Source organism: Chryseobacterium sp. BGA-UO-ETr-SB22 (assembly GCF_059567885.1).
The window spans coordinates 691,926-922,611 of record NZ_JCAQOV010000005.1 but is presented as its reverse complement, the minus strand read 5'-3'; the positions used below and the strand labels follow the sequence as shown (position 1 = coordinate 922,611).

At 36.7% G+C, this 230,686-nt stretch carries 206 protein-coding genes and 4 tRNA genes (2 of these 210 only partly in view); 84 read left to right on the top strand and 126 right to left on the bottom strand.

Features of this window, described 5'->3' with window-relative positions; all coding sequences use genetic code 11:
- The 5 genes from AC57AW_RS11455 to AC57AW_RS11435 form a co-directional block, all read right to left on the bottom strand.
- Positions 1-264, bottom strand: partial view of a hypothetical protein gene (locus tag AC57AW_RS11455; protein ID WP_496351978.1) — the start only. It extends 480 nt beyond the left edge of the window; 264 of the gene's 744 nt are visible here — the first part of the coding sequence; the start codon lies at positions 262-264; the stop codon falls past the left edge of the window.
- 178 nt (positions 265-442) lie between these two features.
- Positions 443-1,366, bottom strand: coding sequence for a T9SS type A sorting domain-containing protein (locus tag AC57AW_RS11450; RefSeq protein WP_496351977.1), 924 nt, complete (start codon positions 1,364-1,366; stop codon positions 443-445).
- 76 nt (positions 1,367-1,442) lie between these two features.
- On the bottom strand, positions 1,443-2,735 hold the full coding sequence (locus AC57AW_RS11445) for a beta-helix domain-containing protein (protein ID WP_309435087.1): 1,293 nt from the start codon (positions 2,733-2,735) through the stop codon (positions 1,443-1,445).
- Positions 2,736-3,050: 315 nt separating this feature from the next.
- On the bottom strand, positions 3,051-6,341 hold the full coding sequence (locus AC57AW_RS11440; protein WP_496351976.1) for a TonB-dependent receptor: 3,291 nt from the start codon (positions 6,339-6,341) through the stop codon (positions 3,051-3,053).
- Positions 6,342-6,391: 50 nt separating this feature from the next.
- Positions 6,392-7,348 carry a FecR family protein gene (locus tag AC57AW_RS11435; RefSeq protein ID WP_496351975.1) on the bottom strand — a complete coding sequence of 319 codons (957 nt, stop codon included), beginning with the start codon at positions 7,346-7,348 and terminating at the stop codon, positions 6,392-6,394.
- A 242-nt stretch (positions 7,349-7,590) separates the two neighbouring features.
- On the opposite strand from AC57AW_RS11435, the gene AC57AW_RS11430 reads away from it, so the two are divergent.
- Positions 7,591-8,217 (top strand): RNA polymerase sigma factor, encoded by a 627-nt coding sequence (locus AC57AW_RS11430; protein ID WP_496351974.1) that lies wholly within the window; start codon positions 7,591-7,593, stop codon positions 8,215-8,217.
- A 143-nt stretch (positions 8,218-8,360) separates the two neighbouring features.
- On the opposite strand, the gene hxpB is transcribed toward AC57AW_RS11430, so the two are convergent.
- Positions 8,361-9,008: a hexitol phosphatase HxpB gene (gene hxpB / locus AC57AW_RS11425; RefSeq protein WP_496351973.1), complete on the bottom strand. Its 648-nt coding sequence runs from the start codon at positions 9,006-9,008 to the stop codon at positions 8,361-8,363.
- Between the two features lie 22 nt (positions 9,009-9,030).
- Entirely contained in the window at positions 9,031-9,651 is a 621-nt protein-coding gene (locus tag AC57AW_RS11420) for a helix-turn-helix transcriptional regulator (RefSeq protein WP_496351972.1), read from the bottom strand.
- A 194-nt stretch (positions 9,652-9,845) separates the two neighbouring features.
- Between AC57AW_RS11420 and AC57AW_RS11415 the strand changes: the two genes are divergently transcribed.
- The 4 genes from AC57AW_RS11415 to AC57AW_RS11400 all read left to right on the top strand — a co-directional run bounded on the left by AC57AW_RS11415 (position 9,846) and on the right by AC57AW_RS11400 (position 12,142).
- Positions 9,846-10,472: a superoxide dismutase gene (locus AC57AW_RS11415; protein WP_496351971.1), complete on the top strand. Its 627-nt coding sequence runs from the start codon at positions 9,846-9,848 to the stop codon at positions 10,470-10,472.
- A 23-nt stretch (positions 10,473-10,495) separates the two neighbouring features.
- On the top strand, positions 10,496-10,996 hold the full coding sequence (locus AC57AW_RS11410) for a DUF2480 family protein (RefSeq protein ID WP_496351970.1): 501 nt from the start codon (positions 10,496-10,498) through the stop codon (positions 10,994-10,996).
- Positions 10,997-11,000: 4 nt separating this feature from the next.
- The gene (locus AC57AW_RS11405) at positions 11,001-11,585 is read left to right on the top strand and encodes an NADPH-dependent FMN reductase (protein WP_496351969.1); all 585 of its coding nucleotides are present in this window, start codon (positions 11,001-11,003) and stop codon (positions 11,583-11,585) included.
- Between the two features lie 206 nt (positions 11,586-11,791).
- On the top strand, positions 11,792-12,142 hold the full coding sequence (locus AC57AW_RS11400; protein ID WP_496351968.1) for a 4Fe-4S dicluster domain-containing protein: 351 nt from the start codon (positions 11,792-11,794) through the stop codon (positions 12,140-12,142).
- 124 nt (positions 12,143-12,266) lie between these two features.
- Here the strand turns inward: AC57AW_RS11400 and AC57AW_RS11395 are convergent, their stop codons facing one another.
- Positions 12,267-13,202, bottom strand: a complete 936-nt coding sequence (locus tag AC57AW_RS11395; RefSeq protein ID WP_496351967.1) for a ketopantoate reductase family protein — start codon at positions 13,200-13,202, stop codon at positions 12,267-12,269.
- A gap of 63 nt (positions 13,203-13,265) precedes the next feature.
- The gene (locus AC57AW_RS11390; RefSeq protein WP_496351966.1) at positions 13,266-13,847 is read right to left on the bottom strand and encodes a Crp/Fnr family transcriptional regulator; all 582 of its coding nucleotides are present in this window, start codon (positions 13,845-13,847) and stop codon (positions 13,266-13,268) included.
- Between the two features lie 166 nt (positions 13,848-14,013).
- On the opposite strand from AC57AW_RS11390, the gene AC57AW_RS11385 reads away from it, so the two are divergent.
- Both AC57AW_RS11385 and AC57AW_RS11380 read left to right on the top strand, forming a co-directional pair.
- Positions 14,014-14,769, top strand: coding sequence for a helix-turn-helix domain-containing protein (locus tag AC57AW_RS11385; RefSeq protein WP_496351965.1), 756 nt, complete (start codon positions 14,014-14,016; stop codon positions 14,767-14,769).
- A 27-nt stretch (positions 14,770-14,796) separates the two neighbouring features.
- Entirely contained in the window at positions 14,797-15,963 is a 1,167-nt protein-coding gene (locus AC57AW_RS11380; protein WP_496351964.1) for an FAD-dependent oxidoreductase, read from the top strand.
- A gap of 95 nt (positions 15,964-16,058) precedes the next feature.
- Here the strand turns inward: AC57AW_RS11380 and AC57AW_RS11375 are convergent, their stop codons facing one another.
- The 3 genes from AC57AW_RS11375 to AC57AW_RS11365 all read right to left on the bottom strand — a co-directional run bounded on the left by AC57AW_RS11375 (position 16,059) and on the right by AC57AW_RS11365 (position 23,166).
- Positions 16,059-19,061: a reprolysin-like metallopeptidase gene (locus AC57AW_RS11375; protein ID WP_496351963.1), complete on the bottom strand. Its 3,003-nt coding sequence runs from the start codon at positions 19,059-19,061 to the stop codon at positions 16,059-16,061.
- Positions 19,062-20,078: 1,017 nt separating this feature from the next.
- Positions 20,079-21,503: a tetratricopeptide repeat protein gene (locus tag AC57AW_RS11370; RefSeq protein ID WP_496351962.1), complete on the bottom strand. Its 1,425-nt coding sequence runs from the start codon at positions 21,501-21,503 to the stop codon at positions 20,079-20,081.
- Between the two features lie 169 nt (positions 21,504-21,672).
- Positions 21,673-23,166: a tetratricopeptide repeat protein gene (locus AC57AW_RS11365; protein WP_496351961.1), complete on the bottom strand. Its 1,494-nt coding sequence runs from the start codon at positions 23,164-23,166 to the stop codon at positions 21,673-21,675.
- 419 nt (positions 23,167-23,585) lie between these two features.
- On the opposite strand from AC57AW_RS11365, the gene AC57AW_RS11360 reads away from it, so the two are divergent.
- The 4 genes from AC57AW_RS11360 (at position 23,586) to AC57AW_RS11345 (ending at position 26,068) form a co-directional block, all read left to right on the top strand.
- Complete coding sequence (locus AC57AW_RS11360) at positions 23,586-24,062, top strand: GNAT family N-acetyltransferase (protein WP_496351960.1); 477 nt, start codon at positions 23,586-23,588, stop codon at positions 24,060-24,062.
- A 278-nt stretch (positions 24,063-24,340) separates the two neighbouring features.
- Complete coding sequence (locus tag AC57AW_RS11355) at positions 24,341-24,829, top strand: cupin domain-containing protein (RefSeq protein ID WP_496351959.1); 489 nt, start codon at positions 24,341-24,343, stop codon at positions 24,827-24,829.
- A 42-nt stretch (positions 24,830-24,871) separates the two neighbouring features.
- On the top strand, positions 24,872-25,402 hold the full coding sequence (locus AC57AW_RS11350; RefSeq protein WP_496351958.1) for a hypothetical protein: 531 nt from the start codon (positions 24,872-24,874) through the stop codon (positions 25,400-25,402).
- A 24-nt stretch (positions 25,403-25,426) separates the two neighbouring features.
- Positions 25,427-26,068, top strand: a complete 642-nt coding sequence (locus tag AC57AW_RS11345) for a cysteine hydrolase family protein (protein ID WP_496351957.1) — start codon at positions 25,427-25,429, stop codon at positions 26,066-26,068.
- A 361-nt stretch (positions 26,069-26,429) separates the two neighbouring features.
- On the opposite strand, the gene AC57AW_RS11340 is transcribed toward AC57AW_RS11345, so the two are convergent.
- Together AC57AW_RS11340 and AC57AW_RS11335 are read right to left on the bottom strand one after the other, a co-directional pair.
- Positions 26,430-26,502 (bottom strand) — tRNA-Lys (locus tag AC57AW_RS11340).
- A gap of 291 nt (positions 26,503-26,793) precedes the next feature.
- On the bottom strand, positions 26,794-27,039 hold the full coding sequence (locus tag AC57AW_RS11335) for a hypothetical protein (RefSeq protein ID WP_496351956.1): 246 nt from the start codon (positions 27,037-27,039) through the stop codon (positions 26,794-26,796).
- A gap of 228 nt (positions 27,040-27,267) precedes the next feature.
- Here AC57AW_RS11335 and AC57AW_RS11330 point away from each other — a divergent pair, with 228 nt between their 5' ends.
- Positions 27,268-27,429: a hypothetical protein gene (locus tag AC57AW_RS11330; RefSeq protein WP_318847870.1), complete on the top strand. Its 162-nt coding sequence runs from the start codon at positions 27,268-27,270 to the stop codon at positions 27,427-27,429.
- A 287-nt stretch (positions 27,430-27,716) separates the two neighbouring features.
- Here AC57AW_RS11330 and AC57AW_RS11325 read toward each other — a convergent pair.
- The 3 genes from AC57AW_RS11325 to AC57AW_RS11315 all read right to left on the bottom strand — a co-directional run bounded on the left by AC57AW_RS11325 (position 27,717) and on the right by AC57AW_RS11315 (position 29,536).
- Positions 27,717-27,789 (bottom strand) — tRNA-Lys (locus AC57AW_RS11325).
- A gap of 502 nt (positions 27,790-28,291) precedes the next feature.
- Complete coding sequence (locus AC57AW_RS11320) at positions 28,292-29,092, bottom strand: CPBP family intramembrane glutamic endopeptidase (protein ID WP_496351955.1); 801 nt, start codon at positions 29,090-29,092, stop codon at positions 28,292-28,294.
- Between the two features lie 371 nt (positions 29,093-29,463).
- A tRNA-Lys gene (locus AC57AW_RS11315) sits at positions 29,464-29,536 on the bottom strand.
- Positions 29,537-29,818: 282 nt separating this feature from the next.
- Here AC57AW_RS11315 and AC57AW_RS11310 point away from each other — a divergent pair.
- Positions 29,819-30,274: a MarR family winged helix-turn-helix transcriptional regulator gene (locus AC57AW_RS11310; RefSeq protein ID WP_496351954.1), complete on the top strand. Its 456-nt coding sequence runs from the start codon at positions 29,819-29,821 to the stop codon at positions 30,272-30,274.
- A 15-nt stretch (positions 30,275-30,289) separates the two neighbouring features.
- Positions 30,290-30,790: a transposase gene (locus tag AC57AW_RS11305; RefSeq protein WP_496351953.1), complete on the top strand. Its 501-nt coding sequence runs from the start codon at positions 30,290-30,292 to the stop codon at positions 30,788-30,790.
- 71 nt (positions 30,791-30,861) lie between these two features.
- On the opposite strand, the gene AC57AW_RS11300 is transcribed toward AC57AW_RS11305, so the two are convergent.
- The 5 genes from AC57AW_RS11300 to AC57AW_RS11280 form a co-directional block, all read right to left on the bottom strand.
- The gene (locus tag AC57AW_RS11300; RefSeq protein ID WP_496351952.1) at positions 30,862-31,500 is read right to left on the bottom strand and encodes a DJ-1/PfpI family protein; all 639 of its coding nucleotides are present in this window, start codon (positions 31,498-31,500) and stop codon (positions 30,862-30,864) included.
- A 105-nt stretch (positions 31,501-31,605) separates the two neighbouring features.
- A complete protein-coding gene (locus AC57AW_RS11295; protein ID WP_496351951.1) occupies positions 31,606-32,607 on the bottom strand; it encodes a GlxA family transcriptional regulator in 1,002 nt (333 codons plus the stop codon).
- A gap of 184 nt (positions 32,608-32,791) precedes the next feature.
- Positions 32,792-34,384, bottom strand: a complete 1,593-nt coding sequence (locus tag AC57AW_RS11290) for an efflux MFS transporter permease (RefSeq protein ID WP_496351950.1) — start codon at positions 34,382-34,384, stop codon at positions 32,792-32,794.
- The gene (locus tag AC57AW_RS11285) at positions 34,377-35,441 is read right to left on the bottom strand and encodes an HlyD family secretion protein (RefSeq protein WP_496351949.1); all 1,065 of its coding nucleotides are present in this window, start codon (positions 35,439-35,441) and stop codon (positions 34,377-34,379) included. Before AC57AW_RS11285 ends, AC57AW_RS11290 begins: the two co-directional genes overlap by 8 nt.
- 4 nt (positions 35,442-35,445) lie before the next feature.
- Positions 35,446-36,768, bottom strand: coding sequence for a TolC family protein (locus AC57AW_RS11280; RefSeq protein ID WP_496351948.1), 1,323 nt, complete (start codon positions 36,766-36,768; stop codon positions 35,446-35,448).
- A 131-nt stretch (positions 36,769-36,899) separates the two neighbouring features.
- On the opposite strand from AC57AW_RS11280, the gene AC57AW_RS11275 reads away from it, so the two are divergent.
- From AC57AW_RS11275 to AC57AW_RS11225, 11 genes are all read left to right on the top strand, one after another.
- Entirely contained in the window at positions 36,900-37,712 is an 813-nt protein-coding gene (locus tag AC57AW_RS11275; protein WP_496351947.1) for an AraC family transcriptional regulator, read from the top strand.
- Positions 37,713-37,810: 98 nt separating this feature from the next.
- Positions 37,811-38,242, top strand: coding sequence for an RrF2 family transcriptional regulator (locus AC57AW_RS11270; RefSeq protein WP_496351946.1), 432 nt, complete (start codon positions 37,811-37,813; stop codon positions 38,240-38,242).
- 91 nt (positions 38,243-38,333) lie between these two features.
- A complete protein-coding gene (locus AC57AW_RS11265) occupies positions 38,334-39,110 on the top strand; it encodes a class I SAM-dependent methyltransferase (RefSeq protein ID WP_496351945.1) in 777 nt (258 codons plus the stop codon).
- Between the two features lie 165 nt (positions 39,111-39,275).
- A complete protein-coding gene (locus AC57AW_RS11260; protein ID WP_496351944.1) occupies positions 39,276-39,767 on the top strand; it encodes a hypothetical protein in 492 nt (163 codons plus the stop codon).
- A gap of 18 nt (positions 39,768-39,785) precedes the next feature.
- Positions 39,786-40,823, top strand: a complete 1,038-nt coding sequence (gene nirK / locus AC57AW_RS11255; protein ID WP_496351943.1) for a copper-containing nitrite reductase — start codon at positions 39,786-39,788, stop codon at positions 40,821-40,823.
- 35 nt (positions 40,824-40,858) lie between these two features.
- On the top strand, positions 40,859-41,689 hold the full coding sequence (locus AC57AW_RS11250) for a formylglycine-generating enzyme family protein (RefSeq protein ID WP_496351942.1): 831 nt from the start codon (positions 40,859-40,861) through the stop codon (positions 41,687-41,689).
- Between the two features lie 5 nt (positions 41,690-41,694).
- Positions 41,695-42,258, top strand: coding sequence for an SCO family protein (locus AC57AW_RS11245; protein WP_496351941.1), 564 nt, complete (start codon positions 41,695-41,697; stop codon positions 42,256-42,258).
- A gap of 12 nt (positions 42,259-42,270) precedes the next feature.
- Positions 42,271-42,696 carry a c-type cytochrome gene (locus tag AC57AW_RS11240; RefSeq protein WP_496351940.1) on the top strand — a complete coding sequence of 142 codons (426 nt, stop codon included), beginning with the start codon at positions 42,271-42,273 and terminating at the stop codon, positions 42,694-42,696.
- Positions 42,697-42,738: 42 nt separating this feature from the next.
- The gene (ric, locus tag AC57AW_RS11235; protein WP_496351939.1) at positions 42,739-43,464 is read left to right on the top strand and encodes an iron-sulfur cluster repair di-iron protein; all 726 of its coding nucleotides are present in this window, start codon (positions 42,739-42,741) and stop codon (positions 43,462-43,464) included.
- Positions 43,465-43,477: 13 nt separating this feature from the next.
- Positions 43,478-45,721 carry a nitric-oxide reductase large subunit gene (locus tag AC57AW_RS11230; protein WP_496351938.1) on the top strand — a complete coding sequence of 748 codons (2,244 nt, stop codon included), beginning with the start codon at positions 43,478-43,480 and terminating at the stop codon, positions 45,719-45,721.
- Between the two features lie 69 nt (positions 45,722-45,790).
- Positions 45,791-46,243 carry a hemerythrin domain-containing protein gene (locus tag AC57AW_RS11225; RefSeq protein WP_496351937.1) on the top strand — a complete coding sequence of 151 codons (453 nt, stop codon included), beginning with the start codon at positions 45,791-45,793 and terminating at the stop codon, positions 46,241-46,243.
- Between the two features lie 429 nt (positions 46,244-46,672).
- On the opposite strand, the gene AC57AW_RS11220 is transcribed toward AC57AW_RS11225, so the two are convergent.
- The 5 genes from AC57AW_RS11220 to AC57AW_RS11200 form a co-directional block, all read right to left on the bottom strand.
- Positions 46,673-50,158, bottom strand: a complete 3,486-nt coding sequence (locus AC57AW_RS11220; protein WP_496351936.1) for a glycosyltransferase family 117 protein — start codon at positions 50,156-50,158, stop codon at positions 46,673-46,675.
- A gap of 258 nt (positions 50,159-50,416) precedes the next feature.
- Positions 50,417-51,205, bottom strand: a complete 789-nt coding sequence (locus tag AC57AW_RS11215) for an SDR family oxidoreductase (RefSeq protein WP_496351935.1) — start codon at positions 51,203-51,205, stop codon at positions 50,417-50,419.
- 96 nt (positions 51,206-51,301) lie between these two features.
- Entirely contained in the window at positions 51,302-51,691 is a 390-nt protein-coding gene (locus AC57AW_RS11210) for a RidA family protein (RefSeq protein WP_496351934.1), read from the bottom strand.
- Between the two features lie 99 nt (positions 51,692-51,790).
- On the bottom strand, positions 51,791-52,354 hold the full coding sequence (locus AC57AW_RS11205; protein WP_496351933.1) for a Crp/Fnr family transcriptional regulator: 564 nt from the start codon (positions 52,352-52,354) through the stop codon (positions 51,791-51,793).
- A gap of 38 nt (positions 52,355-52,392) precedes the next feature.
- Entirely contained in the window at positions 52,393-52,995 is a 603-nt protein-coding gene (locus AC57AW_RS11200; RefSeq protein WP_496351932.1) for a TlpA family protein disulfide reductase, read from the bottom strand.
- Between the two features lie 415 nt (positions 52,996-53,410).
- Here AC57AW_RS11200 and AC57AW_RS11195 point away from each other — a divergent pair, with 415 nt between their 5' ends.
- Complete coding sequence (locus AC57AW_RS11195) at positions 53,411-55,741, top strand: TonB-dependent receptor (RefSeq protein ID WP_496351931.1); 2,331 nt, start codon at positions 53,411-53,413, stop codon at positions 55,739-55,741.
- 3 nt (positions 55,742-55,744) lie between these two features.
- Entirely contained in the window at positions 55,745-56,563 is an 819-nt protein-coding gene (locus AC57AW_RS11190) for a DUF4249 domain-containing protein (protein ID WP_318847898.1), read from the top strand.
- A 54-nt stretch (positions 56,564-56,617) separates the two neighbouring features.
- On the opposite strand, the gene AC57AW_RS11185 is transcribed toward AC57AW_RS11190, so the two are convergent.
- The gene (locus tag AC57AW_RS11185; RefSeq protein ID WP_496351930.1) at positions 56,618-57,343 is read right to left on the bottom strand and encodes a YoaK family protein; all 726 of its coding nucleotides are present in this window, start codon (positions 57,341-57,343) and stop codon (positions 56,618-56,620) included.
- Between the two features lie 398 nt (positions 57,344-57,741).
- Here AC57AW_RS11185 and AC57AW_RS11180 point away from each other — a divergent pair, with 398 nt between their 5' ends.
- The gene (locus tag AC57AW_RS11180; protein ID WP_496351929.1) at positions 57,742-58,428 is read left to right on the top strand and encodes a Crp/Fnr family transcriptional regulator; all 687 of its coding nucleotides are present in this window, start codon (positions 57,742-57,744) and stop codon (positions 58,426-58,428) included.
- 101 nt (positions 58,429-58,529) lie between these two features.
- Positions 58,530-58,925 (top strand): VOC family protein, encoded by a 396-nt coding sequence (locus AC57AW_RS11175; RefSeq protein WP_496351928.1) that lies wholly within the window; start codon positions 58,530-58,532, stop codon positions 58,923-58,925.
- Positions 58,926-59,001: 76 nt separating this feature from the next.
- On the opposite strand, the gene AC57AW_RS11170 is transcribed toward AC57AW_RS11175, so the two are convergent.
- From AC57AW_RS11170 to AC57AW_RS11145, 6 genes are all read right to left on the bottom strand, one after another.
- Positions 59,002-59,949, bottom strand: coding sequence for an alpha/beta fold hydrolase (locus AC57AW_RS11170; RefSeq protein WP_496351927.1), 948 nt, complete (start codon positions 59,947-59,949; stop codon positions 59,002-59,004).
- Between the two features lie 197 nt (positions 59,950-60,146).
- Positions 60,147-60,491: a hypothetical protein gene (locus AC57AW_RS11165; protein ID WP_496351926.1), complete on the bottom strand. Its 345-nt coding sequence runs from the start codon at positions 60,489-60,491 to the stop codon at positions 60,147-60,149.
- Positions 60,491-60,958 carry a hypothetical protein gene (locus AC57AW_RS11160; protein WP_496351925.1) on the bottom strand — a complete coding sequence of 156 codons (468 nt, stop codon included), beginning with the start codon at positions 60,956-60,958 and terminating at the stop codon, positions 60,491-60,493. Before AC57AW_RS11160 ends, AC57AW_RS11165 begins: the two co-directional genes overlap by 1 nt.
- An 87-nt stretch (positions 60,959-61,045) precedes the next feature.
- Positions 61,046-61,444, bottom strand: a complete 399-nt coding sequence (locus AC57AW_RS11155; RefSeq protein ID WP_496351924.1) for an ACT domain-containing protein — start codon at positions 61,442-61,444, stop codon at positions 61,046-61,048.
- Positions 61,445-61,922: 478 nt separating this feature from the next.
- Positions 61,923-62,576: a response regulator gene (locus tag AC57AW_RS11150; protein ID WP_496351923.1), complete on the bottom strand. Its 654-nt coding sequence runs from the start codon at positions 62,574-62,576 to the stop codon at positions 61,923-61,925.
- A complete protein-coding gene (locus AC57AW_RS11145) occupies positions 62,554-64,287 on the bottom strand; it encodes a sensor histidine kinase (RefSeq protein ID WP_496351922.1) in 1,734 nt (577 codons plus the stop codon). The genes AC57AW_RS11150 and AC57AW_RS11145 overlap by 23 nt, the downstream gene beginning before the upstream one ends.
- Positions 64,288-64,974: 687 nt before the next feature.
- Here AC57AW_RS11145 and AC57AW_RS11140 point away from each other — a divergent pair.
- The 6 genes from AC57AW_RS11140 (at position 64,975) to AC57AW_RS11115 (ending at position 72,471) form a co-directional block, all read left to right on the top strand.
- Positions 64,975-66,162, top strand: a complete 1,188-nt coding sequence (locus AC57AW_RS11140) for an FAD-dependent oxidoreductase (protein WP_496351921.1) — start codon at positions 64,975-64,977, stop codon at positions 66,160-66,162.
- Between the two features lie 14 nt (positions 66,163-66,176).
- Positions 66,177-67,949, top strand: coding sequence for a flavin monoamine oxidase family protein (locus tag AC57AW_RS11135; RefSeq protein ID WP_496351920.1), 1,773 nt, complete (start codon positions 66,177-66,179; stop codon positions 67,947-67,949).
- A gap of 218 nt (positions 67,950-68,167) precedes the next feature.
- Positions 68,168-69,124, top strand: coding sequence for a bifunctional helix-turn-helix transcriptional regulator/GNAT family N-acetyltransferase (locus tag AC57AW_RS11130; RefSeq protein ID WP_318847910.1), 957 nt, complete (start codon positions 68,168-68,170; stop codon positions 69,122-69,124).
- Between the two features lie 3 nt (positions 69,125-69,127).
- Positions 69,128-69,538 (top strand): DUF2000 family protein, encoded by a 411-nt coding sequence (locus tag AC57AW_RS11125; RefSeq protein ID WP_496351919.1) that lies wholly within the window; start codon positions 69,128-69,130, stop codon positions 69,536-69,538.
- A gap of 281 nt (positions 69,539-69,819) precedes the next feature.
- Positions 69,820-70,959 (top strand): vWA domain-containing protein, encoded by a 1,140-nt coding sequence (locus tag AC57AW_RS11120; protein ID WP_496351918.1) that lies wholly within the window; start codon positions 69,820-69,822, stop codon positions 70,957-70,959.
- Between the two features lie 57 nt (positions 70,960-71,016).
- Positions 71,017-72,471, top strand: a complete 1,455-nt coding sequence (locus AC57AW_RS11115) for a sigma 54-interacting transcriptional regulator (protein ID WP_496351917.1) — start codon at positions 71,017-71,019, stop codon at positions 72,469-72,471.
- A 78-nt stretch (positions 72,472-72,549) separates the two neighbouring features.
- Here the strand turns inward: AC57AW_RS11115 and AC57AW_RS11110 are convergent, their stop codons facing one another.
- Together AC57AW_RS11110 and AC57AW_RS11105 are read right to left on the bottom strand one after the other, a co-directional pair.
- Positions 72,550-72,957, bottom strand: coding sequence for a YybH family protein (locus AC57AW_RS11110; protein WP_496351916.1), 408 nt, complete (start codon positions 72,955-72,957; stop codon positions 72,550-72,552).
- A gap of 1 nt (position 72,958) precedes the next feature.
- Positions 72,959-73,207 (bottom strand): FUSC family protein, encoded by a 249-nt coding sequence (locus tag AC57AW_RS11105; protein WP_496351915.1) that lies wholly within the window; start codon positions 73,205-73,207, stop codon positions 72,959-72,961.
- Between the two features lie 168 nt (positions 73,208-73,375).
- On the opposite strand from AC57AW_RS11105, the gene AC57AW_RS11100 reads away from it, so the two are divergent.
- The 6 genes from AC57AW_RS11100 (at position 73,376) to AC57AW_RS11075 (ending at position 78,535) form a co-directional block, all read left to right on the top strand.
- Complete coding sequence (locus tag AC57AW_RS11100) at positions 73,376-74,200, top strand: AraC family transcriptional regulator (protein WP_496351914.1); 825 nt, start codon at positions 73,376-73,378, stop codon at positions 74,198-74,200.
- Positions 74,201-74,269: 69 nt separating this feature from the next.
- A complete protein-coding gene (locus AC57AW_RS11095; protein WP_496351913.1) occupies positions 74,270-75,391 on the top strand; it encodes an agmatine deiminase family protein in 1,122 nt (373 codons plus the stop codon).
- Positions 75,392-75,589: 198 nt separating this feature from the next.
- Positions 75,590-76,534 (top strand): 3',5'-cyclic-nucleotide phosphodiesterase, encoded by a 945-nt coding sequence (locus tag AC57AW_RS11090; RefSeq protein WP_496351912.1) that lies wholly within the window; start codon positions 75,590-75,592, stop codon positions 76,532-76,534.
- Between the two features lie 125 nt (positions 76,535-76,659).
- Positions 76,660-77,235: a Crp/Fnr family transcriptional regulator gene (locus tag AC57AW_RS11085; RefSeq protein ID WP_496351911.1), complete on the top strand. Its 576-nt coding sequence runs from the start codon at positions 76,660-76,662 to the stop codon at positions 77,233-77,235.
- A 115-nt stretch (positions 77,236-77,350) separates the two neighbouring features.
- Positions 77,351-78,025 (top strand): NADPH-dependent F420 reductase, encoded by a 675-nt coding sequence (locus tag AC57AW_RS11080; RefSeq protein WP_496351910.1) that lies wholly within the window; start codon positions 77,351-77,353, stop codon positions 78,023-78,025.
- A 12-nt stretch (positions 78,026-78,037) separates the two neighbouring features.
- The gene (locus AC57AW_RS11075) at positions 78,038-78,535 is read left to right on the top strand and encodes a YybH family protein (RefSeq protein WP_496351909.1); all 498 of its coding nucleotides are present in this window, start codon (positions 78,038-78,040) and stop codon (positions 78,533-78,535) included.
- A gap of 227 nt (positions 78,536-78,762) precedes the next feature.
- On the opposite strand, the gene AC57AW_RS11070 is transcribed toward AC57AW_RS11075, so the two are convergent.
- From AC57AW_RS11070 to AC57AW_RS11010, 13 genes are all read right to left on the bottom strand, one after another.
- On the bottom strand, positions 78,763-79,743 hold the full coding sequence (locus AC57AW_RS11070) for a terpene synthase family protein (protein WP_496351908.1): 981 nt from the start codon (positions 79,741-79,743) through the stop codon (positions 78,763-78,765).
- A 21-nt stretch (positions 79,744-79,764) separates the two neighbouring features.
- A complete protein-coding gene (locus tag AC57AW_RS11065) occupies positions 79,765-80,670 on the bottom strand; it encodes a terpene synthase family protein (protein WP_496351907.1) in 906 nt (301 codons plus the stop codon).
- A 126-nt stretch (positions 80,671-80,796) separates the two neighbouring features.
- Entirely contained in the window at positions 80,797-80,973 is a 177-nt protein-coding gene (locus AC57AW_RS11060; RefSeq protein ID WP_496351906.1) for a hypothetical protein, read from the bottom strand.
- 42 nt (positions 80,974-81,015) lie between these two features.
- On the bottom strand, positions 81,016-82,038 hold the full coding sequence (locus AC57AW_RS11055) for a terpene synthase family protein (protein WP_496351905.1): 1,023 nt from the start codon (positions 82,036-82,038) through the stop codon (positions 81,016-81,018).
- A 523-nt stretch (positions 82,039-82,561) separates the two neighbouring features.
- Complete coding sequence (locus tag AC57AW_RS11050) at positions 82,562-85,300, bottom strand: RCC1 domain-containing protein (RefSeq protein WP_496351904.1); 2,739 nt, start codon at positions 85,298-85,300, stop codon at positions 82,562-82,564.
- Between the two features lie 473 nt (positions 85,301-85,773).
- Entirely contained in the window at positions 85,774-86,295 is a 522-nt protein-coding gene (locus tag AC57AW_RS11045; RefSeq protein ID WP_496351903.1) for an AAA family ATPase, read from the bottom strand.
- Positions 86,296-87,326: 1,031 nt separating this feature from the next.
- The gene (locus AC57AW_RS11040; protein WP_496351902.1) at positions 87,327-88,511 is read right to left on the bottom strand and encodes a nuclear transport factor 2 family protein; all 1,185 of its coding nucleotides are present in this window, start codon (positions 88,509-88,511) and stop codon (positions 87,327-87,329) included.
- A gap of 82 nt (positions 88,512-88,593) precedes the next feature.
- The gene (locus tag AC57AW_RS11035; RefSeq protein WP_496351901.1) at positions 88,594-89,466 is read right to left on the bottom strand and encodes a helix-turn-helix domain-containing protein; all 873 of its coding nucleotides are present in this window, start codon (positions 89,464-89,466) and stop codon (positions 88,594-88,596) included.
- Positions 89,467-89,974: 508 nt separating this feature from the next.
- Positions 89,975-90,199: a toprim domain-containing protein gene (locus AC57AW_RS11030; protein WP_496351900.1), complete on the bottom strand. Its 225-nt coding sequence runs from the start codon at positions 90,197-90,199 to the stop codon at positions 89,975-89,977.
- Between the two features lie 11 nt (positions 90,200-90,210).
- Positions 90,211-90,771, bottom strand: a complete 561-nt coding sequence (locus AC57AW_RS11025; protein WP_496353881.1) for a site-specific integrase — start codon at positions 90,769-90,771, stop codon at positions 90,211-90,213.
- Positions 90,772-90,795: 24 nt separating this feature from the next.
- Positions 90,796-91,236 carry an Arm DNA-binding domain-containing protein gene (locus AC57AW_RS11020; RefSeq protein WP_496351899.1) on the bottom strand — a complete coding sequence of 147 codons (441 nt, stop codon included), beginning with the start codon at positions 91,234-91,236 and terminating at the stop codon, positions 90,796-90,798.
- Positions 91,237-91,492: 256 nt separating this feature from the next.
- Positions 91,493-91,577, bottom strand: a tRNA-Ser gene (locus AC57AW_RS11015).
- A gap of 142 nt (positions 91,578-91,719) precedes the next feature.
- Entirely contained in the window at positions 91,720-91,932 is a 213-nt protein-coding gene (locus AC57AW_RS11010) for a glyceraldehyde-3-phosphate dehydrogenase (protein ID WP_496351898.1), read from the bottom strand.
- A gap of 299 nt (positions 91,933-92,231) precedes the next feature.
- On the opposite strand from AC57AW_RS11010, the gene AC57AW_RS11005 reads away from it, so the two are divergent.
- A complete protein-coding gene (locus AC57AW_RS11005; RefSeq protein WP_496351897.1) occupies positions 92,232-93,083 on the top strand; it encodes a pepsin/retropepsin-like aspartic protease family protein in 852 nt (283 codons plus the stop codon).
- Positions 93,084-93,497: 414 nt separating this feature from the next.
- Here AC57AW_RS11005 and AC57AW_RS11000 read toward each other — a convergent pair whose 3' ends face one another.
- The 3 genes from AC57AW_RS11000 to holA all read right to left on the bottom strand — a co-directional run bounded on the left by AC57AW_RS11000 (position 93,498) and on the right by holA (position 96,482).
- The gene (locus AC57AW_RS11000) at positions 93,498-93,875 is read right to left on the bottom strand and encodes a VOC family protein (RefSeq protein WP_142716357.1); all 378 of its coding nucleotides are present in this window, start codon (positions 93,873-93,875) and stop codon (positions 93,498-93,500) included.
- Between the two features lie 348 nt (positions 93,876-94,223).
- On the bottom strand, positions 94,224-95,165 hold the full coding sequence (gene trxB, locus AC57AW_RS10995; RefSeq protein ID WP_496351896.1) for a thioredoxin-disulfide reductase: 942 nt from the start codon (positions 95,163-95,165) through the stop codon (positions 94,224-94,226).
- Between the two features lie 279 nt (positions 95,166-95,444).
- Positions 95,445-96,482 carry a DNA polymerase III subunit delta gene (gene holA / locus AC57AW_RS10990; protein WP_496351895.1) on the bottom strand — a complete coding sequence of 346 codons (1,038 nt, stop codon included), beginning with the start codon at positions 96,480-96,482 and terminating at the stop codon, positions 95,445-95,447.
- Between the two features lie 7 nt (positions 96,483-96,489).
- On the opposite strand from holA, the gene AC57AW_RS10985 reads away from it, so the two are divergent.
- The 3 genes from AC57AW_RS10985 to AC57AW_RS10975 all read left to right on the top strand — a co-directional run bounded on the left by AC57AW_RS10985 (position 96,490) and on the right by AC57AW_RS10975 (position 98,428).
- Positions 96,490-96,921, top strand: coding sequence for a type I restriction enzyme HsdR N-terminal domain-containing protein (locus tag AC57AW_RS10985; protein WP_318847932.1), 432 nt, complete (start codon positions 96,490-96,492; stop codon positions 96,919-96,921).
- 94 nt (positions 96,922-97,015) lie between these two features.
- Positions 97,016-97,627: an HAD family hydrolase gene (locus AC57AW_RS10980; protein WP_496351894.1), complete on the top strand. Its 612-nt coding sequence runs from the start codon at positions 97,016-97,018 to the stop codon at positions 97,625-97,627.
- A 57-nt stretch (positions 97,628-97,684) separates the two neighbouring features.
- On the top strand, positions 97,685-98,428 hold the full coding sequence (locus AC57AW_RS10975; RefSeq protein ID WP_496351893.1) for a dienelactone hydrolase family protein: 744 nt from the start codon (positions 97,685-97,687) through the stop codon (positions 98,426-98,428).
- A 66-nt stretch (positions 98,429-98,494) separates the two neighbouring features.
- Here the strand turns inward: AC57AW_RS10975 and AC57AW_RS10970 are convergent, their stop codons facing one another.
- The 8 genes from AC57AW_RS10970 to AC57AW_RS10935 form a co-directional block, all read right to left on the bottom strand.
- Positions 98,495-98,875 carry a peptidase associated/transthyretin-like domain-containing protein gene (locus AC57AW_RS10970; RefSeq protein ID WP_496351892.1) on the bottom strand — a complete coding sequence of 127 codons (381 nt, stop codon included), beginning with the start codon at positions 98,873-98,875 and terminating at the stop codon, positions 98,495-98,497.
- A gap of 182 nt (positions 98,876-99,057) precedes the next feature.
- Positions 99,058-99,429: a cupin domain-containing protein gene (locus AC57AW_RS10965; protein ID WP_496351891.1), complete on the bottom strand. Its 372-nt coding sequence runs from the start codon at positions 99,427-99,429 to the stop codon at positions 99,058-99,060.
- Positions 99,426-99,953 carry a GNAT family N-acetyltransferase gene (locus AC57AW_RS10960; protein WP_318847937.1) on the bottom strand — a complete coding sequence of 176 codons (528 nt, stop codon included), beginning with the start codon at positions 99,951-99,953 and terminating at the stop codon, positions 99,426-99,428. The genes AC57AW_RS10965 and AC57AW_RS10960 overlap by 4 nt, the downstream gene beginning before the upstream one ends.
- Positions 99,954-99,956: 3 nt before the next feature.
- Positions 99,957-100,559 (bottom strand): DUF2911 domain-containing protein, encoded by a 603-nt coding sequence (locus AC57AW_RS10955; RefSeq protein WP_496351890.1) that lies wholly within the window; start codon positions 100,557-100,559, stop codon positions 99,957-99,959.
- Positions 100,560-100,687: 128 nt separating this feature from the next.
- Positions 100,688-101,293 carry a CDP-alcohol phosphatidyltransferase family protein gene (locus tag AC57AW_RS10950; protein WP_496351889.1) on the bottom strand — a complete coding sequence of 202 codons (606 nt, stop codon included), beginning with the start codon at positions 101,291-101,293 and terminating at the stop codon, positions 100,688-100,690.
- Between the two features lie 56 nt (positions 101,294-101,349).
- Positions 101,350-101,862: a methylated-DNA--[protein]-cysteine S-methyltransferase gene (locus AC57AW_RS10945; RefSeq protein ID WP_496351888.1), complete on the bottom strand. Its 513-nt coding sequence runs from the start codon at positions 101,860-101,862 to the stop codon at positions 101,350-101,352.
- Between the two features lie 4 nt (positions 101,863-101,866).
- The gene (locus tag AC57AW_RS10940) at positions 101,867-102,448 is read right to left on the bottom strand and encodes a DinB family protein (protein WP_496351887.1); all 582 of its coding nucleotides are present in this window, start codon (positions 102,446-102,448) and stop codon (positions 101,867-101,869) included.
- Positions 102,449-102,501: 53 nt separating this feature from the next.
- Positions 102,502-103,020, bottom strand: a complete 519-nt coding sequence (locus tag AC57AW_RS10935; protein ID WP_496351886.1) for a Crp/Fnr family transcriptional regulator — start codon at positions 103,018-103,020, stop codon at positions 102,502-102,504.
- Positions 103,021-103,089: 69 nt separating this feature from the next.
- On the opposite strand from AC57AW_RS10935, the gene AC57AW_RS10930 reads away from it, so the two are divergent.
- Positions 103,090-103,944 carry a hypothetical protein gene (locus tag AC57AW_RS10930; RefSeq protein ID WP_496351885.1) on the top strand — a complete coding sequence of 285 codons (855 nt, stop codon included), beginning with the start codon at positions 103,090-103,092 and terminating at the stop codon, positions 103,942-103,944.
- A gap of 33 nt (positions 103,945-103,977) precedes the next feature.
- Positions 103,978-104,991, top strand: coding sequence for a hypothetical protein (locus AC57AW_RS10925; protein ID WP_496351884.1), 1,014 nt, complete (start codon positions 103,978-103,980; stop codon positions 104,989-104,991).
- Between the two features lie 60 nt (positions 104,992-105,051).
- Here AC57AW_RS10925 and AC57AW_RS10920 read toward each other — a convergent pair whose 3' ends face one another.
- From AC57AW_RS10920 to AC57AW_RS10870, 11 genes are all read right to left on the bottom strand, one after another.
- Positions 105,052-105,885, bottom strand: coding sequence for a hypothetical protein (locus AC57AW_RS10920; RefSeq protein WP_496351883.1), 834 nt, complete (start codon positions 105,883-105,885; stop codon positions 105,052-105,054).
- Between the two features lie 7 nt (positions 105,886-105,892).
- Entirely contained in the window at positions 105,893-106,879 is a 987-nt protein-coding gene (locus tag AC57AW_RS10915) for a polymorphic toxin type 23 domain-containing protein (protein WP_496351882.1), read from the bottom strand.
- Between the two features lie 226 nt (positions 106,880-107,105).
- Complete coding sequence (locus AC57AW_RS10910; protein WP_496351881.1) at positions 107,106-108,158, bottom strand: alpha/beta hydrolase; 1,053 nt, start codon at positions 108,156-108,158, stop codon at positions 107,106-107,108.
- A complete protein-coding gene (locus AC57AW_RS10905; RefSeq protein ID WP_496351880.1) occupies positions 108,142-109,416 on the bottom strand; it encodes a PepSY-associated TM helix domain-containing protein in 1,275 nt (424 codons plus the stop codon). The genes AC57AW_RS10910 and AC57AW_RS10905 overlap by 17 nt, the downstream gene beginning before the upstream one ends.
- 220 nt (positions 109,417-109,636) lie before the next feature.
- Positions 109,637-111,787 carry a TonB-dependent siderophore receptor gene (locus AC57AW_RS10900; RefSeq protein ID WP_496351879.1) on the bottom strand — a complete coding sequence of 717 codons (2,151 nt, stop codon included), beginning with the start codon at positions 111,785-111,787 and terminating at the stop codon, positions 109,637-109,639.
- 158 nt (positions 111,788-111,945) lie between these two features.
- A complete protein-coding gene (locus tag AC57AW_RS10895) occupies positions 111,946-112,410 on the bottom strand; it encodes a hypothetical protein (protein WP_496351878.1) in 465 nt (154 codons plus the stop codon).
- Positions 112,411-112,438: 28 nt separating this feature from the next.
- Positions 112,439-112,930, bottom strand: a complete 492-nt coding sequence (locus AC57AW_RS10890; protein WP_496351877.1) for a hypothetical protein — start codon at positions 112,928-112,930, stop codon at positions 112,439-112,441.
- Between the two features lie 259 nt (positions 112,931-113,189).
- Entirely contained in the window at positions 113,190-114,383 is a 1,194-nt protein-coding gene (locus tag AC57AW_RS10885; protein ID WP_496351876.1) for a hypothetical protein, read from the bottom strand.
- A gap of 196 nt (positions 114,384-114,579) precedes the next feature.
- Complete coding sequence (gene carB, locus AC57AW_RS10880; RefSeq protein WP_496351875.1) at positions 114,580-117,762, bottom strand: carbamoyl-phosphate synthase large subunit; 3,183 nt, start codon at positions 117,760-117,762, stop codon at positions 114,580-114,582.
- Between the two features lie 152 nt (positions 117,763-117,914).
- On the bottom strand, positions 117,915-118,988 hold the full coding sequence (locus AC57AW_RS10875) for a carbamoyl phosphate synthase small subunit (RefSeq protein ID WP_496351874.1): 1,074 nt from the start codon (positions 118,986-118,988) through the stop codon (positions 117,915-117,917).
- A 180-nt stretch (positions 118,989-119,168) separates the two neighbouring features.
- Complete coding sequence (locus AC57AW_RS10870) at positions 119,169-120,059, bottom strand: aspartate carbamoyltransferase catalytic subunit (RefSeq protein ID WP_496351873.1); 891 nt, start codon at positions 120,057-120,059, stop codon at positions 119,169-119,171.
- A 239-nt stretch (positions 120,060-120,298) separates the two neighbouring features.
- Here AC57AW_RS10870 and AC57AW_RS10865 point away from each other — a divergent pair, with 239 nt between their 5' ends.
- Entirely contained in the window at positions 120,299-120,760 is a 462-nt protein-coding gene (locus AC57AW_RS10865) for an Lrp/AsnC family transcriptional regulator (RefSeq protein WP_318847956.1), read from the top strand.
- A 608-nt stretch (positions 120,761-121,368) separates the two neighbouring features.
- Here AC57AW_RS10865 and argH read toward each other — a convergent pair.
- The 8 genes from argH to AC57AW_RS10825 all read right to left on the bottom strand — a co-directional run bounded on the left by argH (position 121,369) and on the right by AC57AW_RS10825 (position 130,188).
- A complete protein-coding gene (gene argH / locus AC57AW_RS10860) occupies positions 121,369-122,673 on the bottom strand; it encodes an argininosuccinate lyase (RefSeq protein ID WP_496351872.1) in 1,305 nt (434 codons plus the stop codon).
- 342 nt (positions 122,674-123,015) lie between these two features.
- On the bottom strand, positions 123,016-124,098 hold the full coding sequence (locus tag AC57AW_RS10855) for a M20 family metallo-hydrolase (RefSeq protein WP_496351871.1): 1,083 nt from the start codon (positions 124,096-124,098) through the stop codon (positions 123,016-123,018).
- The gene (gene argB / locus AC57AW_RS10850) at positions 124,073-124,867 is read right to left on the bottom strand and encodes an acetylglutamate kinase (RefSeq protein WP_496351870.1); all 795 of its coding nucleotides are present in this window, start codon (positions 124,865-124,867) and stop codon (positions 124,073-124,075) included. The genes AC57AW_RS10855 and argB overlap by 26 nt, the downstream gene beginning before the upstream one ends.
- A 68-nt stretch (positions 124,868-124,935) precedes the next feature.
- On the bottom strand, positions 124,936-125,892 hold the full coding sequence (locus tag AC57AW_RS10845) for an N-acetylornithine carbamoyltransferase (protein WP_496351869.1): 957 nt from the start codon (positions 125,890-125,892) through the stop codon (positions 124,936-124,938).
- A gap of 36 nt (positions 125,893-125,928) precedes the next feature.
- Positions 125,929-127,068, bottom strand: coding sequence for an aspartate aminotransferase family protein (locus tag AC57AW_RS10840; protein WP_496351868.1), 1,140 nt, complete (start codon positions 127,066-127,068; stop codon positions 125,929-125,931).
- 248 nt (positions 127,069-127,316) lie between these two features.
- Positions 127,317-128,282 carry an N-acetyl-gamma-glutamyl-phosphate reductase gene (gene argC, locus AC57AW_RS10835; protein WP_496351867.1) on the bottom strand — a complete coding sequence of 322 codons (966 nt, stop codon included), beginning with the start codon at positions 128,280-128,282 and terminating at the stop codon, positions 127,317-127,319.
- A gap of 51 nt (positions 128,283-128,333) precedes the next feature.
- Complete coding sequence (locus tag AC57AW_RS10830) at positions 128,334-129,530, bottom strand: argininosuccinate synthase (RefSeq protein WP_496351866.1); 1,197 nt, start codon at positions 129,528-129,530, stop codon at positions 128,334-128,336.
- Positions 129,502-130,188 (bottom strand): GNAT family N-acetyltransferase, encoded by a 687-nt coding sequence (locus AC57AW_RS10825; RefSeq protein ID WP_496351865.1) that lies wholly within the window; start codon positions 130,186-130,188, stop codon positions 129,502-129,504. The genes AC57AW_RS10830 and AC57AW_RS10825 overlap by 29 nt, the downstream gene beginning before the upstream one ends.
- Before the next feature lie 160 nt (positions 130,189-130,348).
- Here AC57AW_RS10825 and AC57AW_RS10820 point away from each other — a divergent pair, with 160 nt between their 5' ends.
- The 12 genes from AC57AW_RS10820 to nhaA all read left to right on the top strand — a co-directional run bounded on the left by AC57AW_RS10820 (position 130,349) and on the right by nhaA (position 145,704).
- On the top strand, positions 130,349-130,765 hold the full coding sequence (locus AC57AW_RS10820) for an IS1/IS1595 family N-terminal zinc-binding domain-containing protein (RefSeq protein ID WP_318847965.1): 417 nt from the start codon (positions 130,349-130,351) through the stop codon (positions 130,763-130,765).
- Positions 130,766-130,936: 171 nt separating this feature from the next.
- A complete protein-coding gene (locus tag AC57AW_RS10815; protein WP_496351864.1) occupies positions 130,937-132,316 on the top strand; it encodes a porin in 1,380 nt (459 codons plus the stop codon).
- A gap of 46 nt (positions 132,317-132,362) precedes the next feature.
- Complete coding sequence (locus AC57AW_RS10810; protein ID WP_496351863.1) at positions 132,363-133,943, top strand: MFS transporter; 1,581 nt, start codon at positions 132,363-132,365, stop codon at positions 133,941-133,943.
- Between the two features lie 43 nt (positions 133,944-133,986).
- A complete protein-coding gene (locus AC57AW_RS10805) occupies positions 133,987-134,214 on the top strand; it encodes a DUF6814 family protein (protein WP_034696261.1) in 228 nt (75 codons plus the stop codon).
- Between the two features lie 61 nt (positions 134,215-134,275).
- Entirely contained in the window at positions 134,276-134,470 is a 195-nt protein-coding gene (locus AC57AW_RS10800) for a hypothetical protein (RefSeq protein ID WP_496351862.1), read from the top strand.
- Entirely contained in the window at positions 134,463-137,165 is a 2,703-nt protein-coding gene (locus tag AC57AW_RS10795) for an ATP-binding protein (protein WP_496353880.1), read from the top strand. Before AC57AW_RS10800 ends, AC57AW_RS10795 begins: the two co-directional genes overlap by 8 nt.
- A gap of 9 nt (positions 137,166-137,174) precedes the next feature.
- Positions 137,175-137,534: a response regulator transcription factor gene (locus AC57AW_RS10790; RefSeq protein WP_318847968.1), complete on the top strand. Its 360-nt coding sequence runs from the start codon at positions 137,175-137,177 to the stop codon at positions 137,532-137,534.
- 147 nt (positions 137,535-137,681) lie between these two features.
- Complete coding sequence (locus tag AC57AW_RS10785; RefSeq protein WP_496351861.1) at positions 137,682-139,568, top strand: AMP-binding protein; 1,887 nt, start codon at positions 137,682-137,684, stop codon at positions 139,566-139,568.
- Between the two features lie 61 nt (positions 139,569-139,629).
- On the top strand, positions 139,630-141,537 hold the full coding sequence (acs, locus tag AC57AW_RS10780; protein WP_496351860.1) for an acetate--CoA ligase: 1,908 nt from the start codon (positions 139,630-139,632) through the stop codon (positions 141,535-141,537).
- Positions 141,538-141,837: 300 nt separating this feature from the next.
- Positions 141,838-142,203: a hypothetical protein gene (locus tag AC57AW_RS10775; RefSeq protein ID WP_318847971.1), complete on the top strand. Its 366-nt coding sequence runs from the start codon at positions 141,838-141,840 to the stop codon at positions 142,201-142,203.
- A 109-nt stretch (positions 142,204-142,312) separates the two neighbouring features.
- A complete protein-coding gene (locus tag AC57AW_RS10770) occupies positions 142,313-144,523 on the top strand; it encodes a RelA/SpoT family protein (RefSeq protein WP_318847972.1) in 2,211 nt (736 codons plus the stop codon).
- Positions 144,524-144,525: 2 nt separating this feature from the next.
- Entirely contained in the window at positions 144,526-145,704 is a 1,179-nt protein-coding gene (nhaA, locus tag AC57AW_RS10765; RefSeq protein ID WP_496351859.1) for a Na+/H+ antiporter NhaA, read from the top strand.
- On the opposite strand, the gene AC57AW_RS10760 is transcribed toward nhaA, so the two are convergent.
- Positions 145,701-146,714 (bottom strand): YihY/virulence factor BrkB family protein, encoded by a 1,014-nt coding sequence (locus AC57AW_RS10760; protein WP_496351858.1) that lies wholly within the window; start codon positions 146,712-146,714, stop codon positions 145,701-145,703. The genes nhaA and AC57AW_RS10760 overlap by 4 nt on opposite strands.
- A gap of 316 nt (positions 146,715-147,030) precedes the next feature.
- On the opposite strand from AC57AW_RS10760, the gene AC57AW_RS10755 reads away from it, so the two are divergent.
- Entirely contained in the window at positions 147,031-147,504 is a 474-nt protein-coding gene (locus AC57AW_RS10755; RefSeq protein ID WP_496351857.1) for a 23S rRNA (pseudouridine(1915)-N(3))-methyltransferase RlmH, read from the top strand.
- A 79-nt stretch (positions 147,505-147,583) separates the two neighbouring features.
- Here the strand turns inward: AC57AW_RS10755 and AC57AW_RS10750 are convergent, their stop codons facing one another.
- The 4 genes from AC57AW_RS10750 to AC57AW_RS10735 form a co-directional block, all read right to left on the bottom strand.
- Positions 147,584-148,036 carry a tRNA (cytidine(34)-2'-O)-methyltransferase gene (locus AC57AW_RS10750; protein WP_496351856.1) on the bottom strand — a complete coding sequence of 151 codons (453 nt, stop codon included), beginning with the start codon at positions 148,034-148,036 and terminating at the stop codon, positions 147,584-147,586.
- 94 nt (positions 148,037-148,130) lie between these two features.
- Positions 148,131-148,943, bottom strand: coding sequence for a tetratricopeptide repeat protein (locus AC57AW_RS10745; RefSeq protein WP_496351855.1), 813 nt, complete (start codon positions 148,941-148,943; stop codon positions 148,131-148,133).
- Positions 148,940-149,506, bottom strand: coding sequence for a phosphatase PAP2 family protein (locus AC57AW_RS10740; protein WP_184552725.1), 567 nt, complete (start codon positions 149,504-149,506; stop codon positions 148,940-148,942). The genes AC57AW_RS10745 and AC57AW_RS10740 overlap by 4 nt, the downstream gene beginning before the upstream one ends.
- A 4-nt stretch (positions 149,507-149,510) precedes the next feature.
- Positions 149,511-149,852 (bottom strand): Sec-independent protein translocase subunit TatA/TatB, encoded by a 342-nt coding sequence (locus AC57AW_RS10735; protein WP_309434977.1) that lies wholly within the window; start codon positions 149,850-149,852, stop codon positions 149,511-149,513.
- 364 nt (positions 149,853-150,216) lie between these two features.
- Here AC57AW_RS10735 and AC57AW_RS10730 point away from each other — a divergent pair, with 364 nt between their 5' ends.
- The gene (locus AC57AW_RS10730; protein WP_496351854.1) at positions 150,217-151,167 is read left to right on the top strand and encodes a hypothetical protein; all 951 of its coding nucleotides are present in this window, start codon (positions 150,217-150,219) and stop codon (positions 151,165-151,167) included.
- A gap of 75 nt (positions 151,168-151,242) precedes the next feature.
- Here the strand turns inward: AC57AW_RS10730 and AC57AW_RS10725 are convergent, their stop codons facing one another.
- The 5 genes from AC57AW_RS10725 to secD all read right to left on the bottom strand — a co-directional run bounded on the left by AC57AW_RS10725 (position 151,243) and on the right by secD (position 158,852).
- Positions 151,243-152,037, bottom strand: a complete 795-nt coding sequence (locus tag AC57AW_RS10725; protein WP_496351853.1) for an arylamine N-acetyltransferase family protein — start codon at positions 152,035-152,037, stop codon at positions 151,243-151,245.
- Positions 152,038-152,136: 99 nt separating this feature from the next.
- Positions 152,137-153,384, bottom strand: a complete 1,248-nt coding sequence (locus AC57AW_RS10720) for a TCR/Tet family MFS transporter (RefSeq protein WP_496351852.1) — start codon at positions 153,382-153,384, stop codon at positions 152,137-152,139.
- A 197-nt stretch (positions 153,385-153,581) separates the two neighbouring features.
- Positions 153,582-154,784 (bottom strand): DUF8696 domain-containing protein, encoded by a 1,203-nt coding sequence (locus AC57AW_RS10715; RefSeq protein WP_496351851.1) that lies wholly within the window; start codon positions 154,782-154,784, stop codon positions 153,582-153,584.
- Positions 154,785-154,931: 147 nt separating this feature from the next.
- Positions 154,932-155,504 (bottom strand): phage tail-like protein, encoded by a 573-nt coding sequence (locus tag AC57AW_RS10710; RefSeq protein ID WP_318847982.1) that lies wholly within the window; start codon positions 155,502-155,504, stop codon positions 154,932-154,934.
- A gap of 438 nt (positions 155,505-155,942) precedes the next feature.
- Positions 155,943-158,852, bottom strand: a complete 2,910-nt coding sequence (gene secD, locus AC57AW_RS10705; protein ID WP_496351850.1) for a protein translocase subunit SecD — start codon at positions 158,850-158,852, stop codon at positions 155,943-155,945.
- A gap of 217 nt (positions 158,853-159,069) precedes the next feature.
- On the opposite strand from secD, the gene AC57AW_RS10700 reads away from it, so the two are divergent.
- Positions 159,070-160,434: a PQQ-dependent sugar dehydrogenase gene (locus tag AC57AW_RS10700; RefSeq protein ID WP_496351849.1), complete on the top strand. Its 1,365-nt coding sequence runs from the start codon at positions 159,070-159,072 to the stop codon at positions 160,432-160,434.
- Between the two features lie 116 nt (positions 160,435-160,550).
- On the opposite strand, the gene hemN is transcribed toward AC57AW_RS10700, so the two are convergent.
- From hemN to AC57AW_RS10685, 3 genes are all read right to left on the bottom strand, one after another.
- Entirely contained in the window at positions 160,551-161,909 is a 1,359-nt protein-coding gene (gene hemN, locus AC57AW_RS10695) for an oxygen-independent coproporphyrinogen III oxidase (protein ID WP_309434969.1), read from the bottom strand.
- A gap of 178 nt (positions 161,910-162,087) precedes the next feature.
- Positions 162,088-163,101, bottom strand: coding sequence for a WD40/YVTN/BNR-like repeat-containing protein (locus tag AC57AW_RS10690; RefSeq protein ID WP_496351848.1), 1,014 nt, complete (start codon positions 163,099-163,101; stop codon positions 162,088-162,090).
- A 44-nt stretch (positions 163,102-163,145) separates the two neighbouring features.
- On the bottom strand, positions 163,146-164,663 hold the full coding sequence (locus AC57AW_RS10685) for an amino acid permease (protein WP_318847987.1): 1,518 nt from the start codon (positions 164,661-164,663) through the stop codon (positions 163,146-163,148).
- Positions 164,664-164,828: 165 nt separating this feature from the next.
- Between AC57AW_RS10685 and pnuC the strand changes: the two genes are divergently transcribed.
- The 5 genes from pnuC (at position 164,829) to AC57AW_RS10660 (ending at position 170,837) form a co-directional block, all read left to right on the top strand.
- Positions 164,829-165,506 carry a nicotinamide riboside transporter PnuC gene (gene pnuC / locus AC57AW_RS10680; RefSeq protein WP_496351847.1) on the top strand — a complete coding sequence of 226 codons (678 nt, stop codon included), beginning with the start codon at positions 164,829-164,831 and terminating at the stop codon, positions 165,504-165,506.
- Positions 165,503-166,177, top strand: a complete 675-nt coding sequence (locus tag AC57AW_RS10675; protein ID WP_318847989.1) for a hypothetical protein — start codon at positions 165,503-165,505, stop codon at positions 166,175-166,177. Before pnuC ends, AC57AW_RS10675 begins: the two co-directional genes overlap by 4 nt.
- Positions 166,178-166,267: 90 nt before the next feature.
- Positions 166,268-167,035 carry a diaminopimelate epimerase gene (dapF, locus tag AC57AW_RS10670; RefSeq protein ID WP_318847990.1) on the top strand — a complete coding sequence of 256 codons (768 nt, stop codon included), beginning with the start codon at positions 166,268-166,270 and terminating at the stop codon, positions 167,033-167,035.
- A 33-nt stretch (positions 167,036-167,068) separates the two neighbouring features.
- Positions 167,069-168,094 carry an endolytic transglycosylase MltG gene (mltG, locus tag AC57AW_RS10665; protein ID WP_496351846.1) on the top strand — a complete coding sequence of 342 codons (1,026 nt, stop codon included), beginning with the start codon at positions 167,069-167,071 and terminating at the stop codon, positions 168,092-168,094.
- 133 nt (positions 168,095-168,227) lie between these two features.
- Positions 168,228-170,837: a TonB-dependent receptor domain-containing protein gene (locus AC57AW_RS10660; protein ID WP_496351845.1), complete on the top strand. Its 2,610-nt coding sequence runs from the start codon at positions 168,228-168,230 to the stop codon at positions 170,835-170,837.
- A 52-nt stretch (positions 170,838-170,889) separates the two neighbouring features.
- On the opposite strand, the gene AC57AW_RS10655 is transcribed toward AC57AW_RS10660, so the two are convergent.
- From AC57AW_RS10655 to AC57AW_RS10640, 4 genes are all read right to left on the bottom strand, one after another.
- Positions 170,890-171,342 (bottom strand): adenylyltransferase/cytidyltransferase family protein, encoded by a 453-nt coding sequence (locus AC57AW_RS10655; protein ID WP_318847993.1) that lies wholly within the window; start codon positions 171,340-171,342, stop codon positions 170,890-170,892.
- Between the two features lie 152 nt (positions 171,343-171,494).
- Positions 171,495-172,517: a UDP-glucose 4-epimerase GalE gene (galE, locus tag AC57AW_RS10650; protein ID WP_496351844.1), complete on the bottom strand. Its 1,023-nt coding sequence runs from the start codon at positions 172,515-172,517 to the stop codon at positions 171,495-171,497.
- A gap of 8 nt (positions 172,518-172,525) precedes the next feature.
- Entirely contained in the window at positions 172,526-172,966 is a 441-nt protein-coding gene (locus tag AC57AW_RS10645; RefSeq protein WP_496351843.1) for a hypothetical protein, read from the bottom strand.
- 3 nt (positions 172,967-172,969) lie between these two features.
- Positions 172,970-174,094 carry a DegT/DnrJ/EryC1/StrS family aminotransferase gene (locus AC57AW_RS10640; RefSeq protein ID WP_318847996.1) on the bottom strand — a complete coding sequence of 375 codons (1,125 nt, stop codon included), beginning with the start codon at positions 174,092-174,094 and terminating at the stop codon, positions 172,970-172,972.
- Positions 174,095-174,183: 89 nt separating this feature from the next.
- On the opposite strand from AC57AW_RS10640, the gene AC57AW_RS10635 reads away from it, so the two are divergent.
- On the top strand, positions 174,184-175,785 hold the full coding sequence (locus tag AC57AW_RS10635; RefSeq protein WP_496351842.1) for a S8/S53 family peptidase: 1,602 nt from the start codon (positions 174,184-174,186) through the stop codon (positions 175,783-175,785).
- A 183-nt stretch (positions 175,786-175,968) separates the two neighbouring features.
- On the opposite strand, the gene AC57AW_RS10630 is transcribed toward AC57AW_RS10635, so the two are convergent.
- Positions 175,969-178,503, bottom strand: a complete 2,535-nt coding sequence (locus AC57AW_RS10630; RefSeq protein ID WP_496351841.1) for a phosphoenolpyruvate carboxylase — start codon at positions 178,501-178,503, stop codon at positions 175,969-175,971.
- A gap of 127 nt (positions 178,504-178,630) precedes the next feature.
- Between AC57AW_RS10630 and AC57AW_RS10625 the strand changes: the two genes are divergently transcribed.
- The 7 genes from AC57AW_RS10625 (at position 178,631) to AC57AW_RS10595 (ending at position 184,272) form a co-directional block, all read left to right on the top strand.
- Entirely contained in the window at positions 178,631-179,350 is a 720-nt protein-coding gene (locus AC57AW_RS10625) for a hypothetical protein (protein ID WP_496351840.1), read from the top strand.
- 72 nt (positions 179,351-179,422) lie between these two features.
- Positions 179,423-179,827: a hypothetical protein gene (locus AC57AW_RS10620; protein WP_496351839.1), complete on the top strand. Its 405-nt coding sequence runs from the start codon at positions 179,423-179,425 to the stop codon at positions 179,825-179,827.
- Positions 179,828-179,862: 35 nt separating this feature from the next.
- Complete coding sequence (locus AC57AW_RS10615; protein ID WP_496351838.1) at positions 179,863-180,468, top strand: hypothetical protein; 606 nt, start codon at positions 179,863-179,865, stop codon at positions 180,466-180,468.
- 152 nt (positions 180,469-180,620) lie between these two features.
- Entirely contained in the window at positions 180,621-181,784 is a 1,164-nt protein-coding gene (locus AC57AW_RS10610) for an iron-containing alcohol dehydrogenase (protein ID WP_496351837.1), read from the top strand.
- A 325-nt stretch (positions 181,785-182,109) separates the two neighbouring features.
- The gene (locus AC57AW_RS10605; RefSeq protein ID WP_496351836.1) at positions 182,110-182,574 is read left to right on the top strand and encodes a lipocalin-like domain-containing protein; all 465 of its coding nucleotides are present in this window, start codon (positions 182,110-182,112) and stop codon (positions 182,572-182,574) included.
- 65 nt (positions 182,575-182,639) lie between these two features.
- Positions 182,640-183,296 (top strand): GDSL-type esterase/lipase family protein, encoded by a 657-nt coding sequence (locus AC57AW_RS10600; RefSeq protein ID WP_496351835.1) that lies wholly within the window; start codon positions 182,640-182,642, stop codon positions 183,294-183,296.
- Between the two features lie 10 nt (positions 183,297-183,306).
- Positions 183,307-184,272 carry a tetratricopeptide repeat protein gene (locus tag AC57AW_RS10595; protein WP_496351834.1) on the top strand — a complete coding sequence of 322 codons (966 nt, stop codon included), beginning with the start codon at positions 183,307-183,309 and terminating at the stop codon, positions 184,270-184,272.
- 41 nt (positions 184,273-184,313) lie between these two features.
- Here the strand turns inward: AC57AW_RS10595 and AC57AW_RS10590 are convergent, their stop codons facing one another.
- The 3 genes from AC57AW_RS10590 to AC57AW_RS10580 form a co-directional block, all read right to left on the bottom strand.
- A complete protein-coding gene (locus AC57AW_RS10590) occupies positions 184,314-185,666 on the bottom strand; it encodes a DEAD/DEAH box helicase (protein WP_318848006.1) in 1,353 nt (450 codons plus the stop codon).
- A gap of 183 nt (positions 185,667-185,849) precedes the next feature.
- Positions 185,850-186,359: a hypothetical protein gene (locus tag AC57AW_RS10585; RefSeq protein WP_496351833.1), complete on the bottom strand. Its 510-nt coding sequence runs from the start codon at positions 186,357-186,359 to the stop codon at positions 185,850-185,852.
- A 70-nt stretch (positions 186,360-186,429) separates the two neighbouring features.
- A complete protein-coding gene (locus AC57AW_RS10580) occupies positions 186,430-188,076 on the bottom strand; it encodes an ABC1 kinase family protein (protein ID WP_496351832.1) in 1,647 nt (548 codons plus the stop codon).
- A 211-nt stretch (positions 188,077-188,287) separates the two neighbouring features.
- Here AC57AW_RS10580 and AC57AW_RS10575 point away from each other — a divergent pair, with 211 nt between their 5' ends.
- Positions 188,288-188,452 carry a hypothetical protein gene (locus tag AC57AW_RS10575; RefSeq protein ID WP_167510741.1) on the top strand — a complete coding sequence of 55 codons (165 nt, stop codon included), beginning with the start codon at positions 188,288-188,290 and terminating at the stop codon, positions 188,450-188,452.
- An 83-nt stretch (positions 188,453-188,535) separates the two neighbouring features.
- A complete protein-coding gene (locus AC57AW_RS10570) occupies positions 188,536-188,694 on the top strand; it encodes a hypothetical protein (protein WP_496351831.1) in 159 nt (52 codons plus the stop codon).
- A 58-nt stretch (positions 188,695-188,752) separates the two neighbouring features.
- Here the strand turns inward: AC57AW_RS10570 and AC57AW_RS10565 are convergent, their stop codons facing one another.
- Positions 188,753-190,261 (bottom strand): nitrilase-related carbon-nitrogen hydrolase, encoded by a 1,509-nt coding sequence (locus AC57AW_RS10565; RefSeq protein ID WP_496351830.1) that lies wholly within the window; start codon positions 190,259-190,261, stop codon positions 188,753-188,755.
- 54 nt (positions 190,262-190,315) lie between these two features.
- Between AC57AW_RS10565 and AC57AW_RS10560 the strand changes: the two genes are divergently transcribed.
- The gene (locus AC57AW_RS10560; protein ID WP_496351829.1) at positions 190,316-190,969 is read left to right on the top strand and encodes a hypothetical protein; all 654 of its coding nucleotides are present in this window, start codon (positions 190,316-190,318) and stop codon (positions 190,967-190,969) included.
- 366 nt (positions 190,970-191,335) lie between these two features.
- On the opposite strand, the gene guaA is transcribed toward AC57AW_RS10560, so the two are convergent.
- The 10 genes from guaA to AC57AW_RS10510 all read right to left on the bottom strand — a co-directional run bounded on the left by guaA (position 191,336) and on the right by AC57AW_RS10510 (position 203,434).
- Entirely contained in the window at positions 191,336-192,865 is a 1,530-nt protein-coding gene (gene guaA / locus AC57AW_RS10555; protein ID WP_496351828.1) for a glutamine-hydrolyzing GMP synthase, read from the bottom strand.
- Positions 192,866-193,017: 152 nt separating this feature from the next.
- On the bottom strand, positions 193,018-194,256 hold the full coding sequence (gene purD / locus AC57AW_RS10550) for a phosphoribosylamine--glycine ligase (RefSeq protein ID WP_496351827.1): 1,239 nt from the start codon (positions 194,254-194,256) through the stop codon (positions 193,018-193,020).
- 88 nt (positions 194,257-194,344) lie between these two features.
- Positions 194,345-195,862, bottom strand: a complete 1,518-nt coding sequence (gene purH / locus AC57AW_RS10545) for a bifunctional phosphoribosylaminoimidazolecarboxamide formyltransferase/IMP cyclohydrolase (RefSeq protein ID WP_318848014.1) — start codon at positions 195,860-195,862, stop codon at positions 194,345-194,347.
- A 143-nt stretch (positions 195,863-196,005) separates the two neighbouring features.
- Complete coding sequence (gene purN, locus AC57AW_RS10540) at positions 196,006-196,569, bottom strand: phosphoribosylglycinamide formyltransferase (RefSeq protein WP_496351826.1); 564 nt, start codon at positions 196,567-196,569, stop codon at positions 196,006-196,008.
- 75 nt (positions 196,570-196,644) lie between these two features.
- A complete protein-coding gene (gene purM, locus AC57AW_RS10535; RefSeq protein ID WP_318848016.1) occupies positions 196,645-197,637 on the bottom strand; it encodes a phosphoribosylformylglycinamidine cyclo-ligase in 993 nt (330 codons plus the stop codon).
- Between the two features lie 283 nt (positions 197,638-197,920).
- Positions 197,921-198,472: an NADPH-dependent FMN reductase gene (locus AC57AW_RS10530; RefSeq protein ID WP_496351825.1), complete on the bottom strand. Its 552-nt coding sequence runs from the start codon at positions 198,470-198,472 to the stop codon at positions 197,921-197,923.
- A 38-nt stretch (positions 198,473-198,510) separates the two neighbouring features.
- Complete coding sequence (locus AC57AW_RS10525) at positions 198,511-199,239, bottom strand: pirin family protein (RefSeq protein ID WP_496351824.1); 729 nt, start codon at positions 199,237-199,239, stop codon at positions 198,511-198,513.
- Positions 199,240-199,628: 389 nt separating this feature from the next.
- Entirely contained in the window at positions 199,629-201,047 is a 1,419-nt protein-coding gene (locus AC57AW_RS10520) for an MFS transporter (protein WP_496351823.1), read from the bottom strand.
- Positions 201,047-201,565, bottom strand: coding sequence for a nuclear transport factor 2 family protein (locus AC57AW_RS10515; RefSeq protein WP_496351822.1), 519 nt, complete (start codon positions 201,563-201,565; stop codon positions 201,047-201,049). The genes AC57AW_RS10520 and AC57AW_RS10515 overlap by 1 nt, the downstream gene beginning before the upstream one ends.
- 9 nt (positions 201,566-201,574) lie before the next feature.
- On the bottom strand, positions 201,575-203,434 hold the full coding sequence (locus AC57AW_RS10510) for a glycoside hydrolase family 13 protein (RefSeq protein WP_496351821.1): 1,860 nt from the start codon (positions 203,432-203,434) through the stop codon (positions 201,575-201,577).
- A 204-nt stretch (positions 203,435-203,638) separates the two neighbouring features.
- Here AC57AW_RS10510 and AC57AW_RS10505 point away from each other — a divergent pair, with 204 nt between their 5' ends.
- Positions 203,639-204,622: a sterol desaturase family protein gene (locus AC57AW_RS10505; protein ID WP_318848022.1), complete on the top strand. Its 984-nt coding sequence runs from the start codon at positions 203,639-203,641 to the stop codon at positions 204,620-204,622.
- A gap of 59 nt (positions 204,623-204,681) precedes the next feature.
- On the opposite strand, the gene AC57AW_RS10500 is transcribed toward AC57AW_RS10505, so the two are convergent.
- From AC57AW_RS10500 to AC57AW_RS10485, 4 genes are all read right to left on the bottom strand, one after another.
- A complete protein-coding gene (locus AC57AW_RS10500) occupies positions 204,682-206,838 on the bottom strand; it encodes a glycoside hydrolase family 97 protein (protein ID WP_496351820.1) in 2,157 nt (718 codons plus the stop codon).
- Between the two features lie 79 nt (positions 206,839-206,917).
- Positions 206,918-208,024: a SusE domain-containing protein gene (locus AC57AW_RS10495; protein ID WP_496351819.1), complete on the bottom strand. Its 1,107-nt coding sequence runs from the start codon at positions 208,022-208,024 to the stop codon at positions 206,918-206,920.
- A 15-nt stretch (positions 208,025-208,039) separates the two neighbouring features.
- Entirely contained in the window at positions 208,040-209,653 is a 1,614-nt protein-coding gene (locus tag AC57AW_RS10490; protein WP_496351818.1) for a RagB/SusD family nutrient uptake outer membrane protein, read from the bottom strand.
- 12 nt (positions 209,654-209,665) lie between these two features.
- On the bottom strand, positions 209,666-212,398 hold the full coding sequence (locus AC57AW_RS10485) for a SusC/RagA family TonB-linked outer membrane protein (RefSeq protein WP_318848026.1): 2,733 nt from the start codon (positions 212,396-212,398) through the stop codon (positions 209,666-209,668).
- A 337-nt stretch (positions 212,399-212,735) separates the two neighbouring features.
- Between AC57AW_RS10485 and metG the strand changes: the two genes are divergently transcribed.
- Positions 212,736-214,772, top strand: a complete 2,037-nt coding sequence (gene metG, locus AC57AW_RS10480; RefSeq protein ID WP_496351817.1) for a methionine--tRNA ligase — start codon at positions 212,736-212,738, stop codon at positions 214,770-214,772.
- Positions 214,773-214,836: 64 nt separating this feature from the next.
- The gene (locus AC57AW_RS10475; protein ID WP_496351816.1) at positions 214,837-215,505 is read left to right on the top strand and encodes a hypothetical protein; all 669 of its coding nucleotides are present in this window, start codon (positions 214,837-214,839) and stop codon (positions 215,503-215,505) included.
- A 209-nt stretch (positions 215,506-215,714) separates the two neighbouring features.
- On the opposite strand, the gene AC57AW_RS10470 is transcribed toward AC57AW_RS10475, so the two are convergent.
- From AC57AW_RS10470 to AC57AW_RS10440, 7 genes are all read right to left on the bottom strand, one after another.
- A complete protein-coding gene (locus AC57AW_RS10470; RefSeq protein WP_496351815.1) occupies positions 215,715-216,419 on the bottom strand; it encodes a class I SAM-dependent methyltransferase in 705 nt (234 codons plus the stop codon).
- A gap of 190 nt (positions 216,420-216,609) precedes the next feature.
- Complete coding sequence (locus tag AC57AW_RS10465; RefSeq protein WP_496351814.1) at positions 216,610-217,422, bottom strand: siderophore-interacting protein; 813 nt, start codon at positions 217,420-217,422, stop codon at positions 216,610-216,612.
- 105 nt (positions 217,423-217,527) lie between these two features.
- Positions 217,528-219,738 carry a TonB-dependent receptor gene (locus AC57AW_RS10460; protein ID WP_496351813.1) on the bottom strand — a complete coding sequence of 737 codons (2,211 nt, stop codon included), beginning with the start codon at positions 219,736-219,738 and terminating at the stop codon, positions 217,528-217,530.
- A 350-nt stretch (positions 219,739-220,088) separates the two neighbouring features.
- Positions 220,089-221,681 (bottom strand): MFS transporter, encoded by a 1,593-nt coding sequence (locus AC57AW_RS10455; protein WP_496351812.1) that lies wholly within the window; start codon positions 221,679-221,681, stop codon positions 220,089-220,091.
- 111 nt (positions 221,682-221,792) lie between these two features.
- Entirely contained in the window at positions 221,793-222,911 is a 1,119-nt protein-coding gene (locus AC57AW_RS10450; protein WP_496351811.1) for an HlyD family secretion protein, read from the bottom strand.
- 22 nt (positions 222,912-222,933) lie between these two features.
- Positions 222,934-224,244, bottom strand: coding sequence for a TolC family protein (locus AC57AW_RS10445; protein WP_496351810.1), 1,311 nt, complete (start codon positions 224,242-224,244; stop codon positions 222,934-222,936).
- 89 nt (positions 224,245-224,333) lie between these two features.
- Positions 224,334-225,179: a helix-turn-helix domain-containing protein gene (locus AC57AW_RS10440; RefSeq protein WP_496351809.1), complete on the bottom strand. Its 846-nt coding sequence runs from the start codon at positions 225,177-225,179 to the stop codon at positions 224,334-224,336.
- Between the two features lie 74 nt (positions 225,180-225,253).
- On the opposite strand from AC57AW_RS10440, the gene AC57AW_RS10435 reads away from it, so the two are divergent.
- Positions 225,254-225,727, top strand: a complete 474-nt coding sequence (locus tag AC57AW_RS10435; protein ID WP_496351808.1) for an Mpo1 family 2-hydroxy fatty acid dioxygenase — start codon at positions 225,254-225,256, stop codon at positions 225,725-225,727.
- Here AC57AW_RS10435 and AC57AW_RS10430 read toward each other — a convergent pair.
- Positions 225,724-226,791 (bottom strand): DUF2891 domain-containing protein, encoded by a 1,068-nt coding sequence (locus tag AC57AW_RS10430; RefSeq protein WP_496351807.1) that lies wholly within the window; start codon positions 226,789-226,791, stop codon positions 225,724-225,726. The genes AC57AW_RS10435 and AC57AW_RS10430 overlap by 4 nt on opposite strands.
- A gap of 178 nt (positions 226,792-226,969) precedes the next feature.
- Here AC57AW_RS10430 and AC57AW_RS10425 point away from each other — a divergent pair, with 178 nt between their 5' ends.
- A complete protein-coding gene (locus AC57AW_RS10425; RefSeq protein ID WP_496351806.1) occupies positions 226,970-227,845 on the top strand; it encodes a DUF4349 domain-containing protein in 876 nt (291 codons plus the stop codon).
- Positions 227,846-228,045: 200 nt separating this feature from the next.
- Here the strand turns inward: AC57AW_RS10425 and AC57AW_RS10420 are convergent, their stop codons facing one another.
- The 3 genes from AC57AW_RS10420 to AC57AW_RS10410 form a co-directional block, all read right to left on the bottom strand.
- A complete protein-coding gene (locus AC57AW_RS10420; protein ID WP_496351805.1) occupies positions 228,046-228,261 on the bottom strand; it encodes a T9SS type A sorting domain-containing protein in 216 nt (71 codons plus the stop codon).
- A gap of 65 nt (positions 228,262-228,326) precedes the next feature.
- Entirely contained in the window at positions 228,327-229,847 is a 1,521-nt protein-coding gene (locus AC57AW_RS10415; protein ID WP_496351804.1) for a lytic polysaccharide monooxygenase, read from the bottom strand.
- A 445-nt stretch (positions 229,848-230,292) separates the two neighbouring features.
- A protein-coding gene (locus AC57AW_RS10410) for an SAM-dependent methyltransferase (RefSeq protein ID WP_496351803.1) crosses the window boundary here: on the bottom strand, positions 230,293-230,686 show its 3' portion. The gene runs 305 nt beyond the window's last position; the window shows 394 of its 699 coding nt (coding positions 306-699); the start codon falls outside the window, past its right edge; the stop codon is at positions 230,293-230,295.

The following is a 230,686-nucleotide window of genomic DNA, read 5'->3' as shown; positions in this document are numbered from 1 at the left end:
ATTATTATATACGGACAGCTTATTGGTTTCTCCCTGATCCAGGACAAACTGAAGCTGCGTTTCTATTTTATTGGTATAGGATGTTTTTCCGTCAATGGATACAGGTGCTCCATTGAACCTCAGCTGAAGGACCTCAGGCTTGGAAAATCCTTTGATATTAACCTCTCCGGGTTTCTGTACTTTATCATACAACTCCATCGTGTTGTTGTCTGTGCATGAAAACAGTGCAGTAAATAATAGTAGTAATGCAAAGATTCTGTTCATCTTTCTTCAATTATTTCATTGTAAAACTTAAAAATATCACCCTACCCGGGAGCAGGGCGATATATAATTATAAAAAAACTAGTTGGATATGTTCTGGATAGCCATTGTCAAATACTATCCATTATCTTATATTAAAAATTCATGGTGTTTCTAGAATCAGTTTCTAAGGGAAGACGAGTTATTTTTTAATAAACTTCAACCTTTCCATCGTCTTTCCATCTGTAATTTCTGCTATATAAGCTCCAAATGTAAGACCTGCCGTATTAATTGTTTTAGAATACTGAGTGGTCAATACTTTTTGTCCTGCTGCGCTGTAAATAGTTACCATCGTCATATTTTCTTTCAATGCCGGGTTAAGCTGCAGCTGTAAAGATTCTTTTACCGGATTTTCTGCTATTTGTGTTACAATTTTGTTTCTTTTTACATCCTTAGTTCCCAAAAATGAAGTAGCGTAGATTCCCATTTCATCAATATTGATATTCTGGACATTATTTCCGCTTGTTTTTCTGTTTGACCACATTCCGATATAGATTTTCTTCCCTGCAAAAGCAGAAAGATCTACAAGGGATTCTACAAACTGGGTAAGATCAGCCGGAAAGGGATTGGCTGAGTCACCTACCTGTATTTTGTATATACTCTGAACATCATTTCCATCTGCATCTACTGTCATTGCCTGAAAGTCTGATAATGCAGGAACTTCTTTCTGTGGTGTGCTTACATAAATAAAAAGCTCTCTGGCAACAATAGTATGAGTAGATCTCTGTCTTCCGATATAGGCAGCCAGAGTAACAGTTCCTGCAGTATTTGAAAGATCAATCTGAGGAGAAATAATCCAGTCACTTTCTGTCCCAAATCCTGTAGCACTTCCACTTGGAACCAAGCTGATAGAATGACGAAGAACTCCGGTAGTTCCATAGGTTAGAGCAGTTCCGTTGTGATAAATGTTCTGCCCCTGTACCCATCCGTTGCCATTGCTGTTCAAATCATGGAAAGTCCATCCCTGAAGGTCAGCAGGAGTATCAAAAGAATTTCCCCATACCAGAGTCTGCGCTGCAGCCAGGTGAGATAAAAACAGAACAGATGATAAAATTATTTTTTTCATAATGCTGATTATTAAGGTTTTTGAAATAAAAGCAAGGAATCAGCATGTGCTGTTCCCTGCTTTTTAAAGTTTTTTATTATTCTACAATGGAGAAATTGTATTTTGTCCAAAGTCCCTGGAAGTTTCCACAGTTTCTTGGAGATACATTCCAACCACCTTCGTTGAAGAAAGGCTGGCTCATACCCCATAGAGATGCAGGAGTACCAGTCAATAGGTTAGCTGCAGGGATTCCTGCTGTTCCTGTACCTGTAACTGAAGTAGTAAATCCGTGGATCTGGATTGTGTTGTATGCTGAAGCTGAAGAAAGTTCAGAACCTGTACCTTCTACTTTGATTCCCACAGGGTAACCTGTAACCACAGCGTTATTTAATGTTAATCTTCCGTGTCTTCTGATGTGGATACCGTTTTCATACAAAGCACCTTTCGTAGAGTTCTTAGAACCAATGATCGTAAGGTTGTTGATAACCGGGTGAGTCAACAATGATGTAGAAGAACCGTCTGCGTTGTTATCAAGCTCGATACCGTTAGAATCCGGGCTTGCTCCGCTAAGACTGTGTGTAGAGTTGTAATCTGCCAAAGCAAGAGCACAAGTAATAGTTCCTGTATATCCGTTATCGAAATCGAAGTTGTCATCATCCGCAGCGAAAGAAACAAGGTTTGAAGCGTTTACAGTACCTCCAAAGAATTCAAAAGAGTCATCTTTCCCGAAAGATACCTGGATATGATCCAAAGTAGTTCCGTTTCCTACTCCTCCTAAAGTAAGACCGTTGATTTCGTTTCCTGAGTTAGGAGCCAAAAGATCGAATCCTGCAAACTCGATACGTACATACTTCAATGTTCCTCCGTTGTGAGAAGCATTAGTACCTCCGTAATAGAAATCAGGACCAGATAATCCTTCAACTGTTTTTGTGAATGGAGTGTTTGTAGGAGCATCTCCTAACATGATAACACCTCCGAAATCACCAGGAGCAGCAGTTGTATCTTCGTTTCCGTCTAGCAATTTGTAGCTTGTGAAGATGATTGGTTGCGCTTCAGTACCTGCTGCGTTGATTTTTCCTGTTTTAGCAATTACCAAAACTCCTGTAGCAGTATTGCTAGTGTTTGGTTTAGCTTTAATGAATGTACCCGGCTGGATTGTTAATGTAGCACCATTTTTTACGGTTACAACTCCATCTAATTCAACTACACCGCTCCATGTAGTATTTGTAGTAATAGCACCACTTACGCTGGTTACCGGAAGAGCCGAAGCTGTAAGGTACTCAGCAGAAGTAGATTTCATTTCGAATGGAGAAGATGAATCCGCCAGTTGATCGTTTTGACAAGCTGTAAGAGATAATGCTGCCACTGCAATTAGAGTTAGTCTTTTCATTGTTATAATTTTTAATAAATCCGGTCGTGTTATTTTATATACCAGATCAGTTTTTTAATATTCAGGAATATCTGCCTCCCTATTCCTTCGATTTGGTTTTTAAAATTCATCCGTCACTGCAGGAGGAGCTGCATTGGGGAAGTTCCCATAGAAACCGTTAATACCTGGGAAAAGCCATTAACGCTCGGTTTTTTTCTGAACCGGTACTGGTGTGCGCTTCATCAGTATTCTTCCAGTTTTTGATCAGGTTACCGAAACCTGTACGCTGCTATCTCGAGCTCTTTTTTATAGTATTGTGTTTGGTGCACTTATTTCTTAAAAAGTATAATTCACGCTTAGGCTGAACATTCTTCCACTGTAAGCTCTGAACATAATTTTATCAATATTTTTATCATATTTATCTGTTGCTCCCGGAAGAAGCTCCCAGCCTTCTCTTTCTGTCCCCACATTACTTCCACCTCCATCTTTTGCCGCCAGATAAGAATTGAAGTTGTTATAATACTCCTTCACCCTGTTGAATAGGTTTCTTATATTCAATTTCACTTCAAAATTTTTATTACGCAGGAATTTATAGGAGATCTGAGCGTCTGCCACGGCATAAGGGCGTTGAATTTCTTCACCTTTATAAGCATATCCTACTGTAATGTACTGGTCTCCTTTCGCGTTATACAAAAAGCTCAGTCCAAGGCGGTCTCCGTCATAGACCAGTCCAAGGTTGTAGGCATAGGGAGTCTGCCCGTAAAGCGGTCGTTTCACTTCGTAGGTTTCATCATTATCCCCTGTTTTGTACAGGTCTTTAAAAGCCACTACTTTTGTATGGTTATAGGTAAAGTTTCCACTTATAAAAAGTTTTTCCAGAAAAGTTCTGTCAGCAATAAAACCAAGATTCTTTCTTACCTCTGCCTCAACTCCCAGCAGCTTTGCATTTTTTGAATTCCCATTATACAGGGATAGATTTCCTTCACTGGAGATGTGGCCTTCACGTTCAATAGGTCTGTCTATATTTTTGTAGTACAGTCCTGCTGAGAATATTTCTCCTAAGCCTGGAAACCATTCAAACTTAAAATCATAATTATTAATGACCGATGAGCTCATTTCCGTATTGTAAATCAATCCATTGGCAATAGGATCAAAGTATGGCAATCCTGTTCTTTCATTAAACTGCGGGCGGATAACAGATTTATTATACGCAAGTCTCAGGTTTATTTTATTGGTCGGGCTGTACGTAAAGTTCACGGAAGGCATAAACTGCCAGGGTTTATCTTCAATTGCCGTTCTCAGGATGTGCTTGGAATCTGAAGGATCCAGCTGCTGGGAAATCATGTCATATTTAAAATATTCTGCACGAAGTCCCCACACTAATCTCAATTTATTCTTCCAACGGTTGTCAAACATCACATAAACAGCATGCTGATTGACTTCTCCTTCATATTTATCATTTTTGTACAACGCTTTGGTTTCCCAGCCAATACCACCCGGAACATAATGGGAGCCATTAAACCAATCTGCAAGTGAACCATACATCGTCAAATGATTCTTCTCGTCATTGGGAACGTCCCGGTTTTCGTCAACACGAAGGAAAAACTTCTGTTGTTGGTTGGTATTGCTTTTTATAGCTCCGGCATATCCGGTTTTAATTGTATTTTCAAAACTTCCTGCATCCATGTCCCATTTTACAGAGGCTCCATAGTTGTAATCTGTTTCTCTGTTTTCAATATATCCTCTGTAAAAATCAGCTCCGGAATTGTAAATCTTATGATAGGTTAAAATTTCATTTCCTATAAAATCATATCTGGTAATATATTGTGTGTAATCTTTAGTATCTGAAGAAACTCCTGTTCGGGCTCCAAACCAGCTGATCTCTGTATTTCCTATTTTATGGTTTCCTTCGATTTTATTTTGTAAAAGGGTCTGAAAAATCGGATAGTTGGTATTATCAGTATAAGGTTTATCTAAGGTTTTGATCTGAGCTGGATCATTATTGGGTATAATTCCGTTGTAGAAATAATTATAGGCTAATTCTGCATTGGCAGCCATTCCGCTCCCGGTTGAATATTCATTCCACCCGGTGACTCTTGTCAATGTATTATCAAAAATATGGGTATAGGAATTACGGAATGAAATTCTGTTTTTTCCCAGTTGTAACCCGAAATTAAGCATTCCTGCCAGCGTAGAATTATAGTTGTAAGAAGCTCCGCTGTTTTTGAAGTTGTAAAACGGAATCTGTCCGTTGGCATCCGGCATTCCAGTAGTATCCAGCCAGTTTCCTCTCCCTGTGTGGTCTATATCCAGTTTATTCTGTTCATTTCTGATGACAAATGCTCCGGCAAATCCCCATTTATTATTGTTTTTAAGAGCATATGTTCTTCCTAATGCCAGCTGTATGTTAGATCCCATATCACCTCTGGTTTTATAGGTGCTGAAATTGTCATTGGTAAATTGTCTGGACTGTTCAAAAAATTTCGGATCCGTCCAGTTCACGGCTTCCAGTCCTTTGGGAAAATCCCTTGTTCCGTCGTCATATCCGAAATAATCATGCTTTCCCCGCTTGCGTGTCAGGAATTCTTTAAACGCCGACTGGTCATTATAAGAAGTTCCCATTGTTACAGTTGTAAAATTCTCGTTGGGAATATCCTTGGTTCTCACTTCTACATAACCTCCTGCAAAACTGGCGTTCATATCGGGTGTTGCAGATTTACTCACCACTACACTCTCCACCATGGCTGTAGGAATGATATCAAATGAGAAATTCTGATTATAGGCTTCCGTACTTGGAAGATTAATTCCGTCCATCGCTGCCGTATTCCATCGTTCCCCCATAGATCTTACAACTACATATTTATTATCAATAGTGGTAATTCCCGTTACTCTTTTCAACGTTCCTCCTACATCGCTGTCCGGAGTTTTAGAAATTTGTTCTGCTGAAATCCCGTCGCTCATCTGTGCTGCTTTTTTCTGCTGAGCAAGGAGTCCGGCCTGAGTATCTGCTTTACGGGCTGCGGTAATCACAACTTCTTTAATATCTGTAATTTTATCAGAAGCTTTGTTCAGAGCAAATGATACGGAACTTGTTTCTTTATTGGTTACAGATAGTTTTTCAACTCTCAGCGTATTATATTTGGGGGCTTTTATGGTAAGGTTATAAGTTCCTGAGGGAAGATCTACTGTAAAATCCCCGTTATTATCTGTTACTACGGTTTTCTGGGCGATATTAATTTCTGCTCCGGTAATCGGATTTCCTACCTCATCCACTATTTTACCGGAAATACGTCCGTTTCCCGGCACAGAGATGATAGAGCTTTCATATTTTATCGAAATAAGGTCACCATGCAGGCGGAATACTACAGGAAGACCATTGGTAATATCCTTCAGACAGCCATTAACGGATGTATTTTCACATTTTACACCTTTTACCTTCAGCTCTTTAATATCTACTTTAGAATAGGCCAGTCTCAATCCCGTTTTCCCGGCAAATTCCTCCAAAACTTCAATCAATGGTCTGTTGGCAGGTACAGAAAATGTTACTTTCTGAACCAGCTCCTGTGCTTCTGCGGCTACAGTAAAAAATAAGGCTGCTATGGTAATCCCACATTTCAAACTTTTCATACTTAAAGTGTTCTCTTGATTATGATTATTTATTTTTTTTGAGTAGTGTTTTATTTCTTAAGGATATAGGTGTTTTCTTTTTTCTGGACTTCCAATCCCAGGATGAAAGCCAGTGATTCAATATTTTCTCCAACTGTTCCTCCTGTGAAGTCTGCGGTGATCTTCTTATCTTCAGCATCTTTAGGATACAATACCTTAGTGTTATAGTTGCTCTCCAGAACGGTTACCACTTCTTTTAAAGGAACATCGTTAAAGCTTAAAGACAGTATGACAGAAACTTTCTTCGCAGCATTTTTTACCGGATTTATTGAAATGACAGCTGTAGTATGGGCAATCCCGAAATTGGTCCATTTCTGATTGGGTGTAAGGAAAGAAACCGGAACTCCAGGAGAAGATACAGCCACCTTCCCTTCATAAAGATCAACCGCTTTTTTCTTTCCTGACTGTGAGATTTTAAATACCGTCCCCAAAACTTTAGTGCTGAAACCGTCAGCACGCACTACAAAAGGATGTACTTTTGACTTGGCTACGGAGAAGATGGCATCTCCTTTTAAATCTACTACTCTGGTAGAAGCAGGAAATGATTTTTCAACGGTAAGTTCGGCACCCGGTAAAAGGGTAACTACGGATCCGTCCTCAAGACGAACAATACGGTTTTCCGATTTTGCCATATAAACATCAGGCTTAATAAACACGGTATAGGTGAAGATACCTCCCAACGACAAAAGCAGAATAATGACCGCTGCAATTTTATATAGGTTGGTTTTAAACCTTTTTGCAGAATGTATAGAAATAATATCTGTCTGAGTAAAATAATGTTCCAGTCCGGATAATACCCTTTCTCTGGATTCTTTCCTATGAACAGCATCCAGATCTTTTTCAGTCTGAATTTTCCATTGTGTTAAAAGTTCATTTTCCTTTTCAGAAATTAAGTCTTCAGAAACTTCCCGTTCCCAAAGTCTGAAAACAAAGGCTTCAATATTTTTATATGTTAAACGATTTTTCATAAAGTCTTTCATGGTATTCACAGATACTTCTATCTATAAGACAGTGAAAATGAAAAACTTCCCCAGGGCATTCTTAATGTTATATTCATATTACGAGCAAATTGTTAATAATTTTCATCGTTTTTCACATTTACTCAACATTAACCCACTATTTTGACCCCGTTTTTCAGAAATATTTAATCTTACCATCCCCAAAGTTCACAAAAAGTTAATTTTCCTTTAGGTAATTTTGCATCAACAATATGAGCCCAACTGACTATACATTATTAAAGAAAATAAAATCAGGCGACCGCCCTGCATTTATGCTGCTGTATGACCGATACTGGGATAGTCTATATAGTTTTGTCTTTGTACGGACCCGGGATAAAGAAATTGCTGAAGAAATCCTTCAGAACCTATGGGTAAAGATTCTTGAGAATACTGATACAATACAAACTGACGATTCCGAAAGTGCAAAAGGCTATCTTCTCCGCCATCTTCATTACCGTATCCTTGACTTTTATAACAGTTATAAAAAAGCCCCTCCCACGCTGAGTATTGACGAGTTTGATATTCCCAGTGAATTGGAAATATCGGATACAGACTATTTTGAAATTCTTGAGGAAAATGAGATCAATACTTTATTATCAATGATTGATGAAGTGGTAGCCCGGCTTCCTTCCACGGAACAGCAGGTATATGATATGAGGATCCGGAAAAATATGTCCGTTAATGAAACTGCTGAAGCATTGGGACTGAGCAATAAGACAGTAAGTAATAAATTAAGCAAAGCTTTGGGGGAAATCCGCGAGCAACTGAATCCGGAATATCAGTCGTCTAAAAAGCTGGTTTCTATTCTGCTGATGATGGAGATTTTGATGAGGTATTGAGATATGGGTTGCGGGGTTTGTGATTCGTGATTCGGGGATTGTGTCAATAGTCAATTTGCTGCGCAGTCAATCGTCAATTTTTACAGGACTTATTAAAATTCACAGCGAGGCGGATTCACTATTCACCATTCACTATTATCAACTTATTCACTAAACACCGGCAGCAAAGTGCTGCTAAAGTTCAATATTTTAAAGTCGGCAAGATCAGAATCAATGCTTTCATTATCATTGGTAAAAACAATGGTCTGCATTCCTGCTGCTTTTGCTGCTTTTAATCCTGAGTGGCTGTCTTCAATAGCAATGCAGTATTCAGGAGAGACACCAAGGTTTTTTGCAGAGGTAAGATATACAGCTGGATGAGGTTTGCCATGGGTTTCAAATTCGGATGAATGAACGGTATCAAACAGGTCACGAACCTGAAGTTTTTCAAGAACAATATGTGCCACACGCAAAGGAGCGTTGGTCGCCAGTCCTATTTTATATTCTTTATGCTTAAGATATCTGATAAACTCCTGTACACCAGATATTGTACAGTCTTGGTTTTGTATCATTTCAATTACTCTTGTGACTACTTTATTTTCCAGATCGGATGTATCAAAGTTTTCCCAGGGAAATCTTTCATACCAGAATTCTGTCACTTCCTGGGTGGTCATATATTTGGTTTGTGCGGCAAGATCTTCTGTGACTTGCACTCCATAAGATGAAAATACATCAAGCTCTGCCTGAGTCCAGAATTTTTCTGAATCGATTAGGACTCCATCCATGTCAAATATTACTGCTTTTAAAGCCATCTTCCGAATGATAAATGATGAATTACTGACTGATTTTATAAACACAGCGCTGTCCGCCGGAGATAATATGATCTACTCTTTCAACCGTATATTCTTTCCCGATCAGCGACTGGAAATTGGATAATTCGGCACGGCAGAACCCTTGACATTCTGTTGCGGCAGCACATATCGGGCAATGGCTTTCAATCAGAAAATAGTCTTTCCCTTCTTTTTTCCATTCTGCCATATATCCTTCTTCACTACGTACTTTTGCCAGAGACTCAAGGCGCTGTTCCAGAGATTTTGCCTTAGAAAGCACTTTTTCATACCGTTCATGAGTGTTCTTCTCACGGTCACTGATTAATAACTCCAAAGCGTTTTCACCCAAAATATTTTTCACTGATTTCAGAATCTGAACCGTTACATCTGCATGGGTATCAGGAAACTGAGCCAATCCTTTCTCAGTAAGCGTATAGTAAGTAGAGGGACGTCCCACTCCTTCGCTCTTCACCGAAGACCGGATCAATCCTTCCTGAGCAAGATTCAATAAATGTTTTCTTGCCCCTTCTTTGGTAATCGACAATTCTTCAGCAATAAGAAGGGAGGTAACTTCACCCCTCATCTTTAAAAACATCAGAATGCGATCCGCAGCCGGCTTCTTCATTTGACAATATTTAGGTTGTTTTATTTTTCAACAACAAATATAGTCATTTTCTATAACCTCCAAAAATACTGGATAAACCAAACATTTACAGCTCATTATCTTTTCAAAGTGTAAAATACATAAAACAACCATTAAGTTGTTTTATTGAAATATATTTTTACCTTTGTGAGACAATAATTAAAAAAATAAATACGATGAATCCATTTACATTACCTCAGTTACCTTATGCTTATGATGCTTTGGAACCTTTTATAGATAAAGAAACAATGACGATTCACCATCAGCGCCATCACCAGGCCTATGTTGATAATCTGAACGCAGCCCTGGCACAAACCAATGAAACCAACCCTGATCTTGATTCTTTATTACAAAGGATAAGTGAATACAGCCCTGCTGTAAGAAATAATGGTGGCGGGCATTACAATCATTCTTTATTCTGGGAAATTCTTTCTCCACAGCCCAAACTTACTCCCGAAGGTTCACTTAATGATGCTCTTACTGCAACTTTTGGAAACCTTGAGAACCTTAAAGCAGAAATAAAAAAAACAGGTTTATCACAATTCGGGTCCGGATGGGTATGGCTTTTTGTAAAATTCAACGGATCTCTGGCCATCAGCTCTACCCCTAATCAGGATAATCCGATGATGGATGTTCTTTCGATGAACAGAGGCTTCCCAATTCTTGGAATAGATGTGTGGGAACATGCTTATTACCTGAACTATCAGAATAAAAGGGCAGATTATCTGGATGCTTTCTGGTCTGTTCTGGATTGGTCTTCTGTAGAGAGAAAATATGAAGAGGCTTTGTCAAAAGTAAGATAATTAACACTTATTACAAACAAACTATGACTGAGGAAAATTTTATCAATAAAGCAAAAGCTTCAGGTATTATCGCCCTTGATCTTTCAGATTACAAACCAAAAACGGAAATTGTAGAACTGGATATCAAAGATCATCTCTTCATGGGAGTGATTGTCAAGGAGAAAGAGTTTAAAGAATCAATTGCTGCGGTGGATTTTTCTGTCTATAACGAAAAAGCAGTAGGAATCATCTGTTCCACGGATGCCATTATCCCGCCCTGGGCCTATATGCTGATCATGAAAAAACTATCTCCTTATGCTTCTTATGTAGATTTAAACAATGCCGAAACGGTTCTGCTCGATCTGTGGAAACGCCGTCTCATCTATGCAGACCTGAAACAGTATCGAAATCAAAAAGTAGTTGTCCGGGCGAGTACCTATCATGATCCTTCCCTCTATTTATTAGCTGCAGGGCTTCTGAAACCATTGGTTAAAACACTGATGTATGGCGAGATCGGATTACCCAAAGTAATTTTTAAACAATAAAAAAATGAAAGCAATCATATTCAACGGATCTCTGGAAAGAAGAACACCATCTACTTCGGGTCTGATTTCCAATTATTTTTCAGAACGTCTGAAAATGCTGGGAATTCAGACTGATATTTTCACCCTCGCAGATTCCGGCATTCCGTTATTCGATGTCACGCTTACCAAAACTCCTTTGGCAGTAGAACGCATGACCCAGATGTTCACTGATGCTGATCTGCATATCTGGCTTGCTCCGCTTTATCATGGAAGTATTCCGGGAGTGATGAAAAACTGCCTGGACTGGCTTGAAGTGACCGCCAACAGGTACGAGCCTTATCTTACGGATAAAACTGTCGGGCTGGTATGCTGGGCAGATGGTCTTCAGGCTATGCAGGGAATCAACACCATGGATTCTATCGCCAAGTCATTAAGAGCGTGGCCATTGCCATTCAGTGTTCCTATTGTGAGATCATCATTATTTGATACTGAGCATTCAACTGAAATTTCGGAACTTTATTCCGGTAAGTTCGATAAACTTATCAGCATTGCAACGTCTAAAAAAATAGAAAGCCTTAATCCTTCAACATTCACAAAGTCAAAAGATTAGTCTCCCGATACCTTTTATAAAGCAGATGCGAGGACTTCTCATAGAAATTGCTGCAGATTAATGATTAAAAAATAAAAATTAGCACACTTTATGCTGCTTATTTTCAAAAGAACAGTGTTGAACTGCTGTAATTAAGTTTAGCAGGGATTTCCGAACCGTTCAACGTTGAAGAAATCCCTTTTTAAAACCCTCTAAACATATATAATATGGCTATAAAAATAACGGATGCCTGTATCAACTGTGGGGCCTGCGAACCTGAATGTCCCAACTCAGCCATTTACGAAGGAGCCATCGACTGGCGCTGGAAAGATAAAACAAAACTTGAAGGTCATATAACGTTCCCTGACGGTACGGAAGCTGATGCTGACACATACAATCGGGCGGTTTCAGATGATGTTTATTATATCGTATCCGGAAAATGCACAGAATGCAAAGGTTTTCATGAGGAGCCTCAGTGCAAGGCTGTATGCCCGGTAGACTGTTGTGTAGATGATCCTGATCATCGCGAAACGGATGAGGTATTATTGGATCGGCAGAAATTTATGCACAATGCTTAAAAAATTGTACGAGAGATGATCAACTATAGAATGAATAAAAATTTCTATCTTTTATATTTAATTTCAATAGAGGCGGGTTTCAACCCGCCTTTTTATTATTTTTTCATCCGGCTTTAGTCCAAGCCTATTTTTCTTTAATCTCCCTATAAATTTTTTGAGTAAAAGGAGTCTCAAGACCAAGTTCGGCTCCATATTTTAAAACAGCTCCAGCGAATAATTCCAGCTCATTATCTTTTTTTCCTGAATGAATATCAAGCTGTAAAGAAGTCGGGGTTTCAAAAGGAAATGTAGACGCTTTTTCAAAGGTTTTATCAATGATATCTTCCTGAAGGTAGATTTCTTTTTTATCAGCAATCTGCTTTATTTCTTTCATAATTTCGGCCGCTTCATACTTTTGCTGTTCATCTGTACATACCGTCCCAATAGATGAATTATGTTTAGCTGTGACCAATCCAAAACTGGCGATAAAAATGAATTTCGTCCAAATATCCGTTAATGAATTTTCTTTAAAATCAAAATCAATTTTACTTTCACTCAAAAGATCCATAATCCATTCTACAGGCGTAGAAAAATGCTCAGGATCTCTTCCCACAATCATTTTTCCAGCTTTTCCTTTATGCTCCACAATCCCTCTTTCTTTAATATGGGAAGCTACATAGATGCAGGTTGGAAGAACGGTATGATCAGGAATTATTTTACGTATTCTGTCATAGATATCTGCTCCGTTCATCATTGGAAGCAGTATAGTATTTTTATTAATAACCGGAAGCAGCTGCTTACAAACATTTTCAAGATCATATTCTTTTACACAAATCAGTACCAGATCAGGATTTTGAATATCACCGATGTTCTCTTCAACAGCATTAGGATGTGTTTGAGTATTGGAATGTTCGGGAGATAGCAGAGTCAGTCCGTTTTCTTTTACTTTCTCATAAGTTTCTCCCCGGGCAACAAAAGAAACAGTATATTTTCCGGAAGTTTCATTGGTCTGGTTTATTTTAAAACCAAAGTAACCGCCTACTCCACCTAATCCTACAACGACAATATGTTTTTTGTTCATGAAATTATTTTTAGCAAATATCAGAGATGATCTCTGAAATATCACTTGACAAATGCAAAGAAATTAAAGTTTATGAATATCCCTTCTGATCCGGCTCAGAGAACTGTCTTTGATTCCCAGATAAGAAGCGATTATCTTCAAAGGAACATGCTGAAAAATATCAGGATCTTTCTTCATCAGGTTAAAATATCTTGTGGAAGCTTTCTGGCTTGCCATTTCTATCAGCCTGTCATGAATATTGTAATAATTAAGAACAAAAAGAAGACGGCTGAATTCTCTGAATTCAGGAATATTATGGAAATTATCCTGTACATTTTCCAATCCTGTTTCCCAAAAAACACAGTCAGTCACCGTCTGGTATATTTCTTTGGTTGGCTGCTGCCTGAAAAAAGACAGAAAATCATTCACAAAACACGGAGCTTTATAAATATTGGTTGTAATCTCCTCATTATCTTCATTCAGTATATACGAGCGGACATAGCCTTTTTCCAGAAAGTATGTTTTGGTACTTATCGCATCCTTATCCAACAAAACGGTATTTCCTTTTAATTCAAAACGGATAAATTTTTCTGTGATCTTTTCAACCACTTCCGCTTTGATGCTGAACAGGGAATGAAAGTAGGTGTTAAGTGATGATTTATTCATAAGAATAAGAACTATGATACATTTATTTTTTTTAAATATCTCAAAACAAAAATAGTATTTAAAATCTTAGCGTTAGTCTTAATCTTGTATAATAAGGAATATCTTGTCAGTCTATTCCAAATTTTGTAATTTTCTTCTTTAAAAGCATCTTCCTACAAGCATAATTATGGACAACAATTTCTATTATAACTTCATAGAACCTGATAAAGAGATCGCTGATTTTGTTGAAAATCTGGGAACTTTTCAAAACCTTTCAGGTGAAGCTAAAGAAGTTGTGATTATTCCTGACGGAAGAGTTGATTTGTTCTTCTCACAATCAGCATCAGAACCTTTTCATGTGACCCTTCTAGGGCTGGAAACTTATCCGGAGCAAAGATATATCGCACCTCATATGACTGCTTTTGTTGTCAGTTTCAAACCCATCGCTGTTGAATATATTTTAAACACATCTATCGCCGATTTATTAAATATAGGAAAAGAACTTTCTCCTGATTTCTGGGATTTTAAAGCCGATGATTTACAAAACTTTGATCTTTGTTGTCTAAAAGCAACTAAAAAAATTAAAGATCTGCTTCCCCAAAAGGCGGATGAAAGAAAACGCAGGCTTTTCGAGCTGGTATATGCGTCAAAAGGAGAAATGAGTGTGCAGGAACTTTCTGAAAAAACAGGCTGGAGCAGCAGGCAGATCAACCGGTATTTTACCAAACAGCTAGGCTTATCATTAAAAGCCTACTCTACGATTTTGCGTTTCAGGGCTTCATTGGAACATATTGCACAGGGAAAGCTCTTTCCCGAACTTAATTACACAGATCAAAACCATTTCATCAAAGAAGTGAAAAAATTTTCAGGAGTTGCTCCCAAAGAATTATCCAAAAATAAAAACGACCGATTTGTACTATTATCAGTGTTGAAAGGAAAATAAATTTGCATTGTAAAATTTAAACTAAAAATGCTGATAGAAAACAAATCAATAGCAATCGTTGGTGGTGGTCCCGCAGGACTTACGCTGGCAAGACTTTTACAATTGAAAGGTGCAGATGTAAAAGTGTATGAAAGAGATTTCAATAAGAATGCACGGGTACAGGGCTCTCCTCTTGATATGCATGAAGATTCGGGGTTGGCAGCCATACGTAAAGCAGAACTGCTGGAGGAATTTAAAAAAGCTTTCCGCCCCGGAGCAGACAGAACACTGATCGTCAATGAGCAGGCAGAAATATTTTTCGATGATCATGAGACGAAACCTGAAGAAGATTTTGGGGAAGAACATTTCCGTCCTGAAATAGACCGCGGACCTCTAAGGAATATGCTTTTAGAATCATTACATCCTGAAACTGTAGTCTGGGACAGCCATTTTCTTACGATGGTACCTCAGAATGAAGGATGGCTTTTGCATTTTAAAAACGGAACTTCAGAATATGCAGATCTTGTTATTGCAGGTGATGGAGCCAATTCTAAAATACGGCCTTATCTTACTGGTATTAAACCTATTTATTCCGGAATTATCATGCTTGAAGGAAACGTTTCAAAAGAAGGTGCACCTCAGATTGATGCTATGATTAAAGGAGGAAAAATAATGGCCTTTGGAAATACCAAAAATATTCTGCTTGGCCAGAAAGGTAACGGAGACCTTGGATTTTATGCAAGCTTTAAAGCTGATGAAAACTGGCCTGAGAACAGTGGTCTTGATTTTTCTGATCATGCACAGATGCTACAATGGTTCAAAACAGAATATGCTGAATGGAGCCCTATCTGGGATGAATTGTTTGCAAATGCCATAACTCCGTTTATTCCACGACTGATCTACTCTATGCCTTCAGATCAGACCTGGGAAACTCAATCCAATCTAACACTCATCGGAGACGCTGCTCATGTAATGCCACCATTTGCAGGAGAAGGTGCTAATATGGCCATGCTGGACGCCCTTGAACTGAGTGAATATTTGACGAATAACAGTTACAGCACATTACAGGAAGCGATTTCCAGCTATGAACATCATATGCGTGAAAGAGCAGCCATTGCCACACAGGAATCCCTGGAAAATGGAGAACGGATGCATTCTGAAAAGTCATTGGCAACCATGCTGGATTTTTTTAATGGTCATCTGACTTCATCATAAACAAAAGGCTGCCTCAACCAGAGACAGCCTTTTTTAATTAAATAAATCTTTTTTCTCTCCGCTTTTTTAGATCCTGATGCGGAGATTCATGTGTGTTATTTCTTGATTAACTTAGTATTATAAGTATTCTTATCATCTTTTATAGTGATCACATACATTCCTTTTACCAAAGAGGCAACGTTGATCTTTCCTTCGATTCTACCTTCCTGAACTAATCTTCCGTCCGCACTGTAGATTTTGTAATCCGCTTTACCTTTAAGGTTTTTCACTTCTACAAATGTATCTGCAGGATTAGGGTAAATAGTTACTTCCGAAGATTTTGTATCTGCTGATTCTCTCACAGCAAGCGCCCCAGCAGTAATTTTCACAGGAAGATCCATAATACCTCCCGCCTGGCTTGCCAGTTCACCACATGCGCTATTTAATGCACTGGTCGCGAATTTAGCCACTACTCTCATCATTAATGTTTTATCTCCAGAATAAGTGTTTGCCGGAACTATAAAGTTAAAGCTGTTCAATCCCACATTCCCTGTATTTATTGTTGCTGAAGTCTGTCCTACTCTTTCTGTGGCTTCAAACACTCCGTTTCTGTTATAATCAATCCAGGCGGATACATTAACCGGCATTCCGTTTTGCAGCAGGTTTCCGACTCTTGGTGTAAGCGTATATGTACTGCCTTGCATCAAATTAACAATCTTGGAAGGATCTTCGCTTAAATCTTTATAAGATCTTGCTGTAAGATCACTGTAATCAATATTTGCAACTGTAATTTTTAAGATGGCCCCTAAATAAGGCGAACCGGAATTTAAAAAGCAGTAATCAACTCCTGTCTTTAATCCTTTTGTTTTAAATGTATAATTATTAGAGAAGGTTCCAGGAACTGAATTGACTACAGCCGCCACCTGTACTTCATAATTTGTTTCGTCTTCTAAATTGTTCAGCACTACAGAATTGGCCTGGCTTACAGCATTAGACCAGTTTACCGTTCCTGTTTTTCTGTAATTAACAGAATAGGTAGCCCCTGGAACACTGTTCCAAGATACCCTTGCCGTTGTTTTGAAAATCTCAGTATTTATAGCAGAAACACCTGTAGGAGCTGATGTATTAGATGTAGGGGCACTACCAATAGTAATTGCAGGAGATACGGCATAAAATATATTACCTACAGCTGATACTCTTAACTTTACAGCTCCAGTTAGATTACCCGGCATTTGAGCGCTATAACTTCCTGTATTAGGGGTTGCCGCTACAAGATTTGTCCATGATACTCCGTTATCTGTAGTATAATCTATTTTTACACTGGCTGTATTATAAGGAGCATTATTTGTATTTGCTGTATCCCAGTAAATCGTGTTCATTGCATTGTTGTACAATATTGAAGATGCAGTAAGCCCATTGAATTTGAATGGCCCGTCATTTCCTACCGTCACTGTAGTTGTTGAACTTGAAACCATTGGGCGTTGTGCATTTTGGTCTCTTGCTGTTACTGCATAATTTAACGTTCGGGGAATATATGATACTGTTTCCCATCCCTGCTTATCTGTAAGAGATCCGTTCATCACAGTCTGCAGCTTAGGAAAATATCTTGTTCCATTTGGTGTACCAGGAATTGATCTTGTTAAGGCTCCTTTAGGATTATACCCCCATCCGCTATCTCCTGAAATTGTAGAAAATTCATCAGTGGAATCATTTTGCTCCCATGTATAGTTTACAGCATCATTTTCAGCATCTGCAGCAGAAGCTTCAAGATAATAAGCCGTTCCTTTAGGAATATTATAAGCTGACAATGGATTAATTGCCGGAGCTGTATTATTAGTAATATTTTGAGATGTTCCACAGTTAAGTTTATTCTCTAAATTAGTCAGTACCTGATCAATTGACTTGTAATGAAAATACCCATCTGCATTAGCCTGCACATTATCATAGGTAATCCCTGCATATCCCATAATGGTTGTTCCTCCTCCTGGTTCTACGTTGGCTCCTTGATTGGCATCTGTGACGGAAGTATTTGAAAACGTGTGATTAGCTCCCAGCTGATGCCCCATTTCATGAGCTGCTGTAAAGTCGAAAACGTCGCCTACAGGAATAGGCCCTTGTGTATAAGCAGAACCTTTTTTTATTTCAGTGTTAGTTGCCGGATCTATACAGACAATCCCAATTCCACCTGCATTTCCACTCCTTTCGGCATTTTGATTAAGAACATGCCCAATATCATAGTTGGCATTTCCTACCACAGAAGTAAGTGTCTGCTGCAGCTGAAGATTTAAATTACCTGTGTAAGGATCTGTAGCCGGATCAAGATAGATGATATCCGGAAGATTCTGAACAGTAAGATGAGCGCCAAAATCGCGTTCAAAAACACCATTTATGCGGGTCATTGTATTATTCATAGCTGCCAGCACCACTCCTTTCTTCACATCGTTGGTAGCATTGGCTGGAGTTCCTGCAGCTGTTAATTGATATTGGCTGTATTCTCCTGTAACGGACAATGCCATTCTAAAATCTCTGTATTTTGTATTTGTGGGTCTGCTGGCAATTCCCACTCCGGAAAGCATTTTTTTACCGTTTGCTACCAACTTATTAATATCCTTAAAATCATGTTCTCCTGTGTCACATTTAAAGCCATGTTCTCCTTCATTCTTTGTTTTATAAAAGACACCATAAGTCTGTTTATCTGCGCTTATAGGCTCAATAAACTGGAATACACCGTCTTTAATGATCATAGACTGCATATCATTCGGTGATGTACTGAATCTTAAATATTTAGAAGAATCATCTACACCAATTCCCACATAGGATCCCAACTGATATCTGTCTACAATTGATTTATCCATTACAGGATTGCTATAGACAGCAAATTTTTCAATCTTTCCTTCTACTGTTGGTAAAGAAATAATAACAGGGCGTGCATTTTTCCCTGTTTCTTCAGCATTTTTCAGCATCTCTCTAAGAGATTTCAGATCTACTCTGTAAGAATACTGTACTTCTACTCCTCTTCTTATCTGCGAGGTTTTTTGAGAGACAGATTCCCATCTCTGAGCATTGAAAACCGTAAAACAAGATGCTAACGCGCAAACGAATAAAATTCTTTTTTTCATAGATTTATTTAAAAGTTATTTTGGGGAGCTTATTGAAAATATTATCCAAAGACTGTTTCAGCTTCTCTTCTTTAATCATCTTAATGACAAATACATCATTATCATAAATTCAACAAAACGAAACATATCATACAACATTCACAATAAAACTCTGTACAAAACTTATATATTTTAAATAAAAAACAAAAAAAGTTGATACTACACAGATACACATTTGCCGTAAATAGCTAAATATCAATAATTTATATTTTTCTTCTTTTGTATTCATTAATTAGCAGAACTTTAAATGATAAAATACATTGAATATTCTGATCAAAATATAACCGAAAAAACAAACTGAAAATCAGAGAGAAAGTAATACTTATATGCTACTTAAGTAACATCTTAAAAGAGGAATTATAAAAAATATAGGCTAAAAAAATCAAGCAATTTAGTATTGCAGGTTCTTATTTCATAAATAAACCTTGAAAACATTCAATAAAAACAACTAACTGTATATCAGTATTTTAAAAATACAAATACACGATGTAGTACCCGTGTAGTAGAGCTTTTTTTCCTGTTTTCGTTAAAAATTTTCATATTTGACCCCGAGACCACAAAAAAAATCCAAGTGGTGAAAAGAGAATATTTTCGAGTACTGTCTGAGATGATAAATCAGACAGTTTTTTTTTGGAATTATTTCGGATCAAGCGCAAAAGTTGAGGGCTAAGTAAAAAAACTGAGATAACCTTGATCAAACAATATGATTGTTTGATCGCTTAGAAAAATCAATGAAATTGATTCCGCCTTTGTCTCCTTAACTTCTTAAAAATTAACGTCAGAATTACATTCCTAACAGTCTTAAAAGTTGGAAAAATGCATAATTCTCGATTTTATAATGCAAAGATTTATTTTCAGCTCTATTTATTTAAGTGAGCAAAGAAGTGAATCGATAGTCAATTGATTCTGTTGAAGCATACCTTAATAGCTGTGCTATCTTTCATAACTAAATATTCCCCAGCATTTGAGACCGATCCATTATTTCAAGGTATCAAAGAAATGATAAATATCTGTTTCTCCGGGAATATTCAGCTTCTTTCTTATTCGGTATTTTTTCTGCTGAACACTTCTGTGCTGAACCAAAGTATAACTTGCAATTTCTTTGGATGTAAAATGCAGTTTCAGCATCGCACAAAAAATCAATTCAGAGCTTTCAAGACCGGGATTAATCGTTAAAAGCTGATCTATAAATTCAGGATAAACTTCTTTAAAACGATTCAGAAATTCAGGATCATTCTTCTTACCAAGTTCTATAATCTCTTCCTGCTTGTTGTCATTCATTCTGATTTTCAGATTTTCAGCTTCTATTGTAAGTACCTCTTTTCTTTTTCCAAGTGCTCTGATAATTCTCCATGCATATAATCCTAATAAAGAAAGACCTACTAAAGACAGAAAGATAATCCAATATATTTTACTTTTATGATGGTCAGCATCCTGCTGGGCTCCCGTAATAAAAGATTCCATATCCTGATTGATTGTGGCCAGTAAAGATGTATTGGTTTTATAGTAAGCATCTGTATAGGCTTTCAGATAAAGGTATGCTTTTTCCTTATCTCCCGTACGTTCATATAACACTCTGAGATCGTTATAGATATACTTCCCATAGTAGGCATAGATACGTTTAGTCTTTTCATTGATTTTCAGAGCCTTCTTAAGGGTTTCTTCTGCCTTATCATATTGTTTGTTGGTAAGAAAATATTCTCCCATGATCGTGTTGGCATACAGGGAAATTCCGTCTTCCTTCCCTCTTATATTCGCTTTATCGTAAGCAGTCGTGACGTATTTATATGCAGAATCTTTATTTTTGTGCATATAAACATAATCACCTATGGCACAATCTGTAAGACCTGTGTGATCCAGTTTTTTCGCCTTGTGAAAATATTCAAGTGCCTTTTCGTAATTCTTTTTTTGGATAAAATAAATGGCCTGTCTGAAATAAATACTGAAAAGAAGATCATTTTTAAGTTCAGATTGACCGCTTTTCTGTATCAGGTTCATTGCTTCATTATTATATTGAAAAGCTTTGTCAACCCTTCGGAGTTCTATATTAAAACGGCCATAAACATTGTAAAATCTGGCTTTATGTAGGTTATCTTCCGAATGATCCAGGATCTCTTTTGCATTATCAAAAAGAATCTGAGACTTTTGAAAGTTTTCTAATGAAATATTAAGCTCTGCCAAATTGATATAGCACAGGGCTTTTCCATCTGCATAATTTATTTTATCGGCCTGTTTGTAATATCTTTTATTAAGATTGATCAGAGAGTCATACTCTCCGGCTACTCTGAATTTCTCATTTTGCTTCAGCAGAGAAACATCAAATTTCCTTTCAGCCTCTTTCTTTGAATGAGAATGGCACGAAACCAAAATAATAAGTAAAAAAGCAAGAAAAATACGTGTCATATGTTTCTCTATTTAAGCTAAATTTCTGTATAAATTATGATTAAAAAATAATCTCTTAGAATGAATTGTATTTTATTTTTTTGACTTTCTAATGGTAACTTCTGGTGAGATCAACAATAAAAATCTTTTATAAAACAGAATCCGGCATCTTTTATTGTGATGAAATTCTTTATTCTGTTAAGTTTTCAAAAAAGTCATAAATATCTGTTTCTCCGGGAATATTCAGTCTTTTTCTGATCCTGTATTTTTTCTGTTGTACAGACCTGTGCTGTACAAAGGTATAGTCTGCAATTTCTTTGGATGAAAAGCGCAATTTCAGCATCGCACAGAAAGTCAGCTCGGAATTTTCCAGATCAGGATTTATTTTCAGAAGCAATGCTATAAAACCCGGATACAGTTCTTTGAATTTCAGTAAAAACGAGGAATCATTCCGTTTGGCAAGTTCTATCACTTCTTCCAACTGCTTTGTCTCCACATGATTTTTCAGCTCATCTGTTTCCTCTTTTAAAGAGTTTTTCTTCAACTTCAGCTTATTGATCATCTTTCGGACATATACTCCTGAAAAGGTAAAAACAGCAATAGACAGGGCAATAAATAAAGGAAGGTCATTCTTATGCCAGTCCGACTCCTGTTTTACTTCAGAAATAAAATCTTCGGTTGCTTTATTCATTGTAGTAAATCGTGCGGCATCAAACCTACCCTCCTCTTCCATATACTTTTTCAGATAGAAATAAGCCTTCCCGCCGTCATTCTTTTTCTTGTACAGCTCTGCCAGTGCCCTGTAAACCTCTTTTATATGTGAAGAATACGTACGTCTTGTTTTTATATTGATGTCCAGGGCTTTCTTAAGTGCTTTTTCAGCCTGCTCACTGTTATCTATTTCATTATAGTAATAGCCCATCGTATAATAAACCCAGAGAGATTCTACATCAGTTGTTTTTTGGCTCAACATCTTTTCATCTGCACGCTCAATGTATATTCCTGCAGAATCAGGTTTATGGACAAATAAATAGTATTGGGCGACCATACAATTACTATAGGCAGAATTTTCAAGTACATTCGCTTTAGTGAAACATTTTAAAGAAGTTCCAAACCACCCTTTCCAGGCATAGTAAATTCCTTTGTTTACGTATAGCCTCGGAAGAAGTTTTTGAGCAAGACTGGTTTTTGCGGCCTGTTTTAAATAATAAAATGCTTTATTATTGCATTCAATAGCCTTGTCATTTATTTTAAGGTGAGAATAATACAGGCTGTAATCATTATAGAATGCTGCTTTATGATAACTATTCTCAGAGTTTTCCAGATCTTTTTCTGCCTTATTGAAAAAAAATCGGGCTTTTTCATAATTCCCTGCTGATACATTCACTCCAGCCATATTCAGATAGCAGAGACCTTTTCCAGCTTTATATTTCATTTTAGCGGCCTTTTTCAGGTACTTTATATTCAGCCGGATAAGAGCTTCATATTCTCCTGACAATTGAAGATCTGTAGTTTGGTTTAATAAAGAAGTGTCAAAATTTTCTCTTTCTTTATCCTGAGAATCATGGCTGCACGAAAGTATACATAAAAATAATCCCATGCAGATTGTAGAGGCTATTATTTTCTTTATATCCTTTGAGTATATTTTTTTATTCCTAAGAATGATCAAATTAATTCTTTCCATCAGTACCACTTTTCCCTATATCTACCTATACATATTCCACTGAAACATGTTGATAAATTTCTACTGTTATTCTATTATTATTCCCCAATAAGTGTTATAAATATACATAATTTATCATGCTTATTATGAAATAAGCAATTAATTTTGCAAAAATGTAACATTTAAATAAAGTACTAAAATTCCCCCCTTAAACAGACATTTTTTTAAGTTTTGTGAACGGCTTTATACACTATTCCGATCAAAAAAAGCTGTTTTTCTTTATAATAAGACTATCTGAAATGAAATTTGTTACAACTACATTGGCAGGTTTGATAATTTTAATAGAATCATTGAAGTTCAAACTATCATATTAAGAAGAAGTTTAAAATAATCTACATATTTGCATCCGGGCATTAATGAAAACGAATAACCAAATAATTATGACAAGTATTAACTATCGAAAACTTCTCCCAACAGAAAGTAAAATTTATCGGGCCATCCGCCTGGAAAGTCTGGAAAAATTCCCGGAATCTTTTGGAGCAACCTATCAGGAAGCCTTGAGTATTGAAAAATTCCGGATCGAAACTGATATTGAAGAACAAACACCGGAAAGATTTGTATTTGGAGCTTTTGAACAGCAGGAGCTTGTGGGTATCTGTACTTTTGTTAAAAATGAAAACGGCACCGGAAGCATTTACCAGATGTATGTAAAAAAAGAATTTCAAGGGAAAAATATCGGGCAGGGATTGATAGAGGCTGTTATTTCTGAAGCCTGTCAAAAATTTAATAGGATTGAGATCATTCTGGAAGTTACTCCCGGAAATGACAAAGCCTACAATCTGTACCGGAAAATAGGATTTCAGGAAATCCCCAATACTTCTTCTGAAGAAATTAGTATGAGATATATTCCCAGATAAGAATATTTCAGTTTTAACAATAAAAAAGCGCCATGTAAAAGTTATCATTTTTACATGGCGTTTTTGTTTGATCCCAACCCATTTTTATCCCTTAGAATAGTTGAGTGTCCTATTTATGTGATGTAGGTCACGCAATCCTTTGCCAGGCTCTGCCGAATTTTGTTCTAGAATTTTAGGGTATCACAATTTATCCGAATACATCCATTGGGTAAAAATAATGAGATAACCAAAGTCCACCTTCCGATCGGTTTTTACTACAATAATTAATTTCTAAAAAAATGAAAAAAACAAATTACTTCATAGCTCTGTTTTGCACCATTGCATTTCTAAGTACAAACCGCGCTAATGCTCAAAGTTTATCCAATAATGAATTGGGTGATATCTATGCAGAAAACATCAAATGGTCGGCGTTTCCTGCATTTCCACCGGAAGCCCGCCTTGCTGTACTGATAGGAGATCCGAAAAAAGCAGAACCTTATGTCGTTCGGGTAAAAGTACCTGCCGATGTGATACTACTTCCGCATAAGCATCCTGAAAATAGAATATATACAGTCATAAGCGGTGTATTTTATATTGGTATAGGCGAAAAGTTTGATGCAGCTCAATTAAAGGCTTATCCACCGGGAAGTGTTGTGGTTCTTCCTGGAAATACACCGCATTTTCATTGGGCAAAATCAGGCAGTTATGAAACACAGGTTAGTGCCTATGGGCCGTTGGGAATAAGCTATATGAATCCTTCAGATGACCCCAGAAATAAAGGAAAATAAGAAGAAGTAAGACTTACTAAAATGAATTAAAATATAATTGTCATGGAAAATAAACCAATTATTGTTGATTCAAGCTTTTCTGCTGTGATCAACGCACCGATTGAAAAAATCAACATTCCGGAATGGTGCTTTACTCTTCCGGAGCACGAATATCAGGCATGCTCTCCTGCTCACATTTCAGCAGGTGTTACAACCTCACCTGATGGTAAAAGAATGTCTATCAATGTAGAAATACTTGGAGGAAATCCAATGGTGCAGCATTATCTAGAAACTGTTTCAGAGCCCGCACATCTTATCCTGGAATCTGTTTCGGATGTTTTTACTCCTACCGGCCGTGTTACTATTTTAGTACACTGGGAAATGAGTGTAAAAAGGATTGATGATAATACCTGTGAATTTACCAACAGAGTGATATCAAGACCCACTGAAGAATTCATGAAAGGACTGGAAAAACAGGGCATCCCATTTGAACTTTTTAAAACCCAGCGGCAACCGGTCTCTATATACCACAATCAAAGCGAAACCCCTCTGTTTGCAAAAAGCATAGAGCGACATGCTTTGAAACAAAATTAATCTTATATTAAATAAAAAAAGAAAATGGAAACACCAATCTATGAACGCAACAAAACAGCTCTGTTGTTTATTGATCCTTACAATGATTTTCTGTCTGAAGGCGGTAAAGTGTGGCCAAGAGTGAAAGAAGTTGCCGAAAACAACAATTTATTAAATAATCTGCGAAGCATCGTAAAAGCTGTAAGGGAAGCTGGTATACAAATCTTTATTGTACCCCACAAACGATGGGAACCTACGGATTACCAATACTGGAAATTTCCCAACCCTACCCAGATAGGCATTATGGACCGTCATTCATTTGCAAAAGGCAGCTGGGGAGGTGAATGGCATCCTGATTTTATTCCTCAGGAAGGAGACATTATTGCTAAAGAACACTGGGCTCAAAGTGGCTTTGCCAATACAGACCTGGATATGCTGCTCAAACAACGGGACATCACCCATGTCATCGCTATAGGATTACTCGCGAACACCTGTGTTGAAAGCACGGCCCGTTTTGCCATGGAGTTAGGATACCATGTAACTCTGGTAAAAGATGCAACAGCAGCCTACACTTCCGAAATGATGCATGCAGCACATGTTCTGAACGGTCCTACTTACGCTCACGCACTACTCACAACCCAAGAGCTTATCACAGCATTACCTGCGGAAAATAACATTGGGTCATAGTAGATGATCAGATAAAAACAGATTTGTTTTAATGTCTTTGAACTGCTTATTTTCAAAAATAAAAACTCATCTTAGATAGAAAGGCACATTTTCATGTGCCTTTTTTAATTGATTAAAATCTGAACAGGTTTTTAGTGACTGCACTTGGTACAAAACCCGAATTTTTTATTAGAAGATTAAGAAAGCTAAGTATTCTTGACCTTAGCTTTGTTGTTGATTATATATCACCGCTCTATATCCAAATCATTATACGAAAAGAAGTATTCATTAACAGAAAGAAGGTTTCGCAATAGAATTGTTTTTGTTACTGATTAACAAATAAAAAGGCTTAAACCCTCTATTGAGATTGGTTTAAGCCTTGTGACCCGGCTGGGATTCGAACCCAGGACCCATACATTAAAAGTGTATTGCTCTACCAGCTGAGCTACCGAGTCGGCCGCTTACTTTTTCAAGTAAATCCCTTTGTTTAAGGGACTGCAAAGATAGAAACTTTTTCTAAAACTCCAAATTTTCAGCAGCGTTTTTATTCAAAAAAATCACTTTAATTTTATAAAGAATAAAGCATTCCTAATTTACTTAGACCAAAGACTCTATTATTGCGTCCATAAGTAATTGTTTATGAATTACATTACACTCAAACATCCTATAGAAAGAGGTTTACACAGTTTCTAAAATAAATTTCAAAAAAAAAATCAAAAATTTTTATAGATGAGCGCTCGCTGGATTTACCAAAGCAACGGAGCCTTATCTCCTTTTTTATTTTCCATATCCAGTTTTGTAAGACGGTATGGAGGAACAAGGTAAATGTAATCACCTTTCTCAGTCTGGGAATCGCCTGCATTTCTATATTCTTTCATCCAGATGATTTCAAAAAAGTCGGCCCGCTGAGAACTTTCCAGATAAGGAGTAGGAAAATGAGAAAGTTCAAAAAAAATAAACTTCAACGGGTCAATTTGGTGAATGAATTTCATATCCTATGCAATTTTATACAAATATACAGCTATACTGAAACGAGATAATACAAGCAAATGCTCTCACAGATTCTTGTGTCAAAAGAAAGTTGAGAAAGTGATCGGAATCCATCAACAATGGAAGAAACTTTGGTTTTGCAAATCTTCTCAGATGCATCTTTTATTAATTTTTTATTAAGTTTAAAATCAATAACTTGTTTTTTTCAAATAAATTCATTATATTGAGGAATGAAAAAAAATGAACGTCAGGACAATATAACACACGCTGGCAAAATTAACGAGCGAACAAAAGCATTGGAAGTTCTTGAACAAGCAAAAAAAGTACAAGGAAAAATAACATTTCTCCGACAAGGAGCTGGGAGAAACTTTAAGCCGAAAACTGAAGAATAAAGAATATTCCTGAATTTTAATCGCAATAGAAAGAGTAAAGTCAAAAACGATTTCTAAAGATAAAAAGAAAAGAGAGTTTGAAATCAAAGCGTAGATTTTTGAAAACCTGACCATAGTACCCACTATTGGTCTGTTTACGCTGAATTTACAACTAATGTGTTACAAACTTTTAGAGTACTTTTGAAAATTATAGCTAAGGCTATAAAAAAACCTGCAAATTAATAATTTGCAGGTTTTTTTAATTTTTGATGATTTTGAAAACTTTTATTTTCACATCTTGAGAATAGTGACCCGGCTGGGATTCGAACCCAGGACCCATACATTAAAAGTGTATTGCTCTACCAGCTGAGCTACCGAGTCGGCCACTTACTTTTTCAAGTAAATCCCTTTGTTTAAGGGACTGCAAATATAGAAACTTTTTCTTTATTTACAATACTTCACAGACATTTTACGAACCAAATTTCGCTAACTTTTACAAAATCAGAGACAAAAATTTCATGCTCTATTGCCGATAAGGTTATTTGAATTTCAAATATTATAAAATGATTAAGAAATATCATTCCAATAAAAAATGGATTGCTCAAATGAACAATCCATTTTTATTTAGTGACCCATTAGTACAAAACCCGAACTTTTGTTGGAGGATTTATTTCAGTATTTAACGCAATGCTATTATCTTTCTTTGGTTCTTCAACCTGAGTGGTAATATTGTTTGTTGGGAAAAGTTATTTTTTGTGAATTTTGACATCTTAGTAATTAATTGATTTTAAAATTTACTCGGAACACTTTATTAATTGAATATTGACTTCTTTAAACTTTGTAAGAATATTTTGACCATAATCTGTGTAATATTTATGATCCTTTAAAGAGATATTCTTCTGGAAGACAAAATGCAAATAGTCAAAAGCATTACTAATACAAAAGCTGCTAATCCTATATTTTCTGTCTGAATTTCATATCCTCTATCAACAACTGCGTTCCAGATACCGGATTGATTTTTAAAACCTGTTACCCATTGTCCAAAATTCCATGGTGTATGAAGGGCAATGGGTAAAGCTATTCCTCTTGTTTTTAATGCCGCAATTCCAAATAATAAGCCTCCTAAACCGGAACCAATGATTGGCATTTTCCAACTCATTCCGGATAAGATGTGTTCAAAAATAAAAAGTATAATCATTACGGATAATGCGAATACTGCTTTGAATTTATAGTCTAATGTTCTCAATAAGTAAGATCGGAAAACCAATTCCTCCCGAACTGCTATAAGCACATAAAAGAATAGAAAAAAAACAATTGTTCCCCAATTGAAGTTAGAAGTCATTCTCAATTTTAGATGTCCAAAAGCCATAACAATTAAAGCTTGGAGGATTGCCAACAGTAAACCTATTATAAATCCGGTAAAAAGCCTTCTTAACATTAATTTGCCTGGTGCCACTCCAATTTCGGAAAGTTTAATATGATCCCATCTTACAAATAAAACGGTAAGAAGAAATGTTGTTAACATTGCTATAAAAACAGATAATAAATCACCACTGGGTTTTGATAATTCTTTTGTTAATTCTGATGCTGAAATCAGTATTATTATAGTGCAGACATAAAATAACAATACTTTTGTAAAAGCCTGAACCTTTTTTTTCCTGAAATTTAGTTTATTATCTTCCATAGTAAATTTAAGGTTTATAAAGTATTAATTTAGAATCGCTGACTTTGTTAAATATGGATGGGTTCTAGTCCAAAATCCAAATAAAGCAACACTACATCTATTCGTAAAATTAACCAATTAATTTTTTCAGGTTGAAACTAAAGAATTGAATTTTTATATCGTACATAGAAAATATGGGAATTATTTAATGCAAGACAAGTCATTAAATATTGAGATTTTACCAAAAAAACTGGAAAAATTACTTTTATATGATACGGAACAATTAATCTCCTGAAATCATCAAACTATCTTTACTTGAACAATAGCAGCTTGAAGTACAAAAGGTTATTGATATAAAAAAAGGAGACAACTATTACAGTTTGTCTCCTTTGTGACCCGGCTGGGATTCGAACCCAGGACCCATACATTAAAAGTGTATTGCTCTACCAGCTGAGCTACCGAGTCGGCCAATTACTTTTTCAAGTAAATCCCTTTATTTAAGGGACCGCAAAGATAGAAAAACAGTCTTAAATTCCAAACTTTTCCGTGCATTTTTACCATAAAATTTACAGTCAAAAAGTCAAACACCTGTTTATAAATTAATTACATTAATTATTTTTTTCAATAAAAATCATAGGAATAATGGGAATTACCAGATTAAGCCATTTTTTGAACATAAAAAATATTTTGCTGAGTCAGAAACAAATAATATATTAGCAACTAAGATAATTAGATACTAATTAAACTATGAATAAAAATACTGTCCACCATTTCAGCGAAGCCAGCAGATCATATTCTGATGCTTCTATTTTTATGCACGAAGCTATTGCCAGAAAAGCAGGTCTTTCCAATGCAGACCATAAGTATCTGGGACTTATTCTGAAGTATGAATCTATAACAGCAGGTGAAATTTCAAAGTTAACAGGCCTTACTACCGGTGCTGTGACAGGATTGATAGACAGGCTGGAGAAAAAGGATCTTCTTAAGAGACAGTTTATCCGGGAAGACCGAAGAAAAGTAATTATCATTCCAAATGTTGAGAACATCATGAAATTATTAGGACCAATTTTCGATGAACTACAGCAAAAAACCCTAGGTATCATTGCTTCTTTTTCTCAAAAAGAAATAGAATCTATTGAACGGTATTTCAGAGAGGCAACTATTCTTATGAAAGAAACAGCAGATCATTTAAACAACCCATAAATACCAAATAAAATCATGGAAAGTTTAACCATCACTTCTATTACCCGCGCAGAAATATGGCTTTGCATTACCACATTGCTTTATTTCCTTATGAATGGTGCGCAGATCTTCGAGACCTTTATATTTGTGCCTAAATGGGCTTCTTCCCCACCCGACACATTGAAGCTGCTTCAGGATGGAAAAGGAGCAAGTCTGAAATTTTTTTGGATCATCCTACATTCCCTTCACGAAATTGCCTTTATTCTTGCCATTATTTTTTGTTGGAAAATTGATCCGGTAAGAAACTGGCTTTTGATTTTATTTATCATTCATGCAGCGGTAAGAATCTGGACACTAACCTTTTTTGCTCCAAACATCATTCAGTTTCAGAATCTGGCTTCTCCTTCTGTTTCAGAAGAAATAATAAACAGAATATCACTTTGGAAAAGCCTTAATTATGTGCGGGTAGCTATTTATATTGCTCTTTCAATCGGCTTTATTCCTCTTTGTATTAAACTATTCAGCTTCCGTCATTAATTATTTATTCAAAAAAAAATTTCCGACGGTTTTTACAGTTGTCGGAAATTTTTAATCAAACTGTTTTATTTCTAATGTGAAACATCAGCATTATTATTCTGATATTCAAAAATTTTAACGATTGTATCAACAGTTTCCTGCCCCAGATGCTTTCCTATAAGATAGAGGGCAGCATCAATTCCGGCTGTAATTCCAGCAGTAGTAACTAACTGTTGCTGATCAACATAACGTACATTCCGAAGAACATTGGCTTCCGGATTATATTGTTCTAAAACATCCAGCAGCATACTATGAGTTGTGATATCGTGACCAGCAAGTATACCCGTTCCGGATAACAGCATGCTTCCTGTACATACTGTAAATACAACAGTTCCGGTATCGTAATGATTTTTAATCCATTTCAGAACAGTTCCCTGAAAATCCTTATCCTGAATATATTTCATGATATGGTCTGGATTTGCTCCGGGAACAACAATCATATCCGGCTTTGGACAAGACTGTAAGTCATAAGTGGGAATAACAGTCATCGTATTTGCTTCCGTGTATACGGCTTTTTTTGTTTTTCCGACCGTAAAGCAATAATAGCTGTCGGGCTGTATGACATTTGCTTTAACAAAAACATCCAAAGGACCGTTTAAATCAAGTACTTCCACCTGATCATAGACTAAAAATGCTACATTCATTGTTTTACTGTTTTGTTCGTGATTCATAATTCTATTATTTTAAATTGATTATTTTGGAAATAAAAGACATAATTCTTCCTTACTGACAATTGATGATTATCAGTTTTTATAGTAAAAAGAAAGAAAAAATGATTATTCTGTGCGCTTAAATGTTTTCCGGTATTGCGCCGGGGTAAGGGAAATATTTTTAAGGAATAAACGACGCAGCGAAACCACACTGCCAAAGCCGCATTTATCAGCTATTATTTCTATACTCATATTGGTATATTCAAGCATATTTCTGGCCTGATCTAACCTCATCTTTTCAATGAATCTGCCAGGAGTTATTCCCGATTCTTTTACAAATACCCTCGAAAAGTTGCGGGCACTCATGTTCAGAGATTCAGCAATATATTCTACTGTTATGGTCTCTCCCAGCTTGTCTTTCAACAGATCCCGAACCTGTTTTGTAAAAGGAGACATGGCTTCATATTCCGGCAATGCGTTTCCAAACTGAGACTGCATGCCGGGTCTTTTTAAATGCAGAACGAGGTGACAGGCTACTTCTGCTGCCAAAGCTTTACCAAAATCCTCTTCCAACATTGCCAATGCCAGATCCATACCTGAAGAAACACCTCCTGAAGTATAGATGGGCTTGTCACAAATAAAAAATGGATTAACATTGACCTCCAGCTTTGGGTAAGATTTTTGTAGTTCATCAGCAAATTTCCAATGGGTAGTCACTTGCCGGCCATCCAGCAGACCTGCTTTGGCAAGAACAAATGCTCCTACACATACTGATCCCATCCGCCTTACTTGTGGTGTTATATTTTGAAGATAATGATAAACATCGGGACTGATCTCATCCAGCACACTCAAAGTGGTACCAGCTACGAGTAAAGTATCTACAGAAAAATCAATATCGTAAATGGTATGACTACACGATAACGGCATTCCCGAACCGGAATAGATTATTTTCTCTGCTGTTCCGGATACCAGATGAACATGATAACCGGAATCCTGTCTTTCGTTATTCAAAAAACGGTTTGCTGATGTAAAAACATCCCACGGTCCTGCAATATCAAGCAGCTGTACCTGTGGCAGTGCCAAAAGCACTATGTTTTTCTTCCCGGTATGTTGTACTTCTTTCTTCATATCTCATTCTGTATGAGTACAAATGTAGAGAGAAAGCGGCTTGTCTGCAATGACAAAAAACATACAGTTCCGGCCAAAATATTTTTTTCCTGTCACAACAAAAGAGACTGCCTTATCAGACAGTCTCAGCACTCTACTATAAAATTAGCTTAATAAGCTATACTTTCAAATATTAAAATTTCACCTAAGCTGGCGATAGTCTTCGGGATTTCAAATAAAGAGCCGTACGGTTCAGATAAGGAAAAAGAAAAATTAATAATAGTGAAGCCGCAAGAAGCCACACCATCATTTCATAATAATCCATAGCAAAACGGACATGATTCTGAACATTCATTCTTCCCACCAACAATTTATTGGCTGCTTTTACCGCCTTTTCTTCAGGCATTCCTCTGGAAATAAGTTTAGCTGTCTGCTGATGAAGAAAATTTTTGACAGCAGGATCTACAGCACTTAAGTGATCCTGAAAAGCATTGTAATGGCGGCTTTTTTCAAACAATTCAAAAAAATTGATCAGTGCTATACTGATACAAAATCCCAGGTATCTGACTGCCAAAGCCGTTGCAGCGGCTGAAGGACCAATAATAGCAGGAACTGACGAAATAATAAAAATAATCGTCGGAACCATAATCAACCCTACCCCTAATCCCTGAAGGAACAAAGGAATATAATAATTAAACTCATCAGCTTGAGTATCAAAAGAATAATACATTAATCCATGAAAAATCAACAGCATTAAAAATCCGGAGCCCCAGATGTACCGTATATTTTTCTTTTGCAACACCATACAACAGGCAATAATCACTCCGGTAACCAAGCCCGCAAGGTTGAAAATGTTTATATAAGAAATATGAAACGGATCTAAATGCAGTTCCGCAGCAAAATAATTGTTGACAATCCCAGATGCAAACCGGCAGATATACATTATAAAAAGGATCAGTAACCCCACTTTAAAATTTCTGTATTTAAAAATCCGCAGATCAATATAGGGTCTTTTAATCGCCTGTTGACGGAATATGGATATTCCACTTAACACAACAACTCCAATGACACTTCCCATAATCCGGTTATCTTCCAGCCAATAATACTCCTGTCCAAAAATGGTAACATAACCCACCAATACCAATATGGCACTGAATAACCCAAAGCTCTGCCAGTCGAGCTTATACAAATGAAATCTCGCATGAGTTCTATAATTGCTCATGGCAAGAGTGAGAAAAATAAGTCCCGGTAGATAAGAAAATATAGCCGTTTTATAGACAATATTAAAATTATAGGAATCAATAAGATCTGCAGTAATCAGATTATTAAACGGCAAAGCACAGATCAGAATCCCGAAAAACACTGAAAAACTGATCTCTCTTCCTCTCTCACTGCTTAATCTCGTAAAAATAAGGGTAAGCGAAAGGTTCACGTTTCCTGCAAATAACATTCCCTGCATGAAGCGCACCGGAAACAGGATATAAATTTCCTTGGTAAAATAACATACCAGACAAGCTAAAATTTGCAGTGTGGTAAACAGAAGAAAATATTCCTTTGCTGCCAGAAAGCTGAAAAACCTTCTTTCCAGACTATAAAATCCTACATATCCGGCATAGAACAGCGCTACAGAAAACTGGATATCTGCAGGTTCACATCCATAATATCCCGCTGCGGCATTCACATTCGCCAAAGGAAGGAAAAATATAATAATCCCCGGAAGAGTCATCGAAAAAAGAATGATCTTGATCAGCCATTCCGGTGCCCATCTTTTGAAAAAGGGCAATTGTCTTTTAGCCATTAGAATGTTTTTTGTCGGCATATACATTCACGTTCATTCCCACTTTCAGGACACCAATATCTTTTCTTGCTCCATCTACTTTTATTCTCACAGGAATACGCTGTACAATTTTCACATAGTTCCCTGTAGAATTATCCGGTGGCAGCAATGAAAAACTTGATCCGGTGGCCGGGGAAAGCGAAATAATGGTTCCTTTAAATTCACTGTCAGGATAAGAGTCGGCTACAATTTTCACATGGTCCCCAATATGCATATCCTTAATCTGTGTTTCTTTATAATTGGCAACCACCCATTTATCTGTTTCATTATTGACAATAAATGCCAGCGTTTCTCCGGCATCAATCATCTGCCCTACTTCAACGGTTCTACGTCCCATTCTTCCATCATAAGCTGCGGTAACTGCGGTATAGCTTACATCCAGTTTGTGGCGGTCCAATAGTGCTTCCAGTCTTGCAATTTCTGCCTGAACAACCATTTTTTCTGCCTGAATATCGCTTATTCTTGATCGTGAAGCAGCATAATTATCCTGTGAAGATTTGTAATCGCTTTCATTCACATCCAACGTTGCTTTTATGTCTTCAAGCCGCTGTTTTGTAGCAGATTCTTCATCATAGAGTTTTTTATATCTGTCATAATCAAGCTGCTGTTTCCACACTTTTGCTTTATTGGCATCTATCTGAGCCATTGCTGCAGCGGCTTCCTTTTCTGTGGTGCCTGTATTACTTTCCAATACTTTTAGCTGGGCACGAGCTTTCTGAAGAGCCGCCTGCGTCTGTTTCTGCTGAAGAATATATTCACGGTTATCAATAATCAGAAGGGTATCTCCTTTTTTAACTTCCTGGTTTTCTTCAAATTTCACGGCCACAATGAATCCTCCGGCTCTTGAAATAATAGGGTTCACATATTCCTGAACCTGTGCATCATTGGTCTGTTCATAGGCATAATAATTTTTTAGGGTAAAACCGCCCCATACAGCAAGTGCAGCAACGATTAAAACTGAAATCCATCCTGTGATCTTTGTGATTAGTCTGTCGGTGGGAGTATATTTTTTTTTCATTGTATTATAAAACGCCTGTAATGTTTTGTAGTAAATAATAATTGTTCTGTGCCATAATTTTTGCTGCTTCCAGTTCAAATTTTGTCTGAAGAAGCTGTATATCCGCATCCAGCAGTTCTGTAATAAGCGAAGTCTGGCTGAAGTACGTATTCTTAATGATACGTGCATTCTCTTTGGCCTGGACGACATTGGCTTCCGCTACCTTTATCTGTTCAAGAGCTTCCTGATACCTCAGATAGGCTTCTCTCACCTGCTGTCTTACCTTATCTTCTGTATCCTTGTGTACCTCCTCTTCTTTTTCAAACTCCAGCTGTGCGGCTTTTACTTTATGAGTATTGTGGTAAAGGGAAGAGATGGAAAAGGAAGCCTTGATTCCGACTATTCCCAATGAATACCAATAAGGATTGTAGGGATAAAGAAAAATCTGCGGATTGGCATAGTAAAATTCACCATACATCCCGATTTTAGGTCTTACATTCGCTTTTACCTGCTTCAGTTTGATCTTACTCAACTCTGTCTGCTGTTCAGAGACATGATAATTGAAAGAGTGATCCAATGCCAGTTTCAAATAGTCGCTGTAAGCCGTATTTTCATTCCATTGATTAGATGGTGCTTCAGGAATGACAGTCTGCTCATCAGGAATACCAAGGATAATATTCAGTTTCTGGGTAGCAATGAGAATATCATTTTCTATCGTCACCAATGCCATCTTTCGCTTCGAAAGTTCAAGCTCAATTCTTAAAACATCGCTTTTTAAAACAACCCCGTTTTTATAAAGAGCCTGAATTTCTTTGAGCTGTGTTTTCTGATCGGCAATATCCTGCTGAATAAGGTTTCTGAAAATTAAAGTTTTCTGAAGTTCAAGATAAAGAGCTGCTGTTTTGTAATGAATATCAGAAACAGACTGCTCTTTCTGGATCTCCTTAATTTTCTGAAGGGTCTGGTTTTCCTTAATCTTAAGATTCAGCTTGTTTCCGTTATAAATGTTCAGATAAAAATCTGCTCCTGCACGGTAAAGTGTGTGAATGACTTCATGTTGGGTTGGTTTGGAAAAAATTCCGTTTTCATAGATAGGAATGTTGGATGCTTTTTCTGCAGAACCTTTAACTTCTATTTCCGGAAGCCGTTCTCTTTTCACATCTTTTACTTCAGCTTCCGCAATGTCTACATTGATGGTATTGATTCTGATATGGCGGCTGTTTTCCTCAGCTTTCTGCCATGCATCTTTTAAGGAGAGTCGTAGGGTATCCTTTGTTGGGCTGCCTGTCTGAGCTGATATTGTGCAGGAAATTCCCCACATCAGCAATCCGGCGACATAAATTTTCATTTGAATTTTCGAATTATTGCACTGCAAATTTATTCTCAATCCGGAAATTATATTTATCTAAAATAGTCAAGTTTTACATGATTCCGGCCAAATGATTATATTTGCATTTTCATTGGTATTTTATATTTTTTATGGGATTAATTGCGGCACTTCCTGATATTGACAAAGACGATAAAAGTGTATTTGTTATGCACGAAAAATCGGAAAAACTGATTCCTTTCCACAAGCATACAAAAGGTCAGCTGAGCTATGTAGAAGGCGGCATTGCCTATATTACAATCAACAACAGAACCTATGTAGTTCCGGCCCGGCATTTCTTCTGGGTTCCGCAGGGAATGGAACATATTTTAGAAATCGGACACACCGCCACTGTTCTGCGCTCTCTTTATTTTTATGCCCATGATGATCCCTCAGATCCTTTCTACAGCAGGCTGGGAATATATCCGGCCTCAGAACTTTTGATTCAGATGATTAAGTATACAGAAATATGGGATGAAAAACATGTTACCTCAAAAGATGAAAACTTTGAATTTCTGGTCGCTTTAAAAAAAATATTGCCAAAAACCCACCAGCAGCCTTTACCTATCATTCTTCCCGCTACACACAACAAACAGATGATGAGAATTGTATCTTACCTGGAGTGGAATATCGGGGAAAAACTTACTTTGGCCAGTGTAAGCGGCAGATTTGGTTTGAGTGAGCGCTCCATGTCCCGTCTATTCAAAGCTGATATGGATATTTCTTTTCTTCAATACCTGAAAACATTAAGAATTATCAAAGCCATTGAATTACTTTTAAATACAGATAAGCCCATTAATGAAATTGCTGATGATGTGGGCTACAGCTCTATTAGCGCCTTTAGTGATACTTTCCGTGAATTTACACAATCCAGACCCTCAGACTTGAGAAAGAGTAATAAAACGACTCAGAATACAATCGGATAATTACTTTATATGACCTTCGTCAGCTTTAAAAAAATAAAAGAGTAATTTATCTTTTATTAAAAATATCTTTCTATCTTTGTCTCATAAAACTCAGTCAAATGTTTTCAAAAACCTGTGAATATGCCTTAAGAGCTTTGATCTACATCGCCCAGCAGTCTAAAAATGACAGCAGGGTCGGGATTAAAGAGATTTCAAAAAGCATCCATTCACCGGAACACTTTATCGCCAAAATTTTGCAGGATCTCAGCAGAAAAGGATTTGTACAATCTGCCAAAGGTCCGAATGGAGGTTTTTATATGGATCAGAAAAACCTGAAAACGTCCATTGCTGATATTGTAAGGGAAATTGATGGTGATAAACTTTTTTCCGGTTGTGGACTTGGACTGGATCAATGTTCAGAAACGCACCCCTGCCCTTTGCATGAGCAGTTTAAAAGCATCAGACAGGATCTCCGTATCATGCTTGAAACCTCAAAAATTCAAACATTTGTTGATAATCTGGATTTAAAGCTTACCCATCTCAAGGTGTAAAAAAAATTAATTAAATAAAAGATAAAAAGATCTTTATATATTATAAATTTCAAAACGATACCCACTACTTCACTAACTAAAAAAATAACTAATGCATACAGAAAATATTGAAAAAATGTCCGGACACTGGTTACTGGCTAAAATCGGTAAAAAAGTACTGCGTCCCGGAGGTCTTGCGCTTACCAAAAAAATGTTGTCGATGCTGGACATCACCTCTGCAGATAATATAGTAGAATTTGCTCCCGGTCTTGGTTTTACCGCACATATGACCTTGGAAAAAAAGCCTAACTCATATATAGGAATTGATGCTGAACAAAATGCGGTAGATTATCTGAATAGAGAATTTGGGCGAACGTCAGCCCAATTTAAACTGGGAAATGCCGCGGAGAGCTTTTTACCGGAGCAATCCGCCAGTAAAGTATATGGAGAAGCTATGCTGAGTATGCATGCAGATCACAGGAAAGCAGAAATTATTCAGGAAGCTTATAGAATCTTGAAGCCTCAGGGATATTATGCAATTCATGAACTGGCCTTAAGACCTGAAAACCTCGACAGTAATGTAAAACTGTATATTCAGAAGGAACTGGCTTTAGCTATTAAGGTAAATGCACGTCCGCTGACTGTTTCTGAGTGGACAGCTTTACTGGAAAAAGAAGGATTTAAAGTATTAAAAGTAGAAACCGAACCCATGCATCTCTTAGAACCTCAAAGAGTTATTGATGACGAAGGGGTTTCCGGAGCGGTTAAAATTGCTAAAAATATATTACTCAATCCGTCCATCAGAAAAAGAGTTTTTCAGATGAAAAGGATATTCAAAAAACATGAAAAAAATATGTGTGCTGTTGTGATTATTGCAAGAAAAGAATAAGTTTTGAAAGACTGCCTCACAAAGAAAGATCATTATTCCGGTCATGCTAAAAAGTATCAGACTCATATTTAAAAACTAAATAGGTAATGATTGTTTGATAAAACCTGATCAAAAAAACAATTCAATAAAAGATAAAAGGCGATTAATATTCTAAATAGTAAAAAAATGAAACTGAATGCCAAAAATCCTCTTGTATTAATGATGCTATGTCTGATGGCAGGCGTTTTTATCACGGTCAGTTTTCTGGAAACCCCTATGAAATTTCAGGTTTCAGGAATGACACTTCCTGTAGCCCTTGAACTGGGAATGATGATGTTTGGGATATCCACAAAAATACAATGTGCTTTCCTGATCCTTATTATAGCAGGAATGTTTATAAGCAGAAAAAAATATACAAAAACAGACTTTATAATAATAGCCTTTTTATTAGCAATCCTGCTGTTAGAAAAGTTCTGGATGCTCCCAGTTCTTGATGACCGGGCACAACTGTTATCAGCCGGAAAACCGGTTCTATCTTCAGAAATGCATAATTATTTCATCTATGCCGAATCTGCCAAAGCAATCATCCTGTGTATAGCCATCGGCTTACAATTTACCAAACAAAAAATGAATACTGAAGCAATTCTGCAAAATGTTTACTCCAGCAGAAAAATTTAAACTCTTAATTCCCTTATTATGAAAAAAACGATCATACTCACCGCGGCCTTGTGCACAGTGATGCTATTCAATGCCTGCAAACAAAGCACTTCAGCTGATACAACTAATGGTGCCAATACAGAAAATATCAAAACGGATGGCACAAGCGAAGAATTAAAAATGCCAGCCCCACCCAATGTTCCAGCTCCAGTGGGAAATCGGGCTGCTAAAAAAATTATTGTAAGACTGGAAACGATAGAGAAAACGGGCGAACTGGCAGATGGAACACAGTATAATTTCTGGACTTTCAACGGAACAGTCCCCGGAAGCTTTATCCGGGCAAGAGTTGGAGATGATATTGAACTTCATCTTAAAAACCATGAAAATAATACCTTCCCACATAATATTGACCTTCATGCTGTGAACGGACCCGGTGGTGGCGCTGAAGCTACTTTTGTAGCTCCCGGTAAAGAAGCAACTTTTACTTTCAAAGCACTCAACCCCGGATTATATGTCTACCATTGTGCAACAGCACCTGTGGGAATGCATATTGCCAATGGGATGTACGGTCTTATTCTTATAGAGCCTGAAGGCGGCCTTCCAAAAGTTGACAAGGAATTCTACCTTATGCAGGGGGATTTTTATACTAAAGGTAAATTCGGGGACAAAGGATTGCAGGAGTTTGACATGGATAAAGCGATTGCCGAGCATCCTGAATATGTAGTCTTCAATGGAAATACTGCTTCTCTTTTAGGAGATAAAGAGCTTCAGGTAAAAACGGGTGAAACAGTAAGATTCTTTGTGGGAAACGGCGGTCCGAACCTTACCTCATCTTTCCACATTATCGGGGAAATATTTGACAAAGTATACATCGAAGGAGGCAGCAAAATAAATGACAATGTACAGACCACGGTAATTCCTCCCGGAGGAGCGTCTATCGTAGAATTTAAAGCGACAGTTCCCGGAGAATATGTGATTGTAGATCATGCTATTTTCAGAGCGTTCAACAAAGGCGCTTTAGGTAAGATAAAAGTAACCGGACCAGAAAATCCGGCAGTATATAAAAAGAATCAGTAATGAATTAAGTTCATTGGGATTTCAAAAGAGAAACAATGAGAGCTTTTGCAGTTATAGTATGTCTGGCAGTATGCTCACTAATGACATGTTGTTCTGAACAGACGAAAAGTCCGAAGGTGAAAATTTCACCCCAACATCATTTAAACCTGATTGTAAGTCAGAAAAAAATGATTGAAATACCGGGAGGAACATATAAAGCATTCATCGGGAAAGATTCGGGAAGAATTGTAAGAGTACAGTCTTTTTATCTGGATGACAGCCCTGTTACAAATGGGGAATATCTTGAGTTTCTTAAAGCAAATCCTCAATGGACAAGAAGTAAAGTGCTAAGACTCTATGCAGACAGTAATTACCTGAAACATTGGAAAAGTGACTACGAAATCCCGGCAGGAATAAGTCCGGAAGCACCAGTCACCAACATTTCATGGTTTGCAGCTGAAGCGTATGCAAAAAGTACAGGAAAAAGACTTCCGGTAATCGATGAATGGGAATATGCAGCACTCGCAGATCAACACACTCTGGATGCCTCCAGAGATCCCGCCTTTACAGATTATATTCTGAAGGCTTATCAAAAAAAGGATAAAAACAAACAACCAATAAAACAAGAACCGCCCAATTATTACGGAATTTATAACATGTATGGAATGGTTTGGGAATGGACTTATGATTTCAATTCAGTGATGATGAGCGGAGAATCCAGAAAAGATAATACGGTAAATGACAACCTTTTCTGTGCCGGAGCTGCAGTAACTTCTTCTGATTTAAGAAATTATGCAGCCTTCATCCGGTACGCATTAAGAGGAAGTATAAAAGCAGATTACTGCCTTAACAATCTCGGATTCAGATGTGCTAAAAACAAAAATTGACCCTTATGAAAAATATAACCCTGATATTACTGGCTTTGATCATGACATCCTGTAGCAGGAAAAATGAAGAGGTAAGCCCAGATTCTATCTACAACGTACAGACAAACTGGGAAAAACAGGATGGCGAAAACATTACATTCTCAGATCTGAAAGGGAAAGTACTGGTAACCGCAATGATTTTCACTTCCTGTAAAACGGCCTGCCCAAAACTGACCGCAGAAATGAGAACAATTGCCCAGAAAGTAGGAAAAGTAGACCCAAAGGATATTCAATATATATTAATCTCTATTGATCCGGAAAATGATACTCCAAAAGTAATGAAGAGATACCTCTATGTAAACCGATTTGATGAAAAGGAATGGACTTTCATCCGGGGTAATGAAGAAGATACCCGGGAACTGGCGAATATAATGGCTGTAAAATATAAGCAGATATCCCCTATAGAATTTTCCCACTCCAATATCATTACAGTGTATTCAAAAAAGGGAACTCTTGCATTTCAAAAAGAAGGTCTCGATAGCGATTATGAAGCTATTGTGAACGAAATAAAAAAACAAATACAACTTTAAATGGATAAGATTATGAAAAAATTACTTGTAACAGCTGTGCTGTTTTCACTTGCTGTAACTTCATGTTCAGATAAAAAAGGTACAGATCCTACTCCTCAGCCACAGGAAACCAATACCATGCTGGAAGAACCCAAACCTCAGGAAGCATCACCAGCTGCCACTCCTCTTTCAGGAGCTGATGCAGAAATTGCTGAAGGAAAATCCCTTGTAGAAGGTACAGACTGCTTATCATGCCATAAAATTGATTCAAAACTTGTAGGCCCCGCATATCAGGAAGTTGCTGCAAAATACAAAGATGCAGATATTGATATGCTTGCACAGAAAATTATTGACGGCGGGAAAGGTAACTGGGGAGAAATTCCGATGACTCCTCACGCAGGACTGAGTAAAGATAACGCCAAGCTGATGGTAAAATACATTCTGTCACTTAAGAAATAGTAAAAAAATTTAAAATAATAAAAGATAAAAAAGTATTATATTATGAACACAAGAACAGACTTTATAGGAAATATGGTTGCTGAAGATTTCAGAACGGCAGCAATCTTTAAAAGACATGGAATTGATTTCTGCTGTAAAGGCGGAAGAACCATAGAAGAAGCATGCAGCACTAAAAAACTTGCTCCGGAAAAGATTTATGAAGAACTCGAAGATCTTCCGAAAAATGAAGGATCTGCAATAGATTTCAACAGCTGGCCTTTGGATTTGCTGGCAGATTATATTGAGAAAACCCATCACCGGTATGTAGAAGAAAAAACGCCTGTTCTGCAAGCTTTCCTTCATAAATTATGTAAAGTACACGGAGACAGACATCCGGAGCTGTTTGAAATTAATGCAATATTCAATGAGTCGGCACATGATCTGGCAGCTCACATGAAAAAAGAAGAACTGATCCTGTTTCCTTTTGTAAGAAATATGATGAAGGCCAGAATATCAGGAGAAGCACTTCCCCAGCCTCCTTTCGGAACAGTAGAAAATCCTGTTAATATGATGCAGCACGAGCATACAGTGGAAGGAGAACGTTTCAGAAAAATTGCCGAAATCACGGATGAATATCTTCCTCCCGCAGATGCCTGCAACACCTATAAGGTAGCATTTGCCATGCTTCAGGATTTTGAAAATGACTTACATAAACATATTCATCTTGAGAATAATATCCTTTTCCCAAAAGCAATCCGATTAGAGAAAGAATTTTCCGTTGAATCATAAAAACTAATACAGAATGACACCTAAAAAACTTTGGATATGGCTTGCTGTAGTAATGGTTGCTTCGTTTGCTGTTCTTATCTTTTACGGAACTGAAATTTACAGAAAAGTCCCCCCAATTCCTGATAAAGTAGTGACTACAGATGGAACTGTAATTGCTACCGAACAGGATATAAAAGACGGGCAGAATGTCTGGCAGTCTATTGGAGGGCAAACGGTAGGAAGTATCTGGGGACATGGTGCTTATATTGCTCCTGACTGGACTGCAGATTACCTTCATAGAGAATCTGTGCTGCTGCTTGATGAACTGGCCAAAAAGGACGGTAAAGTATATAAAGACCTTCCGGATGATGAGCAGGCTAAATATCAGGTACTATTGAAAAAAGAACTCCGTACCAATACATTCAATGAAAGCAATAATGAAATTGTTTTCTCTCCCGAACGGGCCGAGGTACAAAAACAGTTAGCTCAGTATTATTCAAATTTATTTATGAATGATGCTTCTATGGCAAAACTCCGGGATCAGTACGCCATCCCGGAGAATACCATCAAAGATACCGGAAGAATGGCTCAGATGAATGCTTTCTTTGCCTGGAGCACATGGGTCTGCATTACGGAAAGGCCCGGAGATGATGTGACGTATACCAATAACTGGCCGCATGATGAATCGGTAGGAAACGTTCCTCCGCCTTCGCTGCATTTATGGTCTGGTTTCAGCGTACTGCTCTTGTTGGGATGTGTAGGTCTTCTGGTGTTTTACCATGCCAGAAATAAAGAGGAAGAGATCAGCGAGATTCTTCCACTTGAAGATCCGCTGCGAAATATGAAGCCTACCCCTTCTATGAAAGCTACATTAAAGTACATATGGGTAGTTGCTTTACTGATTCTGGTTCAAATGCTTGCCGGAGTTGTTACCGCTCACTATGGTGTGGAAGGAAGTGGGTTTTATGGTATTCCGCTGGATCAGTTTTTACCTCAGTCGGTTTCCAGAAGCTGGCATGTACAGTTGGCGATATTCTGGATTGCCACTTCATGGCTTGCAACAGGACTTTATATTGCCCCGGCAGTTTCCGGACATGAACCGAAGTACCAGAAACTGGGAGTGAATATTTTATTTGGAGCTCTACTGATCGTTGTTCTGGGTTCTCTTACCGGACAGTGGCTTGGTGTGATGCAGAAGCTTGGTCTTGTTGATAATTTCCTTTGGGGACACCAGGGCTATGAATATGTGGAACTTGGAAGAGTCTGGCAGATCTTACTGCTGGTAGGACTTATTTTATGGCTGGTTTTAATGGTAAGAGCGCTGCTTCCGGCATTAAGACGTAAAGATGGAGACCGTCATTTATTGACACTGTTTACCCTCTCAGCTGTAGCTATTGCTTTATTTTATGGAGCAGGATTAATGTATGGAAGACAAACCCATATGGCCATTGCTGAATATTGGAGATGGTGGGTAGTTCACCTTTGGGTAGAAGGCTTCTTTGAAGTATTCGCAACGGTAGTGGCAGCATTTTTATTTACAAGACTGGGATTATTGAGACTGAAATCTGCTACCAATTCAGTATTGTTTTCTACGATTATATTTCTTGCTGGAGGAATTTTAGGGACATTCCACCACCTGTATTTCAGTGCAACACCTACGGCTGTATTAGCATTAGGAGCTACTTTCAGTGCATTGGAAATTGTACCGCTTGTCCTGATTGGTTATGAAGCCTACCAAAATTACCAGTTGAGTAAATCAACCAAGTGGATTCAGGCTTATAAATGGCCGATCTACTGCTTCATTGCAATGTGTTTCTGGAATTTTCTGGGCGCTGGAATCTTTGGATTTGCTATCAATCCACCGATTGCGCTTTATTATATTCAAGGACTGAATACCACTGCTGTTCACGGCCATGCTGCTTTGTTCGGAGTATACGGAATTTTAGGAATCGGATTAATGTTGTTTGTATTACGTGGACTTTATCCTGACAGACAATGGAATGATAAATTAATAGGCTGGGCTTTTTGGCTGACTAATATCGGATTGCTGGTAATGGTAACCATCAGTCTTCTTCCTATAGGCATTATGCAGTCGGTAGCCTCTATAAAAGAAGGTTACTGGTATGCCCGTTCTGCGGAATTTATGCAGACGGATATCATGCACTTCCTGAGATGGATGCGTGTTCCGGGAGATATTTTACTGGCTGCAGGTGAGCTGCTTCTGGTAATTTTCATCATCGGACTTAAATTGGGTTGGTCGTTGAAAGAAAAACGTTAGCATTCTTTATTCAAGCCTCATGAGTTATCCAACTTGTGGGGTTTGATTACCTTTAATCAAAAAAAAATCATGAAACGTAATGAAAATATTATCCCGCTTTCCAAAGATCATCATTTCGGGCTTCTATGCAGTTGGAAAATAAGACAGGGACTGAAAAAAGAAATTGAGGTTTCCCGGATTAAAGATTATATCGAGTATTTCTGGAATCTTCATCTGAAAAAGCATTTCAGGGAAGAAGAGGAAATTCTGTTTCTTTATCTTGAAGATGAATATACGCTCCGTATACAGAAAGAACACAGACAGATTCAGAATATTATTTCTCAAATTTCATCCTCAGAAAATATTGATCTTTTCTCAGATTTTGCAGACCTTCTGGAACAGCATATCCGTTTTGAAGAGCGCGAATGGTTTCCTCATCTTGAAGAAAAACTGGAAGTACCTGTTCTGGAAAAAATCGGAACAGCACTGAATGATATCCATACGGAAGAAAAGGATGATTATCAAGATGAATTCTGGAAATAAGTTTGAATTTATTTTATTGATGCTAGTTAAACTTCAGAAAAAACCACAAAAGTCACAAAAGCTTTCATTTAAAAAAACTTTAGTCCAAATAAGTTTAAAATAATGTCGGATAAAAGTTCACATAAGATGAAAATCAAAGATTTTCATCTTATGTGAACTTATTATGTATAAAGTTTGGCTCTAGAAAAAATTGCATATTTAAAACTTTTGTGACTTTTGTGGTTAAGAATCCTCACAGTAAGTTTAGACAGCTTCTATAATTAAAAAGAGGCTGTTTCAAAAAGTCAAATTGTTGACTTTTGTCATTGACTACGTCGAATCTTCGATTTCTGACGAAGGAAAAATCTTATTGATAATCATATACATGAGATTCTTCATTACATTGCATTTCACTCAGAATGACACTTTTGAAACAGCCCCTTTTCCATTCTATTGTGTTGCTTTCATCATAGCATTGGTAATCTCAATTTCCTTTTTTCTGGAATATGCAGAATCAAAAGGCTCCATGACATTGAATAAATATTGGTAAAAAGGAGCAATCTGTCGCACATTTTCCGATTCTTTAATCGCTTTCTCTTTGCCCATTTGCTGCAATCCTTTTATAAAAACACTGAGTTTTTTATCAATAGGTTCCATTGACTTTAGAACATAGGCATGTGCTTTTTCATTCTGTCCCAACGTTTTGTAGGCTTCTGTGACTGCTGAAATAACTAAAGCATATTCCATTGGTTTTGACCTCATCTGTTTTCTGGCAGCTGCTTTAAATGCTGGAGAAAGATTTTGATAGTAGTCATATTCTTCAAATATTCCTTTCTTAAGGGTTTCTGCCAGCTGAAGACCTTTCTGCTCCTGTCCTGCAACAATATATCCGGTTACTATTGAGCTTAATGACCTTGGATCGTTGTACTTCTCAACCGGAATTTCTTTCGCTGCAAGATCCAGCAGTTCTAATGCCTTAGCTTTCTGTCCGTTGACTACAAGTGCAGATACAGCCCTGCTTACTGACATTCTGTAGCTTAAAATATTGGAAGTAGCCGTTTCATTATAATAAATGCTGAGGTCTTTAAAATTACCCCATCTGAAGTTTTTCACCACCTGATAAAGAGAATTGGCATCTACCCTTCCTTTATCTCCATCCGGACTCTGAGGCGTGTGAATAGGAACCAATCTGTAGCTGAACCCGTCAAACTGCAGATATTCATCAAGGTAAAAAATATTTTCACTGTCATACATTCCGCCTGATGAGAAATTAATAGGACGTTTCCAGTCGAAATTGGCCAGCATATCCAGCATCATCAGATTACTTTTGTAAAGAGTATTCGCTTCATATTTGATCATAATCTGATCCACAGCCTTGGGAAGATCCACCTGATTGATGATCCCCGATTTTACAGCATTTTCCTTATTTACCGGAAGTATAAATTTACTTACCGGGAGAATATTGTATTTTTCATATTGCTTTTCCCCGAAATACATCTTCAGCAATTCATCTTTTTCGGATGATTTTATTTTAAGGAATCTGATAGCATCTTTCACTGTCAGAGAATCCTGGGTAAGAAATTTTCTAAACTCCTGAAAAGTGGTGTTTGGTGCTCCCTGTTCTTTCAACATCTGGAACACGCCTTCCCAATCCTCTTTCTTCATCAGATACACCTGATCATTGACACCGTCTCTGTACTCTTCGTGAGTGAGCTCTCCCGGAATCCCCTTAGCATTGTATGTTTTTCTTTTTACCTGATCTATATTCCATGGTGTCGCTAAAAGGGTAAAGTTGACCGTTTTCACATCATCCCTGAATCTTTCGGTCTCCTGAATTCCCCATACCGGAAAAGTATCATTATCACCATAAATGAAAATAATATCATCTTTAGGCAGCGAACGTAAAAATGAATAGGCATAATCACGGGCTGCGGTCTTTTTGCTCCTGTCATGCGAAGTATAATTCTGGAATCCCATCATAAAAGGAATTCCCAGCAATATAATTCCCAGAACAATATTAGCAGCATTGGATTTAAGTTTAGACTGAATCATCCAAAGTACAGCTCCTGCCCCCAGACCAATCCAGATCGCAAAAGCATAGAATGAACCTACCATTGCATAATCTCTTTCCCTCACTTCAAATGGTTTTACCCCGGTATAGAAAACAATTCCCATACTTGTAAGAATAAACAGCGAAAGAATAGCATAAAATCTCCCAAAGTCTCTGTTCAGCTGGAAAAAGAAACCGATAAGTCCTAAAATCAAAGGCAGAAAGAAAAACTTGACCGTACTTTCATTTTTAAATTTAGCAGGCATGTGGTCCTGGTCGCCCAACAAAGCATTATCAATGAAAGAAAATCCTGAAATCCAGTTCCCATTGGTGTTTTCCATATGCCCCTCAAGATCGTTTTGCCTTCCTACGAAATTCCACATCAGATATCGGACAAAGTAGTATCCGTTCTGGAATGAGATGAAATAATCCATATTCTGAGCAAAGGAAGGACGCTGCACCTTAATAAGATCATAAGGTTTTACTTTCAGATAATCTTCTGCGGTGATAGAATCTCCTTCATATTTTGCTCTCAGGTCATCAAAAATCCTTTTAGCTTCAGGATTATCCGCTACGTCTTCATTATCATACTTGAAGGTAAAATCAGGAGCGCCATACAAAGCAATATAATTGGCTGTAACCTCTTTATCTTCATTAAACATCCTCGGCATGAAACTGATATGCGATTTATTAAATACATAATTGAATCGTTCCCCGGTTTTTCTGTAGGTTCCGGTTTTTTCATCCTTTTCGTAAATATCTCCTGTAACATCTCTTTTATAGCTTCCGTCTTCGTCTTTTTCCAAACCGTTTTTATCAAGAAATGCGGTGTAATTCTGTCCGTAAATGGTAGGCCAGTCACCATACTGTACCCTGTTATAATAATCTCTCATTCCTATTGCCGTATCCGGATCATTAAGGTTCATCGGCGGATTGGCATTTGCCCTGATGGGAATCACCAGCCAGCAGGAAAAACCAATCATCATATACACAACGGATAAAACGATGGTCTGATAAACTTTTCTTTTTTTTTTCCTTGCATATTTAATCAGGAAATAACTTATTGCAGTCATAAGAACAAATGCGACAATTGTCCCTGAATGGAAAGGAAGTCCCAGTCCGTTCACAAAGAAAATTTCAAGTTTTCCAAACATGGTCATGACCAAAGGGAAAATAATCTTGAATACGAAGGCAAGAATCCCCAACGTTACCAGATTGGCAACCATGAAGCTCTTCCAGGAAAAAGTATAGTTTCGGGCATAATATACCAGGCATATGGCAGGAATAGCCAGCATACACATCATATGTACCCCCACAGAAAGACCTATTATAAAGAAAATAAGAATGATCCATCTCTCGCTGTCAGCCGCTTTAGATTCATTCTCCCATTTGGTGATCAGCCAGACCAGTAATGCAATAAACATAGAAGCCATTGCATAGACCTCTCCTTCTACTGCTGAAAACCAGAAGGTATCTGAAAAAGTAAAGGATAAAGCCCCGATGACCCCGGCAAACAAAATTGAAATCTCCTGAGATTTGTTAACTTCTTCAAACTCTTTATTTAAAAGCTGTCTTAAAAAATGGGTGATCGTCCAGAACAGAAACAAAATAGTAAATGCACTGAATACTGATGACATCGCATTGATCACAATAGAATAATTTTCTGCATTTCCAAAAGCAAAAATACTCGCCACCGCTCCCATAATCTCGAATAAAGCGGCTCCCGGAGCATGGGTCACTTCCAGTTTTACCGCAGAAGAAATATACTCCCCACAGTCCCAAAAACTCAGGGAATGCTCCATTGTTGAAAGATAAGTGATAAGTGCAACAGCAAAAAGGAACCACCCCAGTACGGTGTTCCATTTTTTAAATGACCAGTTTTTCATATAATATTTTCAATATGTATATGACAACCGGGGGAAAGGGTTTATTACATGAAAGAAAATTTATTTTATTCTAACCATAAAAGTCACAAAAGCTTTATTCCAATTCAATGAGTTTAAAATGAACCCCTACAAAAAGTTCATATAAGAAGAAAATAAAAAATTTTCAAAACTTAAGTGTGCTTTAATATATGTGAAGCTTAATGCTTAAAAACTTTTGTGTCTTTTGTGGTTTAAAATATCTTGAATTATTATAAATCTTTAATACGTATTATTCAATCCACCATCTAAAGGAATACTGGTTCCGGTAAGATAATTTGAATATTCTGAAGCCAGGAAAGCTACCAGATGACCATATTCTTCCGGCTGCCCGAATCTTTTCATGGGAATCTTATTTTCTCTTGCTCTTTTTATTTCTTCTTCCGGAGCACCACTTTGCTGAGCTTCATGGGTAACCAGTTTTTGAATTCGTTCGGTATCAAAATATCCTGTCAGAACATTATTTACGGTGATATTATGCTGTGCAATTTCATTCGAAAGGGTTTTTGCCCACGCAATGACTGCAGAACGGATAGAATTTGACAGCGCAAGATTTCCGATTGGCTCTTTAACTGACAAAGAAGAAACGTTGATAATACGTCCTTTTTTCTGCCGGATCATATGAGGCAAAGCCAATAAAGTTGTTTCGCAAACCGTTTTAAAAAGAAGATCAAATGCTTTCTGATAATCATCCGGGGTTTTATCGAGTGCTAAACCTGGTTCCGGACCGTTTGTATTGTTAACCAGAATATCAACCGAATGGTCATTAAAGTATCCTGTTATCATTTTTTTATAATTTTCAAAGTCCGAGAAATCAGCCACCAGATACTCGTGTTTCTGCTCCGGATTAATTACTGGCAGTGAAGAAACGAAAGCTTTAAGTTTTGTTTCATTGCGGGCCATAACGGTAACATTAGCGCCACATTTTGCCAGCTCTGTGGCAATTCCTGCTCCTATTCCCTGAGTTGCCCCACCTACTAAAGCATTTTTTGAAAAAAGTTGAATATTCATATGATCTTTAAATATGGTAATTGGTATAGGATAAATGTAAGAAAAAACCTCCAAATTATATTTTGAAGGTTTAATTTTTTAAACTCAATTTCTCATTTATTTGACCACTGTAGCTTCAAGTTCTATTTTTAAAGTTTCAAATAAACCTGTTACTTCCAGCATTGTCGTTGCCTGCTCGATCTTATGTCTGGCAATCCACTCCTGAAGGATGGGAAAATAAGGCCAGAATTCTTCAGTAGAAGTTGTATAGATATTCAGTTTCACGATACCACTACATTCATATCCCGCTGTGTGGATCACTTTTTCCAGATTGGCAATAGTCTGTTCCACCTGGGATTTCATATCCTGATCACTGGATGTTCCATCAGGATCAATAGCCGCCTGTCCTGAGCAGTATAAAGTACTTTCAACATTTTTTACCTCTACAGCCTGAGAATAGCTTCTCTCATCCTGCCATTTCCATGGGTTAACCGTTCTTTTTTCCATTGTATGAATTTGTTATATGTTACTGTACAAAATTGCAGAACAAATACAGCAAATTCCTGTGATCCCGATCACGATTATGAGGTGAGTACAATCACTTTCTTATAATGGTAACCGGCTCAAAGTTTCTCTGGAAACTCCTAAATAAGCAGCTAAAAGAGATTTCGGGACACGTTGGACAAGAGAGGGATACTTTTTCAAAAGCTGATCATACCGTTCTTTTATTCCGGTGGTCATCATAGAAACGGTTCGCTGCTGAGCGGTAATAAATCCCATATATGCTTTTTCAAGAAAAAAATGCTCCAGTTTTGGCAGATGGGCACAGAGTTTTTTATAGTCATCTAACTGAAGACACAATACTTCCGTATCTTCAAGACATTCCAAAGACATTGTTGCCAAAGCCTGCTGATAGTAAGCCAGGAAGTCTGTTTCCCACCAGTCTTCCATAGCAAATCCAATAATATGTTCTTTTCCGGTTTCATCGGTGTAAACCAGTTTCAGAAGACCTTTCAGAACAAAATAATTATAAGGTACTGTTTCTCCTTCCTGTACTAAAAACTGATGTTTTTTGTATTTTTTATAGGTAAAGCAGGATGATATGAATTCAAATTCATCATCATTAAGAGGGATTATTTTTTCAATGTGAGATCTTAGCAAATGTAGCATGTTCTGTTTCCTATGATATAAAAATACGATTTAAACAACTAAAATTTCTGCTTCAACAATTCATCGATTTGTTTGTAAAAAGAATCTTTGCTGTAATCTGCCAATCCCTTATGATGCAGACGAATTACTCCTCTTTTATCCAGTACTACCGTTGTGGGCAGTGATCCACTGTAAAGTACATCAGGAATATGGCCAGCAGGCACCAGAAATGGAACTGTAAAGCCTTTTTCTTTTAAATAAGATTTTCCAAGAGCCGTGTCGTCATCCAGATTTACAGTAAGAAATACCATATCCGGATTGTTCTTATATTGATCATACAACTTCTGAACGGAGGGAAACTCTGCCCTGCACGGAGGACACCACGATGCCCAAAAATTGATGAAGACTACCTTGTTTTGTAAAGCAGAAGTATTGACAACGGTTCCATCTTCATTTTTCAGCATAAACCCGGCGTAGGAAGCTTGTCCTGAGGCACTTTGTTCCTCTTTCGGTTCTGATATACTGGAATTGAGGATTCCTGTAGAAGCAACCTGTCTCATCAACCATGCCTTTGCATCTTTATTCACCAATACGATAATGAACAATATTGTCAGTATTGCAGTAGAACCATTTTTCCTGATCCACACTTTCACATTTTCCATACCCTTTCTTCTTAATTCTTAGCCAAGATAAGACTAAAATTCCGATCAAAAATCCGGAAGAAGCGTTTTTAAGCTAAAAGCCTTTCCGTCACTAGAAATAAAAGCCATTGAAGTAGTAAGTTGTATTATTTTCATAACAGCCAGCAATAAAGCTCGCACACAACCGTTAATAATTTATTTTTAACATAATTAACTAAAAGACAATTAATCAATCAATATACAATGCATAATATTATTTTTTATGTAATAGTCTTATCCAATTCTTGCTTTTACCATTTCCAAAAACACATTTTTTCAATGGATTTATTTCATAATTAATTTGTTACGTGTAACAAATTCCCTATTCATCTAACTAATCGTACATCAACAAAACATTAATTCCTATACAAGAGATCTACTACTTTAAAATAAACTAATGCAAACATCCTTTTTTAAAATTACCGCTGCCACCGCAGCGCTCTGTTTCAGTACCCTGGCAATAGCCCAACAAACCTATTCTGTAAGCGGAACCGTGAAAGACAAAAAAAACGGTGAACTGTTAATCGGAGTATCGGTAAAAGTAAGTGAAGATCCTACCATCAATGTTTCAGCCAATGAATATGGTTTTTACTCTCTTTCACTGCCTGCAGGTACTTATACCATCATTATTTCCAATCCTGGATATAAAGATTTTGAACAGCAGATTAAACTAGATCAAAATATTAAACTAGATCTTCCTCTTCTGCCGCAGGAAGAAGTTACAAAAACAATTGACGAAGTAGTGGTATCCGCCGTAAAAAAGGATAAAAATTTAACCTCCGCTCAAATGGGAGCAGAAACGTTAAATATAAAAAGTATAGAAAAACTTCCTGTTCTTTTTGGGGAAAAGGATGTGATGAAAACCATACAGCTTCTGCCAGGTATCAAAAGTAATGGTGAAGGAAGCAGCGGATTCAGTGTAAGAGGTGGTGCTACGGACCAGAACCTGATATTACTGGATGAAGCTCCGGTTTATAACGCATCTCACCTTCTTGGTTTCTTCAGTACATTCAACAGTGATGCCCTGAAAGATGCCAGTATCATTAAAGGAAACAGCCCTGCACAATACGGAGGCCGCCTTTCTTCCGTTCTGGATGTCAAAATGAAAGACGGAAACAATAAAGACTACAACCTGAATGGTGGAATTGGTCTGATCAGCAGCAGGCTGAGTGTAGAAGGGCCTATCCAGAAGGAAAAATCATCATTCATTGTTTCGGGAAGAAGAACATATGCCGATTTGTTTCTTAAAACCAATAAAGATTATAAAGACAACAAATTATATTTTTATGATCTTAACCTGAAAGCCAATTATCAGATCAACGAAAACAACCGTATTTACCTGTCAGGATATTTCGGAAGAGATGTTCTGGGATTGGGAGATACCTTTAATACAGACTGGGGAAATACAACGGCAACTTTAAGATGGAACAGTATTATCAGCAGTAAGCTATTCTCTAATACATCTTTCATCTACAGCAATTATGATTACAAAATCAGTCTGAAAAATGATGATACGGTATTTGATTTAAATTCAAAAATACGTGACTGGAACCTTAAGCAGGACTTCACCTGGTTTGCCGGGAACAAGCATTCTGTACGTTTCGGCCTTCAGTCTATTTATCACACCCTTACTCCAAGCAGTGCTTCTGGTACTACAGTAAGCAGTTTCCCAAGAAATCCGAGATACTCATGGGAGAATGCGGTTTATATCAATGATGATTTTAAAGCAACGGAAAAGCTAACCATCAATTATGGAGTAAGACTTGCAATATTCAGTGTATTAGGAGGAGATACATTCAATACATATGAAAACGGAGTACTTACCGACAGTGAATTTTTAGAGAAAGGAAAATTCGGGAAAACGTATGTGAATCCTGAACCGAGAATTAGTGCCAACTACCGCATCAACGAAGTAAGCAGTGTGAAAGGAGGTTATTCCAGAAATACGCAGAATCTTCACCTTTTAAGCAACAGCAACAGTGGAAATCCTACAGATCAGTGGATAGGAAGCAGCTATACGGTAAAACCTGAAATTGCAGACCAGATCAGTGTGGGTTACAGCAGGAATTTCAACAACAATAATTATGAATTGAATGCTGAAGTTTACTATAAATCCATGAAAAATCAAATCGACTTCAAAAACGGAGCTCAGATTGGATTTGATGCCGGATCTGATGTAGAAAGTGAGCTACTGTTCGGAAAAGGAAGAGCTTACGGTCTGGAACTTATTGCTAAAAAGAAAAGCGGAAAACTTACGGGATGGATTTCCTATACCCTTTCTAAAACGGAAAGAAAGATCAACGGAATTAATAATAACGAATGGTACAACGCCAGAATGGATAAAACCCACGATCTATCCATCGTTGCCACTTATCAGCTTAATCCGAAATGGAGCTTTTCAGGACTATTTGTTTACAGCACAGGAAATGCCGTTACCTTCCCTACCGGAAAATATGAACTGAACGGACAAACCATATTCCAATACAGCAACAGAAATGCTGACAGGATGCCTGCTTATCACAGAATGGACCTGAGTGCTACTTATGAGCCAACTTCCAATAAGCGCTTCCGCGGTTCATGGACCTTCGGTATTTATAACCTGTACGGTAGAGAAAATGCCTACACCATCAACTTCGAAGACAATCCTGACCGTCCCGGAACAACACGTGCAATGCAGACTTCTCTGTTCCGATGGGTACCCAACATCACTTATAACTTCAAATTCTAACTCATGAAAAATACTTTTTATATCATATTATCTCTTTTTGCATTAACTTCTTGTGAAAAAGAGATCGACCTGGATCTGAACGATCAAAGCGGAAATATTGTCATTGAAGGAAATATAACCAACCAACCCGGACCTTATACTGTAAAAATTACAAAATCAGTTGGTTTTTCGGAACCTAACCAGTATCCGGCTGTAACCGGAGCTCAGGTTGTTTTAAGTGATGATACAGGCCAGACTGAAACACTTCAGTACACAGGAAACGGAATGTACAAAACAACCACTTTTGCAGGCCAGCCCGGAAGAACCTATACCCTGAAAATACAGGCAGAGGGAAAACAGTATACCGCTCAGAGCAGAATGCCTGAAATTGTTCATTTTGACGGACTTGAACAGAGTTTTTTCAAATTCGGTGATAAAATTACATATACCCTCTTACCCATCTTTACAGATCCAATGCCGCTTGGAAACCGTTATCTTTTTAGTTTCACAATCAATGATCTTCCTAAAAAATACATGAATACCTTTTCAGACAATGTAAATAACGGAATGCTTAACCAACAGCCTTTGATTCTACCTAATGATGATAACGATGGCAGAGATCATGAAGTGATCGTAGGAGACAAAATCCATGTAGAGATGCAATCTATTGATAACAATATATTCACCTATTATAATGCTCTCCTTCAGATTTCCGGAGGCAATGGCGGGGGCGCTACTCCAGCCAATCCACCAAGCAATATCAACAATGGAGCTTTAGGTTATTTTTCAGCTCACACAACAGATACGGAAACTTTTGTGATTCAACAGACAACAACACCATAACATTTAAAAAGGATATTCCAATCAACGGAATATCCTTTTTTTATCTCTTTAAGGTTATCTCAGTTTTCTTTTTAAAGCATAATATCGGTACAAAAGTTTATCATACCTGATAACACAAAACAATAATCCTGCTGTTACTACCAGTGTTTTCAAATGAATGATTCTGTACCCAAAACCTCCTATTATACATCCTGAAAAAAAGCAGGCTATGATAACCAGCTTCAGGGTAATATTTTTTTTAAGCTGTTTCTGTTCATTTTCCCTCTCCTTAAAAAACAGTTTTGAAAGCTCTATTCCGAGATCTGTAAACAATCCTGTAAGATGGGTCGTTCTCACCACAGACTGTGATACTCTTGTCACCAATGAATTCTGCATTCCCATTGCAAACAGCAAAAGACCTGCAATGGTATAAAGAGATACTGAGATTTTTAATACCTTATCATCTGACATTCCTACAAATCCCAGTATCAAAATTTCAATTATTAAAGGAATGAGATGCGGGCGAAATGTTCTGTGTCCTGAAGAAAATTCTACCAAAAAGCTGGAACAGAAAGCTCCTCCCAGGAAACAGATAATAAACAGAAAGTAAATAAGTGCTTCACTGTAATGATCGAGAAGAATCTCTTCAGAAAAAAAAGCAAAATGCCCGGTTAAATTAGTTGTAAGTACTTTAACGGATAAAACACCTACAATATTCACTATTCCGGCAACAAATGAAAGTACTGATGCCAGTTTTAGGTTGTGAAAATAAGTTCTGTTTTTCCCTCTGTGTCTGAACATTTTATATTTCTAATAATTCAAAATACAGATTTTAAAAGCCCATCTTTAAAATGCTATTCTAAAAAACAGCTGGATAAGATAAATAAGTAAAAAAAAATAATTTAGAAATGTCAGTGTCAAACTGTGAAAAACATGTCCGCTTAAATATTTATCCAGTGTTCTTATAGATTTCCTCTATCTCTTTTACGGTATGAGTAGTAAAATATAACCCTTTATAAGTTGTAAAAACAGCTTCTCTACCCCTCTGCAAAATGTTCTGTTTCTTGATTCAAAATCAATTTTATTACTTTTGTAAAAGTAATTCGTTTAGAAAAAAAAGTTGGTGATCTGCATCAGCTTAAAATGTGATTTAAGTTAAAAAACTGAGCGTTTTATTCAATAGTCTGTATAGAAAAATTATGATCTCAAAATTTATTTTTAATAATCAGTATCTTTTTGATGAGCTCCCTGAATATGATAAAAATCTGCTTACAGGAGCCATGAAAACCAGGAACTACCGTAAAAATGAACCTATATTTACTGACGGGACAAAACCTAACGGCGTTTACTATCTCAATGAAGGCAAAATAAAGAAATACAAGGTTGATAATGACGGAAGAGAACAGATTATCTACATTTACAGTTCGGGGGAATTCTTTGGGTATTCTGCTATTTTGAGTAATGAATCCTATGGGGATACAACCTCAACATTGGAAAATTCTGTTATCTCTTTTATTTCAAAAGACAATTTTATGGATATCCTTGGGCAGTCATCAGTACTTTCAAGGCTGCTGCTGAAATCTTTAAGCCATGAATTCAGTGTCATGGCCAATCTCATTGCTGTTTTATCTCATCGTACAGTCAGAGAGCGAGCAGCTTTGAGCCTGCTTATTCTTCATGATAAGTATAAATCAAATAATGAGCCTGAGCAGGAAGTATTCATCTCCCTTTCCCGTATCGATCTGGCAAATATGGTAGGGACAGCCAGAGAAACATTGGCCCGAATTATCAATGACTTCAAGCAGGAAAAACTCATCAGATCCGAAGGACGGAAAATACAAATCCTCAACTTTAAGCAGCTAATTCATATTGCTAATTTTTATTAGTCAAATAATTTAGTTTAAAAGCTTTAATTTTCTACTGACAAGCTGTTGTCATAAGTACCTATTACCTTTGTTTAAAATTAATTCAAACAAAAAAATACCTTATGAAACTTACTTCATTAAGACTCATCAGCAAAGACATCAAAGCAGCAGTAGAATTTTACGAACAAACCATGGGAGCAACAGCCAGATGGTATACTGAAGATTTTGCAGAGCTTTCTGCAGATTCTATAACGATTGCGATCGGAAGCACCCGGACAATGCAAATGTTTTCACAAGGTCTTACAGAGTTCGCGGGAACAAAATCAACCATTATTGAATTTATGGTTAAAAATGTAGATGAAGAATACGAAAGAATTAAAAGTATAGCTTCCGAAATTATTCAGGAACCCACAACGATGCCTTGGGGAAACAGATCGCTTCTATTCTGTGATCCGGATGGAAATCTGATTAACTTCTTTACTCCTGTAAGTGTAGAAGCTGTACAAAAATTCAGCTAAGTATTTCATCAATAAAAACAAAAACTCGCTGAACACCACAGCGAGTTTTATTGATATGAATGTTTAAATATTAAATTTATTTTCCAAGGAATTCAATTGCTTTTCCTACAAAATTATCATGGTATTGATAGAAAGAGGCATGCCCTGAATCCGGGAAAATCACCAATTCTGCCTGATCTAAATTCTGAGCCATATTTTTCGCATTCTGAACAGACACCGGGAGATCATTTTCACCATGAACAATGAGTACAGGATTTTTGATCTTTTGTATCTCTGTAAGAGCATCAGCATTGGGTTGCGCCCAGCTTAATACAGCAGTAAATTGCGAATTGGAAGCAGCATCACTTAAAAGAATATCCCTGTCTGTTGTACGAAGCTGAATTCTTGCGTATGATGCTTTTCCCTCCGCGGTACTCTGAGCAGATTCTGTAAATCCGAATTTCAGGAAAGAAGCTTCAGGACTTAATCCCGCTGTTCCTGCAATGATATTAGGAAGGTTTGATAATCCGATGGCTCCCTGAGGCCCTGTTCCGGTTAAAATCACTTTATTGATAAGTGAAGGATAAGTCAGCACTATTCTTTGCGCAATAAACCCGCCCATAGAAAATCCCATGATATTGACTTTGTTCAAATTCAATGCTTTGACAAAATCGACAGCATCATCCGCCATTGCCTGAACCGTATTCGGGGTAATTCCCTTTGAAGAAGCCACTCCTTTATTGTCAAAGATAATTACTTTATATTTTTTTGCCAGTCCATCTGTTACTGCAGGATCCCAGTCATCCATTGACCCACCCAATCCCGGCAGAAGAACCAATGGAATTCCATCTTCTTTTCCCAAAACGCGGTATGCAATGGCATTTCCTTTAACGTTTATGAATTGGGTTTTGGCAGTTTGGTGGTTTCTGTTTTGTATCTCCTGTACCGTGGGAGGCTCATTTTCTTCAGTGCAGGACACCGTCACTACGGTAAAAAGAGTTAAGCATAATAGGCTAACAGCTGAGATTTTTCTGATTGTTTTCATTGTCGTTTATTTTTGTTTGATTATGGTGCAAACATAAAACACAAAAACAGGCAGCACACTCAAAAACATATGGAACAGGACATTTCAGCGGTTTATCCAGACAATTCAGAAACCGAAAAATTGAGAAACCATCAATTATTTTCTTTTTAAATATAATAAATGTATTTTTTCCGACGAGAATGAGGAATTATGATCATCTACGATTTCTTTAAAACAGATTGCTGAAAATCCTTTTCTGAAACCCAAACGGTCCCACATTCTCCACATCCCCAAAATTTTTCATTCCCATCATCAATATAGTTTACAATACCGTCTGAACAAACCGGACAGTTAATAATAACTGATTGGCTGCTCTTTTGATCTTCATCTTTCTGAGACTCCATTGATAATAGATCAGCAGGATTTACAGGGATGTGTTTGTAACATTTCGGGCAGTCAGTCATGATAAGACGTTGGCCTTTTTGTATAGCTTCTGTAATAAAAAGTTCCTGATCATGGTTTGCCTTAAAAGTTCCAAGACAGCCTGGGCATCTTATTTCCATTATTGTTTAGTTTTTTTCATTATTCGCTCTATCTCAGCTTTATCAAGATAGAAATTGTCTGCCATAGAAATTCCATTCTCACTGATAGTAGCACTCTTTGAGACAAATTTCTTATCATCCCAATTAAGAATATAGGTTCTGGTATTGGTCATATAATTATTTGTTTTTTCAGTGCCATCCGAGTTCATCGCAGTAATCCGGTCAAATTTGGCTTCATCCATAGCGATTGGTTCATTATTATTTATATATATCATCCTGTATTCCAATATACAGCCATAATATTTTATTGCATATTCGTTGCAGTTCTGTTCTCTGAGCTTTTTGCTTTGGGGTAACAACTGGTTGATTTTTTCAATTTTTATCCGGTCATCATTACTTACATTATCAAACTTTATTTGTTGTATTAACGACTGGCTCGGGCACAGCTGAAAAGCTGCGGCAAAAAAAAGGATAAAAAAAATCTTCATAGGGAGTTATTCAAAGTTAAAAGAGATGTGGGCTGGACTTAAAAATAAAGTTAAAAATTAAACGTAAAAATAAGGTATAAACTTACATCAATTATTTTTTAAAGTATAAAGAGCTTCCATCGCCTTTTCAGCATCTTCTTTTGCCACAAAAATATGGTCATGAAAATAAGCCGCCACTACATTACAACTTATATTTTTCTGGTTCAGGGCATTGGCAAAGGCTGCAGTGAGTCCTACAGCTTCCAGAGAAGAATGAATATTAAGAGTAATCCATGAAGCAATATAACTGTAAGCCATGCGCCATTTATCTGCTGTCGTTTTTTCTAAAACAATGGTAACAGCTTCAGTTTCCCGAAAGAAAAACAAAACGTTTTCTATATACGGTATCTCACGGAGGTTTTCAACGGTACAAAATACATATTCTCCGGCATTTAATACCGGTTCCATGTTCTGAAGCAAAACGGTCAGATCTTTTTCTCCTGTCATCTTTTTTTGGGTACAAAACTAAGATATAGATTACAGCATCTGTTTATCAAATGATAAAAAACAAAAAAGGAGGCTGTATGCCTCCTTTTTTGTTTTGTAATTGTAACCTGTCAACTGAACCTCTTTATGTGTATTTGTGTTTTTTTCATTTGGCTTTTTAAGAAGCCTGTTGAAGGTTATTCATACACCTCTTTTAATTTCATCAGTGTGTTTATAAATTTCATCATTTGTGTTTCTATAATTATCATTTATTAATTGAATAATTATAATCATTTGTTGTTTTGTGTATGAAATTTAAAACCTGAATAAGCAATTCTCATTTACTTTTTTCATTACTTAAATTTCACAGTACAAAGGAACAACATTACAAAATAAAATCCTCTATAAACCCCATCGATACATCTCGACCCATCTATAGATATTTATCGATAAAATCAAATTCTCTGATAATAAGAAGTGCAGAATCTCCTACAGACTGCTATAGTTTATGGTGTGTTTTAATGAGGTCCACCAGCTCAACCATGTTCTCTATCTTTAGTTTTTCAAAGATATTTTTTTTGATTGTGCTCACTGTATTCTGTTTGATATTCAGGCTATTTGAAATTTCCAGGTTTCCATATCCTTCCGCATAGAGTTCTGCAATCTGCAGTTCCCGTTTGGTCAGACTATTGAGAGGACTTATCAGATCTGGATTGTACACAAACTGAACCAATAGATTCCGCAAAAGATCAGAGAAATACTCTCCTTTCTCTATAAAAGTTGTGATCGCTTCCCTTACCTCTTCCTCTTCACTTAATTTGCTCAGGTAGCCGTTGGCACCCGCTTTGATAAATTTAAGGCCATGCAGATCCTCTTCTAGTCCTGTAAAAATCAAAACCTTAAGATCTGGATTTACACTTTTCATCTGAGGCAGAATATGCAGACTGTTTCCGTCCGGAAAATGGGCATCAATGATCGCCATCTCAATACCTTTTGATTCTATCAGCTCCAATACCTGGTGTAAAGATGAAGTTTGATAAACTTTTGCGTGAGGAGCAATATCACTGATAACAATTTCCATTCCCTGGCGTACAATGCTGTGATCGTCTGCCAGCAGGAATATTATCTCTTTATTTTGAATTGGTATTTCCATTATTATTAGTATTTAAATTGATACTGAATGTCACTTTTGTTCCTTTATGCAATTTACTTTCAACTGATATATCACCATTGAAAAGCTCTACAATTTCTTTTACAAGATTAAGACCTAAACCGGCCCCCAGATTATCTACTTCATCAGATACCATTCCCTGATAATAAGGATCAAAAATTTTACCAAGATCAGATTCTGATATCCCTACTCCGGTATCTGCTACCGTTGTAATCAGAGAAATTTGGTTTTCTCCTATGGGTTCTGTGACCATAACAAGATCAATCTGACCATTTTCTGTAAACTTGTTGGCATTCCCAAGAATATTCATAAAAATCTGGTTGATTCTTATATTATCAGAATATACCTCTAGGTTTTCAGGAATTCTGTCTGTTACCGCAAACCTGTTATTTCTGGTTTCCAGATAAGGAGTAATCACCTTCACAATAGAACTGATCTCATCTTTAAGATTGAAAACCGATTTTATAAGTTCTTTTTCAGCATTTTCATTTTTAGTATATTCCAGGATCTGGTTAGATTGCAGAAGCAGAGTGCTGTTGGTAAACTTGATAGATTTAAGATAATCTTTTATCGTTTCATCCTCTGTGGTTCTGTGGATTTTATCTATAAAAATATTGATAATTTTTAACGGGGATCTCAGATCATGGCTCAGCATTCCCAGAATTCTATTTTTAAAATTAAGGTTCTTTTTAATCTCTTTATTTGCAGCATTCAGTTTCCGCTCATATATAAATGCTACTCTTGTAAAATACATGATCAGAATAGATACAATAAACATCAGAATCATCAATCCCAATACCAGATAAGTCCTGATTGTATTATTATTGGAACTCTGCTCGTTATACTCTTTTTCCAATTCTGTTTTAAAATCCTTGATGGCATTTTCGTAAACTTCTATCAGTCCATTACTGTAAACCAGCAGTTTACTAAAGTTACTGTAAAACTGTAGATTATTCTTCTGACGTTGTGCGGCAAGCATCTGTACCTTCTTTACTTCAGCGGCATAGTGCTTATCCATAGACTTTATCGTGTTATCCATTTTGGATTTTACCTGAGAAAGATCTATGGTTTTGTTGTTGGTCATCGTGATCACAGTACTTTCTTTCTGTACATCCACTTTCCCTGTTACAGCATCTTTTAAACGGCCGAAAAAGCCTTTCTTTTTAACAGTGTCGGCATAAGTACGGGTCTGGATTTTCAAATCGTCAAAATCATTTTTATACTTTGCAGGTTCATATTGCTTATCCTCAATCTTTTGAGGTGGATTCAAGGAACTCTGATATACTGAATCTATCAATGTTTTCAGTTTGGCCGTCTTCAGCGTATCCTGTCTATGAGCAGCCAGATTTTTTTTTAGCCTTGGGCTTGTATTTTCATATTGACCAATCTTATCAAAATTCATTTTAAGTTTTCTCAATGACTGAAAATAGAGCTGCAGGTCATCATTATCCTGAGTAGCCATATATCTTTGAAGATGATCCTGCGCATCCATAAAATCTTTTCTGGAATTATCCGTCAATCCGCCCAATGCACGGGTTTCTTCAAGCTGATCTTTAATAAACTTCAGCTTCTTTCCGTTGACAAATTCATTATAAAAAAAAATGGCGATAATGACCTGTATCAGTAAGATACAAAGGATCAATGAGTAATGAACAACTTTTCTCAATTTAAAATTTAAGAATTTATATTTCATATTTGTTTATCAGTTAAATCAATTTCCTGACTACATGAGTCCATTTGGCATTAATTTTCAACAATATACCATTATTTTCAGCAATTCCATAATAAGGATATACCATCCAATTTGCAAAGTTAAAGTAATTTTTGTCTTCTTATAATAATGAATATTTGATTAAACCTTCAAAAATGAATTTTATTTTCTATCAAAACACCTTATAAGCATTAAGTTTTATTCACGTAAACTCATTTTTTTAGATCAATTGCAAAAAATGAGGCTCAGTAAAATATTCGCCCTATATCTATTTTGTTATAAATGGTAAACAATAATTGATAAAATGATGTATAAAATTACAAACTTACTTCTATCTCTCCAATATTTTTTTTAAAGGTTAAAACTTCCTTCCATACAAGCTTTTCTCATCATTAGGTATTTCTACCCAATGCAAAAATTGGTTATTTACACTCTAAGAACATATACCCTCTTCTTTGTTACTTTGAAATGCTTATTAATAGTGATAATATTCTATGGGAAACCATGATATTCACATGTACCGGCAGATTCGTCTCTATACTTAATCTATCATATGAACAGAATTCGGAGATTATGAAGATCAGTAATGATGGTACATTTCTACATATGGCTGTCTTTACTTTTCTGTATCTCTTCAATATGATTATAAAAAATAAAAATAAATAACCTATGATTACAGAAAACTATGACGTAATCGTCATTGGTGGAGGAGCAATAGGTCTGGCAACAGCCTATCATCTCGGTCAGCGCCAGGCTAAGACATTAGTACTGGAACAATACACTTTTGTGAATCAGCTGGGCAGCTCTGCAGGAGTATCCCGCCAGTTCCGGATTCCTTATCCTGATGAATATATGATACAAATGGCTTTGGATTCTCAGCCTTATTGGGATGAGCTTCAAAAAAAGACCGATACCCAATTGCTTGATAAAGTAGGCACACTGTGGTTTGGAGATCCCGAAGTACATTCTACAGAAGGTAATATTGCCGAAGCTGAGAAAGCTTTAGAAGCTTTAGGCGTTCCCTATACCAACTTAACTTCAAAGGAAATTGAAGAGCAGTATCACTTCAAAAACCTGCCGGATAACTATGTAGGCCTTTTTCAGCCTGATGGAGCCAGCATTAATTTTAAAGCAACTATTGAAACGCTTTTAAGCCTTTGCCAAAAAGAAGAAACCGTAGAGCTCAGAGAAGACTCTCCTGTACTTGAGATCAAACAAAACGGTGAACTTTTTGAGCTGACCACTCCCAACGGAATTTATATCGCCAAAAAACTGGCCATTATCCCTGGGCCTTACATCAACAGTGTAATCAACTTACTGGATTTTAAAATAGAAGCTTCTTACTGGAATATGTCTTCTGCTTATTTCAAAAAGACCGATCCTTCTATACAATATCCAACCTGGTTTGTGTTCCAGAATGCAACAGGAGATAACGGCAACCAGTTTTATGGTTTTCCTTCCGTTGAATGGGACCATCCGGAATACATACGTGTAGCACCTGATTTTGTCATCAATCCTTTGGAAGAACCAAACGACAGAACATTGATTCCGAATCCGCAGGAACTTGCCTACACATCCCAGTGGATACACAATCATATGACTGGTCTCAGCATAGTACCGGAATATACCTCGACATGTCTTATCGCTTTAAGCACCATTCCCAATAAAGAGTTGCTGATTGATTTTGCACCTTCCTATGTACCCAATCATAAAAACATTGTGGTCTATGCCACAGGATGGGCTGCAAAATTCACCCCTTTTTTAGGAAAAATCATGTCTGATCTGGCATTAGACGGACATACCGATTTTGACATTACTCCATTCCGATTAGGATATAAATATTTCTTAGCACTTTAAAAAATTATAAAGCCATGAACAGAGAAAACGTAAATAAAGATACACCATTGTATCCGGGAATGCAGCCCGATCTGAAAGTAGAAGTAGCCATTATTGGTGCCGGAACTTCCGGATTATATACTGCTTTCCGCCTGGTTACTGATAATAAGTATAAGGCTCATGAAGTACAGATCTTCGATATGAGTGACAAGTTGGGCGGAAGACTGGAATCCGTAGTTATGCCGGGAATGAATTTCTGGGGTGAGCTCGGAGGAATGCGTTATCTGACTTCTCAGGAAATTGTAACCACATTGATCGAGGGTTATCCATTAAAAGAAGAAGATTTAAGCAAGAGAACTCCTGTTCTGAAAGATAAGATGACTCCTATCCCATTCCATATGGGAGAGCCTGAAAAACTCCTGATGTACATCCGAAAAGAACGTTTCAAACAGAATGCCTGGACAGAAGAACAGAGCCATGACAACAAACTGATTACCCGTTATTATCTGAATGAAGGGGATGAAGGTTTCAGCTCTGATCAGTTATTCAATAAGATCATTTATAATGTTTTAATGGCAGATGCATGGGTGGCCGAAAATTATAAAGAATTGATCATCGCAGATCCTAATGGCTATGATTATACATTCAAACTGACCAGCCGGGATTGGGATGTTATAAAACCAAGGCTGATCTATAATTTTTCTGGTTCTCCTTATGACAAACGTCTGGTAAATGATATCGGTTTCTGGAATTTAATCAAGGATCAGGTTTCTCAGGAAGGCTATGAGTTTTTGGCCAACGCCGGAGGATATTATTCCAATACCATCAACTGGAATTCTGCTGAGGCATTTCCGTATATGGTAGGAGATTTTTCTGCCAATACTACCTACAAAACCATTGAAGAAGGCTATGACAGCATTGCTTATGCAATAGCCAACAACTATATGGAATATGAAGGAGCACGCATCTGGTCCGAAAATAAGCTGATTACCTTTACCAAAGATCATCATTTAACCGCAACTCATAAATACGAACTTACTTTCCTGAATATACAGAGTAACACGACATGGAAAGTGTATGCCAATTCAATTGTGTTGGGTATGCCGAGAAAATCTCTCGAACTTCTGGATCAGAATAACTTCTTTTTTGACGCTAACAGGCATCAGGAACTGAATAAAAATATCCGTTCTATTATCATGGAACCGGCATTTAAAATCCTGATGGGCTTTGAAGGTCCGTGGTGGAGAGATCTGGGGATTGATTCCGGACATTCCATTACAGACTTGCCTATGAGACAGTGTTATTATTTCGGTACTGATACTGAGACCAAAAACTCAATGTTACTGGGAAGTTATGGTGATATGGAAACCGAAACATTCTGGAAAGCACTTTCTGATGACAAAGTTTTGTTTAAAGTAAGAGCTGCAAGATCTGCGTCACTGGAAGAATTGCATAAGTTTGATGATGTTCAGGCTACAGAATTCATGGTGAATGAATTGATGAACCAGCTGAAAGAATTACACGGTATAGATATTCCGCAGCCTTATGTAACTTATTTCAGAGACTGGACCGATGATCCTTACGGTGCAGGATACCACGCATGGAAGGCTGGTTTCTCAGTGAAAGATGTCATGCCTTATATGAGAAAACCTTTAATAGATGAACATATTCATATTATTGGGGAAGCCTATTCAGATCAGCAAGGCTGGGTAGAAGGCGCTTTCTGTGAAGCTGAAAAAATGCTTCAGACCCATTTTAAATTAGACTGGCCGTACTGGCTGGATCGTGAATATTATTTAGGATGGTAATCTTAAATACATAATAGTAAGATGATGTGTATAAATAAAGCTCCGGATTGTTTCGGAGCTTTATTGTTTTTATTCGGATTAACTCAAGTTTTTAAAACCCGTAACACACTCAATTCAAATACATTAAATTTATTTTTAAATTTTTCACTCAAAATATTTATTACAATATTCATTAATTCATTACATTTGCATAACTAGTTATATAATTAATTATACTTATGGACTTATTTGAAAAAACAGGAAAGATTGCATTGGGAAGCAGATTGCGGTTTATGGCTTCAAATATTACAGAAGAAGCAGCAAAGATCTACGAACTTTATGGTGTTGATTTTTCACCAAAATGGTTTCCGGTATTTTTTGTTCTCTCCGAAGGAGGTTCAAAGACCATTACCGAAATTGCTGAAGAAATAGGACATTCTCAACCATCAGTAACCAAAATCATCAAGGAAATGACCACTGCAGGATTAGTTAAGGACAATCAGCAATCAGATGATAAAAGGAGAAATATTGCAGGACTTACGGAAAAAGGAAAAGAACTTTCTGAAAATATAAAAATCCAGTGCACAGATATTGATCATGCCATCGATGAGATGATTGGCGAAGCCACTCACAATCTCTGGGAAGCACTTGCAGAATGGGAGCACCTTTTTGAACAAAAATCTTTGCTTTCAAGAGTAAAAGAACAGAAAAAAGCCCGCGAAAGTAAAAATGTAAAGATCGTTGATTATGATCCGAAATACCAATCCGCATTCAAAGCACTTAACGAAGAATGGATCTCTGCTTATTTCGAAATGGAAGATGCCGACTATAAAGCGTTGGATAACCCTGAAGAATACATTTTAAATAAAGGTGGAAAAATTCTTGTTGCCTTATACAATGAAGAACCTCTCGGGGTCTGTGCTCTTATCAAAATGGATGATCCTGATTATGATTTTGAGCTGGCAAAAATGGCTGTATCTCCCAAAGCACAAGGAAAGAATATAGGCTGGCTGCTGGGACAGGCTATCATCGGCAAAGCAAAAGAATCCGGAGCATCCAAAATATATCTTGAAAGCAATACCATCCTGAAGCCAGCCATTAATCTGTATTACAAACTGGGTTTCCAGAAAGTATCCGGACGTTCAACTCCTTATCAGCGCTGTAATATTCAGATGGAATTAAATGTAAAAAATTAAAATATGTACGATAAAAAAGTAGCTATCGTTATCCAAGATGACCTGTTGCCATGGCAAAAACTTAATGTTGTTTCTTTTTTAGCTGGCAGCATTGCTATTGAATTTCCGGAAACCCATGGCGAAAAATTCATAACAGCTGACCACGAGGAATTCCTGGCTTTTATAAAGCACCCTACTCTTATCTATAAAGCAGACAGTACAGAAAAGCTTCAGAGAGCATTCCGCCGGGCAAAAGACCGTGAACTGGCAATAGGAATCTATACCCAACAGCTCTTTGATACCAGATCAGGTGAAGAAAATGTTCTCGAAATAGCAAAACATACTGCAGATCATCTGGATCTGGTTGGTATAATTGTATATGGTGAAAATAAAAAGGTTGACAAAGCCTTAGACGGGTTAAAATATCACGAATAAAAACTACTTATTAAAAGCCAATTTCTTATAATACTAAATATGCGCAACGATTATCTTGTGCATTTTTTTATATCATCTAATATTCAACGATTGGAAAACGTGAGATCTTATATTCTTATTCCATATCATAATCATTAGTATTTTCTATTTTTCTAAGGGGATCTTGAGATGATATTTTCCTAACTTTTCCGTTTGAAACGAATTAAAGAATACTTCAGACAAATCATTATATGCTCTGAAATATTCAAAGGCAAATAACAGCAAAACAGCTTCATCATCTTATGACAGATAAAAATTTTAATCCCGGAAAAGGCTTTATATTCAGTAAACATGTGCCTGAGGAATTATCGCATTTTGACCGGGTCTTTGATGTTTTCAAAGATTTGCTTACCCACACCTCCGGAGATCTTGAAGAAGCCTTCGAATGGCTTGATATGCTGGATAAGGAATATGACATTTTCGATGAGGAATATACCCTTCAGGATTTTGAAGAAGATCTGAAAAAACGGGGTTATATAAAAGAGGAAGATCCCGAAGAAGGCAATACCGGAAGCGGAAAAGGTAAAAATATATTAACTCCAAAACTGGAAGCAGCCCTTCGTGAGTATGCTTTAGATCAGATATTCGGAAAGCTGAAGAAAAACGGAGCAGGAAATCACCGCACCAGCAAAACGGGAATTGGCGACGAACGTGATGGTGAAAACCGTTCCTTCCAGTATGGAGACGACTTAGCCGCCGTAAACATGACTGAAAGCCTAAAAAACGCTCAGATCAACAATGGAATTTCAGATCTGCGACTTACAGAGGACGATCTTATCGTAGAGGAAACCAAACATAAGGCCCAGATGAGTACTGTCCTGATGATCGACATCAGCCACTCCATGATTTTATACGGTGAAGACCGCATTACTCCGGCGAAAAAAGTTGCCATGGCACTTGTGGAACTGATTAAACGGAAATACCCCAAAGATTCCATTGATATCATTGTTTTTGGAAATGAAGCGTGGCCGATCAAGATCAAAGACCTTCCCTATTTAAAAGTAGGCCCTTACCATACCAATACGGTAGCCGGTCTGGAGCTGGCAATGGATATTCTTCGCAGAAAAAGAAATACCAACAAGCAGATTTTCATGATTACCGACGGAAAACCGAGCTGTATTCAGCTGCCCAGCGGAGAATTTTATATGAACAGTTTTGGTTTGGATGAAAAGATTGTTACCCAATGCCTCAACAGAGCAGCGCAAGCCAGAAAGCTGAAAATTCCTATCACCACTTTCATGATTGCCCAAGATCCTTACCTGCGTCAGTTTGTAGAAGAATTTACGGCTCAGAACAAAGGAAAAGCATTTCTGACAGGACTATCAGGTTTAGGACAAATGATCTTCGAGGATTACGAAAAAAACAGAATAAGAAGAATATAGAGGTCAGATTTCAGACTTCTATCAAAGCATTAAAATAAAATCTTAGCAGATAAGACAATGAAAAACGATATTACATTCAAAGAATTAAAAGACTCCGGTTATACCCATAAAACGATTAATGAGGAAATTCAGGCCAACTTAATTGCCAGGATTAAAGCTAAAGAACCTGTATTTGAAGGGCTTTGGGGCTATGAAGACACCGTAGTTCCCCAATTGAAAAAAGCCATTCTTGCCGGCCACCACATCAATTTACTAGGCTTACGCGGACAGGCAAAAACAAGAATTGCAAGAAGCATGGTCAATCTTCTTGATGAGTATATGCCTGTTGTAAAAGGATCGGAAATCAATGACAGTCCATTCCAGCCAATTTCAAAATATGCCAAAGATCTCATTGAAGAGCTGGGTGATGAAACTCCGATTTCGTGGGTACACCGTTCTCACCGTTTCTATGAAAAACTGGCGACTCCTGATGTGAATGTTGCCGATTTAATTGGTGATATAGACCCCATCAAAGCGGCTACTTTAAAACTACCTTATTCCGACGAGCGTGTTTTGCATTATGGAATGATTCCACGTGCTAACCGTTCTATTTTTGTTTTAAATGAACTACCGGATTTACAGGCAAGAATTCAGGTTTCCCTTTTTAATATTTTGCAGGAAGGAGATATTCAGATCCGTGGATTTCAGTTGAGAATGCCGCTTGACATTCAGTTTGTGTTTACGGCCAATCCGGAAGATTATACCAACAGAGGAAGTATTGTAACGCCATTGAAAGACAGAATCGGGTCACAGATTTTCACCCATTATCCAAAAACAATTGCGCTTGCCCGTCAGATCACAGAACAGGAGGCATTGATTTCTGCTGAAGACAAAGCACAGATACAGATTCCTGACCTGGCGAAAGATCTTTTGGAGGAAGTTGCTTTTGCAGCACGTATCAGTGAATATGTAGATGCAAAAAGTGGCGTCAGTGCCCGTCTGACGATCAGTGCCATGGAGAATTTAATTGCAGCAGCCAAATTACGTTTGATAGAATCCGGAGCTGAACGAACTACTGTCCGTTTGCTTGATTTCATGTCCATTATCCCATCCATCACAGGGAAAATTGAACTGGTATATGAAGGAGAGCAGGAAGGTGCTGATTATGTTGCCAAAATATTGATTGACAAAGCGGTTATGACTCAATTTGAAAGTCTGTTCCCGCGCATTTCCAAGCTTGAAAAAGAAGGCATCAAAACTCCTTATACCGACCTGATCAGATGGTTCAATAAAAATCATTTGGAACTTAATTATAATGATACGGATGAAGAATTTTATGCTAAACTCGATGGGATAACTCCTCTCGCTGCCGTAGTGGAAGAAAATACGTCTGAACTGAGTCCGGAAGATCAGAATTTCTGTAAAGAATTAGTATTATGGGCATTGACGATCAATAATAAAATTGATAAGTCTGAAAATCAAAATGCTTTTACTTTTGATTCACCTGGAATTGGTCAGTTTTTGCGAAACTAGATCCATTAATAAGCCAACAGATTAAAAATAACCCCTTCAGAGTAAATCTGAAGGGGTTTTATTTGTTTCCGAAAGACTTTACACCATATTATCATTTTTAAGTATAGCAGAACCAAAAGGATTGTCGACCAGCCACAGCCATTCTCCATCTTCATTTTTTTTCATGATGCAGGAAGTATGACCCGTCATATGTATAGGGTGTCCGTCCGGAGCAGTTCCTGTCATTTCCCATTGATCAAGCCACATCGCAAGATCATTTACAACGGTCACATGGGGAGCTTCTCCTTGTATATCCAGGTGTAATCTGCAGATCTCATTCATTGCCATACTTATCCGTTCAAGACCTCTCAGCTCTCTCCCATCTCTATCAATGTAAACTGCTTCAGGATGGAAACAGCTTAATGCTCCTGCCTCATCTCCGTTTTTTATACAATGACGGAAATAGGCTACTGCTCCCGCTTCTGTTTGTCTGTTAAAGTCCTGCATTTTATTTTAAATTTCTCGAGTTTAGTTCTTCTTCTAACTGCTTTTTGTTTTTATTCCAGCGGCTAGCGATAGAACCTACAAAAAATAGGGGCAAAACGGTCAGAAATCCGAAACCGCCAGTTATGGTGCTATAAATCGAAATACCTACCATTACTCCCAGAATTACAGCGTTGAGAATGTTATTGGATTTGATTTCTTTTTTCTTTTTTAATAATTCATGGTCGGTTAATTCTGACAATTCTTTTTCCATGGTTTTATTTCAAGTTTTTGGGTTATTTTTTGTTTTTAAAATGGTAAAAATTATGGTTTCCGGATTTATTTTTACCGAAAGCTAAAGTACAATATTGTGAAGACATTTTTTTATTTCTTTTATTTGTAATGTATTTCAGACCTCTTATTTCTGAAAATTTCAAAGCTTATGGAAGACAACCTGAACTGTATTTACAAAGTCATCAATTTCATGGAAAAGAATTATGACCAGCCCGTCTCTGTAAAGGAACTGGAAGAAATTTCCAATTATTCTTACCGGAATATCCAGCGCATTTTTAAGTACAGCTGCGGAGAAACCATAGGCGCTTTCCAGCAAAGACTGAAGGTAGAAAATGCCTATAAGCGGATTCTTTATACCCAGGAAAATCTCACCACAATTGCTATTGAAGTGGGATTTGCCAATATTGCTTCTTTTTCCAAGGCTTTTAAACAGCATTTCGGAATTTCACCCAAAGCAGCAAGATTAAGTAAGGAACAGCTTCTTTGTGAAGATGAGATTATTCCGGTAACATCTGATGTATTGCTGGAACCGGAAATTGTATATCTCAAACCGCTGCAGGTGTACTACCAAAGTATTAAAACGTATTATAACAATGATGAAATTGAAGTATTGTGGGAAAACTTCATGCAAAACGATTTTCCTGACTCCAAAACAGAATATTTTGGAGTTATAGCAGATGAACCATTAATTAAAACAGAAATCAACTGCCGGTATGATGCATGTGCTTCTGTACAGTCTGGAAACAAGAAACTACCTTCAAAAACAATATTCGGGGGTAAATATGCCCGTTTTATCCATACAGGAAGCTATGAAACGATAGACGAAACCTACACCAAAATCTACTCCCGATGGATTTTTAATTCTGGTCTTCAATTTTCGCACTCTCCTATTATAGAAAAATACGAAAGGCATGTGGAACAGAATGATAATCAGGAAGAACAACTTATGTATATTTTACTGCCTTTGAAGTAAGTTGTCAATTTGGGACAAGTTTTCACATTTTTATCGATCTAATTTTGCCCTGTTAAAAATAGATCAATTATGCAAAAAAAGAAAATCATGTTCCTGTTATTACCAGCTCTTTTACTGTCCTGCTCTCAGACAGACCCGGTAGAAACTCCAGATGCAGCAAATACCGGAACTGTAGTTTACAAAATGCCGGAAGAATCTGCTCCACACGAAGGAACCTGGCTTCAATGGCCCCACCAGTATCAGTATGGAACAACTTACCGCAACCGATTGGATGCAACCTGGGTAGCTATGACCAAAGAACTGGTACAGAGTGAAAAAGTTCATATCATCGCTTATGACGGTACAGAAAAAGCTCGTATTACAGGGTTATTAAACAGTGCCGGAGTTCCCCTTACCAATATCAATTTCAAACTTTATCAGACAGATGATTTCTGGGTAAGAGATAATGGTCCTATTTATGTAAAGGATCAGAATGGCCAGTTATTCATTCAGGATTGGGGATTTAATGGCTGGGGTGACAAAGCTGATTACAGCAAATGCAATGCAATTCCTTCAAAAATAGCTTCAGATACCAATGTTCCTAAAATCAACCTCAATTCTGTAATGATCAATGAAGGCGGAAGTGTAGAAATTGATGGAAACGGAGTGTTGATGGCCTGTAAAAGTTCCATCCTTAATAACAATAGAAATCCGGGGATGACCCAACAGCAGGCAGAAGCCATATTCAAAAAAAATTTAGGAGTCACTAAATTTATCTGGCTGAATGGAAAAGCCGGTCTTGATATCACCGATATGCACATTGACGGTTTTGCCCGGTTTGCCAATTCGTCTACGATGATCACGATGAATCCTGATGATCTAAACTACTGGCAGGTTCCTGATGGCGACATTGATAAATTATATGATGCTACCACGAAAAACGGTTCTCCTTATCAGTTTGTAAAAGTTCCATTGACCAGAAATGACGTGATAACCACTTACGGAAAAAATGTAGGCCGTGCTTCTTACATCAATTATTATATTGCGAATAACCGTGTATTGGTACCTAATTATAACGATCCGAATGATGCCGTTGCCAACAATATTATCCAACAGCTGTATCCCGGTAAACAAGTGGTTGGAATAGACTGCCGTAACTTATTTGCCAATGGAGGAATGGTACACTGTGTAACGCAGCAGCAACCACAATAAAATAATCTTCCCAATGATAAAGTCTGTTGATTATTCAGCGGGCTTTATTCATTCATACTCAGAATACCGTTGAGCCAGACTTTTAAATACTTAACCTGATTATGCACCATTTCTTAATACAACAGAAAGGCAATCGCCAAAAAATAGCGTAAATTTGCTCTGTCCATCAAGTAAAGGATGGTTTCCAGTTTAAGTATTATGAAAAAAATAGCAGTTTCTTTATTGGCCCTACTTCTGAATATTGTTTGTCAGGCACAAAATTTTGATGTCATTCCCTTAGGGATCTATGGTGGAGAGCAGGAAGACAATTTATCAGCCTATCTGGTAGGCGCTCCGAAAGACAATTCATTTCTCTGCCTTGATGCTGGTACCGTAAATGCAGGAATACGAAAAGCTATTCAACTGAAAAGTCTTGACGGATCTACAGAAACAGTCCTGAAAGATCAGATAAAAGGATATTTTGTATCACATGGGCATTTGGATCATTTATCAGGGTTAATCATCAATTCTCCGGCAGATTCTAAAAAGGATATTTTCGCTATAGCTCCTGTGATTCAGATTTTGCAAAATCATTACTTTATCACAGATACCTGGATTAATTTTGCTGATCAGGGCCAAAAACCGATCCTTGGGAAGTACCATTATAATGAACTTCAGGAAGGAACTGAAATCCCGGCGCCTAAAACTCCGTTTTTTATAACAGGCTATGAACTGAGCCATGTAAACCCTTATAAAAGCAGTGCTGCACTGGTAAGAAGAGATGATCACTATCTGCTTTATCTGGGTGACACTGGTGCTGACCGCATTGAAAAGTCTGACCGTCTTGATCATCTTTGGAGTACAATAGCTCCACTTGTTAAAAAAGGACAGCTAAACACAATACTCATTGAAGTTTCGTTCCCCAACAGTCAGCCTGAGCATTTACTGTTTGGCCACCTTACTCCTAACCTGCTTATTGAAGAACTGGGCAAACTGAAAGAGAAAACCGGACAAAACAGCCTTGAAGGTCTCAGCATCGTAGTTACGCATAGAAAACCAACAGGAGATAATCCTGAACTTATCAAAAAAGAGTTATTGAAAAACAATCCTTTAAAAGTAAATTATATTTTCCCGGAACAAGGTAAAAAGATTAGTTTACCATAACAATAATAAAAAGATGAAGCAGAAATAAGCTTCATCTTTTTTTGTATTACATCATTTAGGTGGAATGATTTCTCGCAACCATACTGTTCTCATTTTGTATATTTGAATAGTAATAACACCATCATTTGGAAAATATCATCAATCATTTTAAAAAGTATCTTCCTTTAAACAATGAAGAAATACAGGCTTTGAAAGACCGTGTAACGGAAAGGAAAATTAAACGCAGACAGTTTCTTTTGCAGGAAGGAGATGTATGCAAATATTTTACGTACGTGCAAAGTGGCTGCTTCAAAATGTATGGTGTGGATGATAAGGGTGTGGAGCATAATCTTGCTTTTGCAACAGAAGATGACTGGATTTCAGATATTGGCAGTCTTCACAAAGAAATACCTTCCAAACTGTTTATTGAAGCCATTGAGCCATCGGTAGTGTTACAGATTTCAAAAGGAGATTTATGGTTTTTATATACCAATTATCCAAAATTTGACAGAAATTTTCGTGTAATCATTGAAAATAAATACATTGAACTTCAGGACCGCTTATTACAAACATTCAGTACCACTGCTCTGGACCGGTATGAAAGTTTTATCAGTCAATATCCTCATTTAGCAAACAGATTACCTAATACACAAATAGCTTCCTACCTGGGCATTACTGCCGAATTTTTGAGTAAAATAAAGAACGAACGATTTAAAAAATAACTGTACCCTTAATCTATATTAAGGGTATTTCTTATCCTATCTTATAGGCAGCAAATAACAGTTCATTGCAACTTTGTAAAGTCAATATTGACAAACAATTTTTTAAAACAAAGCAATGAACACAAAAAATCCAAAAACAAAAATTGCCATTATAGGCTTAGGAAATATCGGCAAAGCTATTGCCGCTAATCTTGTAAAAGGCAGCCACCCGGTCATCATATCCTCAAGGGAAATTGAAAAGGCGAAAATCCTTGCCAGAGAACTGGGTGATCTTGCCAGTGCGGAAGAAATTTCCACGGCAATTGATCAAGCAGATGTGATTATTCCTGCAATTTATTTTGATAAGATCAAAGAGTTTCTAAAACAATATGCTGAAGAACTGAAGGGGAAAATTATCGTAGATGTCTCTAATCCTATTGCCCCTGATGAAAATGGAGGATTTAAAAAGATTATTGATAAAGATACTTCTGCCGGCCAGATTCTTTTACCTTTAATTCCAAAAGATGCCAGCTTTATCAAAGCATTCGGAACATTGGGAGCTGCCTCTTTATCTGGAGCTGCATTTTCAGAACCTGAAAGAAAAGTTCTTTTCTACGCTTCAGACAGCATCAACAGCAATAAATATATTGAAGAACTGATTACTGACAGCGGTTTTGAACCACTGCACATAGGAAGCATCAATCAGTCTATCCGCATTGAAGTATTTGGTGACCTGCATGAATATGGTAGATTGGGTAAAACGGTAACCCTAGAGGAAGCGAAAAACGCCCTTAACTCAACCAAAGAATAAAACGTTTGCTTTATGAAAGGAATCACCACATTAGCAGCACTGTTATTAATTTTAACAGCCTGTCAAAAAGCAACAAAGCAGAAACAAAATAATTCAACAACCATTAATTCGGCAACAATGGAAAATAAAACAGCAAAAATAGAAATAGAAAAATCATTAGGCATTTACTTTGATGCCCTGAATAAATCGAATGTAGAACAGGCGGTTAGCCAATACACATCTGATGGTATTTTTATGCCAACCGGACTGCCGACCGCAGCAGGAACATCAGAACTTACAACGGCTTATGAAAATGTATTCAAGGCTATCCAGCTTAATGTAACGTTCAAGATTGAAGAAATTGTATTATCGGATAACAGTACTGCATTTGTCCGTACGCAATCAAACGGAACACAGCTTATACATGCCAACAATCAGAAAACGGAAGAATTAAACAGAGAATTTTTCCTGATGAAAAATGAAAACGGGAGTTGGAAAATTTCGCGGTATATGTTCAATCAGCCCAAGTAATTGATAAAGTAGTTTTTGATATTAACCTTATATTTTATCAACGAAAAACCTCAATATAGCAGATATATTGAGGTTTTCCATTTCTTTACATCGATACAATTCCGTAATAAAATATTGCTGATATAACAGACGTGGTATATAGGCTTGGCTATTTATATTTCCTATTCAAGATACATGAATAAGCCCTGCCCGGCAATAAATATTACATTCTGATACCTTATGGCATATTATAAAGACAACCCATATTCAGGTTTCGGATATTCACCAGGAGTTTTATACCTTGTAGAATGCCCTTTCTGATACCATGCTCCCAGCCCTGAAATCATAAGCGCCATATTATGTACAAAACGTTTTGTATACTTTTGGTGTGAACCAAAATCCGGAAGATTATCCTGCAGATCAACAAATTCTTTAACATAAGTATTATGAATGTACATAGCTTCCTTAATGGCTTCTTCCAACGAAATCTTATATTGATTTCTGATGACCAGTATAATATTCAGGACTTCTGTATCAACCGCTAATTCTTTCTCTATAGAAGCAAAGTCATTTTGGATAGCCATAATACGACACATGAGCATTTTCAATCGTTTAATTATAGGATGATTCGATATGTTCTTGGGAACAATATAATCAATAGCCGGCTCTACAGGATCACCATAAGGATACATTGAAATTGAGTACTCACGGATCAGTAAAAGGGTATGCAGGGTTGGAAACTCCTTTTTTAGTTTATACGGAGTTTCTTCCATCACTCCATAGGTAGAGTAATCATAAAAATTCTTCGTCCAGCGTTCAAACCATTCATCATTAACATAGGGAAGAAATTCCTGCCTGCTTAAGGCGACCTGTCTCATCAGTCCAATATCATCCGGCTTTGGTTTTGCTCCCATCATAATATCCATGATATGATTCCTGATATCAGCGAGCTCATGTACAGGGCATAGTTCGTGATAATCATCAAATAAGGTAAGCCATACCATAAATCGGGCTATAGGTCTCATCTGTTCCTTTGTACTAACTGCCGGAAACATATAGGAGGCAGCTTCTACCAAACCGTGTTTCTTATATTTTATTCTGGCAGTTTCAGACATAAACAGATAATCAGTATCAATCCAATCGTTCTGTTCTTCGTAGAATGATTGGGAAAAAGGCCCTATTTCATAGGGCCATGGATATTGTAAAATAGGAATATCCTGTTGTTTCATCTCGAAAATTTTACGGTTACATTACAAACTTTTATTTGCGGCATGATTATCTTCAGGCCAGGCAAAACCAATTCCTCCATGCTTATATCTGTTTGTTTCCAGATAAAAAGTATTTACTCCCTGCAGCCCAACACCAGCATAGTAAACAAACTTGTCAACATATTCCTGATATTCGCCAAACTCACGATATTCTGTATGTAAGCCATTCAGACTAGCCAGTTCTTCATTATGTATACGCAAAGCCTCGGCGCAAGCATCTTCCAATGAAAGGTCATATTCCTGCTGCAATACAAAAACCAGATTGAAAACCTCTGTTCCCTTCGCCATTTCTTTTGGCAGGGAGTGAAGATCATTTTGCCAGGCAACCACCAGGGTCATATGGGAAATCATTTTTTGTACCACTATATGCTCAAAGATATGTTCCGGCAGGACAAGACCTGACTCAATCTCACCAAAGATCAGATAAGGGCGCATTAGAACAGAATATTCCCGAATGGTTTTGTAAAGGTTCAATGATGGAGGACGGTGAACTATTTTGTAAGGGTACTCCAATTCTATTCCGTATCTGAAGGATTGATAAAAATAGTAAACAAACCGATCAAACCATACATCTGGCATGAAAGCACGAAATTCATCCCGGATCATTGCCATATGATGATAGAGAGCATTTTCCTCCGGCATTGGGTGAGCCCCCCTGAGAATATCTGTACAACGGATCCGCAACTGCTGGATTTCCTCAAGGGACGAATGTTCCACCTGATCATCAAGAGCAACATACTGAAGCATGAATCTGTTGCATGGAATGGCTTGCTCGTAAGTTAAGTGCGGCCACATACGTGCAGTACACATATGAAGTTCCATTTTTTTATAAATTTTGCGTTGTTTTTCGGTCAAAAAAGTATAATCATTATCAATCCAACTATCCATATCTTTCCCCATTTGTTCAGCATGTGGATTTATAAGGTCGGGCCATGGGTAGCATCCCCTTGGCAAGTAGTCTGCACTATTAAATTGTTCTGGTGTCATTTTATCTGTATTTAAAATTAGCTGTACTTAAATAAGCAGCAACTCCTTTATGCTCAATACATCACAACCGGATTTTTTCTGCATACTGATTGCTGCAATAAAACCGTTCTGTATTTCATAGATCATGTATTCACTCAGGTAAAACATATTGGTATACCCCACTCTGTTCCGAACATATAGCAGGTTATCAATTGTGCTTACCATAAGGTTAATGACTTTTCAAATACCATGGTAATTGTTCAAATTTTATTGAAGTTGGTTCTGCCCCAATGTTTCTTTTAATTCGGAAGCACTTGGAAATTCAGTTCTGTTATAGCGGTCGAGCTTGGTGGATATATTTTTCCAGCCACTCAGCACCATACTCATATAGTGTACCCAATTGACCACAGCCTCATGCCATACACCGAAGTCAGGAAGTGAAGCCTGCAGAGTTACAAACTCCTTGAGATCTTCATTATGGAGGCGCAGGTCTTCCAGGCAGGCTTCTTCTAACGAAACCCGCCGTTCATTCTGGATCACCTTCACGATATTATAATAGATACTACCTGTGGCTTCATCTTTTACAACAGATTGAACTTCATTAAAAAAAGTTACAAGATGGCAGGCAAGTGCCTGCAGACGAAGGATCACCGGATGATTATGAATCTCCGGAGGCAGGATGATGCCAGTTTCAACTTCAGTAAGCTGCAAGAAAGGGTACAGACAGATGGAATCTTCCCTTAGGACAATACATTCTGCCGTTGTAGGAAACATCTTATTCTTTTTGTATTCCTGTTCTTTTTTAAGCCCTTTAAAATATCTGCTGATCATCTGTGTGAAACGATGCATTGATTCTTTGGGAATAAACTGCTGCAGCTCTTCTCTTAATGAAGCCAACATAGAACCTAAGGGGATCCCTGATTGTGCTGCTGTGATCTCGCCATTCAGTATTGCGATCGACTGACCATGTACAGAATCTATCTCTTCAGGATTACTTTCCTCATACAGATCATCATTGTACAGAGTCCATAGCATCAGCCTGCATATTGGCCTGAAGCGTTCAGCAGAAGCCGTTGGAAACCATTGTGCTGCAATATGGGCAGTCTTGGTTTTTTTGTACTTTTTGCGTACATCAGGATTGTTTTCATAGAGCCACAGATATTCTCCGTCAATCCACTGATTTTCAGTAATCTCCTGGAGCTGTTCAGCATGTGGGTTTTTTAGGGTTGGGAATGGATACCTGAACTTATTCTGGAGAAGTTCAAGGGGATTAAATTTTTCGTTGCTCATGATTGTATGTTTTAATAGTTATAGTTTTTTATCCATATATCATTTTTAGTTAAATATATTCAGCACCAAAAAAAACTGAAAAATATATTCAAAAACAATATATATAACTAATAAACAACAAGATACAATCATTATTTATATACTAAATATACAATTAATTATATTACATTTTAAATAAAAAACACAATATTATCAAATAATATACAAAATATTGATTATCAAATAATTAAACTCTAAACAATATAATAACTCATATTTACAACACAGAATACCAACCACTTACGATATTAAAAATCAGACTATCTTCTATACTTTTATCATTTTATATAAATTTTTCATTCATTAATTTGAATAAAAGAGTTGAGAAACATACTCATAAAACTTTCTATATTATTTATAATAAAATAAGCCTTGAATCAAATGATTCAAGGCTTATTTTGTGGAGATTCCATTATTTACCCGATAAGCTTTCCTAAGAGCATTATTCTGGTAAATTCTTTACTGAATTTCTGTAGTGATATGCTTAGCGTTTGATTACTTTTACAGTTTTTACAGTATCATTATCCGAATGTACTATCACCTGATAAATACCCGGTAACAGAGTAGAAAAGTCAACTGTTCCTTTAGCATCATTAATTGCTTTGGTAAGTACCTGTTTTCCGGCTGTATTGTAAACCATTACTGAAAGAATTTTCTGATCCAATGAGACTGTCAGGACATCGTATACCGGATTTGGATAGACTTTCAGCTGTTCTGCCTTTGTTGGAGCTAAACTTTTCCTTGCTGAAACTACATCAACCACTACATTACTTGCAGGACAGCCAACAGGCGTAAAAATTGTCCTTTGAATATCTGTGCCATCAGGGATCTGTCCTTCACTATTATAACCAGAGATCGCTAAAAGTCCATTAGTATTTATAGCCAGTGTATTTTGACCTCCTGCTGAGATATTTTGCCAGTCGGTGGCAGTTCCGATAAGCATTGGGGTAGATCTGTGCGCTGTAAAGCCGTCTCCTAATTGTCCTGAGGCATTATATCCCCATGTCCAAAGCGTTCCATCTGTTTTTATCGCTATAGAGGACCCATTAGTACCACTGCTAAAATTTCGCCAATCTGTTGCGGTTCCTACTTGTATAGGTAGGGTTTTATTCACTGTTGTACCATCTCCCAATTGTCCCCATCTATTATCTCCCCAGGCCCAGATTGTTCCATCTGTTTTGATTCCCATGGAATGAATCCTTCCTCCATCAATAGCTTTCCAATTCGTAGCTGTTCCTATTTGTACAGGTAAGGTTTTATTTACTATTGTGCCATCTCCTAATTGTCCGCTCTTATTATCCCCCCAGGCCCAAAGCGTTCCATCTGTTTTTATGGCAAGAGTATGATTGCCTTTGGATGCTACATTTAGCCAGTCTGTTGCGGTTCCTATCTGTATAGGTAAGGTTTTATTTACTGTTGTGCCATCTCCTAATTGTCCACTCTTATTATTTCCCCAAGCCCAAAGGGTACCATCAGATTTTATAGCTGCCATATTACCATCTCCAGTTGCCATATTTACCCAGTCTGCATCTGTTCCTAGTTGTATTGGAGCCGTCCTCTGGGTTGTAGTTCCATCACCTAATTGCCCGTTATAATTCCAACCCCATGTCCAAAGGGTTCCATCTGCTTTTATGCCTGCCGAATAAGAAAGCCCGGCAGCTATTTTCACCCAGTTATCAGAGGTTCCTATTTGGGTGGGAATATTTCTGTTTACAGTAGTTCCATCACCCAGCGCTCCGTCAGAGTTATCTCCCCAGCCCCATAATGTTCCGTCTGTTTTTAATCCTATGGAATGATAAAGACCGGCACTCACCTTTTGCCAACAGCCGGGTTCAGTGGAAGGAAGTGTAGTAAAAGAACCTCCAGACAGCCAAACTGCCTGGCTAAATCCGCAATCAGAAGCTACCCACCAATAATAAGTGGTGGCAGGCAGTAAATTGGTTAAATTTACCGTTGTAGAAGTAGTAGCTCCATTATTTCCACTCATTGCAGGATTTGTGCTATACATGTACAAATAACCCATACCAGGCGCTTGAGTGGCTGCCGTCCAGGTAATAGTAGCTGTTGCAGAAGTAATATTGGCTGTTGAAAATTGTGTTGGAGGAATACAAACTTCAGGACAGGCAATAGCGACAAACGTATCTTTCTCAACATTAGTACCATCTCCTAACTGACCTAAACTATTTTGTCCACAAGATTTAAAAGTACCGTCAATATTCTTTACAAGAACATGATTTTTTCCAACATAAATCTGAAGATTGTCTGAAGAAGAACCTACTTGTGTAGGTGGTAATGCGGCATTTGTTGTGTCCGTTCCATTTCCAAGTTGTCCAAAAGCATTATATCCCCATGACCAAAGGGTTCCATCTGTCTTTGTTGCAAATGCAGCCCCATTTTTAGCCCCTATATATAGCCAGTTAGTTTCCGTTCCTATTTGAGTCGGAACTTTTTTTGATATGTTAGTTCCATCACCTAATTGCCCATAAACATTCTGACCCCATGCCCAAAGGGTACCATCTGTTTTTAGACCTAGTGAATAATTATCTGAAGCGTCAACGATTTTCCAATTCGTATCTGCTCCTATTTGCGTGGGAACTTTTTTTGAAAGGTTTGTACCATCTCCATATTGTCCGGAACTATTAGAGCCCCATGCCCATAGTGTCCCATCTGTTTTGATTCCTAATACATACTTATAGCCGGTATCAACGCTTTGCCAATCTGTACCTGTTCCGATTTGTGTTGGGATTTTTTTTGCAGCGGTAGTTCCATCTCCCAATTGTCCGGAATCGTTACGTCCCCATGTCCATAATGTTCCATCTGTTTTGATTCCTACCGAAAAGTCTTCCCCTATGCTGACACTTTTCCAATTCGTATCTGTTCCAATCTGTGTTGGGATATTTTTTGTAGCGGTAGTTCCATCTCCCAGCTGTCCATATTCGTTACGTCCCCATGCCCACAATGTTCCGTTATTTTTAATGGCGAAAGTCTGATAACCTCCGGCACTGATAATTTTCCAATCTGTAACTTTTCCTATTCGGCGTGGTGCATTTCTGCCCATTGAGGTTCCGTCACCTAGCTCTCCTGAAAAATTAGTTCCCCATCCCCACAATGATCCGTCTGTTTTGATTCCTACTGAATGTTCATTTCCAGCACTGAGACTTTGCCAACATTGAGCAAAGGTGTGCAAACTAATGAATACACATAATAAAAGTATTTTTCTCATATTTTAATTTTCATGATATTTTCCTACTCATATAGCTTTTCGGTTCCGCTTCGTTTACATGGTTTCCAAACTCCATACAATAAGTCATCTGAATACCAACAATTCTTCAAAATCAAATAAATTCATAGAGAAACAGAAATGTTAATCAATGAATAAGCATTGATTTTAAAAAGAATTTTGCAGATGTTACTTGTAGCCCTGAAGAAATTTTGAGGACTTACTGTTGTTTTAAATTACAGGAAAAAAAGAGTATGGTATTCGTAAAAACAAATACAGTGTAGTTTTGTTCATTTTCATGGTTTAATTAGTTTTTAAGGTTTAGTTTTTGAGGAAACAACATTATCAGTTATGATAATTTTTATGCTGTTGGTTACAAAAGTAGATTTTTATGATGAATCCCGAAATAGCATTTATGAATATTTTCAGCAAGGTCAGAATGCTATCGTTTCTACGTCCATAAAGATATAAGCTATCTATTTTTCTAAATTGATTATTTTATCCAATATTTGCTTTTTTCTGTTATCCAGAGTTCCTGTTACTACTAGAATTTCATTGCTAAAATCTCCAATCCAGTCCTGCAAGATATCATTGACTTCGTGTCTTAGATCGGGCAAATCTGATTCCTGATAGATTATTATATCGACAGTTTCTATGGGCACAAAAACCAAAAGGTCAATCCCAGCAATTGCGTTGGTCATTTCTTCGTAGAGAGCAGATATATTTTTCTTTTTGTTTATCGCATAAATGTACGCCAGCAGGTCTAATGGGCAACGGTCAAAAATCACGTTGTCATCACTATTTCTTATTTGTTCTACAGAAAAATTGAATTGTTCAATGTAATCATCCGAAGTTGGTATTTCTGAAAACAAATATCCCTGCTCTTCAAGTTGAAGATAAGGCTCATTAATAAATTCATAGTCAGGTAAACTTTCAGCTATTTCCTCCGCCAAAGTTGTTTTTCCGACCCTATGTGAACCTGTAAAAGCTATCCGCATACTTTTAGTTTTAAAAAATTAAATTATTTTATTTTGTCCCACTTAAAGATATAGCTTTGCTCCAATAAATTTCTTCGGTTAATTTACAAAACAAAAAATCCTGTACGAATATCGTACAGGATTCACTTTTTTGCGGAGAGAGAGGGATTCGAACTTGACAATAAAAACGATCTGAATATGGTATAATTAAAATAAAACTCAGACAATTGCCACGAATTTGCCACTACTCTATATTTTTAATCTGCAAAATCTTAACTCTTGACTAAAGAACTCTTTAGTTTGAATATACAAATATAAAACATTTTACCTTAAAGGATTAATTCACTATAATTTATTTAAATATTGCCCAATAAAAGAATCCAGGTTCTGCATTGAAAAGATGGCGATAGGTATTATGCTAAATTTGGTTAATATCAATGATTTTAGAAGAATTATTACGCCTAAGAAATTTGACCGCTCCCTGTATATGATCTAAACTTTTCTAAGGCCTAGCCTTCACTATTAATTTTTTCCACGTCTTTCATTATATAGTCCTTAACAGTTTCAGGATATCCGCTGTCGATCACGGTGTATTTGATTGGTAGTATCATTGCCGAAGCATATTAACAGACAATCTCCTTGAAGATATTCAGGAGAATACATTTCAACTAAATCAGTTTCATTTAATAATTTTCGATAATCGTCAGAAATTAAATTCTGTCTATCAACTGGTACAATACTTTCAAATTTTTCTAGATAAAGAATTGAAAATTTCAACCATTCCGTATTTGGTGGTTCTAAGTTTGGATAATATATAAATTTTTTCATAGTACTGTTTTTAATGACGTGCAACGTTTTGGGCTTGCCGAAGACGGGGATTTTAGCACAAAAGTTCAATAGAATTAATAATCTTGAACCTTGCACAAATGTTTAATCGAATAACTTCAGCCTCGCTTTTGGTAAGCACTTGTTGAGCTGTGGTTGTTTTCCCTCAACGAAAAAAGCCATTCACAAATATATGCAAATGGCTTAAATTATTCTTGGCAGTCAGATTAGAACTTTCCGTTATTGTTTTTCCAATCTTCTTTCGGTGTCATTTTCTCAATTACGTCCCAATGTTCTGCAATCTTTCCGTTCTCAACTCTGAACAAGTCATAAAAAGAATTGTGGTCTTTTCCGAAGTACCCTTCACTTACGACCAATACAAAATTTCCTTCTCCAAGTACCCGGTGAATTTTGTCGTACTTCATAAAGATGCCTTGTTTCGCCAATTCGGCAAGTGTAGCACCTAATCCTGAAAGTTGGTCTGGAATATTTGGATTATGTTGGATGTAATTATCTCCATCAAAATATCCCGCCAGTTTTTCCATTTTGCCATTTACTAAAATGTCTTCAACAAAATTTCTTGCTAATGTTTTGTTGGCTTCGGTTTTGTCAAGGTCTTTAATTTCTGTTGCACCATCAATCATTGTATGTCCGCTTGGATTTGGCTTTGCAGGTGTTTCTTGCAAATTATCCCAATGTTCTACAATCTTTTCGTCTTCAAAACGAAAAATGTCAAAACCGATTTTTGGGCCAAAGAAATTGTAATCTGTATGCGTGAATACAAAATCTCCGTCTTGAAAAGCTCTTACAGTATTCACTTTTGCTGAATTTGGTGGCAATGCTTGCAACACCGCTCCGAAACCTGCAAGTCCATCTGCAACACCTAAATTGTGTTGAATGTACTTGTTAGAGTTGATATATCCAACAGGTTCTGCTGCTCCTGTTTCAATTGCTTTTAGTAGGCTTACTACTTTTTGTTTGTTTTCCATTTTATTATTTTTTATTAATGTTAAACTTCCTTTTAAATTTAAAAATGTATTGTCTGGTGAGGTGATATTCGTGTAAACAATTTGCTTCTCAAAATCTTCCAAATGAGTTACGGTTGTACCAGACTTCTCTTTCCAATATACCATATATAAATTGGGCCTGATTTGTGTTTTTGTTATCGCAACAGTTTCTGATGCGCCAAAACCATCATTCGTTAATGCTTTCCAGGTTAATTTTGTTTCACTTTCAAAAAATAGTTCGAAAGCATAATTGCCAAAATCAGCCTTGAATTTGTTGCCGATTACTTCAACTTGATTGTTTATTTTATTTAATTTTTTTGAATTTACATTTGATTTGGTTTGAGCATTTAAAGTAAATAACCCAACACTTAAAATCATTGTTGCACTTAATAATATTTTGTTCATTTTGCTATGTTTTAATTACAATGCAAAGTTGCAACGAACTGTAAAAATGGAAAAGGTAGTAATGTTCCTTTGAATGATACTTTTACGCCACCGAGTTCTTTTCTCTAAACTCTATTGGAGTAATTTGCGAATGCTTTTTGAAGTATTTTATAAAATTGGTGGGTTCCTCAAACCCCAAATAATAGCAAATTTCTTTTACGCTTTCGTTTGTATGGGCTAAAACTCTTTTGGCCTCCAGCATCACCCTGTCATTAATAATTTCTTTAGATGTTTTGCCAAAAAGTTTTGAAGTGGCCTGATTTAGGCGTTTTTCAGAGATAAACATTTCTTTGGCATAGTAGGATACTTGCTTTTGAGCTTTGTAGTTTATTTCGAGAAGGTCTTTAAACAGCATCACATAATCAAGGTTAGCTTCCTTTTTAAGTTCAATAAAGTTTTGTTCACGCTTTTTTCTTTCTGAATGAAGTAAAAAATTGTGTAGTAGATTTTTCAGAATGTCCGCTTGTGAATTATCTTTAACATTTTGTATTTCACTGGTCATTTGATGCAAAATATCGGCGAACACAGTTGTTTGCTCATCCAATTGAATTCGAGAAACCGAAAACAAATCATTGAACAAAATATTACTACGCAAAAATTTAGTATCGGCTTCAGTTTTGCAGAAAAAATTGTCCGTAAATAAAATTGCTTTTCCTTCAAACTTTGTTTTACTGTCAAAGCGTTGAACTATATCTTTATTGAGAAATAGCAAAGTGTTTGTCTTTATTTTTATTGGGTCAAAGTCCACTAAATGTGTCGGATTTCCTTTTTGGAACCAAATAATATGATAAAAACCAGTTCGATGTGTCGTGGTTAAAGTATCTTCAAAGTCTTTGTATAATTCCACCAAATCCACAATTTCAAATTCTTGTGGAAGTCCGGTCTTAAAGTCGTAATTTTTAATATCTGTTGTCATTTGCAGGGTATTGGTACAATTACAGCTAACGTATAAATTTACGCATTGCGCAAATATCACCTATCTATCCTTAGGCTTATTAATTCCATAAAACATTCATAATCAATCAATTGAATACAACAAAATTAGACAAGCACATAAATGTAATAATAAACCTATATTACGAAATTTATTCTGATAATTTGGATTCATTTTTATTTGGGAAGAAAAACAAAAAACATAAATCCCAGCTTTACAGTTGGGATTTATTTTTATTACTTTGAGTCTCCGGGCTTATGCTTGTGTGGTTTCAAATCAGGATGTTTCGGTTGATTTGGCGGAGTTACGCGAGGTCTTTTATCTGGCGTTCCATCTTCTTTCTTAGGTTTTGGCCCTGGCTTAATAGCTGTTACGGTTTCCATATAAATATTTTTTAGTTAATTCTTTATAAAGGTCATCATAAACATTTTAATTACAATACGGAAAACCATAATGGAAGTAAGAATATTTAATTGAAGATTCTCTGTTTTCATTTACAATACCACTCATTCAAATCAACACAATCAAGATAAATTTGAGAACAATCTTCTACGTTATTATATTGATTCTGAATTTTTGTTTTAACCGATTTCCCGTTGTCGTCATTATCCAAAAACAATGAGATTTTATGATACTTATTCAATTCATTTTCAACCTTAAAAAACATTGAAGTAGAATTCAGAATCAAATAATCTGCATTTTGTTCTTTATCCATAATTCTATAAGTCAGGTAATCGAAATAACCTTCAGAGCAGCGATTTCTTTCAAATATTCATTAATTTTCTGATTACTGAACACTGGGAGAACTTTCTCATCATTGATACATCTAGGATGCATTCTATAGCTATCTAAAATCCCTTCGGCAATTGGTAATAAAGGAATATTTGCTTCAACTTTGGTCTTTGTTCTTTTGATTTTAATCCATTTCTCTTTATTATTTCCGATCCTTATATTTTCGTTTGCCAATTTTTTCACATCAGAATATGATAATCCTGTAAAGCAACAAAAAAGGAATATATCCCTAACTATCTTTAATCTCTCTGTTTCAAACAGTTTCTTTTTTATCCTATCCAATTCACTCTCTGTCAGGAAACGCACATCCGAAATCACAATCTTAGATTTGTAGTTCGAAAAAGGATTTTTGGTTATCCATTCATTGTCCAAGCAAATATTGATTATTTTCTGAAAATTCTTAATATATTTTACTGCAGAATTATTCGCACAGTTACGAACGGTTTTTAGAAAGAATTCATAGTCTGCTATAAAAGCAGGATTAATTTCTCTTATATCAATGTCCGAAATATTATATTTTCATTGCATAAATTGCTGGGTGTGTCTTAAGGATGTCTCATATCTTTCTAATGTTCCACGAGCAAAACCTTTTCCTATCAATTCTCTGATTTGATTATTGTGGTCTTTAAATACTTCCACTAGAGTAACTCTCCGAACGTCAATACCTAAAAATCTATTTTTTAAACTTTCACAAGTGATCATTTTTTGATTGTTTAAAAGATAATTATACGATTCGAACATTTTTGCTCTCAAACCTTCTAGAAATGAATTTAAAGTTTTTGACTGTGAAGAGGTCCCAGAAATTTTACCGGATTTGGAGCTCCAATCAATAGTTTTAATTGTTCTCCCTGTTGAGATTTCACTTCGTTTTCCGTTGACAGTGATTCTTAAATAGATGGCTGATAAATCAGAATTTCCTTTTGTCTTTTTTACGTAGAATAATAAACTGTAGGTTTGCATTAGCATGGTTTTAAAGGTTAATGAAATTAATTCTGAATCTTTAAAACTACAAGATGTTCAATAGCGTGTATGATTGATGAACAGGCTGTTTCTTACTAAATTCGGTGAGTACATATCTTTCAATATTTGCTACTCACCAAGTTACTCCCCTTTTTATTTGAATTATTATGATACTTTTTGATAAGTCATAAAAACAAAAAAAGCCTTTAAATATTACTATTTAAAGGCTTTTAATGTTCTTTGGTTTCTCACCTAGCGGAGAGAGAGGGATTCGAACCCCCGGACCTGTTACAGTCAATAGTTTTCAAGACTATCGCAATCGACCACTCTGCCATCTCTCCTTAAACTCCGGCTATACCGTTGTTTTCAGTGGTGCAAATATAGAACGATTTTTAATTTCTGCAAAACTTTTGCCACACAAATTTTAACAAAACTTAATAATAGACTAGAAATCAAGGGAATTATTTTCACCGAACACATCACCTATTCTCTGTCTACGATTGTAATGAAGCTGTTTTTTAAAAAATCGGACGGATATACAAACTGATCTCCGTCTTCTCCTTTTACCACGATAGCTCCCTGCTCATCGTTCAGGCATTTGTCTAGCTGGCTTTTCAGATCATTAAGTTTTCCAAAGGGAGCCTCAATAATGTAGGTTCCGGTAACGTGCGTTATTTTGATGACTTTTGTTTCCATTTTTATTTTCGATTAGAAGCTAAATTTAGGAATTTTACTCTAGGTAGGAATATTTTTCAGAAAGATAAACAACTTGCCCTTACACGAGTATACCAGAAGAGCCAAATTGTTTTTTCACCGGGTACCAATCAAAAAATCCTTTATCCCCTTTATAAAGTAGGTAGAACTCCTTCCGAAGTGGCTGAAGACCATACATGAACCTCTCCAGGATGTTATACAAGTATCCGGAGAATAAAGTATATTTGTAAAGATTCAAATCACTCTATAACAGAACTAAAAACTAATAACACTATTTTCAAATGTTTACTCAATCTTTTATTAAAAGTACGATTGTTACTGCTTCTCTAGCTTTTTCCTCAATGGCTTTTGCCCAGAAAATGCCTATGTCTGTTCTTCCATCCGGCCATCTGATTGTAGGGGCTGAAGTAGATGGTAAAAAGGGAAATTTCATTTTTGATACCGGTGGTGGAATCAATCTTTTCCTGAGAAATTTTTCCAAAGACCTGGGCCCAAAAGAAACCTATAATTACCTTACAGCTTTCAGGGCAACAGGCGAGAAAATGACTATTCCCCTATTCAAATCGAAAGAGATTATTTTTAATGGTAAAAAGTTTAAAAACACATGGTATGCCACGCATGATATGGAGATCAAAGGAATTGACGGCTTGATTTCCCTTCCAATGCTTTATGACACAGAGTTTATCATTGATTATACTACCAACGAGCTTGTCTTTCCAAAAGAAAAACTGAGCAGTAAGAAAGTGATGGATATCCAGTTGTCTACCAACGCAGACCAGTCCATGGATATTACTACTTATGTGCTATTAAACAATAAATACAAGATCAATGTTCTTCTGGATTCCGGCTCTGGTAAAGATTCTTTTTGGCTTAATGAAAACCTGATGAATACACTAGCCATCAAAAAAGAGACCCTGCAAGTAATGGAAAAGAAAAGTGAATTCAACCCCGATCTGACAACCAAGTTTTATATAGGTGATATTGGCTCTATTTCTACCCCTTTTGCTACCGTTGAAAAGCCTAAGGTCGCTTTTGTGGAAGGTCTTATTTATGAAGGCAAAACGAGTATCAACTGGCTGGGTAAAAAACTGGGATTCAATCTTAAAGAGAAGAAGATTTACATTTTAGATTAAAATTAGAGATATGTTGCAAAACTGTAATTTTGACGAAGAATTACCTCAAAAATAAGATTCTTCCTTCGTCAGAAATCGAAGATTCGACGCAATCAATGACAATGTGGAAAACTATGCTGCGAAAGCCATCCCATCAAATTTTTTTTGAATTTTCGCCATCCTTCCTAGCAAGGGAAATAGGTATTACTTCTGTCAGAATTTTGTATGGTTTCTCATTTCTTACAACCTTATTTTTTCTGAATTATTCACACTGGATTCTACGGAATGACAAACGTTGGGATAAGTTTATGTCATTCCGTAAGAATCTAAATTTATTGAAATACTTTAGATTTCACGCTTCAATTTGTATTGCTCTGAATGATAAACTTTAGGTATAGTTAGTAGCAGGTTCTTAATTACAGCCTTTTCCGTCTTTTATTCCCCTGCTGGTTCAAACAATTCTATTTTATTACCTTCTGGATCAAGAATGTGTACAAATTTCCCGTATTCATATGTTGCCACTTCGTCCAGTACCGTTACACCTTCTTTCTTTAGTTCCTCTACTAATGCTTCAATATTCTCTACATGGTAATTGATCATGAATTCTTTTGATGAAGGTTCAAAATATTGGGTAGAGTCTTTGAAAGGGCTCCACAGCGTATATCCTTTCTTATCAGAATCAGCCTCTTTCCAGTCGAATTTGGCTCCGTATGGGCTGGTTGGTAAGCCAAGGTGGGTTTTGTACCATTCGTTTACTTGTTCCGGGTCTTTACACTTAAAGAAGATGCCTCCAATGGCAGTTACTCTTTTCATTTTTTATTCGTTTTTTTAAGTTTATATAAATGGAATGCAAATCAGTTTCACTTTGCAGTTTCACAAATATATTAATGTTTTCATTAGATATTTCATGAATTTTTCATTGGATATGGAGAAATATTTTTGTTGGAAAACGCAAAGGCACAAGTAATCCTAAAAACACTTACTATAAGGTGCAAAGACTTTATCTCCGATAAAATTGTACACTGTTTAATTTATTTTATCTCATACTGATGTTGCAGATAGTAATAAAAAGCTGCTTGACGTGCAAAAACACTCAGATAGATGGAAAACGAAAAAAGCGCACCCATCAGGCACGCTTTGTATTGTATAAACTGAATACTATTAGTGTAATTCAGCCAGATATTTTTCTGCATCCATTGCAGACATACACCCGCTTCCGGCAGCTGTAATAGCCTGTCTGTATATATGGTCCTGAACGTCTCCAGCAGCAAATACTCCCGGAAGATTTGTTCTTGAAGAACCTTTTTCTGTTAAGATATATCCGTTTTCATCAAGATCTATCTGACCTGCGAAGATATCCGTATTCGGCTTGTGGCCAATTGCAATAAAGATCCCTTCAACATCTACTGTAGATTTTTCCTGAGTCTGATTGTTGATGATTACCGCTCTTTCTACAAGGCTGTTTTCTCCTTCAATCCCGATTAATTCATGGTGAAATTTCACTTCGATATTCGGAGTGTTTTCCACTCTGTGAATCATTGCTTTTGAAGCTCTGAAAACGTCTTTTCTTACCAATAGTGTTACTTTTTTACACAATTTAGCAAGGTAAGTAGCCTCTTCAGCTGCTGTATCTCCTGCTCCTACTACCACAACATCTTTTCCCCTGTAGAAGAATCCGTCACACGTAGCACAAGCTGAAACTCCACCTCCTGCATATTTTTTTTCATCATCAAGCCCTAAATACTTTGCAGTAGCTCCTGTAGAGATAATGACTGTTTTTGCAAGGATTTCTTTGTTTCCTGCATATAGTTTGTGAACACCGCCAACTTCCTTAGAGAATTCAGCTTTAGTGATCATTTCATAATGAACTTTGGTATCAAATCTTTCTGCCTGTTTTTGCAGATCCATCATCATTTCAGGACCTGTAATCCCAGCTGGATACCCTGGAAAGTTATCCACCTCTGTGGTTGTCGTTAATTGTCCGCCTGGCTCCAAACCTGTATACAATTCAGGTTTAAGGTCTGCTCTTGCTGCATAGATAGCAGCGGTGAAACCAGAAGGCCCAGATCCAACGATCACACAATCTAAAATGTTTTGCTCCATAATTTACTTTGTTCGAAAAGATTTAATTTGAATTAAGACCGCTAATTTCGGAATTTTTAATTTCTCCTTAAAGTTATTTTAATGATACTTGTCAATATCTGATATGTTGAATTTCGATGGTAATTGTTGTGAGGCTCGGGATTCGAGTTTCATGATTCGGGTTCGAGGGTTGAATTATTGGGATTCAGGAGGGATTTGGCACGAAAATTTAACAATTTTACAACCTCATATCCCGCAACTCGTATCTCATATAATATTACCTCGTATCTCGCATTCTCATCACACTTTCATCTTAATCTTATCTACATTGATAATCTTATACACCAGTTCCCTAATCAGCTCAGCTTCTCCCATATTCACTGCTCCCAGTCCTTTTCCTTTCATATCAAACTCACGTAGAATAGAAATGACTCTTGTAGCATGTTTTAGAGGATAAAGTCTCGCACTTTCCGCATAATCTTTGATAAAGTATGGATTTACACCCATCTGAGATGCTATGGTCTGTGGAGACTGCCCAGCCATCGTCTGATAGATGATAACGTTTGAAAAGTAATTGTAAAGGCTTGCCAGCATCATGACGAAAGGGTTGTTCTTCGGATTCTTTCCCATAAAATGGGCAATTTTAAAAGCAGTATTGGCATTTTTGGTCCCCAAAGCCTTTTGAAGTTCAAAAATATTATACTCTTTACTGATTCCGATATGGTTTTCAACAATAGTTCCGTCAAGGATTTCTCCTTCTTTAAGGATGATCTTTAATTTGTTAAGTTCATTCACAATTCTGGACAGGTCGTTACCAAGATATTCTGCTAGAAGATGGGAAATATTAGGCGCTGTATTGATTTTACGTTTCACACATTCATCTGAAATCCATTTGGGAAGATTGTTTTCCTTTACAGATTCACTCAGAAAAAGAGTTTTAGCTTTATCTAAAGCTTTAGCTGCCTTTTTTCTGCTGTCTAGTTTTTTGTGCTTGTGTGCGAAAACCAATACTGTAGAAGGAACAGGGTTTTCTACATAAGATTCCAGAATTCTGTTTTCCTCTTCATTGAATCGTAAATCCTGAGCTTCTTTCACGATAATCACCTGCTTGTCTCCCATCATGGGAAACTGTCTGGCCAGAGAAAGAACTTCCTGATAAGAAGTATCTTTTCCATAAGTAACTGTCTGGTTGAAAGCTTTTTCATCTTCTTCCAAAAAGTTATGTTCAAGGGCTTTTACAGCGACATCAATAAAGTAAGCTTCTTCTCCGTGGAAAAAATAAATAGGTAAAACTTCTTTATTTTTAATATTTTTGAGGATTAAATCTAATTCTTTCATCTTATTAATGGAACTTCCAAAACTGAATTTTCAGGAAACTTTTGATTTTAAATTCAAGAAAGACAAAGATAAGTTTTTTATTTATGATTTGGTTCGTAAAACTTATCTTCTGCTCACTCCTGAGGAATGGGTAAGACAGCACTGGATACACTATTACCTTACTGTAAAATCCTATTCTACATCAGCCCTGATCACCGAAAAAAAGATTGTCCTGAACGGGCTTACCAAACGTGTTGACCTTCTGGTTACAGAGAAAACAGAACCTATTATTCTGATCGAATGCAAAGCGCCACAGATTAAATTAACGGAAAAAACATTCGAACAGACGGCCAGATATAATTCTATTATCGGAGCCCGGGAAATCATCCTGACCAATGGGCTTCAGCATATCAATGCTTATTATGAAGATGGGCAGTATCGGTTCTACAGACCAGAGTAAACCATACTATGACTCCGTTTTTACCAATATTGACAGGAAGGGCGAAAGTTCAAAAACAACCTTAATAAATTGATTTACAACAATATCAATTAATATGAAAATCAAGAACATTATTTTCGATTTCGGAGGCGTTCTTATGGACTGGAATCCGAGATATTTTTTCAAAGATTATTTTAACGATAATGAAAGAATGGAATACTTCCTGAAACACATTGCTCAGGATGAATGGAATGTAGAACAGGACAGAGGAAGAAGTCTTGCTGAAGGAACAGAAATCCAGATAAAAAAATTCCCTGAATGGGAAAAAGAGATCCAGGCTTTCTATGACAACTGGACCGTCATGCTGAAAAGTGATATTCCACAAAACGTAGAGGTACTGAGAAAACTTAAAAATACCGATTATCAACTGTTCGGACTCACGAATTGGTCTGAAGAAACCTTTCCTTACGCATTGGAAAACTATGATTTCTTCCAGATATTTGAGGGTAAAATAGTGGTTTCCGGAACAGAAAAGCTTATAAAACCAGACCCTAAAATCTGGCATGTGCTGTTAGAAAGATACAACATCAAGGCTGACGAATCTGTTTTCATTGATGATAATCCAAAGAATATCGACATGGCACAGTCACTGGGATTCATTACCATTCACGTTTTTCCGGATACCGACTTAACGAAGGAACTGAAAAAATTTGGAATTGAAGTTTAACCCTTTTAAATATTTTCTTAATTTTAATCTGTTTTTACAATTCACAAACAATTAATTATGATACGTTCCATCTTATTAACCACAATGATTATGGCTTCAGGAACCCTTTTCAGTCAGAAACTTAAAACCGTTTCCTATCAGGACGGCGCACAGAAGCTGAATGGTCTTATCACTTCCAATGCAGGAAAGAAACTTCCGGGAGTTCTGATTCTTCCAGCCTGGAAAGGGATTGATGAGGAAGCTAAAACAGCCGCTCTTGAACTTGAAAAACAAGGTTACATTGCTTTTATCGCTGATATTTATGGCGAAGGAAAAATTCCGGCAGACAATGAATCCGCGGCCAAAAGTTCAGGATATTACAAACAGAATTACAACGAATACCAAAAAAGAATTGCACTGGCTTTGGAACAGCTGAAGAAAAACGGGGCGATTTCTGATAAAACAGCTGTTATTGGCTATTGTTTTGGCGGTACTGGAGCATTAGAATCAGCCAGAGGTCATTTACCTGTTGCCGGAGTGGTTTCTATCCATGGAAGCCTTGCAAGGGATCAGAGCAGAAAAAACGAAGCACTAACTGCGAAAATTCTGGTTGAAAATCCTGCTGATGATAAAAGTGTAACTCCTGATGATTACAATAACCTCATCAAAGAAATGAATGAAGGAAACGCTGACTGGCAGATTATTACCTATGCCCACTCAAAACATACTTTCACGGATCCAAAATCACCGGATTATAATGAAACAATGGCCAAAAGAGCATGGAATCATACGTTGGTATTCCTGAAAGAAATACTGAAATAGGAATAACAAAAAAGGCAAATTCGCGAATCTGCAAATTTGCCTTTTTCTTTTTATACTTTTATCCAATTATGGTTGAGCTGCCAGCTCAACATCATATTTTTTTGGAGAATATTTGGTTAGAGAACCTGTTGCGGCATCAATTCCAACTCCTATTGCTCCTCCCAGAATAATATTAAGTAAAGTTACTGCATTAAAGTTTTTTGTCAGTTTCACTTCTTTCTTCTCAAATCCTTCTTTTTCAAATGTAACCATCTGCTTACTCAAAGATCTTTGGATTTTAGCAGTACAAGGCGTTGTACATTTTTCTATTCCTTTGTGAAACACTTTTGCTCCTTCAGGGCTCGAAGAAAAAGCTATTGCATCCTGAGTTCCTGTAAAAATAGATGCACATGAAGTAGTAGAAAGTGTAATACCCAGCAATAGTACAATCGATAATTTATTTTTCATAAATTTTAAATAGTTTTTTTAAGCCCGCGAACTTACAAAATAATTTAAAACATCCAATATCAATTTTGAAAAAAACATAATAAAAGATAGAATTCATAGGCATTTAAGAAAAATAACTCTAATTGAATACCAAACAAAAAAGCAAATCCAAGGATTTGCTTTTTTATAGTTTAAAAATGTTCTTAATCTGCTCTTTCCTCTTCCCTGTTGACCAGCTCCATAGAAAAGGCTGGCAGACAGATGGCAAGGTATTCACAAGGTTCTGAGAATGGGTTGCTGTAACGGATTCTCGCTCCTTTTTCAATAAGAATACTCTGACCTTTTTCCAAAACAACAACTTCTCCGTCGATTTCGAATTGTTTTTTCCCTGAAATGATATAAGTAAATTCATCAAATTCAGGCGTCTGATGCGGCTCACTCCAGTCCGGAGGTGCTACCATATGGGCAATAGAAACATTAGAATTTCCGGTAGAGTTTCCCCAATGCTCTTCAATCAGTTTCCCGTCTGTAGTAGGAACTACAAATGGGGAATGTTGAATTTTATATTTTTTCATCCCCAGTCTTCTTTTGTGATTTCATATACAAAATTGGTTCTTGTAGGCTCTGCAAAATAAGCAACTTCTTCTTCAGCAATTTTTTGTCCGCCAAGTCTTTCCAAAGCTGTCTGTGAACGGAAATTTTCTTTTCCGATGTGAAAATGAACCTTATCTACAAACTGAAAGATATAATCCAGCATCAGCTTTTTAACCTGTGGATTAATGCCTTTGCCCCACGATTTTGTTCCGTAGAAAGTATATCCTACGAAAATATGGCTGTCTTCTTCATCAAAATTATAATAACGGCTGCTGCCCAATACATCTCCGGTAGCTTTCTCAATAATTTTGAAAGCTCCGCCACTCTCCATAGCTCCTGTAAAAAAGTTTTCGAAAACCTCTCTCTGGTAACGATCTTTGTTGGGATGCTGTTCCCAAACTTTAGGATCGGAAGCTACTTCATATAAAGATTCAAAATCTCCTTGCTGTAAGGGGATCAGTTGAAATTCTTCATTCTCTAAAACAGGCTGAACAGAAAAATTCATTGCTTAGCTCTTTTTAGTAGAATCTGATTCTATTTTCTTGATTTCTTTTAACTTGTCAGAAATCTTGATCACAGTGTCTAATTTTGATGGCTTCAAAGGAACTTCAGCCTGAGCCATATCCCATTTGATCACTAAGTTTCCTGTATTTTCATCTGTAGGATTCAGGGTGATTTCAAACCACTCTTGTTTGTCTGTAAGTACATTAACTGGTACGGTAACATCTACTACATCTTGTTTAGGATCGTAAGTATAAGCTCCCCACTGTTGGAAATCTTTATTCAAAATCACTTTCCATTCCTTTTCTGTAGGAACGATGAATAATCCGTAAGTTCCTGCAGGAACTGTTTTCCCACCGAAATTAACGGCCTGTCCGAAAGTAATTTTCGTAGACGAGTTAGCACCTGCTCTCCAAACCTGACCATAAGGAACCAATTCTCCAAAAATCTTACGTCCTTTCACTCCTGGTCTTCCATAATCGATGGAGATTTTAGACATAGAAAACTGTTGCTCAACCTTCTGGCGCGGACTTGCTGCCGGCACAGAATAATCCTGAGCAAAACTGAATGCTGAAACTGAAATGCAAACTGCTGCTAATAACTTTTTCACGTGTAAATTTTTGTTTAAAATTACAAAAATCAAAACAAAATAGCTTTCACAAACTTCGTTAATTTTTGTTTTACCGATATTTTTCTATTAACATATTATTACATTCAAATCCTTTTTGAAATCAGTATCTACCCATTAAATAGTTTACTTTTCTTGATTGTTTTTCCCTTTCTGAGCTGGATTGAATGAAAAACAGAAGGAACATCATTGGTCCATGTTTTCAGGATCAGAAGAATAGCAATAATTTCTGCCCTGGTCAGCAATCCCACCCAAAAACAAAGATTAAATAGAATAATCGACTGACACTGAAAAATAACCTGAATTAATGTTCCAAAAAGCAATATAGTCCATATTTTGGCACCAATAGAGTGTGTAGCCACTTCTTTTCGGAATTTTATAAAGCTTACCAGATAAATAAGGATTTCAACCCCTCCAAGAATGATTATTTTATAAGCATTTGTTTTGAAAAACTCGGGACATTGTATATACGTGGCAAGTCCTACTGAAACGAAAAAAATCTGATCAACAGTAGAATCCAGACGTCTGAGTTTTTGGGTTGAAATATTAAGATATCTGGCTATAATTCCGTCAAAAATATCGGTTAATAGTCCTATGGTTAATAAAACAACAGCAATTGTCTGATAATAACCGACTTTAATAAGGCTTAATAAAATGATGATTAATCCAATAATAAGTCTGGAAAAAATTAAAATAGCCGGAATTTTTGATTTCATAAAAGAATATAGCAAGATCATTTTAAGGGGTAAAAAGTAAGGAATAGAAAGGGTTTTTAAAACAAAATAGCTTTTTCTAACTCCAACAATTTTTGTTTTCTCCAGATACCTCCGGCATAGCCTACCAATTCTCCGTTGGAGCCTATCACACGGTGGCACGGGATTAAAATCGCAATTTTATTGATCCCATTGGCTGTTCCTACGGCACGTATCGCCTTTGGATTTCCTAAGATCTCCGACTGCTGCTTATACGTTCTTATTTCTCCCATCGGAATTTCACGGAGAAGCTGCCAGACTTTTTCCTGAAACTCAGTTCCTGTCGTAAACAGCGGAACATCGAAATGGCTTCTTTTTCCTTCAAAATATTCTTCCAATTCTTCTTCCAGCTGGTGAAAATGAAGATGTTCTTGTTCTACAATTTCTGCTTTCAAAGATTTTGACAAAGCCTTCAGCTGTTTTTCAATATTTTTCCGGTCTGTAAATTCAAGCAGACAGATCCCTTGGTCTACGGCACAGACAATCATTTCTCCCAGCGGGGTTGATATATTTTTTTGGTGTATAAATTCCATTAGTTTAAAAGTAAGCTTTTTTGGAAATTATATCTTCTTTTTTAAAGGTTAAAATTCTTTTTATCTGTTCAACATGTCTTACATTGTGATAAATAACAAAACGAAAGGTATCGCCCAGCTTCAATTTTATAAACTTTGAAATACTGATACTGGTTTTCGTTTTTTCCAGATCAATATGCTGAGCTTTTTCTAATAATTCGAGTAACTGCTTTTGCTGATTGATAAATTCATCCACAACTGTTTTATTGAGTCGGCTGTGGATGGGATTCATTGTTTTAAGTGTTTTCATCTTATTCAGTTTTTCTTTGGGGAGCATGCTTTTAGCAAAATAATTCCCAAGAATTCCTGATTTGAAAATATCGTTTGGAGAAGTTTTGGAAGCCGCAATTCTATTAGAAATTTCAGGAATATAAAAGGTTCCGTAACGGTTGAGATGTTCCAGACACTCCAATGGACTCCAGCTATCCTGTGAAGTTCTGAAGTTCAGCTCCTCCTCTGTTTTTTGTGTGAGTGCCTGTGCATATTGTATATGCTGTCGGGTTATTTCTTTTAATTGATCTAACAATTCTGAAGCTGAAATTTTCATTACGTTTTTTATGCAAATATCCTGAACAGAGTATTCTTAAATCTTGACTGAACTCAAGATTTTTTAAGCCTTGATAAAGTTTCCGGTGACATTCTGAGATAATTGGCAATATATTTATTGGGAACTTCCTGAAACAGCTTCGGACTTCGTTTTAAAACCCTCTCAAAACGTTCTCCGGGAGCATTGATAAGCAGGTCTTTTTCTCTTTCTAGCTGCTGCAATACCAGATCTTCAAGAGTATTCATCCAAAATTCCAGATGCTCTTCACTAGATTGTACAAACTCATAAAAATCTTTTTTTGAAACTATTTTTACGATTGATTTTTTTATGGCCTGAATATAAAGATCAGACGGCTTTCCTGTTAAAAAGGAATCAAGGCTGACAATAATATTTCCAGTATATCCGAAACGGATAATTCTTTCTTCCTTTTCATCCATCATGAAGATCCGGACGCTCCCGCTTTCAATAAAATAAATATTAGTATCCGTACTGCCCGAAATCTTCAGGAACTCATTTCTTTTGAATTCTTTCTTTTCCCAATGAATTTCACTTTGAAGCAATTTTTCAACCATTTCATTTTATTATTTGCTTTTTCAAAGATAATAGGTAATTTTAATGTTTTAAAACACTAATCACTGATAATGCTCAAAAAAACAGCCCTTCTTATGCTGCTTTCTATTGGATTTTCCGGTATGAAAGCCCAGCAAACCATCCCTTTCAGGATTACCAAACACAATAATATCATTGTGAAAACCCTTATCAACAAGAAGGATTCGCTGGATCTGATGTTTCAGATTGCGATGAAAGATTATTCTATCTCCCCCGAACGAAAACGGAAAGCAGATCATATTATTTTCAACAAAGAAGAAATCAGTGATCATAATACCGTAGAAATTGGGAAAATCACCCAGAAAAATGTACGCTTTTTTGACAATCAATTAACCGGGCATGAAGCTGACGGAAAAATAGGAACCGGAATTTTTGAAGGTAAAGCATTTAAAATTGATTATGATAACAACCAATTTGTAATGTATGATAAAATGCCGGACCTGAAAGACTACCAGCCTTTAAATATCATCTTAGATCATGATGGATTCTATCTTGCCGGAGATAATATTATTGATGGAGATCAGCAGCAGGAAGCCTATTTTGTCCTACAATCAGGGTTTTCCGGAGCGATTCTGTACAGTAACGAATTTGCAGAAGAAAAGCAACTTGACAAAAAACTGAAGGTAACCGGAGAGAAAACGCTGAAAAATTCTGAAGGCAAGACTTTAACGACCAAGCAAGCTATTCTTCCTTATTTTAACCTGGAAAAGAGTGTTTTCAAAGATATCCCGGTAGGATTTTTCTCAGGAGAACTTAAAACACAAAATGTAAGTTATCTGGGTGCTGATATGCTCCGCAGATTTATCTGGGTCTTTGATGCCGAGAGGAAAATGGCTTATATAAAACCCAGCAAATATTTTTCAGAGCCCTACTACAAAATGAATTAGAATATGATAAACACCTTAAAACTAAGAAAGATCATGAAAATCAAAACTGCTGCAGCCCTTTTATTTTCCTCACTCGTTATTGTAAGCTGTCAGAAAGAAGAGAAGAAAACAACTGCCACAGAAACAAAAACCACAAATGATTCTATAAAAACAACTAAAACTGAGGAGAAAATAGATTACACCGATTTTAATATTTTCAGTTTATCTGTTATTTCATCCGCTGAAAAAGATTCTGATATGGATATTTTCATTTCTGTTTCAGATATCTACAAAGGAGAGCAACCTATTCCTGCAGACATTGTTAAAAATCACAAGCAGATGACTTATGAAGAACGCCAGCATTTTGAACTGGATACTCCCAGCAGAAAGAAGCTTCTTAACGGAATTCATCTCACGGAAAATGATTCTCTCTTTATATATGAGTATGGTTCTAATAAACTTCAAAAAATGCCGATAAGCCAATTAAAAGCAGTAGCTTATCTAAGTCCTTATACAGATAGTGAAGATTTAGATCCGGATTCTTATATGATGGGCTTTCAGGTAGCTACTCACCAAAAAATCACAGAGTACGACCAATTTAATAATGCCATCGCTTATTTTGGAAATAAAAATCCATTCGTAGAAAATAAAATGAAAGCAATGAAATGGCAAAAAGCAGGTGCCGATATTTCAAAAAAATATTTTTCTCATTCAAAATTAGTTCAGGGAAAAACCTATCAGTCACAGTATGAAAATCTGACCTATTATCTGCAGGATTATCTTGAAGAAGGAAACATTGTAGATCGTAAACTGGTCGTCATCAATGATCGTAAAGAAAAAATTGCTGAGAAAACATTCAGTCTTGCAGGAAGTGATGGCGGAGAATTTCTTCCTTTGTATGGAATAGATGCTGATGAAGCTAACATTTTCCAATATACAGGTCATCTTTTCAAAGGAAAACCTCCGGTGATTTTTGGCTTTCTTGTACAGTCTTTTGGCTGTCCTTCCATTAGTTTTTTAGATAAAAAGGAGAAGGATTTTCCGATTAATTGTGATAACAGGCATTAATACAGTAAAAAGCAAAATGATAAAAAGGTTTTCTCTACAGGAAAATCTTTTTATTTTTACTTAATCCATCCATTGATTAATAACTCTATCTCCTTTAAAATATAACCATTTATACTTATTTCCATAATCAAAATAAGTATTAAAATGAAAATACATTCTCTTATTTATTTCATCAAAGTACATCTTATTTTCTTCTGCAATATCAGTACTACACTCGCCTTCCGGAGTACTATTCAAATCACTATTGATAATAAATTTAAAATTATTCAACGGGTGATATTCAATCGGCATACAAGTTTTTTTATCCAAAGAATAAAATTCATTAGCACCTCCGAACCTTGTTTTATAATCAAATTCAAGACCTTTTATATGAATGGAACCATCTTCTTTCCACATAAAATGCCAATAATCTTTAAGACAACAATCCTTGTAAAAGGTAATAACAGATTTACCTTCATCCAAGTAACCTAGCTTAAAAAAATTGAAAAAGTTAATATTGATATATTCATCTTTATCAAAAACAGGATAATCATAGCTTAATTTTTTTCCGTTTTTAAAAGGTTGAATAGTACTAATAAAAATAACCCTCTTCTGTCCTTTAGCATTTTTAACTTTATCAATCAAAACATACTGCAGTTCTAATTTTTCAGACTTTTCAGGGTTCGGATTTAATTCACTATTTGTATTTACTTCTGAAAGTCTGTTAGGATTATTAGTTCCATAAAAACTTTTAGAAGGATAATCTCTGTTTACATAGCGGATAAAGGCTGTAAAATCAGAAAGTTTAATTTCAGAGAACCTGATTTCTTCATTACTTCTTAATCTGGCTACTTCTTTATCAGTCTGATTAAAAAAACTTTTACAACTGAAAAGAGAAAGTAGTAACAAAAACATAAGCACTTTATTTTTCATGATTGGAAAGATTAAGATTAGACATATTATAAGAACCTCCGGCAGAGATATAAAAAGGTTTCTGGTTCTGATGATAAGAGCTTTTGGTAAGATAATGGATAATATTCTGCACTTCAGACAAATCATAAACATTATTAAGCCTTATAAATCCGTTCCAATTCTCTGTGTTTCCTATCCCAAAATTCCAGAAGCCATGATTAAAGTATTTTTGCTTCGGGTCAGCATAATCTACATAACCGAAAAGAAATTCATCTGCGGTATCAAAAGCAAGTTCCGAATAACCTGTAAATCTATAAAAGCTTGCATTAATATTATTGATTTTACGGTCCATTGGTAAATTAATATTGACAAATCCTCCACCTGTATAATATCGATCTTCTTTGTCTCCTAAGCCAGTTCTCTTAATTGGTGTTCCTCCGTCATTAAGATATCCAAATTGAAAATTATCTATTTTAAGTCCCAAAAACCCCACCCTTTGTAAACGATTAGGTTTAGAGATATTGGCAGAAAGATGATAAACCCAATTGGCTCCAAAAGTAAATGAAGAGTTGAATGGATTTTGTAATGACGGCTGAGTCAGATCTGTAAAGTAGTAAAGGGGGCTATTTCTGTTTCTGATATATTCTAAAGAATTGTTTCTGAATTCGTTATTCAAACCGGAGGTTAAAGATAGTGAAGCGGCAAATTGATTTGAAAACCTTTTTTTATCCGGATCCTGGTACGTACTAAAACCTCCATAATTAATAATATACTCAACATTTATAGCTGGCAATAAGGAATTAAAAGCAAGATAACCTACTCCTGTACTTACTCCGAATCTGATATTAGGTGTTCCATACTGAAGTTCGATAATAGCTTTTGCGGCTACACCCAATTGAAGATTCTTCGACATATCTGTCTGATTAATATTCATTTGTGAAAACATCCAACCGGGCACAAAGAGTAATGCACAAATTATCAGAATTTGTTTTTTCATGGTGTTATTTTTATTGGTTTTCAGCTGTTTTAATCTATATATGATAACCAATTATATAATCTAATTCTCAATATATTTCAACTGCTTACTTAACAAATTTAGATACAAAACCTTAATATTACCATCCCCTTTTAGGGTGATTTTATTTTTAAAACTAATTTCATTTACAAGCATCAAAAAAAAGCAAATCTGTTGATTAACGGATTTGCTTTTTATTTTCACTTCTTTATTTCTTAGGATAATATCGGTCTTTCAGATTCATAAAATAGGTTTCGGATTCTTTGAAACCATTACTCTTCATGAATTTGATGACTACATTAAGGTAAGCTTCTGAAGGGGTGAACTCTGTACCCATTTTTTCGGAAAGCTTTTTATAATCTTCTTCAAGCAGTTTGGGATTTTTGGCAAGTTGTTTTATATCCGTTCTGAAACCTTTAAATATAAATTTTAATGCTTCATAATTTCCCGGATAGGAAACCGTTCCGTGGGTTTCTCCTTCAAAAAAACGATGTTTATAGTTCAGAGATCCGTTTTTTTCTATGATTTCTTTAAACTCTTCAATGGCCTGGGTCATATCAGAATTCCAGTTTTTCTGCTGTTCTTCATTGTCTGCCTGAGAAACGTACAATGTCTTTTTTGCCAGAAACGTTTTATTCTTTTCTAAATAGTCTTTTGTTCTTGAGATCATTATTTTGTTATCCCACCATAAACTCGGGTCATTAGCAACATAGCCATTGAAATAGTCAGGATGTGAAAGAAATGTATTGAGGGCAAATAATCCCCCGAAAGAATGCCCAACCAATACAGAATAATCCTGAGTCCTGTAGTTTTTGATGATGAAGGGTTTCAGTTCTTCCTGCATAAATTTCAAGAAATTTTCGCTTCCGCCACTGTCTGCAAAAAGGGTAATATCCGGATTTACAGGACTTTTCTTCTGAGCTTTTGTGGGAGTAAGATCTCTTGTTCTTTCTGTATTTTTAATTCCAACAACAATACACTCCGGAATATCAGCATAAGGAGTCCGGGCAAGAAAATCGATCATTCCAGTAAAGTATTCAAAATTGATTTCTCCGTCTAAAAGATAGATTACCGGATATTTGGCGGGACTTATGCTATTGTCATTATAGGTTTTTGGCAGATGAATCCAGATTTCTCTGTTTTCATTCAAAACTTTTGAAAATAAGTTCTGCTTCTCTCCTAATGTTAGTTTTTCCTGGGCTTTACCCGGTGTGAACAGTAAAAATAATGAGAATGAGATAAATTTAAACCAATTGTTCATGGTGTGAGTCTTTTCTGTGTTGATGAATGTTTTTAACTTCTTTATTCTTTTTGGGTGATTTGTTTCTTCTGCCCCACCAGATCAGGAATCCTGTAACCGGAAGACTTGTACAGATAATTCCAATGATGAACGTGAATATTTTTCCAAACATTCCGCCCCAATATCCTACATGGAGATCAAAATTCATATGCTCAATCACTTCGTGCATCTGCACTTCTTTCGGATAATCAATTTCTTTTCCGGTATATTTATTGGTTTCCATACTTTTCCCGTTGACAAGGCTTTTTAACCCGATAAACTGAGCTGCAACCACATGATAGACTGCTGCTGAATCATTTCTTGGAATACTCATCCTGAACTGTTTTGCTTCTGGAAACTCTTTAAATTTTCTGTCTACAAAATCAGTGTAAGACAATGCTTTTTTCTCAGAATCAAATTTAGGTTCATATTTTTCTGCAATGGTATGGGCATCTGGTACGCCACCAAAGGCCTGTTGGGTAAGATCCGTTAAGACTTTATAAGCCATAATCAATCCTGTAATGGTTATGAATACTGCCGGCAGCAATGAATAAAAGCCGAAGACATTATGAAAATCATAATTTTTCCTGCGCCATTTTGTTCCTGATTTGATTTTAAATGCAGTGGTTCTGGTTGTTTTATTCCATTTTTTAGGCCACCAAAGAATCAGTCCGCCTATTAACTGGACAAAAAATATGATTGAAGCAATGCCAACCACCGTTTTCCCGAGCTTTCCGGACAGCAATTGGGCATGAATATGGGCTACGACATAGAAAAACTCATAGCTTTTGGTAGAACCAATAACCTTTCCGGTATATGGATCAAGATAATGATAGGCAAATACACCTCTCGGACCACGCTCTTTCTTCTTGGGTTTATCTACTTTGTTGACAGTTTTGTCTTTAGGTGGCTTAGTTGCCGAAGCTACTCTGAAACTTCTGTCTGTTTCTTTATATGTATCAAAATAAAATGCTTTTCTGTCTGGAACCTGCTGGTGAAACTGAGCCAGTAATTCTTCAGGTGCCATCTTTTTAGCATTGACCGGGGCCTGGACATATTTGGCACTTCCGCCGCACAGATCAATGATTTCGTCACAAAAGACAAATACAGTCCCGGAAAGGGTAACGGTAAGCACAATGCTGCCAGAAACCAGTCCGAGCCATAGATGCAGCCATCCAGTGATCCTTTTGGTAAGGGATTTTCCCTGTTTTTTTTTAGGATTAGTTTTTTTATTCTCCATATCTGTTTTCATCATTCAAAAATGTAATAGTTGAAAATGCAAAGGCGCAACAAGATGATAATAATGGCGTGTTTGAAAAGTGAAAAGAGTTATTCCTGCTGCCATTTACTTTAGCATATTTGAGGGCATCAGAAACAGTTGTTTATTATTAATCAAAGCGTTACACCTTTGCGGTTTTCATCCTTATATTTTCGTTGAGATTATTTTTTGTTTTTACGTTTTAAAATTTAAATGCAAAATTGGCAAGGATTTCTCTTGGCTTCTGTGGCTGTCCGTAGAAGTTCCAGTAGTTTTCATTCAAAGCATTATTCATTTTCAAACCGATTCTGTATTTTTTCTTGTCATAGAAAACCGTAGCACCCACTGTAGTATAAGAGGGAGCAAGGAAATGATTGGTAATATTGATGTAGGTTTGATCCACAAAATTGAATCCGGCTCCGAAACCAAGCCCTTCATACGCACCATCCATAATCTTGTAACTTGTCCATAGATTGGCTACATGTTTTGGAGTCCAGGCGATTCTTTTTCCGCTGTCTTTGCTTCGGTCGTCATATTTATTATCGTTATATCCGTATCCCGCAACGATATTCCATCCTTTGAAAGGATTGGCGATAATCCCTATTTCCAGTCCCTGGCTTTTGATATTTCCATCCTGAATGCTTCCTATTCCGCCAGGATCAGCAACAAGTCTGTTTTTAACATTAATATTATAATAGCTTATGGTTGTCAATAATTTTTTATGGAAAAGGTCTACTTTAAAACCTGTTTCAATCTGATTTCCCTGCTCAGGATCCCATTTTGTCAAAACTCCGGATTCATTAAGGGATGGAGCATAATTTTTGAACCCGTTTACATAATTGGCAAAGAATGAAATCTGTTCCTTTACAATTTCATAGACCAATCCGAATTTTGGTGAAAACTGAGTCTGGCTGTAACCGGAAACTTTATTTTCTGGGTAGCCGTTTTTAGTGGAAATCTCAACTCCATTCACAATGGTATCATCATTTTTATAACTGTCTACTCTCAGACTTGCCATTACCAGTAAGTTATCGGTAATATTCAAAACATCAGAAATATAACCACTTATTGTTCTGAATGTTGTAATATCAGATTCTGTAGATTTTCTCTCCTTATTCATGAATTTATTTCTTGAAATAGGATCCCACGCAGAAGAGCTGTCCAGAGTCACTTTATCATAAGGCATAAAAACATTACTGTATCCGTTGGCTTCATAGTAAGGGAACTGATATTTCGTTCTTTGCTGGAAATAATCTATTCCTACTACCAGGCGGTTTCTTAGCTTTCCTATTTTAAAATCTCCAGTAAAATTCTGCTGGATATTGTCTGTGGTCACTTTAAAGCTGTCAAAAGGGCGGATCATTCTTTCTACCTGATTATTATTCAGATATCTGAGTACTAAAAAGATAGATTCATTTTCATTGGCTTCTCCTCTCTGGTAAGACGTTCTTGAAGTCCATTGGTCATTGAATTTATGGGTAACTTCAGCCATCGTTACAAAATTGGTTCTTTTAGAACCGATATCATTGCTTGTAAATGCTCGTTTGTAAGCTACTTCCAGGTCCTTCATAGAGTGTAGGGTCAGTTTTTCTGAGTTTCTTACGTAAGCATTCAATGTTTTATCCGGAGCATGAAACTCGGTATCAAGCGTTACTGTGGTTTTGTCACTTACTTTATATAAAATACTTCCTGAGAAGAACAATCCTTTGTTGTAACCGGCATCCTGGAATGAATCCTGAGAATAAACTGCCACATTAAATCTTGCCAATGCTGTTTTTTCTTTATTCAAAGGGGTATTTACATCTGCCGTGATCCTGTTCATTCCCCAGCTTCCGGTAGTATAATTGATAATTCCCCCGAAGTTTTCCTGTGGTTTTTTTGTAACGATATTCACTACTCCACCATAGTTGGCCAATGTTCCTCCGAATAAGGTTCCGGACGGTCCTTTAATTACTTCTACTCTTTCAATATTAGCGATTTCGGACTGTACTCTTGGGTTTTGAGTCAATCCGTTTCTGAAACTTGCATTGGAGCTGAATCCTCTCATGAAAATATCATTTCCGCTGTCGTTTACACTGTTGCTTACCACAACACCCGGAGCAGAAGCCATCGCTGTGTTGAAGTCCATGGCTCCCATTTCACTGATGATTTCTTTGGGAACAAGGTTGTAAACGGTAGGGTTTTCAAGGTTTTCAAGAGGAAGTCTTGCTATGGATTCAGATTTTTTGGTTCTGTAATTATGGGTTCCCTGGAGTGATACAGACTGGATTTCAGCCACTTTGATGGTATCTGTTTCCTGGGCACTCAGCATCGTTACGGCTAATAGAGCTGCAGAAATAATTGTCTTTTTCATGTTTATAATTAAGTTAGTTTTACAAAATTATCTTATTTTTATTAATTCTAAATAAAAACATGATACAAGTCATAAAATCTCCTTAATCGAGATACCCCATAAATAAAGGATTCCTGAAAATTCAAGAACCCTTTATTTCATCATATACTGATGCTATTTTATTTATTTTTCCAATTTTTTATCAATTTTCTGTAACGGTCAACATCACTTTTCTCTTCTTTTAACATGAAACTAATGATTTCTATTCCATGGCTATTTCCTGTATATACTGCTGTTGTTTCCAATACAGGATCAATGACAAATATTGAGTCAAAAGTTTTACCGCAGCTTTCGTTATCATAATTTTTCTCGATGACAATCTTCTTTAACTTTTCATCTTCAGAAAAAAAATACCTTTTAGTGTAATCTCCACATTCAGGATGATTATTAACTTCAAGACCTTTTAATTTACCATTTTTAAGATAGGCATAAACAGGGTGTAAAATATCACCCTCAAATAAAACCTGATCTGAGTCAGAAACAAACTTTTCGAATTCTTTTGTGAAATTTTTATCAGCAAATTTATTGCAGCTAAAGAATAAGAATAAGCTTAAAATCCCAATAAAGCGATAAATTTTGATCATCAATACTATAAAAATAATAGGATTAATCCTACATAGCCATCATCATCGACATATAATAATTGGCACAATGCAGCGCATTCATTAACACAATTTCTTTATTCAGCAGTGTATCAAATTTTTCTGAAGTCGTAATATGATACTCATAATTCATAGAACTCCATTTCAGATTTGGTTTCATGACAAAAAGTTCAGTTCCCTCCTGATCAGTAAGCACAAATGATTCTTTAAAGATTCCTCTATGCTTAAAAAGAAAACCTTCTTTGACTCCATCAAAATAGGTCTGCACTACAATTTCTCCATTCCAGTTCATCCGAAACTTCAGAAGAACCCTTTCATGATCTTTTAATTCAATAGTTGTTCCCCAGAAACCTTTCGGCTCAACCAGATAAAAACGGTTACCAATCTCAATTTCTGCATTAAATTTAAACCAACTTGTATAGATAAGTCTTCCTACGAACTGACTATCCTTTGTGACTTCAAAAGATAAAGAATTGCTTGATTTTGCGTAATATTCTGCCATGGTTGATGATTAGTTTGGTGAAGTTTTTATTAATTTTTTAATATTAATAAAAACTTGAATTTTAACGCTCTAATTTATAAATAATTCGGCAAACATAATCTACTTTTAAGCTGAACCGATAAAAAATCCCACAAGTTTTCTTGTGGGATTTTTTATTTCACATTGTTTCAATTCCAAAATACATATTTTATAAGTTGTAGCAGGAAAATAGATCTTCATCCATTCAATGAGTATAATTTATATAAAGACCTCAAGCCTGTTAATTTATTCTTATAAAATAATTGACAGCCATATTTTTTGGACGGGTTTCTTTTCCTCCTGTAATAGCAATAACTAAAGGAACAGATGATTTATCATAACCACTAACGATCTGTGAACCATCAAGATCACCATCAGCACCTGATGTATTTCCTGAAACCGCCCGGGGTGTTGAAGTCACTCCACCAAAACTCTGCTGTACAATCTGATGATCGTGTTCTTTAATTTCATCGCCCTGAATACTGCCCCGTAATCTGTTACCTGAAGGATCTTTTTGATTTTCAGAAACGGACGGAATACCAAAGGTCATTTCATTGGAATCAAAAGCATTATTTCCACGCAGGAAAATACCTCTTAAATCGGGAACATTGATCAGATTTTGTGTGGCACGAGCGAGTCCGCAGGTTGTGTCTACTCTTCTGCCATCACAAGGGGCCCATTTTGAGTATTTGCTATTCCAGTTCTTATCAGGGTTGGTTAAATTGTTTTTTGTCACCTCCTGAAATTCTTCCCAGCTTAAATATGAACATAATATTGTACCTACAGGGAAGTCTTTGTTGAAACCTGTTGGAAGTCCGTTTAACAAACAGTTTACAGGTCCCTTATCCGTATCTAAGAAAAAGAAAATATCTTTTGAAGGATCCTCTCTTTTAATGGTAATCGAATTATTTTTATCAAGAATTTCTCCTTTATTAAAGCTTTTACTTATTTCTACCCCATTGGTTATTTTATAATCTTCAACAATAGGATTTGGGTCCGTATTTGATATTTTCTCGTAAAAAATATAGATGGTTATCCCTTCATTCCCTTCCTGTACTACTGTTGATAATCCTTTTTTATTATTTTGAACTTCTAAACACTTAACATACCCCTCAATTATATCTTTGTTTGGAGTATGTAAACTAAATGAGTCGAAAAATGACTGAGAAACTGTAATATTTTCAGTAGCCTTGACTTTCTCCTGAAAAGTTCTGATTTCATCATCTGAAGCGCCTAAATTTAAGACATTCTTAACCATAGATGTAGGATCAATTGATTCAAAGCCAAATGAGAATTTTTTAGCTTTAAAATCATCTTTGAATTTTTCAGATTCATAATATTTTTTCAAATCGTAAAGAAAATCACCTGTGTTTGTGACATTCAGGGTGGTATAAATTCCACCTTCAAGAAGTTTGGTACATTGATTAGGTTCCATTTGTATAGTTTTTTGAGGTTGGTTACTGGATTTTACATACAATAAGAGTTGTATTGTCAAACTTTCATTTGTTATGACTCATCAAAAGTACTTCATGTGGAATCGTGTGTCAATTACCCTTTTGTGGTATTTATATTAAGTAAAAACCCCTGCAAGTTTCCTTACAGGGGTTGTAGTATTATTTATTTTGTTCGAATTACATCGTCTCCATTTTGAAGCTCATGCTTTCGATTACTTTTAAGATTGCTTCTACTGTATCCATTGAAGTTAAACAAGGAACACCATTTTCCACACTCATTCTTCTGATCTGGAATCCGTCTCTTTCAGCCTGCTTACCTTTTGTAGTGGTATTTACAACGTACTGAACTTTTCCTTTCTGGATCAGGTCGATAAGGTTTACACTTTCTTCTCCGATTTTGTATCCGATTTTGCAAGGGATTCCTTTTTCCTTGAAGAACTTAGCAGTACCTTCTGTAGCCCAGATTCTGAATCCTACTTCATGGAATCTTGCTGCAAGAGCTGCTGCCTCATCTTTGTGCTTATCTGCTACTGTGAAAAGGATAGAACCGTGCATAGGAACTTTTCTTCCTGCTGCAACCAATCCTTTGTAAAGTGCTTTCTCAAGGGTTGTATCTTTCCCCATAACCTCTCCTGTAGACTTCATTTCAGGGCCTAAAGAGATGTCAACTTTCGTTAGTTTGGAGAATGAGAACACCGGTACTTTTACAAACACTCCTTCTTTGTTTGGAACCAATCCGTTTTTGTATCCTAAATCTTTCAGTTTTTGTCCTAAGATTGCCTTTGTTGCAAGGTTAGCCATTGGAACCTCTGTGATTTTAGATAAGAAAGGAACTGTTCTTGAAGAACGAGGGTTTACTTCGATTACATATACATTTCCTTCGAAAAGAACGTATTGGATGTTCATTAATCCGATAACTTTCAGTCCTTTTGCCAGTCTCTGTGTATAGTCTACCAAGGTATCAATTTCACTTTGAGAGATATTCTGCGGCGGGTATACTGCGATAGAGTCTCCGGAGTGAACTCCTGCTCTTTCGATGTGCTCCATAATCCCTGGAATCACCACTGTTTCACCGTCACAGATTGCATCAACTTCAATTTCTTTTCCTACCATGTATTTGTCAACCAAAACTGGGTGCTCAGGGCTTGCTTCTACCGCATGCTCCATATAGTAAGCCAATTCTGCTTCTGCGTATACAATTTCCATTGCTCTACCTCCAAGAACGTAACTTGGACGTACCAATACCGGGTAACCGATCTCGTTGGCAATTTTTATAGCTTCTTCTTTCGAAGTTGAAGTTCTTCCTTTTGGCTGAGGAATTCCCATCTCCTGAAGTGCTTTTTCAAATTTGTCTCTGTTTTCAGCTCTATCAAGGTCTTCCAGTGAAGTTCCTAAGATCTGTACTCCGTGAGAAGCTAATTTATCTGCAAGGTTGATTGCAGTCTGTCCTCCGAACTGTACCACTACTCCTTTAGGTTTTTCAAGCTCTATGATGTTCATTACATCTTCTTCAGTAAGTGGCTCAAAATATAGTTTATCAGAGATAGAGAAGTCTGTAGAAACAGTTTCAGGATTGTTGTTGATGATAATTGCTTCATACCCCATTTCTTTGATCGCCCATACTGAGTGAACAGTAGCGTAGTCAAACTCAACTCCCTGTCCGATTCTGATAGGTCCTGAACCCAGTACAATGATCTTTTCTTTGTCTGAAACAACGCTTTCGTTCTCTTCTTCGTAAGTTCCGTAGAAATAAGGCGTTTCACTTTCAAACTCAGCAGCACAAGTGTCTACCATTTTGAAAACCGGCATTATTCCGTTTTCCTTTCTGAAATTGAAGATCTCACGCTCTTTTACATCCCAAAGAACTGCGATATTGACATCTGCAAAACCTAATCTCTTAGCTTCAATTAATGTTTCTTTATCAAATTTGTTCTCAGCGATTACTTTTTCGAAGTCAACTAATTTTTTCAGTTTCCAGATGAAGAACTTGTCGATTTTACTCCATTCTACAATCTGCTCCCAGTCATATCCTCTTCTTAAAGCATCTCCGATGATGAATAATCTTTCATCATCACATACTCTAATTCTTCTTTCGATTTCTTCAGCAGTAAGTGCTTCAGCTTGTTTTGTTTTTAATCCAAGGTGTTTGATTCCTGTTTCTAATGAACGGATGGCTTTCTGTAAAGATTCTTCAAGGTTTCTTCCGATGGCCATTACTTCACCAGTTGCTTTCATCTGAGTGGAAAGTCTTCTGTCTGCAGTCTCGAATTTATCGAATGGGAATCTAGGGAATTTTGTTACCACATAGTCCAGTGCCGGTTCGAAACATGCGTATGTTTTTCCTGTCACAGGGTTCATGATTTCATCCAGCGTTAATCCTACAGCAATCTTTGCTGCGATCTTCGCAATCGGATATCCAGTTGCTTTACTTGCTAAAGCTGATGAACGGGATACTCTTGGGTTTACCTCGATAATATAGTAGTCGAATGAGTTTGGATCTAAAGCCAACTGTACGTTACACCCTCCTTCGATACCTAGAGCTCTGATGATCTTCAAAGAAGCATTTCTCAGCAGCTGATACTCTCTGTCTGAAAGCGTCTGAGAAGGTGCTACTACGATAGAGTCTCCTGTGTGAACACCTACCGGGTCGATATTTTCCATGTTACAAACTACAATGGCGTTGTCGTTTGCATCACGCATTACTTCGTATTCTATTTCTTTGAAACCAGCGATTGATTTTTCAATCAAACACTGTGTAACCGGGCTGTGCTTTAATCCTAATTCGGCAATTTCTTTCAATTCTGCTTCGTTGGAAGCAATACCTCCTCCTGTTCCTCCCATTGTAAAGGCAGGACGAACAATTACAGGATAACCGATCTCATTTGCAAATGCAATAGCTCCTTCTACCGTATTCACGATATCAGAGTCCGGAACCGGCTCATCCAGTTCTCTCATCAATTCGCGGAAAAGGTCTCTGTCTTCTGCTCTGTTGATGGCAGAAAGTGTAGTTCCCAATACTTCCACTTTACATTCTTCAAGAATTCCTGATTTTTCCAGCTCTACCGCCATGTTCAGTCCTGTCTGACCTCCCAAAGTTGGTAATAATGCATCCGGACGTTCTTTTCTGATGATGTGGCTTACAAACTGTAATGAAATCGGCTCGATATATACTTTATCAGCGATTTCCACATCCGTCATGATTGTTGCAGGGTTTGAATTGATCAAAATTACTTTATACCCTTCTTCTTTCAAAGACAGGCAAGCCTGCGTTCCTGCGTAATCAAATTCAGCTGCCTGACCAATGATGATAGGTCCTGAACCGATTACTAAAATTGTTTTTATATCTGTACGTTTTGCCATTTTTCTTTTTTATTAGAGTCTTAAACATCGTATTTTTTACTTTTATAAGACTTACGATTGTATTTTGTCATTCCGAGGAATCGAGGAATCTAATTCTATTGCTGAGATTCTTCACTCCGCTTTCGCTTCTTTCAGAATGACATTTAGTCGTGTTACTTCTTAAAGTCCTCCATCATTTGAATGAACTCATCAAACAAGTAGTTTGCATCTTCAGGGCCTGGGCTTGCTTCCGGGTGATACTGAACTGAGAAACAAGGGTGGATTTTATGTTTTAATCCTTCGTTTGTTCTGTCATTCAATGCGATATGAGTTTCAACAAGATCTGTTCCTTTTAAGCTCTCCTGATCTACAGCATATCCATGGTTTTGAGAAGTAATAGCTACTGTATTTTTCTCAAGATCCAGCACCGGGTGGTTTCCTCCTCTGTGTCCGAATTTAAGTTTGAAAGTTTTCGCTCCACAAGCAAGACCAATCAATTGGTGTCCTAAACAGATTCCGAAGATCGGAACTTTTCCTAATAATCCTCTGATCATATCTAATGCATGTGGTACATCTTCCGGATCTCCAGGACCATTTGAAAGCATGATTCCGTCCGGATCCATCAATAAGATTTCTTCTGCTGTTGTATCCTGAGACACAACAATGATATCGCAGTTTCTCTGAGATAATTCTCTGATAATTCCCAGTTTTGCACCGAAGTCTACCAATACAACCTTGAAACCTCTGTTCGGGTTAGCATAAGGTGTTTTTGTGGAAACCTCTTCTACCTGATTGGTTGGGAAGCTTGTTCCTTTCAGCTCAGCAACTACTGCCGCTTCATCTGCATCAGCGTTTACAATTTTTCCTTTTACCACTCCAGAGTTACGAAGAATTCTTGTCAGTCTTCTTGTATCAATTCCTGAAATTCCTGAAAGGTTTTTCTTTTTAAATAATTCATCTAAAGTAATCTGAGTACGGAAATTGGAAGGAAGATCGCAAAGTTCTTTTACGATAAGCCCTTTGATTGCCGGCTCAATACTTTCATAATCATCACGGTTAATACCATAATTTCCGATAAGCGGATAGGTCATACAAACTATCTGACCGCAATACGACGGGTCAGAAATCAATTCCTGATACCCTGTCATTCCGGTATTGAAAACTACTTCTCCTGCAGTTTCCAATTCTGCTCCGAAACCTTCTCCATGAAACACTTCACCGGACTCCAGTATTAATTTTTTCTTCATTTTAAACTTTTATCTCTTATTATTTTATTTATATGTCATTAACAGGCCGCCCTTACAGGGCTTGGATTGTCTCAATCCTTTTGTTTCCATGGGCTTCACCCATTGCTATTAACAGACCGCCCCTACGGGCTCTTTAACTTTTAACTTCTTACTTTTACCCTGGCTCTTTTAATTGGGCTCTTATTTAAAGGTATACCCTTTACTTTCCAACGATTCTTTTAAAATGGCCATTCTGGCAAAAACACCATTTTCCATTTGTTTGAAGATTCTTGATCTCTTGCATTCTACAAGGTCCGAATCTATTTCCACTCCTCTGTTGATTGGCGCAGGGTGCATGATGATTGCTTCTTCTTTCATTGACTGTTCTCTTTCTTTAGTCAAACCATATCTTTTATGGTATTCTGAAGCGGTGAAACTCATTGCGGCATCGTGTCTTTCGTGTTGAATTCTTAATAACATTAAAACATCCACTTCACCGATCAGCTCATCTACTGACATATAAGTTCCGTTGATTAAAGCTCCTTCATCAAACCACTGTTCAGGTCCTGAGAAGTATACTTTAGCGCCTAATCTTCTTAAAGCCTCCGCATTTGAGTTCGCTACACGACTGTGTTTTACATCCCCTACAATTCCTACTTTTAATCCTTCAAACTTCCCGAATTCCTGATAGATGGTCAGTAAATCCAGCATACACTGTGAAGGGTGGTTTCCTGTTCCGTCTCCTCCGTTGATTACAGGAATCTGAATGTTTTTCAGGTCTTCAAAGTATCTGTCTTTCTTATCGCGGATTACCACAAGGTTTACTCCTATACTTTCAATGGTCTTTACTGTATCATAAAGGCTTTCTCCTTTGTTTACCGAACTGTGTGATGCATCAAACGGAACTACCTGAAGTCCCAGTTTTCTTTCTGCAAGATCAAAACTTGTTTTCGTTCTTGTACTGTCTTCGAAGAAAAGGTTTGAGCAAAAAACTTCTCCTTCAATTTTAGCAGTTTTACCGTTCGCAAAAGCCATCGCTTCTGTCAGTATACTGTTGATTCTCTCGGTGCTTAGTTCTGTAATCGTAAACATAATTCTTATTTTTGGGCATAAAAAAAGCGAAGACAACAATCTTCGCTAATAACAATAAATATCGTAAAGGGCGCTTTCGCCCGGTAAATCTAATGATATAAATGCTTTTTTATTCATTAGGTGCAAAGATATAACAATTTTATGAACCTACAAAAACAAAGTTTAAAATAAATTAAAAACCTCAGTATTTCCTTATTCTCATTTAAAATTAATATTTTTGTTACAACTCAAATTATTTTATGGATTTAAAAGACAAAATGATTCTCAGCATTATTCAGGAAGACTCCACATTATCGGTTAAAGAAATTTCCGAAAAAATAGGTCTTACCTTTACTCCTACGTATGAGCGAATCAAACAATTGGAGAAACATGGGATCATTCAGAAATATGTAGGACTTTTAAACCGTGAAAAACTGGGTTTGAATATTGTAGTCTACTGTAATGTACGTCTCAAGGAACAATCCAAGAAGGTATTGGAAACTTTTGAAGAGCATATCGGAAAATATGATGAAGTACAGGAAATCATCAGTCTTTCCGGGGAGTATGACTATATGTTGAAGATCATTGCCAAAGACATCAATTCTTATAACGAATTTGCTGTGAATGTGATATCAAACATTCCTAATATCGGGCAATACCACAGCTCTATCGTGCTTCACGAGGTGAAAAAATCTACCAAGTTCAAAATTGATCTGGAATAAATCCTTTTATTTTAAAACCAAAACTGATTTAGACTTCTTGCTGAAAATCTTTGTTTTTTTTGGGGTCTTAAAAATAATAGGCATCATTATATTTGCGCCTTTGCGTATACCAACTTATTTTATAATCTCTTATTTTGTTAGAAAACGCAAAGGCGCAAAAGAAATTTCAAAAATTTCATCATATAAGACGCAAGGATTTTATCTCCGATAAAATTTCGCCCTGCATATTTACTCTAAATTTCAAACTGTAAGTGATGCTTCATAAGGTGAAAAAATCCACTACATTTAGAATAAATCCTTTATTTTAAACCATTAAGAGCTTTTAAGAGGTGAAGAATTATTAAGGAATTCGCAAGCGAATTTTAAAACTATGCGGCTGAAAAAACCGCAGATTTTCTTAAATTACCTTAAACCCTTCATCTACCTTAATGGTTCAATTATCAATCATCAAATTCAAAGAGCGGAGTAAAAAATCAAACCATTAAGACCACTTAAGCAGATAAGATTTAAGATTAAGGCTTTCACAACGAAAAGGCAGCAGGCTAAAATAATTTTAGAAATTCTACTGATTTTTGCTTAAGTTTTTAATGACCTTAATGGCTTAGATTTTAACCCAATAATTTATTTTTCAGTTTATTGAACTGATATTCTATTTTATCCAGACAAAGATTTCCGATACTTCCCTGATGGGTATGTTCAAGGTTTCCGGGTTCAAATTCAAACGCATTATTTTCAATCTCCTGTCCTACTTTCACGTAAGCATCACGGAATGAACTTCCGCTTTTCACTTCTTCATTGATCTTTTCTACACTGAAAAGGTATTTGTATTTTTCGTCTTCCAAAATTCCATCTTTTACCTGAATATTAGGTAAAGTGTAGCTTAGGATCTCTAAACATTCTTTCAGAGAATCAATGGCTGGGAAAAGAATTTCTTTCGTCAGCTGCACATCTCTGTGATATCCTGAAGGCAGATTATTTGTCAATAAAATAAGTTCATTCGGAAGCGACTGGATTCTGTTGCATCGTGCACGAACCAGCTCAAAGATATCCGGATTCTTTTTATGAGGCATGATACTACTTCCTGTGGTAAACTCCTTTGGAAAACTTATAAAATCAAAGTTTTGATTCAAATACAAGCATACATCATACGCAAATTTCCCAAGCGTTCCTGCTAAAGTTGCCATAGACATCGCCAGCATTTTCTCTGACTTCCCACGGGTCATCTGAGAATACACAGAATTATAATTCATCGACTGAAATCCTAAGTTGTAGGTTGTACTTTCACGATTGATCGGAAAAGATGAACCATAACCAGCAGCAGATCCCAATGGATTTTTATTAATGATATTCTTTACTGAAAACAGCATTTCCACATCATCCAAAAGCGCTTCCGCATAAGCTCCGAACCACAATCCGAATGAGGAAGGCATCGCAATCTGCAAATGGGTATATCCCGGAAGTAAAACATTTTTATGCTGATCTGCCAATTGAATCAGAATCTGGAAAAACTCATCTGTAAGAGCTGTGATCTCACGGATCTCATCCAATAAATAGAGTTTGATATCCAACAAAACCTGATCATTTCTTGATCTTGCCGTATGAATTTTCTTTCCTGTATCTCCTAATTCTTCAATGAGGATTACTTCTATCTGAGAATGGATATCCTCAGCTTCTTTATCAATTTCAAAAGTCCCATCTTCAATTTGATTTAAAATAGTGTTCAAAACAGATACCATCTGCTCTGATTCCTCCTGGGAAATAATCCCGGTTTCTGCTAACATTTTGCAATGTGCCATAGAACCTTTGACATCATATTTCGCCAAACGCTCGTCAAAGTCAAGGTCTTTCCCAACGGTAAATTGGGTGACTAATATATTGGTGGCAAGGTTATCCTTCTGCCATATTTTTTTCATATGTAATTGTTTATTTTTTTAAATCATATGCAATCACCACTTCTATCTGCTGTATTACAGAAAAATTCGTTGGTAGTGACTTCATACTATTTGATTTAAAATATTTGTTGGTTTTGACATGCCCGACAAGGCAATCCTTATTACTATTAACTATAAAAAAACATTTCCTTATGAGAAGCTTTCATTTCTAATTTTCTTTTTGCATAAATCTTATTAAAAACTAAACTTCGTGCCTGCCGGGCGGAGTCAAAACATATATTGCGCTGGAAGCCTGATGCTGGATACTGAAAGCGAATTACAAACTCTAATAACTCCCATCTTCCTGCTTCATTCTTCCATTCCTTATAACACTTTTTCTAAAATTCTGATGTAGATTTCTATTCCCTCTTCTATTTCCTGGATATAGATAAATTCATCTGCCGTATGAGAGCGCCTACTGTCTCCAGGGCCCATTTTCACGGATGTACATGGGATAATCGCCTGATCTGAAGAGGTTGGCGAACCGTAAGTTGTCCTCCCGATTTCGATTCCTGCTTTTACAAACGGATGATCCATTTCGATCTTTGAAGAATTTAGTCTGAAAGACCTTGCTGTCAAAGTGGATTCCATCTGCGACTGAATGATTTCAAACGCTTCGTGGTTAGAATATTCATCTGTTACCCTTACATCCAATGTGAAATTGCAAGATTCCGGAACAACGTTGTGCTGCACTCCTGCATGAATTCCTGATAAAGTAACTTTAACTTCTCCCAGATATTCTGAAACTTTTGGAAATTTAAAGGCTAAAATATTCTGCAGATCCAGCATACATTTTACAATCGAATTATCATCATTAGGATGAGCGGCATGAGAAGGAGTTCCTTTCATTTCTCCATCAATCACAAGAAGTCCTTTTTCTGCAATCGCCAGATTCATCTGCGTGGGTTCTCCTACAATGGCGAGTTCTACGTTGGGTAGCTGCGGAAATAAAGCTTCAATTCCATCAAATCCTGAAATCTCCTCCTCTGCCGTCAAAGCAATAACTAAATTATATTTTAAATCTTCTTTATTATAAAAATGTAAAAAAACCTGCGCCATAGAAACCAAAGAAGCTCCGGCATCATTGCTTCCCAATCCAAACAGTTTTCCGTCTTTTTCAACAGGAACAAACGGATCAAGTGTATATGCTTTATTAGGTTTTACGGTATCATGATGGGTATTCAGTAAAACGGAAGGTTTAAACACATCAAAATGTTTATTCACCGCCCAGATGTTATTCTTAAAACGTTTGGTAGGAATCTGATGTTTTTTGAAAAAATTCTCAATTTCTACCGACGTATTAAATTCATCTTTACTAAATGAAGGAATCTCAATCAAATTTTTAAGCAATCCGACTGCATTATTCAACAATTCTTCTTTATTATAAACAGATTTCAGTTCCTGCATGATGATTTTCTATATGATTTTTAAGTTCTGTTTCTTTGATCAGAAATACCTTATTTACATTATTTTTTATCGCTCCAAGAGCGTTTTCAAGTTTGGGTAAAATCCCTTTGTGAAGTTTCCCTTCTTCTTTTAATACTGTAAACTCTCCTTCAGTTACACTTTTGATCACTGATTCGGGATCATTTACATCTTCCAACACTCCTGCTTTATCAAAGCAGTACAAGAGCTCCACTTCATATTTCTCCGAAAGAGCCTGCGCCATTACAGAGGCAATGGTATCTGCATTGGTATTAAAAAGGTTTCCTTTTTTATCGTGGGTAATTGCAGAAAATACAGGAACCAGATCCAGTTTCATTAATTTTGAAACCAGCTTTTTATTCACGCTTTTCTTATTGATATCTCCCACAAATCCGAAATCAATTTCAGGATGTTCTCTTTTCTTGGCCTTGATCATATTTCCGTCTGCTCCGGAAAAGCCTATGGCATTGCATTTTTTCTGCTGAAGCTTTTCAACAATATTTTTATTGATTCCTCCTGCGTATACCATCGTTACAATATCCAATGTCTCTTTATCCGTAACCCTCCTTCCGTTGATCATTTTCTGCTCGATGCCCAGTTTATCAGCCAGCGTTGTCGCCAACTTTCCACCACCATGAACAAGGATCTTCTTTTCCTGGATTTCAGAAAATTGTTCTAAGAATTGGGTTAATAATTCCTCATCATCAATTAAAGCTCCGCCAATTTTTATGATGTATAACTTTTCCTTCATTGTAAACGTTTTGTGATCCATACTCTTTTTTATCCTTGTCAAGGTTTTGAACTTTGACAAGGATTATTTCAGGCTTTTAATTCATCTAAAATTTCACTGAAAACGGCCTGCGCAGAGAAAATTCGGTTTTTTGCCTGCTGATAGATAATAGAATTATCTCCATCCATCACCTCATCACTCAACTCTACATTACGGCGAACCGGAAGACAGTGCATTACTTTTGCATCATTGGTATGAGCTAATTTTTCATTCGTCAGCATCCAGTCTCCTTTCACTTCAGGCATGGCAGCATAGTCATCAAAAGAAGACCAGTTTTTCACATAGATAAAATCTGCATCCTTCAACGCTTCGTCCTGATCATGAACCACTTTTACATTTTTTGTAAAGTTTTTATCCAAATCATACCCTTCGGGATTGGCAATTACCAACTCTACATCCATTTCCTGCATCCATTCTGCGAAAGAATTTCCAACAGCATGTGCAATAGGTTTGATGTGCGGCGCCCAAGTTAAAACCACTTTTGGCTTATGATCTTTTTTCCAGTTTTCTGTAATGGTGATACAGTCTGCCAGGCTTTGCAGCGGGTGGCGGGTTGCTGATTCCAGTGAAATCACAGGAACTTTTGCATGCTTTTCAAACTGGCTTAGGATACTTTCATTCACATCATCTTCCTTGCTCTTCATTCCTGCAAAACAACGTACTGCGATGATATCACAATATTGATTAAGAACCTCGATAGCATCTTTGATGTGTTCTACGGTATCTCCGTTCATTACAGCTCCGTCAGCAAATTCAAGATTCCATGCCTCTTGTGCAGCATTTAACGTCAATACATTTAAACCTAGATTTTGCGCAGCAATTTGGCTGCTCAGACGGGTTCTCAGGCTTGAGTTTAAAAATACAAGTCCTATTGTTTTCCCTTTTCCTTTTTCTGTTTCAGTAAGCGGGTCAGCTTTTATTTGTAAAGCTTTTTTTATGATTTCCTGTAAGTTTTCTACATCACTTACAGAGGTGAATTTTTTCATTTTGAATTAATTTTAAAGATTTTGTTTTTAAATCACTTAGATATTTTCCAATACTGTTTTCAAAGCATTAATGAAAATATCTGTTTCCTCTTTTTGAATATTCAGTGCCGGAAGAATCCTCAACACTGTTTTATCATTAGAGTTTCCTGTGAAAATATGATGACCGAACAATAAGCTTTTCCTTATTTCTGAACAGTCTCTGTCGAGTTCTATTCCGATCATCAATCCTTTCCTTCGGATGGATTTAATATGTGGTAAATCTTTAATTTCATTCTCAATATATTCACCCATTTTCTGAGCATTTTCGATAAGATTTTCATCTTTCATTACATCCAACACAGCAATTGAAGCTGCACAGGCAAGATGATTTCCTCCGAATGTAGTTCCCAGCAAACCGTTGCTTGCCTGAAATTTAGGATGAATCAAAACTCCGCCAACAGGGAAACCATTTCCCATTCCTTTGGCTGTAGTGATGATATCAGCTTCAAGCCCGAACTCCTGATGAGCAAAGAAATATCCGCTTCTTCCGTATCCTGACTGTACTTCATCCAAAATAAGAACAGCATCATTTTTTTCGCACAGTTCTTTAATTTTAGATAAAAATTCCGGCGTAGGAATCATAATTCCGCCTACTCCCTGAATTCCCTCGATGATCACAGAAGAGATTTCACTTCCAAATTTTTCAAAGGTTTCTTCAAGCTGCTGTACATCATTCCATTCCGATTTGATAAATCTTTCTGAAAAGTTAACTGGAGCTACAATTTTAGGATTATCTGTCACTGAAACCGCTGCTGAAGTTCTTCCGTGGAATGAACCTGAAAAATAAAGCACTTTACTTTTTTCATTATGAAATGAAGCAAGTTTCAATGCATTTTCATTAGCCTCAGCCCCCGAATTACATAAAAAGAGGTTATAATCTTCATATCCTGAAAGCTTTCCTAATTTTTCAGCTAATTCCGTCTGCAATCCATTCTGAACGGAATTGGAATAAAAAGATATTTTTTCCAGTTGATCTTTCAGCTTATTCTGATAATGTGGATGATTATGGCCAATAGAAATGACAGCATGACCTCCGTAAAAATCAAGGTACTTTTCGCCTTTTTCATCCCAAAGGAAAGATCCCTTTGCTTTAACCGGATTTATATTGAATAATGGATATACGTTGAATAAATTCATTTTTTGTTTTTTTTAAATTTTTCTTTTGTCTTAAAACAAAAGAAACAAAAGTTCAAGACCTGGAAACTTCCGCTAAAAATTAGTTCTATTCTCTAAAAATTCTAAAACTTGTGCGAAATCCAAATTGGCTCTTCGGTTCTGTATTTCCCTCGCACTTCGAACAGTAGAATTTTCTTAACGTTCATAGAATTAATTTTCTTAACGCTTCATTTTCCTAAGTCATTTTACTTCTAGTTAGAAATTGTGATTTAAAATGCTATCGGTTTTAAGTTCAGGCCTGCATTTTCTTCCCAGTTCATGGCCAGATTCATATTCTGTACTGCTTGTCCCGAAGCACCTTTTAACAAATTGTCAATCGCTGAGTGAATAACGGCAACATTTCCACTCTTTTCGATCTGAATCACACAGCGATTGGTATTGACAACCTGTTTTAAATCCACTGCCTTCCTACTTACCGTAACGAAAGGCTCCTCCGCATAAAAATCCTGATATAATTGTTCTATTTCCTCCAGCTCCAAATCCGTCTTCATGGTGGAACTTGTAAAAATTCCTCTTGCAAAATCTCCTCTCCATGGAACAAAATTCAGGTTTACTTCTTTATTATTAAACGAAATCAACTGTTGTAAAATCTCATCCACATGCTGATGCGTTAAAGTTTTATACGCTGAAACATTATCATTTCTCCAGGTAAAATGAGTTGTTGCCTGCAAAGACTGTCCGGCTCCTGTAGAACCTGTAATCCCTGTAGTAAAAACTTCATTTAACGCTTCTTTTTCCGCCAATGGCAGTAAAGCTAATTGAATAGCCGTAGCAAAACATCCCGGATTAGCGATGCTTTTAGCACCTGTCAGTTGTTTTTTATTGATTTCAGGTAATCCGTAGATAAAATCTCTGTTTCCAAAGTTTCCTTCTAAACGGAAATCGTTTCCAAGATCAATCACCAGCGTTTCATCGTTGACAGGGTTTTGAGTTAACCAGTTTTGACTTTCTTTATGGGGAAGACACAGAAAAAGAATATCAACCTCTTCAGGTTTATCCGTCAAAACCATTTCACAAACTGTCGTTAAATCCGGGTACAGATCCGAAATTCTTGTTCCCGAATTCGAACGACTATATAAAAAACTCAATGTCACATGGGGATGAAAAGCCAGTAAGCGTATCAGCTCACTTCCTGTATAACCGTTGGCACCAATTATTCCTACTTTTTTCTTCATTTTGATTCTGGCGGAACTCTATTCTGCCTTGCATTAATCGTCCTTCCGGAACTAATTGATATTTTGGTTAATCTGGTGGTATATATTTAAAGAATTGCTTACAATTTTTGTATATCCTTTCACATCATCTCCTGTCCATGCTCTGTTTGCTTCTCCATAACTTCCGAATTTATCGGACATCAGGTCATGGGCAGATTCTATTCCATTCAAAATAAATCTGTATGGATGAAGGCTTACAAATACTTTTCCTGTCACTGTTTTCTGAGAATCAATCAGGAAAGATTCAATATTTCTCATAACAGGATCTAAGAATAGCGCTTCATGAAGCCAGTTCCCATACCAGTCGGATAACTGAGACTTCATCATTTGCTGATATTTTGAAAGCGTATGTTTTTCTAATAAATGATGTGCTTTGATAATCACCGATGCTGCTGCTGCTTCAAATCCCACTCGTCCTTTAATCCCAACAATAGTATCACCCACGTGAATATCACGTCCGATTCCATACGCTGAAGCTAAAGCCTCTATTTTTTGAATAGCATCTACAGAATGTTCAAAACTTTCACCGTTCACTCCTATTACCTCTCCGTTTTTAAACTCAATCTCCAGTTCTGAAGGATGAGTTTCTTTAATCTGGGATGGAAAAGCTTCTTCCGGAAGATTATTTCTGGATGTCAATGTTTCTTTACCGCCTACTGAAGTCCCCCAAAGTCCTTTATTTACAGAATATTGTGCTTTATGAAATTCCATTTCATAACCATGGTCTTTCAAAAACTCAATTTCTTCTTCACGGGATAAAGCCATATCACGGATTGGCGTAATAATCTCGATATTCGGACACATTACCTGGAAAATCAAATCAAAACGAACCTGATCATTTCCAGCTCCTGTACTTCCGTGAGCAATAGCGTCTGCTTTTACTTCAATCGCATATTTTGCAATTTCCTGCGCCTGAATCGTACGCTCAGCGCTTACGGAAAGAGGATAAGTATTATTTTTCAATACATTCCCGAAAATCAAATATTTCACACATGAATTATAATAATCTTCCTGAGCGTCTACACACCTGTATTCTTTTACCCCAAGATTTAAAGCTTTTCTTTCCAACTCTTTTTCTTCTTCTTTTGAAAAACCTCCGGTATTTACAGTGACTGCATACACATCATATCCAAGTGTTTCACTAAGATATTTTGCACAGTAGGAAGTATCTAAACCTCCGCTAAACGCTAAGATGACTTTCTTTTTCATCTGGACTTTTTTTATTATTATTAATGGTCACATGGAATTCACTTGCAGAGTTTTGTGCAGAATACACAAAATCACTTGGGCTCACTCCATTATATTTATTTTCAGGCTGATCTTTTACAACCTCTTTTTTTTCTATATTTTCAGGAACAAATAACATCGCTGTACACAGACAGTTTTTACGTTCCTTCATCATTAAAATTTCATAGTTCACACAGTTTTTGCAGCCACTCCAGAATTCTTCATCCTGAGTAAGCTCAGAATAGATTACCGGTTTATATCCTAAATCACTATTGATTTTCATTACTGCTAAACCTGTTGTCAATCCGAATACTTTCGCTTCCGGATACTTGTCTCTAGATAACTGGAAAACCCTCTGCTTGATTTGAGTTGCTACGCCTCCATTCCTGAACTTCGGTGATACAATTAATCCTGAATTGGCTACAAACTTCCCATGCGACCAGGTCTCTATATAGCAGAAACCTACCCACTCACCATTTTCAGTGGCTACCACAGCATTGCCTTCTGAAATCTTCTTACTCAAATATTCTATGGAACGTTTTGCGATTCCCGTTCCTCTGCGCTGTGCAGAATCATACATTTCCTGCTGTATTTCACTCACATACATTAGATGTTCGCATGAGGAAATTTCTATTTCCATTTATTTATCTAATTTTTTTGGCAAATTTAAAATAAAACTTCTTTAAAAAACAAATAAAAAAGATATTTTTTTTGTTTTAAAATTTTATACAGGTAAAATTATCTTTATTGAAAAATATACATTTGCTAATTTATTATATATTTGCTAAAATAATATAGTTATGGAAAACGCCTGCCCTAAATGCAACAGTACCAAGGTGGTAAAAAGCGGCATCATCAATGAAAAGCAACGCTTCCACTGCAAAGACTGCAAGTATTATTTCACCGTTAAAAAACTGGGAAAACAGATTGATGATTATTATGTCACCAAGGCTCTTCAGTTGTATCTGGAAGGTTTAAGCTATCGTGAAATTGAAAGAATTATCGGAGTTTCACATGTCACCATAAGTTCCTGGATTAAAAAGTACAATATTACCAGACCTCCCCATTCTGAGTTCCATCCTGTTTATAAAATATTAAAGCAGAACGAGCTCATTGAATATATCGCTCAGGAAGAAAACATTAAAAATTCCGGGATTATCATTACTCAGTTTGCTGATAAGTATATGCTGATTAAATGGGAAAGATTTAAGAAATAAGTAGAAAATGGATGCATCAGACTAAGAGATAATAGACTGATAGATAATAGATTTTATATATTATTCAAATATTAACTATACTATTACCACTAATATATATTAAATTTTCATAAACAAATTATTAATTACAATTTGGCATTCACAAAAAACAACGCCAAAAATTGATAATTTATGAAGAAATTACTTACATTTATTGGAGTAGCCTTAATTAGTAGTTCTGTATACTCACAAGGTTCTCCTGATTACGGCAATGGCTTAAAAATAACCCTCAATCCGGATGGTGACAAATTCCTCCGATTTATTTTATGGGACCAGCTTTGGCTGAGAAATACCTCCATGAATCCCGGAAGTATGGTAGGTGGCGAGCCCACAGATAACTCCTGGAGCATAGGAAACAGGCGATTACGTGCTTTAGCATACGCACAGGTCTCTAAAAGATACATGATTCTCCTTCACTTTGGAATCAACAACCAGACCTTCATCAATGGAGGAGCTACAGGTACTTCCGGCACGGGAGGGTATGGAAACGGAAAGAAGACCCAGTTATTTTTTCATGATGCCTGGAACGAATATGCAGTTATTTTACCTGGAGAAGCAGGAAAATTCAGTTTATCTTTAGGGGCAGGACTTCATTACTATATGGGACTTTCTCGTATGACGATGGCTTCAACGTTAAATTTCCTTACCCTAGACTCTCCTGTTTTCTCGTGGCCGCTGATCGACAACTCAGACCAATTTGCAAGACAGCTCGGCATGTTTGCAAAAGGTAAATACGGAAAATTGGAATACCGTTTCAGTTTAAATAAACCTTTCGCCACAGATCTTATTCCGGTAAATGCGACAGATCCATCAAAAGCTGTTGCGGTAGACAACAACGGAAATCCAAGTTTTTCAAAAGCTGGATATGTAGAGTATCAGTTCCTTGATGAGGAATCCAACACCCTTCCATACAAAGTGGGATCTTATCTGGGAACGAAGAAAGTTTTCAATGTAGGAGCCGGTTTTTATCATCAGGCAGACGGAACAAGAACTTCCGTAAATTCCAACATTGAAAAGCATGATATTACACTTTTTGCAGTAGACGCTTTTGCAGACATTCCTTTGGGTGAAGCAAAAAATAAAATGGCGGTTTCCGCTTATGCAGGATATTACAATTACAATTTCGGCCCAAACTATGTAAGAAATCTGGGAACAATGAATATTGCAGCTTCCGATCCTAATTTTATCGGAAATAAAGCCATTGCAGGACCAGGAAATCTGCAGCCAACCATCGGAACAGGTAATATTATCTACGCACAGGCTGGTTTACTATTACCAAGTCAGGCAGAAAAGCCAAAAATCAGAATACAACCCTTCGCTGCCTATACCCACAAAAGTTTTGAAGCATTTGATAAATCTTCCTCTCAGTTTGATGTAGGAGCCAACTGGTTCATAGACGGACACCATGCAAAAATTACGACACAATATTCAACAAGACCAGTTTATACCAACCCTACGGAAAGTCCATCTTCAAAAGGAGAATTTATTGTACAGTTTCAAATCTACTTGTAAAATTCAAATTAATATCCTATTCCATTAACATCAAAAACTAATCAATATGAGCGAAAATCATCACGAAAGCTACGAAAATATGACCGACAGGCAGAAAAACCGCACCATATGGAGTGTGATCACTGCCTCTTCACTCGGTACATTGATAGAATGGTACGACTTCTACATCTTCGGAAGTTTAGCCATTGTTTTAGCGACTAAATTTTTCCCTGCAGATAATCCTACTGCAGCATTTTTATCTACTCTGGCTACTTTTGCTGCCGGATTTGTTGTAAGACCTTTCGGAGCTCTATTTTTCGGAAGACTGGGAGATATTATTGGAAGAAAGTATACTTTTCTTGTTACTTTACTGATCATGGGATTTTCCACTTTCCTGATCGGCTGTATTCCAAGTTATAAAACTATTGGCTTTATGGCTCCGGTTTTAGTTTTAATTTTAAGACTACTTCAGGGACTTGCCCTTGGTGGTGAATATGGAGGCGCCGCCACTTATGTAGCAGAATACGCACAGCCTCACCGAAGAGGTTACTGGACATCCTGGATTCAGACCACTGCAACAGCTGGACTTTTTATTTCACTGATCGTTATTTTAATTACAAAATCAACTCTTTCTGCAGAAGAGTTTGACAACTGGGGATGGAGAGTTCCTTTCTGGATCTCAATTCTGATGGTTGCCGTTTCTTATGTTATCAGAAAGAACATGAAAGAATCTCCGCTTTTTGCTAAGGCTAAAAGTGAGGGAAAAACGTCTAAAAACCCGTTGAAAGAGAGTTTCGGGAACAGATACAACTTCAAGTTTGTGCTATTGGCTTTATTCGGAGCAGCAATGGGACAAGGGGTTATCTGGTATACAGGACAATTTTATGCCATGAGTTTCCTTCAAAAGGTAATGAATGTAGAATCTGCACAGGTAGATTCACTCATGGCTACTGCTTTATTTTTAGGAACGCCTTTCTTTGTATTCTTCGGATGGCTGTCTGATAAAATAGGAAGAAAAGCAGTGATGATGACCGGAATGTTAGTCGCTATTTTAGCCTACAGACCTATTTATGACAGTATGTTCAAGAGTGTAAATCTTGAAAGCAAAACCGTTGCGGCTAATGGAATTACAGAAAAAAGAACCGCTAAAATACACAGTGATATTGCCACGGACAGTCTGGTTACTTTCCATAAAGAAACTCTTTACACAGACGGAACTTTAATTAAAAAGGACAGTATCATTCACTGGTCGCCTGCAGGACCTGTTATGAAAGACGGAAAAGCGGAAGAACCAAAAATCTCCACATCCCTAAAATTAAGCGACGACACGAAATGGTATCTGGTCTTCCTTGTATTTATCCAGGTAATATTTGTAACCATGGTTTATGGACCTATTGCCGCTTTCCTTGTAGAAATGTTCCCTGTGAGAATCCGATACACCTCAATGTCTCTGCCTTATCACATCGGAAACGGGGTATTCGGAGGTCTTCTGCCAGCTGTAGCAACTTATCTGGTTACTACTGGGAAAGAAGCTGGACATGCTACCTGGTATCTTGAGGGGCTATGGTATCCCATTGGAGTCGCTACAGTGTGTCTCATCATCGGATTATTTTATCTTAAAAGTAAGAACAATAATCTTCACGATTAAGTATTGAATCACTCAGATTTTTATTAATTTTAAAACTACTAAAATGAACGGACTAAAAAAAATATTAGGCATTCTCTGGATCGCAATTGCGGTGATTGTAGGATATTTCGGAATTACAGTCTTGGGAATTCCCAAAATCGCATCCGGAAAGCAGGAAGATCTGGTTTTTGGCATTATCATTCTTTTTGTACTGATGCCGATTATCTCAGGTGGAATGGCCATTTTCGGTTATTATGCCCTGAAAGGAGAATATTCTGACGACAAAATTTAAAAACAAAATGGATAATTGATGAATGCAGCATTCATCAATTATCTTTTATTAATAATCATTTATGAAAAAGAGACACGAGCAAAAACTTATTATACTGAGCGTAGGGCTTATGATCGCTTTCAGTATTCCTATTTCATTGCTTTTCAACAGTGAAAGGGAAGTTTTAGGCTATCCTATGATCCTTATCTACCTGTTCATGATCTGGATGATTTCCATTGTGATTTCTTTTGTAATCGTAAAAAGACATGATGAGTAGTTTCGCATTATTTTTTGTAGTCCTGTTTTACCTGGCCCTTCTTTTCTTAGTTGCCCACCTGGCAGAGAAGAAAAAGAGTAAGCTTTGGATCAACAATCCTTACATCTATGCGTTGTCTCTTGCAGTATATTGTACTGCCTGGACGTATTATGGAAGCATTGGCGTTGCAGCTACAAGCGGATTAAACTATCTGCCGATTTACATTGGCCCTATTATGATTGTTCCGGCCTGGATCTATATCAATACCCGGATTGTGAGAATTGCAAGGGTTAATAAAATAAGCAGTCTTGCTGATTTCATCTCATTAAGATATGGAAACAGCAGAAGCCTGAGTGCTATTATTACTGTAGTTTGCCTTTTAGCTATTGTTCCTTATATCGGATTGCAGATCAAAGCCATTTCGGAGACGTTCCATTTGGTAACGGAAACTCCGATGTCAAAAAATATACTGACCGACAATGCTACTTTTGTTGTGGTCTTAATTGCCCTGTTTTCTTCCTATTATGGAACGCGATATGTAGATGCTTCTGAAAAACGACTGGGAATTATCTCAGCGATTGCATTGGAAAGTTTTTTAAAGCTGTTCTTTATTATCATTCTCGGACTTTTCGTGATCTATTATGCCTTTGACGGGTTCTCAGATATCTATGAGAAAGCCAGCAGGTTTAAAGATTTTAAAGAAAAAAACACCTTTAATGGCATTGAAGGTGCTATGAACTGGATGATCTTGTGCATGATTTCCGCAACGGCAATCTGTATTCTTCCGAGACAGTTTCACACCGCCATTGTTGAGAACAGACAGGAAAAGCACATCAAAACTGCGATTTGGTTTTTCCCTCTTTATCTCCTAATCTTCACTGTATTTATTTTTCCGATTGCCTGGGGAGGAAGGTTGATTTTTGATGGTCAGAATGTCAATCCGGAGTTCTACTCTATTCTGATACCTCAGCATTTTGACAATACCCTGATCACTGTGCTTGTTTTTCTGGGAGGATTGAGTTCATGTATTTCCATGATCATTATTTCCGCTATTACTTTATCTATCATGCTTTCCAACAACCTCATCATTCCCTATGGATTGCTTGGAAAATTAAAATCCGAAAGTGAGGAACAAAATACAAGAAGCATTACCAACATTAGAAAAATCAGCATTTTCGGGCTGATTATTATGGCTTTTGTCTTTTATAAGTATTTCATTCTGAAAACATCACTGGATTCTGTAGGATTGATTTCATTTGTCATCATTGCCCAGCTGGCTCCTGCATTTTTCGGAGCTTTATTCTGGAGAAGAGGAAGCTATAAAGGTGCTGTTACAGGACTTATAGCAGGATTAGCAATCTGTTATTTCGGGTTGATTATTCCGCAGTATTATTTTTCATACAATCAGGAGCTCAAAGGGGTACTGAGAGAGATGTATGATGCTTTCGGATTTTTCACCATTCCTTATCTGGGAAGAATTCCACAGATTTTCTTTTGGTCAATGCTGGTGAATACAAGCCTGTTTACGATTGTTTCTGTAAGTTCTAAAGGAAATTACCGTGAAAGAAACTTTGCTGAATTGTATGTAGACATTGACAAGTACATTCAGAATCATGAAAATGCTTTTATCTGGCGGGGAACAGCCTATATTTCAGACATTCAGAATATTCTTGAGCGTTTTTTAGGTAAAAACAAAACAGAGCAGGCTCTGCGAATTTTTAATTTAAAATATAATATTGATTCCAAAACGGAAACTGCCGATTCCAGATTTATTAAATTTTCGGAAAACCTGTTGGCTGGAAGAATCGGGACAGCTTCGGCAAAGATATTAATTGAAGGTGTCACCAAGGAAGATAAAATATCTTTAAAAGAGGTCTTAAATATCCTTGAAGAATCTCAGGAAAATATCAGTTTAAATAAAAAGCTTACCGAACAGTCCGAAGAGCTGCAAAAACTTTCCGATGATCTGCGAACCGCCAACCAGAACCTCATCATCAAAGACCGTCAAAAAGATGACTTTCTTGACTCTGTAGCCCATGAACTGCGAACCCCGATCACCGCTATCCGTTCTGCGGGAGAAATTTTAGCCGATGACGATGATATTCCTTTTGATATCAAACAGGAATTTTTAAATAATATCGTTACAGAATCCGACAGACTAAGTGAAATCATCAATGATATTCTCTATCTGGACAAACTACAGCATGGCGAAATCTCTCTACACATTCAGGAAAATAATATTATTGAAACCTATAAAAAAGCATTAAACCCGCTTCTTCACCTGATACAGCAGAAAAATATTCATTTAAGTGAAGTTAATCTCCTGAATCAGTTTATATTTGAATATGATGAAGCAAGAATGATTCAGCTGTTTCAGAATATCTGGGGAAATGCATTAAAATTTACAGATGAGCAGGGAACCATCCAGACCAAATTATTTGAAAAAGACCAACAGCTGACCATCAGTATTTTCAATACCGGGAAACATATTCCGGAGGAAGACCTGGAAATGATTTTTGATAAGTTTTATCAGTCTAAAAACCAAAATATTATAAAACCAACAGGAAGCGGGCTAGGACTCGCCATTTCCAAAAAGATAGTACAGGCACACGGAGGAAGTATAAAAGCCGAAAACAGCGGATTGGGCGTAACTTTCACCATAAGCATTCCCGAAAAAATGAAAAAAGAGATTACAGATGAAGTTGAACACCATTAAAACCCTTTTATGAGAAAGATAATTATTGCGGATGACGAACACAAAATACTAATGTCGCTGGAATACAGCTTCAAAAAAAATGGTTATGACGTTTATATTGCCCGTGACGGAACGGAAGTCCTCGACTTTTTGAAAACAATGGTCCCGGATGTGATTCTTCTCGACATTATGATGCCGAATCTTGACGGCTACAGCACTTTGGACCTTATCAAACAGGATGAAAAACTGAGAGATACCAAAGTTATCTTTCTGAGTGCCAAAAACAATCCAAGAGATATTGAAAAAGGCCTGGAAATGGGCGCTGATGCTTACATCACAAAACCCTACTCGATCAAAAAGCTGATGCAGCAGATTGAAGAAATGTTTTAACGTGTAGAATTAAACCATTAAGATTCATAAAGGAATTAAGAGTATTAAGAGATTGCTTCGCCATCGGCTCGCAATGATCCTTGTTATCCTTGTCAAATCTTAAAACCTTGACAAGGATAAGCAAAAAACAAACACAAGACTATTGATATGGACACTGATATATTATTTAAACAAAGCATAGAATATAAAGAAGATTTCTGGAAAGAACAGGCCGGAGAAATACAATGGTTTGATTTCCCCAAACAGATCCTTTCAAAAGATGAAAATGATTACCCTCAATGGTTTTCCGACGGAAAGCTCAATATGTGTTACCTATGTATAGACAAGCACACTGAAGACGGATTCGGAGATCAGGTTGCAATTATTTATGACTCTCCTGTCACCAGTCAAAAGAAAACCTACACCTTCAATCAGGCGAAAGAGGAAATTTCAAAATTCGCAGGAGGTCTGGTTTCTTTAGGTTTAAAAAAAGGAGATACGGCGGTTATCTATATGCCTATGATCCCTCAAACCCTTTTTGCCATGTTGGCATGTGCGAGAATCGGAGTTATTCACAATGTGGTTTTTGGTGGTTTTGCTCCCCACGAGCTTGTGGTAAGAATTGACGACTGCAAACCAAAAGTTTTAATCACAGCAACTGCAGGGGTAGAAATTGCTAAAAGAATTCCTTACCTCCCGCTGGTGGAAAAAGCTATTGAGCTGGCACAGGATAAAGTAGACCACATTGTTGTGTACAACAGAAAATTAGTAGATAATCAGGATGAAATGTTCGATGGACTGATTGATTATGAAGAACTGGTTGAAAAATCAGCTCCTACAGAGTGTATTTCTGTGGAATCTACCCATCCGCTTTATCTGCTTTACACATCCGGAACTACAGGAAAGCCAAAAGGCATTGTTCGTGATACCGGAGGTTACGCTACTGCTTTAAAGTTCTCCATGACATCTGTTTACGGAGTGGAAGCCGGAGAAACCTATTGGGCTGCTTCAGATTTCGGATGGGCAGTTGGCCATAGTTTTTCGGTGTACGGACCACTCATCAACAGAAATACGACTATTATTTTTGAAGGAAAACCTATCATGACCCCTGACGCAGGAACGTTTTGGAGAATCATTTCAGAATATAAAGTTTCGGTGATGTTTACTGCACCTACTGCGATCAGAGCCATCAAAAAAGAAGATCCGAATGGAGAACTGGTCAAAAAATACGATTTAACCCATTTCAAAAAACAATTTCTGGCAGGCGAAAGATGTGATGTGGCTACCCTGGACTGGTTTGCTGAACATATCGGAGTTCCGGCTATAGACCATTGGTGGCAGACAGAATCCGGGTGGCCTATGCTTGGATTACTTACCCATGATGAAAGTTATCAGATCAAAAGAGCATCCGCAGGAAAACCTGTTCCGGGATATGACATTAAAATCTTTGATGAAAACGGATTGGAACTCGATCCTCATCATGAAGGCTATCTGGTGATCAAACTTCCTCTTCCACCCGGTGCCATGCTTGGAATATGGAAAGACTACAAACGTTTTGAAAACAGCTATCTGTCTCAGTACAAAGGGTATTATTTTTCTGGAGACGGAGCTATTCGGGATGAAGATGGCTATATTTTCATCACAGGAAGAGTTGATGATGTGATCAACGTTGCGGGACACAGACTTTCCACTTCTGAAATGGAGGAAATTGTTTCTTCACATCCTGATGTCGCGGAATGTGCTGTGGTAGGTATTGATGATGATTTAAAAGGACAGGTTCCTTTTGCTACAGTGGTTTTAAAGAACGGCTCACCCATTTCTGAAGAAGCTATTGAAAAAGATATCATTCAGATGGTCCGCAATAAAATCGGAGCAGTAGCTTTTCTGAAAAACGCTATGGTTGTCAAACGTTTACCTAAAACACGATCGGGAAAGATTTTAAGGAAACTGATCCGAACTTTACTTGACAGAAAAGATTTCCAGATTCCTTCAACGATTGACGATGAGAAAATCATTGATGAAATTCAGGAAAAAATCAAGGAATACAGGGCCTAAGCCAGAAATTAAACATAAATTTAAAATAAAATAAATTCAAATTTCAAAAAACGAAAGGGATATGAGAAATTACTTAATAGAAGATTTACCACAGTATTTTGAAGATTATAAAAAGTCTATCAAAAATCCTAAAAAATTCTGGGATAAGGTAGCTGATCAAAATTTCGTGTGGTACCAACGATGGAGCAAGGTTGTTAAGTACGATATGAATGAAGCGAAAATCACCTGGTTCAAAAACGCTAAACTCAATATTACCAAAAACTGTATAGACAGGCATCTTGCCATAAGAGGAGATAAAACTGCCATCATCTGGGAACCTAACGATCCAAAGGAAGAAGCACAGCATATTTCTTATCAGGAACTGTATACCCGCGTGAATAAAACAGCCAATGTTTTACATGATATGGGTATTAAAAAAGGGGACAGAGTCTGTATTTATCTTCCTATGATTCCTGAATTGGCTATTACAATGCTTGCCTGTGCAAAGCTGGGAGCAGTGCACTCTGTGATCTTTGCAGGATTCTCAGCTTCTGCAGTAGCTTCGAGGGTAAATGACTGTGAAGCAAAAATGGTGATCACATCAGATGGAAGTTACAGAGGAAATAAAGTTCTTGACCTGAAAAGCATTGTTGATGATGCTTTGGAAAAAACACCAACGGTTGAAAACGTTCTTGTCGTTAAGAGAACTCACAACGAAATTAAAATGAAAGAAGGAAGAGATTACTGGATGGCCGATCTGTATGAGAAAGCTTCTGCTGATTTCGTTACGGTAATTATGGATTCTGAAGATCCGCTTTTCATTTTATATACTTCCGGATCTACAGGAAAACCAAAAGGAATGCTTCATACCTGTGCCGGCTATATGGTGTATACTGCTTATACATTCAAAAATGTATTTAATTATAAGGAAAATGATATCTATTGGTGTACTGCAGATATCGGGTGGATCACAGGACATTCTTACATTCTTTACGGACCTTTATTAAATGGGGCTACCACCGTAATTTTTGAAGGCGTACCTACCTATCCTGAACCGGACCGTTTCTGGGAAGTGATCGAAAAACATAAGATCACTCAGTTCTACACCGCTCCTACAGCGATCCGTTCTTTAGCGAAGGAAAGTGCGGAATGGGTAGACAAACATGATCTTAGTTCTCTGAAAGTCATTGGTTCCGTAGGTGAACCTATCAACGATGAAGCGTGGCATTGGTTCAACGATCATGTTGGAAAGAAAAAATGCCCAATCGTAGATACATGGTGGCAGACGGAAACAGGAGGAATTATGATTTCGCCGCTTCCTTTTGTAACACCAACGAAACCTACTTATGCCACTCTTCCACTTCCAGGTGTACAGCCCGTTTTGATGGACGATAAACGAAATGAAATTACAGGAAACCAGGTAACCGGAAATCTTTGTATCCGTTTTCCATGGCCGGGAATCGCAAGAACGATCTGGGGAGACCATCAACGATATAAGGAAACCTATTTTACAGCTTTTCCCGGGAAATATTTCACCGGAGACGGCGCATTAAGGGATGAAGTTGGATATTACAGAATTACCGGACGTGTAGATGATGTGATCATCGTTTCCGGACACAATCTGGGAACTGCTCCTATTGAAGACAGTATTAACCAGCACCCTGCCGTTGCGGAATCCGCTATTGTAGGTTATCCGCACGACATCAAAGGAAATGCTTTATATGGCTATGTAACCCTTAAAGAAACAGGAGAAGGTCGTGATAAAGAGAACCTTAAAAAAGAAATCAACCAGCTGATCTCAGATCAGATCGGGCCTATTGCCAAGCTGGATAAGATACAGTTTGTTTCCGGACTTCCGAAAACGCGTTCAGGAAAGATTATGCGTAGAATCCTTAGAAAAATTGCAGAGGGTGACTTCAGTAATTTTGGAGATATCAGCACGCTTTTAAATCCCGAAATTGTAGAGGAAATCAAAAACGAAAGAATCTAATTGAATCAATTTTTTAACCAATGAAAGCCCTGGAAATTATTTTCGGGGCTTTTTTTATTTGTTTTAATACTTTAATCAATGGGGATATTTTTCCTAAAACAGGAGAATAATGAAAGGGTGTATTTTCAACAGTCTACATTATTCAATTATCAAAATTAAACACCTGTTCAATAATTATTCTCAAATATCGTTTCACTCTATTGAAAACGGAATATTAATTAACAAATTATATTACCATAAACACAATGATAATCAGAAAATTATTACTAACTTTAGTCATAACTTTAAAACCAATTAACTATGTCACATATATTAGCTGGACTATTTGATCATCACAGCGACTACAAAAAACTGGAAAGTGATCTGGAAAATTCAGGATTTGAAAACTCAGATTACATTGTATATCTTAATAATGGTTCTAATAATTCCCAATATCTGGCAAGTGTTACCGTGAATGATATCAATCAGATTGATATTGCCCGGAATGCATTTATTCAGAATGCAGCTTTGAAATCATATTTGTTTGAAAATATGAATATCAATGAAACCAATTATGACACTATTAAAAAGTATATTGATGCAAGAAACAGAGCTGAAATACAGAACAGCCCTGATATAAAAATTAAAACGTCGAGCGACGGTATGAATTCTGAAGTGAAATTCTAATCGGCTTAAAACCTAATAACCAAAGATCCGTAGTGTATTCTGCGGATCTTTTATGTTTGAAAAAACTAAAAAATTTCGTATTTTCGTCTTATTATAGGTATGCGCACAAATGAGTTACGATTTAGAACAAGAGAATAAAGAGATCCTTGCCAGATATAAGGACTTGATTTCTAACACATACAGAACGTTGGATGAGGAAAATAACAAGCTCATCCGAAAGGCATTCGATATCGCTTTGGATGCTCATAAGGATCAAAGGAGAAAATCTGGGGAACCTTACATCTACCACCCTATTGCTGTTGCTAAAATTGTAGCGACAGAGATTGGTCTGGGAGCTACTTCTATTGCCTGTGCGCTGTTGCATGATGTGATTGAAGACTCCGATTATACTTACGAGGATCTGAAAAAAATCTTTGGAGAAAAGATTGCCAGTATCGTGAATGGACTGACGAAGATTTCCATCATGAACCACCAGAATATCTCTGTACAGTCTGAAAACTACAGAAAACTGTTATTGACTTTATCTGAGGATTTCAGGGTTATTCTGATCAAAATTGCAGACCGCCTTCATAATATGCGGACTCTGGAAAGTATGGCTCCGGATAAGCAGAAAAAAATCGCTTCAGAAACGGTTTATATCTATGCTCCAATGGCCCACCGTCTTGGATTGTACAATATTAAATCTGAACTGGAAGATCTTTCCTTAAAATATAACAGCCCCGAAGTATATAACGAGATCACGGAAAAATTGGAACTTGCCAAAGAAAACCGTGAGCGATATATTAACGAGTTTACCAAAGAAGTATCTGCAAGACTTGGTGAAGAAGGCTTAAACTTTAAAATTAAAGGCCGTGCAAAGGCCATCTCTTCCATTTACAGAAAGATGCTGAAACAGGGAGTTTCTTTTGAGGAAGTTTTTGATAACTATGCCATCAGGATTATTTATAAATCAGATGCAAAAAATGAAAAGTTTTTAGCCTGGAAAATTTACTCCATCGTTACAGATGTATACCACAGTAACCCGTCAAGAATGCGTGACTGGATTACGCAACCCCGTTCTACAGGATACGAAAGTTTACACTTAACGGTTTTAGGGCCGGACAAAAAATGGATTGAAGTACAGATCCGTTCGGAAAGAATGGATGAAATTGCTGAAAAAGGAGTTGCCGCCCACTATAAATACAAAGAAGGTTACAAACAGAGTTCTGATGACAGAAACTTTGAAAAATGGGTAACTGAAATCCGCGAAGTACTGGAACAGCAGCAGAATCTTTCGACTTCGGAGCTTTTGGATAATATTAAGCTTAATTTATACTCCAAAGAGGTATTTGTATTTACCCCGAAAGGAGAAATTAAAATTTTGCCAACCAATGCTACTGCCCTGGATTTTGCCTTCTCAGTCCATTCCGACTTGGGGATGAAATGTCTGGGTGCTAAAATCAATGGAAAATTGGTTCCCATTTCTTATACCCTTCAAAACGGAGATCAGGTAGATATTCTTTCTTCACAGAATCAGAAACCAAAATCTGACTGGCTGGAATTCGTAGTAACATCGAAAGCCAAATCAAAGATCAAAAGTTATCTGAACTCTCAGAAAAACCAACTGGTAGAGGAAGGAAAAGAAATCCTGCAAAGAAAACTTCGTCATGCGAAAATCAATTTCAATGATGAGGAAATTAATAAACTTCAAAAGTTCTTTAATTTAAAATCTTCTCAAGAACTGTTTCTTAAATTCCAAAGCAATGAGCTGGATGTCAGCAGTCTGAGAAAATATCTTGAAAGTAAAAACGTATTTAACAACTTGCTTTCAAGATTCAGAAAATCTCCGCCAAAAAATCAGCATTTCGAGGAACCAAAAGAGGAAAACCTTGACATGATTATCTTTGGGAAAGATGAGGAAAAACTAAACTACAGCTATGCAAAATGCTGTACCGTAATTCCGGGAGATAAAATTTTTGGATTCATCACTATTTCAGACGGAATTAAAGTTCACAGTGATAGCTGCCCGAATGCCATCAACCTGAGAGCACAATATGACTACCGTGTCATTCCTGCCAAATGGGTGAATGCCGAAAGCTTCAAAAACAGAGTGAAAATTGAAATTGAAGGACTTGACAGAATGGGTATGATCAATGATATCACCACTGTCATCAGCGGAAGTATGGGAATGGATATGAAGAGTCTCTCCATTGAATCCAACAATGGTGTTTTCACAGGAAATATCATTCTCGAAGTCAAAAATAAAGGTCAGCTGGAGGAAACCTTCAAAAAACTTAAGAATATTAATGGTGTTTCAAGAGTGAGACGACTACAATCATAAACATGAATTTATCTCTTTATTTTAAAAAATTTTTCAACAACAGCCAGTCTTCAGGAATTATTCTTATTTTCTGTGTACTTGTTTCATTACTTATTGCCAATTCATCTGCTGCGGAGAACTTCCAGCATTTTTTAGACAAAGAAGTGGGTACCCATCTTTTTGGATTGGAATATCCTGTCAGCATCTGGATCAATGACGGATTGATGGCAGTATTCTTCCTTCTGGTAGGTCTTGAAATAAAACGGGAACTTGTAGAAGGAGAACTTTCATCCTTTAAAAATGCCTCACTGCCTATTTTTGCAGCGGTGGGTGGAATGCTTGTACCGGCGGGAATCTACAGTATTTTCAATACCGGAACAGAATACAGCAATGGCTGGGGAATTCCTATGGCTACAGATATCGCTTTTTCACTGGCTATTATTTCCATGCTGGGTAAAAAGATCCCCAACTCTATCAAGATATTTTTAGCGGCATTGGCTATTGTAGACGATCTGGGAGCTATTCTTGTGATTGCAGTTTTCTATACCGAGCAGATTCACTGGACCTATCTTCTACTCTCTTTTGGGGTGACTGCCTTATTATTTATTTTAAATTTCTTAAAAGTAACCAAAACTATATTTTATATTATTCCGGGACTATTTTTATGGTATTTCCTTCATCACTCCGGAATTCATGCTACAATAGCGGGTGTTTTACTCGCATTTTCAATACCTACCAACGCTTCGAATGTAGAAATATCACCATTGGAAAAACTGGAGCATCAGCTTCACATTCCGGTAAGCTTTCTGATCATGCCTATATTCGCTTTAACGAATACCAACATCACTTTTTCCAGTGAAATGGTTGCTGGTGTTACAAGTACATTAGGTTTAGGAATTATTTGCGGTCTGGTATTGGGTAAACTGATCGGTATCAATCTGTTTTCGCTCATTGCAATCAAATTAAAGCTGAGTTCTCTTCCTCAAAACAGCAACTGGCTTCAGATGATTGGTGTAGGTCTATTGGCCGGAATTGGATTTACCATGTCCATTTTCATTGCACTGCTATCCTTTAAAGGAGAAATTCCTATTCAGGATGAAGCTAAATTTGCTATTTTGATTGCTTCTTTTATAGCTGCCATTGCAGGATTTACCATATTAAGTGTAAGTTCAAAAGAAAATCCTGAACTGGAAGAGAATTAATCTTTCTTCCGGTTTTCCAGCTTTCTCTTATGCTCTTCATCACCATCAAAGTCAGGTTCTGTAATCTGGGTATGATAGTGTATGGTTTCTCTCTGGATTTCATCAGACAGCAGCTTTTCTATTCTGAGCTTTCTGATAGCCATATTCAGTTCATTTCCAAATAAAAGCAGATATACATTCACATTCACCCAAACCATCAGCAGAATCATACTTCCAATGGATCCGTAAAGTACATTATACCGCGCAATATCCTTTACATAAATGGCAAAAATATAAGTAGTGACAACGAATAATATTGTAGTTAAAATAGCACCCGGAACCGCCTGACGGAATCGTGTAATTTTCACGGTTCCCAGCCAGTAAAATAAAGTCAGAAGGATAAAGTAAAAAAGAGGAAAAGAAACAAATCCAATGATCTTAGAAAGGTTATCTACAAGCCATGAAATATCATAAGCCGGTGTAAAAAGCTTCATCACCACCTCCACATAATATACCCCGAAAAGAGCTAAAAAAACTATCGTGATAAAGCCTATTGTGATAAAGAATGAAAGAATAAATTCCTTTACATCACTCAGTTTTTCATCTGAATTTTCATTAAAACCGTTAATCAGGGAAAATGTACCGTTCGTTGCAAAAACAAGTGCCAGAAGAATGGTCAGATTACTGATTCCCTTCATATTCGGAATAATATTACTTACAATATATCCTTTTACGTCTCCTTCCATATTCGAAGGAAAAACATTATGCATCAGTACATCAAAAATATAGAACTGTAGTTCATCATATAAAGGCATATGAGGCAAAACGGAAAGCAAAAACAGAAGAAACGGGAATAAACTGATGGTAAAGCTCCAGGAAATAGCTGCTGCTTTCCTCCCTATTTTTCCTTTGAAAATCCCGGAGATATAGATCTGAAACATCTGCCAAAGCGATATTCCCAAAACAGGAATATGGATGCTGTCAAAAAACTCTTGAATCTTCAAAATAAATCTGGGAACCTTTACACTCATCGATCTGTTTGTCTTTATACAAATGTAGGGGAATTAAATTAAATAGGGAAAAGATAAAGGGTGATAGGTGGCAGGAATTAGGTAGCAGGTAGTAGGGAATGGAGGTTGATTAGCGTCAATAGTGAATTTTGCTTTGCAAGTGAATGGTGAATTTTTTGAAGGAGATACGAGATAATAATAACCGAAATAGAACTGGCAACTAGCAACTAGCAACTAGCAACTAGCAACTAGCAAAAAAAACTACCATCAACATTCAACCCAAAACTTTGAACTTTCCTTCCCGAAGCCGTATCTTTGCCCTCTGAAACTTCTTACAATGCGAATCAGTTTACTTTGTATCGGTAAAACAGACGATAAGGAAATTACGTCTTTAATCAATTATTATCTCAATCGTTTACCCAAACACTGGAATTTTGAAATCACTGAAATCCCGGATGTTAAAAATGCTAAAAACCTATCTCCCGATCTTCTTAAAAAAGAAGAAGCTAAATTGTTTTTAAATCATATTGATAAAAACGATCTGGTAGTGATTCTTGATGAAAAAGGAAAACAGTTTACCAGCCGTGAATTTGCACAGAAAATTGATACCTGGATGAATTCTTCTGTGAAAAAAGTACATATTCTGATTGGAGGTGCTTATGGTTTTTCTGAAGAGATCTACAGCAGAGCAAATGAGAAAATGTCATTATCCAAAATGACCTTTACCCACCAGATGATCCGCCTGTTTATTGTGGAACAGCTCTACCGTGCTGATCAGATTTTGCAGGGCAAGCCTTATCATAACGATTAAAACCCTTCTTAATTCAGAAGGGTCTTTGATTTATCCAGCTTTAAATCTTATTATTTGATTAAAAATATAAGATAAACTTTTATTTCAGATTGATCTGTCTTTTCGCCTCACCCACTACAAAAGCAACGGAATTGGCAATATTAAAGCTTCTGATCAGTTTTGACATAGGAATGGTCAGATGATTTTCAAAACGGTCCAGAACCTCTTTACTCAGTCCTACACTCTCTTTTCCGAAAACAAGCCAATCCCCATCCTGAAAATCGGTTTCCAGATATGATTTTTCAGCATGTGAACTCATTAAAAAAACGCGGGACTTATCAGGGATCTGTTTCATCCACTCTTCAATATCTGCATATTCAGAAACATCGAGATGCACCCAGTAATCCAGTCCCGAACGCTTCAGGTTTTTATCATTAATTACAAATCCAAATGGGTGAACCAGGTGTAATCTGCTTTCGGTTCCTACACATAATCTTCCGATATTTCCTGTGTTATTCGGTATTTCAGGTTCTACAAGGACAATATTCAGCATTTCTCTTTTCTTTATTCGTTTTTAAAACAGTTAAACCAGATTTTGGTATTTTAGTTTGGATTTAATTAAATAATCAGGGGTTGTAAATTTCAATTTATTTCTTGCCACATTTAGCATAAGAATCTGTCAGCACCGCCTTTTCATAGCCTAAAGCTACCGCTTTATCAAGATTTGCACATGCTTCTTTAAGTTTAGAAGTATCCATCAGAATCATGGCTTTGCTCACATAAGATTGTGCGAATTTCGGATCTATCGAAATGGCTTTGTTAGCATCGGTAAGTGCTTCTTTATATTTTTTCATTTTAAAATACACATCAGCACGGCCGTTGTAAAGCAATGATTCCGGTTTCTCAGAAAGAAGGGTATTGTAATCTTTTAAGGCACCATCCAGGTCACCATTATTTTTTTTAAGATTGGCGAGTCCTGTTTTTGCAAAAATATTATCGGGTGCAAAAGTCAGAATCTGATTAAGGTCATTGATAGCAAGATCTTTTTTCCCTTGGCTGTCATAGATTTTGGAACGGGTAAGATATAAATCCGGAGTCTCAGCATTCACTTTCAATCCTTTTTCTATATATTCCAGTGCTTTTACCTTATTTCCTTTCTGACTGTAAAGTGATGAAAGGTTGACATAAACGGAAACCGACATAGGATTTGCTTTTAAGGCAGAATCATAGGATTTAAAAGCCTGAGTGGTCTTCCCCAGCCTTCGCTGAGCCGTCCCAAGATAATCATAATATTCCGACTGAAATTTTTGAATCTGTTCTTTTTCTGCCAGTTTTAAGTATTGCTCTTCGGCACACTTATAATCAGCTTTATTAAAACAGTCTTCAGCCAGTTTTTTATCCTGGGCATAAAAATTAAGGGAGAAACAAAGGGAAGTTACTAATAATAAAGTTTTTTTCATGAGGTTATAGTTTGTTTATTGATCACTTTTTTGGCGAGTGCACCAAATATCACTCCCAACAAAGATCCAACAAACGCCCCCACCAAAATGTCAATTGGGAAATGCACTCCTAAATAAATTCGGCTGTACGAAACAACCAGAGCCCATGCAAATATAGCATAAGGAAACCATTTAATCTTCTTTTTCAGTAAAATACCTAAATACGTTGCCAAAAAGAAGGTATTGGAAGCGTGGGCAGAATAAAACCCAAACTGTCCTCCACATTTTACAATTCTCATATGATGCTCCAAAGTTGGGTCATGGCATGGTCTTAGCCTCGCTACTCCGTATTTGAAAATATTGGCCAGCTGATCGGAAACTACCGCTCCAAGTCCTATAAATATGAGAATAAAAACTAAAGTTCTTAGTTGATAATTTTTGTATAAAAAATAAAGAAATATAATATAAAGAGGTACCCAGATCCAGGTACTTGAAATAAGCATCCAAAATTGGTCAAAAGATGAATCGCCCAAATTGTTAAGGTAAAGAAATACCTTCTTATCTTCCTGAATGATTTCCTCCATTGTATTATCTGCTTACAGGTCCCTCATGAGTCTCATCATCTGCGGGCTTCAGTTTCGGAGGTTCATTAGAAGCAAGAGTTCCAGGCTCCGTCAAAATATCTTTTTCGATATCTTTCATCGGATTAAAATCTTTGGCAGCATCTTTTACCTTTTCAATCTCACGCTTTATTTCAGAAACAGGATTATCTGTTTCCTTCATGATTTCAGTTTTGATATCTTCTACTGCTCCACGCATTTTTCTAACGCCTGCACCTAAGTCACGCGCAATCTGAGGCAGTTTATCCGGACCGAATAATACAACGATTGCAATGGCAATGAGTGCCATTTCTCCAATGCTTAATTCCATCCTGTAAAATTACAAAAGATTATTGCATTTATAGATGGTAAACTAAAAATTTAAACAAATTTTAAGATTTTGTAAAATGAGAGTGTAAGTTCTGTGTTTTGGTTGAAAGTTGTTAGCTATAAGTTACTGATTTTATTTAGGTTAATATTATCTTGCCTCTCCTTCAAAAAATTCACCATTCACTTGCAAAGCAAGATTCACTATTGACCTCTGCCAACCTCCATTACTATTTCACAGAATATTTCCCCTAATCCCTGCCACCTTCTACCTATCACCTACGAATTAACAAATACTTAATTCAAAACAATGAGAATTACACAACAATTCAGTATATTTATAATGCACAACCAAATAAATATTTATTATGAAAAAACTAGTGACTACTTTTAAAGTTTTCGCCCTCTTATCGGTATTGGCACTCAACAGCTGTCAGAGTGAAAACAACGAAATGAATCAGCAGGAAACAGTTCAGGCAAAAATATCTGCCGCTGATCTGAAAAAAGAGATCACTCCTCTTTCCTCACAAATTGTACCTGAAGCAGTACAGCTTCAACTGAATGAATCCGGAAAAAATCTTGAAACGTACCTGAACAATGATCTGCAGATTGCAGAAGTAAAAGTATTGGGTAAAATTTCAACCCAAAAAGGCATTGACCTTTCCAAAAGCCTGATCACCGACAAAGATCAGTTTATTGCATCCGGTAACATCATGGATCCTTCTTCTGTAAAGATTGGAAAAATCGGAGATTTGTATACCGGAGATGATCTGATAACAGCTCAGCAGGGATTGAAAGAAGCTGTCACTGAAGAAGTAAAATCCGGTACAAATGTTATGGAAATAACATGGAACAGTAAAAACGGAAAGTTCACTACATTGTGTTTTTACAAAGATTCAGGGATTATCTGGGATAATATTTTCGGAGGTCTTATCATGATGGATCCGCGTGGAAGTACGAAAGCTTCCAACAATAACCAGGCTGCAAAAGTAGTTTCTACCTGGTATAAACAATGGTGGACAGCAAGCTGGTTATGGGGTTCCAAGAGAGGTGAAGCCGGATATCAGATTACAATTTATTATTCAGGTTCTACCGTTTCCAATGCAGATGTAAGCGATTGGGGATATATCAGTTTAGGAAAAGCGAAAAGCGAGAGTAAGATTACGAAAAAAACAGGAGCTTACGGACAATGTCGTTATGCACTGGGACTTTGTACTCCTACAGGTTCTTTAAGCTTTAATACCAGCAATTTCTCTGTATCATTCTCAGGATTGGGCAGCAATATTGTAAGTAACGGGACGAAATCCCTTTATCCATAATTTTCATAAAAATCAGATTTCAAAAAACGGGGAGCTTGCTGAGCTTCCCGTTTGTATTGTAAAAGAATATCAATTTCAAATTTTTGCTTTCAATGCTTCTATTGCATTTTCTTTCAGTCCGAAAGTGTTCTTCAGCATGGCAAACAGTTCTTCATTATTATGAATCAAAACAGATTCTTTTTCACCTTTTTCATGTCTTATATTTAATGTATTTTCAGTGAAAGTATATCGGGCTTCTTCATCTACTTTGGAGAGTACCAGATTTTTCTTGAAGTTGGATTCAGGATGTGTAGATAAGTACCAGTTAGAAATTTCAAGGTCTGCATGTTCTACGCGTTCGAGTGCAAAACGATAAATCGGCAGCCATTTTTCTTTCCAGATCCACAGGAAATACACTCCTTCTTTTTGTGAAATCTTAAAAAGTCCGTTCGGGGTCTGCTGGGGTTCTTCGTTATTCAACAATAAAGGTGTGGTAAGTGTAGTTGTTCCAAAGCCACAATCTACAAGATATTTCTGGCCTTCTACATCAGCAATCAACATCAAATGACTTCTGGCAGCACTGCTGTCTTCTTCTCTTCGCCATACTACCCTTCCCAATTGTAATTCAACGTGAAATCCCAAACTGGAAAGAACTTCTTTTAAAAGTAAATTTTGTTCATAGCAATATCCGCCTCTTGATTCTGTAACCAGTTTTTTAAAAATATCTTCAAGATCCAGAGAAGGAACAGTTCCTGTGTAAGAGTCAATATTCTCAAAAGGAATATATTTTGGATGAAGCTGATGTATTGTTTTCAATACCTGCATGCTCATTTCCGGAGTTCCGGAGAAATGAATTCGTTCGAAATACTTTTCCAGGTTGAATGGATTCATAATTTGTTTTTTTTGTTTAAAAAAGTAGAAAGCCTACTTCTGTAAAATTATTGAATAGATTGAACCCGGAGCGGTATATATGTTTGGAATAGAACAAATCTATTGTTTCTGAAAATCCTTTTCTATTTTTGCTTTTCCTTTTTTCTGAAACGCAGAATAGGTGATCACAACACTGATCGCCATTAAAATAAATGCTAAAAAGAAAGGTGCCCCGGAAAACTTAAATGGCGCTTCATCATGCGTGAAGAAGTAAAACAGATTCGTCATCATCGGTGGCCCGATAATAGCAGTTGCACTCATTAAACTCGTCAGTGCTCCCTGAAGTTCACCCTGTTCATTGGAAGGAACGCTTTTGGTGATAACAGACTGTAAAGCCGGTCCACAAATTCCTCCTAAACAATAGGGAACCAAAAATACAAACATCATCCATCCTTCAGAAGCAAAAGCAAACAACAGCATTCCTAGCGCGTAGAAAGCCAATCCGTAGTAAATACTCTTTTGCTCCCCAAGTCTTGGAGTCGTCCATCTGATAAGTCCGCCTTGTACAAGACCAACCAATAAACCTACTACTCCTAATGAAATTCCCACCATTCTTTCTGTCCAGTTGAACTTATACATTGTAAAGAAACTCCAGTTGCTCTGTACAGCATGACCTGCAATATAAATCAAGATTAAGGAAAGAATAAGTCCGGAAATTTCAGGATGTTTACCTAAAAATTTAAATGAACCTATAGGATTTGCACGTTTCCAGTCAAACTCTCTTCTCTTATCTTTATCTAAACTTTCAGGAAGGATGAAATACCCATACAGGAAGTTAAGCAGACACAAACCTGCAGCTGCATAGAAAGGGACTCTGGCACCATAATGACCTAGTACTCCACCCAACACAGGACCTATAATAAATCCGAGCCCGAAAGCAGCTCCTATCAGTCCAAAATTCTTAGCTCTGTCTTCATCAGTGGAAATATCTGCAATATAGGCACTGGCAGTGGTGACACTTGCGCCCGTTATACCGGCAATAACTCTTCCCAGAAATAGCCACCAGATTGTGGGAGCCAGTGCAAGGAAAATATAATCCACGGCAAATCCGAAAAGAGAAATCAGGATTACAGGTCTACGTCCATATTTATCACTCAGGTTTCCGACAAGCGGAGCGAATATGAATTGTGTAAATGCATAGGCAAATCCAAGCCACCCACCATATTTTGCGGCTTCACTAATATCTGCATGAATAAGCTCCTCAATTAATTTGGGAACAACGGGAATGATGATTCCCCATCCTGTAATATCTATCAGTAAAGTAATAAATATGAAGCCTATAGCCGCTTTTTTCTTTGAATTTTCCATGATGGTGCAAAATTAATCAAATCTTAAAAATAATGGTTCTAAATTTCAATGTATTAAAGAAGTATAACATGAATAATATACTTAATTTACTTTTTAGCATCTACAGTGAATAAAAATCAGATAGTAAGCAAGAAAAAAGCCTGTTCCAAATTTTTCTTTTGAAACAGGCTTATATAATCAATTAGAAATCAACCTATTTAATTGGAATTCAACTTTGTATATATCATTCTGTTTGTAATAATACATTTGATCAGACAGTTCTGTTTTACAGTTACTTTTACCACATTGGTGTATTGATAACCCGTGGTATTTCCGCTGAGTACAGACCTCACTCCCCGGCGATAATAGGTAGTCTGCGCCACTGGTGGGGCATCATACGTAACAGATGTTGCATTGGTAATATTCACAAATGTTATATTATCTGCTGAACTTTGCCATTGATATTCTGCTGAACCACTTACCTGTGCTGCTGTAGCCTGATTAAATAAAGCCGGATCATTGCTGATATCCATACACACCGTCTGGTCTGCCGATATAGTTCCAGGATCATTTACAGAGTTGACAAAAAGTCTTCCAACAGTAGAAATGGCCTGGAAAGAACAGGTATGGAAACTGGAATTAGCAACTACCCGATATTGATTATTATTAAATCCTACAGGAACATTGCTAATAGTAAGAGTGGAAGATGTAACGTTACTGTAGTTGGTACCATTTGTCAGATTAGTCCATGTGCTTCCGTTAAGAACCTGCCATTGATAAGTAATAGTATCTGGAGTTTCATCTGTAGGAGTATTATTGATCACAGCAGTCATAGTTGTTGATCCACCTGCAGCCACTGTTTTATCTGAAGGTTGAGACAGATACGTCATAGGAGCCAGATAATACTCTGAAAGGATATTATACACTCTCATCTGACTGAATGAGAAACCAACCCCTATAGCTTCTCCAAAATCCAGCCTTACTTCATCCCATGCTGCTGTGGGAATTACTTTAATAATCCTGCGCCCCTGATTATCACCAAAATCAAAGAAGAAATGTCCATTGATACCTGTACGGTACACTTCCTGTCCATTGTTATAGAAAACAAAATTTCCCCCATTAAAACTGGGATTAAAATTGAACCCATCTGAAGCGAAGTCAATATACACAGGTTTATTAGCCTGAAAATCGGCTCCATTGGTTCCTACTCCCACATACATGCTGCAAAAAAGACCAGCGCCCGTGCCCGGTTTCAAAGAGGCAAATGAATTGACATCAGTATCAGTCATATTACCCGGATTAGCAGCTTCTTTTCCCAATCTGAAACAAAGAAAACCACCATCACTTGAACTTGAGGTATTGGTATCCAATAGTCTTCCACATCCGCCATTGGGGAGCGTAACCATTTCTTGAGAGGTCATTTTACCTGATATAAAAAGACATATTGCTATAAGCATATATCGGAATATTGAATTTATTTTCATCATCATCAATTTTTAAAATTAATTATACACGAGATACTCATCCCTGAAAAAAGGATGATCATAATGACTGTATGCTTCTTAAAATTATTTGATTACAAATACAATATTTACGAAAGAGCAGGCAGTAGCCGATCCTATCACATCATAGCGAAGTATTCCATTGGCATCAATGCTTACATTGCTTAATACCGCACTGTCAAAATCAGTCACATAATAATACAGATCTGATGCATTTACAAAAAAAGGAATTGCACCCGGAGCTCCTGTACTTGAAACTTTTGGAGTAGAAAACTGCGTTTTATAAAGCTGGAATAAATCTTTTGTTCTTCCTGTTCCTAAAGTAGAAGTATCAATACTGATGGAAGGCATATAGAAGAATTTAACAACATTCCCACTGATCGGGATCCAGTTTGGACTGGCGGGTGTTCCGATGTTCTGGGTTAACGCCTGCCTTTTGAGATCATAAACCAGTAAACCATTAGCTGGAGCAGCTATTGTTGTGAGATCGGAAATTCTGGGGATCAATACACCTTTATTGGTGCCTGTAACATCTAATGCAGAACTTTTATCAGGATTTGGAGTGCTAATTCCAACCTGCGCGTAGAGGAAGCTGGCAGCACATAATGCTACAGCAATGAATAATTTTTCGACTTTCATTTTTGTTTTGTTTTAAGTAAATATAAAATAATAAACTACATAAAACTCTTATTTTTTAATAATTTTTAAATAAAATAACAATTTCAAAACAAAGTCATAAAAATCCTTTATTATTCAGTAATTACACACAATAATTTTATCTCTAAAATTTGAGTTATTAAATATAATTCCACTTTAAGATAATTTTAAAAAATAAAGTTTACTAAAAAATAAATAATAAAATCAAACTGAAAACAACTAATAAACAATTACCAGTAACGGATAAATAAAATAATTAATAATTAAATGAAAATTTAATGTTACTAAAGGGAAAATATCAACATCCCTGAAAACATCTATTATCTGCTCTTAAATTGATTATCAACTCATAAAGCGGCAGAGGTATAAAAAAAGACCGTTTCTTTCGAAACGGTCTTTACTAATTTATTGTAGTGAGTATTACTTTGAAGCAAGTTCTTCTTTTGTAGAAGTCGTTTTTCCGTGTACCTCTTCTTCTTTTCCTGTTTTAAGGAAGTCATAAGCAATTGCAGATGCAATAAAGATGGATGAATACGTACCGAATCCAATACCAATTAACATCGCAAACATGAATCCTCTCAAGTTATCACCACCGAAAATGAAGATCGCAAGGATAACCAAAATCGTAGTAAATGAAGTGTTGAATGTTCTACCCAATGTGCTTGAGATAGAGTCATCAAACAGACCCGCTAATGTTAAAGATTTTTTCTCTCTCAGGTATTCTCTAATTCTGTCAAAGATAATTACCGTATCATTGATTGAGTATCCTAATACTGTAAGAATCGCAGCAACGAAATCCTGATTAATCTCCATGTTGAACGGCATAAACTTGTGAAGCAATGAATAAGCTCCCAAAATGATAACCGCATCGTGGAATAACGCTGCAACAGCACCAAGAGAGAACTGCCATTTTCTAAATCTTACCAAGATATAGATGAAAATACCTGCTAATGCTGCAACTACAGCAAGAATACCGTGAGTCTTGATATCGTCTGCAACAGTAGGTCCTACTTTCTCAGAAGAAATGATTCCTGAGTGATCTTTATCTGCAGATTTGAAATCTTTTAACGTCATGTTTGCAGGTAAGCTGGATTTTAATCCTTCATACAATTTCTGCTCAACAGTCTGGTCAGCTTTCAAAGATTCATCTTCAATAAGGTAATCTGTAGAGATTTTCAACTGCTTATCGTTACCGAAAGTTTTGGCTTCTACAGAAGAGTTTTTACCATCCTCAGTTTGGAATACTTTTACCAAATTAGATTCAACATCTTCAGCATTTACAGCCTTATCAAATCTTACCACATAGTTTCTACCTCCTGTAAAGTCGATACCATATTTGAATCCGTGGATTGCAATAGAAGCGACACAAACAATAGTTAAAATACCTGAAACGATGTAAGCATATTTTCTTTTTCCAATAAAATCGATCCAAGTGTTTCTGAAAAGATTTTTTGTAGCACCTGTCCAAACAGAAAGGTGTTTTCCTTTATTCAATCTAGAGAAGATCATTACTCTTGAAATCAATACCGAAGTAAAGAATGTCATCAGGATACCGATTCCTAATGTTAATGCAAAACCTTTAATTGGTCCTGTTCCGAAAAGGAATAGTACACCTGCTGTCAATAATGTCGTTAAGTGACCATCAACAATTGCATTTAATGCGTGTTTGAAGCCGTCTTTGTATGCTTCAAGAATACTCTTTCCTGCGAAAAGTTCTTCTTTAGTTCTTTCATAGATAATTACGTTCGTATCTACCGCCATGGCCATTGTAAGTACAATACCTGCGATACCAGGAAGCGTAAGGGTAGCATCTACGGAATCCATAATTCCGAAAATGTAGAATAAGTTGATAATCATTGCAATTACTGCATAAACACCAGCTCCACCATAGTAGAAAATGATATAAGCAATAATTAATAAGAATGCGATACCAAATGACATCACCCCAGCATCAATAGACTCTTGTCCTAATGAAGGACCTACAACCGTAGCCTGAACTACTTTTGCACCTGCTGGTAATTTACCTGCACCTAAAACGTCTACCAATTCTTTAGCTTCTTCCTGAGAGAAGTTACCAGAGATCTGTGTTCTACCGTTAGGAATTGCATTTACAACGTTTGGAGCTGTATAAACTCTACCGTCAAGCGTTACAGCAACCGGCTTACCAACGTTTTTCTCTGTTAATGTTTTCCAATCTTTTGCTCCTTTGGAATCCATCTGCATATCTACTACTACTCTGCTCAGCTCATCATAGCTGATGCTTGCAGTTTCAACAGCACCGTCTACCGGAGCTTTTTGGTTGATGTTACCTCTGATTGCATACAATACTAAGCTTTCAGCATCTGTAGCTTCAGGTTTGTAACCCCACATGAACTGTGTATATTTAATGTTAGCCGGACGTAAAGACTGACCTACTTTACTGTTTAAAATTTTATTTACAACAGCTGTATCAGATAATTTTACGTTAGCAACACCATTGGTTCTTAATTTGTCAAGCTGTAAAAGGTTCATGAAGTTCACATTCTTTGCTACTCCCATAGAATCTCCTTTTGCAGCAACCATAGTTGTCAAAGTCTGGAAATAAGGCGCAATTTCAGGAACCTGCTGTACTTCCCAGAACTGAAGTTTTGCAGAAGTCTGAAGCATTTTCTTCACTTTATCGATGTCCTTCATACCAGGCATTTCTACAGAAATTCTAGCGGTTCCAGGTACTCTCTGAACGTTTGGCTGCACAGCACCCATTTTATCAATTCTCGTTCTGATTACCTCGAAAGCTGTTCCTACAGATGCATCAATTTTTCTTTTAACAATGCTTTTCACCTGCTCATCAGCAGTGTTGTACTTCACCTCAGTAAGTGTTGTATTTCCGAAAATTTCCGGATCTGCCAACTTAAGGTTTGTTCCTTTAGCTTTGTTAACTGCATCGAATTGCTCGAAGAAATTATCAATATAAGCTTTTGTAGAATTCTTCTGTGCTTCATCAGTTTTGTTTAAAGCCTCGATAAGAACAGGATTTGTAGAATAATTTGTTAAATCATTCACAAGATCTCTTTGGTTGATCTCCAAAAGAACGTTGATCCCTCCTTTCAAGTCAAGACCAAGTTTCATTTCCTTGTCTTTGGCTTTAGTGTAATAAAGTTTTGTGAATCCTAGATTCAAAGTATCCTTAGAAAGTCTAGCAATTTCTTTCTGATACTTTTCCGGATTGTCTCCTGCAATAGCAGTTGCCTGCTTTTCAATTTTGCTGGCGTACCATGTTGGTAATAGCTCGTTTAAGCAAATCAACCCTAGTACAATAGCGACAATTGTAATAAGTCCTTTTCCTTGCATTTTGTTATAACTACGTTAAATTAAGTCGGCAAATATAATGATTTTCTTGTATTTTATGAATTTTTAACAACAGAAATGGTTTATTTTCAGATATATTGGTATTCTGAGTTCTATTTAAGATTTAACAATTTTTTCATGGTATCATAATGAAGTCTTCAAAATTCGATTGGTACAAAATTTTCATTCACTTAATCAACACACTAAATATCAAAATATTATGAGAAAACTACTTTTTACCATAAGTATATTTTCTTCCTTAATCGCTAATTCTCAAAGCATTAATTTGGAAGAATTTGTGACAGGACTTACCAGTCCGGTGGAGATTACAAACGCCAATGACAGCCGGCTTTTTGTTGTTCAACAGAACGGAATTATTAAAATTATTCAACCCAACGGGACAATTAATACCACTAATTTTCTGAATATCGGTTCAAAAATTATTTTTGGTGGTGAAAGAGGTCTGCTGGGACTTGCATTTCATCCACAATACTCTACCAACGGGTATTTTTTTGTGTATTATAACAACCCGGCCGGTAATATCATCGTTGCAAGATACAGTGTAAGTTCAACTGATTCTAACGTGGCTGATCCAGCTTCTGAAAAAATCCTGCTGAACATCCCCAAACCATTCGATAATCACAATGGAGGAAGCATTCATTTTGCCCCAGACGGAAAACTCTGGATCATTACCGGAGACGGAGGAAGCGGCGGAGATCCGAATAATAATGCCCAAAATAAAAACGTATTGCTGGGAAAAATGCTGAGGATAGATGTGGATGCTACCGGCCCCTATAATATTCCGCCGGATAATCCTTTTGCAGGAGCCGTGGATGGAGCGGATGAAATATGGGCCTACGGCCTTAGAAATGCATGGAAATTTTCCTTTGACCTGACTACAGGAAATGCGATGATTGCAGATGTAGGCCAGGGAGCCATAGAAGAAATCAACAAAATGCCTATTACACAGGCTGGCTTAAACTATGGCTGGCGCTGCTATGAAGGAAATAACGCCTACAATACGGCAGGATGTGCGGCTCAGTCTACAATGACCTTCCCTGTTGCCGTATACAATCATTCAGGTGGAAAATGCTCTATTACGGGCGGTTATGTTTACAGAGGAACTCAATACCCGTCACTTCAGGGAAAATATTTTTTTGCGGACTACTGCTCTACCCAGATTGGAATTCTGGATAGCAATAATGCCATCACATGGACGACTCCTTATTCGGGAAATAACTTTTCTACTTTCGGGGAGGATTATCAGAAAGGGCTGTATGTAGCCGCTGTAAACAGTGGAAAGATCTTTAAAATATCTACAGGAACTTTAGGAATAAAGGAAAATACTTTAGGAACCGTAAAAATTTATCCTAATCCGGCTTCAAAAGAGATTTTCATTGATGGCGTTACTGATAAAAAAGCAACGTTGGAAATTATCAGTGCGGAAGGAAGAAAAGTGTTGGAGGCAGATCAGATTATGAGTGGCAAGGGCATTAATATTTCAGGAATACCCGCTGGAGTTTATTATATCAACCTGAAATCCGGAGAATTGAAATCTTACAGTCAAAAATTGATTATCAAATAATATAATTCCTTACTGGAAGATGCTTCGACTTCGCTCAGCATGACATCTACACTAAAAATAATCAACTAAAATTTTAAAGCAATAAAAAAGCGGTTCATATCTGAACCGCTTTTGATTTATATTGTCATTGAGAAAATCCTGGTTTCAGGTTTATTTCTCATCATTCTCAGGTCAAAAACCATAGCTACGTTTCTTGTGAAAGCTCTTCCAGCTTCTGTAATTTTAACTTCAGTTCCATTAATCTCAACCAGTCCGTCATTTTCCATTTCTTTCAACATTTCCAAAGCATTTTCAAGCTCCGGGAAAGAATTGTTGATATCAAAAGTTGTTTCAAGCTGGCACATCAGATTCAGAATATGTCTTCTTACAGTCAGATCTTCTTCACTCAGAACATGTCCTTTTACAACAGGAATCTCACCTTCTTCAACCATTTTCTGATATTCTTCAACCGTTTTTACATTCTGGGCAAAAGCATACCATGAATCTGAAATGGCAGACATCCCAAGCCCTACCATCAGTTGGGTTTTGCTTGAAGTATACCCCATGAAGTTTCTGTGAAGTTTTTTATGAATCAAAGACTGATACAGATCATCATGTTCAAGAGAGAAATGATCCATCCCTACTTCAATATATCCTAAATCCTGAAGCAGCCTTTTACCATCTTCATACAAACGGCGTTTTTCTTCTCCGCTTGGAAGGTCATTTTCATCAAAACCTCTCTGCCCAACTCCCTTCACCCATGGAACGTGTGCATAAGAGTAAAATGCAAGTCTGTCCGGTTTCAGCTCCATAGTTTTTCTGATTGTGTGTTCCATCGCCTCCCAATTCTGGTGTGGCAGTCCGAAAACAAGATCATGACTGATTCCTCTGTAACCAATTTCCTTCGCCCATTCTGTAACGTTTTTTACGTTTTCAAAGGGCTGGATTCTGTTGATAGCTTTCTGAACTTTAGGATCATAATCCTGAACTCCAAAGCTTACTCTTCTGAAACCAAGGTCATATAAAGTCTGAAGATGTTCTTTCGTTGTATTATTAGGATGTCCTTCAAAAGAAAATTCCGGATGCTCCGCAATGTCTACTGTTGAAAAAATTCCCTCTAATAATGTTCTTAAGTTCTCAGGCGAGAAAAACGTAGGAGTTCCTCCACCTAAGTGCAATTCTTTCAGTTTAGGTTTTTCGTTGAAAAGGTCAAGATAAAGTTTCCACTCTTTCAAAACACTTTCCAGATAAGGTACTTCAACGCTGTGCTGCTTGGTAATACGTTTATGACATGCACAGAACGTACACAAAGCCTCACAGAAAGGCAAATGGATATAAATAGAAATCCCCTCCTCTGCATTGCTTTCATGAAAAGACCTGATTACTGTTTCCTTCCATTTTTCCGGTGAAAATGTTGATTCATCCCAATATGGAACGGTAGGATAAGAAGTGTAACGCGGTCCGGGAATATTATACTTATCTATTAAAGAGTTCATTTTGAAAATTAAGATTTTATAAGGGTATGAAATTTAACATAATCAAAATTCCATCTTACAAAATTAACCATTAGTTATGAATTTTAACCTATGAATTATATTAGGTTCTATTTTATAATGAGTCTAAATACGTATGATCAGGCTTTTGGCAAATAGTGATAAATTCTATACCTGATATTTAAAATTTTAATTTCATGACAGCAATTCTGCTATTTCCTGCAAGAACAATGCTGTTACCATCAATCCACTGACAGACAAAGAAACCTTTTTCATCAGAAATTTTCTTCCAGGTCTTTCCAAAATCTGAAGAATAGCTGATGTGTTTGTCTCCAACTGCAATGATTTCTTTTCCTTTTGACCCAGGTTTAATTTTCACACAGGTTGTATATCCGGCATTTTGTCCTGAAGCCTGAATCTGCCAGGTTTGTCCACCATCATTAGTGGTTGCAATATTATTGACATTGGCATCCTGTTTTGTATAATCTCCTCCTGCAGCAATTCCGAAATGGTCATCGTAAAAATCTATAGAATACATTCCTTGTGAAGATTCTCCCTGTACAACGGGTGTATTGAAAATTTCAATTTTTTCATCCTTCAGATTCATTCTTAGGATTCTTGAAGCCTTCCCTCCGGTTGCAATCCATAGGTGTTTTTTAGTTGATGAAATATTGGTATTACTGGCAGCAAAAGCGGCTTCACCTTCATTCAGGGATACATTATTTTTAAACATATTCCATTTCCCATTTCTATACACTGCCAGTTTCAGCAAGTGGTCTTTATCTGCATCACTAAAGGTAAAGGCAAGCCTATCATTCACAAAATGTAAAGCATCATAAAAAGCTGTTTTAGCCGTATCTTTATAGACAATCTGTGATTTCAGATCTTTCTTATTGATTTTAAAAAAACGGGCAGGGCTTTCAATATTGATGGCATAAAAAGAAGTTTTATCCTGTGCCAGCGTTCTGAACTGAAGCTTATCTTCGGATAGCTTGATCTGTTTCTGGTTTTTATAATCTTTCAGATCTACAAACCCGAATTTGGAGTCTGTACCACTGTACCAAACCTTATGGTCATACAGCTCAAGTGCTCTTATACTGATTTTATCATTCAGAATGGTTTCAATGCTTTCCACCTGCTGGGAAAACGCTGTAAATCCTATAGACAAACACAAAATGGAGAAAATCTTTTTCATATTATAGAAGATAAAAAAAACCGCCGAAGCGGTTTATATTAGTATTAATTTACGTCCTTATATTTTTCAGGATTATTAAGTTTACTATTTGATTTTCCGTAAAGGAAATATACTAAACCTCCTAAGAACAACCATACAGCAGAAAGTTCCAATGCATGAGCACTTAAGTTAAATATCAGATAAATATTGATAAATACTCCCAGTCCTACAACTATTTTATAAGCCGGAACTTTGAAAGGTCTGATCAAATTAGGTTCTTTTTTTCTCATCACCCAAACCGCAATACAAACCAGTGTAAATGCAAACAGGGTTCCGAAACTTGTCATATCTGCCAATGTTGAAATTGGAGTAAATGCAGCGATAAATGCAACTACAATTCCCAACAAAATGATTCCTTTGTAAGGTGTTTTAGTTTTTGGATGAAGCTGACCGAAAAATTGAGGAATCAATCCGTCTTTTGCCATTCCGATGAAAATTCTTGACTGTCCCATCATCATTACCATTACTACGGAAATTAATCCTACAGTAGCAGCGATGGTGACTACATTACTCGCCCAGTGTTTTCCGGCAATTTCAAAAGCATAAGCCACAGGTGCCTTAATAGCATCAGGGTATTTTCCTTCAGGATTAAAGTCTGAATAATGCATCATCCCTGTCAATACAAGTGATACACAAATATAAAGCGCTGTACACACCAAAAGTGATGTAATGATTGCAAAAGGAACGTCTTTTTTAGGATTAATAGCCTCTCCTGCCTGTGTAGAAACAGCATCAAAACCAATATAGGCAAAGAAAATAGCTGCGGCTCCGGAAATAATTCCTTTAATACCATAGGCGGAAACCATGTCTCCTTCAGAGTTCTTAAGCTTTACCTGATCTGGAATAAAAGGCTTCCAGTTTTTAACACCATCTACCGCATTATAAAGATCAGTATTAGAAAAGATAATATATACTCCTGCGATAATTACAAAGATAACGGCAGAAGTTTTCATCAAAACGATCAGGTTATTAGCCCCTGCTGCTTCTTTAGTTCCTTTTACCAATAATGCAGTAATTAAAAGAACAAGAATAAATGCCGGCAGGTTCATTGAAAAGCCATCTCCTGTATAACTGGCAGGATCTGATGTAAGATAAGCCGGTAAATGAATATTAAAGATTTTCAAAAATTTGGTAAAATATCCGGACCAACTCACGGAAACAGCCATACTCGCCATGGCATACTCGAGGATAAGACACCACCCCATGGCCCAGGCAAAAATTTCTCCTACCGTTCCATAGGCATAGGCATAAGCTGAACCCTCTACAGGAATAATGGATGCAAATTCTGCATAACATAATGCAGCAAAAACGCAGGCAATACCTGCTATGATAAATGAAATGGCAAGTGCTGGTCCTGCGTGATAATAGGCTCCTGTTCCGGTAAGAACAAAGATTCCACCTCCAATGATAGCACCCACTCCAATTGCTGTTAAACTCCATTTTCCAAGGACTTTTTTCAGCTCACTTTTCTTCATATCTGCCTCATAGGCACTTAGTGGCTTTTTAACCCAAATTTTCGACATGTTTTTTTATTTATTAAGGATTTACGAAAATATAAAAAATTTAGGAACTCCCACGTTTATCGTTAAACTTTCGTCATTTATTTTACATTAAAATCTTTAAAAACCTGAGCAACACATTATTTAATCCATTTTAAAAAGTCCATATTTTTGCTTATTTTTGATTGCATGAATTTATATGATCTTTTTGTAAAACCTTATGAAAGCTATGATTCTTTACAGATTACACTGGAAGCATCAGGTGCTGTTTTCGGAATATTGAGCGTATTTTTTTCCATTAAGAAAAATATATGGGTGTACCCTACGGGCATTATTTCAACCCTGATCTACGTATACCTTCTTTTTAATGCGGGGCTGTTAGGAGACTGTATGATTAATGTCTATTATTCTGTCATGAGTATTTATGGCTGGGTTCTATGGGCAAGAAGTTCTGAAGATCATGTTCATGTAGAAGTTACCTGGGCCACCAGAAAAGAATGGTCTTATGCCATTCTGCTTTTTATACTGAGTCTGGCGCTGGTTACTCTTATTTATTATTACAAGCCTTATATTGATAATCAGTTTTCTATGGAAGGAACCAGTTTAGGGTTGTATCATCTGGATTGGGCAAATTGGATGGATATTTTTACCACTTCAATATTTTTAATAGGAATGTGGTTCATGGCCAAACAGCGCATTGAGAACTGGATTTTCTGGATTATCGGAGATATTATATGTATGCCTATGATGATTTTTAAGGGACTTGGAATCACTTCGGTTCAATATTTGGTATTTACTATAATGGCTATCTTAGGATACCTCAATTGGAAAAAAAGTTTTAAAGAAAAAAGTACAATAAAGTCATGAAAAATTTATTTAAAATAGCAGTCAGTATTTTTGCTATTACCAGTTTAACATCTTGCTTAGCATATACCGACGGATACGGAAGCAATAATGGTGGTTATGGTGACCCCTATTATAACAACGGATATTACTATGCTCCTTCCGGATATTATGGAAATGGCGGGTATTATGGTAATGACGGCTATTATTACAGAAATAACGTTAATTACTACTATGATAATGGCATTCCTTATTATTATGACACTTATAATAATTCCAGAAGAAAAGTCTATGTAGAAAGAAGATCATCATCTTCTTCAAGACCTCAAAACGGATTCCAGAATACTCGTACAACGGATGGTAACGGCTCTTACAATAATAACGGAGGATTCAATAATAACAGAAACTCCAATAGTAACAGCAATAGCAGCAGAAACAACAATGGCGGATTCAGAAACCAAAACAGTGGTTCTCAGAATAACCAAGGTAACCAAAACAACAGCGGATTCAGGAATCAAAACAGCGGTAACCAGAATAATCAGGGTACCCAAAATAACAGTGGATTCAGAAACCAAAACAGCGGCAGCCAAAACAGTGGCAGATCAGAATCTTCCGGCGGTGGATTCAGAAACAGCTCCAGTGGCCAAAGCAGTAGTTCAGGCAGACAACAGAGCGGCGGAGGCGGCTTTAGATAAAACGATTATAAATAAGGAAACGAACAGTTAACACTGTTCGTTTTTCATTTTAAATATATTAATTTTGCTTCTTCATTTTAGACAAAAAATATGGAATTTTATAAATATCAGGGAACAGGAAATGATTTTGTAATGGTAGACAACCGCGATCTGCAGTTTACTAAAGATAAAAATAGTATTGAAAAATTGTGTGACAGACGTTTTGGAATAGGTGCTGATGGTCTTATTCTATTGGAAAACGATTCTGACTATGATTTCAAAATGGTTTACTACAATTCTGACGGAGGAGAAAGTACCATGTGCGGAAACGGAGGAAGATGTCTTGTAGCTTTTGCTTTTTTCCTTGACATCTTTGAAGACAAGTGTAAATTCATTGCAACAGACGGAGAACACGAAGCTGAAATCCATAACGGGATCATTAAATTGAAAATGATCAATGTGGACACCATTTCACAGGACGGAAATGATTTTGTTCTGAATACGGGATCTCCACACTATGTAAAATATGTAGAAAATCTTCCGGATTACAATGTGTATACTGAAGGAAACGGGATCAGAAATTCTGAAAATTATAAAGAAAAAGGAATCAATGTGAACTTTGTAGAAAAAATTTCTGATAATGAAATTTTTGTAAGAACCTATGAACGAGGCGTTGAGGACGAAACTTACAGTTGCGGAACAGGAGTTACAGCTTCTGCTTTAACTTTTCTTCAAAAACATAATCTAACCTCTGTAAAAGTTAAAACTTTAGGCGGAAATCTTAAAGTATATGCTGAAAAAAGCGGAGATACATTCCAGAATATTTGGCTGGAAGGTCCTGCAAAGCAAGTTTTTAGAGGTAAAACAGATCTTCTTTAAAAACAAAAAAACTTTTAATCAACATTTATAGGAATGAAAAAAGCTATTCTCATTATCATTCTGCTGGTTTTTGTAACTGCAGGATTTTTTGGTTTGAGATTTTATAATAAATATTTAGGAAATAACGTAGAAAAAGACGGTTATGTTCTGATTCCTCATAGAGCAGGTTTTAAACAGATCCTTGACTCTATTGCTCCTTATATTAAAGACAAAGAATCTTTTGAAGCCGTAGCTAAAGAGAAAGGTCTTGATGCCAATTTTAAAGCAGGACGTTATCACATCCAGAGCGGAACAGGAAACAAGAACCTTGTCAACATGATCAAAGCAGGTAATCAATCTGCAAATTCTTATAGAATCGGAGATTTTGGAGATATGTACCAGATGATTGGCAAGGTGACCAAAAAGACGGAAATTGATTCATTACATTTTATAAATGATCTGGATGCCGTGGCACAGGAAAAAGGGTATAAAAATGTTGAAGATTTAAAAAAATATTTTTTCATTGATACTTATAAATTCTTCTGGACCGTAAGCCCAAGAGAATTTTTCGCAAAGTTTGAAGATCAGTATAATGATTTCTGGACGAGTGAAAGAAAAAACAAAGAACAGCAGTCTGGCCTTACAAGAGATCAGATCTATGCACTGGCTTCTATTGTTTATAAGGAATCCGGAGGAAAAAAAGATGAAATGAAAACGATTGCCGGATTATATTTAAACCGTTACAGAAAAGGAATGAAACTTCAGTCTGACCCTACGGTGATCTACGCGATCAATAAGCAGACTAATTTTAAAGAATCTATTAAAAGGGTATTATATAAGCATTTGTCTACACCATCACCTTACAACACTTATGCAAACGCAGGTATTCCTCCGGGACCCATCTGTGTAGTGGATAAAAATTCGGTTGATGCTGTTTTAAATGCTGAAAACAACAATTATATATTTATGTGTGCTGATCCCGCAAGGTTTGGATACCATAAGTTTACGGCAAGTGCTGAAGAACATGCTGTAAATGCAAAAGCGTACCAGGACTGGCTCAACTCAAAAAATATAAAATAAGCTTAGAAAGCACCTAAAAATTTATACAGCTAGAAAAACAATAAACGATCATAATGTTTTGAAGATCAAATTGATATGGATATTCAAAATGTTAAGGGTTATACTTTCACGATTTTATACAAAAAAATAACCTATGAAGAATAAGACAGAAATTGTCAATATTTTCACCAGAAAAACTTTAGGACTTACGTTAGTACTTTCAGCGGCGGCGATGGCATTTGCACAGGAGAAGGCTGGAGTTTCAGGGACTATTGTCAACAAAAAAAACCAACCGGTTCCTTATGCCTCTGTAACTTTCAGCAATAAAGTGAGCAAAACATTAAGTGATGCTGTACTGACAGATGAAAAAGGCCAGTATAAGCTTGAGCTTGTACCGGGAGATTATGATATCACAGTAGAGGCTATTGATTACAAAAAAAATGTAGTCAGTAAAAATATTGCTATAACAGGTAATATCGGGGCATTATCTTTAGAGCCTGAAGCTGCTACAACCATTGATGGTAAAACAAAAGAAATCCAGGGTGTTGTAATTACTGCTTCAGCAGCCAAACCCTATAAAGTAGAACTTGACAAGAAAACATATGATCCTTCACAGGATATCGTGAGCAAAGGAGGAAGTCTTCAGGATGTATTGACCAATGTTCCTTCAGTTTCTGTAGATACGGATGGAACCGTTTCTATGAGAGGAAGTACCAATGTAAAGTTTCTGATCAATGGAAAACCTTCTGCCCTTCTGGGAATAGATGATGGGGCCAACGCCTTACAAAGTATCCCGGCTGATCAGATTGAAAGAATTGAAGTCATTACCAACCCTTCTTCTAAATTTGAAGCAAGCGGAACTTCCGGTATTCTGAATATTATTCTTAAAAAGAACAAAAAAATCGGATTTAATGGTAGTGTTGTAGGATCTTTAGGATATTTCCCAAGAACCTCGCTTAACACCAACCTGAGCTGGAGAAAAAACAACTGGACCTGGTTTGTAAACGGCGGCGGCGGTTACACGGAAAATAAAACTAAAAATAATTCGGAAACGACGTATCACAATCTTACTTTTCCTAAAATCCTTCCTGATACGCAGCCAAATGATGTTCTTGCTCATCAACTGCAAAACTCCACCAGTAAGACCTATAACAAAAATTATAATGTAAGTGCTGGTTTTGTGTATGATTTGTCTGACAAAACATCCATCAATGTAACAGGATTGGTAAGAACTTTTGAAGGAGACGGAAATGAGCTTCTGCAGACGTATGACAGTTTTCACAGATTTTTCCAAGATCCGTCAGATCCAAATGGAACTGCAGGAACATGGCAGTTATTAAACCCTTACGGACAAAGAGATTCTAAAACGATATTTAATAACCTTGCTTTCCAGGGAGATTTAGGTTTAGATCACAAATTTGATGATAACGGTCAGAATTTATCAGTATCATTAAGTTTACAGAGAAACAGAAGCAACAACAATGCAAATATTCTTGAGACCAACGACCTTCTTCCGGATGTACAGGATATTACCCGAAGACATTCTGTAAGCAAAACAGTGATCGGGAAAGCAGATTACGAATTACCTATAGGAGAAAAGTCTAAGATTGAAGCAGGATACAGATTGGATGTGAATGATAATACTTATGATAACTTTGTAAGCAGCACTTCCAACAATCCTTATATCCAGAACTATAACAACAATACAGATTACAGGGAGATCTTCAATGCGTTCTATTTACAGTTTAAAAGTAAAATCGGAGAAAAATTTGCTTATCAGCTTGGTTTAAGAGATGAACTTTCCAATGTAAAGATCAATTACATCAATCAAAATCCTAATGATCCGCAATTAAATAAAACAAAAAACTACAACAATTTATTTCCGAGTGTATTCTTGAGCTATGATGTATCTAAGAACAATCAGATTTTGGTTAATTATTCCCGTAGAATAGACAGACCAAGATCTTTCTTCATGGTTCCCTTCCCGAATTACAGCAACAGCCAGAATATTTTTGAAGGAAACATAGATCTTAACCCATCGTATGTAGACTCATTTGAAGTAGGATATAATATTACAAGAAAGAAGTTTACTATTAATCCTACCTTATACTACAGACATGCTACGGATGATACTAAAATGCTAGTCTACAGACCTGATGAAAATCTGGGAGTATTCTATACAAAACCTATCAACCTGGGAAGCGACGACCGTTATGGTTTGGATCTGAACTTTACCTACGATCCTTTTGCATGGTTAAAAATAATGGGTAGCTTAGACATGTTCGGATATAAGACGACCGGAATTGCTTATTATGATGCTATTGATAAAAATAAGCAGCAGCAAACACGTAATATGAACTTTACAGGAGATGGTTTCTCTACCAGGGCACGTCTTAATACGACATTCAAGCTTGATAAAACATTAAGTGTACAGCTGCAGGGATTCTATAGAGGAGCTCAGAAATCTGCCAACCAAAATACAGAGGATATGTATGCGCTGAACCTTGGTGCTTCCAAAACGATCTGGAAAGGAGACGGAACAATTTCCTTCAATATTCAGGATATCTTCAATACAAGAAGCAGAGAAGTACTTAGTTTCAATGAGGATTATACCCGAAGAAACTATATGCAGTGGCAGCCAAGACAGTTTTCTATTTCTTTAACCTATAGATTCAAACAGGGTGAAAAAGTAGATCAGCCTAAAAAGAAAAAGGATATCAATTCCAATGCAGCCGGAGACGACCAACAAGGCGGTCCGATGTAATACAACAAAAATAAAATCCCGAAAAGTACTTTTCGGGATTTTTTTATTAATGTTATTTTACAGTCTCAGCTTGTGAATCTTTTTCTTTTTCAGCTTCATAGATTCTTCTTCTCAGATCACTGGTGGAAAACCTATGGTCTCTTTTGTTGTAAAAGATCTCAATTCCTTTTTCTTCACAGTATTTTTTACCTGTAAAGTCTCTGTCCATATAATCATCTCCAATGATTCTTACATCAATCACAAATGATTTTAAAATATCCAAAAGATCTTCTTCCGTATAATAAGGAATGATCTCATCCACCGCATTTACTGCTTTCAGTTGAATGTATCTTTCAACGATGGTCTGGCTTGGCTTATTTTTGTTGGGACGATCGTGGGAAGGGTCGATCTGAAGTCCTACGATTAAATAATCACATACAGTTTTGGCTTCTTCAAGCATTTTGATGTGCCCAGCATGTAATAAGTCAAATGAGGAAAATGTAATCCCTATTCTCTGTGTCTTCATATTAATTTTGAATTAAAAACTTCACTGAAATAAATGTTCTTTTAAAAAGATAAAAAACAAAAAATTCAGGGAAGATGTTTTGTAATTTGTTTATATAATTCGTTCTTTAATTGTTCTTTCATATGGTTAGTAAAATTTCATAACCATTGAAACTATACATTCCTTGTATTCAAGTATTTCTGCCATTCCCAAACCGTTCTTAAAGATTCTTCCAGAGACGTTTCAGACTTCCAATTGAGCTCTTTTTCGGCCTTTTCAGCGTTGGCATATGCAATCGTGATATCTCCTTCTCTTCTTGCGCAGATCTGATAGGGTACTTCTACATTATTAGCCTTTTCAAAAGCTTTCACCACTTCCAATACAGATGAACCTTTTCCTGTTCCCAGATTGTAGGTATCAATCACAGCTTCAGTTGAAGAATCTTCTATCAATTTCTTTAATGCTGCAACATGCGCTTTCGCCAGGTCAACAACATAAATATAATCACGAACGGCTGTCCCGTCCTCTGTAGCATAATCATCTCCCCAAATACTCAGTTTCTCGCGTACTCCTGAAGCGGTCTGCATCACATAAGGTACCAGGTTATTAGGAATTCCTATCGGCAGTTCTCCAAGTTTTGCAGAAGGATGTGCTCCGATTGGGTTAAAATATCTTAATAACGAAATTTTACGTTGATAAGCATTTGCAAAATCAATAAGGATCTGCTCTCCCATTTGTTTTGTTTTCCCATATACACTTTCAGGTACTTTTAAAGGAGTATTTTCGTCAATTGGCATTACATCTGCCTGCCCGTATACTGTACAGGATGAACTGAAAATAAAGTTGGAGATTTCTCTTTCTTTAAATTCCTGAAGAATATTAATCATTGAGAACAAATTATTCTCATAATAGTCCACCGGCTTTATCTGGCTCTCTCCTACTGCTTTAAAAGCTGCAAAATTGATACAACCATCGATCTGATGGGCATCAAAAACCTGAGTAAGAAGCTCCTTTCTTCTTAGATCAAAAGGATAAAAAGCCGGCTTTTTACCTGTAATCTCTTCTATATTCTTTAAAATAAATCTTTCCGTATTGGATAAATCATCTACAATAACTACTTCAAAGCCGCTATTGATAAGTTCTACCACTGTGTGAGAACCAATATATCCAAGTCCTCCCGTAACAAGTATTGCCATTTTATTTTTTAATCTTTGTGTTTTCCTATAAGATCGATGTTTTCATATTCTATTTCTTTGTATTTAAATTTATTTATTAATACAATTAAAAATAAAACAACACCTATCATTAAATAATATCCCAATGAAATACTTTCTTCCTCATCATTAAACTTTCGTAAAAGCCATGATAACAAAAGTACAAAAGCAAGAAAACCATAAAATATATTCGTAATTATTATACTTCTCGAAGATCTTATGATAACCGTTATTAAACTTATACAAGCTAATGAACACATAAAAACCCCTGTAAACAGTAGAATATATACTTTAAGTGAGATATCGTTTGTCTCGCTTTTAAAAAGGTTATAAGTATCATAAATACCAAAACCAAGTATAAAAATCATCAAAAAATTGAAAACAATTACAAATGCATTGATTCCCTTATATCTAAATAACCTTTTTTTCATTAATTATTTCATAAACTCAAGAACCGCATCCGTGATATACTTCAGTTGTTCTTCGTCTAATTCTGTATGCATTGGTAAAGAAATTACCTGATCCAATAGCTTATCTGTATTCACAAAGTCTGCATCATTGCTTTCCTGGAAGTAGGCTTTCTGCTTTCTCAGTGCTACCGGATAATAGATCATTGCAGGGATTTCTTTTTCCGTTAAAAACTTCTGAAGCTCATTACGTTGTCCGTTCAGAATTCTTAAAGTATACTGGTGGAATACGTGAGTAGAATTTTCAGCTCTTTTGGGAGTTAGAATATTCGGGTTTCCTTCGAATGCTTCATCATAAAAATCTGCTGCTCTTTTTCTTGCTTCGTTGTAAGAATCAAGGTGAGGAAGTTTTTTTCTTAAAACTGCAGCCTGAATGCTATCCAGACGGGAGTTTACTCCTACCTCATCATGGTAATATCTTTCGTACATTCCGTGGTTTACAATTCCTCTCAAACGGTGTGCTAATTCATCGTTGTTGGTGAAAATAGCTCCACCATCTCCGTAGCATCCAAGGTTTTTTGAAGGAAAGAAAGAAGTTGTTCCTACAGTAGACATTGTTCCTGCCTGTTTTACAGTTCCGTCAGAGAATGTATATTCTGCACCAATTGCCTGGGCATTGTCCTCAATAACATATAGATTGTGCTCTTCAGCAATTTTCAAAATTTCTTCCATATTGGCACACTGTCCGAAAATGTGTACCGGAATAATCGCTTTTGTTCTTGGCGTAATCGCTTTTTTAATCTGTTCTGTAGAAATAGTGAATGTATCATAATCTACATCTACCAATACAGATTTCAATTTAAGCAGGTGAATTACTTCTACCGTTGCAGCAAAAGTAAAATCAGCTGTGATAATTTCATCTCCTTCTTTCAGATCTAATGCCATTAGGGCAATCTGTAATGCATCTGTACCATTGGCACATGGAATCACATGTTTTACTTCTAAATAAGACTCCAATTCATTCTGGAAAGACTTTACTTCAGGACCGTTAATAAACGCTGCAGAGTCCATTACATTCAAAACTGCATTGTCTACATCATTCTTTATTTTGTAATACTGACTTTGCAAGTCAACCATCTGAATTTTTTTCATATAACAAATATTTCTGTAAAAATAAGGAATTTAATATCCTATCAAAAATTTTATTGATTTTTGTTTTTATCTTTATACAAAATAATCTTATGAAAAAACTTTTACTCTTTTGTTTCCTAACAGGTTATCTTAATGTATCTGCCCAAACAGAACTTGTTTTTGTTTTCTTTACTGATAAGCCGAATAAGGCTGCTTTCTATGCAAATCCGCTGTCTGAACTCAGCCAGAAATCACTCAACAGACGTACAACGCTGGGAATTCCTCTCAACGATCAGGATGCGCCTATTGAACAGTCTTACCTTCAGAATCTTCAAAATTTAGGATTTACTGTTACAGATTACTCAAAATGGCTCAACGGAGCTGCAGTGAATGCTACTCCTGCCCAAAAAGCCTTGCTGCAGACTCAATCTTTTGTTTTGTCTGTTGAAAGTTTTGCCAGAAACAGCTCAACCACTGTAAAAGCAGCACCTGGAAAATGGAAAGATGATGCCAATCTCAATAAACTGCTTACCACCTTTAATTATGGTTCCGGTGCCGGCCAAATTGATCAGGTAAATATCCGCCCTCTTCACCTGGCAGGTTATACCGGAACAGGGATTTCTATAGCAGTCATTGATGCCGGATTTCCAACGGTGAATACGGGAACTGCTTTTTCAAGATTATGGAATGGTAATCATATAAAAGCGGCCTATGATTTTGTCACTAAAACCGGAAACATTTACAATACAACACTCAGTCCGCATGGCTCTGTGGTATTAGGAGCTATCGGCGGATATCTGGAAGATATTTTTGTTGGTGCTGCTCCGGATGCTGATTTCTATCTCTACCGAAGTGAAAATGCCACTGTAGAAGTTCCTGAAGAAGAGCTATACTGGATTGAAGCCGCTGAGGAAGCGGATAGAAAAGGCGTAGAAATCATCACCTCATCACTGGGATACAACGTTTTTGATGAAAGCCGTTACAATTATACATATGCCAATATGAACGGAACTACTTCTTTCATTGCCCGCGGAGCAGGTATTGCTGCTGAAAAAGGAATTTTTGTTCTTGCTGCTGCCGGAAATTCCGGGTTACAGCCATGGCATTATCTGATGACCCCATCTGACAATGCTAAAGTATTCTCTATCGGATCTGTAGATTCTGCAGGAAATGCATCCGGATTTTCATCTTTCGGACCTAACTCTGTTGGAGTGGTAAAACCTGATGGAAGTACCCAAGGAACTGCTACAACAACCGTGTATGATAATGCTACTACAATTGTAAACGGAACGTCCATTGCTACTCCTATTGCTGCAGGAGGTGTAGCCTGTCTTATCCAGGCATTTCCAACGATGGACAGGGAGCAGATGAGAACAAAGCTAAGACAAACGGCTTCGCTTTATCCTGCTCATTCAGATCAGACAGGATATGGTATTCTCAACTTCGGAAGCCTGTATAATCTGGTTCTGAATACTTCTGAAATGGTAAAGAAAGATAAACTTTCTATTTTCCCGAATCCTGTTAAAAACATTCTGAATATAGCATCAGAGCAGGAAGTTCAATCCTTAGAAATTTATGATAACCTGGGAAGACTGATCAGAAAAAGCAATCATCAGAAATCTATAAAAGTGGAAGATTTTTCAAAAGGAACTTATTACCTGAAAATTCAGATGAAGGATAAAGTTTACTATGAGAAATTCTTAAAGGAATAAAAATTTTTGTCTCTCACAGATTTTGATTTGTTGAATGTGCGAGGGATATTATGAGTTTTCTAAAACCGCATATACTCTATTTTGGCTAAAGCCGATGGATGGATTCATAAAAAAGAACGGGCTAAAGCCCGTTCCTATTGATATATTACTGTACAATCTGTACAAAACATTTGTTTAAATAACTTACGCTGAGTTTCTACTCGCATTAATATTCCCGAATAAAGAACGGGTCACCAGCTTTTCATAAGCTTCTTTATTGCCCTCTCCTTTCTGTATTTTCATCAACGCATATTGTTGAATGCTCAATAATGGAAGTACAATCTTTTCACGGATCTTCACTGATTTTCTGGACAGAGGATCTTCTTCCTGAAGCATTTTAAATCCGGTCAATTCCAGCATGATTTCTCTTGAAAGCTCATATTCATCAAAAAGAACATTCCAGAATGCACCAAACTTCGGGTTGCTTTTAATATAATAGGTCAGTGGGAAATAAGACTTGTTCATACTCATCATCGAGTTCAACACTAAAGTTTTAAAGAAATCCGAACCTTTATAGAGTTCTCTTACTTCTTCAAACCTTCCCTGCTCTTTCATTTTTTGCATCGCATACCCAAAACCGAAGAATCCGGGAACGTTTTGCTTCAACTGTGACCATGACCCCACAAACGGGATAGCTCTCAGATCTTCAAATTTCAGTTCGCTTCCGTTTCCTCTTTTGGAAGGACGGCTTCCGATATTTGTTTTTCCATAATATTCAAGGGTACTCATCTCCTGAAGGTATGGGACAAACATAGGATGAGCTTTTAAGTCTGAATATTTTCCGTAGCTGATATCTGCCAATTCAATGATCAGCGCTCTTTCCTTTTCTGTAAGCTCTTTTTTTGCATTTTTGAATACATCATTTTCCACACCAGCGGTCAGAAGCTGTTCAAAGTTGTATTTTGCCTGTTCTTTATTTCCAAAAATACTGGTAATCGTCTGCCCCTGAATTGTAAGTTCAATCTTATTATTGGCAATAGTTTTTCCCTGAGAAGCATAGAAATCATGGGTCTTTCCTCCTCCTCTGGCTGGTGGTCCACCTCTGCCATCAAAGAATATAACTTTGATATTTTTCTGCTCGGAAAGCTTGGTCAATACTTCTTTTGCTTTATAAATTTCCCAGTTGGCTTTTAAATATCCGCCATCTTTAGTTCCATCAGAAAATCCAAGCATAATAGTCTGCTGGTTTCCTCTTTTTTCCAGGTGTTTTTTGTAAACAGGATTATGATACAGTTCATTCATCACGTTTTCAGCGTTAGCAAGACCTTCCATCGTTTCAAAAAGGGGAACAATATCCATATTGATATCTTCATCTTTATAACCACAGACTTTAAAGAATGCATAGACGTTCATCACATCTTTTACCGCATCGGAATTGGAAATAATATAACGGTTCATTCCTCTTAATCCGTTCAGATTCTGAATGCCTGTAACCTGTGAAACCGTTAACAATGTATCTTTCACAATATCTTCAAAATCTTCAGCCTTTACGGTTTCTGAAACCTGAATAAGCTTATTGAATTTATGTTCGTAATCAGCCTCTTCATTCCCGTATACTTTTGCGTAAACGTCATCAATCACTTTCTGATGAATCCTGCTATCCTGGCGGATATCCAACGTTGCAAAGTGAGTTCCGAAGATCATCACCCGATCCTTGAAATTAGCCAGAAGATCTAAAAACAAGGAATTATGTTCATTAATTACTATTGTTTCCGCTTCTGCGGCTTTCTTTAAAATATCTTCAGCTGTAATACTTTTTCCATCAAAAATGGCAGCGTACAACTCTTCACTTAATTGGGTTAAAACTTCAGAAACCCCTCTGAAACTCAATCTTCTTCTGATGAATTTCAAATGACTGTAATAGGATTTCAGAATGGCTGAGCGAAGTTCTTCCGCCACTCTTTTCGTCACATCTGCCGTTACAAACGGATTTCCGTCCCTGTCTCCTCCAGGCCAGAATCCAAGCTGAATAATATCTTCATGAAGGTGAAAATGCCCATTTCCAAAAGTCTTTTTGATCTTTGTAAACAGTTCGCCAATCGTATCGTAATACACATATCTCAGGTATGAAATGATGCTTAAAGCCTCATCTATAGGAGTTGGTTTTTCTTTGTTGACAAAAGGAGTCTTCCCTAGCTGCTGCAAAAGCATATCAATCTGAGTAACGGAGTCACTGGTAATAGCTCCTCGTAAATCCTGAATGATCCTTTGTACGGAGCTTGGATAAAACTGTGTAGGGTGCGCCGTAAAAACAACTTTTATACTAAAGTCTTTTAATTTTTCGCGAACTTTTTCAATTTTATGATCCTGAAAAGAACGTTCAAAGAGATTGGTTACGGTACCGCTGTCACTTTCGGAATGAAGATTGGGAAAAGCAGCATCTTCAATACTGTCAAACAAAACTACCTGTCTTTCTATATACTGAATGATCTTAAAAAGCAGTTCGAGTTTCTGCTCTTCGGTCTGAAGATCGGTATGGTTTTTAAAAAATTCTTCGACGATGTTTTCGGGAGTTTTTCCTGCTTCATAGCCGGTTCTGCTTTCCTCATAAAGAAACGGAAGCAGCATTCCGATATTCGTCATTTTATCATAAGGCAGGCTCATAAATAATGAATTGTAGATCTGGAACTTATTTTCCACGATCTGCCTGAATTTTTCTGCGCGTTGGTCGTGTATCATAGTAACAAATGTAAGCGATTTTTAAATGAATTGAATTGACAAATGACAAAAATTACAGCCATGAAAATGAAATTTATATTAATTTTTGTTCAGGAATTACTTAGTTTTGAAAGCTATTAAAAGAACCATGATCAAATTCAATTTTAACGCCAATGTGAATGTTAAAACCAACGGAACCCAGCTTGATAAAAAGGGACTGAAAACTATTTTAATCATATTTGGAGTGTTTATGCTGGTCTTTGTTTTTTCAGCAATAGCTTTTAGCTCTTTTGCTTTTGGCAGTATGGAATCAATGCAGGAAAGAGTTGATGAGTACAATAAGCAGGTAGATGCCATCCACTCATTACCGGTTCTTAAATGTACCGTTTATACAGACCAAACGATCTCAGCTCCTCTATCAGGAAAAGATGCGGCATTCTATCTACTGCGTGTGGGTACAGTCAAACGAAACAAACGATATAAAGAAAACTACGAAAAATTCGATTACGTCATGGCAGCAGGCTATCCCAAAGGAGCTCAACTTTTAATCAATGGGAAACCATATCCTATTGATTTTAATAGATGTATCATAAAAAATCCGGATCAAAGAAACATGCCTTTTGTCTACGAAACTTATACTACCAGTGATAGAACACCTTATTATCTGCAAGATTATAAAGCCAGAGGGACTCAAAAAATTTCTTTATTAAAAGATCAGCATCCCTGGATTCAGTCTTTTTTTGAACCTGACGGGTTAAATAATCTTCTTGTCAATGAATATATTTTCAAGAATGGCGATTCTGTTTATATCAATGGAAAAATTGAGAATAACAGGATTGTTCCGTTTGTGGAACATATGCTCGACTAATTCTTTGATATATATGTAAAAGATACTTTAATATAATTTTCATTAATTTTACTCGTACAACATCCATAATCCATGAAAAAAATATTTACTTTTCTACTCCTAGCCATTCTGTTCATCTCTTGTGAAAAAGATTGTTACAATGCACCGCTACCCATCATTTTTGAGTTTGTAAATTCCAATAATGAAAATCTTATTGCCAACGGAGCATTGACCACCTATTCGGTTCAGGATGAAAACAATGTTAATGTACAATTAAGCAAAACATCAGACAACAAGTTTATTGTAGAAAATGTAGGTGCTTATAACGGAACAAAAAAATATAAATTTTATTCTAATATCAAAAACCTTGATTTTTCAATACAGTCATCGGAATTTAAAGGGGCTTGTGATGGGTATCAAATCAATAAACTGACTTTTACAGGGATAGATATTGATGTAACTGATGAAAAGGGATATTATAAAATTGTATTGGAATAATTCTCTTTAAATTTGTACTGAAAAACACGTTATCTATGAAACTCATCATCGCTTTTTCCCTGATCCTTTCCAATCTCCTCTTTGGGCAGATCAAGGTTCCTGATGATTATAAAAAAATTCCTGATATCCTTGATACGGTAGATTATCTCTATCCTTTCATTGTTCCTGATAAAGACTATGCCTACTGGCGGGTGCTCAGTAATGACACTGATTATGAAAAAGCAGTGATCTACGAGAGCCAGGCTCCCGATTTTATGACGATCAATGAGCCTGTTCCGGAAAGAGGTTTTTTCCAGAAATGTATGGGCAGCAACTGTTTTTCATACATCCTTGCATGTAAAAATGAAAGATCTGTTTACTTTTCCAATGAACAGCAGTTAAGAGATTTTATCGGAACGGTGGACAATCTTCCTGAAGCTATTTTACTGGCCAAGACTTATGGTTATTCGGTAGATACGAGTAACCGTTTTACCGGAACTTATAAAATTGAGGACCGCCATATCTCTATGTATCTTATGCAGTCTAAGGGCTGTCCCGTTGTGAAAGAATCTTTTTTGGTTAAAATCAACAGAAAAACCGGAAAACTGGAGGCAAAAAGTAATGGAATCTATTCAAAAGATGAAAACTGTACTTCTTTGTAATTATTTTTTTTAGAAAACGCTAAGACACAAAATAGTTTCTATGCTTCATAAAGCAATAGCTTTCATAAAATATAATAATAGCAATTTTAAAATTTCATTAACTCAATTTTCCTTTTCCATTCCGTAAATTTGGGTACAATAAATTTAGAACAATGCTTAATTTCGAGTTTAAAAATCCAACAAAAATACTTTTCGGGAAAGGCGAAATCGCTAAAATTTCCAAAGAAATCCCTAAAGATGCCAAAATATTAATGATTTACGGAGGTGGGAGCATCAAAAACAATGGTGTCTACGACCAGGTAAAAGAAGCTTTGAAAGATCATGAAGTGTATGAATTTGGTGGAGTTCCTGCCAATCCTGAATATGAAGTCTTAATCAATGCCTTAGGTTTTATTAAAGAAAAAAATATCACTTACCTTCTTGCTGTTGGTGGCGGATCTGTGATTGACGGAACAAAATTCCTTTCTGCAGCAGCTAATTATACTGGTGAGCCATGGGATATCCTTAGAAATTCGGTAAGAACTTTTGAAGGACAAGGAATGCCGTTTGGAAGTATTTTAACGTTGCCTGCAACCGGTTCAGAAATGAATTCGGGGTATGTTATTTCAAGAAGAGAGACCAATGAAAAACTATCTTCCGGAGGTCCCGGTCTTTTCCCACAGTTTTCTGTACTGGATCCTGAAGTGATCAGGTCTATTCCAAAAAATCAAATTGTGAACGGAATTACCGATGCGTATACCCACGTATTGGAACAATACATGACGGTTCCTTCTTCTGCTGATCTTCAGGAAAGAATTGCAGAGAGTATTCTGATCAGCCTTCAGGAAACTGCTCCTAAAGTATTGGCTGATGATTTCAACTACGATGCTGCCGGAAACTTTATGTGGTGCTGTACAATGGCTCTGAACGGACTGATCCAGAAAGGAGTGATTACAGACTGGGCAGTACATGCTATGGGACATGAGCTGACAGCTTATTTTGGTATTGATCATGCCAGAACACTGGCAATTATCGCTCCATCCCACTACCGTTACAATTTTGATGATAAAAAAGGGAAACTTGCACAATATGCAGAGAGAGTTTGGGGAATAAAAGACGGAAGCGTAGAAGAAAAAGCAGAGCTGGGAATCAAGAAAATGGAAGAATTCTTCCACAGTCTTCATATCAAAACCAAACTTTCTGAATATACAGAAGACTTTAAAGGAACAGCTGAAAAGGTTGAAAAAGCCTTTACAGACAGAAAATGGCTAGGTCTTGGGGAGTATAAAAAACTGACTCCGCAGGATGCCTATAAAATTGTGGAGATGAGCTACTAATAATTCAAAGTTCAAAATTTAAGGTTTAAGATTTAAGATTTAAAAATTACGTTCTGGCTAGTCTTTTAAGTTTTGGCTGAAGCCAGAAATGGTAGTTAATTTATATAGAAAGCGGGCTAAAGCCCGCTTCTTTTGATTATAGATATTATTGACAAACTGTATGTTTTTTTAATCGATTTTTTATTTTTATGGCTTTGTACGCTTGAAAATACTGATTACCCTCTCAAAATTATTCAATTTACAAACATTCGTTTAAAAAATCATTATTTCATTATAGATATTTCAAATTTATTTATATTTTAGCATATTCTTAAATTTTGTGAAAATGAAAAAACAGCTACTTTTATTTGCCTTTTCTGCCCTGGCACTTACTTCTTGTAAAGATGACAATCTTGACGCTTACGAAATGGATATCATGAAGGGAGATTGGAAGGAAGTTAAAAGGGAAGTAATTTCCGGAAAAGATAATAAAACAGTGCTTTATACTGAAACATTAACTGGATGTGCAACCAAAAATACTCTTTTCCTAAGAACAGATTATTATGTGAGCTATACAGCCTATACAGGAGTAGGTGCAGATTGCACTCCATCTCCAAAAACTGAAGGAAGATATACTTATGATGCAGATTCAAAAGTTATAGGGATTAAGTTTGGTGAAGAAGAAGCACCCATCACTTACAGAATTGATGTTTTGACAGGTAAAGATCTTAAACTTGCTCAGAAATCCGGAATTTTTGATATGGATGGAGATAAAATTCCTGATATCCCATATGTTACTTACAAAAGATAAATCATAAAACTCCCGATTAACGGGAGTTTTTTATTACTTTTATATCTAATTTAAAACTGAATATAATGAAGAAGATTCTATCAGCATTTCTATTGCTGTGCTTTACTATTGCCTTTTCTCAGGAAAAAAAACCAATGTTCTGGCAGGACATCCAGGAATTCAAAAAACAGGATCAACAAAACCCGCCGCCAAAGGATGCTATCTTATTTCTGGGAAGCTCATCATTCACAAAATGGACTGATATAGCAGATTATTTTCCTGATAAAAAAATTATCAACAGAGGATTCGGAGGTTCCAGGCTTACAGACCTTAATGATTTTTCAAATGATCTTTTAGCTCCCTATCAGCCTAAACAAATCATTATTTACTGTGGTGAAAATGATTTTGCAGACAACCATCAGCTAAAAGCAAAAGTAGTAGTGAACAGATATAAAGCTTTTTATAAAAAAATACGTGAAAGGTTCCCTAATATTGAAGTTGATTATATCTCCATTAAATACTCGCCAAGCAGAGAAGTGATCTGGCCGCAGATGAAAATTGCCAACAAAAAGATCGCTGCATTTATGAAAAAAGAACCCAATGCTGAATTCATAGATGTCACTAAAGCTATGGAAGATGCTGACGGAAATGTAAGAAAAGATATTTTTGTGGAAGATATGCTTCATTTTAAACCGGAAGGATATAAAATCTGGACCAAAGTGATCACTCCTTACCTGAAATAAACGACAACCCATGATAAAAAAACCAATAACCATTTTATTTTCCGTTTTACTGTATTCTCTTTCTTTTTCTCAGGAGAAACCGAATGAAAAAACAATTCTTCAGGAACTTTCAGAAAACGCATGTAAATGCGCTGATTCTATTGCTCTGTCTAACAGAAAGAAAGAAGATATCATTAAAGATGTGCATGGATGTATTGACAAATACACCGGAGCACTTCAGATATCTACCCTTTTGAAAGGAGCAGAAAAACAATCTGAAAACGCCCCCAGTGTCAACGGAAAAAAGCAGATTAACCTGAATTTTAATACTAATAAGAATTCACAGCAGTACAAGGACAGCTATAATGAGCTGGAACGCTATCTGATGCAAAACTGCGAGAGTGTGCAAAGAGCTACCGAAACTACTGAAACCAGTTATGACAAATTCTCAAAAAATGATACAGCAATTGACTTCTATGAAAAAGCCGCTGATGCGGGAAAAGCAGAAAACTGGAAAGAAGCTATTCAAAATTATGAACAGGCTGTAAAAGCTGATCCGAAATTCATTTATGCTTGGGATAATCTGGGAATCACCTATAGAAGAGTTGGAGAATATGATAAGGCTCTAAATGCTTATAAACAGTCATTGGCTGCTGATCCAAAAGGTAAAATGCCTTTGCAGAATATAGCAATCACGTATGTTTATAAAAAGGAATATCAGAAAGCTATTGATGCCTATAATGATTTTGACAAAGTATATCCCGGTGATCCGGAAGTTTACTATGGAATGGGGCAAGTTTACTTTACTCATCTGAAGAATAATGAGAAAGGTCTTGATAATATTTGTAAAGCTTACAAGATTTATTCTGAACAGAAATCACCATACCGATCTGATGCTGAAAAAATGATAGGATACATTTACAAGAGCATGAAAGACGAAGGCAAGACTGATAAGTTTAAAGAAATTTTAAAAAGCAACAACATTCAATTCGATTAAAAATAAAAAAACGATTCCTGATATTGGAATCGTTTTCTTTTTTATTTCTTTCTTTTCGATTTTGATATGGATTTCTGCTGGGCTCTGTTTGCACCGAATTTCTTAGGTGTTTTTCTTTTGGATGGGCCACCCCAGTTTTCCTTTGTATTCTTAGCTTTCTTCTCATGGAAAGCTCCTCCTCCATCATTCAGTTTTACCTGTGCAGGGTTTTTCATTACCACCTGATCTTCTTCAGCCGCGATCTTCTTAGGATTGATCTTAACGTCTTCCGGAAATTCATGAAATTTCAGATCTTTATCCATCAATAGCTCAATATCAAGAATCAAAGGTTCCTCTTTTTTGGTTACAAAAGTTATAGCCTTTCCTTCTTTGTCTGCTCTACCTGTTCTACCGATTCTGTGGATATACTGCTCAGGAATATCTGGAGTTTCAAAGTTGATCACATGGGTAATATTTGAAATATCAAGACCTCTTGCCATTACATCTGTTGTAATCAAACCTCTCACTTCTTCATTCTCAAAGCTCTTCATAGCCTTAAGTCTGTAGTTCTGAGACTTATTAGAGTGAATTACATCAAACTGCTCAGGGAAAAGTTCATCAATTTTAGTAAAGAGCAGGTCAGCATGTCTTTTATTATTGTTAAAAATCAATACCTTGGACATATCTGTATCATTCTTCAGCAAATGTTCAAGTAAGTTGATCTTGGTATTGAAGTTTTCTACTTTATAAGCAGTCTGCTCAATTTTTTCAAGCGGTGTTCCAGATTTTGCTAATGAAATTTCAATCGGGCTTGCAAAATATACATCCAGCATTTCATCTACAGCTTCCGTCATGGTTGCAGAGAAAAGAATATTCTGTCTCTTCTCTTTCATCATTTCAAAAATATGGGTAAGCTGCGGTCTGAAACCTAAATTAAGCATCTCATCAAATTCGTCAATGACAAGTTTCTGAACTTCTTTAAGAGAGATAGCATTGTCTATGGAAAGGTCCATCACTCTTCCCGGGGTTCCTACCAAAATATCGCAGCCATTGTTGAACAATAGTTTTTGAGTATTGATATTTTTCCCACCGTATATTCCGATTACTCTTGCAGTAATATTTTCTGTCAGTTTCTCAAGGATTTCAGTTACCTGTACTACCAATTCTCTTGTAGGAACAAGCACCAAAACAGTTGGATTTCCGGTTTTGCTGTATTTCCAGGTTTTAAGAACGGGTAAAAGGTAAGCTAATGTTTTCCCGGTTCCGGTTTGCGCAATTCCCATTACATCTCTTCCTGAAAGAATAGGTTTCAAGCTCTTCTCCTGAATGGGTGTAGGTTCAAATAATTCCAAATCCGCTAAAACATCAAGAATTTTAACCGGAAGGTCAAAATCTGCAAAAGTGAGTTTTTCCATTTTGCAAAGATAGGTATTTAATTACAAGTTAAAAATTAGAGGGAGCAGATATTAGGTTACAGATTGCAGGTACTAGCTGCCGGGGGAGAATATTCCCTGATTATATTAAGTAAAACAAAATATATTTATATTGATACAATACTTTCAACTGTTAATAAAAAAGACCAACAACAAAGTAACAATCTAATTCACTTTCACACTGTTGCTTTTTATTTTTATATCATCATCTTCCCATTTGCTGGAGGTGACAATAACATATCCTTTCTTTTTCGGATCTTTTTTGATGGGAAATTTGTCTTCTTCCCACTGATTACAATGCGTGGAAATAGAAGGAATTAAAAGTTTCCAGCCCGTTTTCCCGGATGTATAGACCAGAAACCCCCGCCAACAGCTTGTACACCACCCAGGATAAATACCAAGTTCATCCTTACCATCCTCATTAAGATCCCCAAGATTGTATAAAGTTCCGTCATAGGCCGGCGAAACAGTGAATGGTTTTATCTTTTTATCACTGAAATAAACAGTGGTTTCACATTTTCCGTAACATTCATCAGTACAGTCACTTACTTTTGTATAGGCATATTCTTGGGTTCCATTTCCATCAAAATCTCCCTGAATTTTTTCTCCATTGTTTTCTTGAGCCATACAATATGAGCTGAATAAAGTGATGACTGTTATAATAAGTGTTTTCATTGTTGATTTTGGTTGTTAGATGTGGGATTGGAGATTCGGATTTTAGAATTTATAATTTTTATGTTCCAGATTACTTTCGTGTCACTCTCAATAAAAGTATTAATACTAAAATGATTGAAAAAACAAAACCTAAAACGGCTACTAAAGACAGCTCTCCTATTCTCGGGCCGGATTCTGAACTAAAAACAATTGCTGTTGCAATGATATTCGCGCCTAAAATCATGGCCAGAATCAAATTGATTACACTGGATTTGATCAGCTGGTTGGTCTTATCTATATTTTTGATCTCACTGGAAACCGTAAATTTGTTTTCATCCAGTTTTTGAAGAACAGAACGGAGCTCTTTCGGGATTTCATCCACATTGTCTGTGAAATTCATCATTCTGTCCATTCCTGTTTTTAAAAGATTCTTAGGATTTATTTTCTTGGTAAAAATCTTTTTGGTGTAAGGATGAAGACTTTTAACAATATCCAGATCAGGGTTAATGCTTCTTCCTACTCCTTCTATCAGGCTGATTCCTTTGAATAAAAGATAGAAATAATCTGGCATATAAAGCCTGTTGTCCTTTAAAATATCTTTCATCTTGTTGATGATCACCTGTACATTAATATCCTGCAGTGATGAGCTGTGAACAAAATTCAGAATGTCATCTACATCGTTTTCAAATCTTCTCTCATCAGGAATTTCATAGCTTATGGCCATTTTCTTGAGCGAGCGGACTATTTTATGTGAATTTTTGGCCACAAAACTTACGATAAGATTTTCAAGAATTTCTTTATCATTAGGTTGAATTTTTCCTACCGCGCCAAAATCTATAAAGACAATTTTACCGTCTTTTTTCACTAAAATATTTCCGCCATGAGGATCTGCATGGAAGAATCCATAGTCTAGGATCTGCGATACAAACAGCCTTAATCCTGCTTCGGAAACTTTTACAGGATCAATGCCATTGGCTAAGAGAAGTGATTTATCAGTAACCTTTATCCCATCAATGAATTCCATACAAAGAATATTGTTGTTGGAAAATTCTTCGTAGACTTTTGGGACATAGGTTTCTTTGTTATTTTTAAAATTCAGACGGAACTGCTGGATATTATTTCTTTCATTAGTCAAAGAAACTTCTTCCAACAAAGACCTTTCAAAGGTAGAAATGGCTTGCTTAAGATTAAGTTTTTCTCCTATTTCGGAATACGCAGAGATCAGCTTTTCAATGTCTTTGATCAACAATAAATCATCCTCAATAACTGACTGTACATCAGGTTTTCTCAATTTTAAAATCACCGGACTGCCATCCAGTAAAACAGCTTTGTAAACCTGTGCAATGGAAGCTGTAGCCAATGGTTCTTTCTGAATTTCGCGGAAATAATCTTTAACGGAAATATTGAACTCACTTTCCAGCGCTTCTTCTACATCCATATCTACCGTTTCTACTTTATCCTGAAGTTTCTGCAGTTCCTGAATCAATTCCGGAGGTAATAGATCCTCTCTATTGCTGAATGTCTGGCCAAGCTTTACAAAAGTAGGTCCCAGTTCTTCAAGAGCCAGTCTTATTCTTTCATAAACGGTTCCTTTTGAAATGATTTCATCTGAACTGGAAGTTTCTTCCTGTTTATTTCCCCCATTCATTCTTGCCAGCATATCTTTGAATCCATATTTACTCAATACGGAAATCAGTCTTGCGGATCTTTTCAGTTTTCTTTGCTGCTTGTCAAACATAGTATATCAATAGTAGGTGCAATTTACTCCAAAAATTGTTCCTTTATTAAAAAGAATCATTACAATAACACCAACCTATAAAGTTAAAAATAACAACACGAAATCAATGTTTTAAAGAATTAAATACACCAATAATTACAAAAATCTCCATTTATCATAAAAATTAATATATTTACAACGTACAAATAAAACAAACCAAAAGTATTACAACATGAAAAATTTACGTAACAACAAACTTTCAAGAGAGCAATTAAAAGGGATTGCAGGAAGCGGAATCATTATCGGAAACTGCTCAAACCAATGCTGTCCTACAGACGGAAGACCAAGATGTCCAAAACTGATCTGCCCTGCCGTAGTATGTCCTCAGTATATGTAATTTACCCCGGTAAGCAACAATAAAAGTGATCAAAAGATCGGTTTTTATTGTATACCACTATACTTAATCAAAAAATATTCAAAATGAAAAATTTACGCAACAGCAAACTTTCAAGAAAGCAATTAAAAGGGGTTATAGGAAGTATGGGCATCAACTGTACCTATGAGTGCTGTCCTACTGACGGAAGACCAACATGCCCATGGCTAATGTGTCCCGACGTAGTATGTCCTGAGTACTCATAATGGCTCTCAAAATAAATTTTAGGTAAATAAAAACAGAATGCAAATGCATTCTGTTTTATTATTTAAGATAGGTTTCATAGAGATCTTTTCTACGGTCTTTCATCACCTGAACCGAACCATTATGATGAAGATCTTTCAATAAATTCAGGTCCACATCCACAATCAGGGTCATTTCTGTGTTGGGAGTAGCTTCACCTTTTACCGCATTGGACGGGAAGGCAAAATCTGAAGGAGTGAATACGGCAGCCTGTCCGAACTGGATATCCATATTATTTACTTTCGGAAGATTACCTACACAGCCGGCAATCGCTACATAACATTCATTTTCTATAGCTCTGGCCGCAGCACAGTGACGTACTCTCATATAGGCATTTTGGGTGTCTGTCAGGTAAGGAACAAACAGGATTTTCATACCTTGATCAGCTAAAATCCTTGGTAACTCCGGGAATTCTACGTCATAGCAGATGACAAGCCCTATCTTACCACAGTCGGTATCAAAAACTTTGATTTCATTACCCCCTTTCATTCCATAATATCTCTTTTCATTCGGAGTGATATGAATCTTTCTGTATTCATCCATACGGCCGTCGCGGTGAAGAAGGTAACTCACGTTGTACAAATCATTATTTTCATTATCAAAAACAGGCATACTTCCTGAAATAATATTTACGTTGTAACTGATTGCCAGTTCTGAAATTTTTTCTTTGATCTGCTCGGTAAGCTTAGCCAGTTCTATCATACTGTCTCTTTCCGAAAGGTTATTGAAAGGTGCCAGCAAAGGTGTATTAAAGAGTTCCGGGAAGAGAACAAAATCAGATTTGTAGTCTCCCATTACGTTTACAAAGAATTCTACCTGTTCATAAAAGGCTTCAATGTCTTTAAAAGTCCTCATCTGCCATTGTACCAATCCAAGACGGATAATGCTGTCTTGCATCGTATTCGGTTTTCTGCTGTAATAGATGTTATTCCATTGTAAAAGAACCGCATTTTCTCTGGAAGCTTCATCTTCGGGAAGATATTTTTTCAGGATTTTTATCGGAAGAAAATTATTGGAAAGCTGGAAAGACAATACCGGATCATAGATCTCCTTATCTCTTACTTTTCTGATATATTCTCTTGGAGAAAATTCGTGGCTGTATTTATGATAATTGGGAATTCTACCACCCAGAACAATTGATTTTAAATTTAATAATTCACAAAGTTCTTTCCGGGCATCATATAATCTTCTTCCCAAACGCAGCTCACGAAATTCAGGATCAACGAAAACTTCAATTCCATAGAGGACATTTCCCGTTGAAGTATGTGTATTGAAGGTGTAGTTTCCCGTAATATCGCTATAGGTATGATCGTCTCCAAACTCATCATAATTCACAATGATCGAAAGCGCTACAGCAGCCAGTTTACCGTCTACTGTAATACAAATCTGTCCATTAGGGAACATTTTTGTAAGCTTATCAATACTTTTTTTGGACCAAATGGATTCCGACATTTGCGGGTAGGCCCTTTTCATCGTTTCCGCCAGTTCATCATAATCCTGAAGAGTCAGGTTTCTTGTTTCTATTTGCATTTGATGTAATTTTACTTAAATTTAGTGAAAAATAATTAAGAAAATATAATAGAAGTGGGTACCTACATAAAATACACCGATGAAAATAATATCGAAATACCAAAAGAACAGGTGCATAAGCTTTCAGAATTTAATTGTTTAGTTTATGATTCTACTACTAATGAGCTTAAGAAAATAGAGCGGTTTTCAAAAAATTATAGAACACAGCAAATTGAACAATTAGGAGGTGAAATCTTTCTTTCTTCGGAAGACCAATTACCAGAAGTCATTACTAATCATATAGATATTGGATCATTTGGCAAGCCTTGGACATTTTATTATAATAAAGAAAAGAACAATAAAGGAGAGGCTCAATGGGAGTATGTATTTTATCGTAATGGCAGTCTGTTCGGCAAAGGTATTTTTGTATTTGACGATAAAAATAGAAAATTAGCCGGATGCGCAATAGATTTAATAACAGGATTCAAAACTGAAAAATTTAAAAATTTTTATGGTGATCCTTCTGTATTTGATGATGAATTCCAAAATGAAACCATTCCTAATATTCAATTTAAATATAAACAGGATGATTCTATCGAGGAAATTTATTTTCAAGATGATGATTATTCGTTGAGAGATTTTCTAAATAATGACGAAATAAGTATGAAATTCAATTGGAAAGAAAACACATATTATCATTCTTTTGAGCCCTTACTTTCCTCAAATTAAAAAACATCTTTTTAAACTTTTATTGATAAATGAAACCATATGCACTCACCTTAATTATAAGTGTCACCATTATTTTTATCTTAAGATTTTTTTATCCTGACTCAATAATAAATATTTCACATAATTTAAACTTGTTTTCAGTATCTCAATTAAATGTTCAGGAAGTTAAAACCCTTGTTTATTTATATTTAGCCGGATTAGTATTTTTAAACTATCTTATTTTCCATAAGCATATATTATTCAAGCTAACTTATTGTTTGTTAATTATAATAAATATCATACTTATCATTTCTTCATTGAAACAGTTCTAACAAAAAAATCCTACCCAAAATGGGTAGGATTTATATTTTAAATTCAAGTCAAAGATTATTCCCACTCAATGGTTGCAGGCGGTTTGCTTGAAATATCGTAAGCTACTCTATTGATTCCTCTTACTTCGTTGATAATTCTGCTGGAAACAGTATCAAGGAACTCATAAGGAAGTCTGCTCCACGTTGCCGTCATAAAGTCGATGGTGTTTGCAGAACGAACTACAGCGGTGTATTCGTAAGTTCTTTCGTCACCCATTACTCCTACAGATTTTACAGGAAGAAGAACTACGAATGCCTGAGATACTTTTTCGTAAAGGTCATTTTTGTATAATTCTTCGATGAAGATATCGTCAGCCTCCTGAAGGATTCTTACTTTCTCAGCATCTACAGCTCCCAATACTCTGATTCCTAATCCAGGTCCTGGGAAAGGGTGTCTGTATACCATGTGGTGAGGAATTCCTAATTCTTCTCCTACTCTTCTTACTTCGTCTTTGAAAAGCTCTCTTAGCGGCTCTAACAATTCGAATTCCATATCTTCAGGAAGTCCTCCTACGTTGTGGTGAGACTTGATCACTGCAGATGGTCCGTTGACAGACTGGCTCTCAATAACGTCAGGGTAAATGGTTCCCTGAGCTAAGAATTTAGCACCTTCAATTTTATGAGATTCTTCATCAAATACATGGATGAATTCGTTTCCGATAATCTTTCTCTTTGCTTCAGGATCGTCAACACCAGCTAATTTTGTAAGGAATCTGTCCTGAGCTTCTACCATTTTAATGTTCATATGGAAATGCTCGCCATACTGATCCATTACTTTCTTACCCTCATCCTTTCTCAATAATCCCGTATCTACGAAGATACAAGTCAACTGATCACCGATTGCTTTGTGGATCAAAACAGCCGCTACAGAAGAGTCTACTCCTCCTGAAAGTCCAAGGATCACTTTGTTGTCTCCTACTTTCTCACGGATTTCCTCAACTGTTTTTTCAATATAGTTAGTCAGTTTCCAGTTTTTCTCTGAGTTACAGATTCCGAAAACAAAATTTTCAAGCATTTTCCCTCCTTCTTCTGTATGAGAAACTTCCGGGTGGAACTGAACACAATAGATTTTGCTTTCTTCATTTGAGATAGAAGCAATAACACCTGATTTTGCATTCAATTCAAAACCTGCAGGCAATTCTCCTACTTCGTCAAAGTGGCTCATCCAAACTACAGAGTTCTGAGTAACTCCTTTTAGTAAAGAACTTTCTTTAACGATCTCAAGGTTTGCTTTACCGTATTCTCCTTTTTCTCCTTTGTTTACTTTTCCTCCTAAAAGGTGAGCAGTCATCTGCATTCCGTAGCAGATTCCCAAGACAGGAATTCCTTGTTCGTACAGTTCTTTTTCAACCAGGTGAGCATTCTCTGCGTTTACAGAGCTTGGTCCACCGGAAAGGATGATTCCTTTTGGCTGTTTTGCTAAAATATCTTGTAAAGGTGTATTGTAAGGTAAGATTTCAGAGTACACTCCCATCTCCCGGATTCTTCTTCCGATAAGCTGGTTGTACTGGGATCCGAAATCTAAAATAATAATACCGTTGTTCATTTTGATAATTGATTTGTTTGAAAGATATCAGACATCAGATTTCAGGTTTTTGTTCTGAAGTCTGGAATCTAGTATCTGACTCTTATTTTTAATATTAACTGTTTTACAAAAAAAGACTTGGAATAGCTCCAAATCTTTTTTCGTGATTTTTATTAAAACTTTCCGATGTCTTCTCTGTAGAAGCCGTAATCGAAATGTACGTGACTTGCATCTTCGTAAACTTTCTTGCGGGCATCATCGTAGGTAGCTCCTGTAGCCACAATGTTCAGTACTCTACCACCATTGGAAACCACTTTGTCTCCTTTGCTGATTGCTCCTGCATATAATAGTTTACTATGTTTCAGTTTATCTTCTCCTGTAATTTCGAAACCTATTTCGATGTTTCTTGGATATCCTCCTGAACACATTACAAGGCAAACTGCTTTTTCGTCTTTAAATTTAAGTTCAATGTCTTTTCCTTCCATACAGTCCTGGATCACATCTAAAAGATTGTTTTCCATAAGTGCCATCAATACCTGAGTTTCAGGATCTCCGAATCTCATGTTGTATTCAAGAAGGTAAGCTCCGTTTTTCGTAACCATCAATCCGAAGAAGATGATTCCTTTAAATCCAAAACCTTCGGCTTTAAGCCCCTTAACAGTAGGCTCTAAGATATTTTTCTCGAAGTCTGCATAGTGCTCCTGAGTAAATTCCGGACTTGGTGCTACTGATCCCATACCTCCTGTATTAGGTCCTGTATCACCGTTTCCAGCTTTCTTATAGTCTTTTGCTGCTACACATGGGAATAGTTTTTCACCATTAGAGAAAGCAATAATAGATGCTTCAAAACCTTGTAAAAATTCTTCAATAACTAAACGGATACCAGCATCTCCATAGATTCTTCTGATCATAAAGTCATGAATGGTAGCTTCAGCTTCTTCAAGGTTGTCACAAATAACAACACCTTTTCCACCTGCCAAACCACTGGCTTTAATTACCAAAGGATACTGCTGGGTCTGCACATATTCTTTAGCATCATTGTATGAATCAAATACTACCGCCTTAGCTGTTTTGATATCATAGGTCTGCATAAATTTCTTAGAGAAAGCTTTACTTCCTTCAAGGCTTGCTACTTTCTGAGTAGGACCGAAAACTTTAAGATCGTGTTTTTTAAATTCGTCCTTGATACCCGCTACAAGAGGAGCTTCCGGACCTACGATCGTAAGATCAATCTTTTCTTTAATAGCGAAATCTCTAAGTTCTTTGATTTCCGATAAATGAACATTTTTCCCTATTACATCGGTAGTAGCATTCCCGTTAGCAAAAAACATTTTAGAAATTCTTGAGTCATTCTGAAGCTTTGCCGCTAAAGCAGATTCTCTACCGCCTTCACCTATGATTAATATTCTCATACTTTTTTATTATCTAGTCTTATTTTACAAATATATAATTTTGAATGCTAAAAATACAATCCCTAATTATTTTTTAATTCTATTTTAATTAGTGGAAAAAGTGTCTAACACCTGTAAACATCATTGGGATACCGTGTTCATTTGCAGCCTCTACACTATCCTGATCTTTTACACTTCCACCTGGCTGAATAATCGCCTTGATACCTTCCTGAGCGCAGAAATCTACTACATCACGGAAAGGGAAAAATGCATCTGAAGCCAATACCAAATCTCCGGAGAATTTTTCTTTTGCTCTTTCGATAGCCTGCTGTGTTGCCCAGATTCTGTTGACCTGTCCGCCACCGATACCGAATGCCTGAATTCCGTTGGAAACTACAATAGCATTTGATTTCACATATTTTACCACTCTTTGAGAGAAAAGTAATGCTTTTTTCTGCTCTTCTGTAGGCTGTATTTCAGTAACTACTTTGATATCGTCAGAGAAATGAGTATCGTTATCCTGAACCAGGATACCTCCATCTACTTTCACCCAAGTCTGTTTGTCTGAAACAGGGTTTACGATTTTGATGATTCTCAGGTTTTTCTTCTTTCTTAAAACTTCAAGAGCTTCTTCGTCAAATTCAGGAGCCATTACAATTTCAAGGAATGTCTTGTTCAATTCTTCTGCTGTTGCTGCATCAATTTTATAGTTCATTGCAACAATTCCGCCAAAGATAGAAACCGGATCACATTCAAATGTTTTTTGATATGTTTCCAACGCTGAAGTTCCGATGGCAACTCCACAAGGGGTAGAGTGTTTTACGGCGCAACAAGCCATTTCTTCTTTGAACTCCGTAACTACTTTCCAGCAAAGGTCCATATCACGAAGATTGTTGAAAGAAAGCTCTTTACCACCAAGTTGTTCAAAGTCTTTCATTGCTCCATTCTCGAAAGTAGAAACATAGTAAGCAGCTGTCTGGTGAGGGTTTTCTCCATATCTTAAATCAGCAACTTTTTTATAAGAAGCATTCAGATACGTAGGATATTCTTCGTCTAAAAGCATTCTTGAAATAGCGGCATCATACGCAGAGGTAAGGTTGAATACTTTTCCTGCAAGCTTTTTACGGGTCTCGATGTATGTATCACCGTTTTGTTCCATTTCCAGTTTTACAGTCGTGTAATCTTCCACATCTGTAATTACGGTAACAGAATCAAAGTTTTTCGCTGCAGAACGAAGCATTGAAGGACCTCCGATATCGATAAATTCTACCTTTTCATGTAAAGAAATGTTTTTGTTCACATTTTCAAAGAAAGGGTAAAGGTTTACGATCACCATGTCAATCAGACCAATTCCGTGTTCCTGAACGGTTTTCATGTGCTCTTCGTTGTTACGAACAGCCAATAATCCTCCGTGAACTTTCGGGTGCAGAGTTTTCACTCTACCATCCAACATTTCAGGGAAATTGGTTACCTCATCGATCTGAATAGGATTTAAACCAGCGTCTTTCAAATGTTTGAACGTTCCTCCTGTTGAGATCAACTCATAATTCTGAGCCTCCAAAAACTGCGCGAATTCTATTAATCCACTTTTGTCAGAAACACTGATTAAAACTCTCTTTTTACTCATTTTACTTTCAATTTTTTACTTTTTACAGCTATTTCAAACTGTGTCCGGGTCTTTCACCTCCGAACTTACTTTTATTTACTTAGATTTCTTTAATCATCTCGTCAAAAATTTTTAATTTTTGACACCCTTCCAAAGAAAGGGAATTAGTTTCCCAGGACCTTATTGATCGCTATTGGAAATATCTCATATTCAATCTGATGAACTTTCTGAGCCAATGTTTCGGGAGTATCGTCAGCGGTTACTTCAAAAGATTTCTGAAGTATAGCTTCTCCTTCATCAATGCCAGTCGTTACAAAATGTACAGTAGCCCCACTCTCTACTTCTTTAGCTTCTATTACTGCATTATGAACGTTCATTCCCCACATTCCTTTTCCTCCGAATTTCGGAAGCAAAGCTGGATGAATATTGATTATTTTACCATTCCAGTTTTCACAGAATTCAGATTTTAAAATGGATAAAAATCCTGCCAATACGATAAGATCTGTATTTTCCGGGATTACTTTGGCCAATTCACTGCTGAAATTCTTTCCTCTTGGAATGAGTATGTTTTCTATATTGTGATTCTTTGCTCTTTCCAACCCGAAACATTCTCTGTCAGCCACTACCAAAGATACTTTTGCATTCTGGATTTCTCCAGCGTCAATGGTATCAATGATTCTCTGCAGATTGGTTCCTGAACCGGATACGAGTACAACGATGTTCTTCATTATTCAGATGTTAGATGTCAGATTTAAGATTACAGACTTACAGTCTGATGTCTAGGGTCTGAAATCTGATGTCATTTAAAATTTTAAATTGATTTTCTCTGCTCCTTCAGTGATTTCTCCGATTTCGTAAGCATCATCTAAAAGGTGTAATACTTTTTCAGCATGTTCAGCATCTACAACGATAACCATCCCAACACCCATATTGAATGTTCCGTACATTTCCTCACGGGCTACCTCACCTCTCTTTTCAAGTTCAAGCATCACGCTAGGAATTCTGATTTTTGATTCGTCAATAGAAGCACAAAGTCCTTCAGGAATAATTCTTGGAACGTTTTCGTAAAGACCACCTCCTGTAATGTGAGCAATTCCGCTTACTTTTACTTCTTCTAATACTTTATGGATATCTTTATAGTATAGTCTTGTAGGAACTAAAAGTGTTTCATATAAAGGTTTTCCTTCAAATTCTTCTTCAAAGTTCGGGAATACTTTTCTTACTAAAGAGAACCCGTTTGAGTGGAATCCTGAGCTTGGTAATGCAATAATTTTGTTACCTGGTTTGATGGTAGATCCGTCAATGATCTGATCTTTTTCTACAATTCCTACACAGAATCCGGCAACATCATAATCTCCAGGCTGGTACATTCCCGGCATTTCAGCAGTTTCTCCACCAATCAATGCACAGTTGTTATCTTTACAAGCTGCCACCATTCCCAGAACAATTTCTGCTGCGATTTCTGAATCAAGCTTTCCACAAGCCAGATAATCCAGGAAGAATAAAGGTTTTGCTCCGTGACAAAGAATATCATTGGCACACATTGCGAAACAATCTACACCAATAGAGTCATATTTTTTAGTATCTAAAGCTACTTTCAGCTTTGTTCCTACTCCATCTGTTCCTGATACAAGAACAGGATTTTTGTATCCACCGATTTCATAGAAAGCACCAAAACTTCCCAAATGGTTCAGTACATTAGAATTGTGGGTTTCACCGACCGCTTTTTTGATCTTGTCAACCGTTTTGTATCCTTCTTCTTTGTCTACTCCTGCTGATTTGTAAGTGTTGCTCATGTCTGCTTAGATTTTTAGATATCAGATTTCAGATTTCAGATGATTAATTGTCTTGCATCTGGTATCTTGTGTCTTCTTATCTTTTAATATTTCAATTACTTTTATACTCGATTTTAGAAAACAAAAAAGCCGACAATCTTTTCAGATTATCGGCCGTTATTTTATCTCAGAATTTCAGAGCCCACAACTTTCCCTTTATGAGAAAAACATTGTTTATAGGAGGTCTGAATTTTCATCTCTTTTCTTTTTGCAAAAATAGTAATTTTAAATGAATATTCAAATTCTATTTTTCAAGGATGGTTTCAATAGCCGCAATCTTCTTTATTTTTTCTTTTAACTCATTGATTTTATCTTCATTAGAAATCTTCTGAGTTGCTTTATCAAAGTTATCATTAAAGAAAGGTAATGAAAAAGTTTCCACCACATTTCCTCCATGGAAAGGGAAACGCTTCGATGCAGCTTCCAAAACTCCTGCTCCACCTCTACCTCCGGGAGATGTAGACATCAATAGCATGGGTACTTCATTCCAAACCGTTCTGTCTTTAATTCTTGATACCCAGTCGAACACATTTTTGAATGCTGTAGAATACGTTCCATTATGCTCTCCCAAAGAAACCAATAATACATTAGCACCATCAATTTTTGCTGCAAAATCATGAGCTTCCTGAGGAACACCACCAGCTAATTCTCTTTCGTGTTTATAGATTGGCATTTCGAAAGGATTTAAATCGATCACTTCTACTTCTGCATTTTCAAATAATGTTGATGCGTATGCTACCAACTGTTTGTTCATTGAAGCTTCTGAGTTACTTCCTGCTATTGCTAAAATTTTCATAGGTGAGGTTTATTTTTTAAGATTACAAATTTAGTTTTTTATTTAAGATAAGAAGGCAGTTCCATTGGGACTTCCATTAATAATATTTCAGTGTCTTCTTCGGCTTCAATATTAAAGCTCTGGGTATCCCAGATTCCCAATCCATCTCTTTCATTGAGAACACGGTCTCCAATTTTTGCACTGCCTTTTAAAACAAATGCATAGACTCCATTTCCTTTTTTGTTGAGCATATAATTTTTGCCGTTTCCTTTTTTAAAGTTAGCAAGATTGAACCATGCATCCTGATGAATCCAAACTCCGTCATCATTTTTATTGGGAGATAAAATCTGTTGGAATCCATTGATCTTTTCACCTTCTTTAATGCTTTTCTGATCATATCTTGGTTCCACATCCAGCTCTCTTGGGAAAACCCAGATTTGAAGGAATTTTACCTCTTCATCTTTATTTTTGTTATACTCACTGTGCTTCACACCCGTTCCGGCACTCATCACCTGGATTTCGCCTTTTCTGATTACGGCTGTAGTTCCTATTGAATCTTTGTGTTCCAAATCTCCTTCCAGAGGAATAGAGATAATTTCCATATCCTTGTGTGGATGTGTTCCGAAGCCCATTCCCTGAGAAACGGTATCATCGTTCAATACTCTCAAAACACCAAAGTTTGTTCTGTCTCTGTTTTGATAGTTGGCAAAACTGAATGTATGGTAAGAGTTTAACCATCCGTGGTTGGCATGGCCTCTTGAATCTGCTTTATGATATACTGTTTTCATTTCTGTGATTATTTATGGTACAAATGTACAGCATGGGTTGTCTAAAAAAGTTGATGTAAGGTAAGAAAGGAAATTTATGGGTCAAAAGAGTTTAGGAAGTATATGACGGGTAGGTTGGAAAACGCTAAGACGCAAAGGTTTTTATATTCTTTATATTTTTAAGACGCAAGGATTTTATCTGTGATAAAATTTTAAGCTGTATAGTATTTACTTCAAACATCTGTGCCATTTGTGAAATCTGTGGGAGAGTAATTCTGCTCTTTGTTATAAATATATGTTTTGGCTAAAGCCAATTGATAAACGTATAAAAAAAGCGGGCTAAAGCCCGCTCCTATTGAATTGTATACTATTTCAGATTTTAGTTAAGATATTTTCAGCACAACTTCTTACTAGAAATGTACCTGCTTGATTTCTTCTTCAATTTCCTTAGGGGTTTCATCTTCAGATTTAACAAAAATCATGGTTACGATAGCTCCTATCAACATACAAATACCTCCTACCACAACATAATCCATCGCTTGTTTTCCGAAAACACCACTTACAACAGGACCACCAAATACTCCATTGATGATCTGTGGAATGACAATAAAGAAATTGAATATCCCCATATAGACTCCCATTTTTCTTTGTGGAATCACTTCAATAAGCATCGCATAAGGCATTGCCAGAATACTTGCCCAGGCGAAACCTAATCCAATCATTGAGATCCATAGATTGTTGACATCTTTAATGAAATACATTGAAACGAGTCCCAATCCTCCGCACAGTAAAGCTAAAGCATGGGTCTGTTTTTTACCAATCAGTTTCGCTATAGGCGTTAATAAAAAGGCAAACGGAATGGCCCATAGATTATACATTCCAAAAAGCTTCCCTGTTAAGTCCCCTGCATCATTAAATGCCTTAGAATGGGTATCTTCCGGAGAAAGCCCAAAATGATGGGTGGCCAGCGCACTGGTAGTAAATACCCACATGGTAAATAGTGCAAACCATGAAAAGAACTGAACAATTCCCAGTTTTTTCATCTGTACAGGGATCGCCGCAAAGTCTTTAAAAATATCTGAAAATTTAGATTCCTGTTTTTCTACTTCTTTTCCCTCTTCAAAATCGGCAAATTCCTGTGGAGAGTATTCTCTGGTTGTCATTATGGTGTACAGAATTGAGATGATAAGCAATCCTGCGCCTATATAAAAAGAGTAAATCACATTATCAGCTACAAATCCTGCTGGGGCTTCGTTGGAAATTCCCATTTTTGTTAACCAATCCGGCAGATAAGAGCCCAATACAGCTCCGATTCCGATCAGAATTGTCTGTACTGAAAATCCTATTGTTCCCTGATGTTTCGGGAGCATATCTCCTACCAAAGCCCGGAAAGGCTCCATTGCGATATTCACTGAAGCATCCATCATGGCAAGGAATATTACGGCCAATAAAAGAGCATTGGCAGCAAACATCTGAGTCACAGAAGCTGCATTCGGAAGAAGTACCAGCCCTATGGCACACAAAACAGCTCCAATTAGAAAGTAAGGTTTTCGTCTTCCCAACGGACTCCAGGTATTGTCTCCCATATGCCCGATGATAGGCTGCACAATAAGTCCTGTAACGGGAGCAACGAGCCAGAACCAGGATAATTCATGAACATCAGCTCCTAAATTCCCCAGAATACGGCTTGCATTTCCATTTTGTAACCCGAACGCCATTTGAATTCCAAGGAATCCCATACTCATGTTAATAATCTGAAGCATGGATAAGTTTGGCTTTTTTCTTCGTCCAAATGGTCCCGAATTATATCTCCCCGCCATTTCTGCCATTATGACTTCAGTTTTTGGATTAATGCATCTTCGATAGGGGTTTTCTCCACTACCACTTTATCTACCACCTCATTAGGAACCGTCACAGAGAGAACATATTGTTTGACCTTCCAGCTTCCGTTGATTTTCTCTACCACTCCGGAACCTCTGCATATTTTCATCTGAGTATCCAATAGTTCATCGAACCACGCCAGTTTTCCATCTTTACTGAAGTAGATATTTCTTTTAAGAGCTTTAAAATCCCAAGTTTTCTTTTTGTCGAAATGAGGTTTTGCCCACACCATGAATTCTTTTTTATTCCATATTTCGGTAGCATCTGTTCCGATGAAGGTAGATTCATCTGCAAAGAAGTTAAAATACCCTGTGTAATCCGCCTTTGCAGCAGCTACATTGAATGCATCTAGCATCGTACTGATTTCTGATTTTTCTTTCTCAAATGGAGTTTTTGACTGAGCACTGAATAAAGAAAATCCCAGTACAAAAAGTATTAATGTATAAGCAGTCGTTAGTTTTTTCATATGTATTAATTATTTTTCAAGTTCAATGATGAATGGGGTTTTCGCAGGAATATTCATACTGTTTTGTAATGAAATCTCCTTTCCTGAAATTACTTCTTTTCCTTTTGTAAATCCGTTAAGTGATTCAGCAAATCGTTTCAAGTCTAACGTCTGATCTTTTTCATTATTGTTGATGATTACCATTACACTTTCTTTTTCATTGTATCGGAAATAGACAAAAACACCGTCCTGAGGAACGAAATTTTTAGTTTTCCCATTATGAATCACGTCTTTTCCTTTTCTCCAGTTTAATAATTTCTGAGAAAACAGGAAAAATTCTTTCTGTTCCTGAGTCTGAGCAGATGGATTGAAGGCATTTTGAGAATCAGACTTCCAGCCTCCCGGAAAATCTCTTCGGATATCTGCATCACCGCCTTTCGTCTTATCTCCTCTCATGCCTATTTCTGATCCGTAATAGATCTGTGGAATTCCCCTTACTGTAGAGATCAGGGTAAGTCCTATTTTGTAAGCTTCAGAGTTTGCATTAAATATTTCATTCCATCTTTCTGTGTCGTGATTTTCAAAGAAAACCAGGAGATTATTGATATCCGGATAAAGGAAATCGCTGGTAAAGGAATCGTAAATCCGGATCATGCCTTTATCCCAGCCTTCTTTTTCTTTAAGAGCTTTAGGCATATTTTCAAACAACATAAAATCCATTACGGAGGGTAAATTTGAATTGTATCCTTCTATGGCTCCTATTTTCGAATTTTTCTGCCACGCTGCAATTTGTGCCGCTGTATAAAGCCAGGTTTCTCCTGCGATATTGAATTTCGGATATTCATCTGTAATGGCTTTAGCCCATTTTGCCATGGCATCTTTATCATTGTAAGGATAGGTATCCACCCGGAACCCTCCCAATTCTGCATATTCTATCCACCAGATTGCATTTTGGGTCAGATATTTCAGAACCAGTGGATTTTTTTGGTTAATATCCGGCATGGTGGTGTCAAACCATCCGTCCAAAGCATATTTTTTATCAATATCAGAAGCATTGGTATCAAATTGCGTAGTTGTTTTGTAATTGGAGCGTTTAAATCCTTTCTCTCCCTCATCAAACCAATGGATCCAGTCTTTTGAAGGAAGATCTTTGATCATCCAGTGTGAGCCGCCCCAATGATTGGTGACATAATCCATCACCAGCATCATATTTCGTTTATTCAGTTCTCTGGATAAAGTTTTATAGTCTTCATTGGTTCCGTATCGGCCGTCAATTTTATACAGATCTGTCTGAGCATATCCATGATAAGAATACACTTTTTCATTATCTTCATTCACCGGAGTCAGCCAGACTGCCGTAGCTCCCAGATTCTGAATATAGTCAAGATGATTAATTATACCGCTGAGATCTCCGCCATGTCTTCCATTGGGCAGACTGCGATTTGCTTTTTCTGTAAGTTCCGGTGTTGAATCATTCTTTTCATTGCCATTGGCAAAGCGATCCGGCATGATCAGATACATGACATCTTTTGAGGTAAAAGATTCACGGTTGGCAGATCCGGGATTCCTTTGCTTCAATTCATAGGCATAGGAACTCAGGTTTTTGTTACCTTTTTTAATAGTAATAGTAAACTTCGAAACATTTATTTCGTTGGTGTTTACGGTAATAAAAACGTAATTCGGATTATCAACTTTCCGGATCTCTTTGATGTGTATTCCGTCCGAAAGTGCAATCTCGTTATGGGCAATGTCTTTTCCGTACACAAGAATCTGAAGTTCGGGGTTTTTCATTCCTTTCCACCAGAAAGCCGGTTCTATTCTTTCCAACACTTTTTGGGAAAAGGCGGCAGAAGCAATTGAAAGGGCTAATGCTGCAAATATTGTCTTCATATTAATGTTCAATTTAGCATTTAATTTTCATATAGGCATTTAAAACATGTTAGAAATGCCTCTTTTTTCATCTTGGTACCTGTAAATTTTCAAAATTTGACACTCATTTTTTTACCATCATAAAAAAAACTTAAATTTTTCATAAAAAATTCATTCAAAAAGTTAATTTATCACCCTTTTTATCTTTAGTTTTACAGAAAAAAGATGTTTGATTTCAGTAGTATGTTCAAAGCTGAGGGGCCAGATGTTGTTTACGCCTGGACTATTCCTGTGTTTGCTGTAATTATTTTTGCAGAAATGGCCTATAGCCACTTCAATAAAGAGAAGATTTATGAGACTAAAGATGTAGCAACCAATGTTCTTTTTGCTTTGCTCAATTACGGACTGGACATCATCATGAAAGGTTTCTCTTTGTTTGTCATGATGTTTTTTTACCATCACCGCATCTTCGACTGGCAAGAGGGAATCTTGTATTGGATTGCTGTATTCCTTGCTCAGGATTTTGCTTATTATGTTCATCATTATGTAGATCATCATTCACGTGTCTTCTGGGCGGTACATATCACCCATCACAATTCTGATTATTTCAACATCAGTACAGGATTCAGAAGTCCTGTATTTCAGCCATTGTACAGGTATTTGTTTTTCTCTCCATTAGCATTTATGGGCTTTCATCCATGGCATATCCTTGTAGCCTATTCTGCAATACAGATTTATGGAACTTTTGTACACACTCAATCTATTAAAAGTATGGGATTTTTAGAGTATATTTTGGTTACTCCTTCTCATCACAGGGTACACCATGCATGCAACATCAAATATCTGGACCGTAATATGGGTATGGGACTGATTATCTGGGATAAAATTTTTGGAACTTTTGAAAAAGAAGATCCTGAGGTTCCTGTGAAATATGGCATCTATCCTAAGATGGAGTCTAAAGATCCGGCAACTACTCTATTCTATGAATGGCGAAGAATAGGAAAAGATATCAGACAGCCGGGACTTTCCTTCAAAGACCGCATAAAATATCTTTTTAATTCCCCGGGATGGAGACATGATGGTACCGGAAAAACGGTAAAGCAGTTTCAAAAGGAATATCTGGAGAAAATAAAAAATAAAACTTCTGCGGTAAAAAAAGAGCCAGTTCCAGAAGCAGAATATGAATATACAGAGGCAATGGATAAGTAAAAAATAACCCCGGATCCTGAAAATTCAATGATCCGGGGCACCTTAGTGTCTCTTTAAAATTATTTTACTGGCTTGATAGAAACTGCGAAACCGCCACTTCTTGCCATTTTAAAATTAATTTTTGACTTGGCTGTAATCTCTTTTTTATAGATATTATAGCTTTGAGGATTATCAATATAATCAGCATCTTTTCCATCTTCATAGATTGTTGCTTCATATTTCTTTCCTTTCTCCAGGAATGAGAAGTCTACGGTATATTCACGTTTATTTTCATCGGTAATCCCTCCTACAAACCAGTTTTCAGTACCTTTTGCTTTTCTTGCCGTAATCACATAATCTCCCGGTTCTGCAGATAAGATTTTAGTATCATCCCAATCTGCTGCTACATCCTTGATAAACTGGAATGCATCCATATGTTTTTTGTAGTTCTCAGGAAGGTCTGCAGCCATCTGTAGCGGCATATACATTGTTACATACAGAGCCAACTGCTTCACGAGAGTCGTTTTAACAAAACGATTATCTCCAGGGAAATAATAGTCTAACTTCGTTTGGAAAATCCCCGGTGTGTAATCCATAGAACCTCCCATCCATCTTGTGAACGGAAGAACCGTTTGGTGGTCTGGTTTATTTCCTCCGAATGCTTCATATTCTGTTCCACGGGCTGCTTCTGCAGAAATATAGTTTGGATAGGTACGGCTTTCTCCTGTAGGACGTACAGACTCATGAGAATTGACCATGATTTTATAGTCATTTGCTTTTTCTGCAATTCTATAATAATGATTAATCGTCCACTGAGAATAATGGTGTTCTCCTCTAGGAATGATATCTCCCACATATCCTGTTTTCACAGCATCATATCCATATTTGTTCATCGTTTGGAAAGCTTTGTCTGCCCATCTTTCATAGTTCGTCGCAGAACCTGAAGTTTCATGGTGCATAATCAGCTTAATTCCTTTTGAATGCGCATATTCATTCAACATTTTGATATCAAAATCCGGGTAAGGAGTAATGAAATCGAAAACAAATTCTTTAGAGTGTCCGAACCAGTCTTCCCAACCAATGTTCCAACCTTCAATCAATAATCCCTGAAAACCGTTTTCTGCAGCAAAGTCTATATATTCTTTAACTTTTGTATTGTTAGCAGCATGTTTTCCATTCGGAGTCAGTTTAGCAAAATCGGTTTTTCCTAAATGAACATTTTCAGCGGTAGAATAAGCCCATTGTGATTTTCCGATGATCATTTCCCACCAGACTCCCATGTATTTTGTAGGGTGAATGTAAGAGGTATCGGTATATTTTGTAGGCTCATTAAGGTTAAAGATCATTTTAGAATCCATTACCTGCTCTGCTTTCGGAGCTACAATAATGGTTCTCCATGGCGTTACCGAAGGAGTCTGAATATACCCTTTGGCTCCTTGTCTATCGGCTGTTAAATGCGTTTTGAACTTATAGTTCTGCGCATCTACTTCCAGATGGGAAGCCGGATAATCTAATACGGCAGCTTCAGCAACATTGATGTACAAAGGCTCTTTTCCTTCTTTTTTAAGCATTAAAGGAGACTGAACTGCATTTTTCACCAATGACTGGGAAGCGTTCGCATCGTATGCTTTATCCCATTTTGATGGAATTTCAGAAACCTTTGTTTCCTGATACTGGTATTCCTGAGAGTCATAATCTGCAACCATCCACCATGCCTTCATATCGGTAGGGAAATCGATTTCAGAGTCTTCTTCTCTGATCACGAAATAATTGAGATTCTTCTGCTGAGGAAATTCATATCGGAATCCTAATCCATCATTAAACAATCTGAATTTCACCACAATACTTCTGTCTGTAGAAGCCTGATTCAGGGTAACTGCCAGTTCATTATAATGATTGATATAGTTTTTCTTTTCTCCTAAAACCGGCTGCCAGGTTTCATTTTTGGAGTCTCTTTTTTCATCTGTCTTTGCAAAACCGTTATTCAGATCGAATTTTACATCTTCTGGTTTGGCTATTTCAGAAGCGAATTTTATGGCTGTGTCTTTAAATAATCGCAATCCCAATTTAGAATCTTCAACTACTACTGCACCGTTGTACTTCAGGTTATAGTAAGGTACTCCTTCTTTCAGCTGAAAGCTCATTTCGAACTTTCCGTCCGGAGATTTTAAAGATTGGGCTTTCACACCTGTAAACATCATTGAGAGCAAAAGCGCTCCAACTGTAATTTTCTTCATAATGACTATTTAATTAACTTAAAAAATAGATAAAGTGCTGCTGTAAACAGCACTTTGTTTTATTATCAGATTGAACCTATTATATAGGTTTTATTGTATATACTCCTAATTTAACATTTACTGTGATTTTATAATTTCCACCTGTACCGTCAAATTGTATATTTCCATTGCTACCTTTTGGTCCCAGATATCCTGTATTTCCATCATCTGTTATATTTCCCCAGTCTAAATCTCCAAAGCTCTGTTGACCAAGAAATTTAAATTGAGAACCCGCAGGGAGAGCAATTGTATACTCAAATTTTCCATTTCCTAAACTGGTCATTGGAATAGATGTAGCTGCATTCCATCCGTTAATAGTACCTACCAGATATACATTTGCAGGATTCCAATTATTGACAGGTGATGGTGTAACAGTAATTGATTTTTGCGTAGCATCTGCGTCAATAACTATTTTATACATTCCTGTTGTGCCACTGAACTGAATATTTTCGGCTGGTGCAGCCACTAAATTGGTTGACCAGGTTTTGAAATACTTATAGTTTGCATTCATTCCTGCAGTATCTAAACTATAATTTATAGGATTCCAATCCTGCTGTCCTAAAAATCTAAATGATTTACCATTCTCCAGATAAGTATATATTGTAGAATAGTTATCCTTTTTATACAGAAGCTGTGAAGTTGCAGCATCCCATCCTACAGCTGAAGCATCTCCTACAAGGTAAAAAGATGGAAGTTCTGTCAAATAAGGCGTTACAGTAATCGCAACCGAATTAGAATACAATGTTACATTTCCCACTTTTGATCTCAATCTGACTTCAATTTGGCTAGCTGTACCTGGTAAAATTCCAGCATCTAACATTATTTTGTTAAAATCACGAATTGTATATGTTATCGTCTGATCTTTAGCAGCTACATCAATGCTTTTTGCATTTTGAAAATTCGTACCTATTTTAGCAATTTCAAATGCATTATTAAAAGCAACCTGAATATTAAATTTAGGGTTTATCCAATCAAATTTTATGGCTTTATCATTTTCATGATCTTTATCCAGTATCAATACTTTCGCATCAGCTGCTAGAGAAGGGTTAGTACCTTCTCCTAAAACCGCCTGATCCTCATCTTTTTCACAAGATATAACAAAAACCCCTATCACCAGAGCTATAAATATTTTAAAGAAATTTTTCATGTTTGTTATTTTATATTAATATCCAGGATTCTGAGAAAGGTTACTGTTTAAATTAAGATACTTGTTAGGTATAGGGAAAAGTAATTTATTGCTAGTAAGATCTGATCCATTCATACTTCCACCTTTCCACTGCCATGTATATCCGGAAGCAAATTTTCCGAAACGGATAAGATCCTGACGTCTGTAACCTTCCCAATAAAGCTCTCGTCCTCTTTCATTCAATATAAAATCCGGAGTTAAAGCAGACTGCATTACAACAGGGGCTCCAGCTCTGGTTCTTAGTACATTGATGTAATTTAAAGCAGAAGCTATACTTCCTTTCCCATTTACTACAGCAAGTTCGGCATACATTAAATAAGCATCTGCCATTCTAAATAAAGGAAAGTCTGCATCTACAAAATTTGCGTCACTTCCATTGGATCCAGTTGAAGTCTTATTAGAAAATTTAATAAGCTTTGCACCCTGATCAAATTTCAAATAATCTGAAATAGAAGCAGGATCATTATTCCCAGCAACTTTCATCACCCTTGGATCCGTATTCCCTACAGATTCCATAAACTCCTGTCTTACTCTATAACCTTGCCATCCAAAATCAATTCCTAAAGTTACACCGACTTCATTGGTGCAGTTTGCATGAACAAGAAATGTAGTACCTCCGTAAGTTCTTGTTCTGACCCCGTCAAAAGCTATCGGAAAAATAATTTCTTCCTGAGCTCCATTACTATTATTATCTGCTTTAAACAAATTGTTAAAAGGAATTTGTGCAACTTTATAACTTGAACCAATTACTTTTTCAACTTCTGCAAGAGCTTCAGTACTTTTATCAGCTCCTGTATAAACTTTAGCATTAAGATATAGCTTTGCTTTTAGCATCCATATCGCTGCTTTATCAGCTCTTCCATATTCATTCATTCTTGGCGCAGGAAGTTCTCCTTCAATGGCATTTAGCTCACCAATTACATAATTGAACATAAATTCTCTGGACTGCATTACCGGCTTTGTTCCTAGAGGATCATTTTCTGTGATAAATGGCATTTTTCCATAAATATCGATAGCATGATAAAAAGATAAAGCTCTTAAAAATCTAGCTTCCGCTCTGAAAGTTTTGATTTGTGTTTTTAAATCTTCTGCAACTCCTCTTGAGGCAAGTTTCTCATCGGTTGTTTCTCTTAAATACTCATTAACCAATCCTATCTGAAAGAAAACCCTGGCAAAAAAAGCTTCATTAAAAATATTATCAGCATTCCATGTATTAAAATTCAAATCTCTGATCGTTGGATTATCACTTTCTCCCCAAGCAATAAGAGCTTCATCAGTAGTTAATTCCTGTAATTGCCAATACCCTCTAAGATACTGCGAAAAACCCTCATTTGGACCTCCATCATCTTCAGCACCAAGGTCCGAGTCTCCATTTCCGGCTTTTTGACCCGTTACTGCAAGTCCAGCATATATTTTCGCTAAAAATTGCTTATAAGAAGCAGGATTAGCATAAAATTGCTCTGATGTATATAATTCATCATCATTAACTTTAACATCAAGATCATTTAAACATGATGATGTACTGAAAAGAAAAATACCTGCAATAGCTAAATTTCTTAATTTGAATATTTTTATCTTATTAAATTTCATTGTTAAAACGGATTAAAAGTTAGCACTAACACCTAAAGTAAACATCCTTGCTCTTGGATAAATCGAATTATCGATTCCATTATTAAATATTTCAGGATCTAGGTTTTTGTATTTGGTAATGACCAAAACATTCTGCGCTGCAACATACATTCTCAGCGAAGCATTCTCTCCAATGAATTTATTGAATGTATATCCTACCGTAACGTTATCAAGCTTCAGGAAACTTCCATTTTTAAGATAGTAATCTGACATTTTATTGGCTGATATAAAATGTGTTGAATTAAAGTCTACAGGTGCATTATTAATTGTATTATCTACTGTATTATTAATATTTCCCAAGTGTGCTCTATCTGCAGAGATCTGATCATACACATAGTTTCCAATACTTGCTCTCCAAGCCATTGAGAAATCCCAGTTCTTTCCTATTGTAGCATTGGTCATTAGCCCCATTGTAACATCTGCCTGAGGTTTTTTATAATTGTATTTATCTGCAGAAGTAATTATCCCATCACCATTTCTGTCTACATAAGCTCCTTCTATAGGCATACCGCTTTTATCATATACTTGTTGATACACCCAAAATGCATATGGAGAATACCCCTCTCTAAAGGTCTGTACAAATCCACCTAAACCAACTCCTCCTCTGTCAATTCCATTAACTTCAAGTTGCTGAATGTTAATTTTATTATATGAAAGGTTATAATTGAAGTTCAATGTAAAATTCTCTTTTTGTATTGCCTTTATATCCAATCCAAGGTCAATTCCTTTGGACTGAAGTTTACCAATATTTTTTGGACCAATAATTCTCAGGTTTTCAAGAGGCCCCTCAGGTACAATTGACAATAGGTCTTTTGTATCTGCAAGATAAAAATCCAAAGTACCTTTAATTCTGTTATTTAGCAATCCAAAATCTAATCCAATGTTATATTTTAAACTTTCTTCCCACTTTAAGTTTTGATTATATCCATTTGCTTTTGCAATTTCATAAAACTGGTTTCCAAACTGATAATAAAGCGTTGACGAAACATTATAAGTTTTGAAGTAATCATATCTGTAAATTCCAATATCTTGCTGACCTGTCTTCCCAACACTTGCTCTTAATTTCAAATCTGAAATGTTATTATTTCCTTTTAAGAAATCCTCTTCTGAGATTTTCCAAGCAGCAGCAACTCCTCCAAAATCACCCCATCTGTTATCTTTACTGAATCTGGATGATCCGTCCTTTCTATAATTAATAGTAAGTAAATATTTATTTGCAAAGCCTAAATTCAATCTTCCAAAGAACGCCTGTAGATTCACATCAGGTTTAGAATCTGGATTATAGAAATTACTTGTTGGGTCCAGAGTATAAAGCAAAGTATTGCCTGATGCTGAACTTACTTTATGATAATTTTGATATTCATATCCTGCCATTGCCTCTAAATTAAACTTACCAAAGGTTTTGGTATAATTAAACTGGACATTCGCATTTTTGTTTAAGATACTTTCATCAGAATAAGAATCCTCTCCATAGAAACCAAAAACATTTTTCACAGAATAATATCCGTTTCTGGAGTTTTTATTAGTAACCACATGTCCATCTAGTTCTTTGCTATCTAGACCTGCATTTACAATTAGTCTTAATTCAGGAAGGAAATGGAATTTATAATCCATACTGATGTTTCCAAAAAATCTTTTGAAATTCTGAACATCATGCTTATTTCTAAGCATACTCACAGGGTTTGAAACGCCGTATGCTTTCAACACCTGCTGTCCATTTTCATTATCATATCTAGTCCATTCCGTATAACCATCAAAGGGAGAACTTGAATCATACACAGATTTTGTAGGATCATATGAAAGAGCATTTTTTATAGCATCTTCATTAGCTTTATTCTGAAACGTATAAGAATATGTACCCGTAATATTAAATTTTAAATGATCATCAAAAAAACTTGGACTTAATGAAATATTCGCCGTTGTTCTTCTGTATCTGGACGTTATCAATAGTCCTGAATTATCCATATTATCTACAGAAAAACGAGCAGGCACTTTACCAAATAAACTACCAGATACTGAAGCATTGATATCAGAAGTCACAGAAGTTCTAAATATTTCATTCTGCCAATCTGTATTCGCCGTCCCCAATTTATTAGCCTTTTCAGGAGCAAATTGATTAATAATCCCTCGGAATTCATCCCCTGAGTACACTTTAACTTTTTTTGCTAGGGTATTAACTGTAGTAAATGTGTTTAAAGATACTCGCAGTTTTTTACTCCCTTTTTTCGTAGTAATTAAAATTACCCCGTTAGATCCTCTTGAACCATAAATTGCAGTAGAAGCTGCATCTTTCAAAATAGAAAATGATTCAATGTCATTAGGGTTAATTGTTGACAAAGAAACTCCATCTAAAGGTAAACCATCTACTACTAATAATGGATCATTACTTGCATTTAAAGAAGAGCCACCTCGAATTCTTATTGTTGCCTCATTTCCTGGTGTCCCAGACTGAGTAATTACCAATCCCGAGGATCTACCGTTGATTAGCCCTTCAGCAGTAGTTACAGCGCCTTTGTTAAAATCTGCGGTGGTCAAAGCTGTTATAGAACCGGTAAGGTCTGTTTTCTTCTGTTTTCCATACCCGATTAATACAACCTCCTCAATCTTCTTCTCCTGAGGAACGGAGTCTTTTGTCTGCGCGTGCATTATTGTGCTGGCCAATAAAAAAGCAGGCGCAATTTTCAATACTGTTGTAAAATTATTCACAATCATATTTTTTTATAGTTTCGTTTTTTCAGTCTTAATTCGGCTTGTAGCCAGACTCGCAATTTAAAAAAAAATTAGAATTATCGTAATTTTAATATAATTTTAGTTAAAATTATGTATATTACGACACCGATTTTAGTTAGTTTTTTAGATTTCAATAATTTGCACCGTCTTATGCATTGCATAACATTTATATTAAATTAATATTTAGTTAAACAACCGTTTAACTTAAATTCATATTTAAGCTTGGAAAATTGGCTTTCTCCATCATAATAACACCACCAATAGCGGTATTCAACAGATATTCCTTATCTTTGCAGTTAAAACTTTACTATAAATGTCAAACAGAAAGATGATTACGGCAGCTTTGCCTTATGCAAACGGGCCGGTTCATATAGGACATTTGGCAGGTGTTTATATTCCTGCGGATGTTTACGCAAGATTTCAGAGAAGATTAGGAAAAGATGTAGCGTTTATCTGTGGTTCAGATGAGCACGGAATTCCTATCACCATAAGAGCCAAAAAAGAAGGAGTTACTCCTCAGGATATCGTTGACAAATATCACGGGATTATTAAAAAATCTTTTGCTGATCTGGGAATTTCATTTGATGAATATTCAAGAACGACTTCTAAAAACCATTATGAAACCAGCCAGGATTTCTTCAAGGTTTTATACGAAAAAGGAAAATTCACGGAAGAAGTTTCTGAGCAGTATTTTGATGAGCAGGCAGGAGAATTCCTTGCTGACCGTTATATTGTAGGAACGTGTCCTAATTGTGGTAACGAAAATGCTTACGGTGACCAGTGCGAGAAATGTGGTTCTACCCTTTCTCCTTCTGAGCTGATCAATCCGAAATCAATGCTTAGCGGAAATGTTCCTATCCTTAAAGAAACAAAAAACTGGTATCTGCCATTAAACGAATACGAAGATTTCTTAAATGAGTGGATCATTGAAGGCCATAAAGACGACTGGAAGCCTAACGTATACGGACAGGTTAAATCATGGTTAAACGACGGCCTTAAGCCTCGTGCTATGACCAGAGATCTAAACTGGGGAGTTCCTGTTCCTCTTCCGAATGCAGAAGGAAAAGTATTGTATGTATGGTTTGATGCTCCGATTGGTTATATCTCTTTCACCAAAGAATGGGCTGAGAAGAATGGAAAAGACTGGAAAGATTACTGGCAGAGCGAAAGCAGTGATCTGGTACACTTTATCGGAAAGGATAATATTGTATTCCACTGTATTATTTTCCCGGCCATGATGAAAGCTCACGGAGATTATATTATGCCTAAAAACGTTCCTGCTTTTGAATTCCTGAACCTTGAGAACGATAAGATCTCGACTTCAAGAAACTGGGCGGTATGGGCTCATGAGTATGTAGAAGACTTCCCTGGACAGCAGGATGTTTTAAGATATGCTCTTCTTTCATCTGCTCCGGAAACTAAAGACAACAACTTTACATGGAAGGATTTCCAGACTAAGAATAATTCTGAATTGGTAGGTATCTTCGGAAACTTCATCAACAGAGTCGCGGTTCTTATTCATAAATATTATGATGGAGTTATTCCACAAGGAGATATCAACAGTCCGGAATTACAGGAAATAAGTAAATCAGCAAAAGAAATTTCTGGGTTTCTTGAAAATTATGAGTTCAGAAATTCATTAACTGCATTGATGAACCTTGCTCGTTTTGGAAATCAATATCTTCAAACTGAAGAACCTTGGAAAACCATTAAGGACAACCCTGAAAAAGCAGCTCAGTCTTTATTTGTGGGAGCACAAATAGCTGTAGCTTTAGCTCAGTTATGTGAACCTTTCATGCCTTTCAGCTCTGAAAAGCTATTGAACATGTTCAACGTTGAAAAGAAAGACTGGAATACAATTGAAAGTCAATCAGTTTTAATTGAAACAGGGCATAAAATAAACGAATCATCTCTTCTTTTCTCAAAAATTGAAGATGATGTCATTGAAGCTCAAATCCAAAAGCTGGAGAACACAAAACAAAACAATAAAAAAACAAACCCTAACGCAAACCCTATGAAAGAAGAGATCACATTTGATGACTTTACTAAAATAGACCTTAGAACAGCAACGATTACAGAAGCTGAAAAAGTAGAAAAAGCAGATAAATTATTAAAACTTACTGTAGATACAGGAGTAGATGTAAGAACTGTTGTTTCCGGGATTGCAGAAAGCTTTACTCCTGAAGAAGTTATCGGGAAGCAGGTAATGATCCTGCTGAACCTTGCTCCAAGAAAAATCAGAGGAATTGAGTCTCAGGGAATGTTATTATTAACAACTAAACCAGACGGAAAATTATCTTTCGTAACACCGGACGACAGCAATGTTGAAAACGGGATTGAGATCGGATAATTAACATCATTATAAAGATAACAGGCTGTTTCAATAGAAACAGCCTTTCTTTTATATACAGCTTATGGTCAATAAAAACGTTTTAAGAAAGCTTTCCAATCACGAATTAGAGGGATATTTAAAAGAAGGCAACCGCTTTGTTCCGGAAGCCGTTCAGATCGCTTTTGAAATTCTGGAAGAAAGAGGACGTGTTTTCAGTGAAGTGGAAAAAATATCCGTTCAGCAATTGATTCAGAATAAAAAAGAAGAAGAGGAAGCAAAACGTACAGAAGAGGTAGAAGTATGGAAAGACCATATTACAGAAGATCCCAATGCCGTCAAACTCCATTCAAGAATTGCTATTCTTATAGTCAGTGTTTTTTTCGGCACCATTCCAGGATCAATTTTACTTTTTCTGAATTTCATACAATTAAAAAAGTATCCTGCAGCAATCCTCGCACTGATGTATGGATTTCTTTTTTTTATGGTGCAAAAATATGTTCTGCTATCCGATTTTGATCCTAATTCAATATCACGGTTGAGCCCTGAAATAGGTGTTATAGCCATAGGAGCACTTGGATTACTGGTTATTTGGGTTGTAGCTACTCCAAAAAAGTTGCCTTATCGCCAGAAGTCCTATATTCTTCCCGTGATTTTATGTATTGCAAGCGCTGTTCTGATGTATTTTTATTTTCAAGAATGGTTTTCTTACTATCCGCTTGCAAGAGCCATCCATCTATTCAGACAATGGTAAGGAGCTTATTCCCGCTATCCACTCTTACTCCTCGCCTGACTCCCAACCCGAGCATAAGCCGAAGAATCCCAACCGCATACTGCGGGGTAACCGTTTCTATCGGGGCTAGGAAGGGGTACAAAAAACAAAAATTGCCATCCTGTTCACAGAATGACAATGTATTATTTGTTGAGATTGCTTCGCTTTCAGCTCGCAATGACTTGTCGTTACTATTTCTTAGTCAGTTTTGCTAGGTAAGAATCTTCGTCCTTCAATACTTTTTCTATTGCGAAACCGTTATTTTTGGCCGCATTTTTCAACGTATTGAAATCAAGATACAGCCAGGTAATCGGTTCTTCAGATTCACCTTTATAATGAACTACGTAATCCAGTTCTCCATAATATCCTCCTGCAGGAATATACACTCCGCCATCTTTATCACGGTCAAACATATAAAGGATATCTGTACTGTCTATCAGCACCTGTCCCCCTTTATTTACTAAAGAATATAATTTCTGAAGATAGGTATCTATTTTCGCCAGGCTTTCAAAAACACCGGTACCATTCATTAATAATAAAATCGTATCAAAAGTCTCTCCTGAAAAATCAAGCATATTTTCACAAACTGCATTTTTAATGCCTCTCAGCTGGCAGACTTCAATAGATTTTGGTGAAATATCCAAAGCTGTTACCTCAAGATTTCTTTCATTCTGAAGGTATAAAGAATGAGACCCCGCTCCAGCGCCGATATCCAGGACTTTCCCTCCGGATAATTCCAGTGCTTTCTGTTCAATATCATTCATATCTTCAAAATCTCTGAATAAATATTCTACTGGAAGTTCATCCAGTTCAGAGATTGACGTTTCAGTCTGCAGATCCTCCGGATTTTCATTGTGGTAATAATCCCAGATCGCTCTGCCCATTAAATCTTTCATAAGGCAAAGATACGGGTTCGGGGTTCAATGTTCAAAATTTTTGGATACGGGTTGCGAGATTTGAGGTCCGGGTTGTGTAATACAGGTTATTTTTGTTACTGGTTACCTACAACCATAAGCTTTGAACTTTAAACCTTCTACTCCCTAATTCCTTCTACCTATTATCTGCAACCTGCCACCTATCCCCTTCCTACTCCATTGAATCCTTCTCCTTATGTCTGTCTGCCTGCGATTCGTTCTCTGCAACACCCGCTTTCCAGTAAGAATAAGCGTATAATTCCTGGGAGGTCCAGTTTTTCTCTTTTCTCAGATAGGTACGGATTTCTTTTACACTTGAAAATTCACAGGCAACGTAACCAAATTTACTCACCTCAGGAATCTCAATACTTTTTACAATATTTGGAATTTCACTGTTGATCTGAGGTTGTGCATTGTGTAGCCATTTAAAATCAATTTGAGCCTTGGTTTCAAGCAGTTGTTCGTCTTCCTTTCCATGAACTTCGATGATACATATGCCTTTTGCTGTTTCAGGAAGTGTTTCCAGAATAGCACTGATCACCGGAATAGCTGTAGCATCACCTACCAACAGATACCAATCTGCTGCAGGATATAGTTCTTTTCCTTCCAAACGCATCATCACTCCCAGCTTGGAACCTGCCTCAGCCTCTCTTACCCATCTGGATGCAGGACCTCCGTCTCCATGATCTACAAAATCGATGATTAATTCATTTTTCGCCAAATCAATTCCTCTGTGGGTGTAGGTTCTGATGGCTGGAGCTATCTCTTTAGGCGGATAAACCCATTGATGGTTTTCATCCAGCGTGGGAAAATGGATCTCGTTGAGACCTGCTGGCGGAACAGCAATCTTATTATTATCTCCCACCATGGTATTTTTGAATACTTGAACTTCCGGTGAGTATAAATACACTCTGATAAAATGGTCAGTAATGTATTCTTTTCTGGTTACTTCGGCAACAATCTGCCCTGTTGAAATTTTAGCCATAACTGATTTTTTTTAAATTAAAATCCGGTTTCCGATCAATTTCAGAAACCGGATTTGAAATACAATATATTTTCAGATCAAGGCACTTTTACCTTAATCGTATTTTTAAAATTCAAAAGTGTAAGAAAGATTGAATGTTCTTCCTCTTCCTTTATAATTAAACAATTCCGGAAGCCCGTAAGTAGAATATAAAACCTGGGAACGTTTGCTCCATATCGTCTGATAATCTGTATTAAACAAATTCTGGATTCCTAAATTGAATTTTCCAAAATGAAATCTGTATCCCATCATCAGATCTGAAGTATTGTAGCCTTCAACAACATTATTAAGTTCGTCTTTCTGTTTGAAATTCTGTAACGACTGGAATCTGAATGACCAGTTTTTAATATTATACCCGATGTAAGTCACCAATTTTGATGGAGAAGCATTGTAAATCTCCTGTTTCTGCCATTCTCCTTTATTATCAACTTCAGATTTGATCAAAAGTCCGCTTGCTCCGAAATAAACTCCATTGCTTAAGGAATAGGAAACCTCAGCTTCTATTCCCATATTTCTTAATTTCAAATCATTCACAAGAATCTGGAAAGTCTTTTTATCTACAGCAACTGTTTTATCAGAAGTACTCAGGAATCCGGCAATCTGAGCTCTCAAACCACCTCTGTTTACACGGTATCCTAGTTCAAACTGATTGGTTTTGATCGCCTGCAGAGGCTGTTCTTTTACATTGATACTGGATACAACATCCCAGTTGGTCCCCACAAGTTTATATTGCCCGATTCCGTAAAACTTGGCAGGATCGGCTAAACTTGCTCCCTGAGAAAAAGTTCCCCAAACCTGATGCTGCTCATTAAACTTGTATAATAACCCGACATTAGCCAATGTAACGTCATAAGAACTTTCACCGCCCGGAATTGCAGATGCCGAACTTCCATAGCCCATTGCAACCTGTGTTTGTTGTTCTGAACCAACGAAATCATCCATTTTTACATTGATATGCTGATAACGGATCCCTGCATTCAATTGTAATTTGGGCAGAATATTATATTTTGCCTGCACATACCCTGCATAACTCTGTGAGTGGTTGGTAGGATATCTTCCCAGACTGTATTTTGTTTCATTGACTAAACCTCCGCTGGACATTGTCTTCGCAATATCATAAACGGATTGTGTTCCCTCGAATTTTTCAAAATCAAGATCTGCTCCATACGTAACATTCAGCCCTCTCCATGATTTTGACAATAAAGCTTTAATTCCTGAATAATAAGTATCCTGTTGTGAAGAAGACATATAAGGTATTCTCCCTGATTGTAACGTAACATTTCCAGGGAACGGATAGAATCCTAACTTTTCACCACGGGTTGCCAGCTGTATATAAAGGTCCTGGCCGCCCAAAATTCCATTTGCATTATAAGCTACCGTAGCCATATAACGTTCTGTTCCTACATTTTTGTCAGATGAGAAACCATCTTTCATTTGTAGCAATGAAGCATTTTTTGTCGTGAACGCACTTAAGTTTTCACCTAAAAATAAACTTCTGTCTCCATTAAATCTAGAATTATAATACTGAAGAGAGGCTGTGATCTTATGTTTATTGTTAAACTGATATCCTCCTGTAGCCAAAATGTCAATCGACTGGTTATACTGAAGGTCGGTTTGTGTAATATCTGTAAAAAGCTGTTTCTGATCTGCTCCATACACACCTCCGTTCTGCTGATAAGCAACTCCTAGCCTTCCGAAGAATTTATCACCTTTGGCAGCAATGGATTGAGCAGCACGGAAATCATGGTCGTCTTTACCCATAAAACCTGTACGCACTCCAAGTTCTGTTTCTCCACTGATTCCTTTTTTGGAAGGTATTTTTGTAATAATATTAATAATTCCTCCGGTAGCATTTCCCCCATAGATTGAGCTTGCTCCGGAAAGAACTTCAATTCTTTCAATATTAAAAGGATCAATAGCATCCAACTGACGGCTGATAGAACGGATGCTGTTCAGAGAAACTCCATCGATCATCACCAACGCAGAGCGTCCTCTCATATTCTGTCCGTAGTTGGTTCTTCCCTGTGGACCAATATCCATAGAAGGAATCAGAATCGATAGCATTTCTTTGATGGGAACTCCGCTTTTAGCCTGTTCCTGGATCTTTTCTTTCTGTACGACCCAAACGGTTCCCGGAACTTCAGAAATTTTCGTGGGTTTTCTGGAGGCTACAATCACCACATCTTCAATACCCTTAGAGGCAATAGAATCTTTAGCTGTCTGGGAAATCATCACTCCCGAAACCAAAAGACCTATGAATGCATACTGCTTTTTCATTCTTTCTACTTCAAAGTTTTATAATCTCACAAAGATAATTCTTATTTAGAAAGAATAAAAATAACGCACTATGAGATTTTCCCTTATTTTACGATGGTAAACATCTTTTTACAGAAAAGTTTTCTAAATCTGGATATAAATAAAAACCATTAAGAAGGATTAAGGAATAAAGTATAGTTAGATAAATCATTCTGATTTTTAAGCTTAAAGCGAAGCACATCTTAATACTCTAAACACCTTAATACAATCTTAATGTTTCAAAAAAGTTTGAAATTTGACATCTTCTTAAAAACGTAAAATCCCGACCCAATGAAGGACCAGGATTTTACTAGTGAAAAACAAGGTTTCTTTTATACTGCAGGTCCTGCAGCATCTTTTATTTCTTCTAATAATTTTTTTCTTTCACGAAGTCTTCTTCTTGCGATGACTGATTTCCCGCCAAGTACTCTGATAAATCTTAAATACTGGAAACGTTCTCTTCCAAAATGATGTGTAAGAACATAAACTAGGACGCCAAAACCAACCAAAATAATGTATCCAAACAGTTTTTTACCCGCTATAATAATGGCATTCAGCTGAATTGCTTTCATATTGGAAGCTACATTCTGAGGAGTAATCGTCATCCCATCCATATAAACAGCAAGATCTCCTATGGCAATCACCTGAAAATGGTATTGAAACCATGAAAAAATTGCTGAAAAAAGACCTACTGCAAGAAAAGTTCTCCAGACCAGGACAAGGCCAATCGCTGCCAGCATATCATCCATTTCAAGTTTATCCAAAGTATAAAACCACACCGAGATAAATAATGCACACATTCCGTAACCTTTCAGAAACATCGGCAAATACCAGTTGTCATAATTGAATTCCAGTACCATGGAAAAGTACATGATAATCGAATATCCCATCATCGCAGCAAATCCTGAGAAGATGAACATTCTTAAGGGTTTCTCTTTTTTAAACCAAAATACGGCAATCACCCCCGCCAGAATGATCCCGGGAATCATCAGCATACTCAGTCTGGCATTCGTAACCGAATCATATCCCAGCACTCCTACCGCAAACGTATTCTGAATAGATGCCGTTCCTAAAAACATTCCCAGCCAGGTTAGCATAAACAGACCGTGCTGAACATTGTTTTTTGCGAATATTTTAAATGAAAGGTAAGGTCTCTTCAATGTCAACTGACGAATGGTAAGCAGTGCAAAACTTGTAAAAGCGGCAATACTGGCATTAATGATATTCTTTGAATTGAGCCAATCCTGCTGTTTCCCGAAAGAAAATACATAAGCTGAAAACATGAAAGTAGAGATAAAAAGCAAAATACTCAGCCAGTCGATATAATGTAATGGTACTTTTAGCGCAAAGTATTTGTTATGCATAAAAATCCAATGGATAAGTGCCAGTATCATACATAAAACAGATGTCAGAATATAAAACTGCTGCCAGTTGTAAGAAACAGCTACTTCAGCAGCATAATAAGTTGCTACCTGGTTCATCATCAAAACAAATGTATAGAACAGGCCGTAAAACATTCCCCGGTTTCCGATCATCATCATCAGCGGAAGAAACAGTTCTATTGTGATCATCATTTTCATAAACCCGATAAGCAGAGAAGTAAATACAAACACCATTGGTTGTAGAGTCGTTGCATTCACAAAGTTCAGAAATGCGAGAATCATCAGTAAAGCCACCATCTTATCTCTTACTTTGAACCTCATTTTCATTCTGAGAACAATGGGCATACAAGCCCCCATTCCTATGGTGGTAGCATAATTAGCCCACATGAAGTATTCCGTCATGGCGCCGGTACCTCCTGCAAGATAGCTGATATTCCCAGTATACACTCCACCGATAGGCATTACCACTGCAAGCAGTAATACAATCAGCAGCAGCTGTACGGGTTTCGGTACCCATTCGCTATATAATCCTTTGTTGTACATTATTTTTTAGGTAATAGATTTCAGATATCAGATTCCAGACTTTCAACATCAACTTTAACTTTAACTTTAACTTTCCACAGCATAATGTCTGGAATCTGATATCTTACATCTTTAGTCTTTATTAATATTCACATTCATGTTCATTCCTGCACTTAGTTTATCCAGATCTTCTTTTGTGTTGGAAGCTGTAAATTCTATTCTTACAGGAATTCTCTGCTGTACTTTAATGAAGTTTCCGGTAGAATTATCTGTCGGCACACTTGAATATCTTGATCCGGTAGCGGCTGAAACAGCAGTTACAACTCCTTCAAATGTTTTACCTCCCAAAGCATCGGCTGTCATGGATATTTTCTCACCTATTTTAATATTGGGCATCTGGTTTTCCAAAAAGTTGGCTGTCACCCATTTCTGACCATTCAGAACGATAGTTGCCACTTGCTGGCCCGGCTGAATCAACTGGCCTTCAGAAATAGTTCTTCTTCCCATTACTCCGTCATAAGGTGCAGTAATCACTGTATATGATAGATTGATCTTAGCCATATCCAATGCTGATTTCGTTCTTTTGATTTCAGCATCATTGATTCCTAATTTGCTTTTCACTTCGGTAGTGGAAAGGTTCGCAGACTGTTTTTGGTTTACTAAAGCATCATAAGCTGCCTTTTGAGCATCATATTCTGTCTTTACCTGATCGTACTGCTGTCTTGTAACTGCTTCAGCAGATAAAAGATTTCTATATCTGTTTAAGTTCTGTTCTGCATTCCATAGTCTGGCTTTTGCTCCGGCAATATTAGACTGCATCACACTGATATTGTTGGAAACGGTATTCACGGAAGAGCTTGTTGCTGTTCTTTGTGCCATCGCATTCTGATAGGCAGCTTCAGCCTGTCCCAACTGAGTAATAATTTCACGGTCATCCAGAACAACCAGCGTATCTCCTTTTTTTACATGCTGATGTTCAATGAATTTAATTTCTTTGATATAAGCAGAAACTCTTGTATTAATAGGATTGATAAATTCTTCTACCTGCGCGGCTTCTGTATACGTTTTACTTCCGATATGGAAATAATTGCGTACCAGCCAGAATAATCCAAAGCCAATGACCAAGAAGACAATGATATTGGAAATAATAGCTCTGATTTTATTGGTTTTATTTTTCTTTTTTTTATTCTCTGCGCTTGGTACAGCAGGAGCTGGTGTTGTATTTTGAGTGGTTTGTTCCTTGTTTTCCATTGTTGATTTTCAGTTTTAAAAATTAAAGTGTTCCTGTAGATTTCAAAAGGTTATAATACTGATACAAAACATTGATTTCAGCATTGGCATAATCTAATTCTGATTGCAGTTTCTGGTTCTGGGCATCTATCATTTCAGCCTGTACAGCCAGCTGGTTCAGATATTTGGCTTCCGTAATTTTGTAGTTTTCTTCTGCCAGTCTTTTGGAGTCATTCAGAATATCGGCCTGCTGGATGGCTTCCTGATATTTTGTATAGGCTGCATTCACTCCCATATCTACATTCTGCTGTACCAGAGTCATTGCATCATTCGCCTGGTTCTTTTGAAGTTCACCTAATTTTACTTTTTCTTTCGTTTTATACAGCGTATCGATATTATAACTCAAAGAAACTCCGGTCTGCCAGCCTCCGGAATACATATCCAAAACAGGATTTCTTGTCGTAATCGGTCTTTGTAGGGTATAGCCTCCAAATCCGGCTACAGTAGGCGCATTATCGGTTTTTATGATCTCAATGTTTTTATCTGCAACAGCAATATTTTTTTGAGCAGATTTAAGCAATGGGTTTTTCTCATGAGCAAGGTCTGTATAGTAATCCATACCTATCCCCGATTCCTTATTCTCTAAGTTTTCTGTAGGAACAATTTCTGTATCCGAGGATAAACCTAAAGCAATATTCAAATTATAATTAAGGATTTTCTTATTGTTGGTAAGCGTCAGAATTCCCTGATCCAGGTTTTTGATGGCCAATTCTCCACGAATCACTTCGTTTCTGGTCACCATTCCCTGCTGATAAAACTTCTGGATATTTTTAAGACGTTCCTGCGCCAGTTTTTTGTTATTCTGAAATACCTCTTGCTGGTTTACCGTTTTATAGACGTCCAGATAATTGGAAATTACCAAAAACTTTACATCCTGCTTATTTTTCTCTAAATCCAGTTCAGAAAGCTGCTCACGAAGTCCTGCCATTTCAACAGACTTATTCACCAATCCTCCTTTGAAGATCAGTTGTGTAGCCTGAACAGCATATGAACTTCCGTAATGTGGCATCGGAACTTTTGTAGAATTTGAAAAATCTTTGTCGATGGCTACTGCATCCCCTAAATAGAACTGGCTTGTAGAAGCAGTAATAGTGGGCAGTTTCTGAAGTTTAACAACATTCGTGTTCTGCTTTGCAATGTCAATATTCTGTGCAGACACTTTGAGCTGCTGATGGTTCTGAACAGCGAGTTCCGCCACCTCACCTGCGGTCATCTGCTTGATCTGTTGTGAAAAAAACAGCGCGGGAAAAGCAGCTATCAAAACTGATAGCGCTGTTTTTATTTTCTTTGTCATTTTACCTTGTTTTACAGATGCAAAGTTAGGACAACAACAAAATCAATCAAATGTTTGATTTTTGGAAAAAGATGTTCAAATGTAAGATTTTAGCTTTCGAACAGATGCCTATACTGTGTAGGGCTTACTTCCATATGTTTCTTAAAAAAATGAGAAAATGCGTATTGATCACTAAAACCAAGAATAGAAGAAATCTCTGAAACTGGTTTATTAGAAGAGTTTAGGAGTACTTTTGCTTCATTGATGACAATTAAGGCAATGATCTGACTCGCAGATTTACCTGTAATCGTCTTCACCACAGAAGACAGATGTCTGGTTGTAATCGACTGCCTTTCGGCATAGAACTCAACAGTTCTTTCAGTAAGGTGATGCTCTGCAAGATCGGTAAGAAATACAAAAACAATCTCCTGCTGTCTGGACATCTGATTCATAGAACTGTTATCCTCCTTAGAAATGATTCCTGCCATCTGATAGCAGAAAACAGAGAAAAGATGTTCTACCATTTCTTTCTTGTACAGCATTTCTGTTTCAGAGTCCAAAATATACTTCAGGAAATTGACACTTTTCCAGACCACTTCCATTTCATCTTCAGGAAAAGGAACGCCTTTATTCATCTGCTGTCTGAAATAACGATAGGTAATCAAACGGTTAAATTTTAATGATAAAGCCGAAATAAATTCTCTTTTATAGGAAACCATGCGGGACTGAAAATCATCGGTCACAGAAACCACTTCATAGATGGTTTGCGGATCCGTTACCATAAACATATTGGCGGAAACTTCCAGATCACTGAAGTGCTGGCGAAGTTTTATGGTTCCTGATTTAATAAAGATAAAAGCAGGATTATCAGGACGGAAAGGCTTATCGACAGCTATTCGCTCGAAAATATTACGTTCTGTAAAAATATCAACTCCGAACTTTTCTAAGGCAGACATAAGACAAATGTAAGCAATCTTGCCAGTGATTACAAAATTTTATTATTTTAGCATCAATCCAATTTCCTGTCAGTATGAGAAAGGTTGATCTATTATTTGCAGAATACAGTAAAAGCCACAGAAATGCTATCAACAAGTTTATTCACTGGATTTGTGTGCCTTTAATTTTCTGGACGATTCTGGGCTTTGCATCCCTGATTCCATCACCTCATTTCTGTGCTTCTTATTTCGGATGCATCAGTATCATCAGCTTTATTGTGATTTTTCTTATTACTTTATTCTATATCAGACTTTCTCTTTTAATCGCTATTGTTATGACGGTCATTATGCTTATTATGGAACATTTTATTTATTTGGCCAATATCAGTTTTGGTAAACAATCATGGATCGTTTACCTTTCTGTATTCGTTATTACCTGGATTTTCCAGTTGATAGGTCATAAAATAGAGGGACAAAAGCCATCTTTTCTCAAAGATCTTCAGTTTCTTCTGATAGGGCCGATCTGGTTGTTAGGTTTTATTCTTAAAAAGACGGGAATCAGATATTAATCTTCCAGAGCATATACTGCAAAACTTGCCAGCCAGTGATCACCTCCGTAATTCCCTTGGAAAAGCAATGGTAACCCATTAGCAAGAAATACATCTGCCTTTTTTCTGAAGTCTTTTTTCAGTGGATGATTGGTAGGAAGAGCATTGGAAATACCTTTCATACACCATGCTTTTGAAAATGATAATCCCACAAGGTGAACGGTCTGATAATCGCTAAGATCACTTACCACAGGGATTTTTTCAACATTTTCCAGACTTCTTTTTTCGTAGAAAGCACTCAGCCATTGTACAAATTCTTTTTGAGGAAGAACTCTGCGCATCAGATCAGCAATTTCAAGACTTGGCGAAAAGAAATCTGACCCATCAGGCTCAAGATAAGCAGGTGTTTTCTGTTCTTTTAAGAAGAAGTATTTAGCCTTTTCCATCAGCTGGTTTTCAAATTCTTTGTCTTTATTTGCCCTTGCCCAATCTATCGCAAAAGCCATGGCAAATGCAGTATTGGGGTGAACTCCGGTTCTGTTTGGGTAGGTTTGTTTTGGAAGGTACGTTTTCCAGGACTTCAGAATCTGATCGGTTAAGGGTTTCAGGTTTTCATGCCATATTTTAGCTTTTGGATGATCCCAGTTGGTCAATTCTTCGTCCAGTTTTAAGATCCATGCCCATCCGTAAGTTCTCTCGAAAGTTCCTGTAAGCTGATATTTTGTAAAATAATCTGCTTCCGTTTTCAGTTTATCCTTCTGAAAAGATTCGTCCAGAATTTTTTCAATTTCTTTAGCATTAGACAGATTCGGTTTTGTTTTCAAAAGTCTTGTGAGCATCCAATGTCCATGAACAGAGCTATGCCAGTCGAAACATCCATAAAAACTAGGGTGAAGATCTTTTGGAGTTAAAGGAACTTCGCCTGCATTATTGATGATATGCGCTGTTTTATTCGGGTACTCCTGATTGATACAGTGAAGTGGTTTGTCGGATAACTTCATTGCCATCTCGTCTGTAAGTTTCGGAACTTCCTGGGCATACATCAGAAATGGAGAAAACACAAATGCTAAAAGACTTTTTTTCATGAATTAAAAATAGAAATAATTTACTGTTTCAACAATTTTCCGGACCTATTTTGAAATCATTCGATTTAATTTTCTGATTTCCTGCCTATGTTTTAATATTTTATTTAAAAATTCAAATAAATCTGAAATAGGATCACTTTTAAGCACACTTTTTGATTATATCCATAAAAACTATCCCATGAAAAACATTATTCTCCTTTTATCAGGACTTATTCTTATTAATTGTAATAAATCAGGAGTGGCCAAACAGGAAGTGAAGGCAGATCTGATGGAAGTTATTACTGAAGAGAAATCATATTCCCCTGTACCTCCACCTCCTTCTCTATCTGAAAAACTTGTTCCGGATGAAAACAGATCCAACAAAGAACTTTCTACACCTAAGAAAACCGACACTATTTCTAGAAAAATCATCAAAAACGGTGACATGAAGATTCAGGTGGGCGATATTAAAAAAGCTCAGCGCCAGGTGAATGATATCTTAAAGAAAAACAAAGCTTATATTCAGAAAGAGGATTTTCAAAATACGGATATGGATGATAATCTTAACCTGATCATCAGGGTTCCTCATAAAAATTTTGATGCTCTTATCAGTTCATTTTCAGACGGAGTAGGCTCTGTTTTATCCAAAAACATTTCATCCAATGATGTCACGGAAGAATATACTGATGTATCAATAAAACTGGCCAATAAAAAAATCTATCTTGAAAAGTATCGGGACATGCTTAAAAGTGCCGCCACGACTAAGGATATGCTTGAAATTCAGGAAAAAATCCGCGAGCTTGAAGATGAAATTGATGTGGCAGAAGGCAGACTTCGTTTTATAGATGACCGTGTGAATTACAGCACTTTAAGTTTAAATTTATATAAAGAAAAAGTAAGAAGTTCGGCAACCTCAAAAATAGGTTTTGGAAGCAGGTTTGTAGATTCGGTAACGCAAGGTTGGAACAGTTTTGTAAGCTTTATGCTCGGAATAGTTTCTCTTTGGCCCTTCTTTTTAATCATTCCGTTTATTGTTTTCTTTTGGAGGAAATGGAAATCTGGCAAAAAAAAATAAAAATTAATATCTAAAAACCCGGGCATCTTCGATGCCCGGGTTTTCACTGCATTATCAACAATTTATACTGTTTCCAGCATAGTCTTTAAAAACAAGAATAATGCAATAGCCTTGTTAAGAGCTGTTAAATATTTTTATAATTTTCTAACAAGAAAAAGCCGCCTTATTACAAGACGGCACTATTAATTTTTTCTACTTTTTTACTTTCTAATGGTTTTAGTAATGGTACTTCCATCCTTATTAAGGATTTTCACAAAATAGATTCCGGATTGAAGGCGGCTGATATTCATGCTGCTTTTCCCAGGATTCATAAAAGTCATGATCTGAAGTCCATGAGGAGTAATGATATCTACTCTACTTATTCTATCAACGTAGCTTTCCGGTACAAAATTCATCAGATGTTCAGATACGATCACTGAAAGATCGTTTTCTTTCTGAGTAAGACTGGATATTTTACAATTCTGACCTTCATTGCAATCACTTACAACTTTCCAGACAGAATTACTTCCCGGTGTATCTCCCGGATTTGCATACCATTTGTTTTCCCATATTTTACAGACATGGAAAACTTTTGTTCCTGCGGCCGATAAGTTTTCACCGAACTATATTCCTGTGCACCACAATAGGTTACCGGACCACTTGATTCACAACCAGGGCCTTCGGTGCATGCACTTATTTCTTCCCATACCATATTTGTACCTGGCTGCTCCCCCGGATTCGCATACCATTTATTTTTCCATATTTTACATGAGTAGAAAACTTTCGTTCCGGCTGTAGGATATGCGTTGGCAGCAATATATTGTTCTGTTCCACAATATGTTTGGCCATTTCCTGATGTAATTTTCTTGGTTCTGATTTTTAATTCATTACTCATATCAGAGATCTGATCGTTCATCGCAACAGATCTTACAGTATAACGATACTCTGTGTCTTGTGTTAAGCCGGTTTGTAAAAAGCTTGTTTGCACGGTCTCTCCTACTTTGACTCCATTTTCAAAGACCTGGTAATTTTTAATCCCCTGCGAGTGCGTAGAAGCCATCCACATAAGTGAAACGGAGTTTTCGGTAACGCTCATTGAGTGAAGATTAGATGGGGCTGAGGGTTTTTCAGGAGTGCCTTCACTGTTTGTCTTTACATTGAGTGGCAGACTCTTGCCTGAAGCAAGTCCTGAAGAGCCTTTCGCCTGTACTTCATACGTATACGTTGTAGTGGCTGTTAAACCGGTATCTTCAAATACCGCTGTATTTACCTGTTGAATATTCTGTCCATTACGGAAAACGGTATAGGATACAGCATCTGACTGTGGAGCCCAGCCTATTTTAGCAGAAGAACTGGTTACTCCCAGCTGAGTTAAGCCTGTAGGTGTTGCTGGTGGTGTAGATACGGATCCTGAGGTTACATTGACATCAATGACATTATAAAATGCATTGGTGGTATCTGCTACATCCCAGACCGCTAAAATAATATGATAGCCCGTACGGTTAGCAGGAACTGTTATCTGATGAGACACATTATCCTGTGGAGGTGTTCCATTATGCGCCACTGTACCAATGAGCTCCAGATCCTGACGGGAAATAGGCTGATTGGGATTCCAGCCTTGTTTGGTCATGTAGTAATGCCATTTTGCAGTTGCATGGTAAGCCAGATATTTCCAGATGAAAGCATTTACCCCAGTGGAAATATTGGTTTTCTTCCATCGGTCAGCGGTTTGGATATCCAATGTAGTATCTCCGCCTATACTTCCATTAGCAGAAGCGATCTTTCCATCTGCTGGACCCAGAGCAGGAAAACCTTTTGGGGCTTCCAGAGAGCCGGGTTCATGAATGATAGATCCATAAATTCCAAATGCTGCAGAATAGCCAATCGCAGCCTTATCCAGACTTCCCTGATATCCTCTTGAGGCAGGACTCATTACATATCCATGTGCAGATACATGAAGTAAAGAAGGCACCAGTATAGCCAACATCAGCAATACTGGAAAAAAAATTTTACGTGTAATCATATTTTAATATTTTGGTGTTGATTTGGTCTGATCAATTTTATACAAAACTGAACTTTGAAATTATAACTTTCCTTATCATTAAAGAAAAGCGAAAGATATTAGCTTAAATCTACGAAAACAGTTTAAATTATAAAATTTATAATAAATATTAAATAAAACAATAAAAACTAATTAATATTATAAATTAATTTGCGAATTTAAAACCAATAACATCTTATAATTAAATATAAATTTAGAATATTTTACACAATAAAACCACAACAAATCCAATGATATTTATCACATATTGTTGAAATATCATCAATTTAAAGTCAAAAACGAGTAGCTTGAAGAGCAAAAAAGATTAAAAGAAATCATCAATTCCATGAGGAAAATTACCGATCGTTCTTCTGATTTCAAACAAAAAAACTCCTATGCTTATATTGTAAAGCTATAGGAGTAAAGTTTATTTCCCAAGTACAAATACCGCAGGAATTTTATGAAGTTCCGGCTTCTGTTTCTGCCAGTCTTTTATAGATTTTGTTTTGATGAATTCATGCTCGGGGTCGTTGATATTAGCAGCAATACACAGCTTGGTATTGGGTGATAAAAACTTACACAGATCTTCAAAAAGCTGATTGTTTCTGTATGGTGTTTCCATGAAAATCTGTGAATATCCGGTTTTCTGAACCAGCCCTTCAAGATTCATAATGTGTTTCTTTTTCTCTCCTTTATCAATCGGAAGATAGCCGTTGAAGGTGAATTCCTGTCCGTTGAATCCACTGGAAATCAAAGCAAGAATAATGGATGAAGGCCCTGAAATAGGAATTACTCTGATATTTTTTTCATGACACCATTTA

Coding starts and splice junctions, on each gene's coding strand:
- AC57AW_RS11430 (WP_496351974.1), top strand. CDS start 7,591: ATGAGCCCAACTGACTATACATTATTAAAGAAAATAAAATCAGGCGAC.
- AC57AW_RS11175 (WP_496351928.1), top strand. CDS start 58,530: ATGAAACTTACTTCATTAAGACTCATCAGCAAAGACATCAAAGCAGCA.
- dapF (WP_318847990.1), top strand. CDS start 166,268: ATGGAATTTTATAAATATCAGGGAACAGGAAATGATTTTGTAATGGTA.
- AC57AW_RS10580 (WP_496351832.1), bottom strand. CDS start 188,076: ATGTTTGACAAGCAGCAAAGAAAACTGAAAAGATCCGCAAGACTGATT.
- AC57AW_RS10500 (WP_496351820.1), bottom strand. CDS start 206,838: ATGAAGAAAATTACAGTTGGAGCGCTTTTGCTCTCAATGATGTTTACA.
- AC57AW_RS10895 (WP_496351878.1), bottom strand. CDS start 112,410: ATGATCAAAATTTATCGCTTTATTGGGATTTTAAGCTTATTCTTATTC.
- hxpB (WP_496351973.1), bottom strand. CDS start 9,008: ATGGCTTTAAAAGCAGTAATATTTGACATGGATGGAGTCCTAATCGAT.
- AC57AW_RS11095 (WP_496351913.1), top strand. CDS start 74,270: ATGCAAAAAAAGAAAATCATGTTCCTGTTATTACCAGCTCTTTTACTG.
- carB (WP_496351875.1), bottom strand. CDS start 117,762: ATGGCAAAACGTACAGATATAAAAACAATTTTAGTAATCGGTTCAGGA.
- AC57AW_RS10490 (WP_496351818.1), bottom strand. CDS start 209,653: ATGAAATTTAATAAGATAAAAATATTCAAATTAAGAAATTTAGCTATT.
- AC57AW_RS10700 (WP_496351849.1), top strand. CDS start 159,070: ATGAGAAAACTACTTTTTACCATAAGTATATTTTCTTCCTTAATCGCT.
- AC57AW_RS10685 (WP_318847987.1), bottom strand. CDS start 164,663: ATGTCGAAAATTTGGGTTAAAAAGCCACTAAGTGCCTATGAGGCAGAT.
- AC57AW_RS10470 (WP_496351815.1), bottom strand. CDS start 216,419: ATGAAAGATTTAATGGGCAGAGCGATCTGGGATTATTACCACAATGAA.
- AC57AW_RS11120 (WP_496351918.1), top strand. CDS start 69,820: ATGACAGATAAAAATTTTAATCCCGGAAAAGGCTTTATATTCAGTAAA.
- AC57AW_RS11280 (WP_496351948.1), bottom strand. CDS start 36,768: ATGAAAATTTATGTCGCCGGATTGCTGATGTGGGGAATTTCCTGCACA.
- AC57AW_RS11115 (WP_496351917.1), top strand. CDS start 71,017: ATGAAAAACGATATTACATTCAAAGAATTAAAAGACTCCGGTTATACC.
- AC57AW_RS10925 (WP_496351884.1), top strand. CDS start 103,978: ATGAAAATCAAAACTGCTGCAGCCCTTTTATTTTCCTCACTCGTTATT.
- AC57AW_RS10800 (WP_496351862.1), top strand. CDS start 134,276: ATGAAAAAGAGACACGAGCAAAAACTTATTATACTGAGCGTAGGGCTT.
- AC57AW_RS10600 (WP_496351835.1), top strand. CDS start 182,640: ATGAAGAAGATTCTATCAGCATTTCTATTGCTGTGCTTTACTATTGCC.
- purH (WP_318848014.1), bottom strand. CDS start 195,862: ATGAGTAAAAAGAGAGTTTTAATCAGTGTTTCTGACAAAAGTGGATTA.
- AC57AW_RS10775 (WP_318847971.1), top strand. CDS start 141,838: ATGTCACATATATTAGCTGGACTATTTGATCATCACAGCGACTACAAA.
- AC57AW_RS10515 (WP_496351822.1), bottom strand. CDS start 201,565: ATGAAAAAACTAACGACTGCTTATACATTAATACTTTTTGTACTGGGA.
- AC57AW_RS10520 (WP_496351823.1), bottom strand. CDS start 201,047: ATGGCAGAAATGGCGGGGAGATATAATTCGGGACCATTTGGACGAAGA.
- AC57AW_RS10840 (WP_496351868.1), bottom strand. CDS start 127,068: ATGAATTTATTCAACGTATATCCATTATTCAATATAAATCCGGTTAAA.
- mltG (WP_496351846.1), top strand. CDS start 167,069: ATGAAAAAAGCTATTCTCATTATCATTCTGCTGGTTTTTGTAACTGCA.
- AC57AW_RS10630 (WP_496351841.1), bottom strand. CDS start 178,503: ATGATACACGACCAACGCGCAGAAAAATTCAGGCAGATCGTGGAAAAT.
- AC57AW_RS11410 (WP_496351970.1), top strand. CDS start 10,496: ATGACTGAGGAAAATTTTATCAATAAAGCAAAAGCTTCAGGTATTATC.
- argB (WP_496351870.1), bottom strand. CDS start 124,867: ATGAAGGAAAAGTTATACATCATAAAAATTGGCGGAGCTTTAATTGAT.
- AC57AW_RS10965 (WP_496351891.1), bottom strand. CDS start 99,429: ATGAAAAAATATAAAATTCAACATTCCCCATTTGTAGTTCCTACTACA.
- AC57AW_RS11350 (WP_496351958.1), top strand. CDS start 24,872: ATGGAAAATAAACCAATTATTGTTGATTCAAGCTTTTCTGCTGTGATC.
- AC57AW_RS11040 (WP_496351902.1), bottom strand. CDS start 88,511: ATGAACAAAATATTATTAAGTGCAACAATGATTTTAAGTGTTGGGTTA.
- AC57AW_RS11145 (WP_496351922.1), bottom strand. CDS start 64,287: ATGAAATATAAATTCTTAAATTTTAAATTGAGAAAAGTTGTTCATTAC.
- AC57AW_RS10870 (WP_496351873.1), bottom strand. CDS start 120,059: ATGTTTACGATTACAGAACTAAGCACCGAGAGAATCAACAGTATACTG.
- AC57AW_RS11110 (WP_496351916.1), bottom strand. CDS start 72,957: ATGCAGGACTTTAACAGACAAACAGAAGCGGGAGCAGTAGCCTATTTC.
- AC57AW_RS11230 (WP_496351938.1), top strand. CDS start 43,478: ATGACACCTAAAAAACTTTGGATATGGCTTGCTGTAGTAATGGTTGCT.
- AC57AW_RS11155 (WP_496351924.1), bottom strand. CDS start 61,444: ATGACAGGAGAAAAAGATCTGACCGTTTTGCTTCAGAACATGGAACCG.
- AC57AW_RS10905 (WP_496351880.1), bottom strand. CDS start 109,416: ATGGAGAATAAAAAAACTAATCCTAAAAAAAAACAGGGAAAATCCCTT.
- AC57AW_RS10970 (WP_496351892.1), bottom strand. CDS start 98,875: ATGAAAAATAAATTATCGATTGTACTATTGCTGGGTATTACACTTTCT.
- AC57AW_RS10645 (WP_496351843.1), bottom strand. CDS start 172,966: ATGAAAAAAAGGTTATTTAGATATAAGGGAATCAATGCATTTGTAATT.
- pnuC (WP_496351847.1), top strand. CDS start 164,829: ATGAATTTATATGATCTTTTTGTAAAACCTTATGAAAGCTATGATTCT.
- AC57AW_RS11105 (WP_496351915.1), bottom strand. CDS start 73,207: ATGGAAAAAGAATTGTCAGAATTAACCGACCATGAATTATTAAAAAAG.
- AC57AW_RS10960 (WP_318847937.1), bottom strand. CDS start 99,953: ATGAATTTTTCTGTTCAGCCTGTTTTAGAGAATGAAGAATTTCAACTG.
- AC57AW_RS11335 (WP_496351956.1), bottom strand. CDS start 27,039: ATGAAATTCATTCACCAAATTGACCCGTTGAAGTTTATTTTTTTTGAA.
- AC57AW_RS11130 (WP_318847910.1), top strand. CDS start 68,168: ATGGACTTATTTGAAAAAACAGGAAAGATTGCATTGGGAAGCAGATTG.
- AC57AW_RS10425 (WP_496351806.1), top strand. CDS start 226,970: ATGAAAAACATTATTCTCCTTTTATCAGGACTTATTCTTATTAATTGT.
- AC57AW_RS11150 (WP_496351923.1), bottom strand. CDS start 62,576: ATGGAAATACCAATTCAAAATAAAGAGATAATATTCCTGCTGGCAGAC.
- acs (WP_496351860.1), top strand. CDS start 139,630: ATGAGAAATTACTTAATAGAAGATTTACCACAGTATTTTGAAGATTAT.
- AC57AW_RS10865 (WP_318847956.1), top strand. CDS start 120,299: ATGGATTTAAAAGACAAAATGATTCTCAGCATTATTCAGGAAGACTCC.
- AC57AW_RS10890 (WP_496351877.1), bottom strand. CDS start 112,930: ATGGCAGAATATTACGCAAAATCAAGCAATTCTTTATCTTTTGAAGTC.
- AC57AW_RS11260 (WP_496351944.1), top strand. CDS start 39,276: ATGAAACTGAATGCCAAAAATCCTCTTGTATTAATGATGCTATGTCTG.
- AC57AW_RS11050 (WP_496351904.1), bottom strand. CDS start 85,300: ATGAGAAAAATACTTTTATTATGTGTATTCATTAGTTTGCACACCTTT.
- AC57AW_RS10460 (WP_496351813.1), bottom strand. CDS start 219,738: ATGAAAAAGCAGTATGCATTCATAGGTCTTTTGGTTTCGGGAGTGATG.
- AC57AW_RS11160 (WP_496351925.1), bottom strand. CDS start 60,958: ATGAAGATTTTTTTTATCCTTTTTTTTGCCGCAGCTTTTCAGCTGTGC.
- AC57AW_RS11305 (WP_496351953.1), top strand. CDS start 30,290: ATGGAAAGTTTAACCATCACTTCTATTACCCGCGCAGAAATATGGCTT.
- AC57AW_RS11295 (WP_496351951.1), bottom strand. CDS start 32,607: ATGAAGAAAGAAGTACAACATACCGGGAAGAAAAACATAGTGCTTTTG.
- AC57AW_RS10795 (WP_496353880.1), top strand. CDS start 134,463: ATGAGTAGTTTCGCATTATTTTTTGTAGTCCTGTTTTACCTGGCCCTT.
- AC57AW_RS10430 (WP_496351807.1), bottom strand. CDS start 226,791: ATGAAAAAAAGTCTTTTAGCATTTGTGTTTTCTCCATTTCTGATGTAT.
- AC57AW_RS10585 (WP_496351833.1), bottom strand. CDS start 186,359: ATGAAAACACTTATTATAACAGTCATCACTTTATTCAGCTCATATTGT.
- AC57AW_RS11300 (WP_496351952.1), bottom strand. CDS start 31,500: ATGAATCACGAACAAAACAGTAAAACAATGAATGTAGCATTTTTAGTC.
- AC57AW_RS10760 (WP_496351858.1), bottom strand. CDS start 146,714: ATGAGTGTAAAGGTTCCCAGATTTATTTTGAAGATTCAAGAGTTTTTT.
- nhaA (WP_496351859.1), top strand. CDS start 144,526: ATGAATTTATCTCTTTATTTTAAAAAATTTTTCAACAACAGCCAGTCT.
- AC57AW_RS10770 (WP_318847972.1), top strand. CDS start 142,313: ATGAGTTACGATTTAGAACAAGAGAATAAAGAGATCCTTGCCAGATAT.
- purD (WP_496351827.1), bottom strand. CDS start 194,256: ATGAGAATATTAATCATAGGTGAAGGCGGTAGAGAATCTGCTTTAGCG.
- AC57AW_RS11100 (WP_496351914.1), top strand. CDS start 73,376: ATGGAAGACAACCTGAACTGTATTTACAAAGTCATCAATTTCATGGAA.
- AC57AW_RS10710 (WP_318847982.1), bottom strand. CDS start 155,504: ATGAAAGTCGAAAAATTATTCATTGCTGTAGCATTATGTGCTGCCAGC.
- AC57AW_RS10935 (WP_496351886.1), bottom strand. CDS start 103,020: ATGGTTGAAAAATTGCTTCAAAGTGAAATTCATTGGGAAAAGAAAGAA.
- AC57AW_RS10975 (WP_496351893.1), top strand. CDS start 97,685: ATGATACGTTCCATCTTATTAACCACAATGATTATGGCTTCAGGAACC.
- holA (WP_496351895.1), bottom strand. CDS start 96,482: ATGAAAGAATTAGATTTAATCCTCAAAAATATTAAAAATAAAGAAGTT.
- AC57AW_RS10610 (WP_496351837.1), top strand. CDS start 180,621: ATGCTTAATTTCGAGTTTAAAAATCCAACAAAAATACTTTTCGGGAAA.
- AC57AW_RS11415 (WP_496351971.1), top strand. CDS start 9,846: ATGAATCCATTTACATTACCTCAGTTACCTTATGCTTATGATGCTTTG.
- AC57AW_RS10910 (WP_496351881.1), bottom strand. CDS start 108,158: ATGAACAATTGGTTTAAATTTATCTCATTCTCATTATTTTTACTGTTC.
- AC57AW_RS10735 (WP_309434977.1), bottom strand. CDS start 149,852: ATGGAATTAAGCATTGGAGAAATGGCACTCATTGCCATTGCAATCGTT.
- AC57AW_RS11170 (WP_496351927.1), bottom strand. CDS start 59,949: ATGAAAACAATCAGAAAAATCTCAGCTGTTAGCCTATTATGCTTAACT.
- AC57AW_RS11185 (WP_496351930.1), bottom strand. CDS start 57,343: ATGTTCAGACACAGAGGGAAAAACAGAACTTATTTTCACAACCTAAAA.
- AC57AW_RS11385 (WP_496351965.1), top strand. CDS start 14,014: ATGGACAACAATTTCTATTATAACTTCATAGAACCTGATAAAGAGATC.
- AC57AW_RS10590 (WP_318848006.1), bottom strand. CDS start 185,666: ATGGAAAAACTCACTTTTGCAGATTTTGACCTTCCGGTTAAAATTCTT.
- AC57AW_RS10530 (WP_496351825.1), bottom strand. CDS start 198,472: ATGAAAATTTTAGCAATAGCAGGAAGTAACTCAGAAGCTTCAATGAAC.
- AC57AW_RS11310 (WP_496351954.1), top strand. CDS start 29,819: ATGAATAAAAATACTGTCCACCATTTCAGCGAAGCCAGCAGATCATAT.
- AC57AW_RS11005 (WP_496351897.1), top strand. CDS start 92,232: ATGTTTACTCAATCTTTTATTAAAAGTACGATTGTTACTGCTTCTCTA.
- AC57AW_RS11375 (WP_496351963.1), bottom strand. CDS start 19,061: ATGAAAAAAAGAATTTTATTCGTTTGCGCGTTAGCATCTTGTTTTACG.
- AC57AW_RS11240 (WP_496351940.1), top strand. CDS start 42,271: ATGAAAAAATTACTTGTAACAGCTGTGCTGTTTTCACTTGCTGTAACT.
- AC57AW_RS10620 (WP_496351839.1), top strand. CDS start 179,423: ATGAAAAAAATATTTACTTTTCTACTCCTAGCCATTCTGTTCATCTCT.
- AC57AW_RS10450 (WP_496351811.1), bottom strand. CDS start 222,911: ATGGAAAACAAGGAACAAACCACTCAAAATACAACACCAGCTCCTGCT.
- AC57AW_RS10915 (WP_496351882.1), bottom strand. CDS start 106,879: ATGAAAAAACAAATTCTGATAATTTGTGCATTACTCTTTGTGCCCGGT.
- argC (WP_496351867.1), bottom strand. CDS start 128,282: ATGAAGAAAAAAGTAGGAATAATTGGTGCCAACGGTTATACAGGAAGT.
- AC57AW_RS10825 (WP_496351865.1), bottom strand. CDS start 130,188: ATGGAAATAGAAATTTCCTCATGCGAACATCTAATGTATGTGAGTGAA.
- AC57AW_RS10525 (WP_496351824.1), bottom strand. CDS start 199,239: ATGAAAACAGTATATCATAAAGCAGATTCAAGAGGCCATGCCAACCAC.
- AC57AW_RS11440 (WP_496351976.1), bottom strand. CDS start 6,341: ATGAAAAGTTTGAAATGTGGGATTACCATAGCAGCCTTATTTTTTACT.
- AC57AW_RS11090 (WP_496351912.1), top strand. CDS start 75,590: ATGAAAAAAATAGCAGTTTCTTTATTGGCCCTACTTCTGAATATTGTT.
- AC57AW_RS10625 (WP_496351840.1), top strand. CDS start 178,631: ATGATCAAATTCAATTTTAACGCCAATGTGAATGTTAAAACCAACGGA.
- AC57AW_RS11210 (WP_496351934.1), bottom strand. CDS start 51,691: ATGGAAAAAAGAACGGTTAACCCATGGAAATGGCAGGATGAGAGAAGC.
- AC57AW_RS11320 (WP_496351955.1), bottom strand. CDS start 29,092: ATGGAAGATAATAAACTAAATTTCAGGAAAAAAAAGGTTCAGGCTTTT.
- AC57AW_RS11030 (WP_496351900.1), bottom strand. CDS start 90,199: ATGGATAAAGAACAAAATGCAGATTATTTGATTCTGAATTCTACTTCA.
- AC57AW_RS11010 (WP_496351898.1), bottom strand. CDS start 91,932: ATGGAAACAAAAGTCATCAAAATAACGCACGTTACCGGAACCTACATT.
- AC57AW_RS10730 (WP_496351854.1), top strand. CDS start 150,217: ATGAAAAAACTAGTGACTACTTTTAAAGTTTTCGCCCTCTTATCGGTA.
- AC57AW_RS10750 (WP_496351856.1), bottom strand. CDS start 148,036: ATGCTGAATATTGTCCTTGTAGAACCTGAAATACCGAATAACACAGGA.
- argH (WP_496351872.1), bottom strand. CDS start 122,673: ATGAAAAAAATATGGCAGAAGGATAACCTTGCCACCAATATATTAGTC.
- AC57AW_RS11345 (WP_496351957.1), top strand. CDS start 25,427: ATGGAAACACCAATCTATGAACGCAACAAAACAGCTCTGTTGTTTATT.
- AC57AW_RS10740 (WP_184552725.1), bottom strand. CDS start 149,506: ATGGAGGAAATCATTCAGGAAGATAAGAAGGTATTTCTTTACCTTAAC.
- AC57AW_RS11265 (WP_496351945.1), top strand. CDS start 38,334: ATGCATACAGAAAATATTGAAAAAATGTCCGGACACTGGTTACTGGCT.
- AC57AW_RS11125 (WP_496351919.1), top strand. CDS start 69,128: ATGTACGATAAAAAAGTAGCTATCGTTATCCAAGATGACCTGTTGCCA.
- AC57AW_RS11215 (WP_496351935.1), bottom strand. CDS start 51,205: ATGAATATTCAACTTTTTTCAAAAAATGCTTTAGTAGGTGGGGCAACT.
- AC57AW_RS10435 (WP_496351808.1), top strand. CDS start 225,254: ATGAGAAAGGTTGATCTATTATTTGCAGAATACAGTAAAAGCCACAGA.
- AC57AW_RS11290 (WP_496351950.1), bottom strand. CDS start 34,384: ATGGCTAAAAGACAATTGCCCTTTTTCAAAAGATGGGCACCGGAATGG.
- AC57AW_RS10790 (WP_318847968.1), top strand. CDS start 137,175: ATGAGAAAGATAATTATTGCGGATGACGAACACAAAATACTAATGTCG.
- AC57AW_RS10940 (WP_496351887.1), bottom strand. CDS start 102,448: ATGAAAATTTCAGCTTCAGAATTGTTAGATCAATTAAAAGAAATAACC.
- AC57AW_RS10930 (WP_496351885.1), top strand. CDS start 103,090: ATGCTCAAAAAAACAGCCCTTCTTATGCTGCTTTCTATTGGATTTTCC.
- AC57AW_RS11195 (WP_496351931.1), top strand. CDS start 53,411: ATGCAAACATCCTTTTTTAAAATTACCGCTGCCACCGCAGCGCTCTGT.
- AC57AW_RS10660 (WP_496351845.1), top strand. CDS start 168,228: ATGAAGAATAAGACAGAAATTGTCAATATTTTCACCAGAAAAACTTTA.
- AC57AW_RS11135 (WP_496351920.1), top strand. CDS start 66,177: ATGAACAGAGAAAACGTAAATAAAGATACACCATTGTATCCGGGAATG.
- AC57AW_RS11080 (WP_496351910.1), top strand. CDS start 77,351: ATGAACACAAAAAATCCAAAAACAAAAATTGCCATTATAGGCTTAGGA.
- AC57AW_RS10415 (WP_496351804.1), bottom strand. CDS start 229,847: ATGATTACACGTAAAATTTTTTTTCCAGTATTGCTGATGTTGGCTATA.
- AC57AW_RS10755 (WP_496351857.1), top strand. CDS start 147,031: ATGCGAATCAGTTTACTTTGTATCGGTAAAACAGACGATAAGGAAATT.
- AC57AW_RS10575 (WP_167510741.1), top strand. CDS start 188,288: ATGAAAAATTTACGTAACAACAAACTTTCAAGAGAGCAATTAAAAGGG.
- AC57AW_RS10855 (WP_496351871.1), bottom strand. CDS start 124,098: ATGCAGGAACTGAAATCTGTTTATAATAAAGAAGAATTGTTGAATAAT.
- AC57AW_RS10830 (WP_496351866.1), bottom strand. CDS start 129,530: ATGAAAAAGAAAGTCATCTTAGCGTTTAGCGGAGGTTTAGATACTTCC.
- ric (WP_496351939.1), top strand. CDS start 42,739: ATGAACACAAGAACAGACTTTATAGGAAATATGGTTGCTGAAGATTTC.
- galE (WP_496351844.1), bottom strand. CDS start 172,517: ATGGCAATACTTGTTACGGGAGGACTTGGATATATTGGTTCTCACACA.
- AC57AW_RS10635 (WP_496351842.1), top strand. CDS start 174,184: ATGAAAAAACTTTTACTCTTTTGTTTCCTAACAGGTTATCTTAATGTA.
- AC57AW_RS10605 (WP_496351836.1), top strand. CDS start 182,110: ATGAAAAAACAGCTACTTTTATTTGCCTTTTCTGCCCTGGCACTTACT.
- AC57AW_RS11060 (WP_496351906.1), bottom strand. CDS start 80,973: ATGGTAAGCACAATTGATAACCTGCTATATGTTCGGAACAGAGTGGGG.
- AC57AW_RS11205 (WP_496351933.1), bottom strand. CDS start 52,354: ATGCTACATTTGCTAAGATCTCACATTGAAAAAATAATCCCTCTTAAT.
- AC57AW_RS10785 (WP_496351861.1), top strand. CDS start 137,682: ATGGACACTGATATATTATTTAAACAAAGCATAGAATATAAAGAAGAT.
- AC57AW_RS11140 (WP_496351921.1), top strand. CDS start 64,975: ATGATTACAGAAAACTATGACGTAATCGTCATTGGTGGAGGAGCAATA.
- AC57AW_RS11330 (WP_318847870.1), top strand. CDS start 27,268: ATGAAAAAAAATGAACGTCAGGACAATATAACACACGCTGGCAAAATT.
- AC57AW_RS11275 (WP_496351947.1), top strand. CDS start 36,900: ATGGGATTAATTGCGGCACTTCCTGATATTGACAAAGACGATAAAAGT.
- AC57AW_RS10655 (WP_318847993.1), bottom strand. CDS start 171,342: ATGAAGACACAGAGAATAGGGATTACATTTTCCTCATTTGACTTATTA.
- AC57AW_RS10495 (WP_496351819.1), bottom strand. CDS start 208,024: ATGAAAAATTTCTTTAAAATATTTATAGCTCTGGTGATAGGGGTTTTT.
- AC57AW_RS10815 (WP_496351864.1), top strand. CDS start 130,937: ATGAAGAAATTACTTACATTTATTGGAGTAGCCTTAATTAGTAGTTCT.
- AC57AW_RS11250 (WP_496351942.1), top strand. CDS start 40,859: ATGAGAGCTTTTGCAGTTATAGTATGTCTGGCAGTATGCTCACTAATG.
- AC57AW_RS11220 (WP_496351936.1), bottom strand. CDS start 50,158: ATGAAAAACTGGTCATTTAAAAAATGGAACACCGTACTGGGGTGGTTC.
- AC57AW_RS11180 (WP_496351929.1), top strand. CDS start 57,742: ATGATCTCAAAATTTATTTTTAATAATCAGTATCTTTTTGATGAGCTC.
- AC57AW_RS11190 (WP_318847898.1), top strand. CDS start 55,745: ATGAAAAATACTTTTTATATCATATTATCTCTTTTTGCATTAACTTCT.
- AC57AW_RS10690 (WP_496351848.1), bottom strand. CDS start 163,101: ATGAAAAAGATTTTCTCCATTTTGTGTTTGTCTATAGGATTTACAGCG.
- AC57AW_RS10465 (WP_496351814.1), bottom strand. CDS start 217,422: ATGGCTAAAATTTCAACAGGGCAGATTGTTGCCGAAGTAACCAGAAAA.
- AC57AW_RS11270 (WP_496351946.1), top strand. CDS start 37,811: ATGTTTTCAAAAACCTGTGAATATGCCTTAAGAGCTTTGATCTACATC.
- AC57AW_RS10845 (WP_496351869.1), bottom strand. CDS start 125,892: ATGAAAAAATTCACCTCTGTAAGTGATGTAGAAAACTTACAGGAAATC.
- purM (WP_318848016.1), bottom strand. CDS start 197,637: ATGAGCAACACTTACAAATCAGCAGGAGTAGACAAAGAAGAAGGATAC.
- AC57AW_RS11020 (WP_496351899.1), bottom strand. CDS start 91,236: ATGCAAACCTACAGTTTATTATTCTACGTAAAAAAGACAAAAGGAAAT.
- AC57AW_RS11225 (WP_496351937.1), top strand. CDS start 45,791: ATGAAACGTAATGAAAATATTATCCCGCTTTCCAAAGATCATCATTTC.
- AC57AW_RS10985 (WP_318847932.1), top strand. CDS start 96,490: ATGGAACTTCCAAAACTGAATTTTCAGGAAACTTTTGATTTTAAATTC.
- AC57AW_RS10640 (WP_318847996.1), bottom strand. CDS start 174,094: ATGAAAAAAATTCAGATGGTTGACTTGCAAAGTCAGTATTACAAAATA.
- AC57AW_RS11070 (WP_496351908.1), bottom strand. CDS start 79,743: ATGAAACAACAGGATATTCCTATTTTACAATATCCATGGCCCTATGAA.
- purN (WP_496351826.1), bottom strand. CDS start 196,569: ATGAAGAACATCGTTGTACTCGTATCCGGTTCAGGAACCAATCTGCAG.
- AC57AW_RS11420 (WP_496351972.1), bottom strand. CDS start 9,651: ATGAAGAAGCCGGCTGCGGATCGCATTCTGATGTTTTTAAAGATGAGG.
- AC57AW_RS10810 (WP_496351863.1), top strand. CDS start 132,363: ATGAGCGAAAATCATCACGAAAGCTACGAAAATATGACCGACAGGCAG.
- AC57AW_RS10570 (WP_496351831.1), top strand. CDS start 188,536: ATGAAAAATTTACGCAACAGCAAACTTTCAAGAAAGCAATTAAAAGGG.
- AC57AW_RS10510 (WP_496351821.1), bottom strand. CDS start 203,434: ATGAAGACAATATTTGCAGCATTAGCCCTTTCAATTGCTTCTGCCGCC.
- AC57AW_RS10565 (WP_496351830.1), bottom strand. CDS start 190,261: ATGCAAATAGAAACAAGAAACCTGACTCTTCAGGATTATGATGAACTG.
- AC57AW_RS11400 (WP_496351968.1), top strand. CDS start 11,792: ATGGCTATAAAAATAACGGATGCCTGTATCAACTGTGGGGCCTGCGAA.
- AC57AW_RS10875 (WP_496351874.1), bottom strand. CDS start 118,988: ATGAAGAAAAAATTAATACTGGAGTCCGGTGAAGTGTTTCATGGAGAA.
- guaA (WP_496351828.1), bottom strand. CDS start 192,865: ATGAACAACGGTATTATTATTTTAGATTTCGGATCCCAGTACAACCAG.
- AC57AW_RS10455 (WP_496351812.1), bottom strand. CDS start 221,681: ATGTACAACAAAGGATTATATAGCGAATGGGTACCGAAACCCGTACAG.
- AC57AW_RS10820 (WP_318847965.1), top strand. CDS start 130,349: ATGGAAAACGCCTGCCCTAAATGCAACAGTACCAAGGTGGTAAAAAGC.
- hemN (WP_309434969.1), bottom strand. CDS start 161,909: ATGAACTCTTTAATAGATAAGTATAATATTCCCGGACCGCGTTACACT.
- trxB (WP_496351896.1), bottom strand. CDS start 95,165: ATGGAGCAAAACATTTTAGATTGTGTGATCGTTGGATCTGGGCCTTCT.
- AC57AW_RS11065 (WP_496351907.1), bottom strand. CDS start 80,670: ATGGATAGTTGGATTGATAATGATTATACTTTTTTGACCGAAAAACAA.
- secD (WP_496351850.1), bottom strand. CDS start 158,852: ATGCAAGGAAAAGGACTTATTACAATTGTCGCTATTGTACTAGGGTTG.
- AC57AW_RS10945 (WP_496351888.1), bottom strand. CDS start 101,862: ATGGAATTTATACACCAAAAAAATATATCAACCCCGCTGGGAGAAATG.
- AC57AW_RS10720 (WP_496351852.1), bottom strand. CDS start 153,384: ATGGAAAATTCAAAGAAAAAAGCGGCTATAGGCTTCATATTTATTACT.
- AC57AW_RS10675 (WP_318847989.1), top strand. CDS start 165,503: ATGAAAAATTTATTTAAAATAGCAGTCAGTATTTTTGCTATTACCAGT.
- AC57AW_RS11360 (WP_496351960.1), top strand. CDS start 23,586: ATGACAAGTATTAACTATCGAAAACTTCTCCCAACAGAAAGTAAAATT.
- AC57AW_RS10440 (WP_496351809.1), bottom strand. CDS start 225,179: ATGTCTGCCTTAGAAAAGTTCGGAGTTGATATTTTTACAGAACGTAAT.
- AC57AW_RS11355 (WP_496351959.1), top strand. CDS start 24,341: ATGAAAAAAACAAATTACTTCATAGCTCTGTTTTGCACCATTGCATTT.
- AC57AW_RS10595 (WP_496351834.1), top strand. CDS start 183,307: ATGATAAAAAAACCAATAACCATTTTATTTTCCGTTTTACTGTATTCT.
- AC57AW_RS10505 (WP_318848022.1), top strand. CDS start 203,639: ATGTTTGATTTCAGTAGTATGTTCAAAGCTGAGGGGCCAGATGTTGTT.
- AC57AW_RS10805 (WP_034696261.1), top strand. CDS start 133,987: ATGAACGGACTAAAAAAAATATTAGGCATTCTCTGGATCGCAATTGCG.
- AC57AW_RS10900 (WP_496351879.1), bottom strand. CDS start 111,787: ATGAAAAAGACAATTATTTCTGCAGCTCTATTAGCCGTAACGATGCTG.
- AC57AW_RS11055 (WP_496351905.1), bottom strand. CDS start 82,038: ATGAGCAACGAAAAATTTAATCCCCTTGAACTTCTCCAGAATAAGTTC.
- AC57AW_RS11075 (WP_496351909.1), top strand. CDS start 78,038: ATGAAAGGAATCACCACATTAGCAGCACTGTTATTAATTTTAACAGCC.
- metG (WP_496351817.1), top strand. CDS start 212,736: ATGTCAAACAGAAAGATGATTACGGCAGCTTTGCCTTATGCAAACGGG.
- AC57AW_RS11395 (WP_496351967.1), bottom strand. CDS start 13,202: ATGAACAAAAAACATATTGTCGTTGTAGGATTAGGTGGAGTAGGCGGT.
- AC57AW_RS11370 (WP_496351962.1), bottom strand. CDS start 21,503: ATGACACGTATTTTTCTTGCTTTTTTACTTATTATTTTGGTTTCGTGC.
- AC57AW_RS10980 (WP_496351894.1), top strand. CDS start 97,016: ATGAAAATCAAGAACATTATTTTCGATTTCGGAGGCGTTCTTATGGAC.
- AC57AW_RS11450 (WP_496351977.1), bottom strand. CDS start 1,366: ATGAAAAAAATAATTTTATCATCTGTTCTGTTTTTATCTCACCTGGCT.
- AC57AW_RS10885 (WP_496351876.1), bottom strand. CDS start 114,383: ATGGAACCTAATCAATGTACCAAACTTCTTGAAGGTGGAATTTATACC.
- AC57AW_RS10615 (WP_496351838.1), top strand. CDS start 179,863: ATGAAACTCATCATCGCTTTTTCCCTGATCCTTTCCAATCTCCTCTTT.
- AC57AW_RS11405 (WP_496351969.1), top strand. CDS start 11,001: ATGAAAGCAATCATATTCAACGGATCTCTGGAAAGAAGAACACCATCT.
- AC57AW_RS10725 (WP_496351853.1), bottom strand. CDS start 152,037: ATGAATCCATTCAACCTGGAAAAGTATTTCGAACGAATTCATTTCTCC.
- AC57AW_RS11000 (WP_142716357.1), bottom strand. CDS start 93,875: ATGAAAAGAGTAACTGCCATTGGAGGCATCTTCTTTAAGTGTAAAGAC.
- AC57AW_RS11390 (WP_496351966.1), bottom strand. CDS start 13,847: ATGAATAAATCATCACTTAACACCTACTTTCATTCCCTGTTCAGCATC.
- AC57AW_RS10445 (WP_496351810.1), bottom strand. CDS start 224,244: ATGACAAAGAAAATAAAAACAGCGCTATCAGTTTTGATAGCTGCTTTT.
- AC57AW_RS11380 (WP_496351964.1), top strand. CDS start 14,797: ATGCTGATAGAAAACAAATCAATAGCAATCGTTGGTGGTGGTCCCGCA.
- AC57AW_RS11165 (WP_496351926.1), bottom strand. CDS start 60,491: ATGGAAATAAGATGCCCAGGCTGTCTTGGAACTTTTAAGGCAAACCAT.
- AC57AW_RS11435 (WP_496351975.1), bottom strand. CDS start 7,348: ATGAAAAATCGTTTAACATATAAAAATATTGAAGCCTTTGTTTTCAGA.
- AC57AW_RS10920 (WP_496351883.1), bottom strand. CDS start 105,885: ATGTTTTTGTTACTACTTTCTCTTTTCAGTTGTAAAAGTTTTTTTAAT.
- AC57AW_RS10745 (WP_496351855.1), bottom strand. CDS start 148,943: ATGAAAAAAACTTTATTATTAGTAACTTCCCTTTGTTTCTCCCTTAAT.
- AC57AW_RS11200 (WP_496351932.1), bottom strand. CDS start 52,995: ATGGAAAATGTGAAAGTGTGGATCAGGAAAAATGGTTCTACTGCAATA.
- AC57AW_RS11445 (WP_309435087.1), bottom strand. CDS start 2,735: ATGAAAAGACTAACTCTAATTGCAGTGGCAGCATTATCTCTTACAGCT.
- AC57AW_RS11365 (WP_496351961.1), bottom strand. CDS start 23,166: ATGGAAAGAATTAATTTGATCATTCTTAGGAATAAAAAAATATACTCA.
- AC57AW_RS11045 (WP_496351903.1), bottom strand. CDS start 86,295: ATGCGGATAGCTTTTACAGGTTCACATAGGGTCGGAAAAACAACTTTG.
- AC57AW_RS10715 (WP_496351851.1), bottom strand. CDS start 154,784: ATGACCTCTCAAGAAATGGTTACGCTCCCCAATGGCGGATGTGGAAGA.
- AC57AW_RS10950 (WP_496351889.1), bottom strand. CDS start 101,293: ATGAAATCAAAAATTCCGGCTATTTTAATTTTTTCCAGACTTATTATT.
- nirK (WP_496351943.1), top strand. CDS start 39,786: ATGAAAAAAACGATCATACTCACCGCGGCCTTGTGCACAGTGATGCTA.
- AC57AW_RS11285 (WP_496351949.1), bottom strand. CDS start 35,441: ATGAAAAAAAAATATACTCCCACCGACAGACTAATCACAAAGATCACA.
- AC57AW_RS11035 (WP_496351901.1), bottom strand. CDS start 89,466: ATGACAACAGATATTAAAAATTACGACTTTAAGACCGGACTTCCACAA.
- AC57AW_RS11245 (WP_496351941.1), top strand. CDS start 41,695: ATGAAAAATATAACCCTGATATTACTGGCTTTGATCATGACATCCTGT.
- AC57AW_RS10475 (WP_496351816.1), top strand. CDS start 214,837: ATGGTCAATAAAAACGTTTTAAGAAAGCTTTCCAATCACGAATTAGAG.